Below are 230686 nucleotides of genomic sequence, written 5' to 3'. Positions count from 1 at the left end.
GCGGGCCTTTGAACAGTCGAATGTTCGGCGTACCTTGCGCCATCTGGCCTTTGTAGTAAGCCAAAAGAGTTCGTTCAATTGCGGGGCCACTCACTGGTGGATAGATATTGTAGGCGCTGCCGATTTCATTAAAGTAGTGATACGTCAAAACATGTGGATTTTCCGCAAACACGATCACACGATTCGGGAAAGTTTGCATCAGCATGCGAATAAAGCTTCTGATATTCTTATTCGGGTGATCAATGCTCACCATCACGAATTGTGGTTGGTGTCTTGAAATATATAAAATCGCTTCATGCAACTTGTGAGTTGTGTAGAAAGTCCAATCACGTTTTGTCATGAAGGTGACAGCAGACGATAGGTTCAGGAACTCTGATTTGATAACCAGAATTGATTTGTTCTGTTCCTGATGCATTTGAAATCTGTGTAACATTCGTCGTATTTAACGGAATATTTATCACCTTCTAGGAGTCCTATGCCCCAAATCTGGACGGGGAATAGGATCTAAGTCCAGTAAAAATATCGCCGCCTACCTCGCTCTTTCTTTTAAAAGTCGATCGCACAGACTTAAGATGGTCGCGCGAATGCTATCTCGATGTTTCAAAAACTCGGGCGTCGTTGTCGTCCGCACGATATTGTAAAGACTGATGGTGCGTTTCAAATCAATGAGACGCTGCTTTGTTGGTCCCTTGGACAAAGGATAACGAGGCACTTCCGAATTATCCAGGACGGCTGCTTGCACGGCTGTCGTCCAGTCAATTTCGGTTTGAGTTAAATAAATAGTCGGCACGAAACGCGGGCCTTCTTCGGGCGTTTCGTTCTCGGGGTGCTCGGGAAGAGTTTTTAGCCAACGCAGTTCTTTTAAGATCTCATTGAATTCTGGATCGTACTTTCTGCCAAAGAGACGAAAGACGACTTTCTTCCAAGCATCGCAGAAATCCTCAAAAGTAATATTTTCTGCTTTTTCATGAGCAGGTGGGCGTGTCACTGTTTGCAAGGTCTTGGTGAGCACATCATCTGAAATCACTACGCTATCGGCCTTACGATTCACGCGAATCGTATAGTGGGCCCATGTTGCAATATTTTGCAGGCTGCTTTGGTTGACGATGGCGCAGTGAAAGTCCAAATGAAATTCATCGTAAATAGCCATGCTGAGCGGACGATCCAGGTGAGCATCCAAGGCGCTTTTGCGACGCTCACTTCTGGGAATTGAAAAGAACGAGTCAATACACTGAACGAACTTTTCAAAAGATTCATTCCAGAGATTTTCTCTCTGACAGGTCTTATACAGATGAAAGGCCTTCATCTGAGTGGGCAAAGCCTCATCCAGAAGGTCGTTGATCTTGCGCTCTAATATGTTCGGAAATGTGCTCCACGTCTCTTTCAACATACTAAAGAAAAGTTTAGCATCTTCTGGCCAAAGGATCTGAGTTTCGTTTTTCGAAAATATCTTCGACAGTTGCTGTCTCATTTTGAGATTCGGAAATATTGAGTCTGAGGATCGGCGCTCCGCTTTCTCGTTGTGTCATCGACAAAAAAGTACTGTTCAAAGTTCGGAGTTTAGAGCTTAGAGTTCAGAGTTCAGAGTTCAGAGTTCAGAGTTCAGAGTTCAGAGTTCAGAGTTCAGAGTTCAGAGTTCAGAGTTCAGAGTTCAGAGTTCAGAGTTCAGAGTTCAGAGTTCAGAGTTCAGAGTTCAGAGCTCAAAGTTGAAAGTTGAAAGTTGAAAGTTGAAAGTTGAAAGTTGAAAGTTGAAAGTTGAAAGTTGAAAGTTCAAAGTTGAAAGTTCAAAGTTGAAAGTTCAAAGTTGAAAGTTCAAAGTTCAAAGTTGAAAGTTCAAAGTTGAAATTTCAAAGTTGAAAGTTCGGAGTTGAAAGTTCGGAGTTGAAAGTTCGGAGTTGAAAGTTCGGAGTTCGGAGTTCGGAGTTCGGAGTTCAATGTCGAGATCTGAACTTTAGTATTTTGATTTGTCATTTTCTCAGTCGGCGCGAAATACCGGCGCTCCGCTTTCTCGCCGCGGCAAAACTAATTTGTAACAATAAAATTTATTGACGAGTTTTTCGTCTTTCGCAAATTCGCTCCATTGAATGATCGTCACTATGATCTTCAAAAAAATAGTTTGAAGGTAAATCTCGCAATGGATGCAAGATTAGAGTGTTTAATTAGCTCTTATTTCTTTTTCTTTCGGAGAAGAAAAAATCATTCAAAAATCCCGTGATATAAGAATCTCAACTCGGAGGTTCCTATGAAAAAACTTTTTACTCTTAGCGATTCTGAACTTGAATTGAGTCTTGATATGCATGTGAAACAGGAACGTGGAATTTTGCATATTATTCTTGAGCACATAAAAGAAGTGTCTCGTCGAGAACTTCATTTGGCTCGTGGGTATGGCTCTCTAAAAGATTATCTTGTCAAAGTATTCGGTTATTCCGAAAGAGCCGCTTACAGAAGAATCGAAGCCGCAAACCTTTTAAAACAAGTGCCGACTTTGGTTGAAAATATCAAAAATGGATCAATCGATATCACAAAGATTGAAGAACTCACTCGCGCGGTAAAAGAGAAAGAGCGAGTCTCTGGAGAGAAAGTAACGGCTTTGCTGAAGTCGGAACTGGTGGCTAGAATTTCTGGAAAGACAAGCATGGAAACCCAAAAAGAACTGGCTCAAGTGTTGGATATCAAAGTAAAAGAGTATGATATTAAGAAGATCCAAAAAGACGAATCGGTACGCGTCGAGTTTACACTTACAAGAGAACAGTACGAAAAGGTTCAAAAATGCCAAGATCTTGCTGCCCATAAAATTCAACAAGAGCGAATGGATTTTTCTTTTGCGTCAGTTGTGGAGATTTTGGCAGATACCTATTTGGCAGGAAAAACTCACTCAAGTAGCAGACAGGCAAACTCTAGCAACATTGAAAAAGAAGAAGAACAGCAGCCGTCAGCTTCTCTTGAAAGAGTCAATAAAACGCTCACACCCAAGACAAAGAAAGAAGTGCTGAATCGGGATCAGTGCTGTCAATATCGTGATTTAAAAACAGGGAAGATCTGCGGAAGTACTTTTGCCTTGCAGGTTGATCATAAAACATCTCAGTGGGCGAACGGGAGTCATGCCCTTTCGAATCTTCAAGTTCTCTGCGCCAATCACAATCGGTACAAATACCGTCAGGAAAGTCAGCTGCAATTCTTATGACGACTACCAAGAAACGACAGAGCTGAGATCAATGAAAATCAAACTGAACCCATTACTACCTTTTGCCGACCACGATGGTCGGCAAACAGCCTGCTCAAGGAAGGCGGAAGATCGCAAAACTGTTTCTGCTGAACGAAGAGCACGCCTCCGAAAAGCATCCACTAATGCTAAGCGCAAGCGGACCGCCGTCGCTGTGATAAACGAAAGAAAGAAGAGAGAAGAAAGAAGAGAGTAGAGAGTAGAGAGTAGAGAGTAGAGAGTAGAGAGTAGAAAGAAAAAAGAAGAAAGAAGAGAGAAGAGAGTAGAGAGTAGAGAGTAGAGAGTAGAGAGTAGAAAGAAGAAAGAAGAAAGAAGCGGCAATGTTTCTTCCAATAAAAAAAGGCCGCAGCGAAAATGAGTCGACTCATGCTAAGCGCAAATGGACCTTGTGATAGGGCTGGGTAGAAGAGATTTATTAACTAAGGCGTAAAAGAATATTCGTTGAACAATTTTTCGATTCGCGTCCACTTGTCGCACGACGGGGCTTCGATTTTTACATTTTGCTTCGTCCAAGGGTGGACGAACTCAATGCTTGTGGCCTTCAAGCACAAACCGCGGATTTCAAGAGTGTCGCGGAAAAAGCGATTGTGATGAGAATCGCCGTGCTCAATGTCACCCAAGAGAGGGTGAGCGATACGATCAAAATGGCGACGGATTTGGTGCCAACGACCTGTTACCGGTCGAACCTCAACCCAGGAATAGCGAGCAGTCGGATATTTTTTGCCGACAGCATAAGGAAGCTCAGCGACCTTTAAGCGTTTGTAGGTTGTGCACGCTTCCACAGGAACATCGTCGAACTCTAATGGTAAATCGATGATGCCCTCAGTGTCGACCACGCCACGCACGACGGCATGATAGGTTTTTTCCATGTTGCGATCCATAAACAGACGGCTGAGTTCTCGAGTGGCATCACGTGACGTCGTCCACAACAAAACTCCCGTTGTCGGGGCATCCAGGCGGTGAACTGGAAAGACCTCACGCTTCATGCTTTCGCGCAAAACATGCAGACAGATTTTTTCCTTTGGCACCGGGTATGGCGAAAACTCAGGCGGGTGAACAAAGAACCCCGCTGGCTTATCGATGGCAAAGAAATAGTCGTCTTGATACAGAATGTTCATAGGTCGGCGAATCATATTCATTTGCGGCAAAACCCGCAAGTAGTGTTTGAGTTGCCGAGAACGGTTTTGTATAGTCACCCTTGTTTGGAGGTCCTCTATGAAAAAACTATTCGTTCTTTTGTTTGTGATCACCTCGAGTTTGGCGCAAACAGCAAATGCTTGGAGGGCAATTGCGAACGAAACGATATGGCCAAACGCACCTTATTTTCGCGAGATTTTGGTCAATGATGGTGCCCAATACACAGAAGTGCGCGTTTATGTATCGATGGGATCAGTGCGTATCGATAATGTTATGGTTCTGACAGAGAACCTTCATCAACTTCCACTTTGGCAGCTGCGTGGTGACTATCGTTCACCTCGGATGTCAGAAGCACGCTTTTCTATCAACAAACTCCGTTCGATTCGTTTAGAGGCTCGCTCTCTTGAAACCAATCGCCCTTCAAACTTACAGGTCTTTGTTCGCTAGAATCAAATGCGAGTAAACCGAAGTCCGTCTAATTTTCGCAAAATAATTTCTACTTTGAGACGTTTCACACTTTTGTTAGACAACTTTGGAGACCTCAGATATTTTGAGAGAGTAGCTCTATTTGGGGAAGGCATAGATTCATGAGTCAGCAGGGTGTCGCTTCTCGACACAGTTCCGGAACATCTCGAGACGAGCAGTTTTTAATTTTGGCAAATGAACTTTGCGCCCTTCTTGCTGTTGAAGGCGTAAAATGCCGAGCGGCCCTGCCAGGGCTTCCTTTTTTTAGTAAACTTCACGACGATAAAAAAGCTGAGATCATCGAACATCTTCAATTCTATGTGGAGCTTTGCGATGCACAAGTTGCAGAAGGCTATCGTATCAAAGACAGCCTGACATTTACCTGGCGAGCTCTTAAAAAGCTGAATTTGGTCCCGCCGTCGGATATGTTTTCCTATGTCACAGACCAAGATGTGATTGAGATCTATGACAACGAAGGTCGGCAGTTGTACCGCAATTTTAGATTCTTTGAATGTTGTTCGTACTCTCTTGAAGAATTGTATTCAGTCGAGTGGTGGAATCTTTTTGATCGAGATTTGAAAATCACCCAAGGTCTTTTCTCTGTCGTGGATAAGGTTTTCGCAGGCGAACTTAAAAATATCGTCGACGCAAATGTTGAGCCTCATCCGGTTATTGAGAAGATTTCTGAACAAAGACTCGAGATTCTTTACGAGAAGGCATTTATCGGTCCTCTTTTTCGCGACAAAAAAGCCGAAGCTGTCGTCGCGATTGTCAGAGGCCGCGTCCTAAGACAACTCGGCTAATCTAGGCTTTAAAACCATCCACCAGTTGAATATCGCGAGTGATGCCACCGAAAGGACCGCAGTAAACGCAGTCTTCAAGCCATGTCATTTCAGCAGCGACTTCATCTTTAAAAATAATTTTTGCCCAGAAGCGATTGATACTATCCCAACTGTAGCCGCGGCCTTTGAGATGATCTTTCGATTCAAAAGGCGCGGAGCTTGCAATCACCTGAGTCATCGGTCGGCGGGCATTGTTTAAAAGCTCTGCTAAGTAAGGTTTCTGAGATCCATCTTCAGGAAGACTTAAAAGATATAACAACGCATCCACATCGTTGATTGCACGATGAGAATCCGTAAAGAAACCGTGATAGATGTTGAGAAGCTCTAACTTGGAACTTGTAAAACCTTTTAAGCTCCAATCAATTTGCTTTAAAGAACAAGCCCAGATTTTTTCCGTAGAAACTTTCGATTTGCGATCAATAAACGGGCGGTCAAAGCGAGCATTGTGGGCGATTACGACACTCGCTTGCTCAAGCATGGCATTCACAGCATTCCAATCGATATTTTGACCGGCAACCATCTCGTCGGTAATACCTGTAAGCTCAGAAATTTCTTTGCTCAAAGGACGGCCTGGATCTTGGAAGCTGCTATAAGAATTTGCCAGAGTTAAAACTTCACCCGTGTTGCGATTGAAAATAAATTGGCGCAATCCAATTTCGATGATGTTGTCTTCAGCTTGATTCAAACCTGTGGTTTCAACATCTAGGACCACACCCATGCGCACGATATCAGAGTTGTTATGAATCCACTCAAGTGTTGCATAAGGCGGTGTTTGCACCGGGCAACCTTCAAGACGTTGCAGGGTGACGGTTTTTCCATCTGCTGATTTTCCAATCCAACGAAATGCCACGGGAAGCTCCTCGAATATGATTTTCAGGAGGTAACAATAGAATGTTCGGAGGTTGGAGTAAAGGGCAGATTGATTTTTAAGGCCTGTACGCAGTGCCTCATTTGCAAATCAGGTTTAATTCTTTAGGAAACTACAGATGAGAACTCTTGTATAGGAATTCGGTTTTTATGTGATCGGAAGCGGTCGGTTTTTGGGAGGAGAATCTAGTTTTCAAAATTCCTTAGTTTTGCAACTTAGGAACACCTCTTGAGGGTGTTAATTTGAATTTATGGTACAAAAATCAAACTTCCACGAACAAAGGCGGAGATTTTTAAAGCTCTCACTTCTTGCAGGCACTTGGCAGTTTTTTAATCTCCTTATTCCACAGCGATTGGCTGCTTTTGTTGCCCCAAAAATTGCACGGAAAAGAACCGGCGCCTGGTGTTTTTGGGGAGCCAATACTTATGGACAGTTTGGCAATGGAGCTAATGGCGGATCCTTCTCGACACCTGTTGCTGTATTTGCTGGCAATACTTGGGAGCGAATTTCTGCGAGCCTTGATTCGACAACCGCAATTAAAAACAAAAATGAGCTTTGGACATTTGGTCGCAATAACTGGGGTCAACTTGGAGTTGGAAATACCACGGGGCGATCAAGTCCTGTTCATGTAGGTTCACTCACATCATGGACGGCTCTTGTGCGAGGCTTAGGGCCCTACAATATGGCCAAGCAAGGAACGTCGCTCTATGGTTGGGGGCAAAATCCCGAGGGAAATATTGGGGCGGGGCCCGCTCCCGTGAGCGTTTCAACGCCGATACAAATTTCAGGATCTTGGACGGAAGTTTCCCTTGGTGACTATCACACCATTGGGATCAAAGCGGACGGTACTCTGTGGGGCTGGGGATCAAATTCTTCGGGGCAAGTTGGCAACGGCTCTGCCACGTCGGTTTCTTCACCGGTGCAAATTGGTTTGGGAAGTACTTTTTTAAAAGTTGCAACGGGCCTGGCGAACTCGTATGCGATTCGCTCCGACGGAACTTTATGGTCCTGGGGTATTAACTGGTCAGGGCAACTCGGCAATGGCGTAGCAAACGGAACGAAAGTTTCGACACCGATTCAAGTCGGTTCATTAACCACGTGGACAGATATTTATGCCGGAGATAACGTTGCTTACGGAAAAAGGAATGACGGAACATATTGGTGCTGGGGTTATAACACCGAAGGGCAGCTTGGCCTTGGTGATACCTCGGGAAGATCCACCCCTGTGCAATTTCCCGGAACGACTTGGTCAGAAATTTTTCCCGGTCATGGATTTGCTCTTGGCCTTAAGTCAGACGGAACCCTGTATTCTTGGGGAGATGGAACCGGTGGATTTTTAGGAACGGGGAGTACGGCGAATGCTTCCACTCCCGTTCAGATTGAGGGAACTTGGCAAAAAGTATTTGTCGGTTACAATCATGTCGGCGGGCTTAGATTTTAAAAAGCTCCTCTATTGAGGAGCTCCGCCATCAACCCATGCATTGATAATATTTCTTTGTGCTTGTGGCAACAGGCCACCAGTCGGCATTGGGTTGTTCGCATTGTTCACGCGTGCCCGGATATTCGCTGCTGCTGTTTTAGCAGAGTTGTAGTTGGTGATATCCAAACCGCCTCGTGCATTTCCAGCGCTATGGCAACCCACGCAGCTATTTGCAAAGACACCACCGTTTGCCACCAATTGAGTAAAGGTCACGACCGTGGGTGATGGCGAAGGGGATGGAGAAGGTGACGGTGACGGTGAAGGTGAAGGCGATGGACTTGGTGTTGGATTTGGATTGTTAGGTGTCCCAGACTCTGATTTCAGAGTCGAGAACTCCATCGCAACAACGTCAGTCGCAGCCACAGCACGCACTGCCCACGCATTCGCGGCTCCCGGAGCAAGATTGATATTTGTTGTCATATTGATTGTAGCTTCAATATTGGAATAAGTGGTGACGTCTCCTTGAAGAGCATCGTTAATATAAATATTCAGCGCACGGGCATAGTAGTTACCCGAAGTCGTATTCTTCAATCTAAGAGTTGGATTTCTAAACTCATAACCTTGAGTGACATTGTTTAAAACGGCCTTACGAATTTCAATTCCCGCAACCACAGGAACTTGGGCTGTGCTTTGTGTTTCAAGGTCCCACTCCATGCGCACAAAGGTTGTTGCTAAATTTGTTGGAACAGTTTTGTTCGAAGATTTTACGACAAATTCAGTCGCACCACCGCCGCCACCTTGATTAGCAAGACAGGCTACGTATTTATCTTGAGCTGACGCCCAAGCAGCTTTGATCTCATTAATACGCGCGGTATTTTGCGAACCTGTTGCCGGTGGTTTGTGATTGTCGTTGATGGCCTGACTGTTGATTTTATCAGCGCCGATGGAAACAAAAGCATCGTAAGAAGCTTTCACATTGGAGATCGCAAATCGCCCTAGGCCCGGGCCCGCGACGTGACAAGATGAACACGTTTGGCTTAAGAAACTATGATAGGTGCTTTCATAAATTTTTAAGAGAGAAGCTTCGCAAGTTGAGGAAGACGAAAAGCTTCCTTCCATTGGCGTATCCAATGTTAGAAAGCCTTTGTCACAGTTATTAAAGAACACAACCAGAATGCCAGCACCGAACGTCAATGAAACGTTTCTCAAGTAACGTCTGTAATGTTTCAATCAGTCCCCCCAGAGACGAACTAAGACATGATTTTATTTAAGCTACCTTAACCACTTTAGCCAATTGACTTGAATCAAACAAGCGACCTGCGACGCGATCAAAAAGATCCATACGTTTATTCGCCTGGCACCAATTCGCAAACACTGCGGCCGCAGCCAGCTCCGGATTGTTCCCAGTGAGGAAGCTTGGATCTGCAGCCTGGTTGTCGTTGAAATGACCAATCTGATAGTCACTCGTTGCAGGTCTGCCTTTTGGATCAAAGTACAAAATGTACGACACACCGTTGGATCCGCGATCACCAGCCCAAACGGCATTGCGATCCTGCGAGTCGGGACTAAATACAGATCCATCCGAAACAACATTGATGAAAACCGGGCGACCCAGCACGGAAGCACTTTGTAATATGCGTCCGACTAAAACACCGGCATCTTGGTCGCGAGTGTCACCCGTTGTGCGAGTGTTGTCATGATAATCATAACCACCGAGTTCAAGATTCGAGGCTCCAGCTTGACCTACTAATGTATTGTAAATCATCGCGCCGAAAATCAATTCACGATTGTTCGCGGCCGTGTTCGCATTCACTCCCCAGACTGCGGAGTAATTGGCGTTTTGACGAGGGTCCACGACGCTTGAACCTTTTTGCACGATATCGACGTTTTTAATTCCCGCGCAATCCAAAACAGTTTTTACAGCTTGACCGCCATCGATCGAAGCAAGCTTACGCGATTGGGAAGTGTTCAAACTGCTCATTAATTTTGCGAGCGAGTTTTTTTGATTTTGATTTAGATTGCGCCCCAACGAAGCACTATATCCAATCGACGTTAAAAGAGAATTGTAATTGCTAACCACCAGTGGGGAAGGTGGCGCGACAATGGCAGCTTCTTGACGAATGCCGGTGCGAGTATTGACGCGTCCTAAGTTCGGCAAGTTCGTGCCGACCAGCCCAGCACGAGTGATAGCTCCCGAAATATCAAATTTATTTGAAGACGTGTCGTTTTGTGAATCCACGGGAATCGCAATGAAAGCTGTTCTTGCCAATGTCTGTGCATTGGCCTGCGCTCGAATACCAGTGAGAAAACGGCTGATCAGCACACCGTTATTCAATCCCGCAAAAGGAACGTTACCAAATTCGCGTTCAATAGGAACTTGGTTGTTGCCAAGGCCCAATTTGCTGTAACTCGCAATAGGTTCACGCTTGGAATTCATCGGCAGATAATTGCTGGCCATGGCAGCACCACCTGCTAAATTCAGAGTCACAAATGGGATCAGTGTTTCTGGTAGTGGACAGTCACCTGCAGTTTGAGCATGGGCCTGTGAACCTAAGAGTAGGGACATCCAGTTTGGTACCATCATGGTCGCGGCAAAGGGAAGAATTCCCGCCGCTAAAAAGTCGCGACGTGAAACTGGCTTTGCATGACCGGTCTTTGCCCACATTGGGATATCTTTTTTATTCTTTGCCATCTTCTCCCCCCAGAGAATCTAGTAAGAAATTGAATCTAAACTTGAAAGCATTGCTGCACAAAGCGCCAATAGAACGTTAGAAGTTGATGCGGCTTGCGTCCGCGCATTGGCTGCCAGTGCGGCAGAGAAATCATTTTTGTATTGCAAAAGGAGGGTGTATTCCTCCATGGTTTCGTTGCGTCCCCAGAATGATCTTGCCATCCCACGAATCGATGAGCGAAACGCAAGATCGTCGAGGCTGCTGATACCAGCTGCAAAATTGACACTGCCATAGAAATTGCGAGAAGCTGTCGCCGCTGCTTTTTCTTGAGTGATCATATTGTTGCAGACTTCTCCCGCCAGGCTGGTCGCACCTATCATCAAGGGACCATTCGCCATGCTGAGATCATTTCCCGCAGCCAAGGCACCGTAGCGATCATTGTATTCGGTCAGTGTCGCCGCACTTGCTGTTGATGTGTTTGTCACAGACAACATAGATTGGAGAGTTTGTTCCGCAGATAACAGAGCAATCGGTATTCCCAATTTTTCTGAATCCACTTCAGGTGCGGGCTGACCCACCGACGCACTGTCGACGCTGCCACTGTCGCCACCACCGCTTGGAGCACAGTTGTTAAATCCAACTGCGAGCAAAGCAAGAATCGGGAGCCAGCGTAAAGTATTTTTTAAAATTCTTTTCATAGACGCCTCCTTCTAGCTTCCGAAGCATTCCGGTTTGGTTGAAATTGATTCGAACAAGGATTTAAGTTTGTAACCATTGGCTTCAAACTCATCACCCCAATCGGCAAGACGATTTTGATATTTCGTAAGATCCAGTTCCTTGCGACAAACAGTTTTAAAAACTCGTTTGGCCATGCACTGACTGAAACGGCGAGAGTTGGCAACCATTGTGCCGAATGCCTTAACGCCATTTCCTGTGCTGGCTGGTGATCGCCACTGAAACAGAGACGAGTTTTGAGTTCGTGTGGCATTATTCACAAAAGAGTCATCAATCGTCACAAACCCTGCAGGGAAAACAGTGTTATTTTTGTTCATTTTGTTTATCACACCGCGAGTGTCGGTAGCGATTGTATAGTTGTTCGCGCCACCACGTGCATTCACCGCGGAGTGCTTGATTCCCATGCCATCAAAATCCCACTTTGCAAATGCTCCACGGAATCCGTCCATAACGGTGTGACAGCCTTTACAAGATGTTTGGAATTTCATATGGTCACCGGCAGGAAAGCGGTCAATGTCGCGACCAATGCGTGCGTCAGAGGCGCCGGTGTCGGCCCATTGATCCAATGGCACACACATAAATTCGCGAAACGTGTATTCAACCAAGCGGCGATTTGTTCCGGCAAGAGCGTGCGCACCCATAAATGTTCTGGAAGTCAGAACTCCGGCCGGATCGGGATTGGCCATCGTCGCCGTTTCACTGGTCGCGATCATTTGTCCTTCAACGCGTTGAAGGTTCGTACTAAAATCCACGCGGGCTGTTTCAAGGTCCGCATAGTGATTGTTCGAAATAAGAATATCTTTGACCAGATCGGAGCGGATGTTAGCTCCGCTGCCCATATAATAAAAATTTCCAGTGAGAAGTTCACGGGCATCACGATTGTCACGGGTGACGCCGATCATCGCAGCGGCAAAGTCATTCATTTGAGTTTTAATAGTCTCATCACGTGTTGAGAGCTGTAGCGCCATCAACTTGACTGTGATGTTGTAGAAATTGGGATCTTTCGTTGCAACTTGCGAGGCTGCTAAAAGATTCCCCGAGTTGAGCAGCGCCGCCATCTCTTTGACGGCCGGGCTGTCCACCGGAAGCTTCGTTCCGGTTAAGCGTTCATAAATCTTGCGAGCCTTTTGTTCAAGTGCTGAAGGATCTTGTGCTCCGATGTCAGGCTTAACCTGAGCATGAGCACGGGTGTTGACGGTCACAAGCCCCACTAACAAGAGTGACAAGACGATGAATTTCATTCCCCCTCCGAATTCATCAGGACCTGAATATGATTGTGACTCAATCTCACGGTGTTTAAAACAGAAAGAAGTGAGCCTTCTCATACTGATACTGCGGACGAAACGCGTGCGGAAAACTTTTTTTCGGGTGTAAAAAGAGTAGTGAGGGAAGTGTCGGGGAAATGGACGTTTTGTGAATGGGGAACTAACAGATGTTAGTCCCCGACACCGTGAAAATCCGTGTCTAGAATCCGACGTTTAGAATCGGAGAGATCGCAAAAGGACCTTTGTGATTAAAATTGACCAAACCAATTTGCACACCGTGAAGGTTGTCAGCAACATTGATAAGACCGATTTGTAAACCATAGACTTCTTTAGCGCGGTTGTAGAGACCGACTTGAAATCCGTAGATATCAGTAAAGGGACTGATGTTCGCAAGCAGGGCCATTTGCAAACCTGTGACCGAAGACTCTGCGGAGTTGTAGTTCACACCTGCCGTGAGTTGCAATCCCACAACCGTTGTTTTGCTGGAGTTAATATTCGTAAGACCGGCGACTTGAAAACCTGTGATCGTGGTCGAGCCACGAGTGTTATTAAAGATCCCGGAAGCCGCGACACCGGTAAAGGTCTGCTCTGTGATATTTCCCAAAAGACCAACATCGATACCATAGACGCTGCGATGCTGACCCCAGAGGACGCTGGCGCGCACGCCGGTGACATCGAAATCACCCGGAGGAAACTGGATAGGAGGAACGATGGCCAGTGAGACCGGAGAGACGGCTGCTTGGGTGTGAGTTGTTGTGAAGAAGGCTAATAATACGGCTGTTAATGCTATGTATTTAGTCATGGTCCTATTCTAGACAGCTTTGTTTTCAAAAACAAAGTGAGCCCGAGACATAGGTCTGCGCTTACAGAGTGGAACTGGTTATTTGATGAGTTTTTTGCTAAGAAGCTTGCTCAGATTTCTGCGTTCTCTTGTTTTGTCTTTCTTCGACAAAATCCATGACAAGAAGAGCGACCGCGTTTTCAAGTGCACCACTTTGTTTTGCTGGAGCAGGCCGCTCTTCAAAACCCAAAGTTTTCAGCCACGTTTGACGACGCAGACTGTAAATCAAAACTGCCAGTGAAATGACTGTCAGAGCGGTGAATAGGATAGTGCCTCCCGAAAAAACAAATGACTCTTCCGAGTCTAATTGTTTAGCCACGGCAGAAACTAAGAATGAAGTTCCAACACAAAACAGAACTAATGAAACAATTGTGGAAACAAGCATTGTCGTTAACGCACGCAAGTGTAAAACCAATTGCTGAGTTAAAGCCACGCCTGGTTCTTTGAAAAAGTTTTTACCAGTGCCAAGTAAAAATGAGATCAGAGGAAGAAGGATCTTCATCATGTGTTAGTCCTTCCTTCTATAGAGAAGACGGGCGAGCATAAAGCCAACGACAGCCGCGACACCAACTGATGTCCAAGGGTTTTCTTTCACAGCTTTAGTGAATTGAGCCTGAAGATCCTGCAGTTGTTCTTTTTGCTCAGGAGGAATTTGATCCTTCAAAGCTTGCGCGTGCTGCTGCAGTTCTTCTTTGAGTTGTTTTTTAATTTCGGCAATAAGTTGATCGCGGTCCATGCCCTCGTTTCGGCAGAAACAAATTCAAGTTGAAGAGTTCCGCCGAAAAGAAGGGCCTTGGTCCAGTCCGGGCTATGGAACAAAGTGGAAGGTGTAAGTCATCTTGTCTTTGGATCCCGCAATTTTCGCTTGGCTTGGGAAGTGCCATTCTGAGAATTGTTTAACCATGCACTCTTCAACGTTTTTATTTTTAAGTTGCGAGTCTTCAATTCCGGCGCGAGTAACTTTGCCGCGAGCATCCAGGTCCCAGGTCATGACAACTTTACCCTTCATATCTGCGTTCTGTTTAAGTCCTTGCGTATAACAAGATTTCAAGCCCGAAAAGTTCTTAGAGATAGTTTGCATCACCATGTTCTTGCGGTCTTTGGCCGAAGCCGCTTGTGTCGGGATCGAAGACGGCGTGCGGTCTTCTTCCGTGGCTGAGCTTGCGGTCGCAGCCGATTCCAGCTCTACCAGCTCCAAATCAGGAACTGGGTTGTCGATGAGGTCACTGGCAAATGAAATTGATGAGAAAAGAAAAATAGAGATGATAGATAAAAATGTCGTTCGCATAAATCCCCCTCAAGATTTAAAACCTATCTAACTTAACGTACGAACGACGTGCGACTGGTTTTAAGACTATCAAGGGATGCGACTTTACAAATAGCGATTTTTTAAAAACGTTTCAAGATGAAGCACTTCCACCTATTGAGGTGGAAGTTGGCTGAGACCTTCATTTAAATTTTTGAAAGTGAGATTCAGGGCTTCTTCATAAGCGGCACTGATGTCAGCACCCATTTTTTGGCCAAATGGACTTTTTGTTTCAAAGCAGGAGCTGGCTTCTGTATTAACTTTGGCTTTTTTATCCAAAGTCAAAGCACTGCCGATTTTTACGCAACCTTCTTTATAATCTTTCGTTTCAAAATCTAAAATCGTTAGCACGAGCTCATTTTTTGATTGTGCTTGGACTTGTGTGCCTTCGCGGCTCAATGCTTCCGTCACAGCGCGAGTGACTTCGTTACGAAGTTGCGCACTCATGATGTCTTCTTTGCGGGAATCGACAACAGCAAGACTTAAAGTCTTACCCGGAAGATCTTTAAGCTGGGTAACGTTGATTTTTTGAGGGTTCAAAGCCGGAACGTCACGAATCGTTTTGCCTTTAATAACACATGAAGTGAGAAGTAAGAGGCTTGCTGAAAGCGGAATGAGAATCTTCATAGATAAAATCCTTCCTTGATTTTCAATTATTATGAAGAAGCCCGCATGCTTTGTCTATTTACTTTCCGCCGTCTCCGGATGATAATGCTCAAAACTCTTTCACTTTAGGAGAACTTCATGAAACGCATCTGTGGACCTCTACTTGCTTCAAGTTCAAATATCAATACAACGGCAACGGCGTATTTACTTTTAAGAGTCTTTATTGGTTTGACGATGGCTTTTTCTCACGGCATGGGGAAAATGCCTCCAAGTGAGATGCTGATCGGGGGCGTTTCGAGTTTGGGATTCCCGATGCCTGAGCTTTTTGCATGGGCTGCAGCTTGTGCTGAATTAGTCGGTGGGTTGTTATTGGCAATAGGTCTTCTCACGCGTCCTGCGGCCGCGTTTGTTGCTTTCACGATGTTGGTTGCTGTGTTTGGTGTTCATGGTGCCGATCCATTTGAGAAAAAAGAAATGGCTTTGTTATACTTGTTCTCAAGCTTGTTCTTTGTTCTAGCTGGTGCTGGAAAATTCTCTTTGGATCATCTGCTTTCTCGTCGTTGCACGAAGTAATTGATGTCGAATTTTATCTTGATTTTTCTTTGTCTCGCATTGGGCGTCTTGTTGAAACGAACAAGGCGCTTTCCCGGTGAAACCGCGCAGGTTTTAAATGCCTTTGTCATTCACGTATCGCTTCCTGCGGTTATTCTTGTTCAAATTCCTTCATTGATCCGTAGTGCAGAGTTAAATACAGAGATGTTGATTCCAATATCGATGGCATGGATTTGCTTTTTTCTCAGTTGGGTCTTCTTTTCATTCTTGGGGAAAAGGTTGGGCTGGAGCCAGGCAGAAGAGGGAGCCTTGATCTTGACAGCAGGGTTGGGGAATACGTCTTTTGTCGGCTTTCCACTTTTAGAAGCTTTCTATGGCCCGCGCTCGATTCCAGTAGGAATTTTAATTGATCAATTGGGGAGTTTTTTAGTTCTTTCAACTATCGGTTTGATCGTGGCAGCTCGCTACGGTCAAAAAGAAAATGCTCAATTCTCGTGGAAAAAAGTTGCTAAAAATATTTTGACGTTTCCACCATTTGTTTCTCTTTTAGTGGCAGTTCTTTGGCATTTCCTAGGAACTCCGGGACATATGTTTATTCATCCTGTATTTGAAAAACTCGGATCAACATTAGTGCCACTGGCTCTTGTTGCCGTGGGGTTTCAGCTTTCTGTTTCAAAAGCAGTCGTGCAACGTCAAGGTGGTCCGTTAGCTTGGGGTTTGGCTTATAAACTTTTGCTCGCGCCATTGTTAATGATGCTGTTGTATGTTGGCGCTTTGGGATCCCAAAGTCTTTCAACGCAAATCACAATTCTCGAAGCCGCGATGGCACCTATGATCACTGCGTCCGTTGTAGCAAGTGAGTTTGGTTTAAAAGCGGAAATTGCCAGCCTGATGGTGGGCATCGGAATTCCTTTGTCTCTTATCACAGTTCCTCTTTGGTATCGTTTGTTAGAAATCATTCTTTAAAAAACTTTCGTGAATTCAGATAAGCCTTTGTGTTCAGATCTACGGATTTGAAAAACAAGGGAGTATTTATGAAATGGATTGTAGGGAGTTTGTTGATTTCCGTTCTGGTAACTTCGCAGGCGCAAGCTGGTTTCTGGGATTGGCTTCCTGGTAAACGTCGCAGTTGTCATTATCCCGAGAGTGAACGACAATCCATTCTGCCGCGTGAGCAAGAACGCGGATGGGCCAATACACCGCAAAGCTATCCTGTTGAAAAATTTGAAATCAGATCAGCCCTCGCAGAGCGACCTTGGTTGCGGGATTTTCGCTATATCATTGTCGTCAATAAGTCTGATACGGGACCGAGCGCGCAAACAGTCACGGTTTTTGAAGACGGCTATCAAATTGCCCAAGATACAGTTTCAACGGGGAGGGAAAAATTAGAACTCAAACGCCGATCTTCAAGTTGTGACGGCCCATCGCAAAGTTATTATTCGATCACAGCAACTGGTTATTATCCCGTACAGCAGCTAGTGGCAGATCATCGTTCCGATACTTTCGATGCTGCCATGCCGTACGCTATGTTTTATGATCGCAAAAACGGTTTGGCTCTGCATCAGGTGACGAAGTCAGGACAAAAGAATTTAGGAAAACGTGCGTCGGGCGGTTGCACTCGAATTCGTCATGAGGTGATTAAAGATTTATTCTATAAGGTGGCGCGAACTCGCGGAGCGTCTATTCCGGTGTTTTCGTATGACGGCACGCCTGTGTTAGATGAGAATGGGAAAGTAAAGACATCGCGCACAGTTTCTCTTTTTAATAGACGAGGTCCCGCCTATAGTGCAATTGTCATTATACAGGATATTAAAGAGTAAAGGATTTCATGCGCGCACGTCTTTACGCAGCCATTTTAATAGTTTCAGCTTTTTTCACAGCAGGTTGCGCGAGCAATTTGTTGAATTTGGAAAAACCCAAAGTCGATCTGCAAAGCGTTTATGCAAAGGATGCCACCGCTTCGGGGACGACTTTGGTTTTTGTCGTCAACGTCGACAATCCAAATAATCAAGAAATCAAAGTCAAAGAAATCGCCTACAAAGTTTTTGTTTCCGGCAAAGAACTCTCCGACGCCAAAACTGAAAAGCCGATCGTCGTCCCGGCCCATAAAAGCGAACTTGTTGAAATTCCGCTCCCAGTTAGTTACGCAAATATTCTGAATAATATTGCGGAAGTTCTGTTCAATAAAGAAGTCACCTATAAGATTCAAGGAACGGCGAAGCTTTCTTTTGTCAGCATTCCGTTCACCAAAGAAGGCAAAGTGGAGTTGCGCTAGTGGCAAAAAAGAAGGCATCTAAATCTAAAATCCCAAGTTCGAAAATCCCGACATCAAAAATCCCTGTCGCATCAGCGCCTAAAAAGAAAGATCTCAAAGCGCCAACAGTGAAGCCTCAGGAAGCCAAGGCAAAAGATAAAAAATCCAGCGACATCGAACTTTCAGTGAAAATTTATGCCACATCCGCTGAAATTTGGAGTGCCTTAACTGATAAAGACGAACTTGAAGAGTGGTGGAGTGAAGGTGTGACCCTGGAGCCTAAGGTCGGAGGCAAATTCCGCGAAGCTTGGGAAGACGACAGAGGCACATCACAATTGGCAACAGGCAAGGTCCTCGCGGTCAAAGCAAAAAATGAGATTCGTTTTACTTGGAGAGAAAAAGATTGGCCGCAAGAAGCTTCCACAGAATGTTTGATCCAGATCGAAGATCAAAAATCACATCGTGTGCTGTCGGTCGTTCACACAGGATGGAATAAGCTTCCTGAAGGAAAGCGTGCAAAGTTAATAAATGATTTTAAAGTGGGCTGGGGCTATCACCTACAAGAATTGAAATCTTATTTGGATGACGGTCCCAAGTAACAGTAACGGATCTTAGATCCGTTTTACTTCATGATTTTGATTTGAAATTTTTGGCCTTTGATACGACCGTTACGTAATTTTTCAAAGGCCATGTTTGCGAGTTCCGATTGAACTGCAACATACGAGTACTTGTCCTGTACTTCAATTTTTCCAATCGAAGATCCCTGCAAACCTTTTTCGCCGGTCAATGCACCTAAGATATCACCTGGACGGATTTTATCTTTACGACCACCGGAAATACCCAAAGTCGTCATCGGAGATTCGCGGAAGACTTTGCCAAGGCCGTATTGATTTTTAAAACCAAGAGCTGGTCTTTGCACAACACCTTTTGTGGCTTGCTCAAACTCCATCACACGTAAAGTATCACGTTGATCCGTGATTGAAACCGCAACTCCGGTTTTACCAGCGCGCCCTGTGCGACCAATACGGTGAACGTAAGTGTCGACTTGCAACGGCAAATCAAAATTCACCACGAGCTCAAGACTGTCGATATCTAAACCACGAGCCGCCACGTCCGTTGCAACCAAAATTCGGTGGCTACCATTACGGAACATCGTCATCACGCGATCACGATCTCGTTGCTCAAGATCACCATGCAAGCAAGCACAGCTGACACCTTGTTGTTTCAGCACGTGCTCAATTTGGTTCACAGTGGCTTTGGTGTTACAGAAAATAATGACGGAATCGGCAATATGTTGTTGCAGGATTCGCAACAGCGTATTCACCTTTTCATTTGGAGCTGAATCATAAGCAAATTGTTCGATTGCCGCTTCGGAGCCTTCGGCTTCTTCAATGGTCACGCGCACCGGATTTTTTTGATAACGGCGACTGAGATCTTGGATCTCTTCAGGGAACGTAGCAGAGAATAAAGCCGTTTGTCTTTTTTGTGGAAGAGCTTTAATGATGGATTTAATTTCTTGGATAAAACCCATGTCGAGCATTTTATCTGCTTCATCTAAAATGAAAGTTTCAATTTGTGTGAGATCAATGCGCTCGCGATTGATCATATCCAAAACGCGCCCCGGAGTGCCGACTGCGATTTGGGTGCCTTTTTCAAGGGACTTGGCTTGCTCACGGCCGGTCGTGCCACCGGTCAGCCCCAGAATTTGCAATCCCACGTGACGGCGACCCAGCTTACGCATTTCAGCGACGACTTGAGTAGCCAGTTCACGTGTCGGGCACAGAACCAAAGCTTGAAGATAGTGATCGTCGATACGGAGTTTATTTAAGATTGGCAGCGCAAAGGCTGCTGTTTTACCACTGCCGGTTTTGGATTGGCCAATCAGGTCTTTACCTGCCAAGAGCAGGGGAATGCTTTGCGCTTGAATGGGGGTCAATGACTCATAACCAAGCTCCTGCACAACTGTCAGGAGTTCTGGGGACAAGGGAAGAGTGGAAAATGAGTTATCTTTCAAGAGCGACCTCGGTTCACAAGGGCTCTTTGTAACAGAAAGGCCCCTTGAATTCTACTCAATAAGGGCGACCTTGGATTTCCTATAGCCTACCAATTGTATTTTATGAGGACCTGAGTCTCGTTTTCAGAGCTTTTGTGAGCAATACCGATATGGCCGTTCTGTGAGAACGATTTAGAATAGTCGATATGAGCACCATCGGATTCCACCGAGCACGTCAGAAGAGTGCTCTGATCCCACTTGTATTCCATGGAGTTGATGCGAGCAAAACGGAATTTTTGTGGCTCCTCTGAATCGCTCAGCAAGCTTTTGCCTTCTTGCTCGGACTCTTCAGTGTCAGCGTTAGTATCAGAGCGAAACCATCCCTCAATACGCTCGTTCACGGAATCTAAAAAACGTTGATCTGCGCCATCCAACCAAAGATTCGATTGCTGTTCAGCCCAGTTGCTGCCGACGGAAGCGAGGTCACGTCCCCCACGAGGGGCGGCGAGCTTTGGTCCCTGCTCATGTTTTTGCAGCTCTTTCATTTCTTGCATCATTTCTAGCGTGCGACGATCTTCCTCAGAAAGAGGACTGAAATTTTGATAGCATAAAAAGAGAATAGAAGACACAGCCAGCAAAACGTACTTTGGTTTCATATTTCTATGCTAGCAAGAACTTCCGAGGAAACCGCAGAGGTTTTAAGAAGAGTCGCAAATTGAGAAGGGTGTGTTCTCAGAACGAGAAAACACCCTGCGACTTAAATGCCAAAACGCGTTTTAATTCTTTGGATATCATCAGCATGGCCGCGCACTTTCAGCGTCAAGCCATTGTTATCGTAATTTTCAGCAAGAACTTTCATTTTGTTGCGGATCTCACCAATAGCCCCCTGAACATCATAGGGGATAAAGATATCACGCTCGACCATCGCTGTTTCAAAGTGACGGATTAAATGCGCGCGAAGATCTGCCACATTTTCTGGATTATGCGCAGAAAGGAAGATGGCATCAGGATATTCAGCTTTAAGACTTGCTAAATCTTCAGGCGATAAACGATCGACTTTGTTAAGAACTAAGAAGCTTTCAATGCTGCTCGCGCCCACTTCGGCAAGAACATTTTTTGTGACTTCTAGCTGAGATCTAAAAGTTGGATCTGATGAATCGACAACGTAAAGAAGCAAAGAAGCATTCGCTGCTTCGTCCAGAGTCGATTTAAATGATGCCACTAGATCGTGGGGAAGTTTTTTAATAAAGCCAACTGTATCAGAAATCAAAATACGAGGAACTGACTCAGGATACAAAAGGCGCACTGTTGTATCGAGTGTCGCAAAAAGTTTATCGGCAACCAAAACTTCGCTGCCAGTTAAAGCACGCATCAATGAGGATTTTCCCGCATTGGTGTAACCCACAAGGGCAACAGAGATTTCTTGCTCACGACGAGCACGACGCGTTTCATGTTCTTGAGCAATAGACGCAAACTCTTGTTTGAGTTCCTTGATGCGGTCGCGGATTTTACGTTTATCAAGTTCGATGCTGGTTTCCCCCGAACCTTTACCACCAATACCGCCGCCGCCACGATCTTCGCCGCCGCCAGTTTCTCGCAAACGAGGCGCAACGTAAGTCAGACGAGCGATTTCAACCTGCAACTTCGCCGCGCGAGTGCGGGCATGGCGACTGAAAATTTCAATGATTACACCGGTGCGATCCAAAACTGGAACGCCTGTGGCGCTTTCAAGATTGCGCAATTGTGAAGGTGAAAGATCACAGTCAAAGATCACGATATCAGCACGTTCTTTGGGTTTTGTGCCAGAAGCCTCGTAAACTTCAGTTTCGTCTTCGTCAAAGACCTCTTCGATTTCATCTTCGTCGTCTTCCATCACAGGACGGTTTTTTTCAAAGCGCAAAGCGGCCTTGTGTTTTTTCTTTACGACCAAGGGGCCCACGACGCCAGTGCCACCAGTCCACTCTGCAATGTCGCGAAGTTTTCCGTCTCCTAAAACCGTGCGAGTGCGCTCGGAATTACGACGTTGTGAAGTTTGTCCAATGACTTCGTAGCCAAGTGTGGTGACCAGGCGAGCGAGTTCGGCCAGAGAGCTTTCCGATTCCTGATCCGAAACTTTAGGGAGTTGGATACCGACTAAGAGAGCTTTTTGAGGTTTTGTATTGAAAGCGTCCATGGGGGAATGCTTTACCATAAGGCCCAGGGGTGGTCAGGCTTTTTTGGGGCAAGAGGTGTGAATTTTCCCCTGTTAGGGCTTTATCTTTGTAATCCCGGGGGCTTTATGGCAAAAAGTTCCCATGATTCAAATTGGCCAATTCAATAAACTTCGCGTTCTCAAACATGCCGACTTTGGCGTCTTCCTGGATGGGGGAGACGACGGGGAAATTTTACTTCCTCTTCGCGATATGCCAGATCAGTGCGAGGTGGGCGATGAGGTCGATGTTTTTATCTGTTACGACTCGGAAGACCGCCTGATTGCCACAACGGCAAAGCCAAAAATCAAAGTCGGTGAATTTGCTCATTTGATGGTGAAAGCCGTGGAAAATGTCGGGGCATTTTTGGATTGGGGTTTGCCCAAAGACCTTTTCTTACCATTTGCGGAGCAGACTCGTAGTCTTCGCATGGGACATTTTGTTGTGGTCTATGCCTATGTCGACAAAAGCGGAAGACTCTCGGCTTCGATGCGTTTAGAGCGCAATATTGATAAAGAACCAGGTGAGTACAAAGAAGGCGACGAAGTTCAACTTCTGGTGGCAGCTCGCACGGATCTCGGCTTTAAAGCTATCATCAACAATCGTCACTGGGGCGTGATCTATTCCAACGAGATCTTTCAAAATCTCGAGATCGGAACGCGCACAGTTGGGTATATTAAAAAACTTCGTGAAGATGGAAAAATCGATCTCAGTCTGCAAAAACTGGGGCACGCTGGATCTGACGATATCGGTGAAAAAATCTTAGAAGCTCTTCGCGATAACGGCGGCTATCTGCCATTGAATGACAAAGCCGCAGCTGAAATTATTTACGATATGTTTGGTGTCAGCAAAAAGAAATATAAAATGGCCTTAGGTGGCCTTTATAAAAAACGCCTCATCACGGTCCATGATGATGGCATTCGTTTGGTGAAATAATAAAGAGTCCCCTAGAGGGACTCTTTAATTTTGTCGAGACCTACTTGCGCACATTGCTCGTCAAGGGGGCCCCCTGGAGCACCACTCACACCAATAGCACCAATGACCTCCGTGCCTGAGCGAATAGGCAGACCGCCTCCCAATAGTAAGAACTCATCAATTTCCCCCAGATTTTGTGCCGCTGGATTGCTTTGTGATGTTGCCAACATCGCAGATGTGGAGTTACGTCCCGACGCCGACGTATAGGCTTTGCGACGACTGGCATTTGGCGTATGGGGAGCAGCGCCGTCACCACGCACGGTGGCTTTTACAACTCCCGAGGCATCAACAACAGTTGCCGAAACCAAATAGCCTTTCGCTGTACAATCAGCGACAGCGGCTTGTGCAGCAGCAAGAGCCATATCGAGCGAAACATTGCGTTCAGTCGTGGGACCCGTGATCGGGGTTGGATTTTCGGGACCTAATGCCCACAAAGTGACGGGCATAAGAAAAGCAGCTAGCAGTATTTTCATAAACTCCTCAATCTTGAATAATTCGCATGGAGGAAAAGTTTAGAAAAGGATCAATGAGCTCTCAAATGAGGGACTTGTCATGTGCGAGAAGACAGGGGTGAGGCCCGAAGACCCCATCCGATAGAACTACTGAGCTGCAGATTCAAGAACAGTTTCAACTGGAGCTTCGCCAGGAACGCGGAAGCTGTTGATTTTCAATACAAGAGTCATGCTGTCAGATTCGTTTGTGCACGTGTAGTATTTTTTGTAACGGCAAGTGTAGTTTAAGCAAAATGAGTAATCAGAAGAGCGTGAGTATTGGCAAGTGACGCCTTCTTGTCTTTCAAAAGATTTCACAACACCGCGAACTGAATCGGCCATTGCACCTTGAGAAACAAGTAAAAGAGCAGAAGCAAGAATTGCATTTTTCATAGGATCTCCTTCGTTATTCGCGACGGAACATACTCTTCTTCTGGTGATTTGATAAGCTGCAGTTTGCCAACTAGGTAGAAGTTTCAGTAAGCTCTTTCTGTCGGGAGAACTTATATGAAACGGATTTTGTTAAGTTTGGTGGCCTTATTTTTCATTCCCTCCTTGCCATTGGCGTTTATGGCGGTCAGTGAAGCGGCGTCGGGTAAGAACTCCGTTGAGGCCAATAAGAAATTGGTGCGCGATTTTTATGAGATGGCCTTTAATGGTCATAAACCCACAGAGGCTGCTAAAAAATACATAGGCTCTAAATACATCCAACACAACCCCTATGTACCCGATGGACCTGAAGCCTTTTATAACTATTTCGAGGGACACTTTAAAGAACATCCTAAATCGCGCGCGGAAATTAAACGCATTATTGGCGAAGGTGATTTAGTCGTTTTGCATGTGAATTCAAAACAAGATGAAAAAGATCGCGGCCGCGCTATCGTGGATATTTTCCGAGTAGAGAACGGGAAAATCGTTGAACATTGGGATGTGGTTCAAGATGTTCCCGAAAAATCAGCCAATACAAATACGATGTTCTAATATTGGGAGCACCAAGGGAGCGGCGTGATGACTTTGGTGATTTCATTGGCGCGCATATACAAAAACTGATCGCCGACCGCTATTCGCACGCGTTGTTTTTTCTGAGAAATAGGCGACGTGATGCGAATTTGTCCGTAACCAAGGCCATCCGTTTGGGTTGTACCCTCAATGCCTTTCAAATTCCATTTTACGTTACGACCCGCAAGTGGTGTGACGTCAGAGTCAGTGAGCACAGTTGAAATGGTTCCTTCCGTATCACGGCAAAGTAAACGGAAATTCAATAGCACAAAATATTCTTGGCGGCAGTTTTGCGAACGGGAATAGCCAAAGCCGGCATCACAAGTGTTAAATGCTTTTTCGGTGATACCAAGCTCTTCTGGCGGGCGATCCATGTTGAGGTAGGCTTGTAGTGCATAGTAATCAATTTTTGGAGTGCTAGAGACAGGTTCTTCGTGCGTCGCTGGGGGTGTGTAAGTGGTTTCTTTTTTTGGAGTTGAAGTACAAGCAGCAAGAAAAAGGACCAGGACGGCGATAGCAAACTTCATAGAACCTCTCAGTTTTGCGGGTTCTTTTATCTTCAAAGCGGATAGATTGAATGGCAAGATTTTGATTTTAAGGCGTGATCTAAGCTATACTTAGTACCTATGATTCTTCCTCAAGACTTTTACTTTCGCGATACAGAAACCGTCGCTCAGGAACTCCTGGGTAAGGTTTTGCATATTCGCACGAGGGATGAGGAACAAAGAGCCCGAATTGTTGAAGTGGAGGCTTACCTGGGAGTCGAAGATCCCGCGGCTCATACCTTTGGCGATCGTCGTACGACGCGGACTAAATCCATGTATTTAGATGGCGGGCATTCCTACGTGTACATGATTTACGGAATGTATTATTGCCTCAATGTTGTGACAAGAACGCACGAACATCCTGAAGCCGTTCTTATTCGTGGGCTTGAACCTATCACAGGCACTAAGCCGAGTTCCAAAAAAGACATTCGCACGAATGGTCCAGGAAAACTTTGTAAGTTCTATGACATTACCAAAGATCAAGATGGTATTCGTCTGTGGAAGAAAAATTCTGAATTGTATGTAAGTGATGAAGGCTTTTCTGTCACCGAAAAGCAGGTGATCAAGAAGCCGCGAATCGGTGTCGATTATGCGGGCGAAGCGGCACAGTGGCCGCTTCGCTATTATCTGAAAGACAATATTTTCGTATCTAAAAAATAGAACTAGTTCGCGAACGCGTAAATCAAACTGCCACCTTTAAGGGCATTGATCACTTTCGTGCGGTAACTCATTGTCACGGCAGGGCAGCCCCAGCTACGACCTTGAATGACACTTGCTTCTTTCACGTAGTCCGCTCCATGGATAACAACGGCGCGAGAGCGAGCCTTGGAGTTTGTAGAAGACAATCCATCCAGGCGCAATGACAAGCCATGTTTACCTGTGTAAGTCTCAGCAGCGCGGTAGTAACCCAATGAGCTGGCGTTAGAACCTGATGAGTTGCTGAACTTTTGTGCGTAACCATCGTGATCAGGATCAGATCCTTTTCCGTGCGCAACGTGGATCGCCCACACACCGCCTGAATTCATATCGATAATATAAAAACGAGCTTGAGTAGAACGTTTAGAGAAATCGATCAAAGAAATGTAATTTCTATTCTTAAATTTTGACTTGTTGTTGTGGAAATAAAGAACGGCCTTTTCCAATGCCGATTGTTTCACCACGCGGTTTGGATCCAGGTGATCGTATTGTTTCAAGATCTCTGCTTTTGCGCTTGCTGAAACCTCAGATTCATTTGCTGGCTCTTCAGCAACAGGTTGGCTCGTGTCAGTTTGAGTATCATCTGTTTCTGTGCTTGGAGTGTCGATGGTATCTACGACTTTTTCATCAGATGGATCATCTGGGAGTCTTTCGGCGTTGCTGTAATCGTTACCGCCGCATGCAGAGAAAGCGAGGAAGCAAGTGAGTAATAGGGCCTGTTTTCCAAAACGTACCACTGAGAATGATTGGTTCGAATTCGTCATCAATCCTCCGTGATTGTGAGTGACATATTTGCTTTTGTACTTTGGCAGATGCTAGCTGACAGGTTTTGCTTTGCGGAAATTTTATTGCCTGAACATAATATTTTGGACCTTCGCCGGAGGTTTTTCAGAGAGAAATTAAGATCTAGGGCGGGGATTTTCAGAGGAGAAGCGAGGGCATTTCAAAAAATAAAAAAGGCCCTGCTGGGAACAGGGCCTTCGAGAGAGAACTTGTGTAAAATGACAGAATTAATTCGCAGCCGGAAGAATCGTCAACAAGTAGCTGCTTTGATCGGCGTTGATGATTCCTTGTCTGAATTCAGACAGATCACGAGAAGTTAAGTGCTCGTAGTCGGCGCTGAACTTATCCGAAAGCTTTGGAATATTCGCCGCCGCCGCTTCCTGAAGTGCGCCGCCTTTCATCGCTTCTTTGAGAGCTGCTGCATCTTTCGATGCCTGTTTTTTTGCGGCTTCGATCGCTTTGATTTCTTTTTCAAGTTGTTCAAAGTCTTCTTTGCTCAAAACGCCCAAAAGCTCTGCTTTATTGATGTTATCCATCGCCATACCTGCAAATGCATTTTCGCGAGTTGCAATGTAACGAATGCTACCGATATCACGGTAGATACCTTCCAAGTTTTGATCCAATTGATAAGCTTTGCTTGTCTTGATCACAGAGAAGAAGCCCATATAATCTGTGCTGTCTTCCGCGCGACCTTGAGTTGTCGTCAAGCTGTCCTTAATAATTTTCAACATCATTTCTTGGAAGCTAACATTGCGATTCGGAACACCGATAGCTTTTGCGACATCTTCACTCAAAGGAGCATTGATCCAATGAGAAGGGAAAGCTGCTGCATTTTCTTTTGGTGAGCTGAACACACTTGGACGAATTTCAAATGTTCCAACTTCCTCACCAGCGGCATTAACGAATGGAGCTCGAACTGTTAATTTATTCATTAAAAGTTGAAGCATCGTTTGCATAATCTCTGGCTGCAACTCTGTATCCATATAGTTGTCTTCGTACTTATCAAAGATAGAGTTACCTGTGCGACGTTGGAAAAGATTTTCCATCGCCACGAGTTTATCGATGTACATACCGCGTACGTCGATTTGGTCTGCATAGTTGTTTTCAGAATTCGAAGACTTTCTGTTGTTAAACGCTTTACCCGTTTGAGCAACAACGATGTATTCAGGGTTCAACTCCACTTCAAAACAGTTTGCACCATCTTGGCTAAAGAGATTGATATCACCAACTTCCACGATTTGACGTGGATTGCTGACTTTCGCAATAGCACATTGAAGATCTGGCACAGTTAAAACTTTAAGGAAGAACTGTCCGGATGCAAGAGCCGCATCTTTAACTTCTTTCATCCAAGGGATTTTTTCCCAGTTTTCATCATCTGGTCCAGCATGGATCAAGTTGGCAACGCGCTCGTAGCGTTCCATGTAAGCACGGATGTAACCAAAGCGTTTGCGAACACCTTCAGCGTAAGCAGCATCACTCATGACAGAGAAGTTTTCACGTCCGTTACGGAAGTTACGAACTGAATACATTTCCTCATATGATTTTTCAGCAAAGGCCACCATTTCAAGGGGAGTAGTTCCTTCGTCGAAACGTTTACAGTTCGGGTTCACATCAACATGTTCATCCGAGCAGTATTGGTAATCTTTGATATCCAATGGGTTCGCAGTTGCTTTCGCTTCTTTCTGGAATTCACCAACTGTTTTATCATTGAGTTTCAAGAACTTGTTGTCCTTCAATTCAACTTCGCGTTTATAACCAAAACGAAGGGCTGCGATGTCATACTTACCAAGTGTTGGCAAGATGTTCAATTCGCTATAACCATAGTCCATCACAGAGCTGTAAGGAACTTTGTGTGTGACGCCCATTTTGTGCAATTCTTCTTTTGTGTAGAAGTTGTCTTTATCTTCCGAACCACCAAAGTTATGGCGAAGACCCAAGTTGTGACCAAGTTCATGCACCAATGTTGGTACCCAAATTTCTGGAGCGATCAAAGCGATGGCTTTTTGCTTTTCGTCCTCAGACAAATCTTTCCACAACTTCAATTCTTTACCCAATGCACCTTGCAAACCGTTTTTAACAGCTTGGTTGAATGGGAAAAGTTCAGACGGGTAATTACAGTACTTCGACATTGCCGACAAACGATCTTTCGCCATTGATTTCTTATCAGAAAGCATCAACATGCGGTTGACCTGTTTACTCGTCAAATTCTTCATTTCTTCAACAGACCACTGAGCTGCGCTTGATTTGCTTTGAGAAACTGTCAATGGCTTAGAACGTTTTTGAGTTGCGTTTTTCGCCATAACTTGTGCTAAACGTGCTTGCATACGTTTCGCTGCAATCGCGCCTTCTTTCACGTTTTCTTGAATCTCTTTAGAAATAGCCGTGATGCCCGTCGCTTCAGTAGAAAGTGAAAGGTTCGCTTGTTTGTTACCAGTTTTAAGATTGGCTTTTTCACGACGAACTTCACGAACAACTTCGTCGTAAGTCATTTTAATACCTGACAACAAGTTGCCGTAGTACATCGCTGTACGAGCACTTAAGATTTCACCCGTGCGAGGATTTACCACAGAAGGGCCGTAACCAAGTGGGCCGGCGGCAACAGGGTCTTCAACCAAAACGATCATGCTGTTACGAATATCGCCTGGAGATTTGTTTCCTGTACCTTTAAGAACAAGTTGCAAGTCAACACCCGCAGAAGCAAGACCGGCATTGATGCGATCAAAAGCTGTTTGTGTTGCTTTTTTAATAACAGCGAACTCAGGTTTGTCAAAGTTATCAGTGAGGTAGTACTCAATCACTTTACGTTCTGGGTTCCAACGGTTCATCAATTGAGTTTTCATTTTCTCAAGACGGTTGAAAGCGACGTCATATTTACGTGTTTCTGTCGTGAAAAAACCGAAAAGGTTCTCATCCGAATTCGGATAGTTCACCGCTTTATAACCAGGAGAAGCCATTTTATTCAATTTAGCAAATGAGTAGTGATAGATAATTTGCGACGTCAAATCACCCATTTTAGAGATTTGAACACCTTTTTTCTCAAGGCACTGCATATCGCCTTGGAAAACCTTTTCTACCTGGATGTTCAAAGCATCATCTTTGAGCTCATAACCCAAGAAGCGTGACGATGTCTCAGTAAAGCAAGATGTCCCGAAAACTTGGTCCATCTCAACCGGAAGCAAAGAAGCGCCCACAGTTTTCATACCTTCAAAGTCAGGTTTGAATTGGGATTTCTTGCTCCAGGTAATTTCGTTGTTTTCTTCTTCTTTATTTGTACATTTCTTATAACGGTCTTCCGCACAACGGTATTCCACGTGAGAAATTGGAATTTCAAACGCGATTTTGTCGTTCGTAACGTTGTCTTTAAGACGTGTTTCGTCGTCAACTTCAACGGCTTGAAGTGATTTTTCTGTGAAACGGAATTTTACGATTTTTTCTGAACCTTGCCAATAAGGAGAAGCACCCGACGTATCTGTGTCTGCATGATTCGTAAGGTCCGAAGACGCTACGAACATATATTCTGCATTTGTGTCGAGCTCCGACTTCGCGTGAACCTTTTCCTTATATTCATACTTATAAGGAACCTCTTTCGTACAAGAGATCATCATGCTTGAGAATGCGACAAGCAAGATGGCAGGAACGAGCGGGTGACGAGTAGTTGCCTTCATAAGGTTCTCCTTATTTGCGAAACCTTTATAAAACATAAGTTAATCCAAACTTCACAACCGATGACGTGTCGTTAAAAAACTCGATATTCGAGTCACGACCGTTCGGTTTAAGTGCGTTACCTTCGTTGGAAGTTCCAACGGAAGCTGTCCAATCCTTTACGAAATTCCAAGATAGGTCTGCACCGGCATAGAATTTCGTGCGAAGATCGCCCAGGTATGTCCAGCCCGTGGAATATGCGAAGCTCGTGTCGAGGCTCCAAGTTTTTCCAAGCGGGAGAGAGTAATCCAATTTTTGACTGATGGTTTCGCGCACATTGAAGGCGCCTTCGTTTCCTTGAGTCATCTCGTGAAAATTGCGAGTGATGCCCACGCCTAAACGAAGGGAACTTCCCAAGAAAAGATCGTCGAAAGCAAGAGCCGTATCGGCTTTGATAGCACCTTGATAAGATGTTTCATTTTGCAGTTTACGATCCGTGGGTAAAACTCCCGCAATCGTATTTGACCAAGACAGAGTCGGAGTCAGAGGAGTCGAGAGATTCAAAGATACGGGAGTGTTATCGAAGCCTGCTTCCTCTGGCCCCGTGTGTTCTTTCCAAACTGAGATAGAGGTCGCCAATTTTAAATTAGATGTAAATTTAATTGATGGCGCGAGAGAGAACGAAGATGAAGCTTCACGCTCATAAGATCCTTCTTTATGCAGAGTACTTGAGGTTTCCGCACTTAATGGAATGCTCCAGTTCTTTGGTTTAGTTACAGGACGGTTGGATGTGCGATTCATCGCTACATTCGCCGCCATTGCTGATGAGAACGTACAAAGAACCAGAACCGCGGCCATCGCTGCGGGTGCCTTTTCTTTGAAATTTTTGAGCAAACTCTTCTTCATCATCTTCATTTCTAGGCCTAAACGGAAATGCATTTTCCGCTGGGTAGGCCCAGTCCGTCCTACTCATATCTGCAACGCCATTGCCAAAATTTCATACCTCAAATCGAACAAGACTTAGTTGGGCAGGGGGATTAGGGGGGAGTGACACTCAAGGCCCGCCCCCTGTCGAACTACTAAACAGTTCCTAGTCCTCCGATGAGCAAACAAAAATACGCGATCTGAGCAGCATTCGGTTTCCTACTCACGTATAAAAATTCATCCCATAGTCTCGTGAACTCCCCTAAGTAATTCCCGAAAAGCACTTCACTAAAAAAGCTTTTCACTCGGATGTGAAGAGCCCACTTACACGGAGGCTTTGCCATGATGATGAAATTCTAACGGGGACGAATATGGGAATGAGAGTGACGACGAACATTGCTGCGCTCAATGCACAGAGGAACTTAGTGGGTTCTCAAAGACTCATTAACGACTCCATGGCAAAGCTTGCGTCGGGCAGCCGTATTAACAAGGCTGCTGACGATGCCGCAGGTCTGGCAATTTCAGAACGTTTAAAAGCACAAATCCGCTCAGCTGCTCAAGCACAACGAAATGCCAATGATGGGATCTCTATGATCCAAACAGCAGAAGGCGGCTTGAATGAAGTCGGCAACATCATCGTCCGTTTACGTGAATTGGGAATCCAATCCGCGTCTGATACGGTCGGAGAAACAGAACGAGGCTTTTTGAATCGCGAGGTTCAGCAGCTTAAAGCCGAAATGCAACGTATCGCCAAGTCAACCACTTGGGGAACAACGAAACTGCTCGATGGTTCAGCAGGTGTATTCGACTTCCAGGTCGGCATCGGCAACTCACCAGACGCAGACCGTATTTCTTTCGATGCGGGTGCAAGCTCGGCCACGACAGATGCCCTGGGTTTAGATGGTTTGGATTTTTCAACTAAAGAAGGATCGCGAGATGCTTTGGCAAAACTAGATTCAGCACAAACAAGCGTGAACGGAACGCGTGCTTATCTAGGGGCCTTGCAAAATCGCCTGACATCAACAGTTGATAACTTGGGAGTGACACAAGAAAACTTGTCTGCAGCCAACAGCCGTATTCGTGATACGGATGTTGCAACAGCATCAAGTGAGATGACCCGCAACAACATCCTGTTGCAAGCCGGCACCTCCGTCTTGTCACAAGCCAACCAAGCAAATCAGCTAGCCCTCAAACTAATCGGCTAGAGAGGTACGCCGTACCTTTTTGAGGTACGACGCATCAAAATAAAAAAGGCCTCCGAGTGGAGGCCTTTTGTTTTTTCAAATTTTGAAATTTATTAACGACGGCAAGCTTTGTCGAGTGTGACGTTTACGCCGTTAACAGCATCGCGTCCACGTTCGATGATATTGCCTTTTTTCTTCTGAGAGATCTTACAAGCTGTCACAGCTGCAAACTGATCTGACAACATGATACGGTGAAGAGTGATACGTTGAGCATCAAGGCTGCTTTGTGCTTGAACTTTAGAAGCAATCGCTTGAGTCAGACTGTTCGTTGTTTGCAAAACGTCGACGATCGAAACCATGCCCATGCGGAAACGTTCCATTTGCGCTTGGTAAACGGCTTGCAAGTTTTCAACGGCTTTCGTTGCTGCCGTCAATTGTTTGCCAGCTTCGTTCAACGACACCAATGTCACCTCAAGTGTTTGCGCATGGTCAAATTCCAAAGCTTTCTTTTGCAGCTTCAATGAAGCCTCATTCAAGTTTGAAAGTTGCAAAGACGGGAAGTAACCGAAACCAAGGTTCGCAGTCCCTGTGTGGCGAACATCGCTGAAAGACCCGTCAGATTTCGTTGATGTCAAAGAACTGCCAGTCAAGAAGCTAAATGCTTGGCTCCATTTCGCAGCGTTAGCTGCAGCGATCAAGGAAGTCATTTGTGCATACTCTGGAGAGATCTTCAAAACCTGTGGCAGTAACGCCATTGGTGCGTGATTTTCATATGGAGAAACCGGCGCATGAGCTTTTTCAAACACGATTTCTTTCGTCAGCGGAAGAGCTAGCATCTCACGGATAGCGGCTTTCTCACGGTTCAACAATTCATCCACTTGAGAAACCTGAACAAGCGCGATGTTTGTTTGTGCTTGGGCTTTCAAGAAGTCTTCTGGATTGATAATGCCGTTATCTAGAGCAATTTTAAGTGCATCTTCCAAAGCTTTTGAATTCAAGTACTGTTGGTAAAGAGCCGCACGCAAATCCATATCGCTGATCACAGTCAGGTAAAGCGTGTAGGCAGAAGCATACGTGTTCAACTGAGCGATATAGTAAGCAGAGCCTTGAGCGTTCAAAAGGTACTGACTTTCGCGCAGGTCAAACCAGCTGCTTGGCAATAAGAATGGTAAAAGCACCGTGACCGTTGCTAGACCAAAGCTCACGCCACTTGCGACCGCAGTGCCAAGGTTTACTGATGGAAGGATGTTGCCACGGGCCACACCAACGCGGGCTTTGGCTTGTTGAACTTGATTGAGTTGCACCAACAAATCAATGTTGCGCTCAAGCATCAATTTTTTAAGAGAGTTGGCGTTGATCACAACAGTGTTGGATTCAACTGGTTGAGGTTTCGCCGATGATTTTGGTGCTGCGAAAGAAGCAGTCGATACAAAAGTCAAAGCGACAAATAAGCGTAATGCACGTTGAAACATGGAGTCCTCCAGAACGAGACAAAAAAGTATTCCTGCCTCAAATTAAAGTCAAACTGAACTCATTTTAGGACTCCTAAGGGGTCTCATGATGGCGCATGCAGATGAGAAAACTTTAATTCGTAAGCAACAATGAATAGACTCAATGGAGTATTGAAATTCAGCACGATTTCGAGGAGTAGGACGTTGGAAGACCAGAAGTCGTTTAATTACGTTTTAAGCCATAAGAACAATATGCTGGTGGTGACCATGCAAGGGGAAATCAACTCCTTCGTACTCCCAGCTTTAGAGGCCTGCCGTCAGGAAATTCTTTCAAAGAAAGAGGTTCGCTGCGTCGTTCTCTATTTCCAATCGGTTGAGAGTATCGCCTCCGATGCCATCCCGTTATTGGCGCAAATGCAGAGAGAAATTCGCGCCAAACCGGCGGATCTGCGTTTAGCCTCGTTAAGCGAAACACTGCGCGAAAGGTTGGTGCGCATGGGAGTGATTCGAGGTCTAGAAGTGGCCGACGATCTGAAGACGGCGCTGTTATCATTTGGGCGGGCGGCTTAACGAAAAATTCCAAGTTAAATCTTAAAAAACTGTTCGTGAAGTCCTCTTTCGCTCTTCGTTTGTCTGGTTTCTTGATCCAGGCTTAGGCGGCGGTCGGGACCTGTGCTGAAATAGAATAATGACGGATTTTCGAAAATACGTGGTAAATGCAATCATCCTGATCGCAGGCATGTTCGCCTGTGATTTTTCATTTGCCAAAGTCGGTCCGAAAGTTGTGAAAGTCGGCACCGTCGAGTTTCCGCCGTATATCGTCGTTGAAAAAGATGGTCGGATCACCGGAATCGTCGCTGAGCTCATCGATTTTATGAACTCTGCGCAAAAGGATTATAAGTTTCAACCCGTTCTGACGTCGGCCATGCGAAGACATTCAGATTTTGCCAATGGTCTATATGATTTGAGTTTTTTTGACGACCTGAATTGGGGCTGGGATAAGTCTGCCGTCGATGTTTCCAAGGTCTACATGAAAGGTAAGGAAGTCTATATCGCTCGCGCAAAGCCGGGCCGCGGGGAGAGCTACTTTCAGTCATTTAAAGATAAAACGATGATTGGAATTTTGGGTTATCACTATGCCTTTGCAAATTTCAATGCCGATCCCGGTTATTTGCGCAAAGAATTTAAAATGCAGCTTTCCACGAGCAATGCTGGCAGCATTAAAATGGTCCTGGATGGGCGTGGAGACGTCGCGGTGGTTTCGGATTCCTTCTTACACCAATATCTCGTAAGCCATCCCGATGAAAAAGATAAGCTTCTCGTTTCAAAAAAAGTGGATCAGTACTATCTCTTTACGATTATCGTCAGAAAAAATATTCGCCCCACGGTGAAAGAAATCAATGCTCTCCTGAAGCAATTCGAAGAGTCTCGTCAGTACGCAGAACTAAAAGTTCAGTACGGCATCGCCCGCTAAAATTATTTGCAAAGAGGATATTTTTGAATCGACGTTTTGATAAACGTTTTCAATGGTACTTCGGCGTATCTCGTCGCTCCATTCGAGCGCAAAATTTGCATTTTGAGGTGACGAGGGGAAGTTCCTGTCAGGGGCTCAAAGTGCGCGGATGGGGTGAAAAGCGCATCTCGCCCAGACATTTGTCCCTCGACGAGGGCCAGAGTACAGCGAGTCGAATTCAACCCATTCGATGAGTCACCTTTAAGACATTTATTTAAATAACGTTTTGGGCGCGTGTAGTAGTCTTCACGATTTTTATGCAAACCATAAAGTCCCGCTGCATAGTCGCCCTTGCGAAGTCCCGGAGCAATAGCATTGGGTCTGCAGCTGCTTTCTGCGAATGAAAAATGGGCGAACACGTAGACATAGAAACTTTTCTTGTCTTCGTCGGTGAAGCTATCCCAAGCAGGACAGTTTTCTTTAATGTCAGGTGTTCCTTCAAACATGGATGGATACTTTTCGGGCGTCATGCTTTTCATCATATACTTGCCGATGGGTCCGTATTCAGTTGGACCGGAGAAATTACGGCAGGCGCGATCAATTCCTAAATATTCCATTCGTTCATACAGAATTTGCGGGGCCAGAGAGTTTGCAACGGCATTGCGAGTGGTTTGAACATTTGTCACAAGAGTATCTTTAGGAAGCGCTAGGCAGCCTACACACACAGCTTGACCTTCTGCTGCCAGGGTTGTCCCGGTCGTCAGAGAAATCATAATAGTGCTAAGTATAAGAGCCAACAATCGCATTCGTAAAACCTCACATGTACATGATGACTGCAATGCAAGGGGGGTGCCTAAGAATGAGATGAAACTGAGCGGGGGCTCACCCGATTTGGGTGTGAAGTGCAGTGACAGTGAGGTGACAAAAAAAGAGCGTCTCTTTTTGAGACGCTCTTAACTTAGCGGAACTAAGGATGCTTTTTCGCAGCTTTTGCGCCACCGCCAGAACGATGACGTTTGATACCAGGGTGATCTTTGCGGGCACGGAAGCCGCCACGATCACCGCTGCTTGGGCGTTCTGAGCGCTCGCCGCGGTCAGAGCTACGTTCGAAACTGCGTTCACCGCGATCGTCACGATTGAATGAACGATCCGAATTAAAAGATCTCTCAGAGTTGAAAGAACGTTCTGGACGATCACCACCAAAAGAGCGTTCACGACGTGGACCACCACCAAAGCGTCCACCGCCACGGCCACCACGGAATCCACCGCGGCCACCTTCACGAGGAGCACCACCGTCTTCACGATTGCGCGTGAAGCGGTTTTCTTTCGGATCACGAGGCAACATTTCGCGAGGAATACGATCGCCCATATAGTCCAAAGGCATATCTTTTTTCACAAATACGTTCGGGAAGAACGCAACAACAAGTTTTGCCAAAATGTCTTCTTTGCTCAAGCCAGACAAATCGATTTCGCCGCTTTGAGAAAGGTCTGTGATGAAATCACGAGCCAATTGAGTTTGGAAAGCATCACCTTCTGTTGAAGTGATCTTCTCTAGAACTTCTTTTGTTTTAAGACCTGCAACTTCGTCAGCTGAAGGGATTTTACCTTTAGTCAGAGTCGCTTTGGTATTTTGAGCGACACGGCGAAGAAGGTGCAATTGATCCGGATCAACCAAAGTCAAAGCCGTTCCTTTTTGGCCATTACGACCAGTACGGCCGATACGGTGAACGTAAGACTCAGAATCCCAAGGCAAAGAGTGATTCACAACGTGAGTCAAATCTTTGATATCCAAACCACGAGCGGCAACGTCGGTTGCGACAACAACTTTTACTTGGCGAGTTTTGAATTTCTTCAAAGTCGCTTCACGTTCTTGTTGGTTTTTATCACCATGCAATGAATCAGACGGGAAGCCACGCGCTGTTAACACGTCAGAAAGCTCAGCCACTTCCATTTTCGTTTGGCAGAAAATGATACCGTAGAATTCAGGCAATGTTTGTAGGATACGGCAAAGAGCTTCTGTCTTATTGCGATTCATAACTGTGTAGTAGAATTGCTCAACAGTTTTTGCTGTTTCATTTACTTTGTTAGCTTGAACAGTTTGTGGCTCTTCAAGGTAAGTTGTCGCCAAACGACGGACTTCTGTCGACATCGTTGCAGAGAACAACCAAGTACGGCAGGCCGCACGTTGAGAGTCTGAACCATCAGCGTGAGTCGCTTTCAAGATCATCTCAAGATCATCTTTGAAGCCCATAGAAAGCATTTCGTCAGCTTCATCTAGAACAACGGTTTTAACGTTTTGAAGCTTGATGTATTTTTGATCTAGGAAATCAACCAAGCGGCCCGGAGTAGCTACGACGATGTGGGCGCCACGGCGGATACCTTCTTGTTGAGTACGGTAGCTTGCGCCTCCGTAGATCGTGACAACGCGGATGCCTTTTTTCTTACCAAGCAAAGTCAATTGCTCAGCAACTTGCAGAGCCAATTCACGTGTTGGGCTCAATACGAGAGCTTGCGTGTCTTTGATAGTTGAATCGATATTCTCAACAAGAGGAATACCGAAAGCGGCAGTTTTGCCAGTACCGGTCGATGCAAGACCGATAAAATCATTCGCTCCTTCAAGCAGAATAGGCAATGCCTGCTGCTGAATTGGAGTCGGTGCAGTGAACCCCATGTCCTTCATCGAGTCCATAACTAGAGGACTAATACCAAAGGAATCAAAGGAGTCTAACGGAACTATAGGGGATGACATGGGGAACCTTTCAGAAAATTGAAATCGCAAGATAGACGATATAGGACTTAAAAGCTTGTAATATTTTGTATATTTTCGACTATTGTACTATTTGCAGATGCAAAAAAACGTCACACTGAGGGCTCTTCATATTAAATTTCGAAGGTCGGGACCGGGCTGAGAATCCCGAATTTATCCTGTATACTCGAGAGGTTGCTCAAAGTTCGAGCAATAAATTTTTGAAATTTTTAGCGATTCTTCGCGGCTTTCAGGCTATACAGGGGTCTATGATTCACTTATCGAATATCTCGAAACAGCACGGAAACAAGATCCTGTATAAAAATGGATCTTTTCAAATCAACGCAGGCGAAAAAATCGGCTTGGTCGGTCCCAATGGCGCCGGTAAAACGACGATCTTCCGCATCATCACGGGCGAAGAGGGCATCGACGGCGGGACGATTTCTAAATCAGATCGCACAGTGGTTGGCTATTTCTCTCAAAATATCGAGGAAATGAAGGGCCGTTCTGCAATCGACGAAGTGAAATCAGCTGTTGGTAACATCACTGAGATGCAAGAAAAAATGGCGGAGTGCGAAGCTAAACTTGCAGATCCAGATTTGGATGCCGATACGATGACCACAGTTTTGGAACAGTACGGAGAGCTCCAAGCAGAGTTTGAACGCTTGGGCGGTTACGATCTTGAATCGCGTGCTGCTGAAATTTTGACAGGTCTTGGAATTGGACCTGACGACTATCATCGCCCGACTGAGAGCTTCTCGGGTGGTTGGAAAATGCGTATCGCCTTGGCAAAAATCCTGGCTTTGAATCCCGAAGTTTTGCTGATGGACGAGCCGACGAATCACTTGGACGTTGAATCTATCGTGTGGTTGGAAGAATGGCTGGTGAACTTTAAGGGCGCCATCCTGATGACCTCCCATGATCGCGACTTCATGAATCGCATTGTTTCTAAAATCGTTGAGATTGCGAATAAAACAGTCACTGTCTATGGCGGTAACTACGACTTCTACGAAAAAGAACGTGATATTCGCCTTGAGCAATTGATCGCTCAAGCCAAACGCCAAGAAGAAATGCTAGCGAAAGAAGAAGAGTTCATCGCTCGCTTCGCAGCCCGTGCTTCGCATGCGGCGCAAGTTCAGTCTCGTGTAAAAAAATTAGAGAAAATTGATCGTATCGAAATCCCACCTGAAGAAGCGGCTATCAAGTTTGAATGGCCAGTTCCGGCTCGTGGTGGTGACGAGGTTGTGAAATTCGAAGGCCTTGGCAAAATCTGGAAAACAGATGATGGCAAAGAGAAAAACGTTTTCTCAAATGCTAATGGTTTGGTGAAGCGCTTAGACCGTATTGCGGTCGTCGGTGTGAACGGAGCTGGTAAATCAACGTTGCTTAAAATTATTGCGGGCCATACGGACGCGACAAGTGGAACAGCAACGATCGGGGCTTCGATCACAATGGGTTACTTCTCTCAAAACTCTTTAGACGTTTTGGATCCAAAAGCGACTATCTTGGATGAAGTTCATTCTCGCATTCCGAATGCGGGCTTAGGCTTCGTAAGAAGCTTATTGGGTGCATTTAAATTCTCTGGTGAAGAAGCTGAAAAGAAAATCTCGATCTTGTCGGGTGGTGAGAAGTCACGTGTAGTCCTTGCATGTATCCTGGCGCAACCAGTGAATCTTTTGATTCTGGATGAGCCGACGAATCACTTGGATATCAAATCACGTGAAGTTTTGCTCGATGCTATTAAAAATTTCCCAGGCACAGTCATGATCGTATCGCATGATCGTCACTTCTTGCGTGAAGTAACGACTCGTGTATTTGAGGTCGATAAAAACGAACTCAAAATCTACGAAGGCGATTACGACTATTACCAACACAAAAAAGCTGCGGACGCTGCTCGTAAGTAGCTCCCATGGTGCGCGCGGGTTTGGTGCTGGCTTGTAGTGGCCAGCACCGGGTTCCTTGGGCACGCCTTCCAGGCTCAGTTGTCGTTGCCTCCTGACGGAGGCAAATGCGCGCCATCGTGGCGCCGACAAAGGCCCAATCCACCCACTGCTTGCCACTACAATCCATCACCAAACGTCTTCGGTTGGAAATCTTAATAGCTACATACAGTTTTTTGGTAACACGTCAGAGGGTGTGGTTGTAAGAAGCGCATTGTGCGCACAAGGTAGTGGGCGTGAGCCCCGATTATCGGCAACTCCAAAGTAATTTCTAAACATTGAGCTGGACTAAAAATACTTGGCGAAGTGTTCAGTACAGGCTTTCTCAAGGCTATCGATATGAGCCTGGTACTCATCTTCTAGGGGAAGGCTTCTCTGAAGTTCACCGGTGCGACGTAAGATATTCACTAGAGCTGATACAGCTTCATCAAAGCCATGCCTTTCGGATACGAAGATAAGTGCATCGCGAAGCTTTTCACCTGCTGCATATTTATCTCTACTTAGCTGCGAGAATCCCCAGTCTTGACCTCCCTTGATGTTATTCGAAATATTAGTTGTTAACATTTTTCGAATGTACTCTGGTCGATGGTTTTTCTCATTAAAATAGAGTCCTATAAACGGATCTTTTGAAATAGAGTATGCGAAAAAGTCAGCAAAAGCTTCGTGCACACCCGTATTCGGCTGAAGCCTCAGTGAACCGGTAAGATGATATAGTACAAGATGACCAATCTCGTGATAAATTACATTCTTTTGTAGCTGGGCCTGGTTCTTATCAGGAATTTGATAGGTGTATTGGATGCAGGGCGCCTGGTCCCCAGGGTCCCTCTCACAGGACGCAGAAAAATCTAAGGTTTTCTTGGAGTCATATTTTGTGTTGCAACTCGCTCGAAATTGAATTCTTACGTTTTTCAGGTTTACCGACTTTAGGCTCTGTTTTTGTTGAATGAAGTGAATCGCGTCTTTTACGTACTGATTTGTCTTTCCCTGATTATCAATCTTATACTGACTATCTTGTGCAAACTCATATTCCTTAATTTTAGAACAATTCTGCGCAATTTCGCCACTTTTCATGGGCTTAAACACAAAAGATGTCCTTAGACCTCGCTCTGAAGCTGCTTGCGCCCCGGTAGGATTCAGTCCTAACAATATAAAAACTAAAAGCCACATAATAACTTTCCTCCGAAAAAGGGCTTTACGCCTGCCAAAACTATAGACAGTTTCGGCTACGATATTGCTTCTTACACGTGCTAAAGATATCGATAGTTTATGATTTCAATATGAGTACCAAAAAATTTTATGAAGTTTGATAATCTAAAACCAAATGATTTTAATACAAGCGGCGATCAAAAATTCATTAGCTTTATGACGGGAAGCCAGCGCTGGGGTAGGGGTCGGTGGTGCAGCCGTCTCCTAGGATTGAGCAGTCCCAAGTTCTTGGTGGTTCTTCGGGCGGGGTGAGCTTTGAGGTGTAGTCGTCCATCGATGGCACTATTTGTGTTTCAATAACTTTGCAGCTTTCTGTTGGTTGCGCCCAAATGTTGAAGAGGTGGGTTTGGTTTTCGAATGAGATGAATTCGATGTTTTTGTTCACCGAAATGAAAGCTAAATTGTACGATTCTTGAGTGTTTAGGTTGATTATCTTCACAACCAGCGACGTTTTTGGATCTCTTACTAGGTGAAGATCATCTTGGGTCGCTTCAATAACCTGATTCACTGCGGATTCAAGGCATACAGATTCGCGGGGCTGCAGTTCTTTTGCATAAGAAACGGCTGATACAAAACTTAGAAGCAAACCGGTAACAATTCTTCTTACTGTCATGAGGGCCTCCTATTTGGCCAAGTTGTTTCTTGCGGAATATAGAGACGTCTTAAAATCTTTCAAGGCCAATCCAGTTTTGAAATAATGAAACTGCTGAACCGCCATTCAGCACTCTGTTTTCGGATAACATTGATTTTTGGGAACAATAGATTTAGGAAGCTCTCGTGGCTGATGATAGTGCATTCTACAGAACATATCTAAAAGAAGAACTCCAACGTAGGAAAGAGCGTAATTCGCGCTATTCTTTAAGAGCCTTCGCTAAGACCCTGTCGATTGATAACGGTCAGCTTTCTAAAATCATTTCTGGCAAAGCACTGTTATCTGTCGACCTTGCTGATAACATTTCAAAAAAATTAAAGCTGACGAGAGGATCGCTATAATTTTCTCGTTTCAGCAGCAGAAGAACAGAAGTGCCATTTACTCTATCTGGTCGATCCGCTGTTGACAGATTGCAGTTCCGAATCAGACGGATCCAGTTGCGGTAAGAAATCTAAAAAATAGAACGTATCCTCTTTTAAGGGATGCCCGTAAAAGGGGTCATTCACCATTAGTATTTCTAATAGTTTGATTAAATCAATTAATTGTACAGATATTGGGGATTTCAATATACGTCTCCTGTAGCTCTAACAAAGGAAGATGTATGAAAAAAAGTTTTGTAGCATTGGTGTTAGTTATCTCTCAACAATCGGCTATGGCAGAAACGTTGAAATGTACCGTTAATGGAGATGCAAAGAAGATTTTTACTGTCGCGGAGGATGTGCCTCAGGTGGGATTGGCGACTCTGAGTTGGGCATCGGGTGACTCCTCAGTCGTGACATTTTCGGAAAAGACGCATGGATGGGGATGTTACACATCTACAGAGAAGACTTATGCTCATTCTGACTTTAAGGTGAATATGAGCACCAAAGAAGGCTTGCTTGATACGAGATGCGGGGGGACTCCGGATGAATATTATGGATTAATTTCTGCTGTGAATCAGCCACGCATTAAGATTACTTGTACTGTTGAATAGTAGGCTAAAGGTCAGCCATCTTTGTTGTTCATGTACAAATGATTTAAAAAAGGCCGCTGGATTCAGCGGCCTTTTTTGTTTGAGCAATTAGTTTCGCGTTCTATAAACAATGAGTTCTGACGTCACATTTGAAGAAGAGCTTCCTACGCCCCCAATAATTAAGAGACCACGATCTCCCAATGGCGTTGCCGTAGCTCGATAGCGTGGGTAGTTCAACGAGCCGACCTTGTAGAGGCCTTCGGTATTTGGATCGAATATTTCAATATGGGCCGAAGCTGACTTAAAGCCTACTTGGAGATCCGTAAAGATCGTACCTTGTGTTTCGCCGCCGATAAGCATTACACGACCATCTTTAGTAAGCCATGCATTGATGGCGCCGCGGGCCTCGCTTAAGTTTTCTGCGACGGAATTGCTGCTTTCTTCCAGAGGATCAATTATTTCCAAAGCTCCGACAGGGGCTAAAGCAAGTCTTAATTCACCACCTTCCGTGCGTTTTTCCCATTTGTATCCACCGGCAATCAAGATTCGACCGTCTGCTAAAAGGGTGGCCGTATGAGATGAGCGTCCTACTTGCAATGGCTCCTCAAAACTTGTGAGCGTGCGGCTGTGCGGATCAAGAACCTCAATGATATCCGTCATACGTTGTCCTGCAAAACCACCTACGATCAGAACTCTACCGTCAGGCAGGGCTGTCGCTGTGTGCTCGGCGCGCGGAAGCATTAATGATGGAAAACTCTCAAAGCTGTTCGTGTTCGGATTGTAGATATCAACTGCTGCCGAAATATTTTTTGTTCGTACTGCAGAGCTTGAGATATCCGTATAGCCACCGACGATTAAAACTCGTCCATCATTCAAAAGTGTGGCTGTATGCTGCGAACGAACACTTTGCATGCGGTTATTGACCGGAACGGACTTTCTCGCGACGGGATCCAAGACTTCGGCCGAATCCGTGTGCCCACCAGTAATCAAGATTTTTCCATTTGCCAGGACAGTCATCTGGTGATCAGCACGTCCATAGAGCATATTGAAATTTAAAGGAGAGCATCCATCACGGCGACGAATCTCCGTACTTGATTTGTAAAGAGTGATGCCATCAGAGGAATATCCACCCGTGACCAAGACCTGATCATTGCCAATGCTGATAGCTTGGTGGCCCACTCGCGACTCACACTGATTTGAGTTCAAGCTTAAGTTGATCGAATTGCTGAAATCTAAAAGCTTACAACGGTTTTGATTTTCTAGAGGACACTTGATGTCTTTTGAATTTCCGCGGGCATCCAAAGATTTCAATTTGCGCAAACGACTCAAGGCCGAAACATCAGAGAGCTGATTGTTCTGCAAACTTAGAGTTTCCAGTTGCAATAGATCAGCCAGTGGTGTGACGTCTTCGATGATATTGTCATCCAGAACGAGCACTTTTAGATTCTTAAGTTCCGCTAATGGCGCGATCGATGCAATGGCTTTCTTGCTTAAGTTCAAACGTTCTAGTTTGCTAAGTTTAGCAAGAGGACGGAGGTCGTCGACTTTATAGATGTCGCTCGAAAGATCCAATTCTTTGATGGAGTTCAACTGATCATCATATTTAAAACATTTATCGCCTTTAAACTCACTCGCCGGAATCTGTAAAGCTGTCGTTAGATATTTCTCCAAGGCTTCGATAGTGGTGTTGATGCCAGGATCGGCGGTTCTCAAATCGCAGTATTGGATAAAGGATTCTGCCTCCGTTAACGCTTCAATATCCTTTTTACCTTTTTTATCAGGATGCTCAGCACCCACATACGTACGAACGGAGTCAAGCTCGAGCGTACATTTGTCGTAGCCCTCATCGAAACACTTCTGAATACCAACTGAGGCCCGCTTCATGTTTTTGTAAAAGGTATTTTGAAGAAGTTCCATCTCGTTTTTTTGACGAGGGGACAGACGAGGTGCCTTTCCGCTCCAAAGTTTATTCGCGTAAGACCAATGACCGTATTCTTCTTCGAATATATCACTGAGCATTTTGACTTCAGCCTCAAATGTGGCTTCGGTCGAAGCTTGCGGTGGAGTGGGAAATTGATCGCCGATGTAAGTAAAGGGACGAGTATAGAGGTTCACGACTGAGTAATTTGCTCCGTTTTTGATTTGCGAAGGGAAGTTGTCGCCATCTTGGGCGTTGGCATAAGCAATCACGTTGGCAAGAACATCCATGCAGGGCTTAATATCACCGAAACTGCACTCGATAACTCGACGGCTGTTGTTTTCACATTCAGGATCAATTTTTTGATCGTGATTGCGCGGGCAGAGTATCTTACCCATTTTCGCAGGGTCACCGCCGACTTGTAGAACCATCACATGGATTTGGGAGTTCGAAGAAAAGCTTTTGGAGCTGTTTTCTAGGGAGCTTTGCATGCTGTACATGGGAGAGTCGACGCCAAAGCGCGCCGTAAACAGATTGCGCTCAAACTTAGAGACGAAGGAAATACTGACGTTAACGAAAAGTCGTGCCGCCATATCGCGTGCATAGACGTACTCATCCCCGCAGTTTTCAAAAAAACGTCTTTGGTTATTAAGATAGCCTGCGATACCGGGACGTGCCTGAACGGGTGTATCGGCTTTATTCTCCAGATAGTCCCTGTAAAGATTTTCTGCGACATAGCTATATGAGATGCTATAGCCGTTAGATTTGGACTCGTTTAAAAACTCAGCGCCTGCTGTGGTCGTCGTCACCCCAGAGCGATAGCGTCCACCGATATCCATTCCCAGTTTCTTAGCAAGTGACTCCTGACTGATCTCTAGTTTGAGGTCCAATTTCCCGGAAGCAAGTTGCTGTGAGGAAGATGTGCCACCGACACAATCGCCACGGAACACACTTTTTCTTGAATCAAATCCGGCGCCCAGCGGTCGATAGTTTTGATTGTCCATGTTGACTGGAATTGTACTCTCGGCATGCGCCATCATCGAAGTCATCAGCAACAGTGAGAATGAAAAGCTAAGAATGTTTTTTATTGATAGTTCCATAAAGCACCTCATCTTAAAGATTGAAGGTAGGTTAAAGTTGGGGAGTGAGGATTCACAGCTGCGACTTTGCGAATTTCCAAAGATCCGATGGATTTATAAGTTCGAAAGAGATCATTTAAATCTCTTCGCAGCGAAGAATGAATAGGCATGCGCCCGTGGCTGACATCGATAAGAAGCGAATGAGTTTGTTGCAAAGCTTCTTGTTTGATCAAAGTATCTTTCGCCAAAAGAGCTGTGTGTAAAATCAAGAGGGCCTGCTGACTGCGCGCTCCACCGTTTGAGAGATCAATGCTTAAAAAGTTTTCGATCAGCAGACTTTGCTCGGCACCTTGCCGGGACTTTTTGACCAGAGTTAAAGTTTTTTCAAGCTCCACCTTATTGAGAGCAGATTGAGCTGTTGATGGTGCTCCCGTGACTCGAATGCTCACTGTCTGTTTTCGGACGATGACACAGGCCAAAGCGATTACTACAAATAAAATAGCAACGAGCTTTTTCATAAAGACACCTCATAGAGTTCCGATATTTGACTGGCACGTTGAAAGAATTTTTTCGCAGCAGGTGATTGCGTTAGAATCCATTGTTGTTTTGCAGTAAAGCCTGGTAACTTGCTCATCGCCAGAGCCATTTCAACACGGTCGCCGAAAAATTGTTCGCGCATTTTAGCGTTGCCCGCGATTTCAGGTGTCATCTCTTGACTTAAAATTTGCGCCGTCAATTTCAAATACGATCTTTGAACTTCAGGATCCGAAAACTTAAGACCTTCATAAACGGCATCCAAGAGTTGCATACGCTGCCTAAAGGCTGAAGGCTTCAGCATTGTTTGCTGTTTGAGACCAAAGAGGATGCTCTCTTGGGTATTTTTATCCAGCAAAGAAGCTTTTAAATCGCTTTTATCGGCGTCACTCAGAAAGACCTTTTGACTCAATAGTGAAATTGTTTGGAGCGGTGTTCGACTGACTTCGATTTTCGATTTCTCTGAGAGTACTACTTTTTCACCGACTGTAGAAGAAAGCGTTTTTGCCTCCAAAGGGGTGGCCTTGGTCACCGCGTTTTTCAAAGATACCTGATTTGAAGCCGTTTTTGTTTCAGATCCTCTATTCAAGAAAAGAGCAGCTATAACAGTCAAAGTCATGACAGGGGCGAACTTTTTCATAAAACATCCTTATAAGTTTTTTTAAATCTTGTGATTTGGTCTTTTACGAGGTCTTCGATATCTTCAGCGTCGATATCGTCATACTGCGAACTTTTGACTTGCACGAGCGCATTTAAAAGTTCGGCATTCGATAAAGAGTTCAAACTAGCAACACCTTTGTCTTCTAGATATTGCAAGAGATCCAAGGCGGCGCGGGTATCCAAAATACCGCCGCTGCGAACGGGTAGAAATTCATTAGATAGAGAAGCCCATCCTTTGCGGTAAGGAACACGTGCCGTCAAAAGAACTGCGGTGCGTACTTGCTCGGGTTTAAAGCTGGGGTGAACTTTCATGATGTTTGCAATCAGTCGGGCGGCGCGAGGAGCTGCATAAGATGTCGCTGCCTGTGAGTCGCTGCAAATTGCCGATTCAAATGTACATCCACTCTCTGCAATATCGACAGTTTGCTGACCGTACGTAGATGAATAAGACAGTCGATCCGATCCAGACGTTGAAGCGATAATTAAAGTGTTTGAACTGCGGAGGATTTGAGGACATGAAATCAGCGTGCCGGTTTGTAATTCACGTCCTGAATTTCCTGCTCCAATCGTCCAAAGAATTTGTTCTTTTGAGGCAGCAATGGTTTGAGCAACAGGGCTTTTCAGACATTCGGATTTTTCATACGGAAAAGCTACGGAAACCGATGCAACCAAGTGCTCTTTGGGAAGTAGTGAGAGTCGTGTTGCAAAGTCACCGTTCATAAGTGCAGCTGAAGAAAATGGAATGATAGCCCGCTGAAAGTTAAGGCTTGCAAGTCTTGAAACTTCATACGCATGACTCGGACTGCTGGTATAATCTTCGCCCCATTCACTCATGGTTTTCCCGTACAAGAAGGGTTTGTGATCTTGTGGACCAAACCAACCGTAATAAGATGTCGAATAAGGACCACGGACAGCAACCGAATCAGCTTGTGCATTGTAACCGTCTTCAAAAATGATCACGGGCTTGCCCACCGGAGTTCGGCTTTGTTTGAGGCCGCGTTCCAATTCACTGTGGTTTGCTAGTTGCGCTAATGGGGTGCCGTCGTTCGCGTAAAGATTGTATTCACCATTTTCTCTTAGGATATAGTGTGAAGGTTGGTTGCTAAAAAGAACGACTGAAACTTCGGTAAAGAAATTTGTTTTATTATAGATATTAATTTGATCGTTAATTGGGTTCCCGCCGGAATAAATTCGAGTGCGAGTCACTCTGTATTCAGAGTCATTGATCAGGACAGACTTCAACACACAGATTTCAGCACATCCCAGGTTAGAGAATGAGTAGATGGACTCAACAACAATTGAATTTTTAATAAGCCCCAAAGCTTGCTCCAAAATTTGCGATAGCTCGGGGGTTGACAGGTCTATACGTCGATGAGAAGGAAGGATTTGAAACATTTGATTGCGATCGATAACCGCATTGTAAACACCACCGTTTACATTCACACCTGCTAAATAAGTGTTTGGCATCCCGAAAGAAAGTGTTTCGATAAATGTCGAATCAAGTGCTTTTTGAATTCTTAAAAAGTCTTGTCCATCCCGGAACACCATCATATTCGACATACCTGGAAAAATGGGGGCTGAAAAACCGCGTAGCACTTCCGCGATTTCTGAATCAGCGAGACGGTTCCCTTTGGTTTTATCCGTTAGGTAGAAGTGGACACCTTTGGAAGGATCTTTAAAGATGACGGTGTTATTTTCTTGTAGTTCGCCCTTGAGACAGGAACCGCCGGCTTGGGCTGTGAAGAGTTGTTTGTTCGGGCAAGTGCAGGATAAATCGTCCTCGTTGAAATGAGCACCGGCATTCTCGCACGCCATGCGAACACAGCTGAAGGCATCGCCTTGAATCTGACAGTTCATACGTTGAGGTGTCACCGGAGCACCGTCGGCATGTCCAGTTCCAGCACCTTTTTCGTTACATCCTAAGAGCGCAAAAATAGCCAGGGCAAAAAATGTTTTTTTCACAGTCCACCTCACAAGGGAGGGAGCGAGGCAACCTCGCTCCCAAGTATTAAAGAACTTCTGCCGCGATTTCGCGGAGAATTTGACGGTTGAAGTTTGTTGCTTCGAGATCTTGATATTTTTTGTCGCCACTGATGTAGCCTTGAACGACATACAAGCTTTTCTTCAGCTCGTTTGTCTCAATAGTCATGTTGTGAAGTTTTCCGAAGTATTGTTGTTTCTCGATGGCGACGATCAAGTCTTTTTTGCCTTCGGCAGTCACCAATGAATCACCAACTTTGAGGTCTTCAGCTTGCGCCATTGTGTAGTCACCCTTGAGAAGGGGATGGTTCAAGGAAACTTTCACAGAGCCACCAGAAACTGTCTTGACCACGACAATCTCTTGGTTCGTGTCTGCGACATCTTTTGTGTAGCGTTTTACCGCCATCGGTTCCAGGCGAAGGGCCTCTGATGACTCCTGCGTTGGAACCAGAGTTTCATCAGCTGATTCAAGGTCCATGGTTGCGATGTCAACTGAACCCTGGCGAGTCGTGACGATTGAATCTGGAGTGACACAACCAGAAGTGCAAAGTCCGACAAAACGATAGCCCGCTGGTTTTACACAACTTGCCGCGTCTGCGGACGCAGGTGCCTCAGTTGGAGCGCGCCATGTTCCGTAATCCCATTGTGTTGTCTTGCCATCGCCTTTTGGAATTCCGTAGGTTGGATAAAGGCGACGGTTGTTGCCAGTCAGTTCATCGAACTCATTCCCCATCGGGAACATGGCATCGTACATTTCGAAGCTACAAACTTTCATCCATTCATTGCGTCCGCGAGCGGTGCCATTAATATTTCCTCCGGTCCACTGCGGAAGGCTGTCAGCAGCACAGCGAGCCGGATCAATTCGCAAAGCATAGCTCAGTTCTCCAGCCATCAAAATGCTGAGAGCGATAATAGATGCTTTCATAAAACGTCCTTTTTTGTTTATGGATCCGGTGATTCGGATCTCGGGCAGAGCAAAAAGCAAGGTAAAGGCCAGAGGCAGCGGACCTTAAAACGAAATAGAAAGGATCTGGCGTCTGAAGGCGGATTTTTTATCCGCAAGCGGAGAATCGAGTCCGTAGGTTGGGATTCATGGCGCGGGAGGGATAAACTGGCTCAAGCTGAGACGTAGACATTAAAATGATTCCGCTCACTTTAGGTCCACGAAAGTCCTGCCGATAAGTTCTACAGAATATACAACAAATAACCTTTTTGTACGTAGGCGGTTTTGGTTATGAGTTACACAGAAGGAGGCTTCGTCCTCCGTCAAATACTTGCGTCATCAGTCGTGTTGGGACCTCTTTTGCTGCTGATAGGATTGTTTTTCTATCTGTATCGGCAAGATCGGAAGACGGTCGTCTTTTATATTTCGGCGGGGTTTTTATTAACTCTGCTCGGGGCGGCTTGTCTGTATTCCGAATTCAAGGAAGAAGAGCCGCGCCGGCAGGAAGAGATGGCGACTAAATAAGTCTGGAACTATTCAGTTTTGATATTCGTCCAAATATCGTCATAGAGTTTGCTCTTATCACCCAGATCATGGATGCGCTCCAATTTTTTGAGCACAGACTCCTCTGGGAAGAGAGCTTTATTGTTTTGCAAATCTTTTGGCAAAAGATCGCGGGTTGCTTTGAGCACAGGTCCGCCGAAAATCACTTTTACTTTTTGCAGGTCGGCTTCTTGGCTGAGCAAGAAGTTGATCAGTTTGTGAGCGGCTTCGCTGTGTTTCGCGCCTTTGATAATAACTAAATTGTCGATCGCGATTGTTGCGCCCTCTGGTGGTAAAATGTATTCGATTTTACCAGGAGCTTTGGCGGCCGCTTGCAGCGCATCTGACGAGTAGGTTTGAGCAGCAGCGACTTCTTTGTTGCTGAGGATATCAATTGTATCTGAAGAAAACATTTTCAAGTTTTTCTTTGCCGCTAAAAGTGTGGCTTTTGCTTTCGCAAGTTCGGCGGGGTCTGTCGTGTTGACGCTATAACCGTGCATTTTCAAGGCAGCCGCCATTGTCTCGCGAACATCGTCAAGTAAAGCAATTTTGCCTTTGAGTTGATCGTTGGCAAGAAGGTCTTTCCATGCGCTCATTGGGCCTTTGTAAAGCTCGCGATGAACGGCAATCCCACTCGTTGTCCAGATATAGGGAACTGAGAATCTATTTTCTGGGTCGAAGCTTTGTTTGAGGAATTGATCTGCGACAAGGCTTTTGTTGGGAATCAAATTGGCATTTAGTGGTTCCAAAAGATTCAACTTGGTCATCACATCGACCATGTAGTCGGAAGGAACGGCGACATCAATTCCAGATGAGCCCATTTGAACTTTGGCAAGAAGCTCTTCATTTGAAGAGTAGTTGGAGATTTGGATTTTAATTCCTGTTTCTTTTTCGAACTTATCTTGCAATTCGGGAGTCAGGTAGTTGCCCCAAATCGACAAGTTGACGACTTTGCTGTCGGCACTTTCTTGTGTCTTTTTAGTACAGCCAATGAGAAGTCCACAAAGTACCAGTCCGGTGATCAATATTCTCGACATTTTTTGAATTCCTTCTTATTGTTGAGTGGATGCTTGAACTTCTGAATATCGGGAAAAGTTTTTCCAGTCAAACAGCGTTACGAGGTGTGAACCTCTCGATCTCAGAGGGAGAGTTTTTCTCTTTGTTGGGGCCGAGTGGTTGTGGAAAAACGACCTTGTTGCGCATCATCGCGGGTCTTGAGCAAGCAACTGACGGTCAGATTCTTCTAAACGGGGAACGCGTCGATCATCTTCCGGCGCAAAAGCGTCCTTTCAATATGGTTTTTCAAAAGTATGCTCTCTTTCCGCACATGACGGTGGAAGAAAATATCGCCTATGGTCTGAAGATCAAGGGATGGGACAAGCTTGCTATCGAAGCCAAGGTGGCAGAGGTTTTGGCTCTTGTGGGAATGGGAGAGTTTGCGGACCGCAGACCTGAAACTCTTTCCGGGGGGCAGGCTCAGCGGATCGCCGTGGCCCGTGCTTTGGTAAATGAACCTAAAGTTCTTCTTTTGGATGAGCCTTTGTCAGCCTTGGATCAAAAAATGCGGGAACACATGCAAAAAGAACTCCGAGCTTTGCAGCGCAAACTCGGTTTGACCTTTATTTGTGTGACCCATGATCAAGAAGAAGCCTTGGCGATTTCCGACCGTATCGGCTTGATGAACAACGGAGTTTTGGAGCAGGTTGGATCACCACGCGACATTTACGAGAATCCAGAAAGTATCTTTGCAGCTCAATTTTTAGGCAATACGACTTTGCTTAAAGGGGAGTTGGTTGAAGTCAGTTCGGATCTTGCCACCATTCGGTTGGGCGATGGCAGTTTAGTTCGCGGTAAGTACCAGATCCCTCCAGAGCAGTTGCAAATCGGAATGAGCATCGAGGCCTATGTTCGTAAGGCGATGCTGATGGAGCCTGGAAGCAAATGAGGTTGCGCTCGCTGCTAGCAGTTCCCACTCTGATCTGGTTTCTTCTCTTTATTCTGATTCCATTGGTAATAGTGATGGGAGTGAGCTTTGCCACGCGTGGGGCCTACGGTAGCTTATTGTGGCAGTTTAATCTTGATAATTACTCCCAAGTTTTCTCAACGACTTATTTTGGAATCTTCATCGAAAGCTTGAAGATGGCTTTAGCAACGACTTTAAGTTGTCTGGTGCTCGGAGTGCTTATTACTTGGGCGATTGCAACGTCCTCGCCGAAGTGGAGATCTTTTTATATTCTGGCATTGGCTTTGCCATTTTTGACGAACTTAGTAATTCGCCTCTATGCGATCCGGGTTTTTGTGGGCTTTGACGGTCCTCTTCAGCAAATGCTCAGCGTGTTGCAAATTCCTTTTGATCCGTTCGCTTTGTCGCAAAATAAGGTTCTCGTTTATTACGGGATGGTGACGACTTACCTGCCTTTTATGGTTCTTCCCTTGTATGGGGCTTTTGAGAAATTTGATTTCTCGTTGGTTGAGGCGGCCCAGGATTTAGGAGCAGACTCTTGGCGTATTTTATGGACGGTGATAGTTCCAAACCTCAAAAAAGCGCTGTGGAGTGGAGCGATTTTGGTATTCATTCCTTCATTAGGTGAGTATGTGATCCCGGATCTTTTGGGCGGGGCTAAAACCATGCTTTACGGAAATTTGATTACCGAGCAATTTTTGAAAGCTCGTAATTGGCCTTTAGGTTCTGCCTTGGCTGTGACCATGATGTTGGTTTTAGTGGTGCTGGCGATGTTGAGTCTTCGTAAGGAGAAAAAACATGGCCGTTGAGCGAAATCGTCCGAAGTCGCCTTGGGTGACAAAAGCCCTTTTGGTTATTGTTTTGGTTTTGCTTTATTTACCGATTGCAGTGATGTTGGGCGGAGCCGTCACAGAGAAAATCGACGGTCAGGTGAGTTTAACACTTCGTTGGCTCGGGGAGGTCTTTTCTGACCCTCAACTCATGGGGGCCTTGCAGAATAGTTTAGTCGTTGCTGTTGCGACAAGCCTTTTGGCGACGAGCCTGGGGACCTTGGGGGCTTTGGCTTTACATTCATCGTCTCGGAAAATGAAACTGGCAATGAATTCTTTGTCGCTGGTGTCTTTGATTTTTCCAGAAATTGTTTTTGCATTGTCGTTGTTAAGTTTGTTTTTCATTTTGAGGTTCGAGCTGGGGCTGGTCACCGTCGTCATTGCGCATGTGAGTTTTTCAATTTCCTATGTGATGATGACGGTCAATGCTCGACTGGCCAGCCTAGATCCGGCGATTGAAGACGCGGCTCGTGATTTAGGTGCCAGTGAGTGGGTGATTATTCGAACCGTAGTTCTGCCACTTTTAAAACCTGCGATAGCGGGTGGTTTTATTTTAAGTTTCTTGCTGTCCTTTGATGATTTTCTCATCACGTATTTCGTGAACGGAGTGGGACGCGATACTTTGCCGGTGAAACTTTATACTGCTATGAAAATGGGGATCAGTCCAAAGCTCAATGCGCTTTCGAGCGTGATGTTTTTGATCACCGTTGTCGCTTTGATTTTCTTCTTCCGTTCCTCAGCTTTCCGTGTTCTCTTGGAAGGGCAGCGGAGGAATGATGGAGAAAAGGATCGATAAAAAAGTTCTCAGTTGGGCCCTTTACGATTTCGGTAACTCGGCTTTTTCAACAACTGTGATGGCCGGTTTTTTTCCCATCTTTTTTAAATCATTTTGGAGTCATGGCACGGAAGCAGTTGTTTCGACGGCGCGCCTAGGTTCTGCGATTTCGATTTCAAGTTTGATCATTGCTCTTGTCAGTCCCACTTTGGGCGTCGTTGCAGACCTTAAGGGATTTAAAAAAACATTCTGTCTTCTTTTTACTCTGATTGGTGCCGGTGCTTGCGCGGTTTTGGGTTTTATTCCTCTTGGTGATTGGTGGAGTGCGATTCTGGCCTATGGAATTGCGACGATGGCTTTTAATGCGGGAACTGTTTTTTATGAATCGTTACTGCCGTTTGTAACAAAAGAAAGAAACCTGGATTACGTCTCATCGCTCGGTTACGCGATGGGGTACTTAGGCGGCGGTATTTTATTTTTGATCAATGTGTTGATGCATTTGTTTCCGGCGGCCTTTGGCTTAAAAGACGGAGTGGTCGCGGTTCAAGTTTCTTTTGTGACCGTGGCTGTTTGGTGGGTTCTTTTTTCGTTTCCGTTGGCGAGAAATGTTCCAGAACCAGCAGTTCAAATGAACAAAGACAATGCTTGGAAATTGACTGTTCGAAGTCTTCAGACGCTTAAAGGCACTCTTAAAGAACTCGTGCATGAAAAGAATTTGCTCCTCTTTATTATCGCCTATTGGTTGTATATTGACGGCGTTTATACGGTGATGGCGATGGCTGTGGATTTCGGTTTGGCTATTGACCTCCAGTCGAAAGATTTGATTGTGGCACTTTTGATCACACAATTTATCGGTTTTCCATGTGCATATTATTTCGGAACAGTGACGAAACGTTGGGGCGCGCGGAAGCCGATTTTGTTTTGTATTTTGATTTATTCAGTTAGCGTGATTTTAGCAACGCAGATGTCACAGGCCTGGCACTTCTTCGCTTTAGCCATCATGATCGGAATGGTTCAAGGAGGAGTGCAGTCACTTAGCCGCTCGATGTTCGCAAAAATGATCCCACCGGCAATGAGCGGGGAGTACTTCGGTCTTTTCAATTTGGTAGGACGTTTTGCTGCGATTTTGGGTCCGTCTTTAGTGGGCTTCGGAGCATTGCTCACGGGAAGCTCACGCATGGGAATGTTAGGTCTCATCGCTTTATTTATCTGTGGCGGAACTCTGCTTTGGAAAGTCAAAGAACCCGTCAGAACATAGGTGTGAATTTACTGTTGGGTTGAGTCTTTGGTATTGTCAGCTTGTTCTTGTTGGTCGGCGATGATTTGTTTGGCTTTTTTTCCGGTAATTCCGAGCCACTCGGGTAAAAAGACGGCAATAGCCACAAAGACCATCGTTACGAATACAAAGAAAAATGCCATACCTAAAATTAAACCCATAGTGCCTCTAAAAGTGTGAATCTTTTCTAGTATAGAACAGGCTCTCTTGGAAAGTAAAATTTAGTATTGGACTTTGACCCCATAAAACGTGATAACCCTCCGATATGACTTACAATCCTCGCGATCACTACTTCCGAAAAGCTAAACAAGAAAACTTCGCCGCGCGCTCGGTTTTTAAGCTCGAAGAGATCGATAAGAAATTTAAAATGTTTAAACCAGGTCAGACAGTTTTGGACCTGGGTGCCTCTCCAGGGTCTTGGTCTCAATATGCTTCGCAAAAAGTAGGAGCTAAAGGCCGAGTTTTAGGTGTGGATTTAAGTCCGGTGACGGTGAAAATGGAGAATGCTGTTTTCATTCAAGCCGATCTACGTGATTTGAATTTGGAAGAGATCTTTGTTCAGCATGGTTTCCAACCACCGTTTGATTTGGTGCTTTCAGATATGGCGCCAAAAACAACGGGTATACGCATGACCGATCAAGCTCGCAGTATGGAGCTTTGCGAGTTGGCTTTAGATGTGGCTCGTCGTTTCTTGAAAAAAGATGGTCACTTTGTGTGCAAACTTTTTCACAGTGATGACTTCTCTAAACTGCGTGAAGAGATTAAAAAGAGCTTTAACAAGTTTGAAGCGGTAAAACCTGATTCCACCCGTAAGATCTCCAAAGAAATTTTCTTGGTTGGTTTGGGCAAGAAATGATCAATATTGTTTTTGAGAATGAGCACTTCGTTCTCTGCAATAAGCCGAGCGGTGTGCTCTCAACTCCAAGTCGTCAAAAAGATGACCGCCTCTGCCTAGGAACTGAACTTCAATCTCAGTTAGGCGTTCAGATTTTTCCCGTTCACCGTTTGGATTTTGAAGTTTCAGGTCTGGTTCTGTATGCAAAGAACGCTGAAGCTCACCGTGTATCGAACATTTGTTTTGAAAATCGTTGGGTCGAAAAAACTTATCGGGCGTTGACCACTCCGCAAGACTTCTCGCATATTCCTGCTAATATCGTAAACCCTCGTCAAAAAATTGAATTGTCAGAGGGGCAAACTTTCGCTTGGAAGTCGCGAATCCTAAGAGGAAAAAAGCGTGCCTTTGAAAGTCCTCAAGGTAAAGACAGCCTCACAGAAGCTTGTTATTTGGGAAAAACGACAGATGGATTTTTACGTTGGGATCTTCATCCGGTAACGGGGAGATCTCATCAATTGCGCTTTGATCTCTCTCGCCATGGCTTCCCCATTTTAGGTGATGAGCTCTATGGCTCGAAAGAGAACTTGAGTAAAAACACTATTGCCTTATGCTCATTTGGTATTAAGTTTCTCGATTCTGCAGAGAGAAAATTAAAAGTTTTCGGACTTCCCTCATATTTTAAAATTGCTGTTGATGAAAGTGCGTGGCGCACTCTTCGTCATGTATGAGTTCACATTTAAAATATATTTGCCACGAAACATGCTTTGGTTCTTAATGAGGTTAATGAACAACTCTCATACTCCTCAGTACAGACAAGAAGTTGGTGAAGTGATGGATTATATCCGTCACATTTTTAAAGCTCTCCGAGTTGCCTCCAGTCAGTTTGAAAAAACGACGGGACTCAGCGCCGCTCAGATTTTCGTTCTTAAATCTTTAAAACCAGAACCGGGCTTGTCGATCAACGACTTGGCAGAACGAACAGTCACGCATCAGAGTTCAGTTTCGGTTGTGGTGAAAAAGTTAGAAGAGCAAGGTCTTGTGCGCAGAGAAACTTCAAACCAAGATTCGCGCAAAGTTGTCGTGTTCTTGACTGAAAGTGGAGTGCAAAAGCTGGGACAAATCCCGCCGACAGGTCAAGAAGAGATGATCAATGCTCTTCAAAAAATGCCCGACATGAAAACTCAAGAGCTTGCCAAGCTTATGCGTGAATTTGTGGGACAAGCAGGGATCACAGTCAGTGGACCTGCGCCAATGTTTGACGAGAAATAGTTTCTAAAAAGTGACCTGAAGATCACGTGTTAAATTTCTCGTTTGATCTGATCTAGATAAGTTTTAATAAAAGAAATTCGATGTTCGCCTTCGGCTTTTGCTGAAGGCGTATTCATATGATCGACAAGCTTAAAGAGCTTGATATAAAAGTGATCGAGTCCAAAGTTTTTATCATCAAGGTCACGGCTTTCTGCCCATGGGTCTTCTTCTGAATAAAAAGGTCTCTTCATCAGAGTGGTCGTTGCAAAACACCGAGCAATTCCGATTGCTCCTAAACTATCCAAACGGTCGGCATCTTGAACAATCTTGGCCTCTAATGTTTCGGGTTTAATTCCCGCACTAAAGCTATGAGCTTCGATGGCGTGACGGATGCCTTCGAAATATTCTTTCGGATAGTGAACACTCTGCAGATATTCAAGTGCGGCTTCGGCAGAAATCTTGGAAGCGATTGAACGACGAGGGTCATCTTTTTTGATGTTAACAAAATCGTGAAAGAACGCCGCTGGCATGATGATATTCCAGTTGGCGTTTTCTTGTTCGCAAAGATGTTTCGCCATTTGGACAACACGGAGGATATGCAAATAATCATGTGACGGATCGCTATGTGGATACAGCACACGCGCTTTCTCGGAAAAGAGATGATACCACTTGTCTTGTTTAATCGGATGAATTTCCATGGCCTGCAAGATTACTCAGCCTCCGGAAGGTCAATCAAGGATAAATCATATGGAGGTGGCTCCCAGAGCTCGACTTTGTTTCCTTCTGGATCATAAACCCAGCCAAATCTTCCGTATTCCCCCTCTTCAAGATGGTCGTCGATTTTTGCACCTTTATTGGCAAGGCTTGTCATGAATTGGGCCAGGTTTTCAACTTGAAAGTTCAGCATGCAAGGGGAGTGAGGAGAAAGATAAGACGTATTGGTCGGAACAAAACTTACTACCGTATACTCTGGCATTAAGCGATCCGTCGGCACAATGAACGCACCTTCTGGCGTTCGTTCTAAACCCAGATGCTCGGAATACCATGAATAGAGTTTTTCGGGATCATTCGCTTTAACGAAAACTCCGCCAAGACCTTTTACTTTCATGGACTTATTATCGCGCCCCTTAAGAGCCCCAGCAAGGGCTCCTAGAGCCTCTGCTAAAAGTCATTGTTTGAATGCGTAACGAGTTGTGAGTATTTTCTTAAGCTCTTCAGCCTGAATATTTCCGTGATTTTGTGCGAGCCATCTTGCTGCTTGGCCACTGACCCAGGCTGTCGCTTGCGATGTTCCACTCATCAACCCATATTTACCGCCAGGTAAAGCTGAGTAAATATTTTTTCCCGGAGCAATGACATCTACGCTGCGCGAGCCAAAGTTGCTACTCGCCAGTTTCCGTTTTTGTTGGTCCATGGCGGCCACAGAGAGCACGTTGGCAAGACGGTAGCCAGCGGGATAAAACCCCATGAGATCTGTATTGCGACCTTCGTTTCCGGCAGCTGCGATAAAAAGAATTCCCTTTCGTTGGGCATCTCGAATCGCCGCCTCTTCCATGAGGCTTCTCTCGTCTCCTCCTCCTGAGTAATTAATAATGTCGGCGCCCATCTCCGTGGCGTAGCGGATAGCCTTCACCGTATTTAGAAGATTCTCCTGCCCACTTTTTTGTGGATCGTAATATTTTAAAATCATAAAGCGGACTTTGTGATTGCGTGCTTGCTGCTGAATAATCCCAGCGACATGCGTGCCATGACCGAGGGAATCCGAGAGGTCATGATTGTTAGAAACAAAGTTCCATCCATGGAGATCCCCGGCATATCCATTGCCATCGTTATCGCGTTCGTTATCTTTTTCTTTCGGATTCTTCCAGAGGTGATCTCGAATCAAAGGATGCTCGATATCAACACCTGTATCAATGATCGCAACAACGATGTCGCGATCTTCTTGCGCATCTGTGGCAATTGAAAGAGAGAGAAGAATAAATAGAGCGAGAAAAAATAAATTCGTCTTCATGCTCTCTCCCTTAAGCAAAGGAAGAGCCAGCTTGTGCGCCCGCTGTATTTGATTTCGGGTGTTAGCAAGCCCGAGGTGTTTAAAATATTCGAAACAGCGTAAATTCGAGATCGCCTGTCTAAGCTTTTATTGACAGCAGCCTCTGCTAGACACTGGGGTGTGAGTATGACAGGGGTGTTGCGAACTTAACAGACAGGGGATTTTTTGAAGATCTCATTTTGAGACGGAGGCTTTTTAAGCCCCTCAAGTGAATGAAGGGCTTATTTGATCTATGGGACTAAGCTACTTTTTTAATCGGAGTGGGGCCAGCAACTGTGTACTTGTTGCGACCTGTTTGTTTGGATTGATAAAGGGCCGCATCGGCACGTTTGTACCAAGAGTCAGCTGATTCACCTGGTTGAATGGGCGCGATACCGAAAGACGCCGTAAAGCGAATTTCAATTTTGTCTTGTACAAAGACTTCTTTACGAATCGCTGCCATACAGTGTTCAACCATTTTAATCGCAGAAGCTTCGTCACAGCCCGGAAGAATCACGCCGAACTCCTCACCACCGAGGCGGGCAATGAAGTCTTCTTTACGCGCAAAGCTTTCTTCAAGAATACGCACGCATTCTTTCAAAACAAAGTCGCCAATATCGTGCCCGTAGGCATCGTTGATCTTTTTGAAAAAGTCGATGTCCAACAGAACCAGAGTGATTGGATCTTTATCAAGGTCATGCAATTGCAGGTAGCGCTTGATTTGCTCGTCATAACTTTTGCGGTTATGTGCTCCAGTCAAGTGATCGCGACGCATGGTTTGATTGGCTTCCATGAGCTGCTTTTTCACTGTTGTGAGATTCTTTTTAATGCTGTCCATTCGTTTTGAACGGCGCTCGTTATTCTTGGTTTGATTCTCAAGATAGAAATTAATGAACTGGCGAGATTTAGCGCGCAGATCTTCAATTGAATTAGAATCGACGGCCTCACGCAGTTCCTCGAGTGACTGACTCATATCAGCCATAGCAGATTCTTCAACCTGAGCTTCCTCATTTAAGTGATCGGCAAATTCCCAAATGATGCGCTTGAAATCATCAAAGGTGTTTTGCACGTAAGAGTACTCATCAATGCGATAGCTTGAAAAGAATTGACGGAAACGGAACAGTGCCTTCTCAATTTCTTCACTGTCGGGGCGCACGAGATCTTTAGCGAAGGCATCGAGCTTGTCGCGCACTTTGCGCACGGAATGGTTTTGCACCTCGAAAAGGTGCTTGTTGTAGGTATCAATAATATAGAGAAGGGTGGCGCGGTCTTCGCTGAGCTGAGGAGCTGCATCTGATGCTGTTTTTGAGGCGGAGTTTCCCCAATCCACATCCAATTGATCAACCAGCTTTTTCATCCACTGTTTCAAGCTTAACCTCCTGATATGTCACCTTTCTTTTTCGGAAATCTACAGAGGTTTTTGAGTGCTTTCTTGTGCAACCCGGACCTTTCGTCAAGTTCGTGGACGGAAAGCAACAAATTGTATTTGCGCACTTTGTAAGTTCACCTCTCAAGTCTCACTTTGAAACAATTTAAAATCAAAATTGCATACGGGGAGGTATTCCATGGCAACAAGCGCGCAAATTCGAGGGCCTGACTTGACCGCGGGAATTCATGAAGATCTCTTACGCGAAGGTGAGGTTCTGCTGGGTCATGTGGGTGAGGAAAATGTTATGCTCACTCGACAAGGACAAGAGATTTATGCGATTGGTGCCGTGTGCTCTCATTATGGCGGTCCTTTGCAAGAGGGTACGATCGAAGGAACAGACGTACACTGTCCTTGGCATCACTCTGTTTTTAGTTTACGTACCGGCGAAGCTCTGAAGCCTCCTGCTCTAAATCCAGTTTCCTGTTTTCGCACTGAAGTGCGTGAAAATATGATTTATGTGACTGAAAAAATCGCCTTTGTTCCTCCACGTCGCAAAGGGACCGAGACCCAGCAATTTCTTATTATCGGATCGGGTGCCGCTGGCGTTTCGGCAGCCGTGACTTTACGCCGACAGGGTTTTTTAGGAAGTGTGACCATTGTTTCAGAAGACAAGTTCTTACCTTATGACAGACCAAATCTTTCAAAAGATTATTTAGCGGGAAACGCACCCGAAGAATGGATTCCACTTTGGTCTAAAGAGTTCTATGAACAGAATCATATTCGCTTTGAGCTGAGCACACGCGCAGAGAAAATCGACGCCACCAAAAAACAAGTTCATCTATCTAATGGAAAAACTCTGCATTACGATAAGTGCTTGCTCGCGACAGGTGGTAAGCCGATCAAACCGCCCATTCCCGGAATTGAAAAAGATCATGTGTATATGTTGAGATCTCTTCAAGACTGCCGCCGCATTATTGCGCGCACTTCTTGGGCGAGTCGGGTGCTTATCATTGGTGCGGGGTTTATTGGTTTAGAAGCTGCCGCTTCGCTGCGTGCGCGCAACATGGATGTTTTGGTCGTGGCACCAGAAGAAATGCCATTGATGAAGGTTTTAGGAGTTCACGTCGGTAGCTTTCTTAAAAAAATCCACGAAGAGCACGGCGTGGAGTTTCACCTCGGGCACACTGTCAAAGAAATCCGTGATCGCAGTGTTGTTCTAGATAGCAAAGTCGCTTTAGACTGTGACTTTGTTATTGTTGGAACAGGTATTAAGCCGGACACCGATCTTGCCGAACAGGCGGGATGTGAAATCGACAACGGCGTTTTAGTAAACGAGTATCTTGAAACCACCGTGCCTGACATATTTGCCGCTGGAGACATCGCTCGCTGGCCAGATCCTCACGCGAAACGCCGTATTCGGGTCGAGCACTGGGAAGTGGCCGAGCGCCACGGTCAAGTGGCAGCTCTGAATATGTTGGGCGATCATGTGCATTTTCAAGATGTGCCGTTCTTCTGGACACAACACTACGATGTGAGTTTAGGCTATATCGGTTTTTCTGATAGCTTTGATCGAATGGACGTCATGGGCAGTATTGAAAAGCGTGATTTTGCCGTTGCCTTTTATGAAGACACCGAAGTAGCTGCCTTGTTAACCGTGGGCCGAGATCGAGAAAGTCTCTTGGTGGAGGAAGCCTTGGCACATTTTGATCAAAAGCGGGTGCATCAGATTCTGTCTGATTATGAATCAAGAATCTAGGAGTGAAGGTGTCCGCCAGTCCTCAACGAGAAGAGTGGCATGCAAGCGTCCACTACGGGTAAGAGCTGTTGCAGATTTGATTCTGTAGGCAAACTGACGAGCACTTCCATCGCTAATTTCTTGAGCCCTTTCAAACGGATGGTTAAAGCGCAGTGTTTTGGCTTGCGGGCAGATCAAATTTTGACGAGAAACTTCAGAAAGTATATGCAGATCTTGACGACTTCGTTTCCAAAGTTGCCACCAAGGACGACAAGAAATTTCCTCGAGCGTGAAAGAGCAGTTATCAAAAAACGCAACGCTGCGGAAAATTTGAAACTGATCGAAATTATAAATTTGAATATAAGTTTCTTCGCGAACTGTATCGAAAAGTTCTTCATTCGGAAAAAATCCAAGGGCCACCAAAAAGCGCCATACCATACGGGTGGAGTTGATATTTTCCTCGTGCACAACGCCATCTTCTAACGCTAGACAATAAGCCTTTAGGCTCTTAAGTACTTCCTTTTGCTGGGATGGTGTTAAAGAGCAAAAAAGCGGTAAAGATTCATGCCGATACGGCATCACTTTATAGCCCGCAAGTGAAAGAAGACTTCCCAAAAAGTTTAACTGAGAAGCAAATTCCTCAGTTTCCGGCAGATGTGTTTCAAGCATGGGATAGGTTTTACATTCTCATAAACAAAAAAAATAGAATCAAATTTAGAATGAATGAAACGTAATGAGAGGAAAATATTCCATTTCTTAAGTGCAATGATGTTGAGTGAATTTAAATAGAAAGGTTGGTAATTTTTGGAGCGCCAGACAGATCCTGAAAAAAAGGACCTGTGCTAAGAAAAGACACTCCTGTAGATATTTTAAAAACTCTGAATTGGATATTGCGGATCAATTTTACGAACAACCTTCATGCGATCCACAGCAGCTGTAAATTCTTGTTTGCTCTCGGCGCGAACGACCACATACGTGCGAGCCTTTTCATCCAAGGCCGAAAAATAAGTTCTGTTTTTGAGCGTAATCAAACTCAGCATATTTTTTTTGAGGAAGGGAACTCCCGCGATCAGCTGCTCAAGGCTTTTCAACTCAGCGGTGTTGAATACCACAAAAAGTGTTCCTTGATCGTCAGTGGCTGACTGAATTGTTTGTGGATGATCAATGGGTGAGCTTCCGGTATACCCCGAGATGTCAAAGCGGGAGCGGAACAGATCTCGGGCCTCGGAGCTCTTAATAAAGCTTCCACCATGGATAAATGTCAGGTGTTGGAACTGATCTTGATAGAGATAAATGGCTTCCGGAAACTTCTTACCGAAATTGAGAATACTTTGCTCGACAAAGTTTCGATCCATGCTGCGACCTTGAGTCAGATATTCGACTGTCAACGGATAGATCTGCTTAGCATAACCATCAATTGTCGTGTCGTTATACCAAAACTCGTTCTTTACACCTTTGTTCAAGGTCGTTTCGACCCAGCCGTTACCAATCGACGTCGCAACAGCTTCGTTAAACCATTTGTAAGCACTGTCACGGTAAAGAGACTTGGATTCAGTAAAGTAGCTTGAGAGGTTTTTCATATACTCTGCGCTTTGCGAATCGTAAAGAGAATGGCAGATCTCGTGAAAGATCACGGCCAAGCTGTGGATGGCATCGGATTTTTTCATTCCCATCATCACACCGTGGTCTTCAACAGTTCCGACTGAATGCGAATTGGCAGAATTCTTAAACCCTTCAATCCAAGGAATCGGATAAAGTCCTACAGTGAATGGCAGCTCCTCGGGCCAGTTGGCGCGATAAAACAAGGCCACTTTTCCGAACATGGCATTGAGGTTTACTTCGGCCGCAAGTTTTTCTAGCTCAGTTTTGTGTTTGAGGAGTTCAGCGGAGCTTTTATCCCAAATAAGATCTTTGTAAGCAGGCTCAAATTTTTTAAGGATGCTAAAAAATTGATCGTGCACCTTTAGTGGCAAAAGACCCAAGGTTCTTTGACTGAGGTCCGCAAGATCTTTCGCGAATACGGCTTGGGTTAAAATCAAATCTGAAACCGGTCGAGCCGGGTAGCGACCTGGAATAAGATATTCGGTGGGGACGGTGACTGGATTTTCTAAGTTTTTCTGCAAGCCTTTATAAAGGGCGATTTGGTTCTGCAAGTCGGCCTTGTTATAGGCGCTCTTTTCAAAAATTTCTTTTAAGCCTGGAGATTGATGAGGCTGTCCGGTGACGGCTTGGACGAAATTAAAAAGTCCGTGCACTCGGCTGACTCGATATTCGATTTTTACTTCTGCATGAGCCGGAAGTGTCAGAACGACTAAGAAGAAAAAACACAGGATGTTTTTCATTAGCGACCTCATCTGTTTTGGCGTGCTCTTAGGATAAAAAGAAGGTCGGAACTAAACAACAAAAGATCAGGTGTCTCTCGATCATACGATAGTCCAGTCTGTCTATTCATGAGGGTCAAGCTCTGGAAAAAAATAAAAGGGCCTGGTTTTACCAAGCCCTTTTATCTGAAATTTTTGAATTAAAAACTAATCTTGAAAATCGGCTGGATTGTTCCAGTCGTCAGCGGCGAATTTAAGGTCGCCACTCACGAAGATATGGCCCACGATGCTGCCAGCCCCACATTCGGCGTAAATCTCGCTCGGTTCTTTGCTGTCGTCTGCCTCTTCATCATATTCACATGAATCTGTGAACCAAGCTTCTTGGCTGAACGTGACGTAATAAGCCGCCAATTCACCTTTTGAATTGTAAAGAGCGCTTACGGCATCGATCACAAGTTCTGCTTTCCAGTTTAATTGGTACGGTCCTTCAAGAACTGTATCTACCCATACATCTGAACTGTCTTTGACATAAGTTTGGATAGCTTGCAGTTGAGCTTTGGAGAGGTCTTTGAGCTCCATTTCAACTTCATCCATGCTGTTGCCGTAAGATTCAACAAACGCACGGAATGCTTCTTCAGATTTGTATTTTACGATCGAAGCTTGTGCTGAAAAAGAAAGAGTCAAAGCAGTAAAGAACAAGAAAACGGATTTCATCATGAGACCTCATAGTTAAGTAGATGAAGAGGTTATAGTCGATATGTGGGAATATAAGTAATAAATGATGAAAAAGGTATTATGCAGAATACGGATGATAAGAAATCCCTGGTGCGTCACTTATACGCACCAGGTTCGAAATTTGGACTATTTCGCCTCAGCGAAAGCCACAGGAATAACTTGAGACTGAGAGTCTTGCAGTAACTGGTCCCGAACAGCACGGTTAAATGGCGTGTACATAATAAGCTCTTCCGAACCGTAACCTCTTTGTAGAGACACGGTTTGGGAAGATTGGCCTGTTAATGTGACAACTTCTGGGATTTGCGTGTACGCTTGTCCCATGGCGTTTACTGATACCTTCTGCCAAGTTTTATCGTGGTTACCAAGGTAGTCATCGTACTCAATTGCACTGCTGTCTTCGTGGGTTGTCGACACTTTAAGAGCCAATTCACCTGTGTCAGCTAGAGCTAATTGAGAAATGTCGGCTTCAACAATCGCAAGAGTCGAATTGTCGAATACATGCATTTTACCTGCTGCTAAAGCGGCCGTGGCATAGTTCTCAGCCGCTTTATCTGGAGTTGCTGCTAATTCCGCTTCAAACTTTTTGCGAAGTTCGCGAGCTTTGTTCGCATCAACTAGCAAGCTGACGAATTTATCACCAGTCAACCCAGCAAGCGAAGACATTGGAAGACCTGCCAATTCTTGGTCTGCTTGGCCATCGGCATTGCCGTCAATTTGTACGTTCACTTCGCAGCGGTTCCAAGTCGTCATGCCTTCATAAAGTTTTAAAGCTACTTGTAGGATGCGAGCGCCGTCTCTTTCAACAACACGGTAACCTGCTGATTGAAGGTCACAGTTGCGGTTGTGAGAAGCATCTGGTTTTGCATCTTTTTTTCGTTCATCTAAAGAGATCAAGTTGAACAGGTACGCAACGCCTTGGTTGATACCAGCGTTGGCGATTTCAACTTCAGCAAAGCTTCCCGCTGCATCCGCAGCAGATGTCGCGTGAACAACGACTGGTTTTGCGTTGATTTGAGAAATTTTACGAGTCACCACCAGGGCAGGGATTTGCACCAAGGTGTCGTTTCCAGATTTAAGGCTTAAGAAGCCATCAACTTCATCCACAATTTCTTTTGATTGTGGAGCTGTGATAGTTGCTTTCACCGTAATTGTTTTAGATTCACCAGCAGCTAGAGATACTTCCGGAACAGAAAGTTTCATTGCAGCAGAACCGCTGAATGAAGGTGTCAAAGTCACAGCTTCAGTTGAGATATTCTTAACTGTGATATTCAAAGCCATTGTTTTTTGTTTTTCAAGGTCCGTGATACCAAAAGACAAAGTCGATGGGATTGTCACAACCTTCGCTTTCAACGACTCAGCAACTTGCACACGGCCCGAACCTTGACGGCTGACTGTATATGTCTTTTTATCAGCATCTGCGATCACTTTACCGTGGCTTAAAAGAACTGATTTCAATTCATAAGTATCAAGTGCTGGGAATTTTTGTTTCAAAAGTGCCATCACACCCGCAATGTGCGGAGCGGCCATTGAAGTACCAGACATTTTCACACCATTTGCTCCGCCGCCAACGGCAGCAGAAATGATGTTTGTGCCCGGAGAAGAAATCTCAGGTTTGATCACGCCGTCTTCAGAACGAGGACCGCGAGAAGAGAATGTTGAAATTGTGTCAGCAAGCCATGCTTTTTCGATCGTGCCTGTTTTTTTCAAGTCAACAACGACAACTGAAGAAGCCAATTTCTCGCGAATCGCAAGACCTGCTTTTTTCGTAATCATCACTGATGGAATTTCAACAACAGTGTCTTCATCTGCGCCACCCATTAAAAATGGAGCTTCGTCAGAATTTTGGGCGACGATAACAGCAATTGCACCGGCTTTCAAAGCACGGTCTACTTTCACTGTGAAGTTCACAGCACCACGATCAATCAAAGCAATGCGGCCTTTAAGCTGATCTTGCAACGCTTGATCGAAATCTTTGTCAGCAAGACCTGCGTATACAACCTCGCCAGAAATCGTGGGGATATCTTTAAGAGGTTTTGTGAAAGCACCTTCAACGAATTCCGAAGAAGCGACGACATCAGCCGCCACCTTAAATTCAACAGTCGGGAATTCCACGTTATGAGTCATGTTATCAACGCTAGAGGCAACTGAAATGGCGTCATCAGAAATCCCAGGTGCGCCGACGATGAATTTTTGGTCGCCCGAGTTACCACCTGAAGCAACAACAACTGTACCACCACGAACCAAGTTTTTAATCGCGGTATTGTACATGATGTGTGGGTTTCCGTAGCTAGAGCCCAAAGATAGATTGACGACATCCAACTGATCTTTAAAGCTTAAATCTCCAGCTGGGTCAGCAGAGTACTCAAGAGCCGCGATCACAACCTCATCGCTTGTTGAACCTTTCGCACCGAATACTTTAATAGCGTAAAGGTCTGCAGCGGGAGCAACACCGTCATAAGTGTTTACGCCATCACCAAGACCACCGACGGTACCGGCCACGTGAGTTCCGTGACCTGCTTCGTCGATAGGGTTTGTATCAGGAACGGGAATACGTTTTCTATAATCAGGGGATGCAGAGTTGAACTCAGTTCCAACAAGGTCAATGCCGCCAACAACTTTCTTATTTGGGAAAGCGGCGTTTGGAAGGGCAGGGTTCACAGCTTTGTAAGCTGCTTCTGTGCCTTCACCCAAGAACATTTTGTGAGTGTAGTCCACACCTGTGTCGATGATACCAACGCGAGTGCCTTCGCCACGGATGTTTTGTTCATAAGCCGCTTCAGAACCAATGTATTTAACAGAAGTTTTTGGACCGACAAGGCCAGCAGAAGAGTCATTGTCCATCGTCACGGGGCGACCAAACGCACCTGATTTTTCAGACATCGTCACATTCGGAAGACCTTTGATTTTTTCCAGGACTTCAGCTGGAGCCCACACGGCAAGACCGTTTAGCACAAGGCGGTAACGGATTAAAACGCGAATGTCAGGAGAGATGGCTTGAAGAGCTTTAATTGTTTGCTCTTGTTCTTCTTGGATAGCTTTTACCAACTCTGGATCGACTTGAAGTTTACCTTCTTTACGTTCAGCAGTTTCAAGAATTGCAGGGTTTGCTAATTTAAGAATGGCGATTGTTGGTTCAGTCACAGTTGGACGAGTGGAATAAAGACCGTCCAAGAAACCTGCAGTTTTGACTTGGCCCGGTTGCTCGCTTGAGCAGCCTGCAATCAGTAAACCTGAAATCAAGATGGAAGAAATACGTTTTTGCATGCTGTCCCCCTAAGTAGTGCCAGTGCGACACTGAAAACCGGTGAATCGAATCCCCGGAAGCATGAATCCAAGAATCGTGCCGAGAAATTTCGACACCCCCTAAAGAAAACTCATATAGTCGAATTAGGGGAAAAATTGTAGGATTATTGAGACTTAGGGGCGAAAAAAAGCCCCCCGAACTGTTCTGCACCAGGAGCTATTTAGGAGACCTTTGGGAGCAGGAAATCCCTAGCTGATTGAAATATTTCTACTTGCGATCGACGATCATCACTGTCAGGCGGCTGACGCAGACGATTTCATTTTTATCGTTCTGGATCTCGATGTTCCAAACATGAAGGTTTTGGCCGACGCGAATTGGTGACACTTTGCCTGAAACATAACCTGAAGTCGCTGACTTCAAGTGGTTTGCATTGATCTCAATACCAACCGGCATTTTTTGTGGAGATGTGAGGCAGAATACCGACGCAACACTGCCAAGAGTTTCCGCTAAAGCAACAGAGGCACCGCCATGGAGCAGTCCCGCCGGTTGTTTTGTACGGTGATCCACTGGCATTTTGGCGATCATATAATCATCACCGACTTCGGTGAACTCAATACCCAAGTGTTCCACCATGGTGTTCGGTGACAATTTCTTCAAAGCTTCCGGCGTCGGTTTTTGTGTCCAAATCATAAGTCGACTGTATGAAGTTTCGTGGGGGCTGACAAGCCTATTTCTGTCTTTTGTCGCCTAACGGGGTTTTGCATCGCTCCACTTTCAAAGCTTTTCTAGAATGGGGAATGGGGAAAACGAAGGAGTCTATATGGAAAAGATCACTCCGTGCCTGTGGTTTGATGGGAATGCGGAAGAGGCAGCGAATTTTTATTGTTCGGTTTTTAAAAAATCCCGCGTTTTAAATATCCCTCATTATGGTCCTTCATCGGCCAAAGCATCGGGTCATTAAGAATGTTTCATATGGTTGTTGAATTTCTTTATCACATTCCAATTTATGTGGTCTTTTTATTTTTAGTTATCGTATTTCCGGTGTCAGCTTTTCTGGGGTATTTACTGGGAATAAATTATTTCCGCGACAAAGAAGTGGTCGAGCATTCGAGTTTTATACCCACTACAATTCTGGGATTGTTGGCTTTGCTTTTGGGTTTCACATTTTCAATGGCAGTCGATCGCTACAACCGACGAAGCGAAGTCGTCGTGAAAGAAGCCAATGCTATTGGAACTGCTTACTTGCGCACGGATCTTATTCCAGAGCCTTATCGTACCAAAGCGCGCGAGGCTCTGCGGGAGTATGTTTCGCTGCGTATTGCCACCTACAATGTTGGATATGAGAAAGCAAAAATTCAAAATCTCAGAGGAAGGTCCGTCAGTTTGCAAGACACATTGTGGGCAGATATAAAACCACTCGCTTCCAAGGACCGAACCCCGATCATGGGGCTTTATATCGCCGCAATGAATGATGTTATTGATGTGAGTTCGGAGCGACATTTTGCCACGGACAATCAAGTTCCCGAAGTGGTTTATCTGATTATTTTTATCGTGACGTTTTTAGGTGTGACTTCGTTGGGATTTATTGATGGTACAGCCGGTAAAAAATCGCGGTTTGGGATATTTATGCTGAGTCTTTTGTTTTCTGCTGTGATAGCCCTAATTCAGGATCTCGATCGACCTCGCCGTGGAATTATTCGCGTGAGTCAGCAGAGTCTTTTAGATTTACAAAGCAGTATGAAAGATTAGCGCATGAAAATACTGAATTCATTGGTTGTGTCTTTAAGCTTGTTGTCGACGATCGCCTGTGTTTCAAGAACACCGGCTTCGGATCCTGTTGAAAACAAGCCCCAAGATCTGGCGGCGCAAATCAAACAAATCCAAACGAAATCCATGATGCCGGGACTGCAGGTCCTGGTGACCGAAGGTGACAGAAAAGTTTTTGAGTATGTCGATGGAGTGCGAGCCGTTGGTCAAAGTCTTGCGGTGACGAGTGAAGACCAGTGGCATATTGGTTCTTGTACCAAACCGATGACGGCTTTTTTAGTTGGACAATTGATTGACCAAGGGAAATTGAAGTGGACGACGACGTTAGCTGAAATTGCGCCGAAGGGTTACAAACTTCACACATCAGTGCAATCTATTTCGGTTGAACAGCTGCTCGCATATCAAAGTGGGTTAGCTGATGTTACGACTGATGAAAAACTTTGGAATAGTTTATTCACGGACAAATTAAAACCCAAGGTGGCCAGGGAAAAACTGGTGCGCAGTATTTTGAAATCACCTGTTCGATTTACGGCGGGAACTAAAACCGAATATAGCAACAGTAGTTATTTGATTTTGGGTTGGATTGTTGAGCTTATTAAAAAATCCTCGTGGGAAAACGTCACTGAGAAGGAGCTCTTCCAAAAATTAGGTATGAATTCTTGCGGTTTTGGCCCAGCAGGCATTCAAGACAAGAAGGTAGCTTTGCAGCCTTGGGGACATCACATGGTTGATGGGAAACTTGTTGCACTTCCGCCGGGTCCTCTTGCTGACAATCCCGCGGCACTTGGTCCGGCGGGAACAGTTCACTGCAGTGCGAATGATTGGCGCAAGTTTTTGAAATTCTATATCGGTAACGAAGCTGTTCGTCACCAGTTTGTCAGTCAAAGTACTTACGATAAGCTTTTGTCCAATGCGCCGGATGGTTTTTTCACGTATAGCACGATGGGAAGGGGAGAGCGTCCTTGGGCGAAGGGAGCGGCTTATTTTATGATGGGAAATAATACTTTTAATTTAGCGTTCGTGACTGTGGCGCCCGCTATGAACCGTATTTATACCATCAACACCAACGCTGGACATCCACAGGTCGAAAAGGGTACGGCCGAAATCCTGCAGCTTGTGCTCGCTTTGGAGTAGAAGTCTATAAAAATAAAAAACCCCGAATCTTTCGACTCGGGTTTTTGACGTTACCAATAACCAAGTACCTTCCACCAGACGGCACAGCCCACGGCAAAGATAATAAGATTTAAAACGCTGACGACAAATCCCCAAAGCCACCATTCCTTCATTGAAACGTAACCGGCACCAAATAACACTGGTGCTGAACCTGTCCCGTAGTGAGTGAGCGAAGCGCAAAGGGATGAAGCAAATCCTAAGAACAAACCAAACATCAACGGTGGTGCACCCAGTGCGACACCCACGCCAAAGAAGGACGCAAAAAGGGCTGAGATATGCGCGGTGTTGCTGGCAAAGAAGTAGTGAATATAAACATAAAGCAAAACCAGAATGGCGGCAGCCGCCGTCCAGTCGAGTCCCCATTGAGAAATTGACGATTCAACGGATTTTGAAAACCAAGCTACGACGCCAAGTTTGTTGAGGAAGGTGGCCATCATCACCAGTGATGAGAACCAAGTCACCGTATCCCAGGCTCCTTTTTCTTTCAGCAGGTCGTCCCAAGTCAGCACACCGCTGAATAATAAAACGCCAAGTCCGACAAAGGCTCCGGCTGTCGCATCAATTTGTAAAAGGTGATGATCTGAAATCAGCTCCGGACCGCCTGCCCAAATAAAAAGTAATAAAAAGAAAACGCCGATGAGAATTTTCTCTTCCAATTTGATGGGACCGAGTTCTTGGAGTTTTTGATTAGCGAAAGCAGAGGCATTGGGTGTTGATTTGATCTCCGGTGGATAAACCATGTAAAGCACCCAAGGAATAATTAATATCGCGAGAAGGCCTGGAACAATCGCAGCTAAGGCCCATTGTCCCCAGGATACTTCAATGTGCGCGATATCTTTAATTCCGGCTGTCACTAAAGGGTTCGGCGCAGTGGCCGTGACAAACATTGCGGAGGTGATGATGTTAATTTGATAGGCGACAAGAGTCAGGAAAGCTCCGACTTTTAAACGTGAAGCTTCATCAGGGAGTGAACCCATAGATTCTGAAATCGAACGGTTGATCGGATATAGGACACCACCGCCACGTGCGGTGTTGCTAGGCATAACAGGTGACAGCACAAGTTCCGCAAAAGAGAGTCCGTAACTGATCCCGAGAGTTTTTTTACCAATGGCTTTGACGAAGTGGTAAGCCACTCGCGAGCCCAGACCGGTTTTAATAAATGCTCGTGAAATGAAAAATGAAATCCCGATCAGCCAAATCAAGGTGTTTGAGTAACCACTCAGAGCGTCTGCCATCGCTTTGCTGGGGTTGCCGGGATTTGTGACTTGGGTGATTCCCACTGTCAAAATACCGATCATTGCAGCTCCACCGATGGGCAGCGCTTTGCCGATAATTGCGACAATGGTGCCGATAAAAATACCGAGCAAGCGCCAGGCATTGATGTCAACACCTTCAGGTGGAGTTATCACAAACCAAAAAAGACAAACAATAACAAAAGCGACAACGGCGGGGATGACTTTCACGTGGGGTAACTTCATGTATAGCCTCCGAATGTTTATTAACTCTTCAAGAGTACAAACGAAAAAAGCTCGCAGTAAAGGGATTTCAGACACCTCGTTTAGATGAGACCGATTTCTTGTCGAATGATTTTGACCGGTTTTGCAAAGTGATCCCATGGATTAAAATCACGCCACATGTCGCGATTGACACTGCAACCACGAACATAAGCAGCCAGCATTTTTTCGGGATCGGCCTGCAGAGGTTGAGCGGGGGAAATATGTCCCATCTGAATATTTAAATGGTACTGCGCAAGACCAAATAACAATCCATAGAGAGGCTCTTCGAAATGACAGCCGGCCTGAAAACTTGCCACTTCGACTTCTTCCGAGGGAGATGTACCGTAGTCTCCGAGAACGTGTAAGCAATCGTGAATGACGATGATTTCAGGCCCAGCCCCTATTTCTCCAGGAAAAGGAAAATCATTTCGTCTCAGGTAATTTACATATTCTTTTCCGAGTGTGCCTTCAGGGTAGTGCTCTAGTGCTCTATATTTGGCAGCCACTTCATCAAGCTCTATTCCGGCCAGCGGGAAAAATTGTTTAAGGCCTTCCAGTACGCCATCGTTGTCTATCACTTCTTTCATTTTAACTCCGGGAAGTGATCTTCGAATAATGTCAATTCGAGCAAAAAGAAGATTTTGATTTGCAAGTTTCCATGCTGTTTCTACCGGACTGAGATCGACTGCAAGACATCTGGCAAATTCTTCGACCTTTGCAACGGCAGAGGCTTTCATTTCTCCGTCGATGCATGCCGCAACAATCAGTGCGCGCAAAATGCGATTTCGGTGATCGATTTCAGATAACCGATCGCGCAGGTCTTCAGCGGTAATAAGGGGAAGGGCTTCAAGGGGGAATGTAGTTTTTAGGATATGTGTTTGAACGCTATTAGCGAACTCTTCTTGGAGCTGAGACAGATTTCCATCGGGAGAAGCGGCCAAAAGGACTGTTTTAATTGCCCGAAGAGCAGTCAGAGAAACGGTTGCCGGAACCGGGTCCAACCTCATAGATCTTCTCCTTACTGAAGAGTTGAAATGGCTCAGTTCAAATCCTTATTTTCTCATAATTGAGGGATTGGTTTTCAGAATAGCTCCTAGACTAAACAAATTGAAAGTTAACACAATCATCAGTGCAGAAAAGCACTCTGGACTTGAGCACTTATGTGGGTCCGCATATTCTTAAATTTCAGAGGGGAAAATATGTTGAAATCTGCACTCATGTTCGCGTCGTTCACGGCTGTTTTATTCACTACACATCTAGCATCTGCAAAGGAAATTCCGGTTCAGGGTCGTTTGTATCTGGGGATGCTGAGCGTGGATCCCAAAAATACGAATGATACCTTGGCTTCAGAAGGCTTGAAAAAATTTGAACAGGTCAATCGCATGGGGATTGATATCACGTATCCTCTTTATAAATATCTTGATGTAGGTATGCGCTATACGAAACGACTTGGTGAGGTTGAAGAAGATCCTGCTAGTTCCGCGACGGATTACAAAGCTCGCATTGATCAAGACTCAATTATGTTTTTAGCTCGCGTGCCTTTTTATCAAACAGATATTATCAAGCTTGATGCGTTTGCCGGAGTCGGTGGAAGTAATACGACAATGACAGTGAAAACAGGTTCTATCGATGGCGAGTACACTCGAAAAGAATCGAATGACTGGGTGGCGACTCCAATTGCTGCGGCCGGCATGTCGTTCGCGATTGGCTACAAGCAATTCTTCTTCGTTGTTGAGGGTGGCTTTGAAACTAATAAAGTGGATAGTTTAAAGCGTTCGGGTACGACGAATGCTTCTATCGATACGCTTGATCTATCGGGATCTTATTTTTCTGTCGGTCTTTTGTTTGATGGTGTTCCTGGCACCGTTGGTAAATAATTTTGAGAGAATGGACCTGCCTGGTTCATTCTCCGCCTGTTAATTCTTTTAATAAAAAATAAATTGAATCTGAATTCGAAATCACTTTGACTGGTGAGCTGTTGATTTAACCTATGAACGGGAGAAATAAATGGCTCTACAACATGTCAAAGTTTTGATTTTAGGTGCCGGTTCTGGTGGTGTAGCAGCGGCTGCACGCCTTACCAAACATCTTCAACCTCGTGACATCGCAATCATTGAGCCTGCTCAATATCACTACTATCAACCGTTGTGGACTCTGGTTGGTGCTGGACTTGTGCGTAAAGAAAAAACGCAAAAACCGATGGCGGCGATGATTCCCGACGGAGTGTTGTGGATTCAAGACAGTGTCAAAGAAGTCAAAGCTCGCGATAACAAAGTTGTTTGCGTGTCCGGAAAAGAAATCAGTTATGAATTTTTGTTGGTTGCAACAGGTTTGAAATTGGATTGGGCAAAAATCAAAGGTCTCGAAGGCAATCTTGGTAAAAACGGTCTGTGCAGTATTTATCAATATCAAGATGCCGAAAAAACAGCGCAAATGATTCAGGCCTTTAAAGGCGGCGATGCGATTTTTGTGATGCCGCCAGTTCCGATTAAGTGCGCAGGCGCTCCTCAGAAAATTATGTACTTGGCTGATGATATCTTTCGCAAAAACGGTGTGCGCCAGCATTCGCGTGTCACATTTACCGTTGCAGGGAAAGTGATTTTCGGAGTTCCTTCTTTTGCGGCGACTTTAATGAAAGTTGTAGAGCGTAAAAAGATTTCTGTTCATTTTTCCCACAAGCTTATTGAAGTGAAAGCGGCTGAGCGTATCGCCGTATTTGAGCGAGCAACTGAAACTGTGGTGAATGGTGAAGCGAAGGTTCATATTGATTTGGTGGAAATGAATTACGATTTGCTTCATGTGGTGCCACCAATGCGTGCGCATGAGTATGTGAGTGAGTCGGGATTGGCTTTTACCAGTGGCCCGCAAACGGGTTGGCTGAAAGTGGATCAGTTCACTTTGCAACATCAAGATCATAAAAACGTGTTCGGTATTGGTGATGTGACGGGTGTACCGAACTCTAAAACTGGCGCTGCTATTCGTAAGCAAGCTCCAATTGTTGTGCAGAATATGATCGATGTGATGAATGGACGTGTGCCAAGTCTGCAGTATGATGGCTACTCTTCATGCCCGCTTATTACCGGCTTTGGGAAAGTAGCTCTTGCGGAATTTGGTTATGACGGCAAGCTCATGCCGACGTTCCCAATAGATATGACAAAAGAGCGTCGTAGTATGTGGATCTTAAAGAAAGATCTTCTTCCGGTGATGTACTGGAAGGGGATGATGACGGGGAAGATGTAAGCGGCGGTTTCCTAAACCGTCGATCCCCGTTGTGTTTATAAGCTTAAAATCCAAGCTTTTGCTTTTTCATAGTCCGTAAAGAAGTGCTGATTGGGTTTGCCAATGCGTCTTTGATAGTCGGCCATTTTATTTTCTTCGTGGTGAACGTTAGCGAAGGCTACGCACCTTTTTCCGTTTTCAATTTTAATTGGGAGCTCTGGTTTTTCATCGAAGAGGTCAATGAAAGCGGGCCTGAGTCCGTGGTTTGCGAGCAGCATCGGGATGATGTTGCGCATGGCTTTGTGGGCGTCGATGTTGATGGGTTCGAAGCTGTGGATATCGAGGAGAAGTTTGAAGTCTGTGTTGGCTGGGATTTTTTCTGTTGCTTCAGTGAGTTGGGACTCCCAGGTTTTTGCGTCTTCGGCGGTGAGGGGACCTTTGTATGTCGTGGTAAGGAGATTTGTTGTTGGGTCGTAGGTGGTGGTGATGGTTTTCACTTTTTATCCCTTCCATTCCACTTCGTAGATGCCACGAGCTGCTGGAATATCGGATTCTTCGTATGTTCTGACTTTTTATTTCATTTTCTTTTTTTAGGACGGGCTCCTTGCTTTCGCAAGTCGCTTTTTTTCCTGGCTTGTTTCTCGCTTCGCTTGAAACTCGCGGTTTTGGTTCAGTGGTTCGCGGGGATGGGGCTCGCGCCATCCGGGCGCTCGGTCCGTTGGACTGCCTTCGGCACCCTCGGGGGCGCTTCGTGCGCCGCCGAGTGAACCCCACTTTTGAGTTCAGATCCCCTTGGGGGCGACAGACTGGAAGTAAAAATAAAAAACCCGAATCTTTCGATTCGGGTTTTTTATTTTTAGTTTCAAAATTTGGCGTTCCCAAGGGGATTTGAACCCCTGTATCCTCCGTGAAAGGGAGGTGTCCTAGGCCCCTAGACGATGGGAACGTATAGAGAAAACAAACGAACTAAAATGGTGGCTCGCGATGGATTCGAACCATCGACCCCTTCATTAAAAGTGAAGTGCTCTACCAGCTGAGCTAGCGAACCACTGTCCGTTTGAGGAAGTGCTAATTTGTAGTAACCGGGGTCCAAAGTCAATACGATTTCTTGCTGTTTTTTAAAAATTTTTAAACTTTTTTTATGAAAAAATCGTTTTTGCTGAGGTCTTCAGCAATCTCGCGCTCGCGAGTGCGAAGACCTCTCAAGTATGCTTAATTGTTGAACAAAGGCTTGACCCAGAGAGTCTGCTCGCGGCCCGGGCCAACGGAAATCACGTCGATTGGTGTGCCCAATTGTGAGCCTACGTAGTCGATGAAGTTCGTTGTTGGGCGTGGCAGATCTAGCAGTGTTTTCACCTTCGTGAGATCTTCTTTCCAGCCTGGGATCCATTCAATAACTGGTTCTACTTTTTCCAGTTCGTATGGTGAAGTTGGAAGGTCAGTTAGAATTTCGCCGTTCAATTTGTACGCTGTGCACACGCCGATGCGCTCGTGACCTGTTAGAACATCTAACTTCATCATCGCAAGGTTCGTGATGCCATTCACGCGAATAGCATATTTCAATGCAACTAGATCCAACCAACCGCAACGACGTGCTCTTCCTGTTGTTGAGCCGAACTCGTGGCCGTCTGTTTGGATTTTGTTTCCGATTTCGTCGTTAAGCTCAGTCGGGAACGGGCCGCCGCCTACACGTGTTGTGTAAGCTTTAAATACGCCGATCACTTTCGAAATATTTGTCGGGCCAATACCTGCGCTGGTGCAAGCGTTTGAAGACAATGTCGAGGAGCTTGTTACGAACGGATATGTTCCGTGCAAGATATCCAGCATTGTTCCTTGAGCGCCCTCGAACATCACGCGCTTTCCGGCTTTTAAGCTTTTACTGATGAACAGTGAGCAGTCTTTCAAACGGTACGGAGCAAGTTCTTCTGCAAGTGCCAAAAGATCTTTCATCAAGTCTTCAACTTTGAAAGTAGGGCCTTTGTAGAAATTGGCTAGCATGTGATTTTTTTCCGTCAATGCTAGTTCTAGTTTTGCTTTTAAAGTTTGTTGGTCGAAGATGTCACCAAACAGAACAGCTCTGCGAGACGCGCGGTCTTCGTAAGCAGGGCCGATGCCTTTTCCTGTTGTGCCGATTTTTTCTTCTGGGCTCAGGGCATTTTCGCGAGCAGCATCTAAGGCCTTGTGGTACGGCAGGATGATTGTCGCTGTATCAGAGATTAAAAGTTGGCGCGGGTTCATCAACAAGTTGGATTTTTTTAATTTGTTGATTTCATCACGAATACCGAAAACGTCGATCACAACACCAGAAGCAATCACGCATGTTGTATCCGGTCTTAAGATTCCGCTTGGAACCAAGTGCAGAACTGTTTTTTCGCCGTTAACTACAAGCGTGTGTCCTGCGTTTGCGCCACCTTGGTAGCGAACGACCATGTCTGCTTTTTCAGCGAAGACGTCTACTAATTTTCCTTTACCTTCATCGCCCCACTGGGCGCCAACAACAACGATGCCTGACATTTCAAAAACCCCTCAAAAAAAGACCCTTGAAATGTCTCGCAACTGCGGGGGGCAGGCAAGTTTTATTCTCCTTTAAATGGAGCGGCTCCGTACCAGGGAACTCTTGGCGGGAGGGTGTCAGAGGTGGATCCGTCAATAAAGAAGCCCATAAGCTTATTAGCGGCGATTTGGGAGGCTTTATAGAACGCATCCTCGGTCGTAGCTCCAATGTGTGGAGTCAAAACAACCTGATTCAAATTGAGCAGTTTTGACGTGCGGGGTAGAGGTTCTTTTTCGAAAACATCTAAACCTGCTGCTTTGACCCAACCTTTTTCAATGGCCTCACACAGATCGGCTTCGTTAATCACCGAACCGCGTGATGTGTTGATCAGAACAATTCCTCTGTGAATGTATTCAAAATGGGAACGGTTCAGCATATTGTCAGTTTCAAGCGTTTTTGGAACATGGAAGCTCACCACATCTGCTGTTTTTAGAACTTCTTCGTAGGACAAACGTGGGATATTGAGGCGTTCAAAGACTTCATCTTCTTGGTACGGATCAAATGCGACCACATTCATGCGGAAAGCTTGGGCAATTTCAGCGACTCGTGAACCGATGCGGCCAAGGCCGACGATTCCGTATGTTCGGCCTGCTAATTCCATTCCGGTGAGTTGATCACGGTTCCATTCGCCGGCTTTGATCATTTTATAAGCAGGGACGAGTTTGTTGACGCAGCTAAGAACAAGAGCCCATGTCAGTTGTGAAGCGGATTCGATATTTGCTGTGGGCGTGTGCATGACCGTGACACCCCATTTTTGAGTGGCATCGAGATCAATATGATCAAAACCACTTGTGCCGGTGATGATCACTTGCAACTGTCGAGCTTTTTTCAAAAGTTCTTCATCAATGCGTGTGCGACTGCGGATGATCAAGGCATTTGCGCTTACCAAATGCTCCAGTGGCAAATGTTGAGGATTGTCGGCGCGAACGACTTCTAGATTTCCCTGTTGTTGCAGGAATAAAAAACTATCTTGAGCGAAACGATCCGTGATCAAAACTTTTTTCTTCACGAATGCTTCTCCAAATCCGCTTTTGCATCTGCGACTAACTTAATTAAATCTGCATCGGAAATAAAATGAGGGTCAAAATGTTGCAACGTTTTTCCTAGCGATTCCAAAAGGTGCACCATCTCGGCGTCACGAATATAACCCATATGACCGATGCGAATGATTTTGCCTTTGGCTTGATCTTGCCCGCCCATGATTGTGATGTTGTATTTTTCTTCCAGATGCAAACGCACTTTTTGTCCATCAATTGTCGTAGGCATCATCAGTGCTGTCACAGAATCGCTGGGGCTTTTTGCATAAAGCTTTAAGCCTAATTTTTGACCCCATTTGCGAGTGAACTCCGCACGTCTTTGAATATCGTGGAAAAGAGCATTAAGTCCTCGTTGTTCGATCATATCTAAGACGACCGCCAGGCCACGAATGACGGCAACGTTAGAAGAATAAAAAGTTTCTCCAGCACTGTTGGCTTTTTTCTCTTTGCGCAAATCAAAATAAAAACGGGGGCACTTTGCGTTTTCAACGTGTTGCCATGCTTTGGCCGACAAGGACACAAAGGACATGCCAGTTGGAAGCATAAAGGCTTTTTGTGAACCGGCGACGATGCCGTCAATATGCCACTCATCCATTGGCAGAGGGTAGGCGCCTAATGCCGTGATCGCATCTACCAAGAATAATGTATTTGGCAGCTTGTGAATAACTTCAGCGATTTCGCGAATGGGATGCGCCACCGCCGTGCTGGTTTCGCAAGCTTGGCAGAGAACTAATTTTGTATCAGGATGTTGACGGAGCAGATTTTGAACTTCAGAAATTTCAGCGGCTTCGCCCCACGGAACATTGTACGTGATCACTTCAGCGCCAAAAACTTTGGCCATTTCCGCCCAGCGCTCGCCGAATTTACCAGAAACAATCGCCAAAACTTTTTCGCCTGGTGACATCAAATTGACGAGCAGGGCTTCCATTCCGCCAGAGCCTGTCGATGTCAGCATATAAACGTCTTGCGCCGTTTGAAAAACAGTCTTCATTCCCTGTAAAACTTTTTTCAGAATTTTGTCGAACTCTGGCGTGCGGTGATGAATCATCGGCAAGCTCAAGGCTTGACGCACATCCGGGTGAATATTTACGGGGCCCGGTGCCAACAAACTATAAGAGAAACTATCATCTGATGCCATGTTTCTTCCTTGATATCTGTCTCATTTTATACTCAACTGGGCCCGTGGACGCAATCTTTAAAGCTTTTCGTAATTCCTTGGTTTTTGTCTTGTTTGGCAGTTTGTTTCTGTCGGGTTGTGCTTATCGTCTAGGCACTCCATCACGTAGTATTCCGGGCGGATACAAGCAAATTTCTGTTCCGATTTTCCGTAACAGAACTCAAGAAACGGGAATCGAAGTTGGCTTTACAAATAATTTAATTCAAGAGTTTCAGCGTTCGCGTATTGCGCGTGTTGTGGACAATTCTTTGTCGGAGGTTTCTGTCATCGGAGAAATTACAAGCGTGCAGTACCTGCCGGGTGCAAAACGTACCGCGGGTGACTCGTCTGCATTCTATCTTCCGAATGGAACTGTTCTTGCGTCAGAGTATCGTATTCTCCTTACAGTAACTGTCAAAGTTGTACGTCAAGCAGATGGTACGGAGTTGTGGAGTGGTGGGTTCAGTGGTGAGCGTACTTATCAGGCACCTCTAGTGACGCTTGCGGGCGTAAACTCGGTGAATCCTCTTTACAATCTTTCTGCGCGAAGGCAAAACATTGACGTCATGGCGACGGACCTAATGGCCGAAGCGCATGATCGTATTACTGAGAATTTCTAATCATCATCTTAGGAACTAAACAGCACAATGGCGCTTATCGAAGCACAGAAGTTTTATCGCGATCTAGAGAAAGGTCAGCTTACACCGCTGTATTTTCTTTTTGGCGAAGAACCTTATCTGATCAACCAAAGTGTTGAGCGATTTAAGTACGCTGTTTTGACTGAAGGCGCGATCGATTTCAACTACAGTCTTTTTTATGCAAGCGACGCTGACGTCACAGTTGTGCGCGATGCCGTTGAAACATTGCCGATGATGGCTCCTTCTCGCTTGGTTATTTTGAAGGAAGCTCAAGAGCTTTCGGATAAAGAATGGGCGGAGCTTGAGTCCTTGTTTGAAAATCCAGTGGATTCAACTGTGTTTGTGATCACGGCTTCGCGCGTGGACAAACGTAAAAAACAAATCCGCACGTTGTTGGATAAAGCATCGTGTATCGAATTTAAAAAGCCTTACGAAAATCAGATTCCTTCTTGGATCAACTATATCGCACAAAGCTTGGGTCTTACGATCAGCAATGAAGCGATTCACTTGTTGCACAAACTTGTGGGTCATCATCTGACGGAGATCGAAGGGGAGCTTAAAAAACTCGGTGAGTACGTTGAAGGCAAACGTCGTATTGAGCTTCAAGACGTCGCACAAGTGGTGTCTCGCTCAAAAGAAGAAAACGTTTTTGATTTTACCAAAGCTATCGGTAACAACGACCGTGTCACCGCTCTTGAGCACTTGGTGCAACTTTTGGATCAAGGGCAGAGTGAGATGGGGATTGTGTCGCTGGTGGCGCGCCACGTGCGTATCTTGCTCACTGTGAAGCGCGGTCTTGAAGAGAACTTGCATGGAGCCAAGCTTGCTCACTATGCACAGGTTCCGCCTTATTTCCTTGAGAATTATATCGAGCAATCTCGCCTCTGGACGATGAAGAAGCTTGAGCAGACCTTGGTTGTTCTTTCTGAGACTGACAAGGCTTTGAAGTCCTCTCCGCTCTCAAGTCATATCTGGCTTGAGAATATGGTGCTTAAAACCTGTGGCAACCAGCCGTCCATGACCTAGGTCCTAAGTCGATCTGAGCCCTTATTTTTCCCCGACATTCTGCCGATAAGACTGTCATGAGTTCGCAGCAACAACCCTATGAGGACAAAGGATATTTCCGCCGACAGTTTCCGCGTCGTACGATGAAGCGTAAAGCCGGTGTGCTTTGCGATGGCACTTACTTTGTTGTGGATACGGGGGAGATCGGGGAAGGCGGTATTTCGATATTATCGGAGTATGTTTTGACTGAGGGGCGCGAGCTTGTGATCAACTTCCAAGTCCCATCAGGGGATTTTGTCAGTCTGCGCGCAGTGGTGCGCTCAACACAAAAAAAAGAGGGTGACCAAAAAGTCACCCACGGATTGAGCTTTAGCGATATCGCTTTTGCTATCAAACGTCAGATTCGGGCCTTTGTATCGGCCCGAAAAGATGAAGTCAGCAAACTCAATTAACTAACTACTACTTCGTAGCAGATACGCGTGCAGATACGCGACCGATACGGCGAGAAGCAGTTTCTTTTTTCATAACGCCAGTTTTAGCGGCTTTCATGATTTCAGATGTGAACTTCTGCAAAAGAACAGGAAGTGCTTTTACATCTTTTGCTTGGATCGCTTTCAACAAGCTTTTTTCAGCTGTTTTTACGCGGCTTTTACGTGCGTTGTTTACGTTAGTTTTTTTAACGGCTTGACGAGCTCTTTTTGCTGCAGACTTATGATTTGCCAAGGGATAACCTCCACAGTAATCTTGGATCTTTAAAACGAATAAAAGGGATTAACATAGGGTGTCTCGGGAAGCAAGCGGATTAAAAGAAGATCGAAAAAAGGTCCTCAAACGGGCTTTTTCCATGGCCTCCGGAACCCTAACGAGCCGCGTTTTGGGTCTGTTCCGGGATGTGGCGATGGCGGCGCTCTTTGATCGGATCATCACCGATGCTTGGGCGGCAGCCTTCCGTATTCCCAATCTTTTTCGGCGCCTTTTGGGGGAGGGATCCCTCTCTGTGAGCTTTATTCCGGTTTTTGTTGAGGTTTCAGCTCAAGATACCACCGGAGTTCGCGCCCGCAATCTGGTCAATTCTGTTTATACATTCTTGCTGTTGTTGCTTTCGGTTCTGACGGTTTTAGGCTTTGTGACCACCGAGCAGATCCTGCATGTGCTGTTGGCGGAAAACTATCATCTCGATACGGTGAAATGGGAACTCACGGTTCGCATGGCGCGGATCATGTTGGGCTTTGTCTTCTTTGTCAGTCAGTACGCCTATTTTATGGGCTTGCTTAATGCCTTAGGGAGTTTTGGGCTCCCAGCGGCAGCTCCTGCGCTTTTAAATATCGCGATGCTGGTATTTACCTTTATGCCTTCGGAATGGTTTCCGGTGGCGGGGGATCAACTTGCGTGGGGCGTTTTAGTTGGTGGAGTTTTGCAGGCGGCGATTTTGTGGTTCGCATTGAAATCTCGAAACTATCTGCCGCAGTGGAAATCTGATTTCTGGTCGGCGGATTTAAAACGCGTGCTTTTGCCAATCTTGCCGGGGTTGTTGGGCACAGGCCTTTCGCAGTTTATGACTTTGCTCAATCTCTATTTTGCCAGTGCATTGGCGGCCGGGGCGATTTCTTATATTTATTGGGCGGATCGTTTGTTGGAATTACCCCTGGCTTTAGTATCGGTGAGTTTGGGAACGGCTTTGCTTCCGATGTTGAGCGAGTTTGCTCAAGGTCACCAGCATGAACGTTTTCGCGAGACTTTGGCCGATCAGCTTTTGGTAAATTTCTTTTTTGGAATTCCTTCGGCGCTGGGTTTGTTTTTCCTGGCTCGTCCGATTGTGGAAGTTCTTTTCATGCGTGGACAGTTTAATGCTGTTGACGCGGAGGCCACAGCTGAGGTTTTGCGCGTTTATTCTTTGAGTTTGATAGTGGTGTCGGGTGGACGTGTGCTTGCTCCGGCATTTTATGCCTTCAAGCAGGGATGGGTACCCGCTGTTTTTGCTGTGTTGGCCTTGGTGAGCCATTTTGTGATGGCACCATTTTGGATTGCGCAGTGGGGACTTGCCGGGTTGGTTTTTTCAAGCATGCTGGCGATGACCTTCCAGTTTGTCCTTTTGGTCATCGCCCTTCGGTATATTCGAGTCACACTGCCACTGAAGAAAACCGCTCGTGAGTTTAGCAAAATGCTTTTGGCAGGAGCAGCTCTTGTCGTGGCTGTGCAAATCGATAGTATTCTTTTACGACAATTTGGTGACGTCAAGTTTGTGCGTTTCGGAGCTTTGGCCTTCACCATCCTTTTTGGTGCGGCTGTTTATATTTTTATCTCCGCGGCTTTGCGAGTAGAGGTGTGTGAATCTCTTCTTACGCATCTTCGCACTAAATTCCGTCAACGATAATAGTAAGTCGACTCCAGTTGACGGAGTCTTTGTTGAATTTCGGGGCTGATTTCCTTTTGTTCTACGTGCAGAGTGTGCAAGTAGTGTTTTAAATTTTCTAAATCAGATAACAGCTTTTCAAGCCGCAAGTTCATTTCATCGGCTTGAATATGCAATTGTTCTTGTGTTTCATTTTTGATCGGCATTTTTTTAATGTATTCATAGTGAGCGGTGGCCAGTTCACCGAAGTCATCAAATTGCCCCAGCACCCGGGTAATGGATGCATCGGCCTTACGAAGTGCGCTTCGGAAGGTGCGAATTTCTCTGTTTAAAAAAACCATGCGAATCACAAAGGCAAGAATCGCAAACAGAACGGACCAGATACAGAGTCGCCATAATAATTCGGTACGGGTGAAAGTCTCAGGGAGTGTACAGATAAAAACTCCCAGCCAGGCGAAGTGAGCACACATGTGCACCACACTGAATCCGGTGACTTTGCGCCGGAATTGATAAACCATAAAACCCCCAACAAACGTGCAAGTTATTCCATTATAGTGGGGTTAAATAAAAAAGGCCCTCAAAAGAGGGCCTCGCGAGAGCGGTTCGGGATTATCAGAAACCTTCAGTACTTCCAACCTTCGCACGTGTGTCTTCGTCGAATGGGATCATTTCAGCGGATTCTTTTGGGGCAGCAGGCTTAGCGGGGCGTCTCATTGCAATAACTTTGGCTTTTGCTTTTTGAGACGATGCTTTTGTTTCTGCTTTTGCGGTAGGCATAGGGACAGGGGACGTGTCCTCTGATTTTCCGCCCAAAACGGTGTGGTTCAGTTCCACTGTGAGACGTAAATTCGTCATCGCCAGATTGTTGATTTCGCCGCTGGTTGCCGCGATTTCTTCTGCTGAAGCGGCATTTGATTGCGATGCTTGATCGAGTTGGTTCATCGCTTTTCCAATTTGTTGAATACCAGTTGTTTGTTCCGAGCTGGCAGCGGCGATTTCATTGTTAAGGTCAGAAACTTTTTTGATTGAGTTCACGATGTTAGTAAGAACAGCACCGCTCTTGTCAGCAATTTGGCTGCCTTTATCGATTTGCTCAACTGATTCTTTGATCAGGCTTGAGATGTCTTTTGCGGAAGAAGCACTTCTTTGCGCAAGAGAACGAACAGCTTCGGCAACAACTGCGAAACCTTTACCTTGTTCGCCAGCACGAGCGGCCTCAACCGCCGCGTTCAAGGCCAAAAGATTTGTTTGGAAAGCGATATCGTCGATAACCGAGATGATCTCTTCGATTTTTTTAGATGATTGAGAAATTTCAGTCATTGAAGAAATCAAAGTCTTGATTTCATGTTCACCTGTTTCAGCTGCTTCGCGAGAAGAAACTGAAAGGGCGGCTGCTTGTTTTGCGTTGTCAGAGTTCATTTGCACCATTGAAGTCATTTCTTCAAGGGCTGCCACAGTTTCTTCAAGTGAAGCGGCTGCTTCCGTTGAAGATTGTGACAAGCTATTACCAGCTTCATTTAATTGTTCCACTGCAGATGCCACTTGATTACCAGCTTGTGCTAAGCTGTCAGCAATTCCGCCAACGGATTTAGAGATGCTTGCGCCCATCCACAAAAGAGTCGAGAAGATCACAAGGGCTGATACTATCGTAATGAGGATCAACATATTCAAAACAAAAGTGCGAGTGTCTTTAGCAATAACGGCATCGCGCTCGGCGACCTTCGTGTAGAGAGCGTCCACTTCACGGTTGAAATCGCGGACGATAGAGCCGTGTTTGTTGAAGGAGCCTGAGAGTTCAGCCTTCGCTTCAGTGATTGCCTCCGGTGTACCTTTTTCGAGAAGGCCCACGATTTTTTCCATAGATGCCAAAAGTGGTTTTACGGAGTCTTTGGCTTTATCGTGGATTTCAGCTTCGCCCTCGACAAATTTAGCATTCACATATTTCGTATAGTTTGTCGAAAACTCTTCCATTGCTTCGCGCGCACTTTTAACTCTTTTTGCGCGTTCTTCTGGATTGCCGGCGGCATCAATTCCCGACCACACTTGATAACCGAATTTATTGCGTGATTGGCGCATTTCACTGATCGCTTGCAGATTCGGGATGATCAATGTGTGAGCGTCTTCGATAATCACTTGTGTTTTGTTCAAACCATTCAGTGCGACTGAAAAAATAATTCCGAAGCCAATCATCGGCAAGAATGCTGCAAATAAGAGGCGACCTTTTAAACCGCGAAACCAAGAAGCGAGACTCATAATTGTTCCTTATATTTTGTGGGCTAAGATTGACTGTTTCTTTACAGAGAATTATTCGGCATCCGTACAACTGCGACATAGTCTAGATTTGCATACGCGAGTTTTTAATAAGTCTTACAAAGAACCCCGCCAAAAGACGGGGAATTAGTTAAGAAATTTCAACAAGAATTTGTCGACTAAAAACCTTGAGTGTTGCCGACTTTCGCTCTTTCATCGTCGTCGAACAGAATGGTCTCGATCGAAGTCTTGGTTTTTTCCATTTCCACTGGGCGGCGCATAGCAATCACATTGCCAGGTTTTCCCGCTGGTTTGGCTTTTTTATGAGCTTTTGCCGCAACGGTAGGGACAGGTGGAGTGTCCGAAGTTGTTGTGCCAAGAACGACGTTGTTAAGTTCGACTGTCAGACTTTGATTCGTAGCTGCGAGGTTGTTGATCTCACCACTGGTTGCGGCGATTTCTTCCGCAGAGGCCGCATTCGATTGCGATGCTTGATCAAGTTGATTCATGGCTTTGCTGATTTGTTGAATTCCAGTTGTTTGCTCTGAACTTGCAGCTGCAATTTCATTATTCAGATCTGAAACTTTTTTGACGGAGTTTACGATGTTCGCTAGGACAGTTCCACTTTGATCTGCGATTTGGCTTCCTGTATCGATTTGCGCAACTGAATCTTTAATCAAGCTTGTGATGTCTTTCGCGGCAGAGGCACTTCTTTGTGCCAGAGCGCGTACGGCCTCAGCAACCACGGCGAAACCTTTCCCTTGTTCTCCAGCGCGAGCAGCTTCAACGGCGGCATTCAAGGCCAACAAGTTTGTTTGGAAAGCGATGTCGTCGATCACGGAAATGATCTCTTCGATTTTTTTCGATGATTGTGAAATTTGATTCATGGATTCAATCAAAGAATGAATTTCGCGCTCACCAGTCTCAGCCGCTTCCTTGGAAGAAGCCGAAAGAGCTGCGGCTTGTTTTGCGTTATCGGAATTCATTTGTACCATGGATGTCATTTCTTCAAGAGCTGCAACTGTTTCTTCAAGAGAAGCCGCTGCTTCAGTGGAAGATTGGGACAAGCTGTTGCCGGCTTCGTTGAGTTGTTCAACGGAAGCAGCAACTTGGCCACCAGCTTCGGAAAGACGGGAAGCAATGGATCCAACACTGCTTGCTATACGAGAAGCAATCCATAGCAAGACAGAGAAAATCGAAATACAAGAGATCAGCGTCACTGCCAATGTCATGAAATTAGCATTATTAACTGACTCAACTGCCATTTTACTTTCGTTTGCCGCACGATCATTGTAGTACTTCATCGAGTCGCCGGTCATTTTGTGCATGACCGCTGCAAGCTCGACAATTCGGCCTTCCATAATGTTTTGTGCTTCCTTATAGCTTTCAGGTTTTCCCTCTTCGATAAGAGAAACGACTTTGTAAAGTGTGCCGAGATACTCGTCTTTGACTTTCAAAGCCGGAGCATATGCGGCCTCGGCTTCGGGAGTGAACGGGAAGGACTCGTAAAACTCCATGGCCTTTTTCATTTCATCAGCTGCGTCTTTCGCGATCTTCACACGCTCTGCTTTTTTGTCAGGATGTTCCTGACTGGCGATAGCAGCCCATACATAGTAACCGAATTTGTTGCGGGCTTGGCGCATTTCCCCCAGGCCTTGGATGCTTGGAATGACATCGGTGTTAGCACTTTTAAGAAGGGCAGCCAGACTGCCTAGGTTAGAGTGAGAGATGGTGTAAACGATTGCAAACCCTACTATGGGCATTGCGGCCGCGAATAGCAGTTTACCTTTAATTCCTCGGAACCAGGAAGATGGAGAGTTCATGGGAATCCTTTTGTCTTGTTAAGTTGATCATTAGCCTACTAATAAAAATCCAGAACAATCTTCGGGATGCCCGATGAGATATTAAGGCTAGTTTTTTATCTTGGATTTAATAAATGCCACGAAGGTCGAGTTGGAATATGAGAGGAAAAACGAAAAAACCCCTCTGAGAGGACTCAGAGGGGTTTTAAATCTTTGGATACTAGGACCTTTGGATTATTATTTTACTTCGGCAAGTGAGTTATAAGAATCGCTGATCTTTTTCTGTCTTTCAACTTCAGAAGACCAACGTTTGACCTCACCTTGGTAACCTTTTTGTTTACCCTTCCACTCTGTCTCTTCGGAAGCTAGACCACGCATTTTTTGACCTACTTGTTCGTTTTGCTCTCTGAGAGTTTGAGCGCGAGAGCCCCAAATTTTCTTCTCTTCACCCAATTGATTGAGTTGAAGTTGGTAGTCCGCGATATTCGCTTCGCGTTTTTTCTGATTCTCTTTGATCTTCGCGATGATCACTTCAAGCTCTTGAATTTTTTGATTCTCTTGAGCCATTTTGTTTTTCTCATCGTTGATCAAGTTATTAAGTTCTTTTTCCTGTCCGCCCACTTTACCCATAGCCTGGTTGTTTTCTTCCATTTGTTGGCGCAATTGTTTTTGTTGGCCTTCAACCTGAGCTTTGGCTTTGTTGACTTCCGCAAGGTTGCCCTCAACGGTTTTCAAGTTCTTTTCATACTCGGACAAGTTTGCTTTCGAGTTATCAAGGTTTGTCTTGATTCTCTCAAGTCCTTCTTTTGCCGTATGCTGAGCATGAGCAGAGAAGGAGATAAGAAGTCCTAAAGTTACTGTCGTTGCAAAGTTTGAAAATTTCATAAAGTCATCCTTCCTTATTGATCAGCCATTCCAGCTACGTTTGATTCTTGTGCACATACGTTTTTGAGTGATGAGCGGTAGTGACCTACTTCATCTTCCCAGATTTCGCCTTTGAATTTCCAGTTCAAACTTTTCTCTTGTTCAACTTTTAATTCAGGACGTTCTTTTTCGTTTACTTCACCACCAGCCATTTGATAGCGGATGTGCTCACCAGCGCCTGAGTACAATTCATACTTCAGGACTTCGTTCTGGTCGAGGACGCGATCCAAAGCGGCAAGCATGTCACCGAAGCGACCTTGCAATGCTTTAGAAGCTGTTTCACGCATGCCTGTTTTTTCTTTTTCAATACGAGCTAAACCAGCTGTGCGAAGATTTTTAATCGATGCACGTGCTTTCTTAGCAATATGGTATTGAATACGGTAACTCATCAGCTTGCGTTCTGCTTTTTCGATATTCGAACCGCCTTTTTTTGCATCCGCAAAATCTTTATTTGCGGAAGCTTGTTTTGCAGTCAGTTCGCGCTCCATTTTAATAAGCGTCAAAGCAATTTTGTTGAAGCGAGTAATCTCGTCCTCATAGCTATTGATTTGCTTTTGCAAATTCATATAAGCAGGGTGACGAGCTAGTTCCACGATGAATGAACGTGGCAAACCGTCAACTTCTTTGAGGTCCGAGTTTTTCAACCAGCCTTTTACGGTGTCGTAGTAAGCTGTCGTTGATTTGTGAGTCGCTGCATACTCTTCCAATTTCTTTTTCCATGGAGAGTAGCGTTTGTTCATCTCTTGCAAGATCTGAGCGCCGTCACCGTATTGGCACAGATTTAAGTAGCCAACAGTTCTGACAACGTAAGATTCTGGAGCGAACGCATTTTTAAAGAAGTCCGTGTGAAGAGAGAACATGTTCCCTGCAGCACCTTCATAGTCCTCACTCAAGATTTGAGTCCAAGCGCTTTCAACCATCGCTTGCAACCAAAGTGGGTTGGACTTATCAACCTTTAAGTAAGATTGGAAAGCTTCTTTATATTGGCTTTTTTGGAATTGGATACGAGCCAATGTCAAAGCACCAATAGCACGAATTTGTGATGTCTTATTCGACTCGGTCAACTTCATCAAGTTCTCAAGAGTGTAAACGGCTTCGTCTACTTTACCTTGACGATAGTTGAAAAGAGCACTCAAGATCAAAGCATCTGGATAACGGGGAGACGTCTCTGGAATATAAATCAAAGCGTCTTCAACCATACCCAAGTTACCCTTTTCAGAGTAGTACTTCGCACGAGTCAATTGATACTCTTCGTTTTTAGTTACGTCGAGATCGTATTTAGTCACAAGAGGGTCAATCAAAGCTACATCTGAGTTTTTGATATCAGCTACGCTGCTGATCAAAGCTTCAGTTGCTTTTTGTTGCCAATCTTTGTTTTTAGTTTCTTGAACCACTTTCATCATGTATTCGCGATATTCAGAGCTTAAGCCCAATGCTTTTGCTGTCATCGCGTATTGATAAAGTGCTTCCAAACGGTGTTCTTTGTCGTCCATCAACTCTGCAAAAAGAGCCATCGCCAGCTCATAGTTTTTTTGCATATCAAGGAAGATCAAAGCTTGTAAAAGTTTGTAGTCGTTTGGCTTCATCTCGTCGATTTTAACCAAAGACACATGAGGTTCCGTCGTTGCAGGGTCTGCAATCGGACTCAAAACTTTCACGTCTGGAATTTTGTTAAATGCTTCTGAATTCGTCACAACTTTCGCATTTGCAACTGGTGTTACATTGTAACGGGCTGCGATGCTTGCTGTGATCAACTCTGGTGACGGACGACGCTGCACTTGGCGAACTTGTACGTCACGAGAAGCGGGGAGACGCAAAGGACTGACAGCCGTTGCGTTGACTTGACGTTCCTCGCCGATATCCAGGCGAGGAATGTTTTTAACTTTGGATACTTCCACTTTTCCATTTACGACTTTCTTGTTGTAAAGTTCGTAAGTTGGAACTTGGCTGGTTTTTACACGCATATTCTGAGCTGCCGGACGAGCTGTCTTTTTAACATTCAAACCCGAATCCGCAGTTGCCACGTTATAAATCAATGGCAATGTCACAAGTAGGCTGATCGTCTTCTTCATATGTTCCCCCCGGAACTATCCCTAGTGCCAGTAAGTAAATCCGATTAATAGCGAAGTATCGTTCACTGTTGATGAACCAAGCTGTGCTGGGTTCGCAGCAGTGTATGGTTTGCGGTCTTCTTCGGCCCATGTGTTATTGAAATCTAAACGTAAGGCAAAGTGCTCAGCGAAGAAAATTTGCTGAGTGACGCCTACTTTATAAGCGAAAGTATTTTTTGCCTCAGAACCCGTGTCACGTTGGATAGAGTAATCCAAAGTACCCGCACCCAAAGAGAAACCCATATCGAAGTAGATAATGTGTTTATCCATGAAGCTCATTTTCGCATAAAGCGGAACGAACGTTACTGATGCAAGGATTGAAGACTCAAAGAAGTTATAGTCTGGAGAAGTACCACCCAAGCTTGTTTTAAACTTGTGAGTACTGTCACCATCTTCAAAATTACCCTTGTTATAGGCAACGTCAACGCCCCAGCGTTCATTGAAGAAATAACCGACTTGCGCCCCGAAGATTGTACCTTTCGCGAACGGGTCATTGATAGGAGTACCACCAACTGCAGAAAAGAAAAATCTTTCTGCTTTAGTATAGCGACGGTTTTGAACAACGCTAAAATCGTCGTCTTTAGCCGCCCAATATTTTTGTTCAAGTTTTTTAATATCTAGTTTATCGCTTCCACGTGAATCAGATGGTGCAGCTGCTGGCTTGTCGCTCGCTTGTTGCGCCATAGCTTGCGATGCTGTCGCTGCCAAGATGATCACTAAAATTGCCTTCTTCAACATGATAGAACCCCCGTCCTAGTTTGTACTCTTGAATAAAAATGGATACGTCACAAGCACTCGAGTTCCGCCTTGTGGGGCAGGGAACTTCCATGCTGCAACCTTATTCAATATACATCCTTCGACGGTTGCGTTTTTCAGTGTAGTATTACCAATCAATTGTTGTTCAACTTTACCAGATGGACCGATCGTGAATTTCACCGCTACTTTACCGTACAAGCCAGCGTTTGAGCTGAGTTGACGTTCGTAACAGTAAAGGATCTGACCCAATTGTGATTTGATATATTGAGCGATGATATCGCGGTCCAACCCGCCAGTGATCTCACTCTCTTCTTCGATCAAACCAACACCGCCAGAACCTGTTCCGCCAGCAGCAAGACCGCCCATACCTGAAGCACTCTTACCACCGCCACGACCCGCAGTACCGATCACAACTGTGCCGCCAGTACCTTCGTTACCCCAGTCACGACCAGAGCGTTCGATGTTACCAACAGCCGCAAGACCACGACCTGAAGGGCCTGAGCCTGCTTTGATACCGTTTGCTACGACGATGTTACCGCTTTTCGCAGCTTGCGCAGAAACTTTTCCGAGCAACTGAGAAATACGTCCACCGTTCAAAGATTTCAACATACCAGCCACTTTGTTGGGAGCTGGAGGAGCCTTGTCAACTTTCGCTTGGTTCGGAACAGCAGGAGCCGATTGTGGCTTCTGTTGAACAACTTGCTGCTGTGGTGCAGGAGCTGGAGCTGACTGACGTTTCTTTTTAGGTTTCAATTCAGTTTTAACTACGATTTTTTGCACTGGTTTTGGTGGAACGGCTTCTGCTACAACTTCTTTCTTAGGAGAGAAGATGCTCACAGTCACCATCAACAATGCCACTCCAAGAAGAGCGTAAACGCCTTTCTTAGAATCTTTGTCGATCACCTGATCCATTGACATGTGGCCAAGTTTTGAAGCGTCTTCCAAAGAAATAGTTCTTTGGCTGACTTCCAATTCTCCCACCATTTGTGTTTTCCACTCTGTCGTTTGCACCGGAGTGACCCACACAGGAGTCAAAGCCATTGTCGGCTTGAATTTTTTATTCAGAGGAAGAAGTTTTGTTTCAACAACTTTACCTGCTTGGCGCACCATAAAGAGTTGGAACTTCTTATCTGTTGATCTGGCTTCTTGGCCGGCTTTTTCAAGACGGAGAAAGAGGTCTGCTTGTTTTAGCACTGGACTGAGTGCAAGTGTGCAATCGCCAAGGTCAATCGTTTGATCCTTGTCCAATGCAATAGCAGGGGAGCCAGAGAGCTCAGCTGATTTATTCATATCAAGGTTAACGTACCACCACTTATTGTCGCGGAACTCGAACATACCTTGAAGACCCTTGGTGTCTGCAGAAATGGAAATCATGTCCGCCAGGCGCGAAGAGCCGAATGTGTAATTAGTTTTGTTTGAACGCAATTTCCATGTTTTTACAGTCCCATTTTTAAGGGACTGACGTACCATCAACGTGAGCATGAAACACCTCGTAATATATTAATTTAGGTACAATGCCGATTCGCGAATACGACCATCCATATCTTTCTGCACATCATAGAGAGGCATAAATTTAATGCCTCGCTTTTGCACAAGATAGGCGCCGTCAGGATTACGAATCGTACCCTTAAGGTTCATCTCACCGAAATTGACTTCTTGGACTTTACGGACTGTTCTTTGTTTGGCAAAGGCAGTCGCAGTTGTTCCCAAGAGTATGAAAACGATCATCGTTTGGATGAAAGATTTCACTTGTACCCTCCATACTACAAGTCTCCCGAGATTACGTGCTGACCGACTTTGTTTTGATTTTTAATAAACTGTATCTTTTTCCCTAACCACTCACGAAGCTCCGCCTGACCACTAGCAGCTTTAAAAGCTCTTTCATAAGAGTCTAAAGCGGCAGTCGGGCTGGATTTGTAGGTCTCGAACAAGTGTGCTTGTTGTAACAACATATCGACATTGTCTCTTTTGAACTGCAACAGATCTTTCGCCATCGCAAGAGCTTTGTCGGTTTCGCCTTTTTGGGCGTAAGCTTCACTCATCACAGGTCCCACATTCAAAGTATACAACTGTTCTTTATTGAGCGCAGAGAATTTTTCAACTGCGTTCGTAAAATCTCCCTCTGAGAATGATTTCACTCCAGAGAAAACCTTCATCTCAAGAGAAGGCAGTTGCATGTCTAAAACTTTTTCGAAAAACGGCATCGCCGCAGTCAAGCCATCTGCTTTGTAAGTCAGACGTGCTTTTTGGTACACGAATGGAGCCGCTTCAGGTTGAAGTTTTAAACTTGCTTCGATCATCCAAAGGGACTTATCGGCAAAACCTTTACCTTCTGCACCCAAACTTGCATAAAAAAGACCGAGTGCGCGAGTTTCTTTATTCTTCGCCAGCTCTAAACCAAGACGCTCTACCATCTCGTACTGTTTAGAAGAATGACAATTTGCTGCAAGTTCGAAAGTGTTCAAATTTGCGATAGCACCAGTCATGATTGCGGATCTATTGCATGAGAACTTAGCTCCTGCTTTCGTATCAAAACGAGACACGCTTCCGATTGTCATATCAGCTGTCGCAGGTAAGAACACTGTCATTTGCTCTGGAGCAGGGTAGCGGGCGATAGCTGGCAAAGATTGATCTGGGCGAATGCTCGCGTAAGATCTCTCTGCTGTTGCCGTCTGGCCTTTAGACGCTGCTAGAACTTTCAATTTGGCTTCGTTTTCGTTTTTCTTCTCTTGGATTGGAGCTGTCAATTTAGCTAGTTCCGCACGAAGAGTTTCTTTATCCGCTGGGCTTAGTGAAGCAGGCAACGGCATGCTTGTTAAGCTCTCGATGTAGTTGCCGTAGCAGCGGTCGATACCGCGCATAGCTTCAAGTTGCTGATAAGGATCTTTGCTCATTTTCAAAGTCGAGAAGTATGCAGTATGAGCTTTGTCGAGTTTCTCGGTTTTAATACCAAGGACAACTGCGAATTTGGACTCACTTGCTTTCACGCTTTGTTGTACCAACTCTTTTTCCAAGACTTTAGCTTGGAGAAGGCGAGCCTCAGCGCGGACCTCTGGAGGTGCGCTACGACCGTTGGCTTTCATAGCCAGGTCAAATGCTGCTGTCGTTTTACCAGAATTGAAAAGTGCATTTGCACGATCAATCATGATTTGCGTTGAGTATGGCTCCAGACCTTTTGCCAAGATTTGGTTTTGCAATTTCTCAAGCTCACCAGAGCGCGGTTCGTTTTTATAAGAGTCAATCAACTTACCATAGATACGCTCAAGAGTTTTATTGTCTGCTTGAGCTAAGATTCCGTTGTAAGCGGCGCGAGCTTCTTTTAATTTTTTCTCCAGAACATAGATATCAGCGGCAAGTTCCAAATGTGTGTTGCGGTTTTTCTTATCGAGATCCGCAATTTTCAATAAAGTCTCAGCTGATTTTGAAATTTGGCCAACATCAGCGTAAGCTTTCGCTGCTTCTTTCATCGCATCCAAATTACGTTTGTCATCTGGATATTTTGCCACGTATTTTGAGCTGAGTTCCGCAGCATCAAATACTTTACCGTCAGCATATTGAATACTGAGTGCTTGCCAAAGAGCGTCTTGGGCCAATTTCGAGCCTTCGTGTTCTTTTGCGAATGCCAAAAGTTTTGTGACAGCTGCACTTTTCTCTCCAGATTTAGCTGCTTCTTGCACTTGCGTAAAGTGAGCTTCTTCTTGGATTTTGTTCATGCTTTTCTTACGTTCTGCATCTGAAGTCCCAGATACGATTTGTTTTGAAAAGGCTTGAATACCTGCGTAGTCCTTTTTGATATTGAGCATATCAAGGACAAGGTCCTCGGATTTTCTGCGGATGTCGGCATCTTTGGAAGTCGTCAAAGGTCTTAAGATTTTCTCTGCTTCTGCGTAATTAGCTTCTTCATAGGCTATGTGACCCAACTTGAAAGTTACGCCAGTGACATATTTTCCTTTTGGATGTTTTGTCATGTAGTTCGCAGCCAAAGCTTTACGTTCTGCTTCTTTAGCAGGATCTTTTTCTTTCAATTTCTCGATTGCTTTTTCTTTCGAGAAAAGGGCAGCGTAGTCTGCGTCATGTTTCATAGTGGTGTCAGTTGTTTTGTCGCCGACCATTTTGTATTGAGCGCTGGCTTCGTCGAATTTTTCCAATTGGAAAAGAAGCTCACCATAGGCATAACGAGTTTTTAGATCTGGTTTTGCTGGGTCTTCGTTATCCATGATCAACTTGAATAGATTTTGCGTCAGCTCAGAGAACTCGACGTTTTTCTTATTCTTAAGCCAAATCTCCCACCATTTTTTAGCCATATCGAGAGTGACTTTGCGGAAATTATCATTACAAGATTCCTCGACCACTTCGATTTTTTGCATCGATCTCCATGGAGAATCTTTTTTACAAAGCTCACTGGCGTAAGTCAGATGTTCAATAACTGCGTCACGTTTTTTCAAGTCTTCATTGGCTTCAACAAGGGCCAAGTGGGATTCTACAACGTCAGGACCTGTTGAGCGTTTATTGATGTATTCACCCAAGAATACGTTCATCTCTTTTTGACGGCTATGAGAAGCATAAAGTTTCGCGAGATCTGAGATCGCTTGTCCCAATTCTTCTTCGGTCGCAAGGTCTTCAAAGAAAGAATAGAGTTTGTTCGCTGGATAAGATTCACCCACGAAAATCGTCAAGTCACGCATAGCTTCACGACGTAGATTGTGGCGGTTTGTTGGAACCTCACCATCACGGAGTGGGGGATTGGCTTTAACAACTTCAACAAGCTTTTTCGTTGCAAGGTCGTTTTCGTGAAGGTTGTAAAGTGTCCAAGCAGCTTTGTACATCCCGTAAGAGTAAACACGGCTGTTCGGATATTTATTTAATTTATTGAAATTTTCAAGAGCCGCAGAGAATTGCTTTTGATCGTATTGCAATTCACCCAGTGCCAAAGTTCCGTCGGGGATCAAAGAAGATTTAGGGAACTTTGCAAGGAGCTTTTCGTAGTGGCCCATAGAAGCTTTGTATTGGCCCACTTGTTGGTTGGCGAAGGCATTATTGAAAAGGACCGCATCCATGTCTTTGTACTGTGGAAAGTCGATTTCAATTTTAGTATAGATTTTAATCGCGCGTTTGACGGCCTCAGAACCTTTTTCGTTTGGTACTGGGAATGGAGAGAGTTTCATCAAAGGCGTGTTTTGGTGCATTTCAAAGAAACGGCCGGATTTAGAACGGCGCATGTACATTTCAGCAAGGCGATACCAAAGATCTGCCTCGTTTTTTGAACCTTTTTGTTTTTTGATAACACCTTGCAGTGATTCGATAGCTTTGTTTTCAGAGCGAGTGATCATCATCTCACTACTGAAAGCCTTTTTATCATTTTCGTCTTCGGCATTTTCTTGGATGCGAACTTCAGGCAATAGACCTTTCGTGTTTTTATCTATTGCGAAGGCTGCGATGGATACAAGATGGAAAGCTATTAGAAGAACCACTGCGCGTGTCATATTATTCTCCGACCAAAGTCACTAGCTTCATTTGCGGGAAGCCCGCCATGGAAGCCGTATACATCACCTTTCTCAAAGTTGAGTAAGGAAGAGAGCGATCTGCTTGAAGCAAGATTTTGCCGTCTTTGATGTGTTGTTTTGCTGCTGGATCTTTTGCAAGTTTATCCAGTTCCGCAAAGAGAGGTTTAATAAAGTTAGTGTCTGAAGACTCCAAATCTTGCGGAAGGAAGTCTGTGTCCTTCACGTCAGCAAGTTTGGTTTGATCCATCTTAAGCGCTGTCGCACTCAAAGATAGTTTCACAGCTTCAGTTGGATTCGTCGTCGTTGCTGATTGCGGAAGACGAAGACCGTTTTCCGGAATGATCTGAACCTCAGACGTCGAATAAGTTTGTAGAAGGAACACGAGCATGATCGTGAACATGTCCGTCATAGACGTGATGTTCAGAGTAAATGTCGAGCTCTTTTTCTTTGGAAGGCTGTATCTTTGACGGCGTGACATAGTGTTAGCCCTCCATCATGTTAGTGAAGACAATCTCTGGAAACATATAGTTTGTTTCCACGTTCTTGCCTTGTTTCGTATCAAACACTGGGAATTTAATGCTGTTGTCGCGGGATTGACGAACTTCATCCATCACTTTCACAACTTCGTCGTACGGAACTTTTCCGTCTGGATTCAACTCAAGTTTGAAAACTTCAGGATGTGCTTTTTTAATAGCAATCAGTTTTTGGTGAAGGACGGGGTAGTCGAATGCGCCGTTTTTCAAAGGCACAGTGTCAACGTTTTCCTTCCCTTTTTCCGTTACTATAATTTGGATGCCGTCTTTGGCAGTAAGCTCAAGAGCAACCGTCGTTGGTTTCTCTTTTTGTTCTTCACGTTGAATCGCTTCGCTAACAACCTGAGGCAACTCTGACTCGATGACCATCATTTGCACGAATGCAGAAGAGACAAGGAGTACCGGAACCAGCTTTACCATCACGGCAAGAAGCGGTGCCAAGTCGAGTTCGAACTCACTGTTGTGATCAATATGAATCTTTTTAGCTCGTCTCATAAATCATCCCGTTTGCTAAATTTTAATTACGCCCACCGCAGACAAAAGCTTCTTAAGAAGCTTTTGTAGGAGGAGGAGTTGCTTTCGGAGCAGAAGGCTGATCCGGGAAAACAGTCGCGCGTGAAAGGTTCGGGATGTGAGCGCTAGTTAAAAGCTCTGTCAATTTAGTTGTTTTCTCTTGGAGATCTTCAAGCAAAGAGTTTTGGCGTGAAGTCAAGAAAGAGAAGAACACCATCGCAGGAATCGCAACCGCAAGACCCAACGCTGTTGTATACATCGATACGGAGATACCAGACGCCAAAAGAGCTTGCTTTTGAGCAGGGTCCGCAGATGCAACCGCTTGGAACGAAAGGATCAGACCGTGGATTGTACCCAAAAGACCCAAAAGAGTCGCAACGTTGGCAAGCATCGAAAGATAGTGCAAACGTTTTGTGTACAAAGGAACGTTTTCTGACATTGCGATATCATGTGCTTGGAAAATAGTATCGTCATCGCGATCTGCTTTTTCCAAAATAGTTTTAAATGCAGCAGCAAGAGGTTTTTTCTCTAGTTGTGCACAAAGAAGTAAAGCTTCATCAAGTTTTTTAGCCAAAACGAGGTTTTGGATTTTACCCATGAACTCATCAGAGTTCATACCATACTCTTTATAGAGCATTTTTGCGCGTTCAGCGACTAGAACCAAAGAACCGACACCTGTCAGTAGGATAACCCAACCGACAACGCCGGACTCATTCATAAATTTGATAAATGCCATCATAATGTTTCCCCCTTGGCAACGCCACCGCGTGACCATTTAGTTAGCTGATTTTTTCCATGGTCTTGCACTTGGAGGAAACGAACTGCATAATGCAAACCTGATTTTACGTTGAGTCTTTGCTTTGAAAAATTCTTACGAACAATCTCTGCTAGGACATTAAAAGATACTGGATTTTTTTCGCTTTCGCGAAAATGGATGAGAACCTTCTGTTCAGGAAGAAGAAGGGGATCGTTCAAAAGAACGAGTGCTCCGTTTTCACTGACAGATTGAGTTTCGCCATCAAAAAAACTGTGATCATTGTGAGCGTAGACTGGGACCACGAGATCAACACGTGGATGCTTACGCTCAGTAAAAGCGCCTGCCAAGTGATCTTTCGTTTCGATCAAGCGGCAAAGGCGGTCTTTGGAAAATTCCTGAAGTTCTCCCACCAGAGTCCAGTTTTCCAAGTGCGGAGCCCATACGAAGTTATAATCGTACAGCTCTCCGGTTTGGATCATCGTGATCAAGGATTTATACTCGTAGGGACCGTATTTCATTTCCCCACGGAGTACATACCATTCTTGACCCGTTACTGCTTGTTGTGCCCCACCCATACAACTTCCTTTTAGTTTTCCAGGCTTACTGGATAGTAGTCGATTTTCACTGATGAGTTCGCGCCAGGTGCTGATGTGCCATGGAAAGTGATTGTCATCTCTGCCGGATCGTAAGTGTAACCGTTCACTGGATCTTCTGCGATTTGAACGCCATCAACGTAAACTTTAAGAGTGCTTAAATCTGGTTCACGTGAAAGTTTGAACACAGAAGAAAGAGTGATGATGTTGTTTGAGATAACATCAAGTGAAGTACCGAAGTTACCGCACAAAGAAGCTTTCACACCTTTTGTCAAATCAGCAAGTGCTGGCAAACGAGTAGAAACAGTTCTGTTGAAACCGTCTGTATTCAATTGTGTTCTGCAAGCGTTTGAATCAACAGTGATAACACTCACGTTGAAGTTACCGCTACCAGACAAGCTGTTAAGGAAATCAACGTAGTTTTGAACTGGATAACGATTGCCACCGCTCTCGAAAGCTGAAGAAGGACCAGAAGAGTCTTCTTCGTCGCTCACCATGATAACTGCAAGGAAAGCCTCTGGGCGACGGAAAGCAGCGTTACGAGAATCAAGAAGCGTTTGTTTCATACTCTCAAGAGGACGTTCGTCACCGTTACCGATCGTACCTTGTTTTGCATTGATAGAGAAAACATCCGTAAGGTTTGGAGTGTTTTGGTCCATCACGAAATAACCAGAGTGGGTTTCAATTTTAGGATTTTTCTGAAGCACGGCACCGTCTTTAATCATCGAGAGATTGCTGTTTGCATCGAACTGTCTTGCCCAAGCTTCAGTAGTTGTAACCGCCATACGGAAGTCAAAACCTTGAGTTTGGAATCTGTTGATGAACGAAGAGAAGCTCGCAGCCAAGTTATCTTGGGAAGTTTTCATTGAACCTGAGTTGTCGATAACCCAAAGGATATCTACTTTCTTAGGAACGAAAACTGCTTCCTGCTTGAAGTCATCGCCATCTTTCAAGATGGAGAAAGAGCCTGCGCCCTTGCTACATGCAGTAAGTGCTGCAATTGCTGTCGCCATCATAACTACTTGGCATGCAACTTTGTTCATCATACGGTTTGCCCTCCTGAGCCCCACCATGCTTCTTGTTGGAATCAGTTTCGTAGAAAATCCATGAAAACTAAAATTCGTGGTAAATGCCTGATTTTGTTTTTTATTTTTTTAAGACGCTCATTTTGAGACACGCTAAGTGGTCGAAAAGATTCGGAAAGCCTTAAGCACCTATGTTCGAAATATTTTTTCGCTGTCGAACTTGTCATCAGTTTCTGCTGAATTAAAAAAGAAATTACCGCCCAAGCCCGCGTATTTCTGGGAAATCTAGACGTAGTGAAGAACTTCTAGACGACGTCGAGAGAATGATTGGAGCTAAAGTAGGATCGAGAGTGCGAGATTTTGGTCTGAATTGGAGGGGGGCGGCGGCTGCTCGATGCTTATCGAGGGATCTGCTCATCAAATCTACCTTCCGCGACGATGGCAGTGGTGCGCAATATTTGATTACAAATTGATTGTTTTAATATTTCAGTTTGACTGGGGTTTTAGTGACTTTTCATTCGAGAAATTAACATACCGTTGGTGCCCATAATGACATCCTATTTCGCTCTATTGGCAGTCCCAAGCGATCATCTTTTCAAAATCGCGATCCTACTTGTGAATTCAAACAAAGTTTAATCATGCTCCTATAGAGGCGAAGAATTTAATTCTGAAAAGTCGTGATAGAACATTTCGGAGAGGGAGAAGTATGAAAATCAATTTGAATGTTAAAAGAATTTCTGATGAGTTGTTAGTTACCCAAGTGAAGTACTTGGTTCAGAAGGAGCGTGAAACGACGGTTGTGATTTTGCGCCATCTGCGTGAAATGGATGTTCGTAAGCTTTATATTAATTATGATTGTTCTTCGATGTATAAGTATTGCATCAAACATTTGAAATATACCGAAAGCCAAACTCAGCGTCGCCTCTCTGCTGCGCGATTGTTAACTGAGTTACCTGAGCTTGAGCAACGTGTTCAGGATGGGGACTTAAGTCTGACTAATTTATCTAATATTCAAAGTTTTGTGCGAGCAGAGAGTGCTGCGAACTGTCCACTTGATAAAACTGCAAAATTGGAGCTAGTTGCAAGTCTGGAGAACAAGTCAACTCGCCAGGTGCAAAAAGAGTTGATTGGTAAATCTCATCAGCCCCTTTTGTTGGCAGAAAAATTTAAAGTGACCGGTCAGGAGTTGAGTTTGATTACTTCCCGAGGGCGCGAAGGCGAGCAGATACAATATCAATCTTTTGAGGCCTTGCTTGGGCCTGAACAGCTGGAACTTTTGCAAGAATTCAAAAACTTTTATGCACATGAGTTGGGAGATATGTCGAATTATGCCGTACTGAAGTTTCTCTTGGAAAGGGCAGTTGCTCACAAGAAGAAAAAATTAGGATTGCTGTCAAAAGAGAAAAGCGTAATTTCAACAATTGATCACGCGGTAAAACCTGATAATGCATCACTGCCATTGTCGCGAAAGGTAAAGTCTGATGAAGTCAAAGAGAGCGGTAGAAAAGAGAAGGGAGATCGAACAGAAATTAAACCTATTCGGACGGCAGTTTCTGTACAAGTAAGAAGAAAACTTTGGGCTCGAGCTGAGGGTTGTTGTGAACATATAGATCTGTCAAGCAAACAAAGATGCAGTTCAAAATTTGCATTGGAAGAAGATCATATTCATCCAGTTGCTCTTGGTGGAAAAAATAATTTGGAAAATCTGCGGCTACTTTGCAGAGCACATAATTCTCGTCGGGCTATTAAGACTTTTGGGGTTTATCGAGGACCGGGATAATTTCGAGTGAGGTAGAGAGAGTGCTAGTGAAGGAGTGAGAGAGAGCAGGAGTGTGGCTCCTCCATCGAGATGAAGAATGTCAGATCCACATCCCGCCTGAGGTGCCTCAAAAAACACTAATAATGATTAATCCGAACGCGATGTCCTTCGCTATCGTAGACTTCACTCAATTCACCGTCGCGTTTGTTCCAGCTATCACGGATTTTTTTATCGATCGAGGCTTCTTCCTGTTTTTGTTCGACAGGTGGAGGCACCGGAGCTTTATGTTTTACGCCGCGTATTTTATCGATCAGATTTTTTAGAGGGACTGCCATAAGTCCTCCTGTGTGTTGACTGCTCTTTTATTATAGCACTTGGAGCGGGCGTAGGAGGGAAGTGGTGAAAGACAGAGCTTTCACCAGACGTAAGAATGAATTATTTCTTATTCTTCAGAATGGCTTTTGCCTTCTGCCAAAATTGCTCTTTTTCTTCCAAAGTCAAAGCATGCCAGTCTTTCCCGTCACCCGAAGCCACTTCAATCATCTTTGCAAAGCGCGATTCAAAGCGCGTATTCGCTTTACGCAAAACTTGTTCAGGCTCCATATCCAAGTGACGACCAAGTTGCGCTAACGAAAACAGCACATCTCCTAGTTCGTGTTCGATCTCTGCGTTCACGCCTTCATCGAGGGCTTCGCGAAGCTCGTCGAATTCTTCTTCCACTTTCAACATCACAGCCGGAACATCATCCCAATCAAATTGCAATTTTTCTGTACGTTTGCCGATTTTGTAGGCTCTTTGTAGGGCGGGAAGAGGAGGAACATTGAGGTTAAACGCCGCACTGCCGGATGATTTCGCGGCTTCGGCTTTCTCTGCTTTTTTGATTTCTTCCCAGTTGCGAATAACTTCAGCAGAGTCGGCAACTGCCACATTTGCAAACACATGCGGGTGGCGACGAACAAGTTTTTCAGAAATTCCAGCGATCACATCTTCTAAAGTAAAAGCTCCTCTTTCTGCCGCTAACTGTGTGTGCAGAACGACTTGAAAGAGGACATCTCCTAATTCTTCTTTGATTTTTTGATCTTTGATCGCTTGTGGATCTGGAGATTCCAAGGCTTCTACTAATTCGTGAGTTTCCTCAATGGCGTATTGAGTCAATGTCTCGTGAGTTTGTTCCTGGTCCCAAGGGCAGCCGCCAGGTCCGCGAAGACTGCGAACGATCTCGACTAAGGACTCAATATGACGTAAGTTAGAGGGAATTTTCGACATTGATGGCCTCGACTTTCCTATTGGAATCTCTCTCATTGTTATCACATATGCAGAGTGATTTCGACAATTATTGCAAAGCGAGTTAGCCTGGTAAAAGGACTATGCAACGAGGAAAAACTTCTAAAAATGGCGAGACGCCTGCGACTCGCGTAAATTACGAAGACCCCAGTCTGAAGTTTTTGGATTGGGTGGATTCTATTGGCCTGGAGAAAACTTTCTTCGGTCGTACACTCCAAACTCTGGAAGAGCGTTTGTACATCCGTCGTGGTGCAGTGGTCTTCCTGTATTGTGTTCTTCTTTCATACACCATCTTCTTTCAATTCGACATTCCATTTAATTTCGATGTCGGGGATACGGCAAAATACGACGTTGTTTCTCCGATCGGTTTTGAGATGGTCGATGAAGTCACCACTGAAGAAAAACGCCTGAAGGCTGAGTTCGCTGTTCCGATCGTTTACGACTACGATACGAATGTGTTTGAGCGTGTTTCGATGGGGCTTATTCAGTCATTCCGTTCGATGCGGTCCCACTATCGTGAAGTGACATGGTCGAAAACACCAGCCGCCTATCGCAAACAAGTTCTCGATTTCTTCCAGCATAAAAAACAATTCGAAAAAGAACTCGGCGTACCGGTTTCTGATTTTATGTTTGAATGGTTGGTCGACAATCGCTTTAGTCCGCGTATTGAAGCTGTCGTCATTCGCAATATCGAAAACTGGTTTGAGAGAAAAATCGCAGAAGCTCCGGACCGTTTCGTCACCAACAACCAAACCACAGTCGTGGCGAGAGTGGTGCACAGAAACAACCTGGGTAAAGAATTTAGCCTGGCAAAAAACGAAATCGTGGATCTGCAAGCCCCAGAGAACTTTGATCTGGAAGACAAAAAAGATCTTGAGCGTTTTAGCGAAAGTGATCGCGCCAATATTTTGTATTTCGCACGCTCGTTGCTGACGCCGAATTTGACTTTGAATAAGCAAGAAACAGCTTCTCGTCGTCAATCGGCACGTGATGCCGTTATTCCGGTGAATATCACAATTAAAAAGAATCAAACTATCATCGCACAAGGATCTGTGATTCAGCCGTTCCAAATGGCGATCATTCGTCAGATCGAAAATATCCGCGATGACAAACGTAAAGACGTGATGGCGATTTCCATGGCCATGATGTTGGCCGTTGCGATCTTAGTTTTCTTCTCGTACTTGAAGCGTTTTACTGTCAATAAAGTCAAAATCGATTTTAAAGACCTCAGCGTGATGATGTTGATCGCGTTTGGCGTTGTGCTCTTTACAAAAATTTATCTCTTCATCACAGACGCAGCCTTTGCTTCTAAGTTTGGCCACCTGATACCCGCGACAGCTTTCTTATTTGCGGCACCCGTAGCGGCGGGTCCGATGCTGGTGGGGCTTTTGATCACTTACGGCGAAGTCGTATGGCTCTTCACTGCGTTTTTGTCGGTGTGCTTGGGTGTGATGACGGACTATAACTTTGCGTTTATGTTCGTGAGCCTTGTCGGTGGTATCGCAGCCGCCCGCGGAGTTTATAACTGTAAAACAAGAAATGATCTGTACTGGGCGGGCGTTCGCACGGGTGCAGTTAATGCCTTGATTATTGCCCTGGTTTTGACAATGACTCGTTACGATCAAGACGGAGCTTGGAAAGAAATTCTCATTTCTATTCCAGCAGGATTTATCGGTGGTATTTTCAGCGCCTTGTTCTCGATGATGTTTATTCCGCTTCTTGAAACGGTCTTTAACTACACAACAGATGTTAAGTTGTTGGAGCTCAGCAACCTTAATCATCCACTCTTAAAGTCCATGATCGTGAAAGCGCCAGGCACTTATCATCACTCCATGATGGTGGGTTCGATGGTGGAGGCCGCGGCTGAAGAAATCGGCGCCAATCCGCTTTTGGGTAAAGTTATGTGTTACTACCATGACATTGGAAAAATGGAGCACGCTAATTACTTTATCGAGAATCAAAAACCGGGCAACAACCCGCACGATCATATTTCGCCATTTATGAGTAAGACACTATTGATCGCACACGTTAAAGACGGCGTTGAGATGGGAATGTCTTATAAACTTGGTAAGCCCATCATTGACGGTATCTTGCAACATCATGGGACGACGCTGATTTCTTTCTTCTATAACAAAGCTTTGGATATGAAAAAAGAAGACGGCCCGGAGATCAGTGATCAAGACTTCCGATATCCAGGTCCACGTCCTCAATTCCGTGAAGCGGCTTTGTGTATGTTGGCGGATAGTATCGAAGCGGCGGCAAGATCGCTTGATGAACCAACACCGGCGCGTCTGCAAAACATCGTTCGCAATATCACGCAAAGAAAGTTCTCTGACGGGCAGTTGGACGAATGTAATCTAACCTTGAAAGATATCTCTAAAGTTGAAAATGCGTTTATTCGTATCTTGCTGGGAATCTACCATCAACGTATCGACTATCCTCGCAGTGCGGGTGGTGGTTTGGGTGACGTCGCTCGATGAACATTCAAATCGTGAATCAAGCCAAAGAAGCTGTTCCTAGAAAGTTTGTGCAAACTTGGGGAGAGCTTCTTACTAAAGAACTCATCAGAAGAAAAGAAGTCGCAAAAGAGTTTAAAAATATTGAACTCACGTTGGTATTTTTAGATCCGCGACCGGCTAAAAAAATTAATCAAGAATTTCGTGGCAAAGACTATGCGACGGATGTGCTCAGTTTTGAGTCCATGACTCCTGAGTCCTTAGGTGAGTTGGTTTTATGTCCTGCAGTTTTAAAGAAACAAGCCAAAGAGCATGAGCTGACTTACAAAGTGGAGTTGGGCTACATGCTTTTGCATGGGGTGCTGCATTTGCTTGGTTATGACCACGAAACAAGTGAAGAGGACGCGAAGGAAATGTTCGGCCTCCAAGACGAAATTTTTGAAGTCCTTTTGAAAAAAATCAAGGCTTAGAACCGCCTCAAATACTCCTAAATTCGAATAGACCCGCAAAAAGCTGTCCAGCGAGGGGAAAGTTACCTTTTGCGCGCCTGTTTTTGTCGATTCTTTACGCAAATACGTTCAGAAACTGTGAGGAAGTGGTCGGTACGGCGCTATTTCGCAAATAGTCGAAGATAGGGCGAGTGGCACTGGGATTGAATAGTGTGAATTCACTAGCTCTCCAAGCTGTCGCCTCCGATGCCGTTCCCCCCTCCCTGTAAGTATCGGAGGCGTTTTTATTCTCGACGCCTTGACGCCGCAAAAAGCCTCACTATAAACTCTCCGCTATGTCTATTGTTACAGAGTCTTCTGAAGTTAAGAGTCGCATTCAATCTCTCGAGGTTTTCACCAAGGAACTTCGGGGGTATCTTTGACTTGGATAAAAAGAAGAAGCGTTTAGCTGAGCTGACGCTTCAGTCTGAGAATCCCGCTATCTGGGAAAAACCTGCAGAAATGCAAAAAATCAACAAAGAGAAAACTCTCTTAGAGAAAGCTGTCTCTGAGTTTGATGGTTTTATGGGTCGTTTAAGCGATGCCCAGGTGTTACTTGAAATGGCTGCGGAAGCGCACGATGAAGGCAGCTTCCAAGAAGTAAAAGCCGAAGTCGCAGCACTTGAAAAATTAGGCGAAGAGCTTGAGTTGAAACGCGTTCTGAACGGTGAACTTGACGCTAACAGCGCGTATCTTTCAATCAACTCAGGTGCTGGCGGAACTGAGTCTTGTGATTGGGCTTCGATGCTTCTTCGCATGTACATGCGCTATGCTGACAAGCACGGTTACAAAGTCACGATGATCGACATGACCGAGGGGGAAGAGGCGGGAATTAAATCTTGTACGCTTCTTGTTGAAGGCCCTTATGCTTACGGATATTTAAAAGCCGAGTCAGGCGTGCACCGCTTGGTTCGTATTTCTCCGTTTGATTCAAATGCTCGTCGCCACACTTCGTTTGCTTCAGTATTTGCGTGGGCTGAGGTTGATGACGACATCAATATCGAAATCAAACCTGATGATTTGAAAGTGGAAACTTTCCGTGCCAGTGGCGCCGGTGGTCAGCACGTCAATAGAACAGACTCTGCCGTTCGTATGTATCACATTCCTTCAGGTGTTGTGGTTTCCTGCCAAGTGGAGCGTTCTCAGATTCAAAACCGTGAGAAGGCTTTGAAGATGTTGAAAGCGCGCCTTTATGAAATCGAAGTCGAAAAGCGTAATGCTGAAAAGGACGCGATGAATGCGCAGAAAAAAGCCAACGAGTGGGGATCGCAAATTCGTTCCTACGTGATGCATCCTTATCAAATGGTCAAAGATCACCGCACAGACTTTGAAACAAATCAGGTAAACGATGTGATGGATGGTGATTTGGATGGCTTCATCATGGCTTATCTAAAATCACAAATTCAAATGCCGAGTGCTGAGGCCAATCCTTCGTGAATAATTCCTTAGCTTGGATCTCATGGCGACTTTTGATGTCCCGTAAAACTTTGTTTGGCGGGTCTGCACCCTTGTCACTTCTTGGTTTAATTTTGGGTGTGGCAGCTCTTGTTGCCTCTATGGCCGTGATGAGTGGTTTTGAATCCACTCTGAAAATGGCGATGGCCGATGTAACAGGTCATGTGCAAGTTGTGAAACGTTCGCGTGTTCCAGATGATTGGCGCGAGCTTGAGGGACGTATTCGTCAGGCAGAGCCAAGTTTGGTAACGTCTTCACGTTTTGTTTTTATCGAGGCTGTTCTAGCGCGTGAAGGAAAAATCTCGGGCGTCCTTTTGCAAGGCGTGGATCCAGATCGCATCAATCAAGTTTTGAACTTGAAGGGTCGCGTGGTAACGGGATCTGAAGATATGGCAGAGCCGACAGACGTTCCGTGGGCTTTGATCGGTAAAGGTCTTGCCAATCGCATGAATCTGAAGCCCGGAGATAATTTCCGCGTGGTGGTCCCCATTGCGGAGAGTTCAAATCCCTCCTCATTCAAAAGACAAGTGGGCGAGTTCCGAGTTCGTGGCGTTTTGGATTTAGGTAAATACGAGTGGAATGAAAGATTCATTATCACCAGTTTGCCAGCGGCTCAGACATTGGCGGAAATTGGGGATCGTTACTCGGGTTTGATCTTAAAATTCCAAGATGTCGACTATGCTCGTAAAGCTTCGTTTAATTTAACCAGCGTTTTGGGAAGTCCTTATTGGGTTCGTGACTGGCGTGAATCCAATGAAAATCTTTTTGAAGCTGTGATGGTAGAGCGCCCTGGAATTTTCTTTGTGATTTCAGTTATTGTGTTTGTGGCGGCCTTTAATATTTCTTCGACGTTGTTTGTGAATGTCGTGCAAAGATTTAAAGATATCGCCATTCTTAAAACCGTTGGTTTAAGCCGCAAAGACATCATTAAGATCTTTACAATTCAAGGATTGTTCTTGGGAATGATCGGAATTGTCGGCGGATTTATTGTCGGGCTGATCTTGTGCGTGCTCTTTAGTTGGGCGCAATCTCATTTGGGATTGATCTCAGGTGAAGTTTATCGCATCGACGGCATTCAAGTGAATGTACGTTTGATTGACTCGATCGCCATTATTATCACCACTCTGGTTATTTGTTTTATCGCGACTCTCGCTCCGGCTCGCCGGGGTGGACAGCTAAGCCCTATGGAAGGACTTCGAAATGAATGAGCAAAATGTTTTGTTAAAAGCTGTCGATATCCACAAATCCTACCCACAAGGTGCAGGGGAGTTAGAAATTTTGCGTGGAATCAGCCTGGACATCAAAGAGGGTGATGCATTTGCGATTTTAGGTTCTTCGGGAGCAGGTAAAAGTACACTTTTGCAAATTATGGGTACATTGGATCGCCCTAATAAAGGCGAACTTTATTGTGAAGGTCGTGACCTTCTGGCGATGAATGATGAAGAGCTTTCTAAATTTAGAAATTCTGAAATGGGCTTTGTGTTTCAGTTCCATCATCTTTTAGGTGAATTTACAGCGCTAGAAAACGTGATGATCCCATGCCGTGTGGGTGGTGAGTCGATTCGTGTGGCAAAAGAAAAAGCCATGCATCTCCTCGAATTCATGGGACTTGCGGAGCGTGCCGATCATTACCCAAATCAATTGTCGGGCGGTGAGTTGCAACGGATCGCCATTGCTCGCGCTCTTGTTCGTCATCCGAAAATTTTGTTTGCGGATGAACCTACCGGAAACTTGGATTCGATGAACGGTGGCAAGATTCAAGAGCTCTTTTTCCGTCTGAAAGAAGAGATGAAATTGGCGCTCGTGGTGGTCACTCATGACCTCACATTTGCAGCAAGATTTCCGAAAGTTTATAGAATGAAAGATGGTCTCTGGGTGTAGTTAGCCCTACGAATTCAAATGCTACTCGGGTTCTCTTTTTCACTCTTTAGAGACTAGACCTTAGGGCCGATAAGGCCTTTATGATTAGAGAGTATTTCCTTTCAAATAAAAAAGAAAGTGTCGGCCCTCTCTCTGAGGCCGACGTGATCAAAGGGATCCAAACAGGAAAGATCTCGCTGTTTGATATGATTTTGAATCAACAAACAGGTGAATGGGTGATGCTGATGCAGCATCCGGATTTTTCTGATTTGGATGAGGCTGCCACCGAAGACGAGCCTGAAAAAATGGTTGCAGGATTGATCTCGGAAGGTAGTTTCACAAAACCCATCGTAAAGTCTCCCATTGAGTCGAAAGAAATTCCCGAACTCGTGCCGGTGCAATGGTACTTCCTCGATATTCCGGGACAAGGCTATGGATATTTGCAGGCCCTATCTTTGATCAATAATAAAAAAATATCAGAGCATACACTGACTGCTCAGTCGCCTCAGGGGCCTTGGAAAAAGCTCACTGAGTGGGAGGAGTTTTCGGCTCAAGCGCGCGCTGATTTTAAAAAGAACAATGAGATCCATATACCCGAGTTGAACTTACGCCGTCGTTATCCACGTTTTATTTGTGGCAAGAACTTCTTGGTTCTAGCGTCTGATAAAATGTCGAGAATGTTTTGCTCTGACATTTCGCAATCAGGAATGTCATTGATTGTACGAACAGATGTGTTTCATCCTCACGAAGTGGTGACGGTGAAATTCAAAGATATCTTGGAAGACAATACCTTCGATGCAAAAGGTAAAGTTATTTCTATGCGCCGGGTGAAGGTTCCCGGCCACACAGGAGTGTTTATTCGTTATGGCGTGCGATTCACGCATATGACTTCAACAGGTCGACTGTTTATCGCAAGCTTGCCGGAGTACTAGTTCTCCGTAATAAATTTGACGATACTTTTTGCATCCGCAGCGCAGTGTCGGCCGTCCTTAACGGGCACCCATTCGGAGTGGTGCGCTTTTGATTTCAGAGCATTGAAAAGGGCGAAGGATCCTTCTTGAAAACCGTAGTCATCCTTCGTGCCGCACGATATGTACACCCGTGGAAGACGGACATCGCCTTTTGCCAAGGTGACGGGAGCATGCTCATTCCAGTCTTGAAGAGTGGGAAATTCTTGTCGTCCCCACTCCAGCATAAATGCAATGCGGTTGGGACTTGCGCCCGTGCGGCGAATATACGAGAGCACTTCGCTCTCGGATGAATAAGGACCGATTTCGGTAATCGCAGGACAGATTAAAAGGTATTTTTGAAAAGCATCGGGACGTTTTAAGAGAACTTGTGATGTGTTAAAGCCTCCCATCGAGGCACCCACCAAAATTTTTTTAGAAAAACCGATGGGTTTGATTCGTTTTTCGAGCTCTGGCAAAAGCTCATCCATGATTTTAGGAAATAAGAGGTAGCCATTTGGAACCGTGGTTAAGAGCCAGCCAGGTCCGAAAGAGACTGTGATCACCCAAGGATCAAACTTTTTGGCGGCCAGTTGTTTTTGCACGGTTTGAAGTGAAGGTTCGGTAAACCATTCTCGTTCGCTGCCACCGAGTCCATGAAAATAAACTAGCAAAGTGTCTGAATCGCCTTGGTTAGGAGCATTGGTGCAGTAATTTGCTTCAAGTTCACCCCACATTTTACTGTGGCATTCGGGAACAGCAGCTTGCGCAAGTGTTGCGATCGAAACAACCAGGATCGAAATCAAATAACGAAACATGAGGCCCCCTTCTTGAGCAATCTTCCCGGAGCATTTCTAAAAAAACAAAAGAAGAAGTGTGGCTTTTAATCCTGACACAAAATGACTAAAAAGTCTGCGCTCTGAAATGAGGCCTTGGTCGAGGAGCGTTAACAAGCTTGTGCTATTGACCGTCTTTGCGGGAGTGGCAAGATAATATCGATGGAGTCAAAAATGTCTTCTCTCAGAGTTTCTCTTTTGGTTTTGGGTTTCTTAGTTTCGGATTCAAGCTTCGCCGCTGATGATAAAGCAGTCGCCAAAGAAGCACAGGAAAAACAAATTTTGTTGGAACTAAAGCAAAGAGAAGAAGCCAAGCTCACTCCAGGAGGAATTCGTCCTCCGACGTCTTCGGAAAATACCGAGCTCAAAGAAATCGTGTTTAAAGACTTGTTGGTGATTCACGATAAAAGCATCGCGAAAGATGGTGGTGCTGCTGAAGTTGTTCCCTGTAGCGCAGAACTCGACGGCGAAACTTTTGGCTACATTCAACTTGATGAAAAAGTAAAAGCAGAACTCAATTGTGTCGATGATTATGCTGGCGGCATTTCCCTTGTCGTGAAGGGGAAGAAAGGCAAAAAGCAAACTGAGAAAATCGGTGAAGTTTTAGGTGATGCCGGGGAGTCTTTGGACACGCGCACTTGGATTTCTAAAAAAGATAAAAAAATCACGATCACCACAGTCTCCATTTCAAGTTATCAAGATGCGGATGCCGAAGACACGGCTCCGATTAACTGCGATAAAAAAGCGTGGTTGATAGAATGGGACGCCAAAAATCAAAAGCTCAAACGTAAGAGTATTGCTTATTCAGAAAAAGATTTTAAGTTTGTTCCAGCCGCACAAGTGGCTGCGAAGTGCCTTTAAAGTTCGATCTCAATTCCAATAGGTCTGTGGTCAGAAGGACGGTTCTCTCGCTCTTCAAAAGTTTTCGGTGGCGGCAGTTTCTGACCATTGGCATCCGTGTCAGCAATGACTTTCCCAGAAAGAACTTTCAATCCTGGAGCCAAAGCTAAAATGGCATCAATCTGGTTTGCTTCTGGTGGTTTTCCTTTTGGTGGGAAGTAATAGTGAGTGGCGCGATCTTGAATAGGTTGTTCCGTCATATCAAGAGTGTCTTTAAAGCCAAACTTAAAGAGGGCTGAGAACTCTGATGCGTTGTGAACGGAATTATTAAAGTCACCCGCAATCAAAATTGGAAAATCATTGCCATAGCGAAGTTGCAATTCATTGACGATATTCAGTGTGGCAATGACTTGTTCGCGACGAACCAGGTCCGTCGGTTTGTCACCTGGATCGGTTCTTTGTGATTTGTAGTGAGTTGCAAGAATGGCCATTTTGGGTTTCTCTAAAGATTGACCGCGGGAGTCTCTTTCATAAACAAGACCGACGGGAAGATCGCGCGAGAAAACAGGGCGGCCATTGGGGCCCTTAAAGTTTTTGTAGCTGCGCCATTCGAAGTTCACTGGCAAATCGCGTTTCACCAAAATCGCCACGTCAATACGAGAATCATTACCTTCGATCAAAAGTGGTTCGTATTGATGTTCAAGATAGTTTTCGTTGAAGCGACGAAGGGCTGCGATATTTTCAACTTCAACCACAATCTGAAAATCAGGATTGATTTCCTCAATGGCACGCGCATTTCCTTGGCGGCGCGCGCGCTCTTTCACAGCGGGAAAAGCTCCCTCGACACGGGCAGGAGCATGATCGTAGAGGTTGAGGATGTTGTAAGTTCCAACACGAAATGTTTTTGGCAGCGGAGTTTGGAGGCGCGGGTCCGCTTGATAATAAAGAATAGGTCCTTGCGCATGTTGGCCTTCCGTGACTGTTCCAAAGTGAGTCTGAAAACTGAAGTTTTGAGCGCAAGTTTCTTGAGCTTGAACTGTGATGCTAATGGAAACAATGATGCCAAGAACAACGAGTAGCATTCGAGTTTTCGCAATAAAGGGTCTTAGCATGTTTACCATCCTGGATTTCGGAACTTCAAACAATGTGCCCGAATCCTGACAAACCTAACGGGTTCTTAATGTTGGATTGCCAATTTATGTTGTGCTGGTGTCAATGCAGTCCGCAGAGATTTCGTCACCAAAGATTCTCCCGTCTCATTTTGAGACAAAGAGTTAAGGGCGTTATCGCTCTATTATAATAGGTCAGCGAAGAGGCGAGTGGCCCTCTCTTTGCTGTGTAAGTCTTTGATTTACTTTCAAGAGGGAGTTCTTATGAAAAATGTTTTACGCTTTATGATCAGCACTGTGGTGGCGGTCAGCTTCGTGGCCTGTGCAGATCCAAGAGATACTGACAAAGAACTCAAAGAACTGCGTGAGAAAATCAAAGCCGATGAGCGAGAACGTCAGGAAAATTTAAACCAAATGAAAAGATCAGGCGACGAGCTTGGTAAAGAGCTCAGTAAAACGCTGGAACTGCTTAATAAGGGCGGTCAGCCTCCGAGAATTCGTTTAGAAGGTGCTTTGATGGCGGGGGGAAAGTTGCATCCGCAAGTCGATGTGAAGATGATGGCGGGCTTTGCTAAAAATGGCGAACCAACAGGTATTGATCAAACGCGTGCCACGTTTGAAGGAAATGAAGTTTTTGACGACTCCTTGATTAAGAGTATGGTCGATAAAGGCACTTACGTGAACATTGGTTGTGAGTTGAGCGGGCGCAAGGATATCGAAAGTTTGACGGAAGTTGAAGTGTCGACATCGTTGGACGCTACGCAAGCTTCCGTGGCGTTCATTTGCGGCGGAAATGTTTCAAGTGATTTAAAACTTGTTGTTGGTAAAGCTATTTTTGAAGAAGCAAAGTTGAACATTTCAAGTGCTCTGGCGTTTGGAGTTAATATTAAGGCCAACGAAGTCGTTCTTATTGGATCAAATCGCATTCTTGCCAAAGCGGATTCTGTAGGTTTCGGCGAAACATTCGTGAGTCTTACAATCGGAGCGAACAAAGTCTCTGGCGAAGGAACGTTAGAAATCAAATCCGAAGGCGCCGACCAACCAATGCCGAATAAAATAGTCACAGAAAAATAAAATTGCCCATGACAGGCTGACTTCCTTCGTGGCGTCGGCCTTGCGTTAGTATCATCACAAGTAAATCACATCTTGAATCCCCCAAGGGCCCTCGCTATGATTTTCTCACCAAATCAAAAAGGGGCTTATAAATGAAGAACGTATTTGCACTCATTGTTGTTCCTCTACTTTTTTCTCAAACGGTTCAGGCAAAAGAAGATATCGGGGATATGGTCACACGAATTGATAGAGATTGCGTTTTGGTTTCTCAGTCGACGGATCAAGATGAAGATTTTAAAGAGCTTGAGTGCAAAGCCTTTGGTGGATTCCAACTTAAAATTTCGGGTTCAGAGGGGCGATTCAGTCCGAAAATTTCGCATTCAGGTTTTGACGTAACGCTTAAAGATCCTGATGCACCCCATGATATGGCGTCCAATGAAATCAAGTGGATTTATGCGCGCGAGTATTTTCCAAGTGGCGAAGGACGCTTGACGTGGCTGGGACTGATGTATGCGCTCAAAGTGGGGACTGAAGTTCAACACTATGGAGTGCGCCTGGAGAAGCGCATGAGCTGTGTCATTGCTATTTCACAAGATTCAACGGCTGTGATGAGAGCAATTTTAAATCCATCAACACCGTGCGAGCACTACTAGTGCTCGCTTCCATGACGCTCCCACTCTCATAATCCTCATTCGAGAAGTTCGTTGAAGTGCTTGATTCGCAAGCAAAATTCCCTTAACCCCGCGCGTCTTCTTTGACAGGACTTTGGTCTTACGTTACGATTCAGCGGTTAAAAGTTAAGTACTTAAAAAATCTAAAGATTTTTGAAAATGTCCCAAGAAATGTTTTTCGCACTTCAGGGACGTAAAGTTGGAGAGTTCGAACTTTGAGTAAGCTTCTTTGTTTATTGCTAATCACTTCTCTTGCAATGCCTGCTTTGGCTCAAAACGCCAAAAAGAAGGTGAGCGCAGGAGCGCAGAAAACTCCAGCCAAAGTCACGAAGGCCGCAGCTCCAGCGAAAGCCGAGAACCTGACGATCAAAGCCATCGAAGTGACAGGCAATAAAAAAATCGAAAAGGATGCAATCCTGGCGAAGATCACTTCTAAAGTGACTGAGGCTTATTCAACAGATGCCATTCGTGCGGATGTGAATGCGCTTTTTGCTCTGGGATATTTCAACGATATCGAAGTAGATCGTCAAATCGTGGGTAAAGAAGTTGTTCTGACTTATAAAGTGGTTGAGAAGCCTTCGATCACCGAAATTACATACGAAGGTAACAGCGAGTTAAAGTCTGAAGATATCGCGGACGCTGCAGGTATTAAAGCTTATCAACTTCTCAATATCGCCAAAGTTAAAGAAGCGCTGGAGAAGATTCAAAAACTTTACGAGGACAAAGGGTATTTCCTCGCAAAGATCGATTACGAAGTTCAAGAGATTACAAAAGACGAAACAGTTCGTTTGGTTTTCAAGATCCGCGAAAACGATAAAGTCAAAGTTAAGAAAATCACTTTCCTCGGAAACAAACACCTAAAAGACGGTGAGTTGAAATCCAAAATGATCACACAAGAGGGCGGCTTCTTTAGTGGTCTCAGTGGATCGGGTCAGTATAAGCAAGAAGCTTTTGAGCGTGACGTGCAAATCTTGCGTTTCCTTTATTACAACCAAGGTTACGTGCAAGCCAAGGTTGATCGTCCGCAAGTCACAGTGACGCCAGATAAGAAAAACATTTACATCACAATTCGTCTGGAAGAAGGCGAACAGTACAACGTGGGTGATGTTGATTTCGCCGGCGATATTTTGTTCCCGAAAGATGAGCTTTACCAAACTGTGAAAATTGATGAGAACGGTGTGTTTGCATACGATGTATTGCAAAAAGACATCAGTGAGCTCACAGCAAAGTACGGTGACTTGGGTTACGCCTACGCCAACGTTATCCCGCGCACTCGTTTCAATGATAAAGAGCGCAAAGTGGATTTGATCTTTGAATTCGACAAGGGTTCAAAAGTTTACTTTGGTAAAATCAATGTTATCGGCAATAGCAAAACGCGCGATAAAGTCGTCCGTCGTGAATTAAAAGTTCGCGAAGGTGAGCTTTACAATGAAACTCGTCGTCGTCAGTCTTTGGAAAATATCCAGCGTTTGGGTTTCTTCGAAGAAGTAAATTTCAAAACGACTGTTGATCAAGAGCGCACAGAAGTTATGAACGTGGATGTTTCTGTTAAAGAGCGTAACACGGGACAAATCCAGTTGGGTGCCGGTTACGGAACATCCCAAGGTTTCACTTTGCAAGGTTCCGTCAATCAGACGAACTTCTTGGGTAAAGGTCAAAACTTAGGTGCGTCTTTGAACTTGAGCGGAACGGGCAGCTACTACAGTTTGTCGTTCACAGAGCCTTACTTCAACGACACGGAATGGTCTATCGGTGGTGACGTCTATCAAAGTGCCAACACAGGAAGAGCCGACTACGATGAAGCACATACGGGCGGAGCGATTCGTCTAGGTCACCCTGTTGCAGAAAACACACGCGGGTTTTTGCGATACAAATATGATAAAGCCGAGCTTTCGGATCGTATCGAAAACGGTGTGAATATCACAGACCCAGACCTCTTCAATACCAAAGCGGCTTCTGGAGAAACGTCTTCGATCACAGGCACATTGGAGTTTGACACGCGTAATGACCGTTTCTCTCCAACAAAAGGTATTTATTCGAGTGCTTCTTACGAATACGCGGGCCTTGGTGGTACTAAGAAATTCACCAGAGGAAACGCGACGTTCCGATTCTTTAAGAATATTTTCTGGGACGTGACGTGGAGAAACTCTTTGCAATACGCGCGTATTGACGCTCTGGATGGCGAGGAAATCCCATTCAATGAATTGTACTTATTAGGTGGACCTTATTCCCTTCGTGGTTACCGCTCGTACCGTGTCGGTAAAATGAAATTCTCGCAAAAGGTCTACGATAGTTTGACCAGTGTGACGGATCCGCAACTACGTCATGATAAAGCGATGCGCTTCTACGGGGGCGTTCAACAAGCCATGTACCAAACAGAATTGCAGTTCCCTTTGGTTAAGGAAGCTGGCATCATGGGTGCTGGGTTCTTTGACATCGGTGCCGCGGACGACGTGTTAACTGAAGATAATTTCTTCGCAGACGTTGGTTTCGGTATTCGTTGGTACTCTCCGATTGGGGTGTTGCGTTTCGAGTGGGGCTTCCCGCTCAATCGTAATCCTCTATATCATGAAGCGACGGTCTTTGAGTTTTCAATTGGTCCAAGCTTCTAGTGAACCTTTGATTAGAATTTAAAAGTTGTAGGAAAATAATTAGGGAGGATTTTTAGATGAGAAATGTAGTACTTGCGTTGAGTTTGGTAATGGCGGCTGCAGTTGCAAATGCTGAGACTAAAATCGGTTTTGTAGATATGCAGAAAGCTATTCAAACAACAGCTGCTGGTAAAAAAGCGAAAACTGAGCTTGAAGGCGATTTCAATAAAAAGAAAAAAGAACTTGAGAAGAAAGAAGCTGATTTGAAAAAAATGGGCGAAGACTTGGAAAAGAAAAAGTCTGTTCTTTCTGAAGAAGCGCTTGGTAAAAAACAAGCTGAGTTCCAAGAAGAAATGTTGAAGTACCGTGATATCGTAGGCAAAAGCCAAGTTGAAATCCAAAAGAAAGAGCGTGAGTTGACGGCTCCTATCTTGGATAAAATGAAAAAAGTAATCGCTAAACTGGCGAAAGAAAAAGGTTACTCAATGATCCTAGAGAACTCGCAAATGGTTCTCTTCGCAACACCTGAGTCTGATTTAACAGACGAAGTTGTGAAAGCGTTCGAAAAAGAAAAATAGGTAAGTTTAAAGGGGCCTAAAAGGCCCCTTCTTGATTTTGGGAAAAGAAAAAATATGTCAAATGCGAAAGTTCATCCAAGCAGTATCCTCTCTCCAGAAGTTGAATTGGCGGACGATGTAGAAATTGGTCCGTACTGCTTGATTCAAGGTAAAGTTAAAATCGGAAAAGGCACGTTCGTTGAGGGACATGTCACTTTGGGATCCCGTCATGGTATCCTTGAAATCGGCGAAAACTGCCACTTTGCTCCAGGTGCCGTCATCGGTGGTCCTCCACAAGATGTGAGCTACAAAGGCGAGCCAACAAAGCTTGTTATTGGAAATAACAATAATTTTCGTGAATTTGCGACCGTGAACATCGGTACACCAAAAGGTGGCGGTGTAACAAAGATCGGTAACAACGGTCTTTTCATGGCGTACACTCACATCGGTCATGACTGTCAAATCGCTGACAACGTTGTGATCGTCAACGGTGTTCACTTGGGTGGTCACTGTGAAATTGCTGATAACGTCACAATTGGTGGTGTTTCGGCATTGAATCAATTTACTAAAGTCGGACGTGGTGCCTTTATCGCAGGATCTTCGATCGTAAATAAAGACATCCTTCCGTTCTGTCGTGCTCAAGGTAACTACGCAACAATTCGTGCAACGAACAAGATTGGTCTTTCTCGTAAAGGCTTCCCGCGTGAAGAGGTTGCGAACGTTCATAAAGCGATTCGTATCATCATCATGGGTTCGCACACAGTTGAAGAGGGTATCACACGTATTAAAGAAGAATGCGTGATGAGCCCTAACATTGAGTACTTCATTGATTTTATCCGTTCTTCTAAACGTGGTATTGCGGTCGACCGCAGTCCAAAAGGATGGCAAGACGATGACTAAGAAACTTCGTGGTGCAGTCGTAGGCGTTGGTTATCTCGGTAACTTCCACGCTCAAAAGTACAAAAACAATCCGAACGTCGAATTGGTCGGCGTTTGTGATGCTTTTCCAGCTCAAGCTGACAAAATTGGTAAAGAGTTGGGTGTTCCAAGTTTTCACGATCCTAAAGATCTTTTAGGTAAAGTTGACTTGGTAACGATTGCAGCGAGTACGCTCAGTCACTATGAAATTGCAAAAATGTTTTTGCAAAACGGCGTCCACGTCAACGTGGAAAAGCCGATCACAGCAACAGTGCCGCAAGCTGAAGAGCTTGTGGCTTTGGCTGAGAAAAATAATCTGAAATTGGCAGTGGGGCATATCGAAAGATTCAATCCTTCTGTTTTAGAACTTCGTAAACACATCAAAAACCCAACGACAATTGAACTTGTGCGTACAGCGCCTTACAAAACTCGTGGTGCTGATGTCAGTGTTCTGCACGATTTGATGATCCATGATTTGGATTTGTTGTTGTGGCTTACAGGTAGCGATATCGAAACAATGGTAGGGTCAGGCACAATGCTTGTCTCTAAAGAGCTTGATACAGCTTCTGTGACGATGCGAATGAAAAATGGCATTCACGGTATCATCACGGTTTCACGTGTGGCGACAACTCCACAACGCTCGATTCGTGTCACTCAGCCTGATTGCACGTTGTTTGCTCATACAGGTATTCACGAAATTGAAAAAGTGGAAGTAGGACCTGGTGGCGATCAATTAACGAAAGTCACAAAATGGACTGTTGAAAAAGCAGATGCTCTTCAGAAAGAGACAGACGCCTTTATCGACGCTGTTTTGAACAACCACGCGCCAGCTGTCACTGGTGTTGATGGTTTGCGTGCTTTACGTGGTATTGAAGATATCCAAAGAATGATTGAGGCCTAATGGATCAAGTCCTATTTGTCGCGGCGGAAGCCTCGAGTGTCACCTACGCGCAACGAATTCTTGAAACTTGGAAAAAACAAGGTCGCAATATTCATGCGTTTGGTGTCGGCAGTCAGGACATGGAAAACCTGGGCTTTGAGCGCTTAGGCAAGTCCGAAGAAATGGCTGTTGTGGGCGCTGCTGAAATCATCAGTGCTTATTCACATCTGAAATCAGTCTTTGATAGCCTGGTTGCAGAAGCTGAAAAACGTCGTCCTAAAGTGGCGATTGTGATGGATTATCCAGAGTTCAATTTGATGCTGGCTAAAAAGCTTCATGCTTTGGGTATTCCTGTTGTTTATTATATTTCTCCGCAAGTGTGGGCATGGCGTAAAGGTCGCGTAAAAACGATCAAAAAATACTGCAAAAAAGTATTCGTGCTTTTCCCATTTGAGGTGCCTTTCTATGAAGAGCACGGCGTTCCGTGTGAGTTCGTCGGTCATCCGCTTTTGGATGAAATGGACGATCGCCTGTTAAACGATAAAGAATATTTGAAAATTCACCGCAACCAATGCGGGATCGGGGATAATGAAATCGTTTTGGGTCTGATGCCGGGGAGTCGCCGTTTGGAGCTCAAACAGCACTTCCAAATTCAACTCGATACGGCTCGTATCTTGTCAAAAAAATATCCGAATCTCAAAATCGTGATTTTGACAGCACCCACATTCAGCAAAGAAAAAATGCAGGAGTATCTTGAAGACTTCCGCTTGCCGTATGTTTTGTTGAAAGATGAACCATTCCGCATGATTCACCTAGTGGACATGATGCTGGTGGCTTCAGGGACTGCGACATTGCAAGTAGGCCTGATGCAAAAACCTATGGTTATCATGTACAAGATGAAGTGGCTGACAGGTTTGTTTGCCAAGCTTCTGGTGCGTGGAACTAAATACTTCGGCTTAGTGAATTTGATTCTTGGAAAAGAAGCAGTTCCTGAAAGATGGCAAGGAGATGTGACGCCGGAAAATATGGCGAAGTTGCTTTCTCGCTATGTTGAAGAGCCTGAGTATAAAGCTCAAGTTTTGGCTGATCTTGCTAGCGTTCGATCTTATTTGGGCGATAAAGGAGCCACGCAACGTGTGGTTCGCGCTTTGGATGAGTATTTAACGAAATGAAATTTTACCTAAGACCTTTTTCCTTTTTTTACGATCAAGTCGTAGGCGTGAAGAACGCCCTCTATGATCGTGGCGTGATCGGCAGCTATAAAGCTCCAGTGCCAGTGGTGTCGATCGGGAATTTGACGGTCGGGGGCACGGGTAAAACTCCCATTACTGATTTCTGTCTGAAGCAACTGACCAAGGCGGGCTTTAAGGTCGCGGTTGTCAGTCGCTCTTACCGGGCACAGGCCAATGCTCCGTGTTTCGTGGATATCAAAAAAGAAAACGCAGCTGCGTATTATGGTGATGAGCCCGTGTTGCTTGCAAAAGCGAATCCGGCCGTTTCTGTTTTTGTAGGACCTAGCAAATGGAGAACAGTTCAATATGCTTGCTCGGAAAATTCTTTTGATTTGATTATTGTCGATGATGGTTTCCAACATCGCCGTTTGCAAAGAAATCTGAATATCGTGATCTTGGATGCGACTGAAGCTTTGGCGAACTATGAAGTATTGCCGGAAGGTCGTGCTCGTGAATCGTGGTCGGGATTGCAACGCGCGGATTTAGTTCTGATTACAAAATGCAACCAAGCTTCCAACGAAGATTTGGCAGCGTTGGAAGCAAAAATTCCTGAGGGAAAAGAAGTTTTGCATTTCGCGTATGATCTGCAAATTTTCCGGAACCTGGGAACAGGTGCTGAATTGACTCGTGATCAATTGCAAGACAAGAAGTTTTTCTTGGTTTCTGCAATCGCACGACCTGATGTCTTTGAAAAGATGATGCGAGACGTGGGGAGTGTCGCAAAAAACTCTTTGCATTTCCGCGATCACCATCCTTATACGGCTGCGGATATTGAAAATATCGTGATCGAGTATAAAAAATCTCAGTCCGAGTTTGTTGTGACTACGGAAAAAGATGCCGTGAAGTTGCAAAGCTTGCTCATGCGCCCTGAGATGTTTTGGGCGGCATCATTGCAGGTTACTGAATTAGGGCATAAAGGACGACTCTATGAAATTATTAGTCAACTTCTTCGTCCAACTGTTTAGTTTTATTTCCAAGTTTTTACCGCGACCTCTTTTGCGTTTCACTGGATTGTGGGCCGGGGTTTTGTGGTTTGATGTCTTTCGTTTCCGACGCAAAATCGTACTCGATAATTTGACGATTGCGTTTCCAGAGTGGGATGAGCAAAAGAAGGTCCAAGTGGGGCGTCAGTCGCTCTACAACATGAGTTATAATTTTCCAGAACTTTTCGCAATTCCCCATATGGATCAGGCGTGGCTTGATAAGTATGCAGTGTTTGAAGGCTGGGAGAACGTCGAGAAGGCGCGTGCTGCAGGCAAGGGTGTATTCTTTTTAACTCTGCATTTGGGCAACGGAGATGTTGCTGCCAATGCGATTGAAATGAAGGGGCAGCCCATTTACATGATCACCAAGAGATTTAAAACCAAGTGGTTTGATGATCTCTGGTTTGCTATGCGTGGAGCAAAAGGTGTGAAGTACATTGATGCGCACGGAACAAACAATGCATTTGAGATTTTAAAAGCTCTTAAAAAAAACGGTGCTGTGGTTTTTGTCTTAGATCAATTTATGGGGCGACCTTTCGGCATAGAGACGACATTCTTTGGCAAAAAAACGGGAACAGCCTATGGTCTAGCTCTTTTCGTGCAAAAAACCAAAGCTCCTGTGATTCCCATCTATACTTACGAGGGGAACGACGGGAAACTTCACATAGTTACAGAGCCAGAGATGGACTTAAGTTCTTACCTATCTGAAGATAAAGATCAGGCGATCTTACAGATCACGCAGGCTTTTAATAATAAGCTAGAGACGATCATCCGCAAATATCCTGAACAGTGGATGTGGGTGCATCGTCGTTGGAAGGATTTTCGGTGAGTTGCAGACGAGTTTTAGCACTTTTCAGTTTTCTTTTAATGGTGAGCGCATGTTCATCGATCATGAAGTATGAAAAAGCAGATCAACTGAAGAAGAATGAAGAGTTTGATAAAGCCGTCACAATTGTAAAACCAACGGAACCGGCCGAAGGCGAAACAACGACAGAGTCAACACCAACATCTGCCGCAACGCCAGCCCCAACTGCCGTGGCAACACCAGCTCCGGCGACAAAGGGTTCTCAAACAAAGAAAACTCCTCCTCCTACCAAGACAAGTAAAAAGAAAGGGGCGGCAACTGCGGTTACCTCCGCTGAATCCGCATCACCGGCGCGCCGTCAGCCCGAACTTGAAAATGATGATGACTTTACAGGGCGCCGCCCGAACAAGGATCCTTTCCGCGTTGGCGAGGAAGTTGTTCATGACGTTCACTACTTCAAAGTTTCTGCGGGTGAGTTGAAAATCAAGGTGGAACCTTTTGCGACCGTCAATAATCGCAAGTCCTATACCTTCGCGATTGAAATTAAAACTGTGGGCCTTTTCTCGAACTTTTACAGCGTTGAAGACCGTGTTGAAACTTTCGTCGATTACGAAGAACTGGTGCCGCGTGTTTTTCAATTGCACGTAAAAGAATCCGGCCAGTTGCGTGAAGCCAAAATGCTTTTTGACCAAGGTAAAGCGACGTATTGGGAAAAGAAAGTCACTAAAGATGACGGGGAAAAGGAAAAGAAACTTTCCTGGGATATCTTAGAGTACTCCCAAAATGTGTACAGCTCTGTTTTTTATATGAGAAACTTCAAATGGGAAACGGGGAAGGAATACTCGTGGCGAGTTGCGGACGACGAACAGAATCTCGTCTTCTCTGGTAAAGCGCTTCGTCGCGAAGTTTTACAAACGAAGCTCGGCCCCATGAAGGCGATTGTGATTCAGCCAAACATTGTGTTGAAGGGTAAATTTAAACCTATCGGAGACAATTTGATTTGGCTTTCTGATGACGATCGAAAATATATTTTGAGAATTGAAGCTAAAATTAAAATCGGTACTTTGATTTCTGAAGTCGTGAAAATCAATCCAGGTAAGCCTTAGTTACTTCGAATAGATAAAGGTCGCGCCCGCTTCGGTCACGTTGTTGGCGCCGCTGCTATCATAATCTTGCCCCAGAGCACCCACCGCCAAAGTGAGACCTTGCAAAGCAATTGATGCGCCAAAGTTATCGGCGGCAACTCTGGCGTTCGTACCGAGCGCTACGATCTTTTGACTGAAATCCCAAGAGCTTGATTGTTTTTTAAAGATATACGCGGCTCCGGCATTGGTTATCAGGGCAGCTCCGGCAGCATCATAATCCTGAAGCTTGGCACCGACAGCGACGCGTCCTTGAGAAATCGAAACGCTGCTACCAAAGCTGTCGGCCGCTTTTCTGCCATTGGTTCCCATCCCGACAATTTTTTGTTCCAAGGTCCACGTCGCGCCTGTTCTTGAGTAAATGTATGCGGCTCCGGCATCCGTGACGGAATTGCTGTTTGTTGCATCGGTGTCTTGTCCTGGAGCCCCAATAGCAATCGAATCATTTTCAATTGCAACACTATATCCGAAGGTATCAGATGCCACGCGCGTGACTGTACCTGCGCCCGCTAGTTTTTGTTGCAAGGACCACACACCAGCAGTGCGTGTGAAAACAAACGCCGCTCCGGCAAAAGTTAAAAAGCCTGTACCTGTTTCATCATAACCGTGTCCCGGAGCGCCGACGACAATGGAGTCTCCAGAGATCGCTACTTTCGAACCGAAGATATCTGAGGCAAGTCGTCCGTTTGTACCTTGGCCGACAAGTTTTTGTTGGAATGTCCAAACAGTTGAAGCACGAGCAAAAACGAAAGCAGCTCCCGCATCTGTTAAAAGATTGCTTCCATTCGCATCATATTTTTGTCCTTTGGCTCCGACCACAACGCTGTCTCCAGAAATTCCGACACTAACTCCAAAGAAGTCTCCTGACATCCGACCATTGGTTCCTGTGCCAACGAGTTTCTTTTGTAGCGTCCAAGTTCCGCCTGAACGAAAATAGATGTAGGCTGCTCCAGCATTTGTAAGTGCGTTAGCTTCGGTTGCATCATACGGATGGGAAGGGGCTCCAACGACCAAAGTGTCGCCGCTGATCGCGAGACTCTGGCCAAAAAGATCGCCGCTTAAAACGCCATTTAGTTTTTGTTGCAAGGTCCAAGCACCACCGGATTTGATGTAAATATAAACCGCACCGGCACCGGAAGATTCATTCGCCGCACCAGTTACAAGAGTTGTTTGATCTTCCGAAATTGCCACACTGGTACCGAATGCGGCAGAGATTGCATTGATAGATCGAGGTGTATTATCGGCAAGCTTGGTGATTTGCAAAAATGGCGGATCGTATTCGTAAGCGACACCCGCTGAGCAGGCCGAGGCGCCACCGCTTGAAGTGCTTTGCGCATAGTAACTATAAACGCCTGGTATAAACAGTGTCGGAAGTGTGACAGGCATTGAAGTGCCCGTTGAGCCCACGGTCATAATCTCATTCGTGCAAGCAGCGTCCGTAAAGATGCGAACTGTGTAGTCAGAATAGATATTAGACACTGTTATACTAGGTGTACTCACTGATGAAGGGGAGGTTGTATTTAACGTTAAAGCCGGTGCGACCGTTTGTACGGAAAAAGCCAAGCTTTGCCAGGCCGATGTATTTTGTAGGTTATCGACCACGCGGATATTCAGATAATAATTTTGATCCAAAAGATTGAGACCCACGAGTTGTCCATTGGTGCTTGCTCCGGCGTCTGTCCAATCGCGAATCTCGGTTCCGCCAAAAGAAGTTCCCAGAGAAAGTTGATATTTTAAAACACCCGAGCCCGTATCCGTCGCCGGTGTCCAGTTCATAAGAGGAGAGATATTTTTGGCAGTATAAATCACACTGTTTTGTAGAGTCGGAGCAAGTCCCGAGGTGTCAGGCGCAGTCGTATCGAGGATTGCGGTGTCTGAGATACAGCTTGATTCCAAGCCACTCAAATTACGGAAGCTTGCTGAAATCGTATGAGTGCCATCAGTGGAAGACGATAAAGCCCAATTGAGTTTGGAGGTGCTGTAAGTCTCCCAGGCGCCTCCGGTACAAGTCGCATCATTGGTGATTTTCATTTCCGTCGCGTCGCTTGCCGCAATGGTGAGATTCGGAGCAAGTGTTGAAAAATATTTTTGCGAACCGTTCACGTAGCCGACATTGATAGCCAGTAAACTCGCAACCGGAGCATTGAGATCGACAAAAACAGATTCCGTCACACACTCGGAACTTAAGCCATTGATTTTAAAACGGTAGCTCACGAATTTTTTTCCGCCCCCCGCAGACAGGGAAAGGGGATAGCTGTTCGCCTTGGCATACCAGGGCAAACCTTCGCAAGTAAGGCCTTCACCGATGGAGACTTCTGATACTTTTGAGCTGAGATTTAAGGTCGCAACAGTAGATGGCGTTGCGATATGTTTTTCACCGTTAACAATGACTTCATTTTCAAACGTGATCGTGCTTGAGAAAGTGGAGCGCAGCTGTGCGATGTCTGGCACCGCATCCGTGCAGGCAACAAGCGACAATAAGAATAAAAAAACCAAGCCGATCTGCAAGCAAACGTCCTCTGTTTGGCCTACTTATTATCGGCATTTTCTGGACGTTTATTGAGTTTTTCTAAATTGAGATGTCTTAAACTGAGACGCGCGGACCAGAGCTAACGGCAAACGCAGGTGACGTCACCATTGTTATCAGGTTTGCTTCTTTGACGGCAAAGACCACTGCCATAAGGAGGTTGTGGATCACGAATGCAGACGACACCAACGGGCTTGCCATAACAGTAGATATCGCTGTTACGTGCGCAGCGATACGCTTCGGGTTGTTGTTCGTCGAGAGTTAAATCGGAAAGGTCTTCTTGCGCAAAACTCATCAGCGGAGCAAGAAAGAAAAGCAAAATGATTTTTTTCATCGTGGCCTCCGTTGCAAAAAAAATTGAATTCAACAACGAAATGTTAGCACGAGAAAAAACAGAATGAGAATGTGATTCCGCAAAGCGTAAGAGTTTTTTAGAATTATTTGTTGGATTGTCGTGGATGGCGTTGCGAGTCTTTGTGCAGACGTTGCAGGGCCAGTTCTTCAATTTTTTTAGCAAGAATTAAGTTTTGCGCGAGCACTTGATAGAAATGATTTTGACTGATCTCTAGCAAGACCGATTCTCTTTGTGTGGTGACGGTTGCTGTTCGAACGCCGCCGCTCATTAAAAGTGAAATTTCACCAAAGCAGCTACCTTGATTCAGGATATTGATGTTCTGCCCATTTTGACTGATCACCACAGAACCTTGAATCAAGATATAACAAGAATTTCCGGCTTGGCCTTCGCGGAACAAAACCTGATGAGATCCTGTTTGGCAAAGGCGGCCTGAGAAAATCAATGAATCCAAACTGTCTGACGGCAGCGAAGAGAAAAACTCGGATGAAGTCAGAGCTTGTAAGACCCAGAAACGATGTTGCAGTGTCTGTGCTTTATCGGTTTTGATGAGCTGATCATATTCTGGCAAAAAAGGTATTTTCAAGACTTCGCTATCAGCAAGTGAATAAACGTCAGCGGAACGAGCTTGTCCCAAAAGAAAACCACGTTCACCAAAAAGAGAGCCTCCACCTAAAATGGCTTGGCGTTCTCGTTGAGAAGGACCTAGAACGCGATAAATTCCTAACTGACCATTAAGCAAAATATAAAGGTCGCGTGTCCGTTCGCCTTGTTGCAGAAGGCGAGTATGAGCTGCAACTTTTAAGATTTGTGAATTCTTGAGAAAGTAATCGGCTAGCTCTGGAGCGAGAGATCTTAAAAAAGGAAGATCACGAGACACCGTCACGCCCTTAAGGGGAGCAACTGTGGCGGAATCTTGTTGTGAGAAGTAGGTGGCGAAAGCTGAATTAAGAAATGCACCTTCTTGCAATAGAAAAAGAATCAATCCGTGCAGTTCGCGAAAACTCACCAGCCAACCTTGTCCGAGATAAAACTGCACCAAAGATTCCAAAGTCATGGCACTGCTGCGCAAGGCTTGGAGCATTGAAAATTGGTTTTGGTTCAATTGAAATTGTCGGCCTGAATGTTTAAATGAAACGACGCCACCCTGGGAATCAGGGGTTAGATCAATGGGGCGGAGTTGGATGATTTCTTTTTCAATCTTCACCAGCGTCTTATCGGTCGAGTGGGTGTAAAAAAGTGCAGGACTTCAGTCAGGACTGATGCCCGGCCTTGGGCCAGATTGTCGAGAGCAAGTCCCTTGTCCAAAGCTCTTTCGTTAGAATGAAGAAATGCCAGTGATTGGATGTCGTCATTTCTCAGGTTATAAGCCGTGCTTTCGCTCCACTTCTTGCGATGAAAGTTGTGCAGTGAAGGATATTCCTGCGGTTTCGCTTTTAATTGTTCATCTGGGTGCCCTCGGCGCGGTTGTTCGCAGTACGAGTTTGCTGCGTGCTATTAAAAGAAAATATCCGCGCTCAATGATCACCTGGGTGACGGATGCTCCCGCTCATCAGCTGTTAAAAAATCATCCGGCAATTGACCGTGTTCTTACAACATCAGAAGCAGATCTCTTGTCGTTGTCTTCTTTGGAATTTGAAATCGCTTTGGTGATCGATAAGTCATTAAAAGCGGCAGGCATCTTAAAGCGTACAACAGTGGATAAGACATATGGGTTTCAAGTGCTTCCTCGTAATGGCGCCATTGTTCCGGCCACGGCGGCAGCACAAGAGCTGTGGGAGCTTGGGCTTGATAACGATAAAAAGTTTTTTGTGAATAAAAAGCCTGAAACACAATTGATGATCGAAGCTTTGGAACTCGGTCCCTATCAACGCGATGATTATTGGCTGCCGTTGCAAGACACGGAAGAAAAAGAAAAACAATCCCGCCGCGAACTGTGGTTGAGTAAAAATAATAAAAAAATTGTGATTGGACTGAACACAGGTTGCAGTCCCGTCATTCCTTATAAAAAGCTATCGGTCGATTTTCAGCGTCAGATAATAAAGGCTATTCAAGAAGAAATCCCTCATGCGGAAGTGGTGCTTTTGGGAGGCCCTGAAGACACACTTCGCAATAGAGAAATTGCTCAAGGTTTAGATGTTATTTCAACAGCAACGGAATCAGGTTTGCGCGATGGACTTGTCAGTGTTGCGGCGTGCGATGTGATTTTAACGGGAGATAGCCTTGGAATGCACATGGCTATTTCACAAAAGGTGCAAACTGTGGCATGGTTCGGACCGACATGCGCACACGAAATAGATTTGTACGATCGTGGTGCTGCGATTTTAAGCAAAAGCTCTTGCAGCCCTTGCTGGAAGAGATCTTGTGAACGATCGGTCATGTGCTATGATCAGGTCTCTTTGGAGGAAGTTCTCAATGCCCTTAAATCTTGTTGTTCAAACAGCCTTTCTCGGGGATCTGCTACTCGCAATCCCGATGCTGAAGCGCTGCCGTGAACTGTGGCCAGATCACAAGCTCGGCTTGGTCTGTCGCAAAGGTGTAGGCAGCTTTCTTCTTAAAACCGGTTTGATTGACGAACTCTACGAAGTTCAAAAGGGCAGTGCTGATTCTTACAATCAAGCACTTGAAAAAATCAGCAAACACGAAGTGAATCATTTGATTGTCCCACACGAATCTTTGCGCACGGTTTTCTTTGCTTCACGGATTAAAGCTAAAAAGAAAATTTCGTTTTATAAATTCTGGAACTTTGCATTTTACGATGTTCGTGAAAAAAAGCCGATGGCGTTACCAGATTCCCTACGCCAAATGAGCCTCTTACAATTTCAAGATGCGACTTTAAAAAAGAATCTGCAAGACTACGCAGCTACAGCAAAACCTTATACGCCCGATGAGCGAGGTCATTTATCAGCCCCACCAACATGGGCCTCAATGAGCCTGCGCCAGCAAGTTCTCAAAGACGAAGAAGCATTTAAAAATCTCCAACAGAAGTTCAATCTCGATTTCTTCGGAAAAGAAAAAGTAGTTTTAATTTTCCCAGGCTCCGTCTGGGCAACAAAACGCTGGACCGAAGAAGGCTTCATGGCAACAGGACAAGCCCTGCAAAGAAAAGGCTATAAAGTTATAGTCATGGGCGGCCCCGGCGAAGAAGCGCTAGCAGAAAAAGTAGCCGAAAGAATCAACGGTTCCTTCTCTCTAGCAGGAAAAACCAGCATCTTCGAGTCCGCAGCATTAATAGCAAGAGCATCTTTGGTGATAGCAAACGACAGTGCATCAACTCACTTAGCAGCAGTCTGTGAAACTCCGCACATCGCAGTCTTCGGCCCAACAGTACTCGAGTTCGGCTATCGCCCATGGTCCGCAGAAAGCTATGTCGTAGAAAAAACAGGCTTACACTGTCGCCCATGCGGAAAACACGGCCACAAAGAATGCCCTATTGGAACTCATGTCTGCATGAAATCAATATCAGCCACACATGTCGTAGATAGAGCCGAAGCAATACTAAAATAAACCGAAGCAAGAATTTGGAGGTTTAATCTTCCCTCCAAATTCCCCCGCGCTCCGAAGAGCTTAGTCTTCTCCGGCGTAGTCTTTCACATTGATTCCGTATTTACGGATTTTACGAAGAAGAGTGTTCTTAGGAATATTTGCCTGCGCCACTGTTTGATTGATTCGGCCCTGGTTGGCCTTCAATGCACTGACAATAAATTCTTTTTCCATTTCTTCTTTAAAGGCATCAAAATCCAAAGGACCTTGATATCCAACGCTCGCCATTTTTTCTTTGTCTTCTTTTGGCGCGAGTTTGATTGATTCAGGCAATGATTCAACCGTGATCTCGTGAGAGTTCTCCACGATAAATGCACGTTCAACCGCATTTTCCAGTTCACGGATATTTCCTGGCCAGCGGTAAGATTTTAACATGTCCAATGCTTCAGCTGTAATGCCGTTGATAACTCGGCCATGCTGTTTAGAAAACTTCTTAATGAAAGTTTGTACCAAGGCTTTAATATCATCTGTACGCTCACGCAAAGGCGGCAAGAAGATCGGCATGACGTTCAAGCGATAGAACAAGTCTTCGCGGAATTGGCCTTCTTCCATCATCTTCTCAAGGTTGCGGTTGGTTGCCGCAATAATGCGTGTGTTGGTTTTCACTTCACGTGTGCCGCCAACCGGGGTGAACTTCTTGTCTTGAAGAACGCGCAAGAGTTTGACTTGCATATCAGGTTTTAATTCACCCAATTCATCCAAGAACAAAGTACCATTGTTCGCCATTTGGAACTTACCGATTTTTCTTTCCACAGCACCCGTGAAAGCCCCTTTTTCGTGACCGAAAAGTTCGCTTTCCATCAAGCTCTCAGGAATAGCTCCGCAGTTAATAGCGACAAAACCACCGGATTTGCGAGGGGAGTTGAAGTGAATCGCACGGGCCACAAGTTCTTTACCAGTTCCGTTTTCACCGCGAATGAGGACTGTCGTATCGACTTTGCAAAGGCGATAGATCAGGTTGAAAACTTCTTTCATTTTTGAATTCGAACCAACAAATTCGCTTTCGATATCGTCGTCAAAAATCGGATTCGAAAGGGCCAAGTTCGAAACCAACTCACGCGCTTCCAAGCTTTGACGAACAATCTCTGTGAGTTGTTGTGGGTTGACTGGTTTTTCAACGTAGTCGTACGCACCTTCTTTAATCGCGATAACCGCGTCATGCAAATTCGAATGCGCCGTCATCAAAACGACGAACGTACGAGGATCGTGTTCTTTGATCGCGGTCAATGCTTCGATACCATTCATCTCCGGCATTTTGACGTCCATTAACACCAGATCGAATTGTTGCTGTTGAACTTTTTGTAGAGCTTCTTTACCAGTTGAAGCTTCTTCGATTGTGAACTCCACATCAGGCATTGCTGATTGAAGGATCGAAATCACCGAACGGCGTAGTTCTGCTTCGTCATCAACAATCAGTGTTAGTAATTTGGGAGTCATAGAATCACCTCATCTTCTTCGGCTTCAACAGGCAATGTGAATGAAACAGTTGTTCCCTGTCCCAGTTGGCTTTCCATTTTCACTTTGCCGCCATGAAGTTCAATAAAATACTTTACGAGATAGAGGCCGAGACCGCTACCTTTAGTTCTTAAATCTTGATCACTGCCGCGCGTGAATTTGCCCCAGACTTTGTCCATGTCTTCAGGCTTGATTCCTTCGCCAGTGTCTTTCACCAGGACATGCACGTGTTCGTCTGTTTCGTAAGAAACAACCTCGATGTGTCCTTGTGAAGGAGTGTACTTGATCGCATTTTCAACCAGATTGATCACCACCTCTTTAATCAAAGTGCTATCAAACTCGAGTGAAAACATCGGTTCTAGTTGCGTTTCAATCTTAATGGCTTTTTCGCGAGCCAGGGGACGAAGCTGTTGTAAGGCCGCTTCAATGATCTCGTTAATATCAGCCACTTCTTTATTAATTTTAAAGTCACGGGACTCGACACGAAGAACTTTCAGAATCGACTGAATATAGCGATTGAGTTCGTCACTGAAAGTTCCCAAGGATTTTAAGTCTTGAGTCAGTTCAGGATCCGTGTGCTGCGTTTGCAGGCGATTGACGATGGCTTGAATCTTTGCAATCGGCGTTTTTAAGTCATGGGAGATTAAACTCACGAAGTTATTTTTCAGCTGCTCCAGCTCTGACAAATACTGTTGCTCTTGTTGCAATTGGAAGTTTTGACGCTCAATCTTTGTTGCCTGATAACCGATAAAGATCGTCCATGTTGCCGCTAATAATACAAACGGAGTGAATGCCGGCGACCAGAAATAGAATGTATCAAACACCCATGCCGACAATGCGGCAAAAAGAGTTCCCACCCAGACGATCGAAAACAATGCCACAGATTGAGGGTAGTTGGTGATCAAAAATACCGCAAAGAACATCAACAACAACAAACCGGCCGCGTACCACCAGAAGGACAAACGCTTGATCCATTTGTTGCCCAGAACCGTATCCAAAACATGCGCCAGAATTTCTGTGCGCGACAGAGTTCCAACTGGTGTCATGTAAACTGGTCCCGAGGATGTTTCTGCGCCAATCAAAACAATTTTATTTTCAAAAACGTTCGCCGGAAGCTCATCGTAAAGAATTTCGCTCAAAGTGTATTGAGCAAAAACGCGCGAGCTTCCACGATAGTTGATCGGAAGACCCGCCAAAGTTGTGGGATAGGATTTCCCCGTGATTCGTTCAATCATATGGGGCATGTCAGCTCTTTGCGGGAATACGCGACGAACCACGCCGTCTTCGTCACGGCGAACTTCATTGCTTCCGATATTGCTGTGCTCACGATTGGCAAAAGCAGGCAATAAGACACGCTCAAAGTTATTTGTCGTCGAGGCCCAGACAATGCGTGGATCTAAAAACAAACGAGCCTCGTCATAACTCAAACGGGGAGTTCCGATATTATCGCCAAAGTAAAGTGTCACACCCACAGATTGTGGGTTCTGTTTCATAATTTTGCTTAGGAGCTCGACCCAAATTCTTTTATCCCAGAAAAAGCTATCCGTGATGTCAGTGACTTCGTTCATATTGTCGAAACCACCGGTGAGAGGTTCGTAAATATTTGTAAAGTCGGCCTGGTGCATAGTGATCAAAACAATTTGTGAGGAGGTTTTTTGGTCACCACGAAGTTGAAAGCGTTGGTCGTAAGAATTGATCTCGTCTACCGAAAGGGCTAGGCAGCCAATCAGCCAGCATAAAAAGCATCTCAGCCAGAAACCGCGACGTAGCGAAAAAAAGCGAAGCAGGACTTCACTACGGTAAAGGAGGTTTTTAAAAATCGACTGAGAAAACGGATCTTTTTGCACGCGTCGCAACATAGCAAATTTACTGAAAAATTCAACAATTAAAAGACCTTACCGTTAGCCGTTAAAAGGAGTATATTGAAAAATATGCAGGTTTATCAGGGTGTAAAAGAGCTTCCCGCAAGCCTAGAGGCTTCGGTTGTGACAATTGGAAATTTTGACGGGGTCCATTTGGGCCATCAGCAGCTTGTTGAGACGGTGACCCGCGAGGCGCAGCACTTTGGAGTGCCCTCTGTCGTGTATACATTTCACCCTCATCCTGTGCGAGTTTTGCACCCTGAAAGGTCCACTCAAAGACTTTTTGATCTACGTGATCAGCAAGAGCAATTCCGTTCACGCGGTATTGACAGCATGATTATTGAAAATTTCACCCTCGAGTTCTCGAAAATTTCACCTCAGGATTTTTTGCAAAAGTATATCGTCGATAAACTTCATCCAAAAACTCTGGTGGTCGGTCACGATTTTTCTTTTGGTGCCAATCGCGCCGGAAATATTCCTTTCCTGGAACAGTTCTGCTCAGAGCGCGGCATTCGTTTGATCATCATTCCGCCGTTTCAGTTGGGTGGAAAAGTCGTGTCATCAACGCGAATTCGTGAGGCTTTGTTGGCAGGCGAGGTGGAGCAAGCGCGTGAGCTTTTGGGCCGTAGATATTATCTTCGAGGGCCTGTTGAAAAAGGATTTCAGCGTGGTCGTACGATCGGTGTTCCTACAGCGAATATTCATCCCGACGTGGAGTTTGTTCCACGCAAGGGTGTGTATGTGACTTTGACTAAAGTGGGATCGGATCTGCATCCTTCGATTACGAACATTGGAGTGAATCCGACTTTTCACACCGAGCAAAAACCGCCGCTTAAAGTGGAAAGCCATATTTTCGATTTTGATGCTCACCTGTATGGAGTGGAGCTCGAGGTGTACTTGTTGCACTTCCTTCGTGATGAAAAGAAATTCAACGGCTTGGAAGAACTCAAAAATCAGATCCAGGAAGATCTGAAAGAAGCACGTAGGTACATGGATGAGCACAAAAAAGATCTATGAAATTCGCCCTGAGGGTCCGAGTTTTTTCTTTCGTTTTTTAGAATTTCTTACCAAGAAAAATTCCTGGGATCTTGAGTTTCAGCATCAACCCGGACTCACTCCCGAGGTTCATCATGATGCCGCGGGAATAGCCGTGGATCTTTCTTTGTCGCAAAGTTTGTTAGAGGGAATTGCAGTTCAGCCGACGCTTGTCCGAAATTTGCAAAGCCTGGATTCTTTTTTTCAAGACGATGGTGCTTGGCTTCCGCGCATTTTGTATTATGAAGCTCTTCGTTTAGTTCTTATCGAAAAAGCCCGTGACCTTGATATTCGACAACCGGCCTTTGTTGTTGCCCGTGCGGAAAAGATGCGAATCGTGGCGTCTTTATTGGCGGAAATGGGCTTTTCGAATATTTATCTGGTAAGTGCAGATGCGGATGATCTTGATCAGCAACAAGAGTTTTTGTCGCGACGTCAATTGGGAATTCGTTTTCACAAAGTTCCTGCCGAAGAACTCACTTTGCAAGTGGTGAGTGCGGCCATAATCATTAATGCGGAAGATCTTTATAATGATGAAGCGCTTTTAAGTGACCTTTCATATTTCAATTACATGAAAGGTAATGGCTATGTTTTGGATCTGCATTGGGAGGCAGAAAAGAATTTGCTCTTAGAAGAAGCGCACAGTGCAGAACTTAAAACTCTCTCTCCAGTTTTGATTCTCGGGCATCTCGTGAATTTGTGGCTTCAGCGGTTGAATCTGCCAACACAGATAAAGGTCGAGGAGATCGAGGAAAGCTGGATTTTGTTTTTGAAAGAAAACTCTTCCTCCGTCTAGTTACAAAAAATGGCACCCTAGAGTAAAGTATGTCGAGGAGTGTCGCATGTCATCGTCATCACTCAAGATAGGGGAAATGCTGGTTCGACAAGGTCTGATGAAATCAGACCAGTTGGCAGCAGCTATTGAAGAGCAAAAAAAATCGGGATCGAAGCTTACAAGCTGTATCATTCAATTAGGTTTTCTTAAAGAAAATCAAATTCTTCGTGCGCTGGAAAAGCATTTCTCTGTTCCCGGAGTTGAGGTCAATACTTTCGAGGTTGATCCGGCTGTCGTGACACTCATTCCAAAAGATGTGTGTGAAAAGAACACACTTATTCCTCTGCAAAAAGCACATAATACTCTCGTCGTAGCGTTCTCGGATCCAAGTAATATCATGGTGAAGGAAGACTTGCGCTTCATCACTCGTTGCCGTATTCAGGCTGTTGTCGGTACTGAAAGTGCCATCAGCTCTGCAATTGATCGATATTACGGCGGTAGTATCAATATGAAGTCTCTGAACTCCGTGTCCGATGGGATCATGGAAGAGGAGTTTTCATTCTCAGGACCGACAGCAGAAATTATTGACCAAGATGGTGGCGTGGATGATGCGCCGATCGTGAAGTTCGTGAACTCGATCTTGGCGGACGCGATTCGTAAGCGTGTTTCCGATATCCATTTTGAGCCTTATGAAAAAAGATACCGCGTGCGCTTCCGTATTGACGGTAACTTGGTTGAAGCCACAGCGCCTCCTTCGGGAACAGCTGCGGCGATTGCCTCTCGTATTAAAATTATGTCCAAACTTGATATCGCCGAAAAACGTCGTCCTCAAGACGGTCGTTTGAAAGTGCGCACGATCAAGGGTAAAGAGATGGACTTCCGTGTGAGTGTTTTGCCAACGATGTGGGGCGAGAAAGTCGTTCTTCGTCTATTGGATAAATCCAACTTGCAATTAGATATGACTAAGTTGGGATTTGAAGAGGACGATTTGAAACTCTTTAAATCCGTGATCCATTTGCCACAAGGGATGGTTCTCATCACAGGTCCGACGGGATCTGGTAAAACCACGACAATTTATTCTGCCTTGGCGGATTTGAATCAAACCGACGTGAATATTTCCACAGCCGAAGACCCTGTTGAGTTCAACTTAGAGGGTATCAATCAGGTGCAAATGAATGCAGACATCGATCTGACATTCTCGTCTGCTCTGAAGTCTTTCCTTCGTCAAGACCCTGACATCGTCATGGTGGGGGAGATTCGTGACTTAGAAACAGCTGAGATTGCTTTTAAAGCGGCCTCAACAGGTCACTTGGTTGTGAGCACTCTGCATACCAACGATGCTCCGGCGACGATCATTCGTCTGACAGAGATGGGTGTGGCTCCGTATATTATCACTTCAACTGTGAACTTAATCGTCGCGCAACGTCTGGTCGGTAAAGTTTGCGAGTCGTGCAAAGCGCCGATTGAAGTTCCGCAGCAGACACTTATCAACTTAGGTGTGCCTGCGAATGAAGTGGGCGATTACAAACTTTTCAAAGGAAAAGGTTGTGCCAATTGCAATAGCACAGGCATCAAAGGTCGTGCGGCGATCTACGAACTTTTAGCAATGACAGAAAAAATGAAGGAAGCCATCTTAAAAGGTGCTTCCACAGGGCAGCTTCGTTTCTTGGCTCGTGAGCAGGGAATGCGCACACTTCGTCGAAGTGCTCTTCTGAAACTTAAGCGTGGAATTACAACAATTGAAGAAGTCTTGAACGCTTCAGTAAAGGATGTCTAATGAGTCTCACTGAACTTCTTTTGCAGGCGAAAGCAAAAAAAGCAGATGAATTTCTTTTCGTAGTCGGGGCAGAGCCTCGAGCGCGACTTGCAAATGGTTGGGTGACTCTGCGCTCTACGCCTGGTCTGGTGACAGAGTGGAATTTGTTGCAACAAAGTCTTCTTTCAAATCAGCAAAAAGCAGTTCTTGATACAACCGGTGTTGTGCTTGGTGAAACAGCTCTTGATAGTCACCGTGTGGGCTTCTCATTCTTTCAAGAAGGTGCCACGATGAAGGCCGTTGTCGACCTTGACGTGGATGGACTCAAGCAAGAAGTCAGTTTGCCAGCTTCTCTTTTAGAGAACGCGCTTCGCATGAAAGGCATGATGTTGCTATCAGGCCCAGGTGAGGGCGGACGTTCTTGGATTTTGCAAAAGCTTTTACAAAAAATGAGCGAAGAGAAGTCTTTCTCTGCAGCTGTTTTATCGGCGCGCACATTTCCGCAAATCCGGGATGAAAAAGCGTGTTTTGTATATCACAACGGACAGTTTGCTCGTAGCGAAGACCGTGAGTCTTTGCTTGCCGGTTTGGACCTTGTTGTCTATGACGGTTTTTCTGACGAGAAATTCCTGGAAGCTCTTAATCTAGCTGAGCAAGGAACATTTGTTATTTATTCTATGAAATCTCCTTCAATGGAAAATACTTTGCGCCGCTGTTTTTCTGTTTTGCATAAAAACTTTGGTGCGCAAGGCTCTCCACGTTGGGCGGAGGTTCTGAGTGTCGTAGCGGGGAGCTATGGCATGCCGGGCCTCAGTGGCGAAAGAGTTTTTGCTCATGAAATTCTCTTGGTAAAACCTCAAGTGCGCAGTCTTTTGGAAAATGAAGACTGTAAAGGCGTCTTGCAGGCCTTGGGACAGGCGGCTGAGAACTCCGGCTTGCTTGCTTTGAATCAATCGCTCTTACAGCATTTGATTCGTCGTCGTATTGATTTGAAAACAGCATTTGAAGTTTCCAGAGATCCAGACAACTTAGATCAACTTTTGAAGAAGGTAGGGATCTAGATGGCAAAGTTTTCGTATCAAGCGAAAAACTCCGTTGGACAAATGGTTCAAGGGGAGATCGAAGCAAATTCTCAACAGGAAGCAATTATCCGTTTAAGAGCTCAACAGCTTCTTCCTGTTCGAGTGGGGTTGGCAGCAGGAGGCGCTCGTCCGCGTCCGAAGCCAGGTCAAAATGCAGGTTTTTTTGCGGGCCGTGTGAAGGGTAAGGACTTACAAATCTTCACGCGTCAGTTTGCGACCTTGATTAACGCCGGTATCCCGGTTGTGGATTCACTTAAAATTCTTTCTGAAGGTTTGCGTCCCGGTCTTTTAAAAGAAGCTTCGGCGCAAGTGAAGTCATCAATTGAATCCGGTCGTCGTTTGGCTGAAGCCATGGCACATGTTCCAACAGTATTCGATAAACTCTATGTCAATATGATTCAGGCTGGTGAAGAAGCCGGTATCTTGGATGGAATCTTGCAGCGTTTGGCTTCTTATATGGAGAAGTCTGAAAAACTAAAAGCCCAAGTAAAAGGGGCCTTGGTTTATCCTGTTGTGATTATCGTTGTGGCGATGCTTGTTATCGCTGGTATCTTGGTTTTCATCATTCCGAAGTTCATGGAGTTCTTTGCTTCTTCGGGTAAAGAACCACCTGCATTGACTATGATGGTTGTCGGTATCAGTAACTCTCTGACACAGAACTGGCAGATGTGGTTGGGTGGGTTGATTTTAGGTCCGATTCTGATCAAGCAATATCTGGCAACGCCGGATGGGCAAAACGCATTTGACCGTTTTATTTTAAAAGCGCCGGTGTTTGGCGAAGTTGTGCAGAAATCATCGATCGCGCGTTTGACAAGAACGCTTTCGACGTTGCTTTCGTCAGGTGTTGGTTTGATTGAAGCAATTGAAATCTCGGCAAAGACTTCAGGTAATATCGTTGTTGAGCAAGCCCTTTTGCGTTGTAAAGAATCCGTCATGGCGGGACGAACTTTTGCGTCGCCATTAGGAAAAGAAAAAACTTTTCCTGACATGGTTGTGCAGATGATTTCCATTGGTGAGCAGTCTGGTACGCTCGATGTGATGTTGGGTAAAATCGCGGATTTCTATGAGGACGAAGTTGAAACATCTGTTAAAGCGATGACTTCTTTGTTAGAGCCACTTTTGATGGTCGTTTTGGGTGGTATCATTGCCGTTCTGGTTGTTGCCATGTACCTTCCGATCTTCAATATGGCCGAGGTCGTCGGGGGATAGATGCGTCTCAGTTACGGCCTACAGAATAATAAGAATCAAGGACTGATGCTGGAGTTAACTCGCATCAGTCTGTTTTTTTTGATTCTGTTGATCAGTGTTGTTTCCAGTATTTTTCAAAATGGATTTGTGAATTGGGAGATCTTAGGGCCGTTTTACGGAATTCTGTCGATCGCTTTCACTTTGCATCTGGTCTATCTAGCGACTTGGGAGTCTCTTCTAAAAAAGCCTCTTTTGCTTTTCGCGGGTTTTGTCCTTGATGCGATTTTCATTTCTTTTTTAATTTATTACTCAGGTGTGAATCAGTCCCTATTTCTGTTCTTGCATCTTGTGAACATTCTGCTAGCGGGAATTGCATGTCGGGGAGTGGGGGCGGTGACGCTGGCTCTATTGACCAGCATCTTCTTTACGACGGCGGCTTTATTTTCGCCGGATATGAAGGCGCTCAATTTCTTTTTCTTGTTGGCGCTTAATAATATCGCATTTTTTGCGGTTGCGGGTCTGTCGGGTTATCTGAGTGAGCAGTTGCAAAGTGTTGGAAAAGAACTTTCTGTCACAGGATTAAAGCTCCGTTCGGCTCAAGAGTTGAATCAAATTCTTTTGGAGAACATTCCGACGGGTATGGTTTCTTATTTGGAATCCGGCGAGATTGTAACTGCGAATGAATCAGCAAAAGCTATTTTATCCCAAGAAAATTTGCTCAGTGAAAACTGGTTGCGACTTTTTCCGAGTCTGCAAGCGGCGGACTTTAAAGGCGATGTGAAATACACTTTGGGTGATCATGCTATTATTTTGGGTATGACTCAGTCCAAAGTGTTCAGTCCTGAGTTGCAAACGCATTTGGTGATCGCATTATTCGATGATCTGACGAAGATTCGTCAGCTGGAATATAATGCTCGTCAAAATGAGAAGATGGCAGCAATTGGTGGATTGGCAGCGGGTATTGCCCATGAAATCCGCAATCCCTTGGCGGGAATCAGTGGCAGTATTGAGCTTCTCAGTCAGACAGTTAACAGTGATGATGATCGAAAACTGATGAAGATCATTTTGCGCGAAATTGATCGTTTGAATGCTTTGATTACTGAGTTCTTGGATTATTCCCGTCCAGAAACACCGCCGACGGATCCGGTGGACCTGGGCTCACTTTTGAATGAAGTTTTAGATTCGATGAAACTGAATGCTCAAGTGCGCGGGGATGTGATTCAAGTGCGTGAGTTTAATGAGGGTTTAAAAATCTTAGGCCGTCGCGACAAGCTGAAGCAGGCTTTCTTAAATATCGTCATCAATTCATATCAAGCGATGACCGATACGACTCAGGCCAAGATTGAAGTTAAGACAATGTCGAATGAAAAAGAGATTGAACTTCGCATTCGCGACTCGGGTTGCGGGATGAGCGAACAAACCAAACGGAAAATGTTTGAACCTTTCCATACCACGAAAGCAAAAGGCACGGGCTTAGGTCTAGCAGTGACGCATAAGATTCTGGAAGGTCACGGGGCGAAAGTTTTTGTCGAGAGCGAGCAGGGTGTGGGTACAGAGTTTATTTTGACATTTCCGAAGGCACACTGAGAGAATAACTAAAAGTCAATGGGACGTGGGAGCAAATAGATGAAGTCGAGAATTCTTGTAGTCGATGACGAAGAATCAATACGCGAGTTTTTGGAGATCATGCTGAAGAAAGAGGGCTATGAAGTCACTCTTGCTGAAGATGGTCAAAAAGCTAAAGATTTATTGGCGAAGAAAACTTTCGATATGATTATTTCGGATTTGCAAATGCCTCACGTAACGGGTGTTGAGCTTCTGAAGCATGTGAAAGATTCTTACCCAGATACAGTGTTCATGATGATCACAGCATTCGGTACAACTGAAACAGCTGTTGAAGCTATGAAGATGGGTGCCTACGACTATTTAACAAAGCCATTCAAGATCGACGAAGTTCGCATGAATATTCAAAATGCACTTCGTTCTCGCAATCTCGAAGTTGAAAATAGATCTCTCAAAAAAGAACTCGTCAAAGAATATTCTTTCCAGAGCATGATTGGAAATTCTCCAGCAATGCATTCTATTTTTGATATGGTTCGCCGTGTGTCACAAACGCCAACAAACGTTTTGATCACAGGGGAATCAGGTACAGGTAAAGAGGTTGTAGCAAAGGCGATTCACTATAATGGTCCATTGAAAGATCGTCCATTCGTAACAGTGAACTGCGGTGCGATTCCTGAGAACTTGATGGAATCAGAAATGTTCGGTCATAAAAAAGGTTCCTTCACGGGTGCCGTGGCAGATAAAGCCGGTCTCTTTGAAGTGGCTGATGGTGGAACGCTCTTCCTCGATGAGGTGGGTGAGTTGCCTCTGACAATCCAGGTTAAACTTCTTCGTGCTATTCAAGAGCGTGTGATCCGTCGCGTGGGTGCTACGGAAGATAACAAAGTTGACGTGAGAATTATCGCGGCAACAAATCGTAATCTTGAAGAGATGGTGCAAAAGGGCGGTTTCCGTCAAGATTTGTTCTATCGTTTGAATGTTATCAATATCAAAACTCCAGGTCTTCGTGATCGCCGTGATGATATCCCGTTGCTCGCTAATCATTTCCTTAAGAAGTACAATGAGCGTTTGGGAAAAAACATTGGCGCGATCAGCGTTGAGGCAATGGATATCCTTAAAAAGTACGACTACCCAGGTAACGTGCGTGAGCTTGAAAATATGATCGAGCGCACAGTGGCGCTTGAGGGTGGTGCGACCATCTTGCCAGAGTCTTTGCCACCAATGGTAAATACGACAGCAGGGCGTAAAATGGCTTCATCTAATGAAATCGAAATCGGCGACGACGGTTTGGATCTCGATAAGGTGATGGGTCAAATCGAAAAAGAACTTTTGGTGAAAGCGATTCATGCTGCGGGCGGCATCAAGAAGCGAGCTGCAAAACTCCTTCATATCTCTTTCCGATCTATGCGATATCGCATTGAAAAATATAACCTTGGTGTTGTCGGCGACGACGAGTTAGACGACGAATAAGAGATAGGGGAACCACATGGCTAAAGAAAACAAGAAAGTCATTGCATTGATGAACGAACTTATCGAGATGGAAATCTCGGGGGTTATGCGCTATCTTCACTATGCCTTGATGATCAAGGGACCTAATCGTATTCCAATCGTAAAGTGGTTTCATGAGCAAGCGATGGAAGGCTATCAGCATGCTTCCACGATCGGCGAAAAGATCACGTCATTAGGTGGTCATCCTTCTTTGAAGGTGACTCCGGTGCCTGAAACAAAGACTCACAAAGTTTTAGATATCTTAAAGGAAAGCTTGGAGTTTGAAGAAAAGGCCCTTGAAAAGTACAAGGAAGTTCTTGGTCACGTTGGAGACGACATTGCCTTAGAAGAACTTCTGAGAGAGATGATTCGTCTAGAAACAGAGCACTGTGATGAAGTTCGCAAGATGCTCGATACAAACTATTAAGATCTTTTCAAAAGGGCGCGTAGGCGCCCTTCTTGGTATTTATGAAATTAAATTTGGGTTGTGGTTTCAATAAAAAAGAAGGCTTTATCAATGTCGATTGCGAGCCATTGTGCCAACCCGATGTCGTTCATAATCTTGAAGTCACACCTTGGCCATTTCAGGACAATCAGTTTGATCATATTCTTGCCTCCCATTGCCTTGAGCATTTAGGGGAAACACGCGCGACTTATATGGCGATTATTCGCGAGATGTGGCGTGTGTTAAAGCCAGGTGGCACTGTCCATGTTTTAGTTCCGCATGCACGTCATGACAATTTCCTTCACGACCCAACCCATGTGCGAGTTATCACACCTGTGGGACTTGCCATGTTTGATCAAATTCGCAATATCCAAGATTTTGAAGCGGGTGGGCAAGAAACAAAATTGGGGCTGTTCACCGAAGTCGATTTTGAAGTGACACAAGTGGGACATGATTTGATGGATCCTTGGAGAACAGCACACGCAAAAGGCGAGCTTCCAAGCGACCAATTAGAATTTATTCTGGCAACGCAGAACAATGTTTGTCATCAAGTTCAAATCTTTATGAAAGCCCACAAACCCATGCGAGGGGCTCAATGGATTGCCTCCCGTTTAAAGGGCCAGCCATAAGATACAAGAGAAATTAGATCGACCGTTTTAAAGCTTTTGATAGGCTTTTTAAAAATGGGAGGTCGTCTTGAAAAGTTCCAAACAGAAGCAGCCTAAAAAGAAACCCGCAACTCGTCGTATTGAACCTACAACGCCCACTCCGCGTTCTGAGCGTTCTATGAGAACACAAGTGCCCACCACAGGCCAAGTGCACAGAACGGCTGATGGAACAATTGAGGAAAACTCAGAAGAAGCCGCTCCGTAATATTTTTTTTCTCGGCGATCGTCGGGACTTCGGTTCTTGTCTCAGTCTTTTTCGCTAATCTTTGTTAGCCTGTTTTAAAGGAGTCGAGACAAACCGAGTCCCTCAACATTGATCTTCTTACTTCAGACGAACTCGTGCACAAAAAATCAGGATGAAAAAATTGGCATTGGTCTGTCTAGCCTTTATGGGGCTGACTGCTTGTAGTCGTTTGGATATTGCACTTCGTTGGGTCGACGTCTTTATTGCCGGGAAAGTAGATGACTACTTCGATTTAAACTCGCAACAGAAAAAAGAACTAAAAAAATCAATTCAACTGGATCTAAAACAGATTCAGGCAAAACTTCTTCCACAATGGATTCACAATTTCAAAGAAATTGAAAAAGACGTCAATAGTGGTTCTCTCGAAGAGCAGAAGGTGGCTGGTTATTTTGCGTCGTTCATGAGTGATGCAGAAGGAATCAAACGCTATTTTGCCGATACGGCTGTTCAGCTTGTTGGAACTGTGGATGATTCGCAAATGAAACACTTCAGAAAATCTTTTTCTAAGAAAGCGGAAGAAGACTTGGTTAAAGCTCAAAATCCTGAAAAGTTGCGCGAAGAGTATAAAGATAAATACATCGATTACTTTGCCATGTTTCTTGGGACATTGACGAAAGATCAAGAAAAGAGCGTGGATCAGCACTTGCAAACCTCCTGTTTTCCTGCCGCCCTTAAAGTTAAAAACAATGAATACGTTTTTGAAAAATTTATGAAAGAATCGGATAACAAAGAGAAAAGAAAACAGTTTGTTCGGGAGTTTTATGTGCATCCGGAGCGCTTCGAGCTTCCAGAATACAAACAGGCGAAAGCTCAGTATCAAGAGAGTTTAAAGAATTTGATCACAGACGTTTTGGTTCGTATGACGCCCGAGCAGAAAGTGCGACTCAAAAAAAATCTGATAGAAAAAACGGCGCAGTTGGAGAAAGCCCAAGGCTATATTCGCTCGCTCTAATTTAACTAGGAGTTTTCAAAGCGAACGTGCTAGCTCTTCCTGCATGAACCAACGCCCAGTCAGTGCCGGTACCCAAGCGAACAGGGGAGGAGATATTGCTGCCGATGATACCTTGCCCAAGTCGTCCGCTATCATAGTAGCCCCAGATATAAACTTCGCCGTTGGAATTCAGAGCGGTGCTGTGATTGGTGCCGGCGCTTATCTGAACCCAATTCGAAGCGGATCCAATTTGCACGGGGCTGCTAAAAGCCGTTCCCGTAACACCAAGTTCACCATAGGTATTACTTCCCCAACTCCACAATGTTCCGTCGGAGCGAATGGCGATCGCATGGGTGCTGCCAGCGGAAATCTTGCTCCATGCTAAGGCACCAATGCGGATCGGAGAACTATTAGACGTGATATTTCCAAGCCCCAATTGGCCGATGCTATTCAATCCAAAGGCCCACAGAGATCCATCACTGCGAATGCCATAACTGGAATTCGTTCCGGCCGAAACTTGGACCCAATTTGTTTCTGTTCCAACTTGAGTTGCCGATTCACCTAAATGCGTGTCCAACATAGGAGAGCCCAGTTTACCGGTCGAAGTATCGCCCCATGCCCAGAGTGTACCATTGGATTTTATACCAAGGCCGTGAAGATATTTTCCTGATATTTGCGACCATGTGTCTGAGCCTACTTGAAGGGGACTAAAGAGAGGAACTCCTAATGCATATTCAGAAACATTTCCCCAAGCCCAGTAGCTGCCATCAGATTGTTTGGCGAGAATGCAATATTGACCAACACTAATCTTACTCCACGGATTTGCGCTGCTGATTTGCATGGGACTTGAGATATTCCTCAAGTTACCAAGCCCCGTTGCTCCGGCTCCATAACCCCAAACCCATAGGCTTCCGTCAGTCTTCAGTGCAACGGAATTGGGTTGGGAAGGAAATGAAAAAACATCGGCCCATGTCGTTTGAGTTCCGACCTGAACAGGCGTCATTCTTGTTGAAGTATCGCCAAGTCCTAATACACAAAAGGTGCCGTATCCCCAAGTCCAAAGAGTTCCATCGGAACGAACGGCCATGCTGTGATCACGACTTGCGGCAATCTTAAGCCAAGTGCTCGTGCCAATCCGTGAAGGCGAGGCGGAGTTGATTCCCAATTTGTTAGATTCATTTGAGCCCCATGCCCACAATGTGCCGTTTGCCTTGACGGCAAAATGGCAGTTGTTTCCGGATGCAATATCAACCCAAGTTGTGTCGCTTCCGACTTGAATAGGGCTGCTAACGCTGAGTCCATCGATGGTGCCTGTAAACCAAATTGTTCCGTTCGTTTTTAAAAATAAAGAACTCGTCTGTCCAACTGTTGCTTTGCTCCAGTCGGTGCTTGTTCCTAGCTGAGTTGCAGCAGTTCGATTGTTGTTGTTGCCATGCCCGAGCTTTCCACCTGATCCTGAGCCCCACGTGTAAACTTCGCCACCTATGTGAACTCCTGTGGCAGTGCTTCCGGCTGCGGCGATCGAACTCCAAGTCGTCAGGCTTCCCACTTGTACCGGACTAGATTGGTGAACTGATGAGCCGATACCCAGCGTGCCTAAGGTGTTTTGCCCCCACGCCCAAAGAGTGCCGTCACTTTTTTTAGCAAGACTATAATAACTTGACGCTGCAACAGCGACCCAAGTGCTGCCGGTTCCAATTTGAATAAATGTACTTGCATTGGTGCGAGTGCCGTCACCTAATTGTCCGAGTGAGTTGTCGCCTACGGCCCAGAGTGTTCCGTTTGAGCGCACAGCAATTGTATGAGCTGCGCCTGCCCCGACAGATTGCCAGTTGCTGAGCGTGCCGATTTGCACGGGCGTTGTCACATATGTTGTTGATCCATTGCCAAGGCGGTAGTTGCCGGCATTGCCCTCACCCCACAGTGTACCGTTTGGCTTTACTGCTAAGGAGTGGCTTCCGCCCCCAGGAGATATGGACGACCAGTCGGAATCTGTTCCAATTTGAGTAGGCGTAAATTCATAATTAGGACTCACAGCCCCCCAGCGCCAAAGAGTGCCGTCGCTCTTAATGCCAAATGCTTGTGCGACTCCTTCAGCTGTTGAAAAAACCTTTGACCAATTAGTGTCTGTGTTGACCTGAACAGGTAAGAGATAAAGAATACCCGTTCGTCCATCTGTATAATTGCCCCAAGACCAAAGGCTTCCATCGGAGCGAAGTCCAAGACCATGTGTTTCTCCAAGCGAAACATCGGTCCATGTCGATAAGGAACCGACTTGAATAGGCGTACTGCACTGAGTGAAAGCTCCGTTTCCGAGCTCACCATAAAAGTTGTAGCCCCAGGTGAAGAGAGCTCCATCACTCCGAATAGCAGCGGAAGACTGTTCACCCGTCTTTATGACGTTCCATGTTTGACCGATACCAATTTGCACAGGAGAGCTTCGAGAAGTGGTATTCCCAGTACCCAGTCGTCCGTAAAGTCCGTTTCCCCAGGCCCACATGCTGCCGTCACTGCGAAGTGCAAGGCTGTGAGAATCAGACGCGCTTACTTTGGACCATGTCGAAGTGGTGCCGACCTGTTGAGGAGAGTAGTAGTTTGTCGAGTTGTTATGTCCCAAAACTCCGTTGGTTGCTAAGCCCCATGACCAAAGAGTGCCATTTGTGCGAACAGCAAGAGAATGATTTTTTCCTGCAGAAAATTCAGACCACGGCGAAGTTGTTTCGACTTTATAAGGTTCCCAAAAAGCACGACCTGTTTGGGACTCGGTGACGTCGCCCCATGCCCAGAGAGTTCCATCTTGTTTCAGTGCAAGCGATCCCGTGTTCGTCGTTGCAATTTTCGACCAAACCGTGAGTGTGCCGACCTGAACGGGGGAAACGGAAGAAGTGCTATAGGTACCTATCCCTAATTGACCGAAAGAATTTTGCCCCCAGCTCCACAGTGTGCCGTCTTGGCGAAGTGCAAGTGCGTGATTACCGGAGTTCGAGACATCAATCCATCTTTTGTAAGGAGCACCAATGGCAACAGGACTCCAGCGTGCTGTCGTGGAGAGATCACCGAGTTCGCCATTGAAATTGTATCCATTTGCAAACATGTTGCTAAGAATGGCACGTTTGGCTTTACGAACTCTTGCTCCAACAAAGGCCTCTGCTAACAGTGGTGATGTGGAAATAACTACGATCTTTAAGAAATTTCTTCGAGAGGGTTCGAATGTGAAATCTTTTTTTTGTCCCGTCATCAACGATTATTTTAGGGAGTCGAATATGAGGGAGCAAATTTTTCTCAGAATGAGATGGAATTAGCGTTACCCCTCAAGGAGCTGTGGAACACTGACTCTTATTTAGCGCCAGATTGTGTTGCGTTTGCTTTTCTGTTTGCTTCGCTTTGATTTGAGAAAAGATCGAGAGCTTGCAGGCGCACGTCTGCGATATTCTCGCACTTTTTCAAAGCCTGTTTGTCCTGACAGTATCGATAAAGCTTTACTTGGAGATCTTTCCAAGACGCGGCCCACTCGGCGGCTTCGTTGAGTTCGGTCTTTGTGACCTCTTGAAGGAGTGGAATATCTTTAAGTTTCGATAAGAACTTTTCTAAGTAGAAGTCTTTTTGTTCTTGATTCAAATCAGCAAATTCATCGTACGTGAACATCCAAAATGGAGGCTTGTTGAAGTCGATGCGGCTTTCATCGGTTTTAACTGAAGCATCAATGACTTTTGCAGCCGAAGAATATTCGGCAATGAACATATTTAAAACGAAAACGAAAAGAATAAAGAGCGGTGCGCGCATTATTTCGTTCCCCTTGTTGAATTGCGTGAAGCGATATTGCGAGTGCTCACAGCGCCTCTGAGGGCATCTTCGATCATGGCGAGCGAAGTTTCATAATTATTTGAGAGGCGAGGAACCACCGAGAAAAATTTGTGATCTGAGCAATTGCCTTTATCAACCATTTGCATGTCAGGCAATGCCTTCGTTCCGAAGGCATTGTTTTTAGTATACATATTGTGTGAGCCCGTAAAGAAGTCAAAGCGATTGATTCCTTTGATTGCGCCGCCTGTGTCTTGAACGATAAAGAACCCTGGGTGAACCATTATTTTCCCGTTTGGCAAAGTGACGACACGACCTTTCATAGATGGCATTTGTATGATATCGCCCATACGGTAATAACGAGGATCTGCCGCAATAGAAATATATGGAATAAGACATTTGCCACTCGCGCCAAAAGCAGTTTCACAAGAACCTAACGACTTAATTTTACCGTTGTAAGTGAGGATACGATTGCCTGGAAGAGTTCCTGAGCCCTGCATTCGAACTTGTTTGCGGAATTTTGAGCACGGTGTTGAAGATTTACAGTAATCACGCACATTCGGAATGAAGTAGGTTGATGTCTGTGCGACATTGCTTGCACACATTTGCGAATGAGCTACGTTTGCAATCGCGAAAAGTGTTCCAAGAACAGTAAATCTGCTTATCAATTTGAGACGATTTGAAAGTTTGGCGTCATTGCTCATACTAGCTAGTGGAGCAAACTTGATGCCGCCTCAAATATAACTGTTATGGTTTGAGTGCTCAACTGCGCACAAGAAGTATGCAATAGGTGTTAGCTTGGACACGTCTTCTCTTGCTGTTTCAGATCTCATTTTGAAAATAAAAACCCCGCTTTGTTGGAGCGGGGCGGTTCTAGTTTATCCGGCTTGGTCAAATGGAATGGCTTGTTCGGCCGAGCCTTTTTGCTCCATCGTGCGGCCTTCGACAATTTGAATTAACTCTTGAACCATCGCGTGCATTTGTCGTGAACGGGCAGAAAGTCCTTCGGCATTTTTTGCACATTCTCCGGCTGCTGAGGCGTTGTTTTGCGTGACTCGATCCAGATCGTTTAAGGACACGTTGATTGAATTTACACCTTGAGCCTGTTCAGAGCTCGCCGTGGAAATTTCGATATTCAATGAAGTCAATTTTTCGATTTGTTGAACGATCTCATTTAACATCACACCGCTGGCCTGTACGACTTGATGGCCGTTTTCAATTTTTGTAACACTGTCTTGAATCAATCCGGAAATTTCTTTTGCTGAAGTGGCACTTCGTTGCGCCAGGGCACGGACAGCATCTGCCACAACTGCAAATCCTTTTCCTTGCTCGCCCGCGCGTGCCGCCTCAACCGCCGCATTGAGAGCCAAAAGATTTGTTTGGAAGGCGATATCGTCGATCACCGAGATAATCTCTTCGATTTTTTTCGAACTCTTGGCGATCTCGTCCATAGAAAGGATGAGTTTTTCGACTTCGTCCTTACCGCTGCGAGCTTTGCTTTGAGCTCTTTCTGCAAGCGAGCGTGCCTCGTTGGTATGTTCTGCATTGAGTTTGATCATGCTCGACATTTGTTCCGTTGCGGAAGTAGTTTGTTGAATCGAGGCGGCGGCAGTTGCGGCCGCGCCATTCAGATCTTGGGATGATTTTGTGATTTCAACACTCGTGCGAGCCACGCCCGTTCCCGTGTCCTGAAGTTTTTCCGCAATCCCTGAAAGCGCACGCATCGGTGTTTTTAAGAAGAAGAACGCCAATGCCATCGCGAAAACTGAAAGACCTACAGACCATCCAACAATTCGCCAAATAGCGGCGGTTGCGGCGGCTTTAATAGAGGCTTTGCTTGAGATCACGGCAAATCCGCCGTGGAGTTTTCCATCCACCCAGTTTTCCATTTGATAGCCTAAAATGTCTTTGCCATTTTTCCATGGGGATTTTGCCGGATCACCGTGGCAATTCAAGCAACCTTGAGATGCGGTCAAGCGAACAGGACGATAGACAATGGTCTCTGTGTCAGTCGTTGTAAAGATCTCTTGAAGCTTTGGATCTGCTTCGAATCTTTTAAAAATCGCCATTTCTTCTGTGGTCGCACGGTTGTCAGGATTTCGAGGTTCGTCAGAGAAGATACGGAAGGTGTAGCCTTCTTCTTTTGCACCCTCTGCGCCTACTTTCATCGCTGCAAAAATAGGGACTTGCTTTAGAATCGTCAACTTGGCTTCCTTCGGAAGATTGCCATCTGGATGTTCCGTGATTGCTTTTTCAATACTGGCGTCGAGACCGCCTTGAGCGGCAATGTAAGAGCGAACGGCCTCAAGACGCGACAGAATAGCTTTTGATTTTTCAATCAGCTGAGTTTCTCCTTGTCCTGATATTTGTGCTGATGAAACAAAAACGGCGGCTGCGGTACAAATCACGCAAGCAAATGCAATGCTCATCATGACCTTGGTATTAAACTTCATCTTGTTTCTCCTTGAAAAAGATGATCGTTTATCGAACAAATGAACGTCGAACTTTTGTTATGTTTGAGTAATAAAAAGAAGTTTAATGAACATTTACGAACGTCTGTGTGGTCCAGGAAAGAGGACGATGGGAGCTAAGGGAAGCTCCCATCAAATTTTTATGGAGCGACAATAACCTGTGCGAATTCTTGTTTTTTAGATTGAATCGCAGCTTCTGAAACGCTCACTTCTTTTTCAAGACGAGATTTTTCTGCAAAGTACGGGGTTAGGATCTTATTCAATTCCGACGAACGATCTTGTCCGGCCGCAATCTTCGTCAAGACTTCTTGTAACCGAGTTTCTGTGGCTGCAAGTTCTTGTGCTTTTTGATTACGACTTTTCAGAGCGCTGTTTTTGTCACGATCCAAGCCGCTGAGTTCATTACGAAGTGCGACCACTTTAGCAGATTTTGTATCCAGGTCTGCTTTGAGTTGAGCGTACCCAACTCTTTGATCGAAAGATTGTAAGGCTGCCTGCTTTGAGGAAAGGTCATCGCGGTAACGAATGACCGAACTTTCCAAAGAAGGACGTTGGGCTACAAGTTCTGAGATCTGTGAACGCAGGCTTGGAATTTCGTAGTCTGTGTAACTGCGGATTTTTGAATCTAACTGGCTCATGACGTTGTTGAGATTTGTCAGGTTGTTTTGAGCCCAGTTAAAGTCCGCCGTCAAATATCCACGTATTTTATTAACTTCACGGTCGGCGTCGTCTTCAATACGGCGAACCAGATAGTCGCAGGTATTAATGCGATTGTGTCGGCAATAGCGCATCACAGGATGGCTACGAAGGCGCTCTTCAATTTCGCGGTAGTCATTAAAACGACGAAGGATATTATCTGTCGCTTGGACATCATATTGAGAACGTGACAACTCGCTTTCTACATCACGCAATTGAGAACGCAGGCGTAATACTTCATTTTCATAAGACGCGACAGTGTCACGTTTTTCAGTCAATGAACGCTCGAGGTCGCCCAGACGCCCTTGGCTCTTTTGCAATTCGCGCTTTGAAATTGCAACAGCTTCGGCCAGGCGATCGTGTTCCGGCACGTGAGGAGAAATGGCTTTCCAAGATGTATCGTAGTCAGCATTGGCAATGGAGATTTCAGATTCTTTCACAGCGATTGCGTACTGCAGATCTTGCATGCGTTGATCCAGTGACTGAATTTGGGTTTCGAGCTCGGACTTGCGAATTTGTAAATTCACGAGTTCCTTTTTCGTGAGGTTGTCCAGATTGCCAGTAACAGAAGAGAGCTCTTGAAGGTGTTTCGCATACTGCGCCTGCAAGACAGCAATATCTCTTTGCAGCCCCGCCTTCTGAGCATTTAACTGGAGAGCGTTAAAAAAGATCGCACGAAGGTTTGCAGCTTCAGTCTCATCGATTTTGAGTGGATCGACACCGATGGCTTGCGCCGGAACAAAACTGAGTTCGAAATCGTTGCTCAAGGATTTGTTCGTTGCACATTTTGCGGCTAAGGAATCAACGGCGTCACTTGAGCCACGGAGTGAGAAGTCAATTTTTTTAGCTGTTCCACTTGCATCTAAAGCTTGGACCACGAGACGAGTCTGTCTTTTGATATATGAGATCAGGCTGTTGGTATTTCCTGGGATTTGCCAAAACGAAACTGTTCCAGACGAGTCACGGAGAGCAGGGAAGGCAAATTGCTGAACGGGTTTTACTTCCGTCGTCAGACGAAAGGCTTTTGTTGTTGCGGAACTTGGTAATTCGCGAATCCAAGCTTCCACAGGGGAAAGCCCAGATTTCTCGAGGCTCAATTGAAAAATATATTGTTGGCCGTTGGCGATTCGAGTCGTTGAAACGACACATGAAGTGCCAAGATCTTCAAAAGACCAATCTTTTGTGACGACAGGTTTCGCTGAAACGGATGCGCCAACAAGTATCGAAGAGAGTGCGATATTAAATTTGATAATTCGTTTAAACATATTTCAATCCTCTCAACTGAATAGAACCTTGATCAGAATGATTTCTTGGACCTGGTTTGCCGCCACCGGGTTTTCCAGGCGCACCGGGATTTCCTGGTTTAGGTCCCGGAGGTCGCGGCGTTCCTTCAGGAGGTTTGGTTCCTCCCGGAGGCTTCGGCTCGGGTGGCTTTGGTGCCGGAGCTGGTGGCTTTGGTGCCGGAGCTGGTGGCTTTGGTGCCGGAGCTGGTGGCTTTGGTGCCGGAGCTGGTGGCTTTGGTGCTGGAGCTGGTGGCTTTGGCGCTGGAGCTGGTGGTTTTGGCGCTGGAGGCTTAGGTCCCTCTGGAGGTCGCGGTACGGGTGTTGGTAGTGGACTCTCAGATCTTATGCATTCTCTTGAAGACACTTGCTCTGACGAATTTGAACAGGAGTAAATAGAACAATTTGTGAAATGGCGCTCGCAATATTCGCGAGCATTCCTTTCAGCTTCATATCGATTGCTGCCAGTTCCTTTCAAAGAAACAGTTTGCCCTTGATAGTTACGGCCGGTCGCTTCGCAAGTGACAAAATCAAGAGAGCAAGTTTCAACACAACGACCGTGCTCACGCAAACACTCGTCACAGCTTCGATGTCCCGACCAATGTTCTTCCGAACCCCTGTCAACGGCACGGCAGGTAAGGTCGTTGGAGGCCATCGCAGGGAGTGCGATGAATGCACCAAGTGTGAGAAGCAGTAATTGAATCTTCATTTTCATGGGGAGACTCCTTTTCCAAAACGAGCAGACTGCAAAAACAAGGCCTTTAAAAACGGTATCGTTTTGCACCTGCGGGAAGGAGCTTCAATGTCGAACTAATTTTTCAGAGGCGGAGAATGCGCTCTTTTGTCCCCAGAAATTGCAACGGGGGAACGGCGAGAAGCAAAAACCCAACGAGGTCTATGGGTGATGAAGGTAGGATTGGATGGTTTGAAGCAAAAGTTTTGAATTGATTGGCTTTGTTAAATGATCTGCAAATCCTGCAGCTAAAGTGCGTTCTTTATCTTCTTTCATCGCGTGAGCTGTTAAAGCAATGATAGGCTCTTGAAATCCGCGCTTGCGAAGTTCAGTGAGAGTGCCATAGCCATCCAGTCCCGGCATCTGTATATCCATCAAGACAATATCATAGTGTTGTTTGAAGGCTTGCTTCAGAGCTTCTTCGCCACTTTCAACTTCGGTGACCTCTAGTCCTGAGTTGTTCAAAATTGTTTTGATCAGTTCTCGGTTGTCCGAAGAATCATCCACAGCCAAGACTCTGAAACCTGCAAATGAATTTTGCACCTCTTCGGTCGGAGCCTCAGGCAAAGGAACGACCGCAACTGGGTTGGCATCTTCAGCTTGAAATGAAAACTCAAAGATGCAACCCTTTTCCGGCTCACAGTGAACGATTCTAACATCGCCGTCTAAAGCGTGAGCCAAGTTTCGCGAGAGTGCAAGGCCAAGCCCCGTGCCGCCAAAACGACGCGTGGATGTGACATCCGCTTGGGTGAACGGCTGGAACAGACGCTCCGTCTGCTCCGCAGTCATCCCGATGCCAGTGTCTTGAATTGTAAAAAATATTTTGTTGCGAGTCTGGGTTCGCTTTTCGATCTTGCAGGAAATTTTCACCGAACCTTCCGATGTGAACTTGATCGCATTCCCAATTAGGTTTATTAAAACTTGGCGAACCCGAACCGCATCTGTCACAACCACCAAATCTTTGATCTCGGCCAATGAATAATCTAATTGAATATTTTTTTCAGCGGCAGGATCAATGAACATTGTAACGACTTCTTGAAGCAAATTTTGAATTTTCACCGGCGCCATTTCAGTTTCGAATTTTCCGGCCTCGATTTTTGATAAGTCCAAAATGTCGTCAATAATTCGAGTGAGCGATTTGCCATTGCGAGAAATGACATCCAGATATTTTTCTCTCTCTTCGCGTTCAAGTTCCTCAGTGCCCATCAATTCTGCAAAACCAAGAATCACTCCCAGGGGCGTGCGAATTTCATGGGACATATTTGCTAAGAAAGCCGATTTTGCGCGGTTAGAATGCTCAGCTGCATCTTTTGCAGCTTGCAAGGCCGCACGAGTTCTCAGCACTGACGTTGTCGTTTCGAGAATCGTACAAAGCATTCCCGAAATTTTTCCATCGGCATTGAATAGGGGAGAATTACCGTAGGTATAGTAATTTCCACGCGTGTTGCCATCTTTAACTTCGATGTCAAACTGCACGTCAGATTCGAGAACGGTTCCACCAGATTCGACTTTGCTGACGATGGCTAAAACTTGATCCCACACTTCGGGCCACACTTCATCAAGGCGCGATCCCAATGCTCTTGGATGACGATGTTGCAAGATTGGAACGTAAGCATCGTTATAGAAAACTCTTCGTTGTGGGCCCCAAGTACAATACATTCCCACCGGGCAGTTGAAAACAATGCGCAGAGAATTGATAAGGCCAAAATCCCAGTTTTCAATCGGACCTAATTCGGTTTTTGCCCAATCGAAATTCAAAGTGGCTTGAACCATTTCACTGGTCTCTGTGATTTCTCCGAATAGATTTTCATGCTTTTTCAACGCCACTGTCCATTTTTACAATAGGCGTACAGCATTTAGAAGCCTTTTTTGGATTACACCATTGCTAGGTGTGAAGTGACCCCACCCCGACTCGAACGGGGATCGACGGTTTAGGAAACCGTAGCTCTATCCTGTTGAGCTATGGGGTCCTTGAAAAGTGACTAAAGCTTACGTTGCAAAGGTGAACTCGTCACAGGCCACGTGGATTTGTAAACCACAGGACGGGACTTAAACACCAACACGCCGAAACTTCCGTAGTGAGTCAGGCGCCCCGCCCATTCGGCAGGATTATTATCGCGGGCCCAACGAATCCAAACAACAGTTTGTGTTGGATTGCTTTTGAGACGAGTGACAACCACTGTGCTTACTTCGGGCAAATTAAACTCTTGGCCTTCCAATTGGATTTTTTGTGCATCAACGGCGAAATTCTGATCAACTAATTGTTGTTTCATAAACTCCGCAAAGCCATCACCAATCAAAACCAAAGCACCTTCTGTTGGAATATCGAAGCTGCCAGTGCTGTTATGAATTTCTTTTTTGCCTTCAATGGATTGAATCCATTTCGCCGCAAATTGGCCGTTCTCGACAGAGTTTGTATCCATATAGAAATGAACCAAAGAGCTGCCTAAGACCGAAGATAAAGTCGCGGGACGTTCTTCGGCATAGAGGGAACGGAAAATGTGAAAGTCTGGATCAACTGCCACATGCACAGGACGTGAGCGACTCACTAAAGAGAACACTTGCGATTTTTCTGTGAGGCGGGCGATTTGACGAACGACTTCGCCATTTTCAAGCTTCCAAATAACCGGCACCACTAGATCGTAAACGTCTGCACCTGCTTGAGAAAGGGAATAAGTCGAACTAAATGAGCCATCCAACCAATGCATCACACGCACATCATTCAAAGCTAATTGTGGAGCGCCTGTTCGATCCAACCACTGCGTAAAGAAGCCCTCTAGATCTTGGTTCGTCACCGATTCAAAGCTTTTTTGAACTTCTGTAAACGACACAGCTTGGAACAAGTTTTTCTGATAGAAATCTTGAATGGCTTTGCGGAAAGTTTCTTTCCCCAAGCGGAATTCTAGCATGTGAAAGAGCATCATGGACTTGGAATAACCCACAGCTTGCGAACTTGAATTGTGACGTCCACGGAAGTTGCGCAACGGAAAGTCTTTCTCTGGAGACGCCGTCACGAAATCTGAAAACGACATCAAAGAATTCAAGCGATAACCACGGTCATTGCCGACTTTTTCTTGCTGCCAGTAATCAGCCATGTAAGTTGTAAGGCCCTCGCTCCAATTGCCGCGATCATAATCTACATAAACACTATTGCCCCACCAGTTGTGCAGAATTTCGTGAGGCAAAGAAGAGTTCAAAATAAATGGCAGACGCACGACAGTCGGGCCCAAAAGAGTGAACGACGGCATGCCATAACCAGTCTCCCAAAAGTTTTCAACCACAGTGAATTGGGAGTACGGGTAGGGAGCGATCATATCGCTGTAGTGTTGGACATATTCCGGCATCGTATTTAAAAAACTCTGCGCCAGTGAGGGCTCATCTTTACGCAAAAGAACCTGCAACTTTTTACCGTTGCCCAAAGTTTTTTCGTAAGAGAAGAAGGGCCCCGCTACCAAATAGATTTCTTCTTGCGGATAGATCTCAGAAAAGCGCGACACGCGAAGTTTGTTTTGAATACCTGTGCTGATCAATTGCCCTTGTACCAAGGACATCCACGATTCTGGTGTTTTAACTGTGACGTCAAAACTTTTCATTTGTCCTAGGAATACCGGATACCAGTAAGTCGTTCCAAAAAGTGTGGCGCCTTCTGGAGCAATCAAACCACGGCTCATTTCGTTCACAACCGGATCATGAATAATGCCGAAGAAATTTAAAATCACTTTGTTGTCTTTTGCACCCAAAGTTAAGCCGTACTCAGAGTAAGGTTCTTCTTTGGTTCCTGCGTGCAAAAGCACGATGTGGTCATCACTGCCGATCACAGTCACTTGCAATTCTTTGTGCAATAAAAAACTCAATTTGCGTGGCGTGCCTTCAGGAAACGTCAAAGTGTCTTGCGCTTTGAGCATTTTAAGACCCGGCAAAAGTTCGACTTCGATTTGATGATGTTGAGTGCCGCCCGCGTGCGATTGAATCGCAACAAGCAAGATAAAGAGCAAACCAGTCACAATCAAAAGCTTGTGAAGCGCTTGTGTTCTTGTCATGGAAAAAGACCTCTAAAAATCGGTGCTTTTTCTACGCCTGTTCCCTCTGAGAGGCAAAGAGTTCTTGGATTTTATCCCATTTTTCACATTCAGGAGCCAACAGAGCAACCTCGGCACCACTCCAAGGATGAGTAATTTTCAATTTGCTCGCACGTAAGCAGAGGCCGGGAATCCCGACAGTCTCTCGAAAGAAGCGGTTGTGATGCGAATCCCCATGATAGGCATCACCCAAAAGAGGGTGTGAGATGCGATTAAAGTGGCGGCGGATCTGATGGTAGCGTCCCGTCAGGGGGCGAACTTCCAAAAGAGAGTACCGAGCGCTTTTAAATTTTTTGCCAACCGGCACGGGGAATTCAATGGTGCCCAAGCGTTGATACAAGGTGCTAGCCGGGACGGGAACTCCGGTGGAATCTAACTCTAGCGGCAAATCAATGCGCCCTTCTTGCGGCGTCCAACCTCGAGCCACAGCGTGATACACCTTCTCAGTTTCACCTTGCGCAAAAAGATGGCAAAGCTTTGAGGCCGCTTCCGAGGAGAGGGCAAATAAAAGCACGCCACTGGTAGCTGCATCCAAACGGTGAACTGGATACACATACTGCTTCATCATATCGCGCACACGATAGAGACAAATATGATCTTTTGCGACTTTGATGCGCGGATCTTCGGGAGGGTGAACGTGATATCCCGAGGGCTTGTGGACAGCCACAAAATGTTCGTCTTGGTAAAGCAGTTTCATTGCGCCCAAGCTAGCTATTCACTCGCCCTTTGGCAAGGGGATTGCTCTGTAGATTTGCAGAAGGACTTTTGCTCTATTGAGTTTACAAAAAGCCTCGCGGAACCTAGAGCCTAAGGGAGGTTTTCGATGCGCTCTAGAAAAGTTCTTTTCGTGCTGACAAGCCAAGACAAGCTTGGTGATACCGGTCATAAAACAGGAGCCTACCTCGCCGAAATCACCCACGCCTATGATGAAGTCATTCGCGGTGGATATGACGTGGATATGATCAGTCCTCATGGGGGGCAAGTTCCATTGGATGGCGTAAAGATGGATGACCCCTTAAATGCCATTTGGATGAATGATGAAGAATTTCTCTCCAAAATTGAAAACACCATGCGCCCTTGGCAAGTTCAAGCCCGGGATTACTGTGCGATCTACTTTGCTGGTGGCCATGGAACCATGTTCGACTTTCCGGAAAATCTGCAACTGCAAAAACTCGCTGCTGAAGTTTTTGAAAACAATGGTGTTGTCGGAGCGGTTTGCCACGGATCCGCAGCTCTGGTGAACGTGCGACTGTCTGATGGAAGCTATCTGGTGCGAGGCCACGAAGTTTCATCATTCACGAATGACGAAGAAGAAGTCGTCGGGATGGAACAAGCTGTGCCGTTTTTACTCGAAACCAAGCTCAAAGAACGAGGGGCTATTCATACATCTGCGCCAAAGTTTACGGCCCATGTGGTGAAAAGCGGAAGATTGGTGACAGGACAAAATCCTGCATCAGCAGCAGGCGTTGGACAGGCAATGGTGGAAGTTTTGGATTTTATCGAAGAAGGGCGAATCGTGCCCGAACAAAACTGGTGTGAATGGAACGAGCCTCATCCCAAACGAAATGAGGCTCGATATTAACTATCTTACGATTCTGTAGATTTCGTATTGAGAGTGGTCTGTGTGGCTCTCAACTGTACAAGGAGTACATTCGAAGTTTTGTGAAGAACATTGTGGGTTCGAAGCACGTTGGCGAACACACTCTGCGTAAGCTTGCGCCGTTTTGTCATGGCGGAAGTGTTTTGTTTCTTCATAACGACGTTCTGGAGCACGAGGTCCACGTCCGCGATCGTCACGTCCCCAGCCACCACGGTCATCACGACCACGTCCCCAGCCACCACGATCGTCACGTCCCCAACCACCGCGGTCATCGCGACCCCAGCGATCGTCACGTCCCCAGCCGCCACGGTCATCGCGATCCCAGCGATCGTCACGTCCCCAACCACCACGGTCATCACGGCCACCGCGACCACCATTAGCAAGCAATTGGTAAACTACGTAGATTGACTCATCAGAGTGAGATACTTCAGAGCAAGCTCCGCATTTATAGTTCTTGCCGTCATTACAACGGAAGTCAGCTGCGCGTCTGAGTTTACAATTTTTAATTGCAACTGCAGTTTTACGATCAGTGATGCGAACTTGTTCAATTTCAGTCCACTCCATTGATTGCGCGAAAGTGATACTTGCGAATAAAGAGAGTCCCAGAGACACAAGCAAATTTTTCATACCAATTCTCCTAATAGTTTTGGTGATTAAATGAACCGATCTCAAGTCTAGCAAGCGACGTGCCGAGAAAATTTTGATATTTCGCACCACTTGATCTTGGTATGCTTATTGGAGTGTCTGCTTCTTTGGGATCATTTTGGAGGATTTCATATGTTCGTGTCTTTTCGATCTGTTAGTGTAGTTGGAGCGTTACTGTGTGGAGTCGCGGCGCACGCACAAGTTTCGGAAAAAACCTTTTTAGAACAATTTGTTAAGCCCGATCAGGTGCTATCTGTGAAGGAAGCAGCAGGAAATCTTTCCGGTGTCGTTTATAACTTCGACACCCAAACTTACTTCGTGATTCAGAACAATTCTTATCAAATTGTTGAGTATGACAAAACGTTCACTAAATCTTTGAGAACAATCAAGTTAGTGAACCTTCCAGATAAAGACACAGAGGACATTGCCTACCTAGGAAAAGATCAATTTGCCATCAATATGGAAAACAATTTGATCCTGATTTTCACTCTGAAAGCAGGGCAAACGTCAGTCGATGTTTCACCAAAGCGTGACGATGTCCAGGCATTGCAATTGCCGGCTCCTCGTAAGGACAATAAGGGTATTGAAGGGCTGTGTTTTGCTCCCAAAGTCGGGGCGAATGGAACGTTCTATGCGGTTCAAGAAGATCGTCCCAAGCGTGTTTTTATGATTCCACGTCCTGCGGATTCTAAGGATGTTTTTAGCCATCGTAATCTGAAATACTTCGAACCGTTCAACGTGGATAAGATCTTTAAACACGTGATGAGCGATTTAGCGGGTTGTACTTTTGATGAGAAAACGGGCCACGTGATCATCCTCAGTCATGAATCTTCCCGTTTAATGGAAGTGACTCAGGGTGGGGTCGTAGTAAAAACTCTAGACCTTCCAACGGTAGTTGAACAATATGAAGGTGTCACCGTGGGGCCAGAAGGCGAATTGGTATTGGTCAGCGAACCCGATAAAGTCGTGATCTTTAAGCCCAAGGCCCGCTGAAAAGCGGCCAACTGACTTCGTTGCCTTGAGCGATCCGCGAAAACGTAAAAACTCCTGAAGGTTTCTTCAGGAGTTTTTTTATTTTATTCAGCTGGGAAGTTGAGATTCACTGGGACGAAGTCGACTGCGAATTTAGCGCCTTCTTCGTAGGCTTTGAGGTTGCCTGAGATCTTCACGATATTTGGCGGTGTGAAGCTCCAGCCTTTTTGTTTGTCCATCGGGATGATTTGACCTTTTCCTTTAGCCAAAACATCTGGTTTTCCGTAACGAACGACAATTTGATATTGCTGAGTCTTTTCGTCGAAACGAGGGGATTGCGACAAGAAGATCTCTTTCTCAAGGATTTTCTTTTTAATATCGTCGCCCAAACGGCCCAGCTCATCACCAAATTTCGGACTCAAGATGCTCATCACATATTGATTGCGGATTTGAGCGTCTGTCATGCCTGTTTGCTTGTTCACTTTGTAGATCAAGCTTTCGATTTTTTCAGGACCGAAACCTGTGCAAGTCCCGTTGTTCGTTGCTTTGCCTTTAGCATCAAAGTTAAAACACTGCTCGTTGTATTTCGGATGAATACGAAGAGCCCAGTCTTTTTTCGTATCTGGATCTTTCGCTCCGACAAGCGCACCATACACAGATACTTTCTTAGGGTCTTTTTTGAAATCAACGAGTGCTTGAGCCACTTGTTCGTGAGAAATGTTGTTCTTATTGTAGTCATCTGCGTCTGTTACGAACACGACAACCAGTTGAGCGTCTTCACGGAAGAACTCTTCGTTTGCAGCGCCACGGCCCGATTTTTCGATCGCTGCTAAAAGAGGAGCAAAGAATTCTTCATTCTCTGGACCGCCTTGAACAAGGGGAGCGATGCCGATTTTAAGCGTAGCAGCCAATGCTTGAGGGCTATCCGAGCGGTCGATAAAGCGTTTGGACTGTTCAACACCTTGAGCATTCTTGGCAGCGCGAAGCTCACCAATGCCGTAAGTGTCTTTTTTCAGTTTCGCGAAGTTTTCAGAGTTATCCCAAGTTGAAATAACACCGATGTGGTAGTCGATAACTTTGTTAGAAACGATACCCGATGTGAAACGGTTGATGTTTTTCACAAGGCTGTCTTGAGTCGCAGCCATACTGTCCGAGTTATCGATCACAAACAGAATATCGACGCGCGGGTTGAAGTCGACTTCAGACTCTCCACCGTCGTTCGTAATCCAGCCGAACTGTTGTGTCGGAACTTTCGTTCCTTCTGGAATCACCACTGGAGGCGGAACCGGTTGTGGATCTTGAGAGTAAAGGCTGCCAGACTCCTGCGCGCAAGCGCTCAGAAGGAAGAAAGCTCCTAGATAAATAGATGCGATAATGAGTGCTCTCACATTTTCCTCCTTAAGTTAGAAGGGCAGGCTTTCGAGATAACTTCGAACTTATCGAGTTCATCGATCCAAGGACGACCGTCATCTTTAAAAACTAATTCGTCGGCGCCAACATTTTTAAACTGACCGTTGCTGTAGGCCTCATCAGCCAATGCGAGGTCCGAGTGCATACGTTGAATCGCTTCAACTTCAACAAGATTCATTTTATTGATGATTTTCTTATTTGCCGCTGTCTCTTCTTGTGCCAGTTTTTGCACGCGCGCTTCGATTCCTGCAACGGCTTGGCTGTTCATTTTCTCAAATGAAGCCTGCAAACGAGCTGAAAGAGTTGTCGTTTCAGCATTTTTCAAAACATCTAAAGCCGCCGCAGAGACATTGTGCTTCAAGATGTGCGCTTGAAGTTCACGGTCTTTGTGGAAGAGAGCAGGAAGTGATAAGGCTTCTTCTCCCAATGCTTTCAATTTCAAAGGAAACTCATTGGCTTTAGAAACAACTTTGATCACGTCGCTATTCAAGCCTTTCATAGAAAGGTCTTGGATCTTGACGATATGTTCTTTTTGTTTCTTTTTGAAAAGCTCATGTGTTTCGAAAACACCTTTGTAATCACAGATTTTAAGCTGTGAAAGGGATTGCAAGAAATAGGCTTCAGAGGAAACCGTCTCAGCAAACGCCGGGCTTAACAAGGTTTTTGCTTGAGCCATCGCTTTTTCCGGAGAACCCAAACGGTATTGCGCCCAGCCTTTTTCCTCAACTGCTTGCAACCACATGTCGTTTCCTTTTGGAATCAATTGGTATGTTGCAAGAGCTTCTTCATATTTGCCCTGAGCAAATTGAGTACGAGCTTTTTTAAGATTTTCTTTAACTTCGCAGTCTGAGCAAGCTGGAATCGCTTTTTTCTCAAGAGCGACAACGTCAACGAGTTCTAATAGTTTTGTATTATCTTGGGCCTTTAAAGACGTTTTGAAGTCTTTTTTCCAGTTTGCCACTGAAAATGCAGCTTGCGCATAGGCTGTTTGATAGCCCAATGCACTCACGCAGATAAAGGCAAAGACGAAAAGGCGAAGACTCATAAAATCCATCCCAAACCAAAGCTGCCAGTCCAAGTGTCAAGAGAACGAGAACCTGAAGCTGGATTGTCTTTATAGTTTTGATAGCGCATTTCTGCGCGAGCCGTAACGTGACGAGTGATCCAAGCGCCAACGCCCAAGCCACCTGTGTAAAGAGCTGTTGAACCGCTGGAAAGTTGGATTTGACCCGCTCCTGCTAGGAAGTAGAGGTCAAATTGAGTCACACCAATATCCAAGAAACTTGTTTTACCATAGATCGGGTACCAGTTCACAACTGCGAAAGTTGCTGACTCTGGGTAGTCGATACCAGGGAAGTAAGATTTTTGACCAGCTGCTTGGTCTTCTTGAGCTTTTTTGATTACGCGTTGACCTTCAGGATTCAAGCTGTTGCTGAAATCCAAGTAACGTGCACCCACGGACCAACGAGGAGTGATGTGGTAGTCCAACGCCAAAGACAAAGAGTGAGTTTCAAGGTAAGCGTCGCCACCGAAAGCAGCGCCGTAACCAACACCGAACTCAACTTTGTTGCGGCGATCCACGATACGCTCTTGCACGATACGGCTGCGAGTTGTTGATTTCATTCTTTGCGCCATATCGACGAGTTCCTGGTTGCCGCCAAGATCATCGATGTCGTTTGCGATATTTTTTTGCGTAGCCACTGGTTTAGCAGAGCGAGCAGAGTACTTAGAAGACTGAGCTTGAGCGGCTGTCACTTGGACCAACAAAGCAAAAATAATGAGAGTGCTCAATTGTTTCATGGCGCTTTCTCCTCAGTAGCTGGTTGCGCAGGAGCTGCCGGTGCAGCTGTCTTTTTATAGCGAATTTTGATTTGTTTTGTGATTTCTGGAGCAGAAAGACCCGCACCGTTAACAACTTTAAAACTCACACGCACGCGAACCCCGTCAGCATTCGCGATTGCTTTTCCATCCAAACCCAACTGTGGTTGAACAGGGATGTAGGCTGTGTCGAATTTTTTAGAGAATTCCCAAGTTGAATTACCCAAATACTTGGCATCTTTTTGCGCAAGATCTGAAACGATATAAAGAGCACCGTTAGATTCTTGGAACTTGTTACCGTTCGTCACAGAAACGCCGTCATAGTAGTAATCCAAACGAGGTTTTTTAGCTGATTTATCTGTGTAACCAGGAACAACTGCTGTGACTTTGAAAGTCGTGATTTGACCTTCTTCAATTTCGTTGCTCAAACCGACGATTTTAACATCTTTAGGCGCTTCTTGGCTCTTACGAAGAGTGATTTTCGTTTCTTTTTCAAACGCAAGGCCTTGAACCTTCGCTGCCATTGCTGGATCTGAAGATTTCAAAACTTCAGCAGTGAACTTAACAGTGAACGTATCATAAAGTTTATCGTCATCAGATGAAAGGCTGTAAGGCGGATTCCATGTGATGAGGTAAACGTCTTTTTCTTTTTGTGACTTCTCAAAGCTTGCGCCTTGCGGAAGACCATCTTGCTTCAATTCCAAGTTCAAACCCGGAAGTGTTGTGCTTACGCGAACTTTGAAAGTAGAAGTTTTACCTTCGACAAAGTCGATTTGAGCGTCAGGAGCGATCACAACGTCAGAAGCACTGATTTTAGTGACTTCGTATTTCACCAGCTTCTCATCGCGCACAACGACTTTTTCAGGAGCTGGTTTCACCGGAGGATGAGCTTTTTCAAACTCAAGTTGTTGCTGCTCTGTGCGAGCTCTTTCATTCAATTGGTCAAAACCATCAGCTGGTTCTTTACCCCAATCGCTGCAACGAACGTTGAGAAGGCTGAGTGCTGTAACTGCTATAATGAGTGATTGCTTTTTCATATTCGCATTCCTCCTGATTATCGGCTGCTCACGCGAGTCAACTCAAATGGGTACAACACGTCGACGCTGACATTGCCCACTGGACGTGGGAATTGCCAGGACTTCATGCGCTCAATCATGCAATTTTCAACATAACGAGATCCTAAAGAGGATTGAGCGACCTTTGCTTTTGTGATTCTGCCGTTAGGGCCGATAACGAAATCAACGGCTACGCGACCACCGATAGACGGTTGTGCTTGTAGACCTTTTTCATAACAATAAACGATTTGACCTTGGTGACGGTTGATCACAGCTGCGATTTGGTCTTTATCCAAACCACCTTCAACAGAAGCTTCATCATCAAGTGGCAAGCTCATACCTGAAGTGCCGCCAACCAACGAGATTTTTCCGTAGCCTGCTTTGCCGCCGCCAACACCTTTTGTACCGTATCCGCCGGCGCTTTCGGCACGACCACCGCTACCAGAGGTACCTGCGATCAAGCCACTTCCCGGAAGGTAACCTTTCATGCCACCTTGTCCAGAAGCTCCGAAACCACCACCGCCATTGCCGCGACCTGCTGAACGGATGTTTTTCATCGATTGAGTATCAAGACCTTCGTAGCCACGTTTTCCATTCGGAACGCCACCTAAAGCTGCCAATGCACCCATACGTTGAACGTTCACAGATTTTTTGAAAGCAATTTTTGGTTGCTTCACAAGAGGCTTGTGCTTGGGAACGGCTTTCATTTTAACGATTTTTTTCGTTTGCTTGATTTTCTTTTCAGAAACTTTAACTGTTGGACGCGGCTCACGTTTCTCTACAACAGTTTTTGGCGTTTCTTGTGGAATGACGATTGTAACAAGGGGAGTTTCTTCTTTTTTAGTGAAGTAAGTCGCCACAATCCAAGAAGCCATGATCAAAGAGAAAACTGCCAATAAATGAACCAAAGAAGATTTTTGGATGAAGGTTTTAAGTTGTTCTTCATCATCTTCTTGGGGAAGTTCATAGCTTGGACTTTGCACAACCTTAGCAGCCGGGTAAAGACGGATGCTACCCAATCCCTCTAGGATTGTCGCATCTTCCTCGTCCATATTGTTCAAGTTGATTTTTTTGATCAGCTTGTAAGCCACTTCATTTTCGTCAAGTTCTTGAAGGCTTGCGAAAGCTTCAATACGACGAGATTCTTTTAAATACACGATGTGAAGAGTCTCCGACTCCACAGAGAACGTGCGAACCTTCTGGCCTAATTTATTTTCTAGAATTAAAAGTTTCGCTGTACCCATAACCCGTCCTAGTTCTTTTCACTGTCTTGTTGGATACGGTCTTCAAACTGCATTCTGCCGTTTAAAAGATCATCCAACGATTTATCGTTCTCAACCTTTGCTCGCGTTCCCAAAGCACTTTGGTATTTACCTCTAAGAGCACGACCATCAAACTTAAAGGAAGTCCCCAATTTTGCTTGGCGGCTAGGCTTCAGAGCTTTTTTCTGTTCCGTGCCGGCGTAAGCTGCGTCAAGAGCGATGACAGCTACGATTGTAGATAGCAAAAGGGAGGCCAAAAAATTCTGCTTTTTCATAGGCGTTTTCCTCTCTGTAAGTGGTTTAAACGCGCTTCGAGATAAGTCGGCATCAGTGGATGACCGAGTTTTGTCTCTAGGATTTTCAATTTTTCAATTTCAGCGACGTCGTTCGGATTTTCAGACACAGATTGACGGGCAGAGAGAAGATCTCGTGCCGAAATTTGTGATCCTGAAACCGCGTTCTCCAAAGTCTCTTTCAAGCGACCTTTACCGGACACCTGTTGAAGGGCGGCGAGGTCGTTATTCAAAAGTTTACGGATTTCAGGACGAGCAATGCGGTAATCATTGATCAACTGAGAAAGAGCTTGAGAGTTTTCCCAAAGGTTTGCCAATTGTTGCTGAGCCGTTTTCGCTTTCAAGAAGAACGGTTTTGATTTGGCCTTTAAAATTCCCAAATACTGTTGTTGCTCTTGTGCATTGAGGCCTTTTGGTACTGGAAGGCCTGCCAAGTTACGAACGAAGCGTTCGTTTTCTTGACCAATCAAATCCAATGTGAGCATCTGACCCGTGATGTCTTTGCTGCGCAGAGCTTCGGCTAAAAGAACATCGGCTTTTGCCAATGCACTCATGCGGGCTTGAATTGTTTTTTGGAGACCTTTGTCAGAACGTGTGAAAAGCTCCATTTTTTGGATCTGAGTTTTATAAGACATCAACTTTTTATTGAACTGTTGACGTTGCACCCATTGAGCCGCAGAGCGGTTGCGAAGCTCTTTTGACGCAAGAATTTTATCAAGTCCAGCAGTCGAACCTGTTTTGGCAATCACAAAGAGAACAGTTTCGTTCAAAAGACTTGGGTTGCCTTTTAAGTCTGCAACTTGCGCTTTAAGTTCTTTAACCGGGTTGGCAGAGATCAAAACCAAGCGCGAACGCACAACCAAAGCACGAGAACCCTTAAGTCCCAACGCCAATGCTTTCCGGTAGTGCGGAGCTGCATTGATATTCGCTAGATCTGCCAAAGTTCCCAACTTGAATTCGAATTCCTGCGGAGAGGTTTTGCCCACTTTCAAATTCAAAGCCGCTTTGTAAGCGTTGTTGAAATCCAAATGCTTTTCATAGAAACCCACAAGTTGTTCAGAAACTTGTGATCTTTTTTCTGCTGACAATTCTTTCATTGCCAAAAGCAACTGCAAGGATTGGATGTAAGCTTGTTCATCATTCAGCTTATCAGCCAAGATACTTTGGTTTGTATAGAAAGAGATTTTTTCTGAAGCAGGTGCCCCCGTCAAATCCACGCGAGAAAGTTTCTTCAACGCTTTTTGATAGTCTGACTTGCTTGATTCTTTATTGTTCGCAACAGCAGCTGTTTGGTTCAAAACGGATTTGCGTGCGATTGTGCGGAATTCGTTTTGTGAGCCCTTAAAGACTTGAGCATATTCCAAAGCCCATTCTTCGATTTGCTCGTCGTTCTTAAGAACAGTCAAGCTGTCCAAGGCAAGGTCTGCTGATTTCTTACGAAGTTCAAGAGAACCGCTTTCGTCATTAGCAAGAGTGTTAAACTCAGTTGCTGCTGACTTAAAGTTTTTGTTTTGATAAGTGAGGTAAGCAGCTTGATAACGAACTTCAAAGCTCTTATCGCCTTTTTTATTTAAAGCAAGGTAATGGGCATAAGCTTGTTGTTTCAAAGCTGGATCGCCGGATTCTTCGGCCGCCGAGATTTCAGCATTCAAAGCTTCAACACGGTCCTTATCACTGTAAGCACGGCTGTCGGAGATGGTTCTATATAGTTCCATTGCGAGCTTGTGCTTTTTAAGTTCAAGAGCCAAAGAAGCTCCACGCAAAGTCATTTCTTTGTCTTGCGGGAATGTGTTGCTATAGATGATATAGGCATTTACCAAAGATTGGTCTGGGTTGACCTTTTTAGAACGGTGAAGTTCCGTTACATAACGTTTCATCGTTTTTTGCAACTCTTCACACTTCTTTGCGTCTTCGCATTCGCTGTCTTTGAAAGAAGCGGCTGCTAAAGCAAAGTCTTTATTTGATTGCGCCGTTTGACCACGGTCAAAATTCACTTGAGCCAAGCGCACGAAGGCTTCTAAGCGTTCTGCTTTGGAAAGACCTGGTTGTTCCAAGTATTTATTCAAAATATCGTAAGCGGCATTTTTTTGACCGATACGGTCCGCTTCTTGAGCAAAGTGGAAGATCAAATCTTTCTTTTGATCATTCGGTGCTAAAGAAACATAAGTACTGATGTTCTTGGCGCTAATTTGTTGACGAGTATAGAACGTCGCCAAGTCACGCATGATGTCGGCGTGGAAACCAGAATCGTACACAGAGCCATTTTCTGAATCACGAGTGATAGATTCAGGTTGCGCCAAAAGTTTTTCAAGAGTGTTAATAGAGCTTTGCAGTTTACCAGTGTTAAATTCACACCAAGCCATATTATAGATCACAAGAGCTCTGTTATCGAGTTTTGGATCTTTCAAAGCTTGAGCGTATTGTTCATGAGCTTCTTTAAATTTTCCTTTTTGGAAATAAAGGTCGGCCAATGAAGCTTGAGCTTTCGATTTGATTTCTGGAGAAAGTTTTTTTGAACGAGCTTCTTTCAAAAGCTTTTCAAAAAGTTCAATCGACTTATCCGTATTACCGCCCATTTCATACAAGTGAGCAAGTTGGAACAAGATACTAGATTGTTCATTTACGTCGATTTGTGAATAGATTTGCTCATAGATCGCAGTTGCTTTTTTGCGATCGTCTTTTGAACCTTTGCAGCCGTCGCAGTTTGCTTCGATTTCCTGCATAAAGCGGCTACGGGCGCGCTCGGCTAAAAGGTCAGCATAGCGCTTTTGGCTTGGAGCAAAAGACGCATCCTTCTTGTCGAGCGTAGAAATAGCACGCTCCATCTTGTCGATCACAAGATCTTGTGTTGAAGAACTCATTTTATCAGCCAAAGCGGGTTGAGCGCTTACAGCTGATAAAAGGACGACTTGAATAAGAAGGTTGATTGAAGGTTTCATCGTGATGGCACCACTGCAAATTTAAGTTGCTCAATGCCGGCCTGAGCTCCAATTTTCAGAAGAGGATCCAGGTCTGCGTATTTCATTTCTGTGTCAGCTTGAACCATCAACGCTTTTTTCGCGTTGTTTTTGATGGCCTGAATTTTTTCAGCCAAGCGGTTCAATGAAACAGGTTCGTCATTAAGGAAGTAAGTTCCTTTTTCAATGCGAAGAATCGGAGCTTCTTCTTGCAAGCTTTGGCTAAAATCTGCCATCGGAAGATTGAACTTCGTTGGGATTTTAGATTCGATACCGCCGCCTTGAGTTCCGATCAAAAGATAAATAACAATAATAGAAAAAGCATCAATCAAAGATGTCAAAGGCAAAGCAATAGCCAGGTCACGGCTCATGCCGCCCTTTTTACTGCCACCTTTCAAACGAAGCATTTCTTTGAGAGGCGATCTTCTTTGAGAATGATCAACGAAAGATTTTCTCAGCATAAGTCCTACCCAAGAGGGGAGATTCCCACTCCCTCAAAATTGAATTGTTTAAGTTTATCCATCACACGAATCACATCGCCGTAAGAACTCTGTGCTTCTGGAAGGACAACGCCTGTTTTTAAGTCAGGCCATTTGTTACGAAGAGCTTGAAGACGAGCTTCTAAGTTTTCCCAGTTCACACCTTTAGCGGAACGAGAAATAGACTCTTCGAACTTTTTCGCACCCGGAAGGTCACGAAGGCTCAAAGTCAAACCACCATCGGATTTAACTGTGAGCCACAAAGAAGGAGGATTCTTTTCACCAGAAACCGAGTTATCGGCGATTGCCTGGCGCGTGTCGATCGTACCGATTTGGACGAAGACCGCAGTGAGAAGAAGAAAGCAAATCAACACCGACAAAATATCGAGAATCGGGAGGATGTTGATATCAAAATTTAAATCTTTACCGTTGTTGTTATTGCTACTCATCATAAGTCACCTCGGAGCTTTGGTCCGACAATACGTTCAATTAAAACAATTACGCTTTTTGTTTCTTGTCTGAAACGGGCTCGTAGTGGAAACCCAATTGGATGAACAAGTTCAAAGCCGCTTTGTTCAAATCATCTGTCAAACGAGTTGCACGGTTTTGCAAAACTGCGTACATGATCAAAGCTGGAACTGCGACCAACAAGCCGTAAGCTGTTGTATTCATCGCCAAAGAGATACCTTTTGAAAGGATCGCCGCTTTTTCAACCGGGTTTGCATTTGAGATACCCGCGAAAGAGTGGATCAAACCTGTGATCGTACCCAAAAGACCGATCAAAGTCGCTACGTTGGCAAACATCGCCAAGAAGCCAATGCGCTTTTCTACGCGTGATGTTTCTTCAAGCAACAATTCATCCATTTTAAGTTGAATTTCTTCTTTACCACCCAAGTCGATAGCTGCTTGGATCCCTGCAGATGCTACGGCACCGAGAGGTTCTTTTGCGCTCAATTGCATAGAGCGACGAAGAGCTTTATCTAAGTTACCAGAACGGATGTCTTCCGCGATTGTCTTAGACAAGTCTTTTTGGTTGATCTTACGGTTCACGAATAAAGCTACAACGCGTTCAACGATAATAGCGATTGATACGATTTGAGCGGCCAAAATAGCCCACATCCAAATTGCATCAGTTGAAGTGAAACCACGAGCTAACGAAAGAAAGAATTCCATAAATCCTCCTATGAATTCGGTAAGTCCAATGAGCAACGCCCGCGCCATCGTCAGATGGATTAAAATGAGACTGGACATTACGCCATTGTAGTTTTTCGCTAACGATGACGATTTACGGCGTCACTTTTGATTTTTTCCTGTGTACAAAGTTTCGACAGATGATTTACGAGAAGTGCTTCTCGCGATTCATTCTTGTTGCCATCTTCTCTATATATAAGAAGAGAAGGGCCTTAGTTTTGCTTTTCTGTCATTTAATGGAAATACAAAAATGCAAAAATTCATTTGCGGTGATTTTGGTGCTATCATTGTGCCTCGGGCTGTTATTTTCGCCGAAGCTTTTTGCGGAAGAGATTCCATTGGAGACCGATCTTGTTTGGGATGTTCGTGAATGGGAGTTTTTGGAGACTGTAACCAAACCTAGCTACGAACTCTCCGACGAACACATGATCCGCAAGGCGGGCCATTCTTATACATTAAGGGCCGATTTAATCCCCCAAGAAGCCCGAGCTCTGTATTACGAGTTGGATCTAGAAAAAAGAGAAAAGTTTCATAAGATTCGTCTGGGACTGTTAAACAAATTCGCTGCAGTTCTAGACAAGAATGCATTGATGATGGGAGCTGCCATCGTCACTAAGAACAAGATCTTAGGCATTTTTAAAAAAGGCCAAAAGGCCGAAGGAAGTTTACGTGAAATCGGCCGTACCTCTGTCGAGAATGTATTAAATGGACTGAATGCGAAACTTTGGAATGAAGCTCGAAAGGTCGCGGATGCCAAAGAAGTATCTTTGGTCGTGAATCCAGCGGCTGGTGTATTTATTGGAGTTCCCAATAAGCTGCATATCGGCGGAGCAATCGGATTTGGGTTGAACATTGGTTACAATGTTGAGTCAGATGTTTTGTTTTTAACTATTAATGGAACGGTAGAAAAAATTAAGTCAGGATTTGTGATCTTTGGTGGCGCAAAATTATTAACGGGACTGCAGTTTGATTCAAACCCCGCTCCTGGATTCCGCTTCGGAAAAAAAATGCGTCAAAAATCGAATCTTTTTCTTCGCGAACGTAGCGAGATTTATAATCCAATCTATGTGCCTTTTTGGACAGCGAGTGGTGAAGGCCGGTACGGTTTGGGAATCAGTGCTTCGTTTTCAGTTCCGGGACAGGTTTTTTACTACAAGAACGACAGCCTTTCATTGCGTTTGTTAAGATTGGATCTACCGACTGAAGGTTTTTGGCGAGTTGTCTTTGACGGCCTTGCGAAGCTTGGCGCTTCCGATCATATCCTTATGCAGTTTGCAAAACGTGCTCACGCTGACTTTGTTCCCAAATCATGTGGTGGCCTTTTCCTTTAAGGATGCTTAAAGACAAAATGTAACATTGCAGATATTTTCTCCACAGTTGGACTTTTATCCGTGCCCTGATTGAATTTGGGAGCGGAGGTGTCCCAAATGGATGAGATCACAAGACGAGATGCGATGAAGATCGCGGCGACAGGCCTTTTAACAGCTCTTCCTCTTACAACTGTTGTTGAAAAGGCGGAAGCTGCCGTCGCACCCAAGAAAAGCACCTCGACTGCTAAGAAAACTAAAACCACTTATTTGTTCTTCAATAAAAGTGAAGCGGCATGGATTGAAGCTGCTGTGGCAAGACTTATTCCGGCCGATGAACAATGGGGTGGCGCCATTGAAGCCGGAGTTCCTAATTACATTGATAAACAATTAGGAGGCGCGTGGGGCGCAGGAGAACGACTTTATCGCAGCGGTCCTTGGGAAAAAGGCACTCCTTCTCAGGGCTATCAGTTACCTTTTACTCCCGCCGAACTTTTCAAAACGGCACTTAAGGCCATTGAAAAAGACATGACCAATCAAAGGATCTCATTCGCCAAGTTGCCTCCTGAAAAACAAGATTCATATTTAAAAAGTCTGGAAACTGAAGATTGGGATTTGGGCGGAGTTCCCAGTAAAGTCTTTTTCGCCAGCCTACTACAAATGACCATCGAGGGATTTTTTGCCGATCCTGTCTATGGCGGCAATCAAGACATGATTTCATGGCGCATGATCGGATTTCCAGGGGCTTACGGCAGCTATTATGACGTCGTTGATAAACATGGAATTAAAATCAATCGCGCGCCGATGAGTTTAGCTGAAGACTCCAGCGGTCACATTCATCCGTCACCTAATATTCCGGCACATTTATAAGGAGAGATCATGGCGACAAAATTAAAACCTGTAGATGTGGTGACCATCGGTGTGGGACTTACCGGATCTATTCTAGGAAAAGAACTCGCAGCTTCAGGATTAAAAGTCGTGGGACTAGAAAGAGGTCAATTCCGAGACACAGTTCCTGATTTTCAATCACCGAATATGCACGATGAGCTTCGCTTTGCTGTGCGCAAGGGACTCACAGCTGACAACACCAAAGAAACAATCACGGCACGAAACAGTGTTAGCGAAACAGCCTTACCTATGCGTCGTTGGGACAGCTTTTTACCAGGCTCTGGAGTCGGCGGGGCCGCGGTCCATTGGAATGGACAAACCTTTCGTTATCAAGTCGCCGACTTTATTTATAAGACCCATATTGAAAAACGCTATGGGAAAAAGTTCATCGATTCTGACCTTAGGATTCAAGATTGGGGTGTGACTTATGATGAACTTGAACCTCACTTTGATCGTTTTGAATATCTGTGTGGGACCAGTGGCACCGCCGGGAATATTAAAGGCAAAACGCAACCGGGCGGAAATCCATTTGAAGCTTGGCGTTCGCGCCCTTATCCGACACCAGCACAGAAGGAAACCTATTTCGGTGCTCTTTTCAGAAAGGCTGCCGTTGAGTTGGGTTATCATCCCTACCCGCAGCCTTCATCAAATTTAAGTCAGCCTTATACAAATCCTGAAGGCCTTAAAATGAACACGTGTGTGTTCTGTGGATTTTGCGAGCGTTTTGCCTGCGAGCACTACGCGAAATCAAGTCCCCAAACCATGATTCTACCGTTAGCTCTTAAAAATCCGAATTATGAACTCCGCACGGGGGCGCAAGTTCTACGTGTCAATCTCGATAGTACGAAAAAGAAAGCAACAGGTGTGACCTATATCGATAGTGCGGGACGCGAATTTGAGCAGCCTGCCGATCTTGTTTTGGTCACGGCCTTTGCTGTGAATAACACGCGTTTGATGTTGTTATCCGGGATTGGAAAACCCTACGACCCTCACACTGAACAAGGTGTGGTGGGAAAAAACTACGCTTATCAAACAATGAGCAATGCCCAAGTATTTTATGACGAAAGTGTGAATATCAATCCGTTCATGGCTTCCGGTGCGAATGGAACTATGATCGATGATTTTGGCGGTGAAAATTTTGATCATGGTCCGCATAAATTTATTGGTGGATCTTACATTGGTGCGATCATGACACATGGTCGACCAATTGAATTCCGTCCGACACCTCCTGGCACGCCAAGCTGGGGACTTGAGTGGAAGAAAGCTGTCGCGAAACACTACAATCACACAGTGCCACTGAATATTCACGGCAGCTCCACATCCAGCCGCTGGAACTATCTAGATCTTGATCCGACATACAAAGATGCTTGGGGTTTACCTCTGTTACGTATGACATACGATTTCCCCGATAACGATATTCGGATGGCGGCTTTCGTGACCGAGAAAGCCAAGAAGATCGCGGAACGCATGGGTGGAAAAACCGTTGTCGCGACACCAAGAAAAAAATCTTGGAATACATCCGTCTATCAAACGACTCACACCACCGGTGGCGTAATCATGGGAAATGACCCCAAAACCAGCGCGGTCAATAAATACCTTCAAAGCTGGGATGTATCGAATGTGTTTGTCGTGGGGGCTTCGGCCTTCCCACAAAACTCATGCTACAATCCGACGGGGACAGTGGGCGCTTTGACGTACTGGGCTCTGGAAGCGATCAAAAACAAATATTTCAAATCCCCGGGGGCTCTCGTATGAAGAACTTCGTTTGGATTTTATCAAGCATCGTCCTTAGTGCATCAGTAAAGGCACAAGAACTACGAGCGACAAGCGAAGTTGATATCAAGGCCGGCTCCGAGATTGCGCAGAAAGGAACATCTAGTGGTGTTGCCGCCTGCATCGCCTGTCACGGCCCACAAGGGGAAGGGAATGCCGTCGGAGGATTCCCAAGACTGGCTGGCCTGCCACATTTCTATATGGTCGAACAACTCAAAGACTATTCAAGCGGAGTCCGTACAAACGAAGTCATGGCTCCGATTGCAAAAATGCTCACCGACACGGAAAGAGCCAACGTCTCGGCTTACTATGAATCATTGACGTCGAATCCGATCAAGCCTGCAAAAAAATCAGCAGCAAGTGTTATCAAACGAGGTGAAACTCTTGCGAAAATAGGTGATCAAAAACTTCAACTCCAAGCCTGCAACAACTGCCATGGCCCCGGAGGAGTAGGAATGGCCCCCGCAATTCCAGCCTTGAATGGTCAGCTAGGAGTTTACATTGAGAGCCAGCTCACAAGTTGGAAAGATGGAAAAAGAAAAAACAGTCCCACGCAAATGATGGGCATTGCGCAGAAGCTAAGCGATGCGGATATAAAAGCACTAGCAGCCTACTTCGAACAAGCCCCTAGAAAACTAGTTAAGAAATAAAAAAGAAGCACTATTTAAAGTGCTTCTTAAACCCTTGCCAGCATTCTTGATAGTCTTCTTGGATAAAGTCTTTACCAAGAGCGAAGTCCGTGACCATGTAAGGTGCACGTGTTTCAAACATAAACGCCATGGTGTCGGTGAGCTTAAGAGGCTTCAAATCTGCGGCACTCGCTTTTTCGAAAGATTCCGAATCAGGACCGTGTGCAGAATAGAAGTTGTGCAAACTTCCGCCACCAGGAACAAATCCACCTGCCGTCTTTGCGTCGTATTCACCGTAAATAAGTCCCATGTACTCACTCATGCAATTGCGATGGAAATAGGGAGGACGGAACGTGTGTTCAGCCACCATCCAACGCGGAGGGAAGATCGCCAAATCTACATTCGCGACACCCGGAGTTTCCGTTTGGGAAGTCAAAACTGTAAATATCGAAGGATCTGGATGATCAAAGCTGACAGTATTGATCGTGTTGAACTTGCGTAGGTCATATTTAAAAGGAACATAATTCCCGTGCCATGCAACGACATCTAATGGTGAATGTCCCATCTCGGCACTCCAGAATTCGTTGTTAAATTTGCCAATCAGTTCAAAAGAGCCTTCTTGATCTTCAAAGGCAGCAACAGGAGTTAAAAAGTGACGACGGTGCGCCAAACCATTTGCGCCAATCGGTCCAAGATCAGGGAGGCGGAAGGGATTGCCAAAATTTTCGCCGACATAACCTTTGCAGTTTACGTTTGCAGCTAAAGGATTGACTTGGAATTTCATTCCGCGTGGAACAACAGCAATTTCACCTGGCTCGACATCCATAACACCGAGTTCGGTTTTAATTTGGACAGATCCTTGCTGGACAACGAACAAGAAGTCTCCATCCGCGTTCATCATGTATTTGTTCTTCATTCCTTGATTGAACGAATAAAGATGAACATGCAGTCCGCGACCTTCCAGGCTTGAGCCACTTCCGCAAACAGTGCGAAGTCCTTCAATAAAAGTTCCGTTCAAATCCTTCAAAGGATTCCAACGCATTTGATTAGGATTGATGTGTTGAGGCTTAAACATCGTTTTTTGCGTCAGTTCTTTCAAAGGCTTATAGGCTTTGTGCATGACCGAAGGACGAATGCGGTACAGCCAAGAGTAAAGATTGTGATGGCGTGGCGCTGTGAAAGCAGAGCCGCTTAATTGTTCAGCATAAAGTCCAAGAGGAGCTCTTTGCGGAGAGTTTTGATCCAGAGGAAGCGCACCTGGACGCGCCTCGGAAGAGAAGTGATTGCCGAAACCTGAGAGATATTGTTTTTCCATACCTAGAGATAATCAGTCGGGGGCTTCTTTAGTCAAGCCCACGCACTGCGCCGTCTTAACATCCATCCAGAGTTGGGCTAATATGTAGAAATGCAACAGACTCAAAAGACAGCCTATGAAATGATCGGTGGCGAAGAAACTCTTCGCAAACTCGTTAAACGCTTCTACGAAGTCATGGATACCATGCCGGAAGCAAAACCTATTCGCGATATGCATCCAGCAGACTTGCAGAGCTCTGAGGACAAGCTTTTTATGTTCATGTCGGGCTGGCTGGGCGGACCTAATCTCTTCATGGAAAAATTCGGTCATCCGCGTTTGCGTGCACGTCATTTGCCGTTCTCAATTGGCAAAGCGGAACGTGATCAATGGATGATTTGCATGGTGCAGGCTTTTGAGGATGTACAAATTCAAGAACCTGTTCGCTCAGATCTCTTGCATTCTTTGCTAAATCTTGCTGACCATATGAGGAACAAGCAAGAGGGGTAATTTGGCGCCATCTCATAAGGGCGGCCTACGAGCCGTGGCACTTTTTGAAGCTTTTAAAGGTCTTTTGGTATTAGCCGGAGGCCTTGGGCTGTTAGATCTCATGCATCGCAATCTAGAGAAAGTGGGACGCCAACTTCTGAGTCAAATTGGCGTCAACCCTCGTGACGAATATCCCAAAATCTTTCTGCGATTTCTTTCTGAAATTAATGACGGTAATATTCGCATGTTGGCATTTTTTGCCTTTGCGTATTCGCTTCTTCGTTTTACCGAAGCCTACGGATTATGGCGGGGAGAAAATTGGGCGAAGTGGTTAGGAATTATTTCCGGCGCAATTTATTTACCATTAGAGTTTTATGAAATGGCTAAACACTTCACCGCGGTGAAGCTGGCCATCACTGTCGTCAATATTCTGGTCGTGATTTATCTTGTGCGCGTGAAAATTTCCGACTCCCAGTCGAAATTATCTCCGTCGTGATTTAAACTGATTGTTAAATAGCGCAACGCATTGACTTGCGTTATCAAAGCGAAGGAGCCGTGTTCAAAGCCCGGCGAATTTGATTATAGAATTTCTCCTGCTCAGATCCCGTCGTTTGATTGTAGCCAATAAGGGCCACGACTAAATCTTGAACTGGCTTTTTATAATAGAACGCGGGATCTCTGCGATAGTCTCGCAACAGCACTTCATGAAGAAGAGCAATAACCTGCTGATCTTCTGAAAGCTTCGCCCAAAGTGGTCCTTTGATTCGATAATAGGCAGCACCTGTCACTTCTCGGGTTTGCATGATCATCAACTCAAGCTTACAGTTCCATCGGCTGATTCTCAGTTTCGTATTGATATCCACGTCGCTGTAACCGCGAGTGAAAAAAGGACGGCCATCAAAGTCTGCAAGAAAGGTGGCTTCTCTGAAAAAGGTTGAAGCCCAAGCGCGATAGCGTTCGGCACGGGCAGGAGATAGCTTTTCTAGAGGTCTTAAAAGCGCACCAAATTTGTGATTGATTCCAGAGTATTCAGAATGAATACCGTGAAAAGTTTTTTTATTATCCAGTTGATAAATAAAAAGATCCAAGAAAACAACTTGCTCATCACAAAGAACCACATGACCGCCATTGCCTCGCTCAAAGCCCGCATGGGATAAGCCTGACATGAGTGTGAGAGCCGCCAAGATCGCAACGAAATGTGTTTTCATGGGCCTCGGATAGCATGGGTTTAAAACACTGTCTAGAAAACGCGTGCAAAAGCCAAATTCAGCCGTGAAGAATGTTCCCGACGGCTTTTTGGAACACTTTAGATCGGTTTAATAGTTGCTTTGTGAAGGAAATTTCCAGATACAGGGGACATGGAAATGCGTATAGCTGACTTTATGCGAATTCAATTGGAGAAACGGAAGCAAAAGAACCCCCGTTATTCACTCCGCTCCTTCGCGCGCAATTTGGATATTTCATCGGGCAAGCTCAGCGATATTATTGCCGGCAAGGTTTGTGTGGGCCCCAGAATTTTCGCTAAAATCGAAAACAACCTCTCGCTTTCAGAGGCAGAAAAACGTCATTTGCGTTTCCTTTATCAAAACGAACGAAAAAATAGCCGCCTCTTGGGTGGAATTAAAAGGCAGCTTCAAGAATCCGAATATGCCCTGATTGCATCACCAGAGCATTTTGAGATTTTAGCCCTTATGGAAACTCGCGATGCTGTTTGTGATTATGCGTGGATAAAAAAACGCCTGGGATACAGCAAAGAAAAAGTTGAAAGCGCGCTCACGGTTCTTTTGCAACTGAATATGATTGAGATGGTGGATAAAAATCGTTTCCGCGTCGTGTATGGAGGAGCAACCACCAGTCATGATATTCCGTCCGAAATTATTCGCCAATCCCATCGCAATGTGATTCTGAATTCCCTGGAAAAATTAGACGAATGCTCGGTGAATGAAAGGGATTTTTCAAGTATCACGATGGCCGTCAATCCCGAAAAAATGGATCAAGCAAAAAAAATGATTCGCGATTTCAGACGTCGCCTGTGTCGTTTGATGGAGTCCGGAGAAAAATCTGAAGTTTATACACTGAATGTTCAACTTTTCCCAAATACTCTACTACAAAAGCGTCGCTAGATCACGTGAAGAACCCGTCACCCGACAAGCGTGCTAACTAAAACCAGCGCTTGTGCTCGATGATCAAACAGCGATTGGAAACAACTTTGATTCCAGCTTTTTCGGCGCGCAATTCGGCTTCCGGATGAGAAATTCCCAACTGCAACCACAACACTTCAACACCACCGACAGCAAGAACTTCATCCACAACTTCGGGGATGCGATCTGAACTGCGAAAGACATCGACAAACTTTCGATATTCCGCCGGAACATCTTTTAAAGAATCATAAATCTGAAATCCGCCCGCGGAATGATTTTTGGGATAAGTTCCTACCATTTGCCAGCCGTGATCGCGCATGTAGGCCGGGACGTAGTGGCTGGCTTTTGTCGAGTCGGGACTCAACCCATAGACAGAGAACTTTTTGTACTTTTCTAAGAGAGCTTTGATTTCACTGTCTTGAACATTCATTTTCCTTCTCCTCTGGTTAAGATGATTTCCGTCAGTTCACAGTAAGTTCCCATCCGTAAGCTCGGTCCCCAATAACCTGTGCCCTGATTGACGTAAAGTTGAAGATTTTTGATATGGTAGAGACCCTTTGCATACTTTTGGAAAAAGCCTATAAGGAAGTTCCATGGGAAAAACTGTCCACCATGAGTATGTCCTGAAAGTTGCAAATGAAAACCGGCTTCGGCCGCTTGCGGTGCGAGCGAAGGTTGATGTGACAATAGAATTCGAAAGCTTTTTTCTTTGAACTGTTGTTGTAGCTTTTTAAAGTTAGGCCCTTCCATGGCGGCCATTGCCGCTGCAGGATCGGGAACTCCGCCCACTTGTAAGAGATGTCCATCTTTTTGCACGTTGATCACATCATTCAGAAGAACATGAAAGCCTAAAGAACGAAAGGCTGCTAAGGCTTGGCCAATCTGCCAGTAGTACTCGTGATTTCCCGTAACATAGAAACTACCAAGAGGAGCTTGGATCTTCTTAAGCATCTCGATCTCTGTGAGGTGTCGAACTGCGCTGCCATCCAAAATATCGCCGGTGTAAACGACCAGGTCTGCTTTTACTTTTTCTGCGGCTAGAACAAGCTTTTCAACAAACTGCTGCGGGAGACTTGCACCGATATGCAAGTCTGTGATGTGCAAAATACGAAGGCCCTCCCAGGCGGCCGGAAGATCTGCAAAACGAAGCTTCATTGTTTTAACACGAGGACCGATTCGCACAGTGACGGTACCAATCAAGATCATGATAAAAGGAAGAATCAGCAAGAGTCCTGTTGCAGTAGTTCCGTAAAGATCTTTTTGCATCCACTCTGTCGTCCAATGAAGGGGCAAATAGTGAACGGCGAAGCCTGCGATATCGCGCAAGATCACCAATGTTCCTAAAAAATTAATATAAGCGAGTGCAAAGTGAGAGGCGGCGAAAAAAGCGTCATGCCAGGGTTTGTGTTGCAGGCGGCGTTCCGACCAAAAATACAACGGCATCGACAAGACCAGTCCGAACATCAAAGCAAGGAAGACAATCACACCGAAAGCAGGTGCAAATGTAAGATCCGTAAAGCGTAGCAGTTGATGTGAAACATAAAAGAAGATGCCAAGGAACAAGATGATAATAACAGCGCGAAACAATCCCATAGAGGAATACTATAGGACTGTTTTCAGGGCCTCACAAGAAGTTCCAGCCTCGTGGCGAGATTTGGCAAGCATATTAAAAATGGCAGGCCCAAGAGTCCGTGGTCGATGTTAAGAAATAGGGGCAACGATAAGTGCGTTGAATTTCCAGGCTGCGTGGACTGATAATGACTCGACGGACTACTTTTTTCGCTGGAGCAAAACTCCCGCAGATATCGCCGCTATAGTCAGCTGTGGCCTGCATTTCATAAATCAATTGGTCACTCTTGCGGCGTGCAGTTTCAATCATATTGTCGAGAACAAATTCGGTGCTGCTAGTTTCGAATTGGATGGAAATGGCATTATAGGAACCCGCAGTGTCCTTATAGGGCTTGATTTGCAGTCGACAGGCGCCCACGTGAGACTGATTTTTACCGGCAAGAACGACTTGGCCTTTCCCTTGAGAATTCAAATACGGCTGCAGATCCGTAACCAAGTTTTGGCCGAAAGCGGATAGGGGACCCAAAAGACTCACAATAAGAGAAATAAATAAATGGCGCATGTCCAACCCTCTAGCGAGAGTCGTTCCAGGTATGTGGCCTTTTAATTGGAGCTAAAGCGAAATGCCGTGTTTATTTTATAGGGGAGAGCCGTAAAATGACTTCCCTCAGGAAGGCTTATGGATTCATCGAAGAGACGCATGTCTCATTTGACCGTAAAAACCGAGTGGGAGTATAGTGGTCCTATGCCACATATTCGTTTTCGTGCTTTAAAAGAAGATCAAGTTTGCCACTTAAGTTCCGAGTTGAGTCCTTTATTGGCGGCAGCTATTCAGACTTCAGAAGATAATTTTACTTTTGAACATGTCGCGACCCAGTTTTTCACTCAGGGAAAAATCGTGGAGTCTTATCCATTCGTGGAAGTTTTGTGGTTTGCGCGTGCGCAAGAAATTCAAGATCAGTGTGCGAAGATTATTACTGATAAAGTAAAATCAATCGCGAATGCGGAAGATGTGGTGGTGGTATTTTCCGTTTTAGATAAAAGTGCTTACTACGAAAATGGGAAGCATTTCTGATGCTTCCCATTTTTTGATTTCTTATTTTTCCATCGAGCTTAAAATTTCAGTTACTTGTTCTTCCGAGACAACGGCAGCATTGTGGCAAGTTCCCTTACTGCCCGGGAAGATTTTTGTACACTGAGCTTCGGAGGCCGCTTCTGAACTTGCGCCGAGGCTTAGCGTACAATCGCGTTTCGAAGCGTACTCATTAATAATTCGCAAACAGGCATGTTCTGACATACACACTCGAGTTGCGGAATTATTGGATCCTTTAAGGAAGACACCACTCAAAATGACTTTCTGATTTGGATGAATCAACTCGCACTCAACCAAACCGCTTTTGTCTTTTTCTTGGTCATCAGAAATGGGGTCTTTATTTGGTCGTGAGCCAGGAACAGACTCGGGTTCAGACTCAGGATCAGACACCACGCTTGAGTCCGGATCAATTCCAGGGTCGCGTCCGATATTGTCAGCCGCATCTGGAGTCATAGAAGTGAACATAACCGGGTTGCTTGTTTGCCCGGCAAAGTTCGCAGGAGAACAGTTTTGAAAGGCGAGAATGCAAATCAGAGAAGAAGCGCCGATCAGCAGGCCTTTAAGTTGTCTCATTTTGAGCTTCATATATTCCTCCAAAAAGTTCTGACACCTTGAGAGTAGAGCAAAGGAGCTGCCAAGTGGCGGGTCGTTTTATTTCATCTGGGGGGCAAAGTTTGTTGAAGCAAAATGAGAACAAAGATGGATAGTGATGGATTCTCAGGTGAGATCTATATCTTAGGAGCGGCTGTGTATTTTAAGGTCATTTCAAAAATTTTGACGTGTCAATTTGACCCACCTTACCGCTTGGAAAGCTACGGTTAACGAGGCTGGGCAAACTCGGGTACGATTTCGTTTAGGTTTTGCTTTCGCATGTCGTCGAGTTTCATGGTGAAAGCGACAAATTCATCCCATTGATTGTGGTGGGATGAATTTAGAAGATGTAAGAGATTCTCCACGCCAGGATAATCTTTCATTGGCTCGAGACGTTGTCGAGCCAGCTTGGTCTTCTGAGGTGAAAGAACGCCCACAGATAAAAAAGAAGGCTGGTGAACAACATCGAGATACACCGGAAGGTTTCGATCCTGAAAGAAGCGCAGAAATTCGGAAACATGAAAAACATTGTAAGCCTGAATGGTGCTGGCGATGGAAATTTCAACGGGAGCAATCCGAGTGGCATTTTCCAATAAGTCCAAGTTGGAAAGAATTTGCTGCCAGCGACTTGGATAACGGATGTATTCGTTGAGTGCACCCAGTCCATCAATGGAAACTCGCACTTTGACTTTTTGAAATTGCGCCCATAGCTCTGGGAGATCCGGGTCCCAAACAGTTCCATTGGTATTGTAACGAAGCTCAATATGCGACGCCTCGCCACTTGAAACACAAGATGCTAAAAATTTTTTGTTCAATGATACCAAGAAAGGTTCGCCACCGGTCAGATAAACTCGCTTCAAGCTTGGGACAAGTTTTTGAATTTGCTCCCAGGATTTTGAGTCCTCTGCCCAGTTGGCTTTGCGAATTCGTTGCCATCCCTTTTCATCGGGTTGAGAAACGAGATCTCCCAATAGGGGCCACTCCATCGTCCATGCAGACGACGAGTAGGGGCCGCACATTCGGCAGCGCAGGTTGCAGGTATTTCCCATGCGCAAATCCAGCTGCTCAACCTGATCTAATCCCACTGTTGTCGGTAAATCTGCGGGATCCATATCCGGAAACTTTTGTAACCAAGCTGTTCGTGGAGAGGGGGAACCACTGGCCTCCAGTTTGTAACAATTGGTGCAGGCTGAAACGGAGTCGCCAGATTTCATCTGCGCCCGAACTTCTTGGAAAAATGGAGTGTTCCAACCGGCCTCCAAGTTTTCTGTCATCTGGGCCACCGATCCGTCGGCATGTTTCGAGAGATTGAGGCCCGATACCGAAGAACAACAAAGCCGCACGGATCCAGTCGGAGTGGAGGCTATTTCTTTCCAAGGAAGCGGGCAAAAAGTTTTACTCATCCTGAGTATGCTAGAGCATGGTTTTCCAGGGGTCATGTAATCTTTTACTTTTTTCTGGCAGATTTTTGTGTTCCCCGACATTTGCGTATAAGATGCAGTAAACGCCTAAGACACGAGGTTCATAAGTGAATCGTTTAAAGCAACTGAAAGTACAGCTCTCTGAAGAAGTTCAAAACGCCTTAGCTAACGGAAAGCCGGTCGTTGCGCTCGAGTCCACGATCATTTCTCATGGAATGCCTTATCCACAAAACTTTGAAATGGCATTGGCAGTGGAAGAAAAGGTTCGCCAGAATGGCGCGGTACCAGCAACGATTGCAATTATTGATGGAGTTTTGCGCGCAGGACTATCACGCAATGAAATTGAAAGCTTCGCAAAAAAGGGAATGCAAGTCACTAAAGTCAGTCGCCGTGATATTCCGGTGATTGTTGCGCAAAAAAAAGACGGAGCGACCACCGTTGCCAGCACCATGATTATCGCGGAGCTTGCGGGTATTTCAATTTTCGCAACGGGTGGAATTGGGGGTGTTCATCGTGGAGCTGAAACCACAATGGATATTTCCGCGGACCTTGAGGAGCTTGCCCAAACCAACGTGGCGGTGATTTGTGCCGGAGCAAAATCTATCTTGGATATTGGTCTGACACTTGAATACCTAGAAACAAAAGGCGTTCCCGTTTTGGGTTATCAAACTTCAGAGCTTCCTGCTTTTTACACTCGCGAAAGTGGATTCAGAGTCGACGCTCAAGTCGACACTCCAGAACAGACGGCAGCGATATTAAAATCGAAATGGGAACTGGGGCTAAGGGGTGGTGTGATTATCGCAAATCCTGTTCCGGAAGCCTACTCATTGGATTTTCAACAAATGGATCAAGTGATTCAAAATGCTCTTCAAGAAATGAAGGTACAAGGAATCAAGGGCAAGGACTCGACGCCTTTTCTCTTGGGTAAAGTGAAAGAGCTTACGGCAGGTAAAAGCCTAGAAACCAATATCCAATTGGTGCTCAATAATGCGAAGGTCGCGGCGCAAATTGCCGTTGCCTATGCTCAACAAGTCTAGTTTCGGCCTGTTTCATTGCAGATTGTTAGGGTCGTTCCGATATAGAATGTGAATGAAACGTGTAAAACTTTTGCTCACATCTTTGGTCCTGCTGTTGTGTTTAAGCTCGAACGCATTCGTGTTTTTGGCGATTCCATTTGCTATTAGTGGGGCGCAAGTATTGATGGCAGGAGCTGTCGCTGCAGCCGCAGCGGCGGGTGTTGTGATCGTCGATCAGGGCTCTGAGCTATTGGAAAAAATTAAAGCCCAGTCGCCCAGCGAGGAAGAAATGGCGGCCGCTTCCGCAGAAAGCCAAAACGATTTTGCGTTGGCTCTCAAGAAAGCAACAGGAATTGTTGAACACAAAAGTTGTGAAACTCATACCGAGTCGAGCACAGGCACTTGCAATTCAACACCTGAAGTCTGCTGCAAAGACTTCCTGGATAAATTCCGGGATCACCTACACAAAAATTCCGGCGCTTTTGCTTTTTTCAAAGACGCGAAAAGACACAAGATGGTTTGTTGTTATGAGTGGGATCATCAACACGGGGGCTTTGAAATTTTTGATAGACATGGAAACCACCTCGGAGAACGTGGCTGTGATGATCTTAATGAAGATCCTTGTGAATACACGGCCAGTCGAGGTAAGCACGCGCAACCTAATAGCACCACTCATAAACCGAGGAGTCAGCTGTGTTCATCACATTAATGGCTCTCTTGCTTCTATCTCACAGTGCTAATGCTGACTGCTTAAAATTAAATACAAACGGTCTACAAAAGTTTGTTCATGAGAAAAAAACTTATTATAGCGACGCAAAAAAAACCTTCTTGCTATCGTCCGGTTGTGTAAAGGCCGATGCCAGTGCGACTGAAGTAAAGTTGAGCTTGAAAAAATCGGGGAGCCTTGAAACTCTGAGCGAACAACGAATCGCTCACTCAGTTCAAGCACAAGGTGCCACGGTCCTCACGATTTTTGACTTCGGCGCACAAAACGGTCAGGTCACAGCCGTTTCGGGTAAGCTGTCTCCAGCAGACCTCAAAAAATTGATCCTTCAAAGAATCCAATAACGATCATGATTTCCCGTGCCGTGAGCTGTTTATTGAGGGCAGGAAATTGAAACGCCACCACCTTCACCGTTATTGCTTAGGCCGTAACAGTTTTTACCCTCTTTAGTCGAAAAGTGATAAGCGGTAATGCCTGCGCCCATATAGATAGACTGCACAGTTGTCCCTTCAGAAAACTGCGCGCTCCTGGTCTCCGTAGCGGCAGGTATTCTCTTGTTTTCTTTTTTTGTTTTTGCCTCTTTTGCTTCTTCCGCGTGCGCCATCGAAATACCCAAGATCAAAAATACACAGACTGATAACTTCATTGATCACCCCTTTTTTTAATCTTAGTCGGACTAGAAAATGAGTGACAGTCCAGAGTCAGTATCGGTGAGTTTGTTTGCTGCGGTTTTTTTATTTTGTGCTCCCAACGGAGTGGGGATTTTTAATTTCGAGTGAAGAATTTTGCCGCGCATTGGCTCATAGATTTTAGAATATGTGTGCGGCGCCGACTTCTGTAAGGACGATCTTGTTTTATTCGGAGAGAGTACAATCGCGGATGTAAAAGCAATTTACACGACCAATGCAGGTTACAGCGATGACGTTAAAGTCGCGATTAGAGAAAGAGGTATCAACTTCAACAGGGTCGTACCTCCCGAAGAAATTTCTGTTCAAGTTCGATGCAATGAAAACGAATCTTTGTGTCGCGGTGACTATGCCGGTGTTCGCGGGACGTTATTTAGAAAGGTCAAAATCCTTAATCTGTTCAAGAACAATCTTGCCAATGTCATTGACAGCGATGGTCGGAAATTTATCATCAGCCTGGAACGCCTTAAATGGTAAAATGGAAGTCGAAACGAAAAAAGGCCATCCTAAGATGACCTTTTGTTTTTCCTTTAACTATCGACACATGGGTGTTCGAATAGCTTGGGATTTGGTGCGGGTGGAGGGACTTGAACCCCCACGGACGTGAATCCAAGAGATTTTGAGTCTCTCGTGGCTACCATTACACCACACCCGCGCTGAGGAAATCGTTTTACGGAAATTGCATCGAAAGCTCAAGCGCTTTTTTTCAAAAGACACATTTTTAACTTATTCTGCATGCTTATTAAGCGAACCGATGCATTTCTCAGCTTCTGGAAGATCTATATATAAGGACAATCAAAGTGCTTCGCCGGGGTGGGTCAAAACGACTCCAGTTTGAAAGACTTTCAGAAAGTGTTTCGACGGTTGTCACATTTTATCAAGACCCACTTTTTACTTTCAGCGACCAAACATTACAACAACCGGGGATATCAATAACTTAGACGCCTGCGACGAATTGCGGCCAAGTTGGCACTCGGCTTGCTTTAGGCAGGGTTGATCAAAAAGGTTTTATGAGAAACCACGAGGAGTACCTATGAAGAAATTTATCTATATCCTTGCGGCCTTGAGCATCGCGCCCACTTTCGCGATCGCACAAAGCCTCGAAAGCGATGTCGATGCTGAGCTTGATCAAATGTATTCAAGCGCACAAGCAGCACCGGCTCAGGCGGCAGCACCAGCTGCAGCGGCTCCAGCAGCACCGGCTGCGGGTGTTGTGTCTACTGCGCCAGTTAGCGGTCAGCCGATTTATATCTTAAATCAGGCGACACCGACTTCAACTGCGACGTCACAAGCACAACAAACGGCTGTTCAGAAACAACCAACAACAATTATCGAAGCGTCTCCTTTGACAGAGTCTCGCGCGGAACAAATCCGTCGTGCTCGTCAAGATGCTGAGTTGGCAACTGAACAACGTATCGTTGAAAAGCTCGAAACTTCCCGCATGGAAGATGAGAAAAAACGTGCAAACGTTCTTTTCGGCGACAAATTTAATTCATTAAATGAGCAACCACAGGTTCAACAACCTGTGCAACAAGCAGCTCCAATCGTGATCCAACAAGTTCCTGTTCAAAAGGTTGAAGAACCTAAAGAGAACACACGCGATATCATCCGTGAAGAACTTGCTGCGGCTGCATTGAAAACAAAAGAAGAAGAAGTCCAACCAGAACCAGTAGAGACGAAATACGTAGCTGGTATCCTTGGAGTAGGTGACTACCCAGATACGAACAACGTAAAGGGTCAGTACGCTATGGGTGTGGCTTTCGGTTCGAAATTTGACAATATCGTGATCGAGGGTGCTTTCTTGTACTCGAACTATCGTTTGACTCCACGTACGGGTTACTACGGTGGATATGGTTACAGCTACGGCGGTTACTATGTTCCAAATGAAATCGATATCAACCAATACTCAGGTCAATTGGCTGCGAAAGTTCAACTTTTCGACGCTATCATTAAACCTGTATTCGGTGGTTTGGTTTCTTACTCATACCGTGAACAAAAATGGGCGAATGACGGTTACGGCGTTCCAAACAACTCTGCTAAATCTCATGCGATTGACGTAGGTGCTCTAGTAGGTGCCGACCTTGAGTTCAATCCGAAGTATTCTCTTGGTTTGGATTTCCGTTATATGTGGAATCTTTCAAATCGTTTGGATGCTCCAGCAGGATCTATCATGGATTCGCCTTACTATACTAAGGTCGAAAAGCTCCAATACTACGTCTTGTCTCTTGTCGGACGCGTTAATTTCTAATCTAATTAAAGTATAAATTTAATTCCTCAGTGGTTACAGACCCCGCCAGCGATGGTGGGGTTTGTTTTTTTTGGCGTTTGCAGGCATAGTCTTCGTATGCAGATGTTGTTGAGTCTTTTCTTTCTTTTTCCTACACATGCTGCCACCGTGGTTTCTGAGTCGGTGGGGCAAGCGGGGGAGTACGTCATCACCGCACGTGAAGTGCAAATTTCTGCAGCGATCGATCAGGTGATTGCCGGTAAAACTCCGACGCCTCTTGAAATCCGCACGCAAGAATCTGATTTTCGTAATGCCGTTGCCAATGTCTTGTTAGAAGTCGTCGTTGCGATGGAAGCCGAGAATTTTAATGTCGGAACAGTGGCGCCAGAGGAATTAAACAATGCTCTTTCTCGCATTGATAAATCTCTGAGCGGGAAAAGTTTCTGGACACGTCTGGAAGCAACATCGGAAGAAGTGAAAAAGTTTACGGCACGTAAATTGGTGGCGAAGAATTTTTTAAAGTTTAAATCGAATTCCATGGTCGGCATTATCACCGATCAAGAGGCGCAAGCCTATTACGATAAGAATCGTATTAAGTTCGGCAGTATGCCGTTTGCTTCGTTTAAGGAAAATATCAAGACCTACCTTGCACAACAACAACTCGAAGAGCGTTTGCGTTCTTGGTTTGAAGTGATCAAACGCAAATACAAGGTTCGCAACCTTTTGCCATCTGGATCTTAAGTGGAAATTCGCAATCTCTCGATCGGAAACAAAGGTGCCATGCGAGTTTTGATCAAAGAGGTCATTGCCCACCAAGGCTTGTTAGCTGAATTTTTTTGGCCCGAAGAAATGTTGGGGCCGGAATTGGCGACGGCAGAGGCTGTGGGTGTTTTCGAAGGCAGCGAGCTTGCCGGTTTTGTTTTGTATCGAATCAATCCCCAGGCTTGGGAGATTTCCTTGGTGGCGAGTCATCCTCGTTATCGACGGGCGGGCTATATGAAAGCTCTGATGCTTCATCTAATTGGCGCAAAGGGTCAGGACAAAGAGCTTTGGCTAGAAGTTCACGAGAAAAATGTAAAGGCCCAGAATCTTTACGAAAAATTGGGCTTTGTGCGCCGGGGGCATCGACCTAAGTATTACCAAGACGGGGCCACAGCCTATTTGTACACGTGTCCCTAGTCGTTCCCGGGACAATTGAGATAAACCCTTGCTCTTCCTCAATTATTTTGTTAACTTGGCCTCGTTCAATGGGCCCTCGTAGGCCCATTTTTTTTTGGACAGGACCTGACTGTCACCCACGATTGTGCGCTAGAACCAAGTCGATGTGAGTGACGAAGGGTTTCTAGTTCGCGTAGGAAATAGAGAAGAATGTCAGAAAAACCATCGTGGATGGATAAAGTAGAAAGCATGGCCAGCAAGGTCGCAGCTCAAGAGGGCTGTGTGCTTTACGATATCGAGTTTGTCGGTATTGGCAAAGGTCGTACGCTTCGTCTTTTTATCGATAAAGAAGACGGCAGCGTGAGTATTGATGATTGCTCCAACGTTTCTAAAGGCATTAATGCCTTCCTGGATGAAAGCGATATTATTCCTGGGGACGCTTACAATCTGGAGGTTTCAACTCCTGGATTGGATCGTCATTTGAGCAAACCTTGGCACTTCCAAAAAGTTGTCGGCAAAAAGGTTTATATCAAAACAGCGAAAGCGTTGGAAACAATGGGTGTCACAGACAAGAAATGGAAAGCGGCAAAAACTGTCGAAGAAGTTTTGGAATCTGCGGATGACTCAGGAATTCGTTTTGTCGTTAAAGACGTCGAGATCAAAATCCCGTACGGCATGATCGATAAAGCGAAATTGGTATTTGAAATTAATAAAGGTCAAAAGAAATAACAAAAGAGGGTATCATGGCTGAAAATTTGTTTTCAGATCTATCACGCGTGATTGAGCAAGTAGGTAAAGATAAAGGTATCGACAAGCAAGTCGTTATCGATGCTATTACTCAAGGCATGCTAGTGGCAGCTCGTAAAAAATACGGCACTTACCGCGAAATCGAAGCCACTTATAATGAAGACACTGGTGAAGTTGAACTTTATGAGTTCAAAGAAGTCGTCCCTCGTGAAAAATTCATCGACGAAGAAGTTGAAATTCCATACGACGAAGCTGTCAAAATGGATCCAAACGTTCAAATCGACGATTCAGTTGGTATTAAAATCGAAGCTGGTGACTTGGGTCGTATTGCGGCTCAAACAGCAAAACAAATCATCATGCAAAAAGTGCGTGATGCTGAACGCAACATCATCTTCAACGAATTCGAAGAGCGCAAAGGTGAAATTGCATCTGGTATCGCTCGTCGCGTAGAAAAAGGTGCTATCGTTGTCGATTTGGGTCGTACAGAAGCGTACATCCCACCTCGTGAACAAATCCCAGGCGAACAATACAAACCAGGCGATCGCATTCAAGGTTACTTATCAGAAGTTCGTCAAACAACTCGTGGACCTCAAATCATCATGTCTCGTGCAGACGAGCGTTACTTGATGAAGCTTTTCGAAATGGAAGTTCCAGAGATCTACGACGGTGTTGTTGAAATCATGGCAGCAGCTCGTGAGCCAGGCCAACGTGCAAAAATCGCAGTTCGCTCTAAGGACAACTCTGTTGATCCAGTAGGCGCTTGCGTTGGGATGAAAGGTTCTCGTGTTCAAAATATCGTTCAAGAACTTCGTGGCGAGAAAATCGACATCGTTCCTTGGGACGAAGACATCACTCGTTTCGCGTGTAACGCTTTGGCTCCGGCTGAAATTTCACGCGTATTCATGGATGATACGAATAAAGAAATGGAAATCGTTGTTCCAGATTCACAATTGAGCTTGGCAATCGGTAAACGTGGTCAAAACGTTCGCTTGGCAGCTAAATTGACAAGCTGGAAATTGGATATCCTTTCTGAATCATCGGCTTCTTCACGTACTGCGGAATCAATCTTCAACTTGATGTTGATCCCAGGCATGAACGAAACAATGGCACAAAACATCTTCCAATCTGGTTTTGGTTCCTTCCAAGCTGTTGCTGCTGCAACAACTGAAGAAGTCATGACAATCCCAGGTTATGATGACCCAGATAAAGCAGAAAAACTTGTCAACGAAGCGAAAGCTCTCGTTGCGAAATACCAAGCTGAAGGCGTTCCAGTTCCAACTGCGCCAACAGCAAACAAAGACAGCAAATCAGGCTCTGTATCTGCTAAAGAACAAGCTGACTTGATGTTAAAACAAGAGTTGAAAAAACTCGAAGCTGCAGACGAATAGACCGCGAGGTCGCAGTCGGCGGAAGCCGGCAGAGTGGAGCGAGCTCAGCTCGCGAAACTGAAGCACCGGCTTGACCGGGCAGAGTGAAGGGCCGCAAGGCCCGTAAACTGGAGCAGAGCAGGTGGCTTTGCAACAGAAGTAAGTAATTGGATTGAAGTAACAGGGAGACTGAGTGAGTAATCCAAAGGTTTTTGAATTTGCAAAAGAGATCGGGATGACCCCGCTGGCGTTGATGGACAAGATCCGCGAGTGGCAGATTCCAGTGAAGAGCCACATGGCGGAACTTTCGCCAGAGGTCCTTGCGCAAATTAAAGTGAAACTTGGTGGCGGTGAAGCCGCAGCTGAGGAAGTAAAGCCGAAGAAAACAGCAACACGCAAACCGGCTGCTAAAAAAGCAACGGCTGCTGCCGCTGAACCGGAAACACCGGCTGCTGCCAGCAAGTCTCCTGTTATTCGTCGTAAAAAAGATGAAGTCCCTGTTGAGCCACCAAAGGCGAAAGTGATTTCAAAACCAGAAGCGGAAGCTCCTGTAGCGACTGAAGAAGAAGCATCTAAAACAACTCGCGTAGTCGTGAAAAAACCGACGGTAGCAAAAGAAGCTCCAGCTCCGGCTGAAGAAGCTCCAGTTGCTGCAGCAAAACCTGTTGTCGAAGAAAAAGTCACGAAAGTTGAAGCTCCTCCAGCGCCAGTGGCCGAAGTTAAAGCAGAGCCTGTAGCAGCTCCGGCTCCAGAAGCCGCAGCTCCAGCAGTTGCTCGTAAGAAAGAAGTTGTCGTGGGTACAAGCGGCGTAGCGAGTGCATCCACTCCAGCTTCAGCTCCAAAACGTAATATCATCGGACGCATGGATCTTTCCCGCGTTCAATCTCAAGCACCTCCTCGCTCTGGTGGATACCAAGGCGGTGACAGAGGCGAGCGCCCTCAAGGTGATCGTCAAGGTGGTGGTTTCGGTGGTGGTCCACGTCCAGGCGGTTTCAACCGTCCTGCGGGTGGCGCGCCGACTCGTAACATCCGTACAGGTTTCGTAGCACAAGCTCCGATGGCTCCACCAGAGCCTTTGGCAGATGCAGATCGTTCACGTGATTTTGATAAACGTAAACGTTTCGGTAGCGGTCCAAGTGCGGGCGCAGGTCCTGCGGGCCCTGGTGCTGCAGGTGCAGGTGGAACGGGTCGTGAAGAAGCTCCAGCGGTCTTTAATGCCGTTGAGTTCCGTAAGCGCGAAATGGTTTTCCAACCGAAAAAGAAAAAAGGTTTGTTGGATCGTGAGTCTATGAAGACTCAAATCACAACACCTTCGGCGCATAAGCGTGTTGTTAAAGTAAATGGCAGCATGAAGGTTTCTGACTTGGCAGTTGAGATGGGTTTGAAAGCTCCTCAATTGATTAAAGTTCTTATGCAAAACGGTGTGATGGGTAACATGAACACTGTTTTGGATTTTGATACGATCGCATTGATCGTTCCAGAGTTTGGCTGGGAAGCACAAAATATATTCAAAACAGCAGATGAAGTTTTGGAAGCGACAGCTTTCGGTAACTTGGAAGCAGAACGCATCACTCGTCCACCAGTTGTGACAGTGATGGGTCACGTCGACCACGGTAAAACTTCATTGCTAGATGCTATCCGTAACGCAAAAGTGGCTGCAGGCGAGGCCGGCGGTATCACTCAGCACATCGGTGCCTATTCTGTAAAAATGGATGACGGCAGCTTTATCACGTTCTTGGATACTCCGGGTCACGAAGCCTTCACGGCTATGCGTGCACGTGGTGCCAACGCAACAGATATCGCGATCATCGTTGTGGCAGCGGATGACGGTATGATGCCTCAAACACAAGAGGCGATTAACCATGCGAAAGCAGCGGGCGTACCAATCATCGTAGCGGTAAATAAAATTGATAAGCCAGGCGCAAACCCTGACAAAATCAAACAACAATTGACTGAACTTGAAATCGTGCCTGAAGAGTGGGGCGGATCGACGATCTTCGTTGAAGTGTCTGCACTTAAACGTACAGGTATCGATACACTTCTAGAAAACATCCGCCTTGTTGCGGAAGTTCAAGATTTGAAAGCAAATCCTGAGCGCTCTGGTACAGGTATTGTGATTGAAGCGAAAGTTGAAAAAGGAAAGGGTTCTGTTGCCACGATTCTCGTGAAAGACGGTTCTGTTTCTGTTGGTCAATACATCGTAGCGGGTACTGTTAAAGGTCGTATTCGTTCATTGATGAATGACCGCGGCGAGCGCGTTCAATCAGTAGGCCCGGGCTTCCCAGTGGAAGTTCAAGGTTTGGAATCGACTCCAGCTGCGGGCGATAAATTCGATATCGTAAAAGATGAATCGACTGCAGAAAAAGCAGCCGCTCTTCGTAAAGAACAAGCGGAAGCCGCAGCAGCGACTCCAGCTTCGAAAATGTCTCTTGATGAAATCTTCTCGAAGGTTAAATCAGGCGATGTAAAAGAGCTTGGCATCATCTTGAAAGCAGACGTGCATGGTTCTCTTGAGGCTATCAACGGCATGCTTTCTAAACTTTCAACTTCTGAAGTGAAAGCGCGTGTTATTCACTCAGCAGTTGGCGGTATCAATGAATCCGACGTTCTTTTGGCTCACACAGCAAAAGGTATCGTTCTTGGATTCAACGTGCGTCCTGATTCAGGCGCGCAAGCTAAAGCAAAACAAATGGGCGTCGACATCCGTACGTACTCAATCGTATACGAATTGATCGACGAAATGAAAAAAGCGATGGCGGGACTTCTGTCTCCAGACGTGGTGGAAGAGCAAATGGGTCGCGCAGAAGTGCGTAACACGTTCACTGTTCCTAAAGTTGGAACGATTGCAGGTTGCTTCGTAACTGAAGGTAAAGTGCAGCGTAACAACATGATCCGTCTGATCCGTGACGGTAAGATCGTTTACGAAGGAAAAATCTCTTCGCTTAAACGTTTCAAAGACGATGCTAAAGAAGTGGCTTCCGGCTACGAGTGCGGTATCGGTATTGAAAACTTCAATGACGTTAAAAATGGCGACATCATGGAAGCTTACGTTAAGAAAGAAATCGCACGTGAACTTGATGGGAGTGCTTCAGTATGAAGAACATGGGTGATGGACGCCGAGTCGCTCGCGTAGAACGCGAAATTCAAGCGACCGTTGCTCAGTTTCTCCTTCGTGATTTGCGTTCAGAGCTGCCGGGAATTGTTTCGGTAGCTTCTGTTAAAATGCCGGCGGATCTTCGTGCCGCGAAAGTCTACATCAGTGTTATCGGCACTGATGAAGAGCGTGACGAAGTGATGGATATTTTAAAGGAACGTGCTTATGAAATTCAGAACTACATCGGTTCTGAGCTGAAAATGCGCTACTGTCCGAAATTGACATTCTATTCAGATACAATCACCGAACAAGTCATCAAAGTTGATCGCATCCTGCAAGAGCTTGAAAACGAACGAAAAGCCAAGGGCGATAAAGGTTCTTCCGAAGCAGATGATGAATAAGCAAAATTTCAATGGTCTCTTGTTGGTCGATAAGCCTTCAGGGATTTCTAGTCATGATGTGGTCTCACGTCTTCGTCGTCTATTAGGCACGAAGTCGGTCGGCCATTCGGGAACTTTGGATCCGATGGCGTCAGGTTTGATGGCCTGTTTGATCAATGAAGGCACAAAACTTTCTCAATACATTTTAGAAGGCGACAAAGGATATCGGGTGCGCGCTCAATGGGGCATTCGCACGGATACTTTGGATACGACCGGAGAAGTTTTAGAAACTAAGCCAATCACGCACACCCTTGAACAAGTGGTGCAAGAAGCTTTGTCGCTTCAGGGTGAAATGGAAGTCGAAGTTCCGATTTATTCTGCGATTAAAATCCAGGGTAAAAAGCTTTATGAGTACGCTCGTGAAGAAAAAGCTGTGGAAGTTCCCAAGAAGCTCATGAATTTTTGGGATGTCACATTGGTCGAACAAACGCCGGAATGGGCGGAGTTTGACATTAAATGCACCAAAGGCAGCTATATTCGCACATGGGTGGATCTTTTAGGTCAAAAGCTCGGTTGTGGGGCTGCGATGAGCGCCCTGCGTCGAACCTGGTCGGCTCCTTACGTGATCAGTCAGTCTCTGACTTTGGAAGCTTTGGAGCAAACTTTAAAGGCCGGGGAGACCCATGATGCCTTTGTCGGAATGGACAAAGCGCTTCCGATGGTGAAAAGAATTCGAGTCAAAGGGCAAGATCAGGTGCTTTTGGGGAATGGGCAGATCAGCCATGACCTGCGAACCCAACTCATTGCTCTTTTTAAACCATCTGAGGACCAATATATCCAGGTTCTATCCCAAGATTCGGGTCATTTGTTGGCCTTGATTGGATTAGAGCCAGGCCGCGGATTTGTGCTCCGTCGGGTCTTTAAGTACGGATAGAAAGCTTGACCCCTTGGGGCCAAGAGGATAGAAACATAACTTCAAATTCTCCCCAGTCGACAGCCATGACGATTTTAAGGGGGTTTTTGATTAAACAATAAGAGGTTTTAGCCTCTATAAAAAGGAGACTTTAATGGCAGTCACGAAAGATCAAAAAGCGCAAATCGTTAAAAAATTCAAAGCAGGCGAACTTGATACTGGTTCACCAGCAGTTCAAATTGCATTGTTGACTGCAAGAATCAACGATTTGACTACTCACTTTGCTACACACAAAAAAGATTTCCACGGTCGTCGTGGTCTTGTAACTCTTGTTAACCAACGTCGTAAATTGTTGGACTACCTTCACCGTAAAGATGTGAAGAAGTACCAAGAAGTTCTTAAAGCTCTTGATATCCGTAAGTAATCTGAGATCGACAAGAAGGGGCGGCAAGGCCCCTTCGGTCATTAAAAGCACAAATAAATTCAACACTGAGATTGTCCCCATTTTTAAGGAGTAATAATGAAAACGACTGTAACTACATCGGTGGGCGGGAAACAAATCACCATCGAAACAGGCCGTTTGGCAAAGCAAGCAGATGGATCTGTACTTGTCTCTTGCGGAAACAACATGGTTCTCGTCACAGCAGTATCTTCTAAGAAGCAATCTGAACTAGATTTCTTTCCTTTGACTGTTGAATACATCGAAAAATTCTACGCTACTGGTAAAATCCCAGGTGGCTATTTCAAACGTGAAGCGAAACCTTCTACAGACTCTGTTTTGATCGCGCGTTTGATCGACCGTCCTATCCGCCCTGTTTTCCCTGAAGGCTACCGTCACGAAACGCAAGTTGTGGCGACAGTTATCTCTGCGGATGGATCTTTCCCTCTTGAAGTTCTTTCTTCTTTGGGTGCTTCAGCTGCACTTCACTGTTCAGACATTCCGTTCAACGGCCCAACAGCAGCGATCCAAGTGGCTCGCGTTGATGGTCAATTGATCGCCAACCCAACTCCACAACAGTTGGAAAAATCAGACATGAACATCGTTGTTGCGGGAACTCGCAACGGTTTGTTGATGGTTGAAGGTGAAACTCAATTTATCTCTGAAGCAGATGTATTGGCGGCTTTGAAATTCGGTCACCAATCCATGATGCCTCTTTTGAATGCGCAAGATGAGTTGCGTGAAAAAACGGGTTCTAAAGGAAAACGTTCTTTCAACCCACCATCTATCGACGCTGATTTCAAAACGAAAGCAGAAGCTTTCTTGCAACCTAAAATTGCAGAAGCTCTTCGTATTAAAATCAAACAAGATCGTTACGCAGCTGGTGACAAAGCAAAAGCAGAAGCAGAAGCGACTCTTCTTGCTGGCATCACTGAAAAGGACGTTTTAGCTCTTCGCAAGAAAGAGTTGAACGCGATCGTTGAAGATTTGAAATACCGCGAAGCTCGTTCGATGATCCTTGATACAAAATCTCGTATCGATGGTCGTGATATGAAAACAGTTCGTCCTATCGCGTGTGAAGTTGGTTTGTTGCCACGTGCGCACGGTTCAGGCTTGTTCACTCGTGGTGAAACTCAATGTTTGGGCACAGTGACTTTGGGTACGGCTGACGACGAACAAATGGTTGATACATTGTTCGGAGATACAAAACGTAAATTCATGCTTCACTACAACTTCCCTCCATACTCTGTAGGTGAGGTCGGTCGTTTCGGTGGTCAAGGTCGTCGTGAAATCGGTCACGGTAACTTGGCAGAACGCGCGTTGAAATCAGTTCTTCCTGATCACGTGAAATTCCCATACACAATCCGTATCGTATCTGAAGTTTTGGAATCAAACGGTTCTAGCTCGATGGGTACTGTTTGCTCAGGCACATTGGCTCTTCTTGATGCGGGTGTGGCGATCAAAGGAAATGTCGCAGGTATCGCAATGGGTCTTATCAAAGAAGGCGATCGCGTCGCGGTTCTTTCTGATATCTTGGGTGACGAAGATCACTTGGGCGATATGGACTTTAAAGTTGCTGGTACGAACAACGGTATCACAGCTCTTCAAATGGACATCAAAATTGACTCTGTTTCTTTCGAAGTGATGGAGACTGCTTTGGCTCAAGCTAAAGAAGGTCGCGCTCACATCTTGAATGAGATGGAAAAAGTGATGAAAGTTCCTCGTGGTCAAATCTCTGAATTTGCTCCGCGTATTGAAACTATCAAAATTAAACCAGAAAAAATCCGCGAAGTTATCGGTTCTGGCGGTAAAGTTATCCGTGGTATCACGGAAGCAACTGGCGTTAAGATCGAAATCCAAGACGACGGTACAATCAACATCGCGTCTGCGGATCCAGAAGCAACTAAAGCAGCTATCAAAATGATCAACGACATCTGTGCTGAAGCCGAAGTTGGCAAAGTGTACAAAGGTCGCGTTGTGAAGATCGCTGAATTCGGTGCTTTCGTTGAAATCTTGCCGAACACGCAAGGTTTGTTGCACATCTCTGAGCTTGCGAACGAACGCGTTCGTCAAGTGACTGACGTTGTGAAAGAAGGCGAAATCATCGACGTGAAAGTTCTTGAAGTAGACCGTGCTGGTCGTATCAAGCTTTCTCGCAAAGCTTTGCTTCAGTAATAATAATTTAACTTTTTGAGTTTCGGGTTGATGATCAAATATAAAAAATCCGAATTGAGTAACGGGATCCGGGTGGCAACTGAAATGCATCCAGGGTCCCGTGCCGTTTCTATCGGTATCTGGGTTTTAACTGGAACTCGCGACGAGCAACCGGAAATCGCCGGCATCTCTCACTTCCTTGAACATCTTGTATTTAAAGGCACCAAAACTCGTACGGCTTATCAGATTGCAAAATCTTTGGAGGCTTTGGGCGGGGATTTGAATGCGTATACGACACGCGAATACACGTGTTATCACGCGCTCGTTTTGAAAGATCATTGGGAAAAAGCTCTCGAGGTTTTATCCGATCTTGTTTCCAATATGAGTCTTTCACAAAAAGAATTCGATCTCGAACGCGGAGTCGTTTTGCAAGAGATCGCGATGTCGGAAGATAATCACGAAGACATTATTTACGATATTTTCTATGACCAAGCTTACGGTGTTCATCCGCTCGGGCGACCGATTTTGGGAACTCCGAGTTCTTTGGCAACCATGACTCAGAAAAAAGTCATGGACTATTACAAAAAAACTTATACGGGCAAAAATATTATCGTCAGTGCCGCAGGCTGTATTGATCACGAAGAGTTTTTGACGGCGCTAAAAAAGCGTTTAGGGACGAAGAAAAAAAGCGACCTCAAAAACCAACGTAAAAAACCACGTTGGTTGCGTCGTCGTCACATCGTTGAAAAGCAAGCCGAACAAGTGCATATGTTGCTGGGCGTGCCGACAGCGAGCTTTAAGGATGATTCTCGCTTTGAAGCTGTTATTACCAACACCCTTTTGGGTGGCGGGATGACGTCGAAGCTCTATCAAAGTGTTCGTGAAAAACGTGGCTTGGTGTACTCCGTGCATTCAATGTTGAATACGCATATTGATTCGGGAATGTTGACGATTTATGCGGGCACAGAGGCAAAGAACGTTAAGAAAGTGGGCGATTTGATTTCGAAAGAGGTCCAAAAAGTCCGCAAGCAAGGCGTGAGCAAGCACGATGTTGAAATGTTTAAAACGCAAGTCATTGGCAGCATTCTTTTAAGTTCAGATGATATCGAAAATCGTATGACTTCTTTAGGTGTCAATGAGATGGTTTTCGGCGGTTATCGTTCGGTGGAGTCCGTGATCGAAGAGATCAAGGCTGTGTCTGTCGATTCGGTGAATCGTTATATCCGCGAGGATCTCGACCTTTCCCAAGCAGCCGGCGTTTTGCTGGGGCCTGAAGTGAATGAACTGAGCTCTTGGTGGGAAAACTTGGAATTGTAAAATAAAGGACGGGGATATGAACAAACTTAAAGTAAAAATCAAGACTCTTGAAAACTTCAGAGGTGAATTGCCTCAATATCAATCTCCAGGAGCTAGTGGTTTTGACGTTCGCGCACAATTGGTGAATCCACTTATTTTGGAACCGGGTCAGCGTGCGATGATTCCGACAGGTTTATCTTTTGAAATCCCATTGGGTTATGAAATCCAAGCACGTCCTCGTTCGGGTTGGGCTGCGAAAAATGGTCTGACTGTATTAAACACACCGGGAACGATCGATGCGGACTACCGTGGCGAAGTGAAAATCATCGTGATCAATCTTGGTAACGAAGCTTTCACAATCAACGATCAAGAGCGTTGTGCTCAGTTGGTTTTGGCTCCGGTATGGCAAGCTCAATTCGAACTTGCGAACGAACTAAGCGAAACAGAGCGCGGAGCCGGTGGCTTCGGTTCAACAGGTCGCGCGTAAAAGCGACCTTTAGGCCCCACGGCCGCGCCATTGCGCGGCTCTCATCTCGGGTGGCAATTTCTTATAGATATTATTGAGATGTGTTTTCAGCGTTGAGCGAGAGATAAAAAGCATCTCTGCAATTTCGGCATTTGAGCGGCCACTCAACAAGTGTTTCATGATGTTAAGCTCACTCTTAGTCAGACCTAACTCGGTCAAATATTCTTCTTGTTTCTTCTGCAAAGCCTCTTGAGAATCCAACGGATAAAGCAGCGTGAGAATCTGATCCGGGGTGCGTGTGATCAGGGCATCCACGCGGGTTTCGTCTATTTTTTGGCTGCGATGCAGGTGCATGCCTTGCACAAAGTCAGGAACTTTCGCCAAAAGGTGGCTACAGATTTTCGAGCAGGTTTGTCCCTCGTGATTTCCGCAAATTTCTTTGCAAGCTTCGTTTTGAAAAGTCACGGTTCGGGAGTTGTCTTTGATACAAATTCCTAATTTGCTATCGATAAATGGAACTGCGTTAAGTGGAGCGGCATTTTCTATAGTCATTTTAAATCCTGTGCTGTCATTTACCTTCGTCTTCACCGGTCCGTATATGACCGCCATCATAATAAAAGATTAAATTCAGCCCCCGGGTGGAATCTCCACCCGGATGAGGAATTCAGATTATCTCTCGGGAAAGGACTTAGTTTTTTCTGATTTTCAGCCGAATTTCTGGCCATGCCGAAGGGGGATTGCATGAGTTTGAAAATTAAAATTCTTCTGACCGTGTTTGTGGCCTGTCTTATTTGTTCAGCAATGGCGCTGTTAGTTTCCGTGCGCTCTAAAAGCCAAGAATTCCGAAATGGGTTGGTAGAAAAGTCCCGCACCATACATTCTCGTTTAGAAGTAGCAGCGCACTACGTTGCCCAGCAAGGCGGTCTTCGTAAGATACTGAATGAGTACACGTCCAAATATCAAAGCTCGGATCAACTGACGGAAGAAGACAAGCAAGTCATTCTGAAGCAGGTCCCTATTTATGCAGCCATGAGAATTGGCGCTGAGGGTGCTGATAAAGAAATGTATTCTTTCCGCGTTTTTTCCGACGAACCTCGAAACCCTGAAAACAAAGCGACATCGGAAGAGCTCGTGGTTTTAAAAAAGTTTGAGAGCAGTCCTGACCTCAAAGAATGGGTGGTTGATGACGGCAAGTTCGTCAAAGTTTTTCGGCCGATGCGTTTAAAGCAGGAATTCGGCTGCCTCTCGTGCCACGGAGATCCGGCAACCAGTCCCTGGGGAAATGGCCGAGATATTTTGGGCTATCGCATGGAAAATTGGAAAGATGGCAAGCTTCACGGCGTCTTCCTGATTTCAAACGACATTGCGGCAGTCACAGCTTATCAAGCAAAAGTGGATGATCATTCGACTTTGTTTTATATGATCGTGTCTATTGTGGCAGGTGCCTGCGTGGCGCAAGTTCTGGCCTACCTTATGATCCGAAAACCTTTGTTTACGCTCGAGCAACTGACTGATTTTCTGTCTGAGTCGGGAGAGCGTCTTTCCCATTCAAGCGAACACATTCGTTCGACCTCAACAGGACTTTCCGATTCCAGCACGCAGCAGGCTTCTTCGATGGAGGAAACAGTGGCGACGATGGAAGAGATGACATCCATGGTACACATCAATAAGGAACATTCCCACCAAGCTTCGTCGTTGTCGAGTGAAACGCATACGATGGCCTTGCAAGGACAAGAGAAGATTCAAGAGTTGAAACAGGCCATTCATGGGATTTTAGAGGATTCAAAAAAGATTTCACAGATTACAGGTGTGATTGATGATATTGCCTTTCAAACCAATTTACTGGCGCTGAATGCGGCCGTTGAAGCGGCAAGAGCGGGAGAGCAAGGGAAAGGCTTTGCCGTGGTTGCGGAAGCTGTGCGCGCCTTGGCGCAAAGAAGTTCTTTAGCCGCGAAAGACATCACAGTTCTTATTGAACAAAGTGCCGGGCGTGTCGGAAGCGGTGAAGTTCTCGTGAGAGAAACTTCAGAGGTGTTTGAAAAAGTTGTCGGCACCGTGCAAAAGATGAAAGATTTCAGCGGCGAGATTGCCAAAGCCAGCGAAGAGCAGGCCAAAGGAATTTCGCAAGTTCATTTGGCTCTCAATGAACTTGATACTTTGATGCAGAAAAATGCTCTCTCGGCACATGGTGTTTCGGTCGCCGTGAAAGAACTCACGGAGCTTGCAGATTTATCTCAGCAAAAAGCATCCAGCATTGGTGAGATGGTTTACGGTGGCGGGAATGAGTAAGAACCCCTTAGATCGAACGAGAAACCAATTTTCCTTTAGCCTTGCTTTGTAAAGCTTCGGCTTTTTGTGGAGTGATAGTGGGAAGGTTCAATGGCTTTGCGAGCAAGTATTTTGGATCTTGCTTACGCACGTCCAATTGATCGCGAACTTTTCCGGCAGCAGCTTGCGGATCTTTGATATAAAGAACCGGGTCAAATCCGCAGGCGCGGCAGACGACCGATAGGCGCCAACGAATCTTAATAAAGACTTCTGAAATAGCCAAACAGACCACAAAGGCGATGATTGCGCGGGGATCAAAGCTCTGCCAAATCGCGAACATAATCACCATCGCCGTCATTGCGCTGGCAATAACATTGATCAGGTTGATATTTCGTTTGCGATAGATACGGCGTGGGGACTTACAGAATGCGCAATAACAGTTCATACAATCAGTGTGACAGAAACAAGGTCCAGAACGAAAGATCATTTTATGAAAAATGACAAAGCCTTGTTAGAATTTCCATATGAACATTCGTAATACATTAAAATCCATTCTTGTTCTTCTTCCCTTAATGACTCTCCCGACAATAGTCCAGGCAGCAACCGATGCTGGCAAAGGCGACTATGAAGAGGTGAGTTACGATGATCTTCTCAACGAGCTCAGCGCAAAAAAGAAAAACTTAGCTAATGGACAAACTTCTTCGTTTGATGATGTGCGCTTGCACGCAGGCATTGGCTATGTGAATGGCTTCACCAATATTTCGGCGGCTCATTCCAACTTCAACCGTCACGCCAATGGTATTCAATTGTCGCTGGGAATGGATTTGTTCTCTCCAAATTGGTATTCCGAAGGCGTTTTTAAAAACTACGGTGTCACGAGTTCAGGTTCAGAAGAGATGACGTTGCGTGAGCTTGATTTGAAAATCGGCTATACCAATACGCTCGAAAGTATTTGGTCATATTCTGTGTCAACGGGGTTGTCGAATCGCTTTTTGCAATTCTCAGATTCTTCTAAAAATATTCATGTCGACGATACGACTCCTTCCTTGATTGTTTCAACTGGTTTTGCTGCACAAGTGCACCGTCGACTTTCCATCGGCGCGGAAATCAGTGCTCACACCGCGATGGTGAATAAAACTGCTGACAAGAACTCATTTGATTTTGCATTTCGCTTAAGTACGTCTCTATAATAGAGACGTGTTCTTTATAACGGCTTCACTTAGCATTTCTGTATTCATCGTGGCTCTGGCGATTCTCGTGAATCAAAAAAGAGCCCGAGATGTCTGGGACTTTGAACTCAAGCCCAATTGTCTGCTTACGCGCTGGCCGATGTTGTTTATCACCGGTCGTCGTTCGCTTTTTTACTTCTCAAAATATTGGAATCACTATCCGTCTTTCTTAGCGGAACATGGTTATGAGGTGTTTACGTTGCACTTGCCGTGGAACAAGAAAGAACAACGTCTTAAGCGCATGGCTGAATTTTTAAAGCTGCGCTCTCAAGAGGGGCGACGCTTTCATCTGGTTATGGATAGTGAAACGCTTGAAGAACTTCGGCAGCTTTTGTCCGCAGAAAATTATTCCTGTGTGATGAGCTTGACGGAGATCTGCGACCGCGATCATAAGGCGGAATTCAAGGTGGGTTCTTCATTACGAGTGCCTTGGTCTCCGGTTGAAGTTTTAGGTGAAGAGCGGGATTGGAGTCTCTCGTGGTTTGCGTTTGTTGCGCATCGAATGTTTCATAAGAAATCTCCGTCATTAGCTGTCTTGGGAGGGGAGGTGTCCTCTCGCCACGAGAACGCTTTGCTTTTGCTCGAGCGATCCCAAGTTTTGGCAGAGACCGATCTTGCGAGTCCCTAAGCAGGGCTTAAATACCGCTTGCGCAATGTGAAGCGGAGTGTTGCAATAGGCCTATGAGCGACTATAGAGACGTGACACCGAATCAATCCACTGAATCTGCCAAAGAAGTAGCCAAATACATTGTGAATTATCTCCGCCATCCGCTTGAGAGAATTCGTCAATTGCCTGATTGGAAATGGACGGTTTTGATTGTCGTCCAAGTTTTGGTATCAATGGCCTCTGGAGTCTTGACCGGTTTGGTACCACCCAATTTTTATGGCGTGATGAGCGGAATCATCATTTCTCCTATGGTGGGAGTGGTGACGGGCTTTATTGGGGCATTGTTCATTTACTATTACTTCCAAGTTTTTGAACACCGCACATGTTCGCTTCGCAAGATTTTTACTTTGATTTTATTTGCGAACATTCCTTTTTTTATTTTCCAAGTCGGTTCAGAACTCATTCCACCTATCTCATTGGTTGGCTTTGCTTTTACCGCACTTTTGATGGCGGTCGGGCTTACAGAGAACTTCCAAATGGAAAAACGCCGTTCATTGCGCCTTGTGACAGTACTTTTTGCCATCGTCTTTATCCTTTGGCTATGGAACCGCATTGATGTTGCCCGTATGGGTTAATATTGCCAGGCCTGCGACTTTGTGGGACTGTAGGGGCTCTTAGCTTTGAGGTGACATGAAAACTCTTGTGGTCGTTCCGACATATAACGAGAAAGAAAATATTCCGGCTATTGTGCCTGCTATTTTAGCAAAAAATCCTGAAGTGGAGATTTTGGTCGTTGATGACAACTCTCCAGATGGCACAGGCGGCATCGTTAAAGAAATGCAGAAAACTTACCCGCAATTGCACTTGCTTTCTCGTCCTGGGAAACAAGGCTTGGGCAAAGCCTATATCGCCGGCTTCCGCTGGGGTATGGATCACGGTTATGGCGTGATCGTGGAAATGGATGCGGATTTCTCTCATCGTCCTGAGGATCTCACTTTGCTTCTTAAGAATCTTCAACCTGTGGATTTTGCCGTCGGCTCTCGCTATGTGAAAGGCGGTCGCACGGTGAATTGGGGTCTTATGCGTAAGATCATCTCTCGCGGTGGTGGGATTTATGCACGTTTGATCTTGGGTTTCCCGTTGAACGATTGGACGGGTGGATTCAACGCTTGGAAAAAAGAAGTTCTGCAAGGAATTGATCTTTCGACTGTTGAATCCAATGGCTATAGCTTTCAAATTGAATTGAAATACAAAGCGATGAAAAAAGGCTTTAAAGGTGTTGAATCACCTATCGTCTTTGAGGATCGCCGGGTTGGACAATCTAAAATGTCTCTTAAGATTGTTATTGAGGCTTTCTATCGTGTTTGGCTCATGCGTTTTAAATAGAGCGCAGTGGGCGGGCTGTCTCCTGCTATTCGTTTTTTTCTTTTTGCCTGAGACTCTTTTTGCTCAGGCTCAAAAAGCCACCGTCATCAACGACGGTGCGCTGATTTATCAAGATGCTGACTTTGATGCGCCGGTAATTACGACACTCAAGATAGGTGGCGTTTATAGTATTTCCACGGGGAAAAAAGGGCCGTTCTATAAAATTCGTATTAAGGCAGGCACAGTTGGGTGGATTGCAGATTCGGATGTTAAATTAGGTGTGATCAAAATGGCCCCTCAAGAAACTGAAAAAACTCTTGAGCGGGAAGAAGATAAACCCAGACGTCCTTTTTTTGCCACTCGCTATCGTGGACCGGCCTTGGAGTATCTCTACTATACCGAGGACACTTTGGGAAAAGAGCGCAGTGAAAGTCTGTTGTTCTATGGCATGAAGTTCAATGGCTACGATACAATTTTTGATGGTGAAATTTACACCGATGCTAATGTGCTTTTTCATTTTGGCGCACCTGATTTTTATTCCGAAGCCACGGGGAAAAGTTCCGAGGGATTCATCGTGATTTTAAACTTCCTTTTGCAAACTGTTTTGCCGCAAGGGAAGTCGACGTTGTTCTATTATGGTTTTGGTCCCACTCTGAAAATTTCTCATTATTCTCTCGATGTTCCCGATGGTGCAGAGACGAAAAATTATATCGCCGAAGATATCAATCTGGGTGCGGTCTTTAATGCCGGCTTGGCATTTCGTTTGGGTGATCTCTCGCTTCGAACCGACGCTCGTTACTATTGGGAGAAAACTCAATATTACGGTCTCGGACTCAATCTAGGTTGGGCGTTTTAATCTAAAACACAAGTGCGTACATGCGGACGAAACAGTCTCGTAATGAGAGGCTTTTTCCGTTGCTCTGGAGGTTTAAGTGGTCCTTGAGTATCCTTACACAAAATTAACTGAATTCATCGGAAGAGGAACGTTTTGTGAAATTGATTTCAGCAACCTTGGTGTGCAGCTTGTTTTGGTCCCACGCAGGAGCTCAAACCCCTTCAGCCACGGTAGCGCCAACGCCTTCGCCGTCGCCCGTCGAAGTAAAAGCAGACACTCCGGAAAAAAAGCATCCTGATTTCCAGACACCGCTATTTTTTGCGGTGATGGATAAAGAATTGAAAATCAAAAATCCTCAAGTCGACTATGATTTGCAAAAATCCAAAGGCCAAAGCTTGAATTTAGGTGGACTTGTTTTTGATGCTGATTCCCTCACAGTGCGCTTGGAAAATAACTCTTTAAAATTTAATTGGAATGCAGAATTGGTTCCCGGTGGCGACATCACGGTGATCAACCAACAGGGGAAAGAGCTTTGGAAGCACAAAGCTGAAGGTCAAGGGACTTGGGCCTTTGATGATTTAAAAAGTCCAAAAGCCCCGCAATGGAAAGACGGAGAAAAATTCCGTTTCTGTTTGCGTTCTGAAGTGGAGAGAGGATTCTCAAGTCTTTGTACTTCTTGGTATGCCATTGAAATCAAAGACACTGGAACTGTGTTGGGCCCGACAAAATCAGAAGCCACTGCTCGCGTGATTTTGCAAAATGAAGAACGCAAATTAAAAGGTGTTGTTGATGTCGCAGCCGGAGCTCCCGTGCAGTTTCTTGCGACTCTGACGAACAATGCGACTTACGAGTTCGTATCGGAACCGGTTGTGCCTGTGATTAAGGACATGATCGAATCGGCAAAAAAAGAAAAGCATGTCACTTTGACTGGTGAGTTGCCTCGTCCGTATAAATTGGAAGCTTCGGTGATTCCGGGCAATGTCGATGGCAAGATCACAAAGGTTTTGGGATTTGAAAAAACCATTGGTGTGGCTCGTGACTTATGGCAAGCCGATCTGGCGCTGGCTGAACCTCGTTTGATTTTGCCGGGCAAGTCGGGCGGTGTTTTTAGCTATGCCTTGGAAATTAAAAATCCACCTCGCCAAAAAGACCGACGTTATATTTCCGACAAAGCCCTGACGGGAACTTACCTCGCCAAAGATCAAATGCCGGTGAAAGACGCCGAAGACAACTTGCAAAAATGGGAGTTTGAAACCCCTCAGAAGTTTTCTTTGAACACGGTTTATTTAGATGTGCAGGCAGAAAACGAAACCCATCGCTCTTACCTTGAAGTGTATCGTGGGGGTGCCGGAGAAGCGAGCTTGCGCTTAACCGGTGTGGTTACGAGTAACAGCGATTTTGTGATGATCGGTGAGGCCCACGTTTCTTATTGGTTTAACGATCTCTTTGGTTGGCAGAATTATTATCTCTCCAAACAGCGTTGGGGTATGAGTGCGCGCTATTTAACTTCGCTCAGTCAGCTGTCAGCTGAAGATCAAAATGGAGCATCAAGTGATGTTGATTTGAAGGTAGCAGAGGCGGACATTCGTTATCGCTTGACCCCAGGGCTTTGGGAAAAAGATGAGACTGTCGGTTTGATCATGGCTTATGAAGCCCTCACGCTTGGTGATTCAAACGTACCGAAGTTAGGTGTGGGTTTATTTTGGGCGCGTTCGATGCCACGAGCATTGGACAGCTTGTTTAATAAGCTGCCTTTTATGAATTACCCTAAATGGGTGGATATGGAATTTATCAAGTATGTGTCTTCTACCGATAGCGATATGAAAATCGGTGATGACTATGTTTTGAACTTCCATGGGAAAGTTATGTGGACGCCAAAATTTTTCGGAGAGGCAGGCTTTGGATTAAAGAGCTATTTCTTCGAAAGTAAAACAGATGGTTCAGGGGCAAAACTTTCGACATTCTACGGAACCCTGGGACTTGGTTGGAACTTTTAGTGCGGAGAAATCTAGCATTTGTTAAGTAGCAAAATCCAAGTGTTTCTCTGATATATTTCTTTGCACTACATTGTAGTTTGACCATTCTATTTTTTCAGAAGATACATCAGATCAGAACGGAATCATCACTCTTTCTGATCTGGGAAACTCTTGGAAAATAAAAATTCTCTTCACTGGGGCAGCCATCTTTTTTCGTCTGAAGTTCAAGAAGACGATGTCGTTTTGCTCTATAAGTATCGCTTGCTGATTCTCGTCACCTTGATCACGGGTCTGTTGATGTGGACGTATAGCTTCATTTCGATTTTCTTCGTTGAGGCGCAAGCCTTGGGACGAATCGGAGTGAGTTGTTCTGTGGTTCATGCTTTTTCTCCGTTTATTTATCGCCTGACGAAATCAATGAAAATCGCGGCCTATTCGATGGTGACTGCGGGCATGATCTTTCAATTTTCGTTTTCATTTTTTACGGGCGGTTTTTTTTCGCCGACGCTATTGTGGTTCGCGGTTCTTCCTCTGATCGTGGGGCTTTTAACCAATAAAACCCATGCAGTGGTTTGGACGTTTTTGTCAGTCAGTGCATATGTGTTGATGTTCTGGCTGCAGAAAGAAAATCTCGTTCCTGAATCGACAATCAACGACCTTGGCAGAACGCTTGCGCAATTTATGATTGGGCTTGGTTTGATTGGCCTGGTGGGTGGATTTACAGTCTTCTTTTTGGAACTCTCTTATTTCTATTATCAAAAAGGTAAATAACCCCAGCTGACGCAGTGCGAACTCGGGTGGCTGCGGGTGACTTTTAGGGCTTCTGACGGGTAGATTTCCGGGATGGAAATTCATGTTTTATCTCCCGAAGTTGTGGATCAGATTGCTGCTGGTGAAGTGGTTGAGCGTCCTGCTCATTTGGTCAAAGAACTTGTCGAAAACAGTATCGATGCAGGAGCGACTCGTGTGCACATCGAGTACTTCGATGGTGGGCGCATCGTTAAGGTCATCGATAACGGAAAAGGCATGTCACCTGAAGATCTGCCGAAAGCCCTTGAGCGTTTTGCAACTTCTAAAATTTCTAAAACAGATGATCTTTGGAAACTTCGCACCTTTGGATTTCGTGGCGAGGCTCTTGCAAGTATTGCAGCTGTCAGCAAACTGACTCTGACTTCGCGTCGTGCGGGCGATGAAAAAGCCTTTCAACTGGTCAGCGAGTACGGAAAAAAACGCGACATTGATTCTGTGGGTGGATCTCAAGGGACGACAATTCTGATTGAAGGTCTTTTTGAGAACACACCGGCGCGTTTGAAGTTTTTGAAATCGGATTCGGCAGAACACACGGCGATTAAAAATACTCTCAAGGCCATGGCGCTTTCCCATCCGCATGTGGAAATTCGAATTCAAGAAAATGGAAAATTGGTTTCTTTCTGGCCGGCTTGCCAAAATCGCAAAGACCGTGTTGAGCAGGTTCTGGAAATTAAACCGCTGTACGTGGGGGAGGCATCTCGTGAAAATGTGAACGCTTATGCGGTGTTTGCAGACCCTCACAATGTCGCAAAGACTTCTAAAAACATTTGGCTCTTTGCTCAGAATCGTTGGATTCAAGATCGCAGTTTGCAAGCTGCTGTTATGGAAGCTTACCGAAATCTTTTGATGCATGGGGAGTTCCCGATTGCTGTCGTGTGGGTGGATGTGCCAACGGATTCGGTGGATGTGAATATTCATCCGACAAAATCTCAAGTGAAGTTTGAAGATCCATCATTGGCATTCCGCGCGGTGGCAGGATCTCTTCGTTCGGCATTGGAGCAAGCTCCTTGGGTTCCTGCAGGAAAGCCCGCCACTCCGGTCACGACTCCGCGTTTTGATATTCCATCTCAGGCACCCGTTGCTCCGACTGTAAATCTAATGTTTGAAGATAAAGCTTTGCAATCGACACAGTTTCAAAAGAAGGATTTCAATTTTGCTTTTAACTCGGTAAGTGAATCTAAAGTGACTTATGAGGCTTTGGCGCAATCCGCGGAAGCTCGTGAAGAAATGAATGTAACTCCGGCGGTTCAACTCCGTTCGTCAGCTCCAGAAGTTCCTGAAGTGCGCGGCTATTGGTCGTCATTGGAAGTTTTAGGGCAAGCCAATCTTACGTACATCGTTACGCAAGCGCGCGACAAATTAGTTTTCGTCGATCAGCATGCGGCTCACGAAAGAGTCGTATTTGAAAAATTGATGACCGCGTGGAAGGGTGGGAAAGTGGACGTGCAAGAATTCCTTTTCCCTCTGGCGATTGATATGTCGCCAGAAAAAGCAGAAGCACTTTTGACCTTGTCGTCAGAAATTGAACGCCTCGGTGTTCATATTGAACCACTGGGCCCTGGAACTATTGGTGTGAAGGCCGCACCTTTGTTTATCAAAGAATCGAGCTTAAGTTCGGTTCTTGATAAAATGGCGAGCGAAGTGGCCGAACAAGGTGGCAGCTATTCTCTTGAAAGAGCTGTGGGCGATATCTGTGCGACGATGGCCTGTCACTCTGTTGTCAGAGCAGGGCAAGCTTTGGGTATTGAGCAGATGAAAAACTTGCTGCGTGATATGGATCAGTTCCCTCTTTCAAGCTTCTGTCCTCATGGGCGCCCTGTGAGTGTGGAATATCCGTTCTATAAACTTGAAAAAGATTTTGGTCGTATCGTCTAGATGAAAAAAGTGATCTTCGTGGTTGGGTCCACGGCCTCAGGAAAATCAGACTGGGCTCTGCGCTTGGCAGAGGAGTTTCATGGCGTCATTGTGAACTGCGATTCGGTGCAGGTTTATAAATATCTCGATATCGGAGCGGCCAAGCCTACCAAAGAAGAGCAAGCGCGTGTTCCGCATTATTTGCTGGATTATGTTTTACCTCCTCAAGAAATGACAGCAGGTCAGTACGAACGAGATTTTCATGAATGCTTGAAATCTCTACCTGACGACAAGCCGATCTTTGTCGTGGGAGGAACGGGATTTTATTTCATGGCCATTGAAAAGGGCATGTATCCCGTTTTGCCAGTGCCAGCCGAAATTCAAAAACAAGTTTTGGATGAAATGGCAGAGGCAGGTGGACCTGAGCGTCTGCATGCGGAATTGCTTCAGGCAGATCCTGTGTACGGAGCAAAAATTGCGTTGGCTGATCATTACCGCATTGGGCGTGCGATTGAGTTGATTCGCAGTCATGGAAAAACCCTGACACAAATTCAGGCGGAGTTTGAACAGACGCGGGAAAAATTCCCTTATCCGCTGTTGAAGATCGGTCCCGACTGGGAACGTGAGGTTTTGCGCACTCGTATTCGCGAACGCACGGGTAAAATGTTATCTGCTGGTTTGATCGAAGAGGTGCAAGGACTCCTCGACAAAGGACTGGCGGAGTGGGCGCCACTTTCAAGTGTTGGCTACAAGGAAACTTTGCAGTTTTTGCGTGGGGAGATCTCACGCGAAGCTTTGATGGAAGAAATCACGAAGAATACTCAGCAGCTCGCAAAAAGGCAGAAGACCTGGTTTCAGCGAGACAAAGAAATTCATTGGCTATCTGGAGCGACGGGTTTCCCTGAAGCTCGCGCCTTGGTCGAGAAATTTCTGACGCCTTGACCCTATGCGGGTCTGCGTCAAAAATGGAGAGAACTATGAAAAGCATGACTGGTTACGGCACCTCGAGAGTTCAAAATAAAGACGTCACCGTTGAAGTGAGCATTCGCTCTGTGAACGGACGTTTTCTTGAACCACGCTTCCATTTACCACGAGAATTCGTGGCTTTTGAGAGCGATCTAAAAAAAGTTTTAGGACAAAGCCTTTTACGCGGAACGATTGATGTATTCATTTCTCGTCGTGTGAAAGCAACGGCTTCAAAAACACAAATGACGGTGAATGATGGAGTGGCGAAAAAATACCTCCAAGCATACCGCAAACTTTCAAAAGACTTAGGGATTCCATTTCAAGTACATCTTGAAGCTATGGCGCGTTTACCAGAAGTGATTAAACTTGAAGAAAGTTATGAATTGTTTGCTGGTGAAGAAGCAGCTTTAAAGAAAGCGTTCACCGAAGCTTGCAAAAACTGCGATAAAGAACGCATGCGCGAGGGAAAAGCTCTTCGTCGCGATTTGGAAAAACTTTTGGGTTCTTTGGAAAAACAAGTTCGTATTATCAGTGACTTACGTGAAGAGGCTAATGTTCAGCTTCAAGAACGTTATGAAACGAAAATCCGCGGACGTTTACGTGGCAGTGAAATCGATCCAACCCGACTTTCGCAAGAGATTGTGATTCAGTTGGAAAAAGCCGATATCAATGAAGAACTCACACGCTTGAGTGAGCATATTAAAAACTATCGTCAGTTGGTTTCATCGCAACAAGCAGAAGGTAAGAAATTGGATTTCTATACTCAAGAGCTGCTCCGCGAGGTGAACACAATTGGTTCGAAGTCTCAGGTAGCCAAAATTACTCATGCTGTGGTAGAAGCTAAGACCCTCATCGAACGACTTAGAGAACAGGTACAAAACGTACAATAGGTACTATGAAAACGCGTATGATTATTGTCGCTGCACCCAGCGGCGCCGGAAAAAGTAGTTTTGTTGAAAAATTGGCGCAGGAAAACCCGCGCCTGAAAGACATTATTACTTATACTACGCGTGCGATGAGAAAAGGTGAGAGTGAGGGGAATCCTTATCACTACATCACCGTGGAAGATTTTGAGAAAAAGATCAGTGAAAACTTCTTTGTTGAGTGGGCGAAGGTTCATACGAAATTCTATGGGACCTCATATCAGTCTTTAGAAAGTGCCTGGGCTGAAGGCCGTACTGCGATCATGGATATTGATATCCAGGGGGTTGCGACCTTCAAGGCTAAGTACCCGGATGCTAAGACTATTTTTATTTTGCCTCCGTCTATTGATGAGCTGCGTCGCCGCATTGAAAAACGAGACGGTGGAATCCCTCACGATATCGAAGTCCGTATGGCCAACGCTGAAAAAGAGATCCAAGAAGCTTCTAAATTCGATTTCTGCATCATCAATGATCAATTTGATCAATCCTACGCTGAATTTAAAAAAATCGTTGAAGAATTACTAGGTTAGAGGTACTTTGAGCATTCGTTTGTAGTCCTGGGAGGCTGAATGGCTCGCGTAACCGTTGAAGATTGCTTAGAAAAAGTTCCTAACAGATTTGCTCTTGTATTGATGGTAGCAAAAAGAGCGAAACAGCTTTTAAAAGGAGCTGAAGCCACTGTATCAACTCGTTCTAATAAATATATCGTGAGCGCTCTTCGCGAAGTTGCTATCGGTAACGTTGGTTACCAAGACGGTATGGATAACCAAGAAGCTATCCGCCAAATCGAACGCGACCTTAACAAGTAATCTCAAATCTCTAGTTGGAGGTCCCTGTCTTCTTCGGTAGACTAAAGGGAATATGTTTCAACTCTTGAAAGAGGAGGGCTTAGCTAATAAGCCCGTCAAAACACTCGAAGATCTTCTTAATAAAATACGCGCGTATTATCCAAACGCCGATCTTAAAGTCATCGAGAAAGCCTACTACTTTTCTGAGAAAGCTCACGAAGGACAAATTCGTCGCAGCGGTGAGCCTTATATTTCTCATCCTCTTTCTGTCGCTGGAATCTTAGCTGATCTACATCTCGACTTAGACACGATTGCCACAGGTCTTTTGCACGACACTGTGGAAGACACTCACGCCACACTTGAAGACATTCGTCGTGAGTTCGGTGAAGTGATCGCCCATCTCGTCGATGGCGTCACGAAAATCGGTCAGATGAAATTCAAAAACAGTCACGAAAAACAAGGCGAGAATATTCGCAAAATGATCGTGGCGATGGGTAAAGATGTGCGCGTAGTTTTGGTGAAACTCGCGGACCGTTTGCACAACATGCGAACGCTCAACTACATGCCCTTTGATAAGCAAGAGCGCATTGCTCTTGAAACTCTTGAAATCTATACGCCGCTTGCAGGTCGTATGGGTATCAGTTCGCTCAAAATTGAACTCGAAGATTTGTGCTTCCGTTATTATCGCCCGGATATGTATTACGATCTGATCCAAAAGGTGAAAAAGACGGAAGCGGAACGCAATCGTTATATTGAAGAAGTGAAATCTCTGATCTCGAAAGAGCTGACGAAAGCAGGCTTTAAGTTTGAAGTCTATGGACGTTCAAAGCACTTGTGGTCGGTTTATCGTAAGATGCAATCTCGTAACATCGATTACGAACAAGTCTTCGACATGCTGGCGTTCCGTGTGATCGTGGATTCAGTTGCAGAATGTTATGCGGCTCTGGGTTTAGTGCACTCTTTGTGGAAACCAATTCCAGGTCGTTTCAAAGACTTCATCGCCATGCCAAAAACAAATAACTATCAGTCGTTGCATACGACGGTTGTTGGTCCTGGCGGGGAGCGAATTGAAATTCAAATTCGTACGAACGACATGCATCTCGTTGCCGAGCGCGGTATCGCCGCTCACTGGAAGTACAAAGAGCGCGGTAAGATGGCGACGGACGAGGATACGCAAAAGGCAGGCTGGTTGCGCGATCTGGTGTCTTTGCACCAACAAACTCGCAGCTCAGATGAATTCCTCGATACAGTTAAAACGGATTTATTTGATTCTGAAATTTATGTCTTCACTCCGAATGGGGATGTGCGCGAATTGCCAGAGCGTTCGACTCCGGTGGATTTCGCCTATGGCGTGCATACGGATTTGGGTAACAAGTGTGTTGGTGCGCGCGTCAACGGAAAAATGGTTCCGCTGAAGTATCAACTGCAAAACGGTGACACAGTTGAAATCATCACTTCAAAAACGCAAGAGCCATCGAAAGATTGGTTGAAGTTCGTTGTTACGAATAAAGCGAAATCGAAAATCCGTGCATTTGTTAAAGAAGAACAACGTCGTCGTGCGATTGCTCTTGGAAAAGAGTTGATCGAAAAAGAATTCCGTAAATTCGGTATGGCTGCTGCGAAATATCTCAAAGGCCCACACTTTGATCAGTACTTGAAAGATCAAGGTTTGGCGAATATCGATGAGCTTTACGTAGCCATGGGTTACGGAAAAGTGGAAGCGCGTATCTTAGTTGAAAAAATGAGTCCTGAGCATTTAGCGAAGGAAGCAGCGAAGACTGAGGATTCCTCATTCATGGAAAAGGTCATGCGTGCGGCGACTCAAAAAACGCGTCGTACGAATTCATTGATCACTGTGGATGGCATGGATGACGTTTTGGTTCACTATGCGAAATGCTGTCATCCGATTCCGGGTGATCCTATTGTGGGATTCATTAGCCGTGGTCGCGGGATTGCAATCCATCGCAGTGATTGTCGTAAAGCTTTTGAGTTCGATCAGCTTCGTAAAGTCGATGTGACATGGAATGTGAAACAAGCCAGCGAAGGTCAAGAGCGCGTGGTTCGTTTAAAAATCATCTCTCAAGATAATCCAGGTTTATTGAAATTGATGTCAGAGGCCTTTGCTCAACAGGGAATTAATATTCAGTCGGCGCAAATCCGTACGACGAAAGATAAAAAAGCGGTCTGTCATTTTGAAATCAGCGTTCGTGATGCTGGGCAGTTGAATCAGGCTATATATGAGATTCAGAAGATCAAAGGTATCATCGGAGTCTCTCGTGTCATTCACTAGACAGCAAATATCTTCATTTTTTCTTCATGCAATTCCATTTGTGACATTGATCATCAGCTTTGTCGTGATGATTGGATGGTTTACAGAAAATAAACAGTTGATCCAAATCCATCCAGATATGGCGCCGATGGTATTTAATACGGCGCTGAGCTTTTTCTTTTTAAGTATTGGTGTGATGGTCAGTGGGGTGAAGCCCCACTGGATGCGAAAAATTTGTGGTGGAGTGGCTATTGGTATTGGCGTGCTCACACTTTCCCAGTACATCACGGGAATCTCTGTTGGCATTGATTCATTTTTCTTTAAACCTTTTTACGGCGCCGGTGTGATCGTTCCGGGTCGTATGGCGATCAGTACAGCTTCGTGTCTGACGCTTTTGGGTTTCAGTCTTTACTTTTTAGAAAGTAAATTTTGGTCTCAGCTGATTGTCACAACTTTTTGTACAATGGTTCTGGGATTTGCCTGCATTGGTCTTGCTGGTTATTTATTCTTATTTAATTCCGAATACGGTTGGGGCAGTTTTTCGCGCATGGCGTTTCATACAGCCTGCAGCTTTTCGCTTTTATCCATTGCGATGTTGTGGTTGGTGTGGCGAGGTCTTTTAGAAAAAGGCCGTCATCCGCGGATTTTTATGCCTTTCTATGTTCTCTCGGTGGGCATTCTTTTTACCGTGGTGATGTGGGAGCTTTTGATTCTAAAAGATATCGAGCGCAGCCGTGGAATGGTGCAAATGCGCGCAGAATCAGTGCGCACTGTTTTAGACAATACGTTTTTCCCGGTGCAAAAAGCTCTTGAACACATGGCCAAGCGCTTTGCTTGGGGTCGTTATACGACGTTTGAATCCTGGGAAGTCGATGCGCAAAGTTACTTTGAAGACTTCCGCGGTCTTCGTCGTATTATGTGGGCGGACTCTGATCACGTAATCGATTGGGTTTATCCAGCTACGCAAGAGGGTAAAAAGAATATCGGCCTGAATTTGGCCCTGACTCCTTCTTTGGCCAAAGCTTTAAATCAAGTTCTACGCAGTCATAAAACAAGCATGACAGAGACGTTTGAGATCGCTCCAGGCGAGCGCGGGTTTGTCCTGATTGTGCCAGTACTTAAAAATGACCAGTTGAAAGGGACCCTATCAGTCGTGATTATGGTGGAGGCCTTTTTGGGTCCTCTGGCTGATTTTCACGGCTATGATTTGGCCATTTATGAAGACGGCGTGCGGGTTTTGGCAACGGATCCTGTAGAGCCGGTCTTTGCTCGTGATTGGTTGGTCAAAACGAAATACACCAATTTCAATAACAACTGGGAAATTCGCATGACTCCGACTCGCGAGATTGTGCGTGAAAATACGTCTTTGCTTCCGGGTGTGGTTCTGGTTTTTGGTTTCAGTGTGAGTTTCTTGTTAAGTTTGGCAGTTCGTTTTTATGGGCGTGCGCGCGAATCTGAAATTCATGCGCAAGAAGCTTTAGAGTGGCAAAGAGCCAGCGTGAACTCGATTCCTTTGTTGTTTATTTCAGTGAACTCAGAGGGCTTTGTACGTGGAATGAATCACGAGGCCGAGCGTTTGCTTGAGTACACCAAAGACGATGTCTTGGGAAGAGAGTTCACTCCTGAAGTTTGGTTGGATCCACGCGATCTCATGGAAAAAGCCATGCAGTTGACTGAAGAACTCAATCGCCCGGTAGGTTCCGGGTTTGATTGCCTAAAAGCTTTAGCTGAAAGTGCCTTGCGCCAGGCGAGTGAATGGACGTTGATTTCCCGAACGGGAAAACGCTATACGACGGTTTTGTCCATCAGTCATATTCAGATGGCAACGCAAGAACGATCAGGATACTTATTGGTGTTTGAAGATATCACGATGATTAAAGAGCGCGAACGCCTGTTGCAAGAACAAGAAGCGAAAATCAAAGTGTCGTCTCGTTTGGCCTCTTTGGGTGAGATGGCTGCCGGTATTGCACATGAAATCAACAATCCTTTGACCATTATCAATGGGCATGTGGGCGTTTTGCGTCGTCAACTGATCTCGCAAGGAAATGAATCCGAAGAGATTCAAAAGAAACTCGGCGCTATTGAAACAACAGTGCAAAGAATCGCGAAAATCATCCGTGGTCTGCGAACATACGCACGCGAGTCTGATGAAGGACGCTTTGAGACCTTCACTGTCGATAGCATGATTGAAGATACGCTGTCTTTCTGTGTTGAGAAATTTAAGAACAACGGCGTTGTTTTAAATTCGCAAATTGAACCCAACCTTGTGATCAAGGGGAGACCGACGCAGATTTCTCAAGTTCTTTTGAATTTGTTGAACAATGCTTACGATGCTGTTTCGCAAACTGCAAATCGTGAAATTTGGATTGATGCAAAAAGCGTCGATGGCGGCGTCGAGATCAGTGTGACCGACACAGGCTCGGGAGTTCCCGTGCATTTGCGCCGTCGAGTGATGGAGCCTTTCTTTACGACGAAAGAGGTTGGTAAAGGTGTGGGTTTGGGATTGAGTATTTCTTCAGGGATTGTTCAAGCTCATAACGGTCGCTTCTATTTGGACGAAAGATCTTTGAAAACTCGCTTTGTGATGTGGATTCCTGGTTAAGTCATTTCTGACGTGGATTTTATGAAAAACTCAAAATTGATGATGATGCTACCAACTATTTTAACAGGCGGAATTGCTGTCGTAGTTGGTTTTGTTAGTTCTGTTGCGATCTTGTTTCAAGCGGCGAGCGCGGCGGGTGCGACACCTGCGCAGACAAGTTCTTGGATTTTTGCTGTGTGCTTGGGTGCGGGACTTGTTTCTATTATTTTTTCTCTTTATTACCGTATACCGATTCTGGCGGCGTGGTCGACGCCGGGGGCTGCTCTTTTAAGTGTGAGTCTTTTAAATACCCCTATGAGCGAGACGGTGGGGGCTTTTTTATTCTGTGGCCTTTTAATGATTATTGCTGGCGTTACCGGTTGGTTTGAAAAAGCTGTACGACGAATTCCCGTGCCTTTGGCCTCGGCGATGCTTGCGGGAATTTTGCTGAAATTTGGGATGGATGTCTTTACTTCAATGAAGGCGGAACCTTTTTTAGTGATAGCGATGCTTTTGGTCTATTTTATTGGAAAACGCATGTTCCCTCGTTACGCCGTGATCGGTGTTTTTGTGGTGGGGACTTTGATTGCGGGTTTTGCGGGGTCTCTTCATTTTGAAAATGTAGGCTTTACGTTCGCGGAACCTCAATTTGTGATGCCGACTTTTTCTTGGAGTGTGCTGATTGGTGTTGGGATTCCTTTGTTTGTTGTGACAATGGCGTCGCAAAATCTGCCAGGAGTTATTATTTTGCGATCGGCGGGATATCATCCCCGGATTTCACCGATTATAACGGGAACGGGGGTTGCAACATTTTTGCTCGCACCGTTTGGAGCGTTTTCGGTGAATTTTGCTGCGATCACGGCTGCGATATGTGCAGGTCCCGAAGCTCACAAGGACCCTTCGCAAAGATATATCGCCTCTGTTTCAGCTGGTGTGATTTACTTGTTTGTTGCCTTGATGAGTTCCGCGATAATCGCACTCTTATCGGCCTTTCCTAAAGAATTGGTTTTATCCTTAGGTGGTATTGCTCTGTTTGCAACAATTGCAAACGGTCTGCTTTCTGCAATGAAAGAAGATCGCAGTCGGGAAGCCGCGGTGATTACATTTCTGGTAACAGCTTCGGGGATTTCGCTTTTCGGAATTGGGGCGGCATTCTGGGGGCTGGTTGCTGGTGTGATTGCGATGATCGCAACTCAGCCCAAGAAAGTTGATTAAAGAGTCGGTTCCCAGTTCGTGCGAGTGTATGAAACGCCGTCAGCGTTAAGTTCATACTCAAACCACCAGCCAGAGTTTTCTTGGACGAGATCGTATTCAGGGTAAGCAACTAAACGAGTTGTTGAACAATTGAAAACAGGTGACTTTGCTGATCCCAAGTTTTTGCAAACAACAGGTCCAATAGAAAATGCACCACGAGATGCAAGAGTAGTTGTGATTTGAGCGGCATCTGCTGCAGGGTCTGTAACTTGGTCTTTTGATAAATCAAGAGCCATCGCGTTCACTGAAAATAACAAAGTAAATGCTAAGAAAAGGTTTTTCATTGGGTTTTCTCCTTAAAGATGTGAGGAAAAATAGTCGATAGCGGAGCTCTTTGTCCAATTTTTCGAGGATTACGAAAGTGCATGCTTTTGGCAGGCCGGATGCGCACCTAACTGATAGCCTCAAATACTGGATGTTCCTCAAGAATACAGGAATCACCTGGAATTGATGAATGTCGAACTCTTAGCCACTCGTGAAATATTCACAGAGGCTCGATGGAGTCATGAGAAAATCAGTGTGCGACGTGCTTTTTGAAAATGCGATGATAAGAGTTTACGAACAGGAACGAAATTGCAAAAAATCCTAAACCAACAAGCATCGCTTGGTGAATACCAAAGAGGTCTGTCATTTTTCCGATTGAAAGATGCATCATTACAAGCATCAAACTGTCTGTCGCCATCATATAAGAAACCGCATCATCCAATTCACCTGGGAATTCACCCGAGATAAAACTGATGGAGAGGGGGTAGAACGGAGCAATCGTAAATCCCGTGAGAGCTAAAAAAATCGGATGCAAATACAAACCTGCAAGACCTACAAGAATAGACAAAATAATCGAGGCCGAAAGAAGTGCGCGCACAGATTGTTTAAAATGAACAAATGCAAAAAGACTTCTGCCTACTAGCATCGCAATAAAAAAGTAAGTGACGTAAAGACTTGATTGTTGCAAATCGAAATTCCATTCGCGGCGCATGTAAAGAGCCAAGCGCGAAGAAATCATAATTTCTCCAGCCACATCGAAACTCACCATCAGTGCCAAGAAAATTTGCGGTGCCAAAAACTTCCGTGCTTTGTGTTTGTGTTCTTCGAGTCGCGGTTTTGGTTTTTGGTGCAGATTTGCATGACTTGAATGAATCGAATACAAGAGCAGAGAAAGGGGCCCTAAAATCGCCACAACAAAAACATAGCGCCAGTTGCCTGTCATGCCACCGACTTGTGCGACTACAAGAGGGGCGCAGAAACTTGCCAGCCCATACATTGCATGCAGTCCCGCAAGCAGGCGTTGTTTTAAACTGGAAGGTGCACCGAGGGGAACAAGAACATTGGGAATCAAACCAATAATCCCAAGGCTGAGTCCTAAAAGCATGCAGAAGCCTAAGAACACTGTGAAGTGTGGAGCCCACGCCAAACCAATCAAAGCTGTGATCATCGCCAGGCAGCCGCCCTGAAGCACCGACATGCGATCAAATCTTCGCAGCAAGTGTCGAGTGAAATAACTTGAAATGACACCTGAAATAGAACTGATGGCAAACATCCAAGAGCCAAAGGAATCTGAGACCTCAAAGGTCTTGAGAATTTCGGGGAATAAGGGCCCGCGCAAGTTATCGGTCAATCCGAAGATAAAAAGACTGAAATAAGAGAGAATAATAAAGGGCCAAACCATTCAGGCACTATATTAGAAAATCAGGGGGAGAGATATCAGAAATTCCAGGCCCAGCCAGCTTTAAGTAAAATCTGATTGGCTGTCACATCGGCAGAAGGCCAGAAGTAGTTATACTCAAGGCTCACCGGAATGTAGTTTTGACGACTCATCTGAAAGTCTGTGCCAAAGGCGAATGTCAAAACTTGATTGGCAGAAATCTTAGACTCATTCAGAGCTGTGCTAGATTTTGACAAAGCCAAGAGATACCCCATACCGCCGCCACCCCAGATGCGCATCTTATCTTTAGTGAAGTAGTATTTTCCGAGACCGTATAAAGACAAGTAGGTGATCTTGACATCACAACTTGTCGATCCTCGGCAGGCAGCAGAAGCAGCCGTACCTGTTGCATCGAATTGTTCTAACATCGCAGAGGCATGACCAACTAAATCAGAAGTGAAAACGTAGTCGTAAAAACCACCAACACCAAAACCATTGCCCTTCATGTTGGCAGATGTCTTAGATGTGTTCCCAAAAACATCTGTGCTGGTAATTGTGGCATCCATCGTATTCATGACAAAAGTTCCCAAGACGCCCCAAGAATTTTTTAAAACTCGCAAATATCCTGTATCGCGAACCGGTGTGTAGTCAGAGTCCGAAGAAGTTGTTGAGTCTTCAGGCGCAGGAGGCGGAACTTCGGCGCTCATTTTGGAAGGACCCTTGGCTTGCAGAGTATAACCAGCTTCACTGCGACCTTTGACGATTTCAGCGATGGCTTTTCCGCCTTTTACTTGGCGCAGACGAATGATGGCGGCTTTTTTCTGAGTGGTTGGATTGATCAAGAAAAACTCATCACCCGGATTTGATTCCGCACCTTCAAGGTCGATCAGAACACGTTGGCCTTTCACGGCAGTGACGGTCGCAGCATCCGCGGAAAAACTCCAAAGGAGAGGGGCAGTGAGCGTCGTAAGGGTGACAGTAGCAATTCGACGAAGCAACGGTCCTACTTTCTTAATCCAGACTCATGAAGTTATTCTCAAGCTCTCGAATGAAATCTTCTTTATAGAGATTCCACACGATTTCATTTGAGAATTCATAAATACAAGATTGAGTGCTGTTTTCCATTTTTTGAAGGGCTTTGACTTCAACAACTTTGCCCTTCATCGTGCGCCAGATTTCAAGATCGGATTCGGCAAGAACAAGTTCGTAATTGCGAGACGGGAATTCTTCATTGAACCATGTCTCAAGCTTGCCTTCATTTTTACAGCCTTTAAGTTGAAAAGCGCCAGCGGCTGCGGCGATTTTGTCTTGTGCTTCGGATTCAAACTGTTTGCGGCCCTCTGATTTGTACAGAGAGCAACCAGTTGAGAAACACAAAAAGAGGGCGAAAGCTAAAATCAGCTTCATAACCCTTTTAGTATAGAGAACGGGGCAGAAAAGAAAAAGCCCTGAATTAATTCAGGGCTTTAGACTAAATAACAATGAGTGGTACTGACGAATCCTAGAATGGGATTTCGTCGTTTGAATCAAAGCTTGGCTCCGGTCCGAAATCTTGGAAACCGTAGTCGCCGCCACCAGCTCCGCCAGCAGAAGAACCTTGAGATCTCTCACCAGAAGCGCCACCCAAGAATTGAACAGTGCTTGCTACGATTTCAGTCGCATAGCGCTTTTGACCTTGTTGGTCTTCCCATGAACGAGTTTGAAGTTTACCTTCGATGTAAACTTGGCGACCTTTTGACAAATGCTTGCCGCAGATCTCAGCCATTTTGCCCCATACAGTGATACGGTGCCATTCTGTTTTTTCTTGGCGTTGACCGTCTTTCACCCATGTTTCACTTGTAGCCAAATTGAGACGAGCAACAGTGTTACCGCTGCCGATAGTTTTTACTTCAGGGTCCGCACCAAGGCGACCTACGAGAATCACTTTATTTACACCAGACATAATCCCTCCGATTAACGACTATAGTTTTTTTGCCAATTTAGGGGTGAAGTCAATGAAACTTCCCGCAGCAAAGAATTTGGTGGAAGGGATGAGCAAAATTTAGGCAAAAGGTCCTCTTAAAAAGAATCAAAAAGGACCTAGAAGTGGGGACGGAAACCGGATTTTAACGCGCGGGGCTAATGCTTGGAGGCATCATGGCGTTGTTCGCTGAAACTTTGAATTTGTACTGAGCTCCATCGGCTGTTGGAGTTTTGTAGCCATCAATGAAAGTCAGGAACAAAGCGGCGCGATCTTGGAAGGCTTTTTTCGCTTTTAAATCAATTTCGAAATTATACGCACCAATTTGTTGCCCGAAAGAGCCGCCGCGATTGACGATGGTGATGCCGATATTGCCTTTGATCGTTCCATAAAGCTCATCACCTGGTTTTCCGATCGTACCGGTCTCGATGATAAAACGACCTGCTGCTAAACGGCCTTTAAGCTCGACAGCGCTGAGTTTTAAATCGGGTAGAGTCAAAGGGCCCATTGGCGTGTTCACGTTCGATGGTGGCAGTTCAAACTGCGTGATCGTCATGTTCAAATCCACATCTGGTTGCTCTTGGAAAGTCAGATCTGCGAGCGCTGTCGATTCCAAATTCACTTGCCCTTTTAAAAGCACTGGAATGTTCGCAAGACCTCGAAGGTCATGCAGGGAAATCTTTTTCGCGCTGACTTCGATTTTCTGTCTTTCAATGCCGTTTTCAGAGCGGGAACCTTTGCCGACATTCAAATCTACGTCGCCTTTTAAAAACCCTTTAGCGCTGACATGGCCGTAAGGTTTTTGCGCGATAATTCCGGCAACTGAAGGTGTGATCACCAGCTCTTCCGCTGATAATGCGGGTGTGCGGATGGATTCAATATAAACTTGATCCATTTTCACTCCCGGAGTTGGGAAGAGACTCATTTTCAAGCGTTCAAACTGAACATAGAAACTATTGTTCGTCATTTTTGAAACTTGCGAAGAAATCAAATCACTTAAATCATCAAACGGGAAGAGGAAGAAAAGAAAAACAAAGCTTGAGACAACCATCACAAAGATTTTGCCTTTGCTGTTTTTCAGAAGAGTCAGGAGATTTCTAATTTGCTCCATTATTCATCCTCATTCTGGATCTTTTTGCGAGAACCTTTGCTTGGTGGTTCTGGTGGAGCCACTTCCGGAGGAGCGGGAACAGCCAGGGCAACAAGCTTAAAGACCACGTCAAAATATCGGCTGTCTTCGCGATTCGCACTCATCACCATGTCTTTTAATTTCACGCTAGGGTTGATGCTTTGAAGACGATGACCCATGTCGAGGATTTGGTGAAGGTTTAGTTTCGCAAGGCTCACTTCCAGCATTCCTTCTGTCAAATTGGAAGGAATCAACTTGGAGTTGTTAGAGACAGTTTGTGTGCCTTTTATTTGTTCTGGCAAAAGATGTGCACTTTGAATTTGTGAATCCACGATTCCCTGTAAAGAGCTGATAGGAGGGGCTTGCGGGATTTGTGGAACGTCAGAAGATTCACGCGTTACTTTTAAAAGTTCACGAATGGTCATTCGTTTGCCTTCAAAGTCTGTGACGTAGTCTTGAGACGTGCTGTAGTAACCATAAGGAATCGACAGAATAATCAAAGCGACCAGAGCGGAAACTCCGATGATGGAAAGCTTTTGCATTCCTGGAGTCATGTTGTCATAGCGGTCTTTCAATTGATTATAAGCAGTGCTTTCCTGGATGCGTTCCCAGGTGACTCGGGCTTCACTGGTAAATCGTTCTTTTAAATCGTCTAATGTCATTTCGTCACCTTTTGAATGCCGCGATCTACGTTAAATGAGAATGAAAAAGCTGTTCTGCCAGAGAGTGGAGCTAGCGTGCTGCGGTTGGATCTTACTTGACCATCCGTTGTGATGTTCATCAGATTTTTTTGCAAAATACTGAGTTCTTGCGGTGAATTCACGTAACCTTGAAGATTCACTTGCGCGTCTTCAATACGCACTGAATGAACATCCAAAGTTACAGCACTCTTCGACGGAGAAGCGTCACTGACTTTTTTAAGAATATCCATTGCCGAATTCATGTTCGCAACGCTTGCCAAGGTTTTCAAATCCGACGCGCGTTTTTTATTATCACGAATGTATTTGCGGATGCCGCTTTCAGAAGCAGCTCGGCCTTTTAAGCCAGCCACGGTTTTTGCTTGTGTCTTAAGAGCCTCTTGCGAGCGCTCTGCCAAACTCATAGAGAAACTTTCGCGCAGGGAAGTATAAACGAAAAGCACCAGGAGAGCTGCCGTTGCAACTTTGATTGTCGGAGCCCATTTTTCCCAGAATTGGCGCATTTGGTGATTTTGTTTTGCAAACTCGCCACGCATAAAGTTAATCGGAGGATTGCGTGGCTTTTTAAAGCCTTCAAATGCCAGACCCAGCGCGACGCCGAGTTTTGCACCGTTTTGCTGAGTGCGTTCGAAAAGAACATTGGGAATTGTTTCTAGAACAGAAATTCTGTTCACCGGCACTTCAAGAATTTGCGTCAAGAAAGGGCCTAAGTTTTGAATCTGCGAAGCTCCACCTGTCATCAACACGCTGTCGATACGCGCGTTGAATTCGCCCTTAAGTTCCAAGATCGAAAGCTGCAAATCACGAGTCATCTCGCGAACACTTTTTGCAATCGTATCTGAAAACGTCACTTGGTCGAATGTGGCCCCTTGTTTGTTCGTCAGGATAAAGGCTTTGGTTTGCAGTTCTTTAAGTGCTTCAAAAAATGGAATTTCGTATTTCTTCGCAATGGCTTCGGCGATATTTTTACCGCCCCATAGCAGTGAGCGAACTCCGACAAGCGACGCACCTTCAAAAGCTTCAACAATTGTGCGAGTGTGACCGATATTCAGGATCAGACGAATATGACGAGGTGGTTTGCTGTCGCCATCCATTTCTGGCGGAAGAGAGGCAAGGGCCGGAGGAGCCTCATTCCATTTTTCGAAAACGTTGGCAAAGGCAGTTCCCTCTGCGGAAATCAAGAACGGATCGATGCCGGCGTCTTGAGCGCGCTCGAGGCAGGCTTTGACGTGAGCGTTTGGAGCCGCGCAGGCAAGGACTTCTGCGCCAGCGCCTACTGTGCGAATGATCTTTGCATCAAAGACCGCATTGTCAGATGAAAAAGGAAGATCTTCTTCCAATTCAAAAGCCAAGCTCTTAGAAATTTTCAATCTATCATTGAAGGGGAAGAATTTATTACGGATCGCCACTCTGTCTTGGCGCAATCCCATCACGAAGCGAGTTTGTGAAGGATCATATTTGCCCGTGAGTTCTCGCAAGAACTCGATGATTTCAAGCTCTTGATCATGTCCAGGCATGACGCTAAGAGGGTGTTCGATATATTGAAACACCTGAAATCCTTTTGAAGTGGATTGGACTTCAACGACCTTAATGCTGCTGGAACCAATGTCTATACCAAGAGACTTCACTAGGCCATTCCTCCATGAACGACGAGCTTTAGTCCATAGTCTAAGGGTTCTTAATCACAATGTAAAATTCAAAAGTGTGAGTTCTCAGGATGTTTACCTGGACCAAGGGCGTGCTGGTCGTTTTCCGAGACTTGTAGAGGGCCTTTCCGTGTTGAAAACTAGGGAATACAAAAAGGGGTTTGTTCGATGGTGTCTTCTTTGGTTGTGGCTTTGTTCCTTTCGCCGACGGCGCATGCAGGATTCAATGAAGATGTTGGAGCGGTGATTCAAAGTCATATCAACGTTAAAACCTGCGCTGATATGCTTTTAAAAATCAAAGAACCTGGGAAATCC

At 45.3% G+C, this 230686-nt stretch carries 222 protein-coding genes, 4 tRNA genes and 1 pseudogene (2 of these 227 running past the window's edge); 112 read left to right on the top strand and 115 right to left on the bottom strand.

Going from position 1 to position 230686, the window contains the following annotated elements; all coding sequences use genetic code 11:
- From ACLWOR_RS15060 to ACLWOR_RS15050, 3 genes are all read right to left on the bottom strand, one after another.
- Positions 1-433, bottom strand: the beginning of a protein-coding gene (locus tag ACLWOR_RS15060; RefSeq protein ID WP_413941598.1) for a hypothetical protein. Its footprint begins 1139 nt before the window's first position; 433 of the gene's 1572 nt are visible here — the first part of the coding sequence; its start codon is at positions 431-433; the stop codon falls past the left edge of the window.
- A 96-nt stretch (positions 434-529) separates the two neighbouring features.
- Positions 530-1471, bottom strand: coding sequence for a hypothetical protein (locus ACLWOR_RS15055; RefSeq protein ID WP_413941597.1), 942 nt, complete (start codon positions 1469-1471; stop codon positions 530-532).
- 362 nt (positions 1472-1833) lie between these two features.
- Positions 1834-1971 (bottom strand): hypothetical protein, encoded by a 138-nt coding sequence (locus ACLWOR_RS15050; RefSeq protein WP_413941596.1) that lies wholly within the window; start codon positions 1969-1971, stop codon positions 1834-1836.
- A 271-nt stretch (positions 1972-2242) separates the two neighbouring features.
- On the opposite strand from ACLWOR_RS15050, the gene ACLWOR_RS15045 reads away from it, so the two are divergent.
- Entirely contained in the window at positions 2243-3184 is a 942-nt protein-coding gene (locus tag ACLWOR_RS15045; RefSeq protein WP_413941595.1) for an HNH endonuclease signature motif containing protein, read from the top strand.
- A 458-nt stretch (positions 3185-3642) separates the two neighbouring features.
- Here ACLWOR_RS15045 and ACLWOR_RS15040 read toward each other — a convergent pair whose 3' ends face one another.
- Entirely contained in the window at positions 3643-4341 is a 699-nt protein-coding gene (locus ACLWOR_RS15040; protein WP_413941594.1) for a pseudouridine synthase, read from the bottom strand.
- Positions 4342-4438: 97 nt separating this feature from the next.
- Here ACLWOR_RS15040 and ACLWOR_RS15035 point away from each other — a divergent pair, with 97 nt between their 5' ends.
- A complete protein-coding gene (locus ACLWOR_RS15035) occupies positions 4439-4807 on the top strand; it encodes a hypothetical protein (protein WP_413941593.1) in 369 nt (122 codons plus the stop codon).
- Between the two features lie 140 nt (positions 4808-4947).
- On the top strand, positions 4948-5628 hold the full coding sequence (locus ACLWOR_RS15030) for a hypothetical protein (RefSeq protein ID WP_413941592.1): 681 nt from the start codon (positions 4948-4950) through the stop codon (positions 5626-5628).
- 1 nt (position 5629) lies between these two features.
- On the opposite strand, the gene ACLWOR_RS15025 is transcribed toward ACLWOR_RS15030, so the two are convergent.
- A complete protein-coding gene (locus ACLWOR_RS15025; protein WP_413941591.1) occupies positions 5630-6517 on the bottom strand; it encodes a 3'-5' exonuclease in 888 nt (295 codons plus the stop codon).
- Positions 6518-6785: 268 nt separating this feature from the next.
- Here ACLWOR_RS15025 and ACLWOR_RS15020 point away from each other — a divergent pair, with 268 nt between their 5' ends.
- A complete protein-coding gene (locus tag ACLWOR_RS15020; protein WP_413941590.1) occupies positions 6786-7976 on the top strand; it encodes an RCC1 domain-containing protein in 1191 nt (396 codons plus the stop codon).
- Between the two features lie 9 nt (positions 7977-7985).
- Here the strand turns inward: ACLWOR_RS15020 and ACLWOR_RS15015 are convergent, their stop codons facing one another.
- The 9 genes from ACLWOR_RS15015 to ACLWOR_RS14975 form a co-directional block, all read right to left on the bottom strand.
- Complete coding sequence (locus ACLWOR_RS15015; RefSeq protein ID WP_413941589.1) at positions 7986-9185, bottom strand: c-type cytochrome; 1200 nt, start codon at positions 9183-9185, stop codon at positions 7986-7988.
- Positions 9186-9222: 37 nt separating this feature from the next.
- A complete protein-coding gene (locus tag ACLWOR_RS15010; protein WP_413941588.1) occupies positions 9223-10647 on the bottom strand; it encodes a hypothetical protein in 1425 nt (474 codons plus the stop codon).
- 18 nt (positions 10648-10665) lie between these two features.
- Positions 10666-11325, bottom strand: a complete 660-nt coding sequence (locus tag ACLWOR_RS15005) for a hypothetical protein (protein ID WP_413941587.1) — start codon at positions 11323-11325, stop codon at positions 10666-10668.
- Between the two features lie 12 nt (positions 11326-11337).
- On the bottom strand, positions 11338-12603 hold the full coding sequence (locus ACLWOR_RS15000) for a hypothetical protein (RefSeq protein ID WP_413941586.1): 1266 nt from the start codon (positions 12601-12603) through the stop codon (positions 11338-11340).
- A 223-nt stretch (positions 12604-12826) separates the two neighbouring features.
- On the bottom strand, positions 12827-13429 hold the full coding sequence (locus ACLWOR_RS14995; RefSeq protein ID WP_413941585.1) for an LA_2272 family surface repeat-containing protein: 603 nt from the start codon (positions 13427-13429) through the stop codon (positions 12827-12829).
- Positions 13430-13526: 97 nt separating this feature from the next.
- Positions 13527-13973 (bottom strand): hypothetical protein, encoded by a 447-nt coding sequence (locus ACLWOR_RS14990; protein WP_413941584.1) that lies wholly within the window; start codon positions 13971-13973, stop codon positions 13527-13529.
- 3 nt (positions 13974-13976) lie between these two features.
- Positions 13977-14204, bottom strand: coding sequence for a glycine zipper domain-containing protein (locus ACLWOR_RS14985; RefSeq protein WP_413941583.1), 228 nt, complete (start codon positions 14202-14204; stop codon positions 13977-13979).
- Positions 14205-14276: 72 nt separating this feature from the next.
- Positions 14277-14756: an AgmX/PglI C-terminal domain-containing protein gene (locus tag ACLWOR_RS14980; RefSeq protein WP_413941582.1), complete on the bottom strand. Its 480-nt coding sequence runs from the start codon at positions 14754-14756 to the stop codon at positions 14277-14279.
- A 132-nt stretch (positions 14757-14888) separates the two neighbouring features.
- Complete coding sequence (locus tag ACLWOR_RS14975) at positions 14889-15401, bottom strand: hypothetical protein (protein ID WP_413941581.1); 513 nt, start codon at positions 15399-15401, stop codon at positions 14889-14891.
- Positions 15402-15518: 117 nt separating this feature from the next.
- Here ACLWOR_RS14975 and ACLWOR_RS14970 point away from each other — a divergent pair, with 117 nt between their 5' ends.
- The 5 genes from ACLWOR_RS14970 to ACLWOR_RS14950 all read left to right on the top strand — a co-directional run bounded on the left by ACLWOR_RS14970 (position 15519) and on the right by ACLWOR_RS14950 (position 18785).
- Complete coding sequence (locus ACLWOR_RS14970; protein ID WP_413941580.1) at positions 15519-15953, top strand: DoxX family protein; 435 nt, start codon at positions 15519-15521, stop codon at positions 15951-15953.
- Positions 15954-15956: 3 nt separating this feature from the next.
- Positions 15957-16898, top strand: a complete 942-nt coding sequence (locus tag ACLWOR_RS14965) for an AEC family transporter (RefSeq protein ID WP_413941579.1) — start codon at positions 15957-15959, stop codon at positions 16896-16898.
- A 68-nt stretch (positions 16899-16966) separates the two neighbouring features.
- Positions 16967-17752 carry a L,D-transpeptidase gene (locus ACLWOR_RS14960; protein ID WP_413941578.1) on the top strand — a complete coding sequence of 262 codons (786 nt, stop codon included), beginning with the start codon at positions 16967-16969 and terminating at the stop codon, positions 17750-17752.
- 8 nt (positions 17753-17760) lie between these two features.
- Positions 17761-18207, top strand: a complete 447-nt coding sequence (locus tag ACLWOR_RS14955; protein ID WP_413941577.1) for an LEA type 2 family protein — start codon at positions 17761-17763, stop codon at positions 18205-18207.
- Positions 18207-18785 (top strand): SRPBCC family protein, encoded by a 579-nt coding sequence (locus tag ACLWOR_RS14950; RefSeq protein ID WP_413941576.1) that lies wholly within the window; start codon positions 18207-18209, stop codon positions 18783-18785. The genes ACLWOR_RS14955 and ACLWOR_RS14950 overlap by 1 nt, the downstream gene beginning before the upstream one ends.
- A gap of 23 nt (positions 18786-18808) precedes the next feature.
- Here the strand turns inward: ACLWOR_RS14950 and dbpA are convergent, their stop codons facing one another.
- From dbpA to hflX, 3 genes are all read right to left on the bottom strand, one after another.
- Entirely contained in the window at positions 18809-20200 is a 1392-nt protein-coding gene (gene dbpA, locus ACLWOR_RS14945) for an ATP-dependent RNA helicase DbpA (RefSeq protein WP_413941575.1), read from the bottom strand.
- Positions 20201-20286: 86 nt separating this feature from the next.
- Positions 20287-20835 (bottom strand): hypothetical protein, encoded by a 549-nt coding sequence (locus tag ACLWOR_RS14940; protein WP_413941574.1) that lies wholly within the window; start codon positions 20833-20835, stop codon positions 20287-20289.
- A 101-nt stretch (positions 20836-20936) separates the two neighbouring features.
- Entirely contained in the window at positions 20937-22352 is a 1416-nt protein-coding gene (hflX, locus tag ACLWOR_RS14935) for a GTPase HflX (protein WP_413941573.1), read from the bottom strand.
- 121 nt (positions 22353-22473) lie between these two features.
- Here hflX and ACLWOR_RS14930 point away from each other — a divergent pair, with 121 nt between their 5' ends.
- A complete protein-coding gene (locus ACLWOR_RS14930; RefSeq protein ID WP_413941572.1) occupies positions 22474-23304 on the top strand; it encodes a S1 RNA-binding domain-containing protein in 831 nt (276 codons plus the stop codon).
- 11 nt (positions 23305-23315) lie between these two features.
- Here ACLWOR_RS14930 and ACLWOR_RS14925 read toward each other — a convergent pair whose 3' ends face one another.
- The gene (locus tag ACLWOR_RS14925) at positions 23316-23816 is read right to left on the bottom strand and encodes a GlcG/HbpS family heme-binding protein (protein WP_413941571.1); all 501 of its coding nucleotides are present in this window, start codon (positions 23814-23816) and stop codon (positions 23316-23318) included.
- A 126-nt stretch (positions 23817-23942) separates the two neighbouring features.
- Positions 23943-24227: a hypothetical protein gene (locus tag ACLWOR_RS14920; RefSeq protein ID WP_413941570.1), complete on the bottom strand. Its 285-nt coding sequence runs from the start codon at positions 24225-24227 to the stop codon at positions 23943-23945.
- A gap of 114 nt (positions 24228-24341) precedes the next feature.
- On the opposite strand from ACLWOR_RS14920, the gene ACLWOR_RS14915 reads away from it, so the two are divergent.
- The gene (locus ACLWOR_RS14915; protein WP_413941569.1) at positions 24342-24815 is read left to right on the top strand and encodes an ester cyclase; all 474 of its coding nucleotides are present in this window, start codon (positions 24342-24344) and stop codon (positions 24813-24815) included.
- Here ACLWOR_RS14915 and ACLWOR_RS14910 read toward each other — a convergent pair.
- Positions 24812-25360 carry a hypothetical protein gene (locus tag ACLWOR_RS14910; protein WP_413941568.1) on the bottom strand — a complete coding sequence of 183 codons (549 nt, stop codon included), beginning with the start codon at positions 25358-25360 and terminating at the stop codon, positions 24812-24814. The two genes, ACLWOR_RS14915 and ACLWOR_RS14910, sit on opposite strands and share 4 nt — an antisense overlap.
- 99 nt (positions 25361-25459) lie before the next feature.
- Between ACLWOR_RS14910 and ACLWOR_RS14905 the strand changes: the two genes are divergently transcribed.
- Entirely contained in the window at positions 25460-26038 is a 579-nt protein-coding gene (locus tag ACLWOR_RS14905; protein WP_413941567.1) for a DNA-3-methyladenine glycosylase, read from the top strand.
- 2 nt (positions 26039-26040) lie between these two features.
- Here the strand turns inward: ACLWOR_RS14905 and ACLWOR_RS14900 are convergent, their stop codons facing one another.
- The 3 genes from ACLWOR_RS14900 to ACLWOR_RS14890 form a co-directional block, all read right to left on the bottom strand.
- A complete protein-coding gene (locus tag ACLWOR_RS14900) occupies positions 26041-26838 on the bottom strand; it encodes a murein L,D-transpeptidase catalytic domain family protein (RefSeq protein WP_413941566.1) in 798 nt (265 codons plus the stop codon).
- A gap of 246 nt (positions 26839-27084) precedes the next feature.
- Positions 27085-30522: a zinc-dependent metalloprotease gene (locus tag ACLWOR_RS14895; protein WP_413941565.1), complete on the bottom strand. Its 3438-nt coding sequence runs from the start codon at positions 30520-30522 to the stop codon at positions 27085-27087.
- A 25-nt stretch (positions 30523-30547) separates the two neighbouring features.
- Positions 30548-31408 (bottom strand): hypothetical protein, encoded by an 861-nt coding sequence (locus tag ACLWOR_RS14890; RefSeq protein WP_413941564.1) that lies wholly within the window; start codon positions 31406-31408, stop codon positions 30548-30550.
- Positions 31409-31794: 386 nt separating this feature from the next.
- Between ACLWOR_RS14890 and ACLWOR_RS14885 the strand changes: the two genes are divergently transcribed.
- Positions 31795-32628: a flagellin gene (locus ACLWOR_RS14885; protein ID WP_413941563.1), complete on the top strand. Its 834-nt coding sequence runs from the start codon at positions 31795-31797 to the stop codon at positions 32626-32628.
- A gap of 92 nt (positions 32629-32720) precedes the next feature.
- On the opposite strand, the gene ACLWOR_RS14880 is transcribed toward ACLWOR_RS14885, so the two are convergent.
- Positions 32721-34079, bottom strand: coding sequence for a TolC family protein (locus tag ACLWOR_RS14880; RefSeq protein WP_413941562.1), 1359 nt, complete (start codon positions 34077-34079; stop codon positions 32721-32723).
- A 183-nt stretch (positions 34080-34262) separates the two neighbouring features.
- On the opposite strand from ACLWOR_RS14880, the gene ACLWOR_RS14875 reads away from it, so the two are divergent.
- Entirely contained in the window at positions 34263-34628 is a 366-nt protein-coding gene (locus ACLWOR_RS14875) for an STAS domain-containing protein (protein WP_413941561.1), read from the top strand.
- 118 nt (positions 34629-34746) lie between these two features.
- The gene (locus ACLWOR_RS14870) at positions 34747-35532 is read left to right on the top strand and encodes a substrate-binding periplasmic protein (RefSeq protein ID WP_413941560.1); all 786 of its coding nucleotides are present in this window, start codon (positions 34747-34749) and stop codon (positions 35530-35532) included.
- A gap of 2 nt (positions 35533-35534) precedes the next feature.
- Here ACLWOR_RS14870 and ACLWOR_RS14865 read toward each other — a convergent pair whose 3' ends face one another.
- A complete protein-coding gene (locus tag ACLWOR_RS14865; RefSeq protein WP_413941559.1) occupies positions 35535-36284 on the bottom strand; it encodes a hypothetical protein in 750 nt (249 codons plus the stop codon).
- A 194-nt stretch (positions 36285-36478) separates the two neighbouring features.
- Positions 36479-38200 carry a DEAD/DEAH box helicase gene (locus tag ACLWOR_RS14860; RefSeq protein ID WP_413941558.1) on the bottom strand — a complete coding sequence of 574 codons (1722 nt, stop codon included), beginning with the start codon at positions 38198-38200 and terminating at the stop codon, positions 36479-36481.
- Between the two features lie 326 nt (positions 38201-38526).
- On the opposite strand from ACLWOR_RS14860, the gene ACLWOR_RS14855 reads away from it, so the two are divergent.
- Positions 38527-40161, top strand: a complete 1635-nt coding sequence (locus ACLWOR_RS14855; protein WP_413941557.1) for an ABC-F family ATP-binding cassette domain-containing protein — start codon at positions 38527-38529, stop codon at positions 40159-40161.
- 324 nt (positions 40162-40485) lie between these two features.
- On the opposite strand, the gene ACLWOR_RS14850 is transcribed toward ACLWOR_RS14855, so the two are convergent.
- Both ACLWOR_RS14850 and ACLWOR_RS14845 read right to left on the bottom strand, forming a co-directional pair.
- Positions 40486-41364 (bottom strand): hypothetical protein, encoded by an 879-nt coding sequence (locus tag ACLWOR_RS14850; RefSeq protein ID WP_413941556.1) that lies wholly within the window; start codon positions 41362-41364, stop codon positions 40486-40488.
- Between the two features lie 193 nt (positions 41365-41557).
- Positions 41558-42016: a hypothetical protein gene (locus ACLWOR_RS14845; RefSeq protein WP_413941555.1), complete on the bottom strand. Its 459-nt coding sequence runs from the start codon at positions 42014-42016 to the stop codon at positions 41558-41560.
- Between the two features lie 164 nt (positions 42017-42180).
- On the opposite strand from ACLWOR_RS14845, the gene ACLWOR_RS14840 reads away from it, so the two are divergent.
- Together ACLWOR_RS14840 and ACLWOR_RS14835 are read left to right on the top strand one after the other, a co-directional pair.
- The gene (locus tag ACLWOR_RS14840) at positions 42181-42396 is read left to right on the top strand and encodes a helix-turn-helix domain-containing protein (RefSeq protein WP_413941554.1); all 216 of its coding nucleotides are present in this window, start codon (positions 42181-42183) and stop codon (positions 42394-42396) included.
- A gap of 260 nt (positions 42397-42656) precedes the next feature.
- Entirely contained in the window at positions 42657-43028 is a 372-nt protein-coding gene (locus ACLWOR_RS14835) for a hypothetical protein (RefSeq protein WP_413941553.1), read from the top strand.
- An 87-nt stretch (positions 43029-43115) separates the two neighbouring features.
- On the opposite strand, the gene ACLWOR_RS14830 is transcribed toward ACLWOR_RS14835, so the two are convergent.
- Genes ACLWOR_RS14830 through ACLWOR_RS14810 form a run of 5 tightly spaced genes read right to left on the bottom strand, consistent with a single transcriptional unit; the run spans position 43116 to position 50103 of the window.
- The gene (locus tag ACLWOR_RS14830; RefSeq protein ID WP_413941552.1) at positions 43116-46025 is read right to left on the bottom strand and encodes a leucine-rich repeat domain-containing protein; all 2910 of its coding nucleotides are present in this window, start codon (positions 46023-46025) and stop codon (positions 43116-43118) included.
- An 8-nt stretch (positions 46026-46033) separates the two neighbouring features.
- Positions 46034-46522 (bottom strand): hypothetical protein, encoded by a 489-nt coding sequence (locus ACLWOR_RS14825; protein WP_413941551.1) that lies wholly within the window; start codon positions 46520-46522, stop codon positions 46034-46036.
- On the bottom strand, positions 46519-47178 hold the full coding sequence (locus ACLWOR_RS14820; RefSeq protein ID WP_413941549.1) for a hypothetical protein: 660 nt from the start codon (positions 47176-47178) through the stop codon (positions 46519-46521). The genes ACLWOR_RS14825 and ACLWOR_RS14820 overlap by 4 nt, the downstream gene beginning before the upstream one ends.
- Complete coding sequence (locus tag ACLWOR_RS14815) at positions 47175-49160, bottom strand: S8 family serine peptidase (RefSeq protein ID WP_413941548.1); 1986 nt, start codon at positions 49158-49160, stop codon at positions 47175-47177. Before ACLWOR_RS14815 ends, ACLWOR_RS14820 begins: the two co-directional genes overlap by 4 nt.
- Before the next feature lie 46 nt (positions 49161-49206).
- Positions 49207-50103, bottom strand: a complete 897-nt coding sequence (locus tag ACLWOR_RS14810) for a Hint domain-containing protein (RefSeq protein ID WP_413941547.1) — start codon at positions 50101-50103, stop codon at positions 49207-49209.
- A 309-nt stretch (positions 50104-50412) separates the two neighbouring features.
- Between ACLWOR_RS14810 and ACLWOR_RS14805 the strand changes: the two genes are divergently transcribed.
- Positions 50413-50646: a hypothetical protein gene (locus tag ACLWOR_RS14805; protein ID WP_413941546.1), complete on the top strand. Its 234-nt coding sequence runs from the start codon at positions 50413-50415 to the stop codon at positions 50644-50646.
- Between the two features lie 8 nt (positions 50647-50654).
- Here the strand turns inward: ACLWOR_RS14805 and ACLWOR_RS14800 are convergent, their stop codons facing one another.
- Entirely contained in the window at positions 50655-51701 is a 1047-nt protein-coding gene (locus ACLWOR_RS14800) for a spermidine/putrescine ABC transporter substrate-binding protein (RefSeq protein ID WP_413941545.1), read from the bottom strand.
- Positions 51702-51730: 29 nt separating this feature from the next.
- Here ACLWOR_RS14800 and ACLWOR_RS14795 point away from each other — a divergent pair, with 29 nt between their 5' ends.
- The 4 genes from ACLWOR_RS14795 to ACLWOR_RS14780 are packed head-to-tail and all read left to right on the top strand — an operon-like array spanning position 51731 to position 55490.
- The gene (locus tag ACLWOR_RS14795) at positions 51731-52609 is read left to right on the top strand and encodes an ABC transporter ATP-binding protein (RefSeq protein WP_413941544.1); all 879 of its coding nucleotides are present in this window, start codon (positions 51731-51733) and stop codon (positions 52607-52609) included.
- Positions 52606-53436, top strand: coding sequence for an ABC transporter permease (locus ACLWOR_RS14790; protein ID WP_413941543.1), 831 nt, complete (start codon positions 52606-52608; stop codon positions 53434-53436). Before ACLWOR_RS14795 ends, ACLWOR_RS14790 begins: the two co-directional genes overlap by 4 nt.
- Positions 53426-54253, top strand: a complete 828-nt coding sequence (locus tag ACLWOR_RS14785; protein WP_413941542.1) for an ABC transporter permease — start codon at positions 53426-53428, stop codon at positions 54251-54253. Before ACLWOR_RS14790 ends, ACLWOR_RS14785 begins: the two co-directional genes overlap by 11 nt.
- Complete coding sequence (locus ACLWOR_RS14780; protein WP_413941541.1) at positions 54234-55490, top strand: MFS transporter; 1257 nt, start codon at positions 54234-54236, stop codon at positions 55488-55490. The genes ACLWOR_RS14785 and ACLWOR_RS14780 overlap by 20 nt, the downstream gene beginning before the upstream one ends.
- Positions 55491-55498: 8 nt before the next feature.
- Here ACLWOR_RS14780 and ACLWOR_RS14775 read toward each other — a convergent pair whose 3' ends face one another.
- Positions 55499-55669, bottom strand: a complete 171-nt coding sequence (locus ACLWOR_RS14775) for a hypothetical protein (RefSeq protein ID WP_413941540.1) — start codon at positions 55667-55669, stop codon at positions 55499-55501.
- Between the two features lie 104 nt (positions 55670-55773).
- Between ACLWOR_RS14775 and ACLWOR_RS14770 the strand changes: the two genes are divergently transcribed.
- The 3 genes from ACLWOR_RS14770 to ACLWOR_RS14760 are packed head-to-tail and all read left to right on the top strand — an operon-like array spanning position 55774 to position 57612.
- Positions 55774-56364 (top strand): RlmE family RNA methyltransferase, encoded by a 591-nt coding sequence (locus ACLWOR_RS14770; protein WP_413941539.1) that lies wholly within the window; start codon positions 55774-55776, stop codon positions 56362-56364.
- Positions 56361-57071, top strand: coding sequence for a pseudouridine synthase (locus ACLWOR_RS14765; RefSeq protein WP_413941538.1), 711 nt, complete (start codon positions 56361-56363; stop codon positions 57069-57071). Before ACLWOR_RS14770 ends, ACLWOR_RS14765 begins: the two co-directional genes overlap by 4 nt.
- 55 nt (positions 57072-57126) lie before the next feature.
- Positions 57127-57612, top strand: a complete 486-nt coding sequence (locus ACLWOR_RS14760; RefSeq protein WP_413941537.1) for a MarR family winged helix-turn-helix transcriptional regulator — start codon at positions 57127-57129, stop codon at positions 57610-57612.
- 29 nt (positions 57613-57641) lie between these two features.
- On the opposite strand, the gene ACLWOR_RS14755 is transcribed toward ACLWOR_RS14760, so the two are convergent.
- From ACLWOR_RS14755 to ACLWOR_RS14740, 4 genes are all read right to left on the bottom strand, one after another.
- Positions 57642-58289 carry an HD domain-containing protein gene (locus ACLWOR_RS14755; RefSeq protein WP_413941536.1) on the bottom strand — a complete coding sequence of 216 codons (648 nt, stop codon included), beginning with the start codon at positions 58287-58289 and terminating at the stop codon, positions 57642-57644.
- Positions 58290-58300: 11 nt separating this feature from the next.
- Positions 58301-58699: a VOC family protein gene (locus tag ACLWOR_RS14750; protein ID WP_413941535.1), complete on the bottom strand. Its 399-nt coding sequence runs from the start codon at positions 58697-58699 to the stop codon at positions 58301-58303.
- Positions 58700-58759: 60 nt separating this feature from the next.
- Positions 58760-59602, bottom strand: a complete 843-nt coding sequence (locus tag ACLWOR_RS14745; protein WP_413941534.1) for a S8 family peptidase — start codon at positions 59600-59602, stop codon at positions 58760-58762.
- Between the two features lie 277 nt (positions 59603-59879).
- The gene (locus ACLWOR_RS14740) at positions 59880-60989 is read right to left on the bottom strand and encodes a GGDEF domain-containing protein (RefSeq protein WP_413941533.1); all 1110 of its coding nucleotides are present in this window, start codon (positions 60987-60989) and stop codon (positions 59880-59882) included.
- A gap of 196 nt (positions 60990-61185) precedes the next feature.
- Here ACLWOR_RS14740 and ACLWOR_RS14735 point away from each other — a divergent pair, with 196 nt between their 5' ends.
- Positions 61186-62745, top strand: a complete 1560-nt coding sequence (locus tag ACLWOR_RS14735) for an FAD-dependent oxidoreductase (protein WP_413941532.1) — start codon at positions 61186-61188, stop codon at positions 62743-62745.
- Here ACLWOR_RS14735 and ACLWOR_RS14730 read toward each other — a convergent pair.
- The 5 genes from ACLWOR_RS14730 to ACLWOR_RS14710 form a co-directional block, all read right to left on the bottom strand.
- Positions 62734-63393: a hypothetical protein gene (locus tag ACLWOR_RS14730; protein WP_413941531.1), complete on the bottom strand. Its 660-nt coding sequence runs from the start codon at positions 63391-63393 to the stop codon at positions 62734-62736. The two genes, ACLWOR_RS14735 and ACLWOR_RS14730, sit on opposite strands and share 12 nt — an antisense overlap.
- Positions 63394-63593: 200 nt before the next feature.
- A complete protein-coding gene (locus tag ACLWOR_RS14725) occupies positions 63594-65066 on the bottom strand; it encodes a hypothetical protein (protein ID WP_413941530.1) in 1473 nt (490 codons plus the stop codon).
- 186 nt (positions 65067-65252) lie between these two features.
- Positions 65253-65762, bottom strand: coding sequence for a hypothetical protein (locus ACLWOR_RS14720; RefSeq protein WP_413941529.1), 510 nt, complete (start codon positions 65760-65762; stop codon positions 65253-65255).
- 144 nt (positions 65763-65906) lie between these two features.
- The gene (locus tag ACLWOR_RS14715) at positions 65907-69044 is read right to left on the bottom strand and encodes a S8 family serine peptidase (RefSeq protein ID WP_413941528.1); all 3138 of its coding nucleotides are present in this window, start codon (positions 69042-69044) and stop codon (positions 65907-65909) included.
- A gap of 247 nt (positions 69045-69291) precedes the next feature.
- Positions 69292-69714 carry a hotdog fold thioesterase gene (locus ACLWOR_RS14710; protein WP_413941527.1) on the bottom strand — a complete coding sequence of 141 codons (423 nt, stop codon included), beginning with the start codon at positions 69712-69714 and terminating at the stop codon, positions 69292-69294.
- 130 nt (positions 69715-69844) lie between these two features.
- Between ACLWOR_RS14710 and ACLWOR_RS14705 the strand changes: the two are divergent.
- The 3 genes and pseudogenes from ACLWOR_RS14705 to ACLWOR_RS14695 all read left to right on the top strand — a co-directional run.
- A pseudogene (locus ACLWOR_RS14705) lies at positions 69845-69979 on the top strand (VOC family protein); the annotation flags it as partial.
- Between the two features lie 17 nt (positions 69980-69996).
- Positions 69997-70773, top strand: coding sequence for a hypothetical protein (locus ACLWOR_RS14700; protein ID WP_413941526.1), 777 nt, complete (start codon positions 69997-69999; stop codon positions 70771-70773).
- A gap of 3 nt (positions 70774-70776) precedes the next feature.
- Positions 70777-71925: a serine hydrolase domain-containing protein gene (locus ACLWOR_RS14695; protein ID WP_413941525.1), complete on the top strand. Its 1149-nt coding sequence runs from the start codon at positions 70777-70779 to the stop codon at positions 71923-71925.
- A 50-nt stretch (positions 71926-71975) separates the two neighbouring features.
- On the opposite strand, the gene ACLWOR_RS14690 is transcribed toward ACLWOR_RS14695, so the two are convergent.
- Both ACLWOR_RS14690 and ACLWOR_RS14685 read right to left on the bottom strand, forming a co-directional pair.
- Positions 71976-73442 carry an anion permease gene (locus tag ACLWOR_RS14690; RefSeq protein WP_413941524.1) on the bottom strand — a complete coding sequence of 489 codons (1467 nt, stop codon included), beginning with the start codon at positions 73440-73442 and terminating at the stop codon, positions 71976-71978.
- An 80-nt stretch (positions 73443-73522) separates the two neighbouring features.
- Positions 73523-74401 carry a hypothetical protein gene (locus ACLWOR_RS14685; protein ID WP_413941523.1) on the bottom strand — a complete coding sequence of 293 codons (879 nt, stop codon included), beginning with the start codon at positions 74399-74401 and terminating at the stop codon, positions 73523-73525.
- A 258-nt stretch (positions 74402-74659) separates the two neighbouring features.
- On the opposite strand from ACLWOR_RS14685, the gene ACLWOR_RS14680 reads away from it, so the two are divergent.
- Both ACLWOR_RS14680 and ACLWOR_RS14675 read left to right on the top strand, forming a co-directional pair.
- On the top strand, positions 74660-75337 hold the full coding sequence (locus ACLWOR_RS14680; RefSeq protein WP_413941522.1) for a hypothetical protein: 678 nt from the start codon (positions 74660-74662) through the stop codon (positions 75335-75337).
- A gap of 130 nt (positions 75338-75467) precedes the next feature.
- Positions 75468-76700 (top strand): FAD/NAD(P)-binding oxidoreductase, encoded by a 1233-nt coding sequence (locus ACLWOR_RS14675; RefSeq protein ID WP_413941521.1) that lies wholly within the window; start codon positions 75468-75470, stop codon positions 76698-76700.
- Between the two features lie 35 nt (positions 76701-76735).
- Here ACLWOR_RS14675 and ACLWOR_RS14670 read toward each other — a convergent pair whose 3' ends face one another.
- The 6 genes from ACLWOR_RS14670 to ACLWOR_RS14645 all read right to left on the bottom strand — a co-directional run bounded on the left by ACLWOR_RS14670 (position 76736) and on the right by ACLWOR_RS14645 (position 81408).
- Entirely contained in the window at positions 76736-77176 is a 441-nt protein-coding gene (locus ACLWOR_RS14670; protein ID WP_413941520.1) for a hypothetical protein, read from the bottom strand.
- A 373-nt stretch (positions 77177-77549) separates the two neighbouring features.
- A tRNA-Glu gene (locus ACLWOR_RS14665) sits at positions 77550-77625 on the bottom strand.
- A gap of 26 nt (positions 77626-77651) precedes the next feature.
- A tRNA-Lys gene (locus ACLWOR_RS14660) sits at positions 77652-77727 on the bottom strand.
- 164 nt (positions 77728-77891) lie between these two features.
- Positions 77892-79193 (bottom strand): adenylosuccinate synthase, encoded by a 1302-nt coding sequence (locus tag ACLWOR_RS14655; RefSeq protein WP_413941519.1) that lies wholly within the window; start codon positions 79191-79193, stop codon positions 77892-77894.
- Positions 79194-79255: 62 nt separating this feature from the next.
- A complete protein-coding gene (locus tag ACLWOR_RS14650) occupies positions 79256-80242 on the bottom strand; it encodes a D-2-hydroxyacid dehydrogenase (protein ID WP_413941518.1) in 987 nt (328 codons plus the stop codon).
- The gene (locus ACLWOR_RS14645; protein ID WP_413941517.1) at positions 80239-81408 is read right to left on the bottom strand and encodes a pyridoxal-phosphate-dependent aminotransferase family protein; all 1170 of its coding nucleotides are present in this window, start codon (positions 81406-81408) and stop codon (positions 80239-80241) included. Before ACLWOR_RS14645 ends, ACLWOR_RS14650 begins: the two co-directional genes overlap by 4 nt.
- A gap of 44 nt (positions 81409-81452) precedes the next feature.
- Between ACLWOR_RS14645 and ACLWOR_RS14640 the strand changes: the two genes are divergently transcribed.
- The 3 genes from ACLWOR_RS14640 to ACLWOR_RS14630 are packed head-to-tail and all read left to right on the top strand — an operon-like array spanning position 81453 to position 83521.
- Positions 81453-82046 carry an LptE family protein gene (locus ACLWOR_RS14640; RefSeq protein ID WP_413941516.1) on the top strand — a complete coding sequence of 198 codons (594 nt, stop codon included), beginning with the start codon at positions 81453-81455 and terminating at the stop codon, positions 82044-82046.
- A 27-nt stretch (positions 82047-82073) separates the two neighbouring features.
- A complete protein-coding gene (gene holA / locus ACLWOR_RS14635; RefSeq protein ID WP_413941515.1) occupies positions 82074-83090 on the top strand; it encodes a DNA polymerase III subunit delta in 1017 nt (338 codons plus the stop codon).
- Positions 83091-83146: 56 nt separating this feature from the next.
- Positions 83147-83521, top strand: coding sequence for a PilZ domain-containing protein (locus ACLWOR_RS14630; protein WP_413941514.1), 375 nt, complete (start codon positions 83147-83149; stop codon positions 83519-83521).
- Between the two features lie 7 nt (positions 83522-83528).
- Here ACLWOR_RS14630 and rpsT read toward each other — a convergent pair whose 3' ends face one another.
- Entirely contained in the window at positions 83529-83792 is a 264-nt protein-coding gene (gene rpsT, locus ACLWOR_RS14625; protein ID WP_413941512.1) for a 30S ribosomal protein S20, read from the bottom strand.
- 58 nt (positions 83793-83850) lie between these two features.
- Here rpsT and murJ point away from each other — a divergent pair, with 58 nt between their 5' ends.
- A complete protein-coding gene (murJ, locus tag ACLWOR_RS14620) occupies positions 83851-85443 on the top strand; it encodes a murein biosynthesis integral membrane protein MurJ (RefSeq protein WP_413941511.1) in 1593 nt (530 codons plus the stop codon).
- Here murJ and ACLWOR_RS14615 read toward each other — a convergent pair.
- The 14 genes from ACLWOR_RS14615 to ACLWOR_RS14550 form a co-directional block, all read right to left on the bottom strand.
- Positions 85434-85940: a hypothetical protein gene (locus ACLWOR_RS14615; RefSeq protein ID WP_413941510.1), complete on the bottom strand. Its 507-nt coding sequence runs from the start codon at positions 85938-85940 to the stop codon at positions 85434-85436. The two genes, murJ and ACLWOR_RS14615, sit on opposite strands and share 10 nt — an antisense overlap.
- Positions 85941-86034: 94 nt before the next feature.
- Positions 86035-87675, bottom strand: a complete 1641-nt coding sequence (locus ACLWOR_RS14610; protein ID WP_413941509.1) for a methyl-accepting chemotaxis protein — start codon at positions 87673-87675, stop codon at positions 86035-86037.
- Between the two features lie 176 nt (positions 87676-87851).
- Positions 87852-89495 carry a methyl-accepting chemotaxis protein gene (locus ACLWOR_RS14605; protein WP_413941508.1) on the bottom strand — a complete coding sequence of 548 codons (1644 nt, stop codon included), beginning with the start codon at positions 89493-89495 and terminating at the stop codon, positions 87852-87854.
- A 216-nt stretch (positions 89496-89711) separates the two neighbouring features.
- On the bottom strand, positions 89712-90359 hold the full coding sequence (locus tag ACLWOR_RS14600) for a hypothetical protein (RefSeq protein ID WP_413941507.1): 648 nt from the start codon (positions 90357-90359) through the stop codon (positions 89712-89714).
- 14 nt (positions 90360-90373) lie between these two features.
- Positions 90374-92470, bottom strand: a complete 2097-nt coding sequence (locus ACLWOR_RS14595; protein ID WP_413941506.1) for a tetratricopeptide repeat protein — start codon at positions 92468-92470, stop codon at positions 90374-90376.
- 21 nt (positions 92471-92491) lie between these two features.
- On the bottom strand, positions 92492-93247 hold the full coding sequence (locus tag ACLWOR_RS14590; protein WP_413941505.1) for an outer membrane beta-barrel domain-containing protein: 756 nt from the start codon (positions 93245-93247) through the stop codon (positions 92492-92494).
- Positions 93248-93262: 15 nt separating this feature from the next.
- A complete protein-coding gene (locus ACLWOR_RS14585; protein WP_413941504.1) occupies positions 93263-94747 on the bottom strand; it encodes an AgmX/PglI C-terminal domain-containing protein in 1485 nt (494 codons plus the stop codon).
- An 18-nt stretch (positions 94748-94765) separates the two neighbouring features.
- The gene (locus ACLWOR_RS14580) at positions 94766-95014 is read right to left on the bottom strand and encodes a hypothetical protein (RefSeq protein ID WP_413941502.1); all 249 of its coding nucleotides are present in this window, start codon (positions 95012-95014) and stop codon (positions 94766-94768) included.
- 14 nt (positions 95015-95028) lie between these two features.
- On the bottom strand, positions 95029-98748 hold the full coding sequence (locus ACLWOR_RS14575; protein WP_413941501.1) for a tetratricopeptide repeat protein: 3720 nt from the start codon (positions 98746-98748) through the stop codon (positions 95029-95031).
- Position 98749: 1 nt separating this feature from the next.
- Positions 98750-99247 carry an ExbD/TolR family protein gene (locus ACLWOR_RS14570; RefSeq protein ID WP_413941500.1) on the bottom strand — a complete coding sequence of 166 codons (498 nt, stop codon included), beginning with the start codon at positions 99245-99247 and terminating at the stop codon, positions 98750-98752.
- Between the two features lie 4 nt (positions 99248-99251).
- Positions 99252-99797, bottom strand: a complete 546-nt coding sequence (locus ACLWOR_RS14565; RefSeq protein WP_413941499.1) for an ExbD/TolR family protein — start codon at positions 99795-99797, stop codon at positions 99252-99254.
- A gap of 52 nt (positions 99798-99849) precedes the next feature.
- On the bottom strand, positions 99850-100554 hold the full coding sequence (locus ACLWOR_RS14560; RefSeq protein WP_413941498.1) for a MotA/TolQ/ExbB proton channel family protein: 705 nt from the start codon (positions 100552-100554) through the stop codon (positions 99850-99852).
- Positions 100551-101147 carry a PilZ domain-containing protein gene (locus ACLWOR_RS14555; RefSeq protein ID WP_413941497.1) on the bottom strand — a complete coding sequence of 199 codons (597 nt, stop codon included), beginning with the start codon at positions 101145-101147 and terminating at the stop codon, positions 100551-100553. The genes ACLWOR_RS14560 and ACLWOR_RS14555 overlap by 4 nt, the downstream gene beginning before the upstream one ends.
- A gap of 11 nt (positions 101148-101158) precedes the next feature.
- Positions 101159-102211 carry a hypothetical protein gene (locus ACLWOR_RS14550; RefSeq protein ID WP_413941496.1) on the bottom strand — a complete coding sequence of 351 codons (1053 nt, stop codon included), beginning with the start codon at positions 102209-102211 and terminating at the stop codon, positions 101159-101161.
- A gap of 685 nt (positions 102212-102896) precedes the next feature.
- Between ACLWOR_RS14550 and ACLWOR_RS14545 the strand changes: the two genes are divergently transcribed.
- A complete protein-coding gene (locus tag ACLWOR_RS14545) occupies positions 102897-103970 on the top strand; it encodes an HNH endonuclease (RefSeq protein WP_413941495.1) in 1074 nt (357 codons plus the stop codon).
- A 116-nt stretch (positions 103971-104086) separates the two neighbouring features.
- Here the strand turns inward: ACLWOR_RS14545 and ACLWOR_RS14540 are convergent, their stop codons facing one another.
- Positions 104087-104284, bottom strand: a complete 198-nt coding sequence (locus tag ACLWOR_RS14540; RefSeq protein WP_413941494.1) for a hypothetical protein — start codon at positions 104282-104284, stop codon at positions 104087-104089.
- Between the two features lie 100 nt (positions 104285-104384).
- Positions 104385-105215, bottom strand: a complete 831-nt coding sequence (gene mazG / locus ACLWOR_RS14535; protein ID WP_413941493.1) for a nucleoside triphosphate pyrophosphohydrolase — start codon at positions 105213-105215, stop codon at positions 104385-104387.
- A 101-nt stretch (positions 105216-105316) separates the two neighbouring features.
- On the opposite strand from mazG, the gene ACLWOR_RS14530 reads away from it, so the two are divergent.
- The 6 genes from ACLWOR_RS14530 to ACLWOR_RS14505 all read left to right on the top strand — a co-directional run bounded on the left by ACLWOR_RS14530 (position 105317) and on the right by ACLWOR_RS14505 (position 112424).
- On the top strand, positions 105317-107713 hold the full coding sequence (locus tag ACLWOR_RS14530; RefSeq protein WP_413941492.1) for an HD family phosphohydrolase: 2397 nt from the start codon (positions 105317-105319) through the stop codon (positions 107711-107713).
- Complete coding sequence (gene ybeY / locus ACLWOR_RS14525; protein WP_413941491.1) at positions 107710-108159, top strand: rRNA maturation RNase YbeY; 450 nt, start codon at positions 107710-107712, stop codon at positions 108157-108159. Before ACLWOR_RS14530 ends, ybeY begins: the two co-directional genes overlap by 4 nt.
- A 314-nt stretch (positions 108160-108473) precedes the next feature.
- Positions 108474-109614 (top strand): peptide chain release factor 2 gene (gene prfB / locus ACLWOR_RS14520; protein WP_413941490.1). Its coding sequence is split into 2 segments (ribosomal slippage): positions 108474-108554 and positions 108556-109614, totalling 1140 coding nucleotides; the frame shifts between segments, so codons are not numbered across the junction.
- Positions 109611-110840: an FtsX-like permease family protein gene (locus ACLWOR_RS14515; RefSeq protein ID WP_413941489.1), complete on the top strand. Its 1230-nt coding sequence runs from the start codon at positions 109611-109613 to the stop codon at positions 110838-110840. Before prfB ends, ACLWOR_RS14515 begins: the two co-directional genes overlap by 4 nt.
- Positions 110833-111513: an ABC transporter ATP-binding protein gene (locus ACLWOR_RS14510; protein ID WP_413941488.1), complete on the top strand. Its 681-nt coding sequence runs from the start codon at positions 110833-110835 to the stop codon at positions 111511-111513. Before ACLWOR_RS14515 ends, ACLWOR_RS14510 begins: the two co-directional genes overlap by 8 nt.
- An 80-nt stretch (positions 111514-111593) precedes the next feature.
- Positions 111594-112424: a PilZ domain-containing protein gene (locus ACLWOR_RS14505; protein WP_413941487.1), complete on the top strand. Its 831-nt coding sequence runs from the start codon at positions 111594-111596 to the stop codon at positions 112422-112424.
- Here the strand turns inward: ACLWOR_RS14505 and ACLWOR_RS14500 are convergent.
- Positions 112421-113257: a prolyl oligopeptidase family serine peptidase gene (locus tag ACLWOR_RS14500; protein WP_413941486.1), complete on the bottom strand. Its 837-nt coding sequence runs from the start codon at positions 113255-113257 to the stop codon at positions 112421-112423. The two genes, ACLWOR_RS14505 and ACLWOR_RS14500, sit on opposite strands and share 4 nt — an antisense overlap.
- A 192-nt stretch (positions 113258-113449) precedes the next feature.
- Between ACLWOR_RS14500 and ACLWOR_RS14495 the strand changes: the two genes are divergently transcribed.
- Positions 113450-114136 (top strand): hypothetical protein, encoded by a 687-nt coding sequence (locus tag ACLWOR_RS14495; RefSeq protein WP_413941485.1) that lies wholly within the window; start codon positions 113450-113452, stop codon positions 114134-114136.
- Here the strand turns inward: ACLWOR_RS14495 and ACLWOR_RS14490 are convergent.
- Positions 114133-115227, bottom strand: coding sequence for an endonuclease/exonuclease/phosphatase family protein (locus ACLWOR_RS14490; RefSeq protein ID WP_413941484.1), 1095 nt, complete (start codon positions 115225-115227; stop codon positions 114133-114135). The two genes, ACLWOR_RS14495 and ACLWOR_RS14490, sit on opposite strands and share 4 nt — an antisense overlap.
- 261 nt (positions 115228-115488) lie before the next feature.
- Between ACLWOR_RS14490 and ACLWOR_RS14485 the strand changes: the two genes are divergently transcribed.
- The 10 genes from ACLWOR_RS14485 to ACLWOR_RS14440 all read left to right on the top strand — a co-directional run bounded on the left by ACLWOR_RS14485 (position 115489) and on the right by ACLWOR_RS14440 (position 126020).
- Positions 115489-116298 (top strand): hypothetical protein, encoded by an 810-nt coding sequence (locus ACLWOR_RS14485; RefSeq protein WP_413941483.1) that lies wholly within the window; start codon positions 115489-115491, stop codon positions 116296-116298.
- Between the two features lie 131 nt (positions 116299-116429).
- The gene (locus tag ACLWOR_RS14480; RefSeq protein WP_413941482.1) at positions 116430-116930 is read left to right on the top strand and encodes a hypothetical protein; all 501 of its coding nucleotides are present in this window, start codon (positions 116430-116432) and stop codon (positions 116928-116930) included.
- Positions 116931-117163: 233 nt separating this feature from the next.
- Positions 117164-119560: an outer membrane protein assembly factor BamA gene (bamA, locus tag ACLWOR_RS14475; RefSeq protein ID WP_413941481.1), complete on the top strand. Its 2397-nt coding sequence runs from the start codon at positions 117164-117166 to the stop codon at positions 119558-119560.
- A 56-nt stretch (positions 119561-119616) separates the two neighbouring features.
- Positions 119617-120117, top strand: a complete 501-nt coding sequence (locus tag ACLWOR_RS14470; RefSeq protein WP_413941480.1) for an OmpH family outer membrane protein — start codon at positions 119617-119619, stop codon at positions 120115-120117.
- A gap of 54 nt (positions 120118-120171) precedes the next feature.
- Entirely contained in the window at positions 120172-120996 is an 825-nt protein-coding gene (lpxA, locus tag ACLWOR_RS14465; RefSeq protein WP_413941479.1) for an acyl-ACP--UDP-N-acetylglucosamine O-acyltransferase, read from the top strand.
- The gene (locus tag ACLWOR_RS14460) at positions 120989-121915 is read left to right on the top strand and encodes a Gfo/Idh/MocA family protein (protein WP_413941478.1); all 927 of its coding nucleotides are present in this window, start codon (positions 120989-120991) and stop codon (positions 121913-121915) included. The genes lpxA and ACLWOR_RS14460 overlap by 8 nt, the downstream gene beginning before the upstream one ends.
- Positions 121915-123066 carry a lipid-A-disaccharide synthase gene (lpxB, locus tag ACLWOR_RS14455; protein ID WP_413941477.1) on the top strand — a complete coding sequence of 384 codons (1152 nt, stop codon included), beginning with the start codon at positions 121915-121917 and terminating at the stop codon, positions 123064-123066. Before ACLWOR_RS14460 ends, lpxB begins: the two co-directional genes overlap by 1 nt.
- Positions 123063-124091 carry a tetraacyldisaccharide 4'-kinase gene (lpxK, locus tag ACLWOR_RS14450; protein ID WP_413941476.1) on the top strand — a complete coding sequence of 343 codons (1029 nt, stop codon included), beginning with the start codon at positions 123063-123065 and terminating at the stop codon, positions 124089-124091. Before lpxB ends, lpxK begins: the two co-directional genes overlap by 4 nt.
- Complete coding sequence (locus tag ACLWOR_RS14445) at positions 124054-124938, top strand: lysophospholipid acyltransferase family protein (protein WP_413941475.1); 885 nt, start codon at positions 124054-124056, stop codon at positions 124936-124938. Before lpxK ends, ACLWOR_RS14445 begins: the two co-directional genes overlap by 38 nt.
- 62 nt (positions 124939-125000) lie before the next feature.
- Complete coding sequence (locus ACLWOR_RS14440; RefSeq protein WP_413941474.1) at positions 125001-126020, top strand: DUF3108 domain-containing protein; 1020 nt, start codon at positions 125001-125003, stop codon at positions 126018-126020.
- On the opposite strand, the gene ACLWOR_RS14435 is transcribed toward ACLWOR_RS14440, so the two are convergent.
- The 3 genes from ACLWOR_RS14435 to ACLWOR_RS14425 form a co-directional block, all read right to left on the bottom strand.
- Positions 126021-128564 carry an FG-GAP repeat protein gene (locus tag ACLWOR_RS14435; RefSeq protein WP_413941473.1) on the bottom strand — a complete coding sequence of 848 codons (2544 nt, stop codon included), beginning with the start codon at positions 128562-128564 and terminating at the stop codon, positions 126021-126023.
- 101 nt (positions 128565-128665) lie between these two features.
- Positions 128666-128917: a hypothetical protein gene (locus tag ACLWOR_RS14430; protein WP_413941472.1), complete on the bottom strand. Its 252-nt coding sequence runs from the start codon at positions 128915-128917 to the stop codon at positions 128666-128668.
- Positions 128918-129020: 103 nt separating this feature from the next.
- The gene (locus ACLWOR_RS14425; RefSeq protein WP_413941471.1) at positions 129021-130142 is read right to left on the bottom strand and encodes a cyclic nucleotide-binding domain-containing protein; all 1122 of its coding nucleotides are present in this window, start codon (positions 130140-130142) and stop codon (positions 129021-129023) included.
- Between the two features lie 202 nt (positions 130143-130344).
- On the opposite strand from ACLWOR_RS14425, the gene ACLWOR_RS14420 reads away from it, so the two are divergent.
- Positions 130345-131430, top strand: a complete 1086-nt coding sequence (locus ACLWOR_RS14420) for a glycosyltransferase family 9 protein (protein WP_413941470.1) — start codon at positions 130345-130347, stop codon at positions 131428-131430.
- Positions 131351-132442, top strand: a complete 1092-nt coding sequence (locus ACLWOR_RS14415) for a glycosyltransferase family 9 protein (protein WP_413941469.1) — start codon at positions 131351-131353, stop codon at positions 132440-132442. Before ACLWOR_RS14420 ends, ACLWOR_RS14415 begins: the two co-directional genes overlap by 80 nt.
- Before the next feature lie 60 nt (positions 132443-132502).
- On the opposite strand, the gene ACLWOR_RS14410 is transcribed toward ACLWOR_RS14415, so the two are convergent.
- A complete protein-coding gene (locus tag ACLWOR_RS14410) occupies positions 132503-133915 on the bottom strand; it encodes a sigma-54-dependent transcriptional regulator (protein ID WP_413941468.1) in 1413 nt (470 codons plus the stop codon).
- Entirely contained in the window at positions 133912-135792 is a 1881-nt protein-coding gene (locus ACLWOR_RS14405) for an ATP-binding protein (RefSeq protein WP_413941467.1), read from the bottom strand. The genes ACLWOR_RS14410 and ACLWOR_RS14405 overlap by 4 nt, the downstream gene beginning before the upstream one ends.
- Before the next feature lie 72 nt (positions 135793-135864).
- Between ACLWOR_RS14405 and ACLWOR_RS14400 the strand changes: the two genes are divergently transcribed.
- From ACLWOR_RS14400 to ACLWOR_RS14350, 11 genes are all read left to right on the top strand, one after another.
- Entirely contained in the window at positions 135865-136812 is a 948-nt protein-coding gene (locus ACLWOR_RS14400) for a bifunctional riboflavin kinase/FAD synthetase (protein WP_413941466.1), read from the top strand.
- Positions 136790-137626, top strand: coding sequence for a hypothetical protein (locus ACLWOR_RS14395; RefSeq protein ID WP_413941465.1), 837 nt, complete (start codon positions 136790-136792; stop codon positions 137624-137626). The genes ACLWOR_RS14400 and ACLWOR_RS14395 overlap by 23 nt, the downstream gene beginning before the upstream one ends.
- A gap of 46 nt (positions 137627-137672) precedes the next feature.
- Positions 137673-139382, top strand: coding sequence for a type IV-A pilus assembly ATPase PilB (pilB, locus tag ACLWOR_RS14390; protein ID WP_413941464.1), 1710 nt, complete (start codon positions 137673-137675; stop codon positions 139380-139382).
- Complete coding sequence (locus tag ACLWOR_RS14385; protein ID WP_413941463.1) at positions 139382-140422, top strand: twitching motility protein PilT; 1041 nt, start codon at positions 139382-139384, stop codon at positions 140420-140422. Before pilB ends, ACLWOR_RS14385 begins: the two co-directional genes overlap by 1 nt.
- On the top strand, positions 140423-141652 hold the full coding sequence (locus tag ACLWOR_RS14380; RefSeq protein ID WP_413941462.1) for a type II secretion system F family protein: 1230 nt from the start codon (positions 140423-140425) through the stop codon (positions 141650-141652).
- Complete coding sequence (locus ACLWOR_RS14375; protein WP_413941461.1) at positions 141653-143218, top strand: two-component system sensor histidine kinase NtrB; 1566 nt, start codon at positions 141653-141655, stop codon at positions 143216-143218.
- 39 nt (positions 143219-143257) lie between these two features.
- Positions 143258-144664, top strand: coding sequence for a sigma-54-dependent transcriptional regulator (locus ACLWOR_RS14370; protein ID WP_413941460.1), 1407 nt, complete (start codon positions 143258-143260; stop codon positions 144662-144664).
- A 16-nt stretch (positions 144665-144680) separates the two neighbouring features.
- Positions 144681-145109, top strand: coding sequence for a ferritin-like domain-containing protein (locus ACLWOR_RS14365; RefSeq protein ID WP_413941459.1), 429 nt, complete (start codon positions 144681-144683; stop codon positions 145107-145109).
- Between the two features lie 41 nt (positions 145110-145150).
- The gene (locus tag ACLWOR_RS14360) at positions 145151-145756 is read left to right on the top strand and encodes a class I SAM-dependent methyltransferase (protein ID WP_413941458.1); all 606 of its coding nucleotides are present in this window, start codon (positions 145151-145153) and stop codon (positions 145754-145756) included.
- 67 nt (positions 145757-145823) lie between these two features.
- A complete protein-coding gene (locus ACLWOR_RS14355; RefSeq protein ID WP_413941456.1) occupies positions 145824-146000 on the top strand; it encodes a hypothetical protein in 177 nt (58 codons plus the stop codon).
- A gap of 151 nt (positions 146001-146151) precedes the next feature.
- Positions 146152-146991 carry a DUF6279 family lipoprotein gene (locus tag ACLWOR_RS14350; RefSeq protein WP_413941455.1) on the top strand — a complete coding sequence of 280 codons (840 nt, stop codon included), beginning with the start codon at positions 146152-146154 and terminating at the stop codon, positions 146989-146991.
- Between the two features lies 1 nt (position 146992).
- Here ACLWOR_RS14350 and ACLWOR_RS14345 read toward each other — a convergent pair whose 3' ends face one another.
- From ACLWOR_RS14345 to ACLWOR_RS14325, 5 genes are all read right to left on the bottom strand, one after another.
- Positions 146993-150208, bottom strand: coding sequence for a hypothetical protein (locus tag ACLWOR_RS14345; RefSeq protein ID WP_413941454.1), 3216 nt, complete (start codon positions 150206-150208; stop codon positions 146993-146995).
- A gap of 98 nt (positions 150209-150306) precedes the next feature.
- Complete coding sequence (locus ACLWOR_RS14340) at positions 150307-150753, bottom strand: hypothetical protein (protein ID WP_413941453.1); 447 nt, start codon at positions 150751-150753, stop codon at positions 150307-150309.
- Complete coding sequence (locus ACLWOR_RS14335; protein WP_413941452.1) at positions 150753-151439, bottom strand: 3D domain-containing protein; 687 nt, start codon at positions 151437-151439, stop codon at positions 150753-150755. Before ACLWOR_RS14335 ends, ACLWOR_RS14340 begins: the two co-directional genes overlap by 1 nt.
- Positions 151440-151649: 210 nt before the next feature.
- Positions 151650-153224, bottom strand: a complete 1575-nt coding sequence (locus ACLWOR_RS14330; protein ID WP_413941451.1) for a methyl-accepting chemotaxis protein — start codon at positions 153222-153224, stop codon at positions 151650-151652.
- Positions 153225-153382: 158 nt separating this feature from the next.
- A complete protein-coding gene (locus ACLWOR_RS14325; RefSeq protein ID WP_413941450.1) occupies positions 153383-155203 on the bottom strand; it encodes a hypothetical protein in 1821 nt (606 codons plus the stop codon).
- A 56-nt stretch (positions 155204-155259) separates the two neighbouring features.
- On the opposite strand from ACLWOR_RS14325, the gene ACLWOR_RS14320 reads away from it, so the two are divergent.
- Entirely contained in the window at positions 155260-155613 is a 354-nt protein-coding gene (locus ACLWOR_RS14320; RefSeq protein ID WP_413941449.1) for a hypothetical protein, read from the top strand.
- 500 nt (positions 155614-156113) lie between these two features.
- Here ACLWOR_RS14320 and ACLWOR_RS14315 read toward each other — a convergent pair whose 3' ends face one another.
- The 4 genes from ACLWOR_RS14315 to ACLWOR_RS14300 form a co-directional block, all read right to left on the bottom strand.
- Complete coding sequence (locus ACLWOR_RS14315) at positions 156114-157778, bottom strand: response regulator (RefSeq protein WP_413941448.1); 1665 nt, start codon at positions 157776-157778, stop codon at positions 156114-156116.
- A gap of 70 nt (positions 157779-157848) precedes the next feature.
- A tRNA-Arg gene (locus ACLWOR_RS14310) sits at positions 157849-157921 on the bottom strand.
- 12 nt (positions 157922-157933) lie between these two features.
- Positions 157934-159991 (bottom strand): M1 family metallopeptidase, encoded by a 2058-nt coding sequence (locus ACLWOR_RS14305; protein ID WP_413941446.1) that lies wholly within the window; start codon positions 159989-159991, stop codon positions 157934-157936.
- Between the two features lie 31 nt (positions 159992-160022).
- Entirely contained in the window at positions 160023-160727 is a 705-nt protein-coding gene (locus tag ACLWOR_RS14300) for a pseudouridine synthase (protein WP_413941445.1), read from the bottom strand.
- Positions 160728-160853: 126 nt separating this feature from the next.
- Here ACLWOR_RS14300 and ACLWOR_RS14295 point away from each other — a divergent pair, with 126 nt between their 5' ends.
- Positions 160854-161612 (top strand): type 1 glutamine amidotransferase domain-containing protein, encoded by a 759-nt coding sequence (locus ACLWOR_RS14295; protein WP_413941444.1) that lies wholly within the window; start codon positions 160854-160856, stop codon positions 161610-161612.
- On the opposite strand, the gene ACLWOR_RS14290 is transcribed toward ACLWOR_RS14295, so the two are convergent.
- Positions 161613-162257: a hypothetical protein gene (locus tag ACLWOR_RS14290; RefSeq protein ID WP_413941443.1), complete on the bottom strand. Its 645-nt coding sequence runs from the start codon at positions 162255-162257 to the stop codon at positions 161613-161615. It abuts the gene before it with no gap.
- Positions 162258-162407: 150 nt separating this feature from the next.
- On the opposite strand from ACLWOR_RS14290, the gene ACLWOR_RS14285 reads away from it, so the two are divergent.
- On the top strand, positions 162408-163268 hold the full coding sequence (locus tag ACLWOR_RS14285; protein WP_413941442.1) for an SdiA-regulated domain-containing protein: 861 nt from the start codon (positions 162408-162410) through the stop codon (positions 163266-163268).
- Between the two features lie 83 nt (positions 163269-163351).
- Here ACLWOR_RS14285 and ACLWOR_RS14280 read toward each other — a convergent pair whose 3' ends face one another.
- Genes ACLWOR_RS14280 through ACLWOR_RS14235 form a run of 10 tightly spaced genes read right to left on the bottom strand, consistent with a single transcriptional unit; the run spans position 163352 to position 173694 of the window.
- A complete protein-coding gene (locus tag ACLWOR_RS14280) occupies positions 163352-164635 on the bottom strand; it encodes a hypothetical protein (RefSeq protein WP_413941441.1) in 1284 nt (427 codons plus the stop codon).
- Positions 164632-165702: a hypothetical protein gene (locus ACLWOR_RS14275; RefSeq protein WP_413941440.1), complete on the bottom strand. Its 1071-nt coding sequence runs from the start codon at positions 165700-165702 to the stop codon at positions 164632-164634. The genes ACLWOR_RS14280 and ACLWOR_RS14275 overlap by 4 nt, the downstream gene beginning before the upstream one ends.
- Positions 165699-166457 carry an outer membrane beta-barrel domain-containing protein gene (locus ACLWOR_RS14270; protein ID WP_413941439.1) on the bottom strand — a complete coding sequence of 253 codons (759 nt, stop codon included), beginning with the start codon at positions 166455-166457 and terminating at the stop codon, positions 165699-165701. Before ACLWOR_RS14270 ends, ACLWOR_RS14275 begins: the two co-directional genes overlap by 4 nt.
- On the bottom strand, positions 166454-167512 hold the full coding sequence (locus ACLWOR_RS14265) for a hypothetical protein (RefSeq protein WP_413941438.1): 1059 nt from the start codon (positions 167510-167512) through the stop codon (positions 166454-166456). Before ACLWOR_RS14265 ends, ACLWOR_RS14270 begins: the two co-directional genes overlap by 4 nt.
- Before the next feature lie 17 nt (positions 167513-167529).
- Entirely contained in the window at positions 167530-168774 is a 1245-nt protein-coding gene (locus ACLWOR_RS14260; protein WP_413941437.1) for a TonB family protein, read from the bottom strand.
- Positions 168775-168782: 8 nt separating this feature from the next.
- Complete coding sequence (locus ACLWOR_RS14255; protein ID WP_413941436.1) at positions 168783-169067, bottom strand: hypothetical protein; 285 nt, start codon at positions 169065-169067, stop codon at positions 168783-168785.
- A complete protein-coding gene (locus tag ACLWOR_RS14250) occupies positions 169064-172024 on the bottom strand; it encodes a tetratricopeptide repeat protein (RefSeq protein ID WP_413941435.1) in 2961 nt (986 codons plus the stop codon). Before ACLWOR_RS14250 ends, ACLWOR_RS14255 begins: the two co-directional genes overlap by 4 nt.
- Positions 172021-172503 (bottom strand): ExbD/TolR family protein, encoded by a 483-nt coding sequence (locus tag ACLWOR_RS14245; RefSeq protein WP_413941434.1) that lies wholly within the window; start codon positions 172501-172503, stop codon positions 172021-172023. Before ACLWOR_RS14245 ends, ACLWOR_RS14250 begins: the two co-directional genes overlap by 4 nt.
- Positions 172504-172508: 5 nt before the next feature.
- Positions 172509-172973 carry an ExbD/TolR family protein gene (locus ACLWOR_RS14240; RefSeq protein ID WP_413941433.1) on the bottom strand — a complete coding sequence of 155 codons (465 nt, stop codon included), beginning with the start codon at positions 172971-172973 and terminating at the stop codon, positions 172509-172511.
- Positions 172974-173019: 46 nt separating this feature from the next.
- Positions 173020-173694 (bottom strand): MotA/TolQ/ExbB proton channel family protein, encoded by a 675-nt coding sequence (locus ACLWOR_RS14235; protein WP_413941432.1) that lies wholly within the window; start codon positions 173692-173694, stop codon positions 173020-173022.
- A gap of 254 nt (positions 173695-173948) precedes the next feature.
- On the opposite strand from ACLWOR_RS14235, the gene ACLWOR_RS14230 reads away from it, so the two are divergent.
- The 4 genes from ACLWOR_RS14230 (at position 173949) to ACLWOR_RS14215 (ending at position 178330) form a co-directional block, all read left to right on the top strand.
- The gene (locus ACLWOR_RS14230) at positions 173949-175043 is read left to right on the top strand and encodes a hypothetical protein (protein ID WP_413941430.1); all 1095 of its coding nucleotides are present in this window, start codon (positions 173949-173951) and stop codon (positions 175041-175043) included.
- A gap of 96 nt (positions 175044-175139) precedes the next feature.
- Positions 175140-175889 carry a gluconate 2-dehydrogenase subunit 3 family protein gene (locus ACLWOR_RS14225; protein ID WP_413941429.1) on the top strand — a complete coding sequence of 250 codons (750 nt, stop codon included), beginning with the start codon at positions 175140-175142 and terminating at the stop codon, positions 175887-175889.
- 9 nt (positions 175890-175898) lie between these two features.
- Complete coding sequence (locus ACLWOR_RS14220; protein WP_413941428.1) at positions 175899-177662, top strand: GMC family oxidoreductase; 1764 nt, start codon at positions 175899-175901, stop codon at positions 177660-177662.
- The gene (locus tag ACLWOR_RS14215; RefSeq protein ID WP_413941427.1) at positions 177659-178330 is read left to right on the top strand and encodes a c-type cytochrome; all 672 of its coding nucleotides are present in this window, start codon (positions 177659-177661) and stop codon (positions 178328-178330) included. Before ACLWOR_RS14220 ends, ACLWOR_RS14215 begins: the two co-directional genes overlap by 4 nt.
- A 10-nt stretch (positions 178331-178340) precedes the next feature.
- Here ACLWOR_RS14215 and hmgA read toward each other — a convergent pair whose 3' ends face one another.
- Positions 178341-179624 (bottom strand): homogentisate 1,2-dioxygenase, encoded by a 1284-nt coding sequence (gene hmgA / locus ACLWOR_RS14210; protein ID WP_413941425.1) that lies wholly within the window; start codon positions 179622-179624, stop codon positions 178341-178343.
- A 90-nt stretch (positions 179625-179714) separates the two neighbouring features.
- Here hmgA and ACLWOR_RS14205 point away from each other — a divergent pair, with 90 nt between their 5' ends.
- Both ACLWOR_RS14205 and ACLWOR_RS14200 read left to right on the top strand, forming a co-directional pair.
- Complete coding sequence (locus tag ACLWOR_RS14205) at positions 179715-180110, top strand: group II truncated hemoglobin (protein ID WP_413941424.1); 396 nt, start codon at positions 179715-179717, stop codon at positions 180108-180110.
- A 34-nt stretch (positions 180111-180144) separates the two neighbouring features.
- Positions 180145-180585, top strand: a complete 441-nt coding sequence (locus tag ACLWOR_RS14200; protein ID WP_413941423.1) for a DUF2127 domain-containing protein — start codon at positions 180145-180147, stop codon at positions 180583-180585.
- 43 nt (positions 180586-180628) lie between these two features.
- Here ACLWOR_RS14200 and ACLWOR_RS14195 read toward each other — a convergent pair whose 3' ends face one another.
- Positions 180629-181297: a hypothetical protein gene (locus ACLWOR_RS14195; protein ID WP_413941422.1), complete on the bottom strand. Its 669-nt coding sequence runs from the start codon at positions 181295-181297 to the stop codon at positions 180629-180631.
- 150 nt (positions 181298-181447) lie between these two features.
- On the opposite strand from ACLWOR_RS14195, the gene ACLWOR_RS14190 reads away from it, so the two are divergent.
- Positions 181448-182212, top strand: a complete 765-nt coding sequence (locus tag ACLWOR_RS14190) for a DUF4423 domain-containing protein (protein ID WP_413941421.1) — start codon at positions 181448-181450, stop codon at positions 182210-182212.
- 37 nt (positions 182213-182249) lie between these two features.
- On the opposite strand, the gene ACLWOR_RS14185 is transcribed toward ACLWOR_RS14190, so the two are convergent.
- The 3 genes from ACLWOR_RS14185 to ACLWOR_RS14175 form a co-directional block, all read right to left on the bottom strand.
- Positions 182250-182660, bottom strand: coding sequence for a CoA-binding protein (locus ACLWOR_RS14185; protein WP_413941420.1), 411 nt, complete (start codon positions 182658-182660; stop codon positions 182250-182252).
- Complete coding sequence (locus ACLWOR_RS14180; protein ID WP_413941419.1) at positions 182657-183823, bottom strand: metallophosphoesterase; 1167 nt, start codon at positions 183821-183823, stop codon at positions 182657-182659. The genes ACLWOR_RS14185 and ACLWOR_RS14180 overlap by 4 nt, the downstream gene beginning before the upstream one ends.
- A gap of 73 nt (positions 183824-183896) precedes the next feature.
- Positions 183897-184361, bottom strand: a complete 465-nt coding sequence (locus ACLWOR_RS14175) for a hypothetical protein (protein WP_413941418.1) — start codon at positions 184359-184361, stop codon at positions 183897-183899.
- Between the two features lie 117 nt (positions 184362-184478).
- On the opposite strand from ACLWOR_RS14175, the gene ACLWOR_RS14170 reads away from it, so the two are divergent.
- Positions 184479-184874 carry a DUF1904 domain-containing protein gene (locus ACLWOR_RS14170; RefSeq protein ID WP_413941417.1) on the top strand — a complete coding sequence of 132 codons (396 nt, stop codon included), beginning with the start codon at positions 184479-184481 and terminating at the stop codon, positions 184872-184874.
- A gap of 21 nt (positions 184875-184895) precedes the next feature.
- Here ACLWOR_RS14170 and ACLWOR_RS14165 read toward each other — a convergent pair whose 3' ends face one another.
- Complete coding sequence (locus ACLWOR_RS14165) at positions 184896-185477, bottom strand: hypothetical protein (protein WP_413941416.1); 582 nt, start codon at positions 185475-185477, stop codon at positions 184896-184898.
- A gap of 102 nt (positions 185478-185579) precedes the next feature.
- On the opposite strand from ACLWOR_RS14165, the gene ACLWOR_RS14160 reads away from it, so the two are divergent.
- The gene (locus ACLWOR_RS14160) at positions 185580-185714 is read left to right on the top strand and encodes a hypothetical protein (RefSeq protein ID WP_413941415.1); all 135 of its coding nucleotides are present in this window, start codon (positions 185580-185582) and stop codon (positions 185712-185714) included.
- Here the strand turns inward: ACLWOR_RS14160 and ACLWOR_RS14155 are convergent.
- Entirely contained in the window at positions 185711-186886 is a 1176-nt protein-coding gene (locus ACLWOR_RS14155; RefSeq protein ID WP_413941414.1) for a twitch domain-containing radical SAM protein, read from the bottom strand. The genes ACLWOR_RS14160 and ACLWOR_RS14155 overlap by 4 nt on opposite strands.
- Positions 186887-187011: 125 nt before the next feature.
- Between ACLWOR_RS14155 and ACLWOR_RS14150 the strand changes: the two genes are divergently transcribed.
- The 3 genes from ACLWOR_RS14150 to ACLWOR_RS14140 are packed head-to-tail and all read left to right on the top strand — an operon-like array spanning position 187012 to position 188988.
- A complete protein-coding gene (locus ACLWOR_RS14150; RefSeq protein WP_413941413.1) occupies positions 187012-187941 on the top strand; it encodes a pseudouridine-5'-phosphate glycosidase in 930 nt (309 codons plus the stop codon).
- Positions 187942-187993: 52 nt separating this feature from the next.
- Positions 187994-188629, top strand: coding sequence for a hypothetical protein (locus ACLWOR_RS14145; RefSeq protein WP_413941412.1), 636 nt, complete (start codon positions 187994-187996; stop codon positions 188627-188629).
- Complete coding sequence (locus tag ACLWOR_RS14140) at positions 188614-188988, top strand: hypothetical protein (RefSeq protein WP_413941411.1); 375 nt, start codon at positions 188614-188616, stop codon at positions 188986-188988. The genes ACLWOR_RS14145 and ACLWOR_RS14140 overlap by 16 nt, the downstream gene beginning before the upstream one ends.
- 29 nt (positions 188989-189017) lie before the next feature.
- On the opposite strand, the gene ACLWOR_RS14135 is transcribed toward ACLWOR_RS14140, so the two are convergent.
- Positions 189018-189290: a hypothetical protein gene (locus ACLWOR_RS14135; RefSeq protein ID WP_413941410.1), complete on the bottom strand. Its 273-nt coding sequence runs from the start codon at positions 189288-189290 to the stop codon at positions 189018-189020.
- A gap of 172 nt (positions 189291-189462) precedes the next feature.
- Between ACLWOR_RS14135 and ACLWOR_RS14130 the strand changes: the two genes are divergently transcribed.
- Positions 189463-189807, top strand: a complete 345-nt coding sequence (locus ACLWOR_RS14130; protein WP_413941409.1) for a hypothetical protein — start codon at positions 189463-189465, stop codon at positions 189805-189807.
- A gap of 92 nt (positions 189808-189899) precedes the next feature.
- On the opposite strand, the gene ACLWOR_RS14125 is transcribed toward ACLWOR_RS14130, so the two are convergent.
- Positions 189900-189985: transfer RNA gene (locus tag ACLWOR_RS14125), tRNA-Leu, on the bottom strand.
- A gap of 378 nt (positions 189986-190363) precedes the next feature.
- Here ACLWOR_RS14125 and ACLWOR_RS14120 point away from each other — a divergent pair.
- From ACLWOR_RS14120 to dut, 12 genes are all read left to right on the top strand, one after another.
- Positions 190364-191578: a hypothetical protein gene (locus tag ACLWOR_RS14120; RefSeq protein ID WP_413941408.1), complete on the top strand. Its 1215-nt coding sequence runs from the start codon at positions 190364-190366 to the stop codon at positions 191576-191578.
- A 96-nt stretch (positions 191579-191674) separates the two neighbouring features.
- Entirely contained in the window at positions 191675-192298 is a 624-nt protein-coding gene (locus tag ACLWOR_RS14115) for a hypothetical protein (RefSeq protein ID WP_413941407.1), read from the top strand.
- Positions 192299-192736: a GNAT family N-acetyltransferase gene (locus ACLWOR_RS14110; RefSeq protein ID WP_413941405.1), complete on the top strand. Its 438-nt coding sequence runs from the start codon at positions 192299-192301 to the stop codon at positions 192734-192736.
- Between the two features lie 189 nt (positions 192737-192925).
- Positions 192926-193444, top strand: coding sequence for a ribosome maturation factor RimP (gene rimP, locus ACLWOR_RS14105; RefSeq protein WP_413941404.1), 519 nt, complete (start codon positions 192926-192928; stop codon positions 193442-193444).
- 14 nt (positions 193445-193458) lie between these two features.
- Positions 193459-194850: a transcription termination factor NusA gene (gene nusA, locus ACLWOR_RS14100; RefSeq protein ID WP_413941403.1), complete on the top strand. Its 1392-nt coding sequence runs from the start codon at positions 193459-193461 to the stop codon at positions 194848-194850.
- A gap of 172 nt (positions 194851-195022) precedes the next feature.
- Positions 195023-197926, top strand: a complete 2904-nt coding sequence (infB, locus tag ACLWOR_RS14095; RefSeq protein ID WP_413941402.1) for a translation initiation factor IF-2 — start codon at positions 195023-195025, stop codon at positions 197924-197926.
- On the top strand, positions 197923-198324 hold the full coding sequence (gene rbfA, locus ACLWOR_RS14090) for a 30S ribosome-binding factor RbfA (protein ID WP_413941401.1): 402 nt from the start codon (positions 197923-197925) through the stop codon (positions 198322-198324). The genes infB and rbfA overlap by 4 nt, the downstream gene beginning before the upstream one ends.
- Positions 198317-199237, top strand: a complete 921-nt coding sequence (gene truB / locus ACLWOR_RS14085; protein ID WP_413941400.1) for a tRNA pseudouridine(55) synthase TruB — start codon at positions 198317-198319, stop codon at positions 199235-199237. The genes rbfA and truB overlap by 8 nt, the downstream gene beginning before the upstream one ends.
- A 133-nt stretch (positions 199238-199370) precedes the next feature.
- Entirely contained in the window at positions 199371-199640 is a 270-nt protein-coding gene (gene rpsO / locus ACLWOR_RS14080) for a 30S ribosomal protein S15 (protein WP_413941399.1), read from the top strand.
- Between the two features lie 96 nt (positions 199641-199736).
- Entirely contained in the window at positions 199737-201830 is a 2094-nt protein-coding gene (pnp, locus tag ACLWOR_RS14075; protein WP_413941398.1) for a polyribonucleotide nucleotidyltransferase, read from the top strand.
- Positions 201831-201860: 30 nt separating this feature from the next.
- The gene (locus tag ACLWOR_RS14070; protein WP_413941397.1) at positions 201861-203126 is read left to right on the top strand and encodes a M16 family metallopeptidase; all 1266 of its coding nucleotides are present in this window, start codon (positions 201861-201863) and stop codon (positions 203124-203126) included.
- A gap of 16 nt (positions 203127-203142) precedes the next feature.
- Entirely contained in the window at positions 203143-203592 is a 450-nt protein-coding gene (gene dut / locus ACLWOR_RS14065) for a dUTP diphosphatase (protein WP_413941396.1), read from the top strand.
- Positions 203593-203601: 9 nt separating this feature from the next.
- On the opposite strand, the gene ACLWOR_RS14060 is transcribed toward dut, so the two are convergent.
- A complete protein-coding gene (locus tag ACLWOR_RS14060; RefSeq protein WP_413941395.1) occupies positions 203602-204183 on the bottom strand; it encodes a helix-turn-helix transcriptional regulator in 582 nt (193 codons plus the stop codon).
- A 129-nt stretch (positions 204184-204312) separates the two neighbouring features.
- On the opposite strand from ACLWOR_RS14060, the gene ACLWOR_RS14055 reads away from it, so the two are divergent.
- A complete protein-coding gene (locus tag ACLWOR_RS14055; protein ID WP_413941394.1) occupies positions 204313-205860 on the top strand; it encodes a methyl-accepting chemotaxis protein in 1548 nt (515 codons plus the stop codon).
- 7 nt (positions 205861-205867) lie between these two features.
- On the opposite strand, the gene ACLWOR_RS14050 is transcribed toward ACLWOR_RS14055, so the two are convergent.
- A complete protein-coding gene (locus ACLWOR_RS14050; RefSeq protein ID WP_413941393.1) occupies positions 205868-206284 on the bottom strand; it encodes a hypothetical protein in 417 nt (138 codons plus the stop codon).
- A 79-nt stretch (positions 206285-206363) separates the two neighbouring features.
- Between ACLWOR_RS14050 and ACLWOR_RS14045 the strand changes: the two genes are divergently transcribed.
- The 15 genes from ACLWOR_RS14045 to ACLWOR_RS13975 all read left to right on the top strand — a co-directional run bounded on the left by ACLWOR_RS14045 (position 206364) and on the right by ACLWOR_RS13975 (position 223257).
- Positions 206364-207029: a hypothetical protein gene (locus tag ACLWOR_RS14045; protein ID WP_413941392.1), complete on the top strand. Its 666-nt coding sequence runs from the start codon at positions 206364-206366 to the stop codon at positions 207027-207029.
- A 7-nt stretch (positions 207030-207036) separates the two neighbouring features.
- Positions 207037-207696, top strand: coding sequence for a hypothetical protein (locus ACLWOR_RS14040; protein ID WP_413941391.1), 660 nt, complete (start codon positions 207037-207039; stop codon positions 207694-207696).
- Between the two features lie 53 nt (positions 207697-207749).
- Positions 207750-208310, top strand: coding sequence for a Yip1 family protein (locus ACLWOR_RS14035; protein WP_413941390.1), 561 nt, complete (start codon positions 207750-207752; stop codon positions 208308-208310).
- Positions 208311-208365: 55 nt separating this feature from the next.
- Complete coding sequence (locus ACLWOR_RS14030; protein WP_413941389.1) at positions 208366-209061, top strand: polyprenol monophosphomannose synthase; 696 nt, start codon at positions 208366-208368, stop codon at positions 209059-209061.
- 43 nt (positions 209062-209104) lie between these two features.
- The gene (locus ACLWOR_RS14025; RefSeq protein ID WP_413941388.1) at positions 209105-209896 is read left to right on the top strand and encodes an SH3 domain-containing protein; all 792 of its coding nucleotides are present in this window, start codon (positions 209105-209107) and stop codon (positions 209894-209896) included.
- Between the two features lie 134 nt (positions 209897-210030).
- Entirely contained in the window at positions 210031-211872 is a 1842-nt protein-coding gene (locus ACLWOR_RS14020) for a hypothetical protein (protein ID WP_413941387.1), read from the top strand.
- A gap of 150 nt (positions 211873-212022) precedes the next feature.
- A complete protein-coding gene (locus ACLWOR_RS14015) occupies positions 212023-212622 on the top strand; it encodes a hypothetical protein (protein WP_413941386.1) in 600 nt (199 codons plus the stop codon).
- Between the two features lie 72 nt (positions 212623-212694).
- Positions 212695-214536 (top strand): DNA mismatch repair endonuclease MutL, encoded by a 1842-nt coding sequence (gene mutL, locus ACLWOR_RS14010; protein ID WP_413941385.1) that lies wholly within the window; start codon positions 212695-212697, stop codon positions 214534-214536.
- Positions 214537-215457: a tRNA (adenosine(37)-N6)-dimethylallyltransferase MiaA gene (gene miaA, locus ACLWOR_RS14005; protein ID WP_413941384.1), complete on the top strand. Its 921-nt coding sequence runs from the start codon at positions 214537-214539 to the stop codon at positions 215455-215457.
- 35 nt (positions 215458-215492) lie between these two features.
- Entirely contained in the window at positions 215493-216371 is an 879-nt protein-coding gene (locus ACLWOR_RS14000; RefSeq protein ID WP_413941383.1) for a YicC/YloC family endoribonuclease, read from the top strand.
- 5 nt (positions 216372-216376) lie between these two features.
- On the top strand, positions 216377-216934 hold the full coding sequence (gene gmk, locus ACLWOR_RS13995; protein WP_413941382.1) for a guanylate kinase: 558 nt from the start codon (positions 216377-216379) through the stop codon (positions 216932-216934).
- A 39-nt stretch (positions 216935-216973) separates the two neighbouring features.
- Positions 216974-217213: a DNA-directed RNA polymerase subunit omega gene (gene rpoZ / locus ACLWOR_RS13990; RefSeq protein WP_413941380.1), complete on the top strand. Its 240-nt coding sequence runs from the start codon at positions 216974-216976 to the stop codon at positions 217211-217213.
- 52 nt (positions 217214-217265) lie between these two features.
- The gene (locus ACLWOR_RS13985) at positions 217266-219482 is read left to right on the top strand and encodes a RelA/SpoT family protein (protein WP_413941379.1); all 2217 of its coding nucleotides are present in this window, start codon (positions 217266-217268) and stop codon (positions 219480-219482) included.
- Positions 219469-222063, top strand: a complete 2595-nt coding sequence (locus ACLWOR_RS13980) for an ATP-binding protein (protein WP_413941378.1) — start codon at positions 219469-219471, stop codon at positions 222061-222063. The genes ACLWOR_RS13985 and ACLWOR_RS13980 overlap by 14 nt, the downstream gene beginning before the upstream one ends.
- Before the next feature lie 21 nt (positions 222064-222084).
- Entirely contained in the window at positions 222085-223257 is a 1173-nt protein-coding gene (locus ACLWOR_RS13975) for a benzoate/H(+) symporter BenE family transporter (RefSeq protein ID WP_413941377.1), read from the top strand.
- Here the strand turns inward: ACLWOR_RS13975 and ACLWOR_RS13970 are convergent.
- The 8 genes from ACLWOR_RS13970 to pilM all read right to left on the bottom strand — a co-directional run bounded on the left by ACLWOR_RS13970 (position 223254) and on the right by pilM (position 230353).
- Complete coding sequence (locus tag ACLWOR_RS13970; RefSeq protein ID WP_413941376.1) at positions 223254-223580, bottom strand: hypothetical protein; 327 nt, start codon at positions 223578-223580, stop codon at positions 223254-223256. The genes ACLWOR_RS13975 and ACLWOR_RS13970 overlap by 4 nt on opposite strands.
- Before the next feature lie 230 nt (positions 223581-223810).
- Positions 223811-224962 carry an MFS transporter gene (locus ACLWOR_RS13965; RefSeq protein WP_413941375.1) on the bottom strand — a complete coding sequence of 384 codons (1152 nt, stop codon included), beginning with the start codon at positions 224960-224962 and terminating at the stop codon, positions 223811-223813.
- Positions 224963-224997: 35 nt separating this feature from the next.
- The gene (locus ACLWOR_RS13960) at positions 224998-225936 is read right to left on the bottom strand and encodes a hypothetical protein (RefSeq protein ID WP_413941374.1); all 939 of its coding nucleotides are present in this window, start codon (positions 225934-225936) and stop codon (positions 224998-225000) included.
- Between the two features lie 13 nt (positions 225937-225949).
- On the bottom strand, positions 225950-226345 hold the full coding sequence (locus ACLWOR_RS13955; protein ID WP_413941373.1) for a hypothetical protein: 396 nt from the start codon (positions 226343-226345) through the stop codon (positions 225950-225952).
- A 94-nt stretch (positions 226346-226439) separates the two neighbouring features.
- Complete coding sequence (locus tag ACLWOR_RS13950; protein WP_413941372.1) at positions 226440-226880, bottom strand: single-stranded DNA-binding protein; 441 nt, start codon at positions 226878-226880, stop codon at positions 226440-226442.
- Positions 226881-227043: 163 nt separating this feature from the next.
- Positions 227044-228009: a type II secretion system protein GspN gene (gspN, locus tag ACLWOR_RS13945; protein WP_413941371.1), complete on the bottom strand. Its 966-nt coding sequence runs from the start codon at positions 228007-228009 to the stop codon at positions 227044-227046.
- Positions 228009-228689, bottom strand: a complete 681-nt coding sequence (locus tag ACLWOR_RS13940; protein WP_413941370.1) for a hypothetical protein — start codon at positions 228687-228689, stop codon at positions 228009-228011. The genes gspN and ACLWOR_RS13940 overlap by 1 nt, the downstream gene beginning before the upstream one ends.
- Positions 228686-230353 (bottom strand): pilus assembly protein PilM, encoded by a 1668-nt coding sequence (gene pilM / locus ACLWOR_RS13935; protein WP_413941369.1) that lies wholly within the window; start codon positions 230351-230353, stop codon positions 228686-228688. Before pilM ends, ACLWOR_RS13940 begins: the two co-directional genes overlap by 4 nt.
- A gap of 186 nt (positions 230354-230539) precedes the next feature.
- Between pilM and ACLWOR_RS13930 the strand changes: the two genes are divergently transcribed.
- On the top strand, positions 230540-230686 hold the beginning of the coding sequence (locus ACLWOR_RS13930) for an AgmX/PglI C-terminal domain-containing protein (protein ID WP_413941368.1). Its footprint extends 549 nt past the window's final position; 147 of the gene's 696 nt are visible here — the first part of the coding sequence; its start codon is at positions 230540-230542; its stop codon lies beyond the right edge, outside the window.

This window comes from Bdellovibrio sp. HCB2-146 (assembly GCF_047345725.1).
Taxonomy (GTDB): domain Bacteria; phylum Bdellovibrionota; class Bdellovibrionia; order Bdellovibrionales; family Bdellovibrionaceae; genus Bdellovibrio.
The sequence above is the reverse complement of the archived record's forward strand: the minus strand, read 5'-3'. Positions and strand labels throughout refer to the sequence as shown.

Bases quoted from the DNA above. Each gene is read 5' to 3' on its own strand.
- ACLWOR_RS15055 (WP_413941597.1), bottom strand. From the start codon at position 1,471: ATGAGACAGCAACTGTCGAAGATATTTTCGAAAAACGAAACTCAGATC.
- ACLWOR_RS15050 (WP_413941596.1), bottom strand. From the start codon at position 1,971: ATGACAAATCAAAATACTAAAGTTCAGATCTCGACATTGAACTCCGAA.
- ACLWOR_RS15045 (WP_413941595.1), top strand. From the start codon at position 2,243: ATGAAAAAACTTTTTACTCTTAGCGATTCTGAACTTGAATTGAGTCTT.
- ACLWOR_RS15040 (WP_413941594.1), bottom strand. From the start codon at position 4,341: ATGAACATTCTGTATCAAGACGACTATTTCTTTGCCATCGATAAGCCA.
- ACLWOR_RS15035 (WP_413941593.1), top strand. From the start codon at position 4,439: ATGAAAAAACTATTCGTTCTTTTGTTTGTGATCACCTCGAGTTTGGCG.
- ACLWOR_RS15030 (WP_413941592.1), top strand. From the start codon at position 4,948: ATGAGTCAGCAGGGTGTCGCTTCTCGACACAGTTCCGGAACATCTCGA.
- ACLWOR_RS15020 (WP_413941590.1), top strand. From the start codon at position 6,786: ATGGTACAAAAATCAAACTTCCACGAACAAAGGCGGAGATTTTTAAAG.
- ACLWOR_RS15010 (WP_413941588.1), bottom strand. From the start codon at position 10,647: ATGGCAAAGAATAAAAAAGATATCCCAATGTGGGCAAAGACCGGTCAT.
- ACLWOR_RS15005 (WP_413941587.1), bottom strand. From the start codon at position 11,325: ATGAAAAGAATTTTAAAAAATACTTTACGCTGGCTCCCGATTCTTGCT.
- ACLWOR_RS15000 (WP_413941586.1), bottom strand. From the start codon at position 12,603: ATGAAATTCATCGTCTTGTCACTCTTGTTAGTGGGGCTTGTGACCGTC.
- ACLWOR_RS14995 (WP_413941585.1), bottom strand. From the start codon at position 13,429: ATGACTAAATACATAGCATTAACAGCCGTATTATTAGCCTTCTTCACA.
- ACLWOR_RS14990 (WP_413941584.1), bottom strand. From the start codon at position 13,973: ATGATGAAGATCCTTCTTCCTCTGATCTCATTTTTACTTGGCACTGGT.
- ACLWOR_RS14985 (WP_413941583.1), bottom strand. From the start codon at position 14,204: ATGGACCGCGATCAACTTATTGCCGAAATTAAAAAACAACTCAAAGAA.
- ACLWOR_RS14980 (WP_413941582.1), bottom strand. From the start codon at position 14,756: ATGCGAACGACATTTTTATCTATCATCTCTATTTTTCTTTTCTCATCA.
- ACLWOR_RS14975 (WP_413941581.1), bottom strand. From the start codon at position 15,401: ATGAAGATTCTCATTCCGCTTTCAGCAAGCCTCTTACTTCTCACTTCA.
- ACLWOR_RS14970 (WP_413941580.1), top strand. From the start codon at position 15,519: ATGAAACGCATCTGTGGACCTCTACTTGCTTCAAGTTCAAATATCAAT.
- ACLWOR_RS14965 (WP_413941579.1), top strand. From the start codon at position 15,957: ATGTCGAATTTTATCTTGATTTTTCTTTGTCTCGCATTGGGCGTCTTG.
- ACLWOR_RS14960 (WP_413941578.1), top strand. From the start codon at position 16,967: ATGAAATGGATTGTAGGGAGTTTGTTGATTTCCGTTCTGGTAACTTCG.
- ACLWOR_RS14955 (WP_413941577.1), top strand. From the start codon at position 17,761: ATGCGCGCACGTCTTTACGCAGCCATTTTAATAGTTTCAGCTTTTTTC.
- ACLWOR_RS14940 (WP_413941574.1), bottom strand. From the start codon at position 20,835: ATGAAACCAAAGTACGTTTTGCTGGCTGTGTCTTCTATTCTCTTTTTA.
- hflX (WP_413941573.1), bottom strand. From the start codon at position 22,352: ATGGACGCTTTCAATACAAAACCTCAAAAAGCTCTCTTAGTCGGTATC.
- ACLWOR_RS14930 (WP_413941572.1), top strand. From the start codon at position 22,474: ATGATTCAAATTGGCCAATTCAATAAACTTCGCGTTCTCAAACATGCC.
- ACLWOR_RS14925 (WP_413941571.1), bottom strand. From the start codon at position 23,816: ATGAAAATACTGCTAGCTGCTTTTCTTATGCCCGTCACTTTGTGGGCA.
- ACLWOR_RS14920 (WP_413941570.1), bottom strand. From the start codon at position 24,227: ATGAAAAATGCAATTCTTGCTTCTGCTCTTTTACTTGTTTCTCAAGGT.
- ACLWOR_RS14915 (WP_413941569.1), top strand. From the start codon at position 24,342: ATGAAACGGATTTTGTTAAGTTTGGTGGCCTTATTTTTCATTCCCTCC.
- ACLWOR_RS14910 (WP_413941568.1), bottom strand. From the start codon at position 25,360: ATGAAGTTTGCTATCGCCGTCCTGGTCCTTTTTCTTGCTGCTTGTACT.
- ACLWOR_RS14905 (WP_413941567.1), top strand. From the start codon at position 25,460: ATGATTCTTCCTCAAGACTTTTACTTTCGCGATACAGAAACCGTCGCT.
- ACLWOR_RS14900 (WP_413941566.1), bottom strand. From the start codon at position 26,838: ATGACGAATTCGAACCAATCATTCTCAGTGGTACGTTTTGGAAAACAG.
- ACLWOR_RS14895 (WP_413941565.1), bottom strand. From the start codon at position 30,522: ATGAAGGCAACTACTCGTCACCCGCTCGTTCCTGCCATCTTGCTTGTC.
- ACLWOR_RS14890 (WP_413941564.1), bottom strand. From the start codon at position 31,408: ATGATGAAGAAGAGTTTGCTCAAAAATTTCAAAGAAAAGGCACCCGCA.
- ACLWOR_RS14885 (WP_413941563.1), top strand. From the start codon at position 31,795: ATGGGAATGAGAGTGACGACGAACATTGCTGCGCTCAATGCACAGAGG.
- ACLWOR_RS14880 (WP_413941562.1), bottom strand. From the start codon at position 34,079: ATGTTTCAACGTGCATTACGCTTATTTGTCGCTTTGACTTTTGTATCG.
- ACLWOR_RS14870 (WP_413941560.1), top strand. From the start codon at position 34,747: ATGACGGATTTTCGAAAATACGTGGTAAATGCAATCATCCTGATCGCA.
- ACLWOR_RS14865 (WP_413941559.1), bottom strand. From the start codon at position 36,284: ATGATTTCTCTGACGACCGGGACAACCCTGGCAGCAGAAGGTCAAGCT.
- ACLWOR_RS14860 (WP_413941558.1), bottom strand. From the start codon at position 38,200: ATGGACTCGATGAAGGACATGGGGTTCACTGCACCGACTCCAATTCAG.
- ACLWOR_RS14855 (WP_413941557.1), top strand. From the start codon at position 38,527: ATGATTCACTTATCGAATATCTCGAAACAGCACGGAAACAAGATCCTG.
- ACLWOR_RS14850 (WP_413941556.1), bottom strand. From the start codon at position 41,364: ATGTGGCTTTTAGTTTTTATATTGTTAGGACTGAATCCTACCGGGGCG.
- ACLWOR_RS14845 (WP_413941555.1), bottom strand. From the start codon at position 42,016: ATGACAGTAAGAAGAATTGTTACCGGTTTGCTTCTAAGTTTTGTATCA.
- ACLWOR_RS14835 (WP_413941553.1), top strand. From the start codon at position 42,657: ATGAAAAAAAGTTTTGTAGCATTGGTGTTAGTTATCTCTCAACAATCG.
- ACLWOR_RS14830 (WP_413941552.1), bottom strand. From the start codon at position 46,025: ATGGAACTATCAATAAAAAACATTCTTAGCTTTTCATTCTCACTGTTG.
- ACLWOR_RS14825 (WP_413941551.1), bottom strand. From the start codon at position 46,522: ATGAAAAAGCTCGTTGCTATTTTATTTGTAGTAATCGCTTTGGCCTGT.
- ACLWOR_RS14820 (WP_413941549.1), bottom strand. From the start codon at position 47,178: ATGAAAAAGTTCGCCCCTGTCATGACTTTGACTGTTATAGCTGCTCTT.
- ACLWOR_RS14810 (WP_413941547.1), bottom strand. From the start codon at position 50,103: ATGAAAGCATCTATTATCGCTCTCAGCATTTTGATGGCTGGAGAACTG.
- ACLWOR_RS14805 (WP_413941546.1), top strand. From the start codon at position 50,413: ATGAGTTACACAGAAGGAGGCTTCGTCCTCCGTCAAATACTTGCGTCA.
- ACLWOR_RS14800 (WP_413941545.1), bottom strand. From the start codon at position 51,701: ATGTCGAGAATATTGATCACCGGACTGGTACTTTGTGGACTTCTCATT.
- ACLWOR_RS14795 (WP_413941544.1), top strand. From the start codon at position 51,731: ATGCTTGAACTTCTGAATATCGGGAAAAGTTTTTCCAGTCAAACAGCG.
- ACLWOR_RS14790 (WP_413941543.1), top strand. From the start codon at position 52,606: ATGAGGTTGCGCTCGCTGCTAGCAGTTCCCACTCTGATCTGGTTTCTT.
- ACLWOR_RS14785 (WP_413941542.1), top strand. From the start codon at position 53,426: ATGGCCGTTGAGCGAAATCGTCCGAAGTCGCCTTGGGTGACAAAAGCC.
- ACLWOR_RS14780 (WP_413941541.1), top strand. From the start codon at position 54,234: ATGGAGAAAAGGATCGATAAAAAAGTTCTCAGTTGGGCCCTTTACGAT.
- ACLWOR_RS14775 (WP_413941540.1), bottom strand. From the start codon at position 55,669: ATGGGTTTAATTTTAGGTATGGCATTTTTCTTTGTATTCGTAACGATG.
- ACLWOR_RS14770 (WP_413941539.1), top strand. From the start codon at position 55,774: ATGACTTACAATCCTCGCGATCACTACTTCCGAAAAGCTAAACAAGAA.
- ACLWOR_RS14765 (WP_413941538.1), top strand. From the start codon at position 56,361: ATGATCAATATTGTTTTTGAGAATGAGCACTTCGTTCTCTGCAATAAG.
- ACLWOR_RS14760 (WP_413941537.1), top strand. From the start codon at position 57,127: ATGAACAACTCTCATACTCCTCAGTACAGACAAGAAGTTGGTGAAGTG.
- ACLWOR_RS14755 (WP_413941536.1), bottom strand. From the start codon at position 58,289: ATGGAAATTCATCCGATTAAACAAGACAAGTGGTATCATCTCTTTTCC.
- ACLWOR_RS14750 (WP_413941535.1), bottom strand. From the start codon at position 58,699: ATGAAAGTAAAAGGTCTTGGCGGAGTTTTCGTTAAAGCGAATGATCCC.
- ACLWOR_RS14745 (WP_413941534.1), bottom strand. From the start codon at position 59,602: ATGAAGACGAATTTATTTTTTCTCGCTCTATTTATTCTTCTCTCTCTT.
- ACLWOR_RS14735 (WP_413941532.1), top strand. From the start codon at position 61,186: ATGGCAACAAGCGCGCAAATTCGAGGGCCTGACTTGACCGCGGGAATT.
- ACLWOR_RS14730 (WP_413941531.1), bottom strand. From the start codon at position 63,393: ATGCTTGAAACACATCTGCCGGAAACTGAGGAATTTGCTTCTCAGTTA.
- ACLWOR_RS14725 (WP_413941530.1), bottom strand. From the start codon at position 65,066: ATGAAAAACATCCTGTGTTTTTTCTTCTTAGTCGTTCTGACACTTCCG.
- ACLWOR_RS14720 (WP_413941529.1), bottom strand. From the start codon at position 65,762: ATGATGAAATCCGTTTTCTTGTTCTTTACTGCTTTGACTCTTTCTTTT.
- ACLWOR_RS14715 (WP_413941528.1), bottom strand. From the start codon at position 69,044: ATGCAAAAACGTATTTCTTCCATCTTGATTTCAGGTTTACTGATTGCA.
- ACLWOR_RS14710 (WP_413941527.1), bottom strand. From the start codon at position 69,714: ATGATTTGGACACAAAAACCGACGCCGGAAGCTTTGAAGAAATTGTCA.
- ACLWOR_RS14700 (WP_413941526.1), top strand. From the start codon at position 69,997: ATGGTTGTTGAATTTCTTTATCACATTCCAATTTATGTGGTCTTTTTA.
- ACLWOR_RS14695 (WP_413941525.1), top strand. From the start codon at position 70,777: ATGAAAATACTGAATTCATTGGTTGTGTCTTTAAGCTTGTTGTCGACG.
- ACLWOR_RS14690 (WP_413941524.1), bottom strand. From the start codon at position 73,442: ATGAAGTTACCCCACGTGAAAGTCATCCCCGCCGTTGTCGCTTTTGTT.
- ACLWOR_RS14680 (WP_413941522.1), top strand. From the start codon at position 74,660: ATGTTGAAATCTGCACTCATGTTCGCGTCGTTCACGGCTGTTTTATTC.
- ACLWOR_RS14675 (WP_413941521.1), top strand. From the start codon at position 75,468: ATGGCTCTACAACATGTCAAAGTTTTGATTTTAGGTGCCGGTTCTGGT.
- ACLWOR_RS14655 (WP_413941519.1), bottom strand. From the start codon at position 79,193: ATGTCAGGCATCGTTGTTGTTGGCGCCCAGTGGGGCGATGAAGGTAAA.
- ACLWOR_RS14645 (WP_413941517.1), bottom strand. From the start codon at position 81,408: ATGGCATCAGATGATAGTTTCTCTTATAGTTTGTTGGCACCGGGCCCC.
- holA (WP_413941515.1), top strand. From the start codon at position 82,074: ATGGCGCTTATCGAAGCACAGAAGTTTTATCGCGATCTAGAGAAAGGT.
- ACLWOR_RS14630 (WP_413941514.1), top strand. From the start codon at position 83,147: ATGAGTTCGCAGCAACAACCCTATGAGGACAAAGGATATTTCCGCCGA.
- ACLWOR_RS14615 (WP_413941510.1), bottom strand. From the start codon at position 85,940: ATGGTTTATCAATTCCGGCGCAAAGTCACCGGATTCAGTGTGGTGCAC.
- ACLWOR_RS14610 (WP_413941509.1), bottom strand. From the start codon at position 87,675: ATGAGTCTCGCTTCTTGGTTTCGCGGTTTAAAAGGTCGCCTCTTATTT.
- ACLWOR_RS14605 (WP_413941508.1), bottom strand. From the start codon at position 89,495: ATGAACTCTCCATCTTCCTGGTTCCGAGGAATTAAAGGTAAACTGCTA.
- ACLWOR_RS14600 (WP_413941507.1), bottom strand. From the start codon at position 90,359: ATGAAATTTTCAAACTTTGCAACGACAGTAACTTTAGGACTTCTTATC.
- ACLWOR_RS14595 (WP_413941506.1), bottom strand. From the start codon at position 92,470: ATGAAGAAGACGATCAGCCTACTTGTGACATTGCCATTGATTTATAAC.
- ACLWOR_RS14590 (WP_413941505.1), bottom strand. From the start codon at position 93,247: ATGTTGAAGAAGGCAATTTTAGTGATCATCTTGGCAGCGACAGCATCG.
- ACLWOR_RS14585 (WP_413941504.1), bottom strand. From the start codon at position 94,747: ATGCTCACGTTGATGGTACGTCAGTCCCTTAAAAATGGGACTGTAAAA.
- ACLWOR_RS14575 (WP_413941501.1), bottom strand. From the start codon at position 98,748: ATGACACGCGCAGTGGTTCTTCTAATAGCTTTCCATCTTGTATCCATC.
- ACLWOR_RS14570 (WP_413941500.1), bottom strand. From the start codon at position 99,247: ATGTCACGCCGTCAAAGATACAGCCTTCCAAAGAAAAAGAGCTCGACA.
- ACLWOR_RS14565 (WP_413941499.1), bottom strand. From the start codon at position 99,797: ATGAGACGAGCTAAAAAGATTCATATTGATCACAACAGTGAGTTCGAA.
- ACLWOR_RS14560 (WP_413941498.1), bottom strand. From the start codon at position 100,554: ATGATGGCATTTATCAAATTTATGAATGAGTCCGGCGTTGTCGGTTGG.
- ACLWOR_RS14555 (WP_413941497.1), bottom strand. From the start codon at position 101,147: ATGGGTGGGGCACAACAAGCAGTAACGGGTCAAGAATGGTATGTACTC.
- ACLWOR_RS14550 (WP_413941496.1), bottom strand. From the start codon at position 102,211: ATGATGAACAAAGTTGCATGCCAAGTAGTTATGATGGCGACAGCAATT.
- ACLWOR_RS14545 (WP_413941495.1), top strand. From the start codon at position 102,897: ATGAAAATCAATTTGAATGTTAAAAGAATTTCTGATGAGTTGTTAGTT.
- ACLWOR_RS14540 (WP_413941494.1), bottom strand. From the start codon at position 104,284: ATGGCAGTCCCTCTAAAAAATCTGATCGATAAAATACGCGGCGTAAAA.
- mazG (WP_413941493.1), bottom strand. From the start codon at position 105,215: ATGTCGAAAATTCCCTCTAACTTACGTCATATTGAGTCCTTAGTCGAG.
- ACLWOR_RS14530 (WP_413941492.1), top strand. From the start codon at position 105,317: ATGCAACGAGGAAAAACTTCTAAAAATGGCGAGACGCCTGCGACTCGC.
- ybeY (WP_413941491.1), top strand. From the start codon at position 107,710: ATGAACATTCAAATCGTGAATCAAGCCAAAGAAGCTGTTCCTAGAAAG.
- ACLWOR_RS14510 (WP_413941488.1), top strand. From the start codon at position 110,833: ATGAATGAGCAAAATGTTTTGTTAAAAGCTGTCGATATCCACAAATCC.
- ACLWOR_RS14505 (WP_413941487.1), top strand. From the start codon at position 111,594: ATGATTAGAGAGTATTTCCTTTCAAATAAAAAAGAAAGTGTCGGCCCT.
- ACLWOR_RS14500 (WP_413941486.1), bottom strand. From the start codon at position 113,257: ATGTTTCGTTATTTGATTTCGATCCTGGTTGTTTCGATCGCAACACTT.
- ACLWOR_RS14495 (WP_413941485.1), top strand. From the start codon at position 113,450: ATGTCTTCTCTCAGAGTTTCTCTTTTGGTTTTGGGTTTCTTAGTTTCG.
- ACLWOR_RS14490 (WP_413941484.1), bottom strand. From the start codon at position 115,227: ATGCTAAGACCCTTTATTGCGAAAACTCGAATGCTACTCGTTGTTCTT.
- ACLWOR_RS14485 (WP_413941483.1), top strand. From the start codon at position 115,489: ATGAAAAATGTTTTACGCTTTATGATCAGCACTGTGGTGGCGGTCAGC.
- ACLWOR_RS14480 (WP_413941482.1), top strand. From the start codon at position 116,430: ATGAAGAACGTATTTGCACTCATTGTTGTTCCTCTACTTTTTTCTCAA.
- ACLWOR_RS14470 (WP_413941480.1), top strand. From the start codon at position 119,617: ATGAGAAATGTAGTACTTGCGTTGAGTTTGGTAATGGCGGCTGCAGTT.
- lpxA (WP_413941479.1), top strand. From the start codon at position 120,172: ATGTCAAATGCGAAAGTTCATCCAAGCAGTATCCTCTCTCCAGAAGTT.
- ACLWOR_RS14460 (WP_413941478.1), top strand. From the start codon at position 120,989: ATGACTAAGAAACTTCGTGGTGCAGTCGTAGGCGTTGGTTATCTCGGT.
- lpxB (WP_413941477.1), top strand. From the start codon at position 121,915: ATGGATCAAGTCCTATTTGTCGCGGCGGAAGCCTCGAGTGTCACCTAC.
- lpxK (WP_413941476.1), top strand. From the start codon at position 123,063: ATGAAATTTTACCTAAGACCTTTTTCCTTTTTTTACGATCAAGTCGTA.
- ACLWOR_RS14445 (WP_413941475.1), top strand. From the start codon at position 124,054: ATGAAATTATTAGTCAACTTCTTCGTCCAACTGTTTAGTTTTATTTCC.
- ACLWOR_RS14440 (WP_413941474.1), top strand. From the start codon at position 125,001: ATGAAGTATGAAAAAGCAGATCAACTGAAGAAGAATGAAGAGTTTGAT.
- ACLWOR_RS14430 (WP_413941472.1), bottom strand. From the start codon at position 128,917: ATGAAAAAAATCATTTTGCTTTTCTTTCTTGCTCCGCTGATGAGTTTT.
- ACLWOR_RS14415 (WP_413941469.1), top strand. From the start codon at position 131,351: ATGCCCTTAAATCTTGTTGTTCAAACAGCCTTTCTCGGGGATCTGCTA.
- ACLWOR_RS14410 (WP_413941468.1), bottom strand. From the start codon at position 133,915: ATGACTCCCAAATTACTAACACTGATTGTTGATGACGAAGCAGAACTA.
- ACLWOR_RS14405 (WP_413941467.1), bottom strand. From the start codon at position 135,792: ATGTTGCGACGCGTGCAAAAAGATCCGTTTTCTCAGTCGATTTTTAAA.
- ACLWOR_RS14400 (WP_413941466.1), top strand. From the start codon at position 135,865: ATGCAGGTTTATCAGGGTGTAAAAGAGCTTCCCGCAAGCCTAGAGGCT.
- ACLWOR_RS14395 (WP_413941465.1), top strand. From the start codon at position 136,790: ATGAGCACAAAAAAGATCTATGAAATTCGCCCTGAGGGTCCGAGTTTT.
- pilB (WP_413941464.1), top strand. From the start codon at position 137,673: ATGTCATCGTCATCACTCAAGATAGGGGAAATGCTGGTTCGACAAGGT.
- ACLWOR_RS14385 (WP_413941463.1), top strand. From the start codon at position 139,382: ATGAGTCTCACTGAACTTCTTTTGCAGGCGAAAGCAAAAAAAGCAGAT.
- ACLWOR_RS14380 (WP_413941462.1), top strand. From the start codon at position 140,423: ATGGCAAAGTTTTCGTATCAAGCGAAAAACTCCGTTGGACAAATGGTT.
- ACLWOR_RS14375 (WP_413941461.1), top strand. From the start codon at position 141,653: ATGCGTCTCAGTTACGGCCTACAGAATAATAAGAATCAAGGACTGATG.
- ACLWOR_RS14370 (WP_413941460.1), top strand. From the start codon at position 143,258: ATGAAGTCGAGAATTCTTGTAGTCGATGACGAAGAATCAATACGCGAG.
- ACLWOR_RS14365 (WP_413941459.1), top strand. From the start codon at position 144,681: ATGGCTAAAGAAAACAAGAAAGTCATTGCATTGATGAACGAACTTATC.
- ACLWOR_RS14360 (WP_413941458.1), top strand. From the start codon at position 145,151: ATGAAATTAAATTTGGGTTGTGGTTTCAATAAAAAAGAAGGCTTTATC.
- ACLWOR_RS14350 (WP_413941455.1), top strand. From the start codon at position 146,152: ATGAAAAAATTGGCATTGGTCTGTCTAGCCTTTATGGGGCTGACTGCT.
- ACLWOR_RS14345 (WP_413941454.1), bottom strand. From the start codon at position 150,208: ATGACGGGACAAAAAAAAGATTTCACATTCGAACCCTCTCGAAGAAAT.
- ACLWOR_RS14340 (WP_413941453.1), bottom strand. From the start codon at position 150,753: ATGCGCGCACCGCTCTTTATTCTTTTCGTTTTCGTTTTAAATATGTTC.
- ACLWOR_RS14330 (WP_413941451.1), bottom strand. From the start codon at position 153,224: ATGAAGTTTAATACCAAGGTCATGATGAGCATTGCATTTGCTTGCGTG.
- ACLWOR_RS14325 (WP_413941450.1), bottom strand. From the start codon at position 155,203: ATGTTTAAACGAATTATCAAATTTAATATCGCACTCTCTTCGATACTT.
- ACLWOR_RS14305 (WP_413941446.1), bottom strand. From the start codon at position 159,991: ATGACAAGAACACAAGCGCTTCACAAGCTTTTGATTGTGACTGGTTTG.
- ACLWOR_RS14300 (WP_413941445.1), bottom strand. From the start codon at position 160,727: ATGAAACTGCTTTACCAAGACGAACATTTTGTGGCTGTCCACAAGCCC.
- ACLWOR_RS14295 (WP_413941444.1), top strand. From the start codon at position 160,854: ATGCGCTCTAGAAAAGTTCTTTTCGTGCTGACAAGCCAAGACAAGCTT.
- ACLWOR_RS14290 (WP_413941443.1), bottom strand. From the start codon at position 162,257: ATGAAAAATTTGCTTGTGTCTCTGGGACTCTCTTTATTCGCAAGTATC.
- ACLWOR_RS14285 (WP_413941442.1), top strand. From the start codon at position 162,408: ATGTTCGTGTCTTTTCGATCTGTTAGTGTAGTTGGAGCGTTACTGTGT.
- ACLWOR_RS14275 (WP_413941440.1), bottom strand. From the start codon at position 165,702: ATGAGTCTTCGCCTTTTCGTCTTTGCCTTTATCTGCGTGAGTGCATTG.
- ACLWOR_RS14270 (WP_413941439.1), bottom strand. From the start codon at position 166,457: ATGAAACAATTGAGCACTCTCATTATTTTTGCTTTGTTGGTCCAAGTG.
- ACLWOR_RS14265 (WP_413941438.1), bottom strand. From the start codon at position 167,512: ATGAAAAAGCAATCACTCATTATAGCAGTTACAGCACTCAGCCTTCTC.
- ACLWOR_RS14260 (WP_413941437.1), bottom strand. From the start codon at position 168,774: ATGGGTACAGCGAAACTTTTAATTCTAGAAAATAAATTAGGCCAGAAG.
- ACLWOR_RS14255 (WP_413941436.1), bottom strand. From the start codon at position 169,067: ATGAAAAAGCAGAATTTTTTGGCCTCCCTTTTGCTATCTACAATCGTA.
- ACLWOR_RS14250 (WP_413941435.1), bottom strand. From the start codon at position 172,024: ATGAAACCTTCAATCAACCTTCTTATTCAAGTCGTCCTTTTATCAGCT.
- ACLWOR_RS14245 (WP_413941434.1), bottom strand. From the start codon at position 172,503: ATGCTGAGAAAATCTTTCGTTGATCATTCTCAAAGAAGATCGCCTCTC.
- ACLWOR_RS14240 (WP_413941433.1), bottom strand. From the start codon at position 172,973: ATGATGAGTAGCAATAACAACAACGGTAAAGATTTAAATTTTGATATC.
- ACLWOR_RS14235 (WP_413941432.1), bottom strand. From the start codon at position 173,694: ATGGAATTCTTTCTTTCGTTAGCTCGTGGTTTCACTTCAACTGATGCA.
- ACLWOR_RS14230 (WP_413941430.1), top strand. From the start codon at position 173,949: ATGGAAATACAAAAATGCAAAAATTCATTTGCGGTGATTTTGGTGCTA.
- ACLWOR_RS14225 (WP_413941429.1), top strand. From the start codon at position 175,140: ATGGATGAGATCACAAGACGAGATGCGATGAAGATCGCGGCGACAGGC.
- ACLWOR_RS14220 (WP_413941428.1), top strand. From the start codon at position 175,899: ATGGCGACAAAATTAAAACCTGTAGATGTGGTGACCATCGGTGTGGGA.
- ACLWOR_RS14215 (WP_413941427.1), top strand. From the start codon at position 177,659: ATGAAGAACTTCGTTTGGATTTTATCAAGCATCGTCCTTAGTGCATCA.
- hmgA (WP_413941425.1), bottom strand. From the start codon at position 179,624: ATGGAAAAACAATATCTCTCAGGTTTCGGCAATCACTTCTCTTCCGAG.
- ACLWOR_RS14205 (WP_413941424.1), top strand. From the start codon at position 179,715: ATGCAACAGACTCAAAAGACAGCCTATGAAATGATCGGTGGCGAAGAA.
- ACLWOR_RS14195 (WP_413941422.1), bottom strand. From the start codon at position 181,297: ATGAAAACACATTTCGTTGCGATCTTGGCGGCTCTCACACTCATGTCA.
- ACLWOR_RS14190 (WP_413941421.1), top strand. From the start codon at position 181,448: ATGGAAATGCGTATAGCTGACTTTATGCGAATTCAATTGGAGAAACGG.
- ACLWOR_RS14185 (WP_413941420.1), bottom strand. From the start codon at position 182,660: ATGAATGTTCAAGACAGTGAAATCAAAGCTCTCTTAGAAAAGTACAAA.
- ACLWOR_RS14180 (WP_413941419.1), bottom strand. From the start codon at position 183,823: ATGGGATTGTTTCGCGCTGTTATTATCATCTTGTTCCTTGGCATCTTC.
- ACLWOR_RS14175 (WP_413941418.1), bottom strand. From the start codon at position 184,361: ATGCGCCATTTATTTATTTCTCTTATTGTGAGTCTTTTGGGTCCCCTA.
- ACLWOR_RS14170 (WP_413941417.1), top strand. From the start codon at position 184,479: ATGGATTCATCGAAGAGACGCATGTCTCATTTGACCGTAAAAACCGAG.
- ACLWOR_RS14165 (WP_413941416.1), bottom strand. From the start codon at position 185,477: ATGAAGCTCAAAATGAGACAACTTAAAGGCCTGCTGATCGGCGCTTCT.
- ACLWOR_RS14160 (WP_413941415.1), top strand. From the start codon at position 185,580: ATGAGAACAAAGATGGATAGTGATGGATTCTCAGGTGAGATCTATATC.
- ACLWOR_RS14155 (WP_413941414.1), bottom strand. From the start codon at position 186,886: ATGAGTAAAACTTTTTGCCCGCTTCCTTGGAAAGAAATAGCCTCCACT.
- ACLWOR_RS14145 (WP_413941412.1), top strand. From the start codon at position 187,994: ATGAAACGTGTAAAACTTTTGCTCACATCTTTGGTCCTGCTGTTGTGT.
- ACLWOR_RS14135 (WP_413941410.1), bottom strand. From the start codon at position 189,290: ATGAAGTTATCAGTCTGTGTATTTTTGATCTTGGGTATTTCGATGGCG.
- ACLWOR_RS14120 (WP_413941408.1), top strand. From the start codon at position 190,364: ATGAAGAAATTTATCTATATCCTTGCGGCCTTGAGCATCGCGCCCACT.
- ACLWOR_RS14115 (WP_413941407.1), top strand. From the start codon at position 191,675: ATGCAGATGTTGTTGAGTCTTTTCTTTCTTTTTCCTACACATGCTGCC.
- rimP (WP_413941404.1), top strand. From the start codon at position 192,926: ATGTCAGAAAAACCATCGTGGATGGATAAAGTAGAAAGCATGGCCAGC.
- nusA (WP_413941403.1), top strand. From the start codon at position 193,459: ATGGCTGAAAATTTGTTTTCAGATCTATCACGCGTGATTGAGCAAGTA.
- rbfA (WP_413941401.1), top strand. From the start codon at position 197,923: ATGAAGAACATGGGTGATGGACGCCGAGTCGCTCGCGTAGAACGCGAA.
- truB (WP_413941400.1), top strand. From the start codon at position 198,317: ATGAATAAGCAAAATTTCAATGGTCTCTTGTTGGTCGATAAGCCTTCA.
- rpsO (WP_413941399.1), top strand. From the start codon at position 199,371: ATGGCAGTCACGAAAGATCAAAAAGCGCAAATCGTTAAAAAATTCAAA.
- pnp (WP_413941398.1), top strand. From the start codon at position 199,737: ATGAAAACGACTGTAACTACATCGGTGGGCGGGAAACAAATCACCATC.
- ACLWOR_RS14070 (WP_413941397.1), top strand. From the start codon at position 201,861: ATGATCAAATATAAAAAATCCGAATTGAGTAACGGGATCCGGGTGGCA.
- dut (WP_413941396.1), top strand. From the start codon at position 203,143: ATGAACAAACTTAAAGTAAAAATCAAGACTCTTGAAAACTTCAGAGGT.
- ACLWOR_RS14060 (WP_413941395.1), bottom strand. From the start codon at position 204,183: ATGATGGCGGTCATATACGGACCGGTGAAGACGAAGGTAAATGACAGC.
- ACLWOR_RS14055 (WP_413941394.1), top strand. From the start codon at position 204,313: ATGAGTTTGAAAATTAAAATTCTTCTGACCGTGTTTGTGGCCTGTCTT.
- ACLWOR_RS14050 (WP_413941393.1), bottom strand. From the start codon at position 206,284: ATGAACTGTTATTGCGCATTCTGTAAGTCCCCACGCCGTATCTATCGC.
- ACLWOR_RS14045 (WP_413941392.1), top strand. From the start codon at position 206,364: ATGAACATTCGTAATACATTAAAATCCATTCTTGTTCTTCTTCCCTTA.
- ACLWOR_RS14035 (WP_413941390.1), top strand. From the start codon at position 207,750: ATGAGCGACTATAGAGACGTGACACCGAATCAATCCACTGAATCTGCC.
- ACLWOR_RS14030 (WP_413941389.1), top strand. From the start codon at position 208,366: ATGAAAACTCTTGTGGTCGTTCCGACATATAACGAGAAAGAAAATATT.
- mutL (WP_413941385.1), top strand. From the start codon at position 212,695: ATGGAAATTCATGTTTTATCTCCCGAAGTTGTGGATCAGATTGCTGCT.
- miaA (WP_413941384.1), top strand. From the start codon at position 214,537: ATGAAAAAAGTGATCTTCGTGGTTGGGTCCACGGCCTCAGGAAAATCA.
- ACLWOR_RS14000 (WP_413941383.1), top strand. From the start codon at position 215,493: ATGAAAAGCATGACTGGTTACGGCACCTCGAGAGTTCAAAATAAAGAC.
- gmk (WP_413941382.1), top strand. From the start codon at position 216,377: ATGAAAACGCGTATGATTATTGTCGCTGCACCCAGCGGCGCCGGAAAA.
- rpoZ (WP_413941380.1), top strand. From the start codon at position 216,974: ATGGCTCGCGTAACCGTTGAAGATTGCTTAGAAAAAGTTCCTAACAGA.
- ACLWOR_RS13985 (WP_413941379.1), top strand. From the start codon at position 217,266: ATGTTTCAACTCTTGAAAGAGGAGGGCTTAGCTAATAAGCCCGTCAAA.
- ACLWOR_RS13975 (WP_413941377.1), top strand. From the start codon at position 222,085: ATGAAAAACTCAAAATTGATGATGATGCTACCAACTATTTTAACAGGC.
- ACLWOR_RS13970 (WP_413941376.1), bottom strand. From the start codon at position 223,580: ATGAAAAACCTTTTCTTAGCATTTACTTTGTTATTTTCAGTGAACGCG.
- ACLWOR_RS13965 (WP_413941375.1), bottom strand. From the start codon at position 224,962: ATGGTTTGGCCCTTTATTATTCTCTCTTATTTCAGTCTTTTTATCTTC.
- ACLWOR_RS13955 (WP_413941373.1), bottom strand. From the start codon at position 226,345: ATGAAGCTGATTTTAGCTTTCGCCCTCTTTTTGTGTTTCTCAACTGGT.
- ACLWOR_RS13950 (WP_413941372.1), bottom strand. From the start codon at position 226,880: ATGTCTGGTGTAAATAAAGTGATTCTCGTAGGTCGCCTTGGTGCGGAC.
- gspN (WP_413941371.1), bottom strand. From the start codon at position 228,009: ATGGAGCAAATTAGAAATCTCCTGACTCTTCTGAAAAACAGCAAAGGC.
- ACLWOR_RS13940 (WP_413941370.1), bottom strand. From the start codon at position 228,689: ATGACATTAGACGATTTAAAAGAACGATTTACCAGTGAAGCCCGAGTC.